We start from the raw sequence: 228984 nt of genomic DNA, 5'->3' as shown, positions 1-228984 counted from the left end.
ATCGACGTGCTCTACCGCAACTCGACGCAGACCTATTTGCGCGGCGTGACACTGGGCCTGCGCCAGGGCCCGATCAACTTCTACGACGGCCAGGGCTTTGTCGTGAAGAAGGACCTTGGCGTAAAGGACATCAAGGACCTCAAGGGCGCCACGGTCTGCGTCGCGCAGGGTACCACGCACGAGGTTACGCTCGGCGATTACGGCCGCGCCAACGGCATCGACTGGAAGCCGCTGGTGTTCGACCGCGTCGACACCATGTACCAGACCTTCTTCGGCGGCCGCTGCGATGCCATGACCCAGGATGCGTCCGCGCTTGCCGGCGCGGTGACGACCGCAGCGCCCAACCCGGCCGACTACGTCGTGCTGCCGCAGACCATCAGCAAGGAGCCGCTCGGGCCCTTCACCCGCAACGGTGACGAGGTCTGGAGCGACATCATCACCTGGCTGCATTACGGGCTGATCGAGGCCGAAGAGCTCGGCGTCACCCAGGCCAATGTCGATGAGATGGCGAAATCGCAGACGCCGGCGATCCAGCGGCTGCTGGGGGCCTCCGGCGATCTCGGCTCGCGGCTCGGGCTCGACAACAAATGGCTGGTCACGGCGATCAAGGCCACCGGCAATTACGGCGAGATCTATGAGCGCAATGTCGGCAAGGCGAGCCCGCTCAAGCTCGATCGCGGCCTCAACGGCCTCTGGAGCAAGGGCGGCCTGATGTACGCCGTGCCGTTCAAGTAAGGAATTCTCTCTCTCCCCCGTTTAGGGGGAGAGGGAGAAGAGAAATCCCATGCGCATCGCCCTGATCCACGCCCTGAAGCATTCCATTGCCCCGATCGAGGCGGCATTCGCGACAGCGTGGCCCGAGGCGCGACTGATGAACCTGCTCGACGACAGCCTGTCTGCGGATCTCGCGCGCGACGGCCAGCTCACCGACGCCATGACCGAGCGTTTCCTCGCGCTCGGCGACTACGCGGGGGCAACGGGGGCAAACGCGATCCTCTTCACCTGTTCGGCCTTCGGCCCCTGTATCGAGGCGGTGGCGCGCGCCCATGCGCCGATGCCAGTGCTGAAGCCGAACGAAGCGATGATCGAGCGCGCGGTGACGATGGGCAAGCGGATCGGCCTGCTCTCGACCTTCCCGCCGACGCTGGTCTCGATGCCGCCGGAATTCCCCGCTTCGGTCCAGATCGTGCCGAAACTCGCCGAGGGCGCACTGGCGGCGCTCGATCGGGGCGACCGCACCACGCACGATCGGCTGATCGTGGAAGCTTCGCGCGACTTACGCGATTGCGACGTCATTGCGCTCGCGCAGTTCAGCATCGCGGCGACGGCGCCTCTGGTGGCGGAGGCCACCGGCCGCCCGGTCGTGACGACACCGGACAGCGCGATCGAGAAGCTGATGAGGCTGCTGAAAGCCAGCGCTTAGGCGCCCGCCTTCGTCCGGCGCCGTGCATTCTTGATTGCCAGTGCGAGCGCGGCCTTGGTTTCGCTCACAAAATCCTCGACCAACTCCTCGCGCGTCGCATGCGCGGGTTCGCCGGTGAACAGGCCCTGCTCGGCCAGCATCACCACGCCATGCACCGCCGCCCAGATCTTCAGCGCTTGCCGTTCGCGCAAATAACCGACCGCCGGCGATTCCAGGGCTTCGATCACGAGCCCAAGCGTCTCGCGCGTCGCCTCGTGCAGCTCGCTGCCCTTGGCCGCGCATGAGACGGTGCGCGAAGCGAACATCAGGCGGTAGATGCCGTTGCGGCGCAGGCCGAAATCGAGCGTCGCCTGCGCCAGCCTCGACAATTTCGATTGCCTGGACGGCTTTGCCATCGCCTCGCGCAGGATCGCGCTGAGCTGCCGGAACGCCTCCGCCGTCACTGCCGCCAGCAGCGCCTCGCGGTCGGCGAAGTGCCGATAGGGCGCCGGCTGCGAGACGCCGAGTTGCTTTGCCAGCGCCTTGATGCTGATCGCCTCGGCGCCGCCCTGCTCTGCCTCGCGCAACGCGGCCTTGATCAGGGCGTCACGGAGATCGCCATGGTGGTAGGTATTCTCGGGCTTGCGAGCGAGTTGTGAACGCATGTTACGGCAAAGCCTATAAGTTTGCGCTTGACAGGGGAAGCTCGCCGCGAATGTAATAGCATATAACTTAGACCGAGCGGCAAATGCCGCCGATAAAATTGACATGAGGAACGCGGGCCGCCTTTCGCGCGCACGCAAGCGACCAGGGAAGCCGCAATGGCAGAGCGACTGAAGGTTCACGTCGATCCCGACAAATGCCAGGGCCACGCGCGCTGCAAGGCGCTGGCGCCGGAGCTGTTCGAGCTCGACGAATACGGCAACGCGCATGAAGCCGGCGATGGAACTGTCCCGCCGGGACTCGAAGACAAGGCGTGGCTTGCCAAATCCAACTGCCCGGAAATCGCAATCGATGTGATCGAGGAGTAGCGCGGGCGTCCTGTGCGCCCGCGCGCGCGATTCCAGCGACCACCAGCCCGAGGATTCCCCCGACATGTCCGACGTCAGCGAGCCCGTCGCCCATCCGCCTGTCACCGACTGGGTCAACGATTTCGACCACACCGATCCGCAATGGACGGACGATCCGTTTCCGATCTGGGATGAGCTGCGCGCCGCAAGCCCGGTCGTGCACACCGAGCGATTCCTCGGCTGCTACATGCCGACGACCTACGAGGCGGTGCGCGAGATCGCCAACGACACCGAGCATTTCTCCTCGCGCCGCATCATCGTCCGCGACGTGCGGCCGGAGATTGCCAGGAACGCGGCCCCGCCGATCACCTCCGATCCTCCCGTGCACAAGCCGGCCAAGCAGTTGCTGCTGCCGCCCTTCACCCCGGACGCGATGAAGAAGCTCGAGCCGCGGGTCCGTGCCATCTGCAACGAGCTGATCGACGGCTTCATCTCCGACGGCAAGGTCGATGCCGCAGCGCACTACAGCAAATACATCCCGGTTCGGGCCATCGCCCATATGCTCGGCATTCCCGAGAGCGACAGCGACCTCTTCGTGAACTGGATCCACATGATCCTGGAGCTCGGCATCAAGGACGAGACCATGCTGCTCCAGGCCGTGCAGGAGATGAGCGCCTATTTCAGGACGCATATCGAGGAGCGCAGATCGAGGCCGACCGACGATCTCATCTCCTATCTGATGAACGCCAAGGACAAGGAAGGTCAGCCGCTGGAAGAGTCCCACGTGCTGGGCTCACTCCGCCTGCTCCTGATCGCCGGCATCGACACCACCTGGAGCGCGATCGGCTCCTCGCTCTGGCATCTCGCCAGAACGCCGGCCGACCGCGAGCGGCTGATCGCCGAGCCTGGTCTGATCCCGATCGCCGTGGAGGAGCTGCTGCGGGCCTATTCGCCGGTGACCATGGCGCGCGAGGTGGTCAAGGAGACCACGATCTCGGGCTGCCCGGTCAAGGCGGGCAACATGGTGCTGCTGTCCTTCCCGGCCGCCAATCGCGATCCAAAAATGTTTCCGGACGCTGACAAAGTCGTGATCGATCGTCGGGAGAACCGCCACGCCGCGTTCGGTCTCGGTATCCATCGCTGCGTCGGTTCCAACCTTGCGCGGATGGAGATGCAGGTTGCGCTGGAGGAATGGCTGAAGCGGATCCCGGATTTTCGCCTCGATCCGGCAGGCACCGTGACCTGGTCGCAGGGCACGGTGAGAGGCCCCCGGCAGTTGCCATTTCTGCTCGGAAAGGCGATGTAGGCCTCTCCAAACAGGGATAGAGAGAGGCCGGACGTGACAGACCAAGTAATCAAACCGGCCTCCGAGCATTTTGACGTCGCCGACGCCGAGCGGCGGATCAAGGCGATCTTCATCGGCTCGATCGGCAATCTCGTCGAATGGTACGATTTCTACGCCTATACGGCGTTCGCGCTCTATTTCGCCCCGGCCTTCTTCCCCGGCAACGACCCGGTCGTGCAGCAATTGAACGTCGCCGTCGTATTCGCGGCGACCTTCCTGATGCGTCCCCTCGGCGGCTGGTTCTTCGGCTACCTTGCCGACCATTTCGGCCGCCGTATCTCGCTGACGCTGTCCGTCGTCTTCATGTGCTTCGGCTCGCTGATCATCGCGGTGACGCCGACCTATGCCACGATCGGGTTCGCCGCGCCGGCGATCCTGGCGCTCGCCCGCGTGATCGAGGGCCTCAGCCTCGGCGGCGAATATGGCGCCAGCGCCACCTATCTCAGCGAGGTCGCCGATCCCAAGCACCGCGGCTTCTATTCCAGCTTCCAATACGTCACCCTGATCGGCGGTCAGCTCACCGCAATCATCGTGCTGCTGCTCCTGCAAAAGGTCTTCCTGACGCCCGACGAGCTGAAGGCCTGGGGCTGGCGCATCCCGTTTGCGATCGGCGCGGCGCTCGCGATTTTTGCCGCGGTGATGCGGCGCAATCTGCACGAGACTGAGGCCTTCGAGGAAGCCAAAAAGGTGGTGAAGCCGACCGGTTCGATCACCAATTTACTGCGCTACCCACGCGAGCTGCTCCTGGTGGTGGGTCTCACCGCCGGCGGTACCGCCGCGTTCTACACCTTCACCACCTACATGCAGACCTTCGTCAAGCTCTCGGTCGGGCTCACCGAAGACCAGACCACCTTCGTGATCTTCGGCACGCTGATCTTCGCGACCATCCTGCAGCCGATCTACGGTGCGATCTCCGACAAGATCGGCCGCAAGCCGCTGCTGATCTTCTTCGGTGTCGCCGGTACGCTGGCGACCGTGCCGCTGCTGATGACACTGAAGGAGACGAAGTCGCCCTTCATGGCCTTCATCCTGATCTGCTGTGCCTGGCTGTTCGTCGCCGGCTACACCTCGATCAACGCCGTGGTGAAGGCCGAGCTGTTCCCGACCAATGTCCGCGCGCTCGGCGTCGGCCTGCCCTATGCGATCACGGTCTCGATTTTCGGCGGCACGGCACCCGCGATCGCGCTCTACTTCAAGAGCATCGGGCACGAGGAATGGTTCTACTTCTACCTCAGCGGCGTCATCTGCCTGTCGCTGATCATCTATTCCACCATGCGCGACACCAAGCACGCCTCCGCAATGCATCGCCACGAGTAAGCTGATGGCCGACGACAACGAGCCGCCCGACAGCAAGCTGACGCGCACCAAGGAGAAATGGGCGCGCGAGGGCCGCTTCCTCACGGGCAAGATCACGCGTCCGGAAGATCAAAGGCTACCGCCGGGCCAGCACCTCACGAAAGACTGGCCGGTGCTCGACCTCGGAGTCGTGCCACCGGTCTCACGTGATCGCTGGCGGCTCGACGTCTACGGCGCGATCGAACATCCCGTGTTCTGGACCTTCGCCGAGTTCACTGCGCAGAAGCAGGTCCAGTTCACCTCCGACATCCACTGCGTGACGACCTGGTCGCGCTACGACAACCTTTGGGAAGGCCTCGCCACGCACGAGCTGCTCGCGGCCTGCCAGCCGCGCGAGGATGCACGCTTCGTCGTCCTGCATTCCTATGACGGCTACACCACCAACCTCGCGCTGGAAGACTTCGCCGCCGAGGACGCCCTGCTCGCCCATAGCTGGTCCGGCCAGCCGCTGACGGAGGAGCACGGCGGCCCGGTGCGGCTGGTCGTGCCGCATCTCTATTTCTGGAAGAGCGCCAAATGGCTCCAGGCGATCGAATTCCAGACCGAGGACGCACCGGGTTTCTGGGAAGTCCGCGGCTATCATAACCGCGGCGATCCCTGGGCCGAGCAGCGCTATTCAGGCGATTAAGTCCAACCAAGAGACGGGGGAAGGCCATGCCGACGGAACGCTTTCAATTCACCGGCGAAGGCGGCCATCAGCTCGCGGCCGCGCTGGAGCTGCCGGACGGCGAGCCCGCGGCTTTCGCGTTGTTCGCACACTGCTTCACCTGCGGCAAGGACACGCTGGCGGCCAAGCGCATCTCGGTCGCGCTCGCCGCCAAGGGCATCGCGGTGCTGCGTTTCGACTTCACCGGGCTCGGCTCCAGCGAGGGTGATTTCGCCAATTCGACGTTCTCCTCGAACGTCGCCGACCTCGTGCGCGCGGCCGATCATCTGCGTTCGACGCGCAAGGCACCCTCGATCCTGATCGGCCATAGCCTCGGCGGCGCTGCGATTCTGGCCGCGGCCAGCAAAGTTCCCGAGGCGAAAGCGGTGGTGACCATTGCAGCGCCATCTGACCCCACCCACGTCACCGGCCTGTTCAGGGAACATGTTGACGCGATCCGCGCACAGGGCGAGGTCGAAGTGTCGCTTGCCGGGCGTCCATTCCGTATCAAGCGCGAATTCCTCGAAGACATCGCCGAGCATGAGCTGATGAAGGACGTCACCGGCCTGCACAAGGCGCTGCTGGTGATGCACTCGCCGCTCGACGATACCGTGGGCATCGACAATGCGACCAAGCTCTTCGTCGCGGCCAAGCATCCCAAGAGCTTCGTCTCGCTCGACCACGCCGACCATCTCCTCACCAGGCCGGCCGACGCGCTCTATGCGGCCGACGTGATCGCGGCTTGGGCAAGCCGGTATATCGACGCCGCAAAGCCTGCCAAAGCGATGGATCTCACGGAGGCGCCGCGCAAGGTCGTGGTTCAGGAGACCCGCAAGAGCAAGTTCAACCAGATCATTTCCATCGGCCCGCATCGCCTCGTGGCGGACGAGCCGGTCGCCGCCGGCGGCGAGGATGCCGGACCTGGACCTTACGATTTCCTGCTCGCAGGCTTAGGTGCCTGCACCTCCATGACCATGCGCCTGTATGCCGACCGTAAATCGCTGCCCCTCGACCGCGTCACGGTCACGCTGAAACATTCCAAGATCTACGCCAGGGATTGTGCGGAATGCGAGACGCGCGAGGGCATGCTCGACCAGATCGAGCGCGACATCGCGATGGACGGTGCGCTCGACGCCGAGCAGCGCAAGAAGCTGATGGAGATCGCCGACAAGTGCCCGGTGCACCGCACTCTGACCTCCGAGATCCGCATCGTGACCAAGGCCATGGACTAACGCGGCGCGCTAGAAGCACGATGCCATCGTCCGCACGGCGGCGCTGATCTCGTTCTCGCGCCATGCTGCAAAGCCGAGCAGCAGGCCGTGATCGCGCGGCCGGCCGAGCGCAAGGCTGGACAAGGCGCGCGTTTCAACCCCCGCTGCGACCAGCCGCTTGACCGCGGCCTGATCAGCGCGACCGCGCTTGAGGCGCGCGACCAGCTGGATGCCGCCCGAGGGCACCTCGGCCGTAAGCACCTCGCCAAGATGGCGCTCCAGTCCCTCGACGAGATGATCGCGGCGCGCGTGATAGAGCCGGCGCATCCGGCGCAGATGCGCGAGAAAATGCCCGTCGGCAATGAACTCGGCCAGCGCTTCCTGGACATGGCTGGCGGCGATCAGCCCGATATGCCGCTGCGCGATCTCCAGGGCGCTGACCAGCGCCGGCGGCACCACGAGATAGCCGAGCCGGATATCCGACGTCATCGCCTTCGAGAACGTGCCGACATAGAACACGCGGCCATGGGTATCGAGCCCCTGCAAGGCCGGCACCGGCCGGCTGTCATAGTGGAATTCGCCGTCGTAATCGTCCTCCACGATCCAGGTCTTGCCGGGCCTGCTCAAGCCAAGAAACTCAGTGCGGCGGGCCAGCGACATCAGCCGCCCGGTCGGATGCTGGTGCGATGGCGTCATGAAGATCAGCGTTGGAGCCGCGACACCAGGCATCCGCTGCATGCCCTGCTCGTCCAGCCTGATGCCGGTCACGCGCGCGCCGGAGGCACGAAAGGCAGCCGCGGCGCCGGGATAGCCGGGATCCTCGACCCAGACCTCGTCACCTTGCGTGATGACGACAGCCGCGATCAAAGTGAGCGCGGCCTGTGCGCTCGGCAGGATCATGATCTGGTCCGCGGTGGCGCGAACGCCTCTGCTGGTCGCCAGATAATGCGCCAGCGCCTCGCGCAAGCGCGGCCGGTTGACGGGGCCGAGATCGCGCCTGGCCGCACGCACGGCGCTGCGGCGCAGACAGCGAGCCCAGACCTCGTTCGGAAACTCCCTGAAATCACCTTGCCCAGGGCGCAACGGTTTTAGCTGCGCCAGATAGGACATCGGCCAGTCCGCCTGCTTGAGCTTCGAGGCCCAGGGAGAGAGGCGCGGCGTGCCCGAGCGGACACCTGATGTCGCGGCGCCAGCTGCTTCGATACGCTCACCGCCGTCGACCGTCACGACCGGGCGCCGCCCGTGCGACGCAGCCAAATACCCTTCGGCGGCAAGCTGCTCGAACGCATAGGTCACGGTGTTGCGCGAGACCCCGAGATCGCTCGCAAGCTGTCGGCTCGACGGCAGCCCGCGGCCCTTGCCGATGCGGCCGCTTCCGATCAGCTCCCTGAGCTGGCTCGTCAGTTGAGCCATCAGCCCTTCCTCACCGGTCCGCTTCAACTCGATCAAGCCGGCGATCATCTCTTCTGAAACTGGCACCTTATTCCTTCTCGATCTGGCACTTTTCCAGGTGCCAGCCCGGATGCTATCCGCGAGGCCAGACTGCTTCAAGGACCTCCGAGATGAACTCCCTGTCACCCCGCGCGGCCGTCGGCCTGTTCCTGATCGTCCTGCTGGCCTGGGGTGTGAACTGGTCGGTGACGAAGCAGCTCGTCCAGTTCCTTTCGCCTCTGTGGACTTCGGCGATCCGCAGCTGGATCGCCCTGGCTGCCTTGTTCGTGATCCTTGGACTGAGCAACAATCTCGTGATCCCGGAGCGGCGCGACATTCCGGTGGTTCTCAGCGTGGCACTTCTGCACATGACGGTGTTCTCGGTCCTGGTTGCGGCCGGTGTGCGCTTTCTGCCCGCGGGCAAGGCCGTCGCGCTCGGCTACACCACGCCGCTCTGGGTCGCGATCGCCGCGCCCCTGATCGGGAAGGACACGCTGACCGCGCCAAAGGTCGCCGGCGCCCTGCTCGGACTGATTGGCCTTGCCGTGATCCTGAACCCGACGTCGATCGACTGGACCAATGGCAACGTCATGCTCGGCGCCGGCATGGTCATCCTGGCCGCGATCTGCTGGGCCGCGAACATCATCTATATTCGCGCGCATCGCTGGCTCGCCTCCCCGCTTCAGCTCCTGATCTGGCAGGTGTTGGTGGCAACGGTGGTGCTGTCGATCACCGCGGCAATCGTGGATGGCATACCGCACGTAAATTGGTCGTGGAGGCTCGTGCTGCTGTTCCTCTATTCCGGCCTGATCGGGACGGCGCTTGCCTATTGGGCGATGTCGATGGTCAACAAGAGCATCTCGGCGCTGACGACGTCGCTCGGCACCACGGCGACGCCACTCGTCGGCATCGCCAGTGCGGCGGTCCTGCTGGGCGAGCCGATCGACTTGAGCCTTGCTGTCGCGGCCGGACTGATCGTCGCCGGCATCGGCCTGGCAACGCTCGGGGATCGCCTGCTGCGCAGTCAGGCCATCGCGAAAGGTTGAACGCGAAGCGCGCCGCGCAGGCCCGCTGTCGTGCCGAGCAGGATGCCGGCGAGCGCAACGAACGAGCCCAGCGCCAGCGTCGACACGCCGGTAAGCCCCTGTCCGATCGAGCAGCCGAACGCCATCACACCGCCGATCCCCATCAGCGCGGCGCCGCCCGCCGAGCGCAGCATATGGCGCGGCGATGAATAGCCTTCGAGCTTGAAGCGGCCAGTAGCGAGTGCCGTCACCAGACTGCCGGCGAAGACGCCGGCAACCGTCGCGACGCCGAAATTGAGCGTCAGGCCGGTCGATAGCATGGCATATTGCAGGGCATCTGCGATCGGCGCGACGAAGGTGAGCGAGGTCACCGGGACGGGATTGAAGTCGTCGGCGCCAAGATAGCCGGTGACGAACCAGCCGCCGGCGACGAGGACGCCGACGATGATTCCTGCCGCGATCTGGCCGGGCGAACGGCGGAATGTCGGTTGGGCGAACGCAAACAGGGTCAACGCGACGACGATCACGGCAGCGGCAATCGCGCGCGAGAGAGCCTCAGAGGGACCGAACGCCGCCAGCAGCGACGGCAGCGAATTCGTGTTGACCGTGGCTTGCGAGGCCTGGACCAGCGCAATGCGCGCCGGTGCAACCAGGCCCTTGAGCGTCATCTGCGCGGCGATGGCGAGCACGATCACCACCACGAAGGAACGGAGATTGCCGCGGCCGAGCAGCACCAGAGCGCGCGAGCCGCAGCCGTTCGACAGCACCATGCCGTAGCCGAACAGCAGGCCACCGAGGAACAGCACCGGCGCCGAGAAGGATTGTTGCAGGTAGATCGACTTGCCGAGATCGACGGCGCCGCTGCCGGCCAGGAGCTGGCTTGCGGCGATCGCGACAGCGATCGCCAGCGCATAGGACCGCACCAGCCGGCCGTCTCCTTCCGCCAGAAGGCCGCGCATGCTGCTCATCAGGCAGAAGCCGCTCAGCAGACCCACGGCGCCGTAGATCAGGCCGATGACGAGGCCGGCGAGGATGACGAGTTGCGTGGATTCCATCGTCACGGCTTCAGGATCACGCGGTCACGCGAGGAGCCAGCGACCGCGACATAGGCTTCCTTGGCGCGCTCCAGCGGATAGACGGCGTTCGCCTTGATCGGAAACGGTTTGAGGTGCCCGCCCGCAAAGCCGGGGCCGAGGTCACGCAGCACCGCACCAGTCGCCGTCGAGGACAAGCCGAGCGTGTCGATTCCGACGTAAGTGTGCTGGCCTCTGTAGAATTCGAGAATGTTGAACTGCACGATGCGGTCGATCGCGGCGATCAGGATCTGGCGGCCGCGCAAGGCGAGCGACTTGTGCGCGGCCTGGAAATAGGGATCGCCGACCGTGTTGAAGACGATGTCGGCGCCCTTCCCGGCGGTCACGTCGCGCACCCGCGTGGCGACATCGGTCGCGGAGGCATCGATCACCTCGATGGACGCGTTGCTATGGCCTTCATAGGTCTCGGCCTTGCGCACCACGCCGATGACGCGCGCGCCCTGCCAGGTCGCGATCTGCACCGCGGCCTGGCCGACCTTGCCATTGACGCCCAACACCAGAACGGTCTCGCCGGCCTTCGGCACGCCGGCGCGGCGAAAGCCCTCCATCGCGGTGACAAAGGGAACGCCGATGCCGGCAGCCTCCTCCCAGGACACCGTCCTGGGTTTCTCCACGACAGCATCGGCCTCGACGACGAGATGGGTTGCGTGGGTGCCGTCGCGGCGGATACCGAGATCGCCGGAGGAACCGAACACCTCGCGGCCGACCGTGCCGGCCGGTCCATCGATCACCACGCCGGCGTAGTCGCGGCCCGGCGTGCGCGGAAACACGGCATAGGGCATCAGCCCGGTCGCGGCCTTGACGTCGGACGGATTGACGGCAGCCGCCTTCACCTCGATCAGGAGATCGTTTGGCCCCCGCGTGATCGTCTGACGCTCGACAACCGGCGCAAGCGCGGCCGCGTTCTCGGCCTTGGCATTGAGGCGCACACAGCGCGCTTGGACGGCTTTGGGATCGGCTGGCGACATGGAAAGACCCGCGATTTCTCGCGGGCCTTGTCGCCCTTACGGGTGGTCAAGTCAATCCTTCGGGCGCTTGTCGTAGAGCCGCCTGGCCTTGCCGAGCGAGCGCTCGAGCGTGGCGGGCGCAACCACCCGCACGTTGGAGCTGATGCCGATCGTGTTCTTGATGTGGGTCGAGATCCGGTCGGCATGGTCGACGAGGCCGCGGCCGTCCCAGCTCTCGGGCCGCGCCTCGGCAATGATGGTCAGTTCGTCCATGCGGCCTTCGCGGGTCAATTCGAGGATGAAGTGGCCGCCGCACCAGTCGGTGGCCAGCAGCACCTCCTCGATCTGGGTCGGGAACAGATTGACGCCGCGCAGGATGATCATGTCGTCCGAGCGGCCCGTTACCTTCTCCATCCGCCGCATGCCCGGCCGCGCCGTGCCCGGCAACAGCCGCGTCAGGTCGCGGGTGCGATAGCGGATCACCGGAAAACCTTCCTTGGTGAGCGAGGTGAACACCAGCTCGCCCTTCTCGCCATCTGGCAGCACCGCGCCCGTCTCGGGGTCGATCACTTCGGGATAGAAATGGTCCTCCCAGATGTGCAGGCCGTCCTTGGTCTCGATGCATTCCTGCGCGACGCCGGGACCGATCACCTCGGAGAGGCCATAGATGTCGGTCGCATCCATGTCGAAGGCGTCCTCGATCTCGCCGCGCATCGCATTGGTCCAGGGCTCGGCGCCGAAGATGCCGACCTTGAGCGAACACTGGCGTGGATCCAGCTTCTGGCGCTTGAACTCGTCGAAAATCGCCAGCATGTAGCTCGGCGTCACCGTGATGATGTCGGGGCGGAAATCGTTGATGAGCTGCACCTGCCGCTCGGTCATGCCGCCGGAGATCGGCACTACCGTGCAGCCGAGCTTTTCGGCACCGTAGTGCACGCCAAGCCCGCCGGTGAAGAGGCCGTATCCGTAGGCGTTGTGGATGATCATGCCGGTGCGGCCGCCGGCAGCGCGGATCGAACGCGCCATGACTTCCGACCAAGTGTCGATATCGCGCTGGGTGTAGCCCACGACGATCGGCTTACCTGTCGTGCCGGAGGAGGCATGCACGCGCACCAGCTTTTCGCGCGGCACAGCGAACATGTTGAAAGGATAATTGTCGCGCAAATCCGTTTTCACCGTGAACGGAAACTTCGCGAGATCGGAGAGCTCGCGAAAGTCGGACGGATGCACGCCGGCCTTGTCGAAGGCCTTGCGATAATGCGCGACGTTGTCGTAGGCGTGCTTCAGCGACCAGCCCAGCCGCTGCTTCTGCAGCGCCATGATCTCGTCACGTGAGGCGCGCTCATACGCATCCATTTCGGCGCGATAGGTGGTGCCACCTTCCTTGAGCCTGGTCAGAGCCATCCTCGTTTCCCCACATTGGTCTGTTCTTTTCTTTATTGGTCGTGTGCCGGCAGCCACGTGCCGGGAATGACGCGCGAATGCCCGCGGAATTCTGCAATAACGGTGTCGCCGGCGGTGACGCGCACATCGTAGATGCCGGAGCGGCCGCTGCGGGTGACCTCTCTTGCCTTCGCGACGAGACGATCGCCGAGCCTGCCGGGCGTGATGAAGGTGATCTGGCCCTGTGCCGCGACCACGCGCTCATTGTGCGAGTTGCATGCAAACGCAAAGGCGGAATCTGCGAGCGTGAAGATGAAGCCGCCATGGGCGATGCGCTGGCCATTGACCATGTCCGGCCGCACCGCCATGGCCAGCGTCGCGAAGCCCGGGCCGATTTCGACGATCTCCATGCCGAGACCTTTGGAGGCATCGTCCTCCGCCCACATCGCATCGGCGCAGGCGCGGGCAATATCCTCAGGCGACAGGGCGGCTTTGACGTTCACGCGCTTCTCCCGGTCAATTTCCTGCACATGATGTTCTGCTGGTTGGTTCGAGCTGTCAAATAATGCGACGCATTTGCATCGTGGGGCACTGATACGGCCGATCAGACATGGTCATAGTCGACCACGACCCGCTCCGACGACGGCTTCGCCTGGCAGGTCAGGACGAAGCCGGCCTTCAGCTCCCACGGCTCCAGCGAATAGTTGATGTCCATCGGCGCCTCGCCCTCGACCAGCTTGGCGCGGCAAGTGGAGCACATGCCGCCCTTGCAGGCGAAGGGCAGATCGACGCCGGCGCGCAGCGCGGCATCGAGGATCGCTTCGTCCTCGGCGACCGGCACGTCGCGGCGCTTGCCGTCGATGATCAGCGACGCGATCGCCTTCGGTGGCGCGTCGGGTGCAACAGCCTTCTTCGGCCGCGGCTTGCCGCCGAATTCCGAGACGAAGCGCTCGACGTGGATGCGCTCCTCGGCGATACCGAGATCGCGGCAGGTCGCCTCGATGTCCTCGCTCATGCCAGACGGACCGCAGATGAAGACGTGATCGACGCTTCCCGCCGGCACCAGCGAGCGCAGCAGCACCCTCACCTTGTCGCCGTCGAGCCGGCCATGCAGGATCGGGATGTCCTGCTCCTCGCCGGAGATGACGTGGAAGATCGAGAGGCGGTCGATGAAGCGATCCTTGAGCTCCTCGAGCGCCTCGAGGAACATGATGTTGTCGGTCGAGCGATTGCCGTAGAACAAGAAGAAGCGGCTATCCGGTTCGCGGGCGAGCACGCCCTTCACGATCGACAGGATCGGCGTGATGCCGGAGCCGGCGGCAAAGCCGACATGGATCCGCCCCGTATCGGCCGGCGCGACAGCGCCGAAGCGGCCCGTCGGCGTCATCACGTCGAGTTCGTCGCCGCATTTGAGTTCATCGGCGGCCCAGCTCGAAAACGCACCACCATCGACCTTCTTCACCGCGATGCGGATCTCGCCGTCGTCGGGGCCGGAGCAGATGGAGTAGGAGCGGCGCACCTCTTCACCGTCCAGCATCGTGCGGAGCGTCAGGTACTGCCCGGGCGTGAAAGCGTAATCGCTGGCGAGTTCGCTGGGGATGGCGAAGGTCACCGAAATGGCGTCCGAGGCCTCGCGGCGGAGATCGTTGACGGCCAGGCGATGGAAGCGCGGTGCGGCTGCTGACATGATCAATGACACTTGAAGTAATCGAAGGGTTCGCGGCAGGCCTTGCAGCGCCAGAGCGCCTTGCAGGAGGTCGAGCCGAATTCGGACAACAGCTCGGTCTTGTCAGAACCGCATTGCGGACACGCGACAGACTGCTCGCCGAACAGCGCGCGGCGCGAGTTCGAAGCCTGTGGCGGCGCGATGCCGTAGGCGCGCAGCTTCCGCCGCCCCTCCTCGCTCATCCAGTCGGTGGTCCAGGCCGGCGACAACACCGTGCGGACCTTCGGACGATGGAAGCCGGCGCGCTCCAGCGCGACCTCGATTTCGAGCGCGATCATGTTCATGGCCGGGCAGCCCGAATAGGTCGGGGTGATCGCGACCTCGACATGGTCGCCGTCGAGAACGACGTCGCGCAGTACGCCGAGATCGGCGATCGTCAGCACCGGGATTTCCGGGTCGACCACGCTCGCCGCAGCATCCCAGGCGCGCTGACGTAGATCGGCACCGCTCTCTAGCACCGTCACCATGTCTGCCCCGGGAAGGTACGCTGCATCGATTGCAGCTCCGACAGGAGATGGCCGAGGTGCTCGCTGTGCCGGCCCGCGCGGCCGCCCTGCTGCATCCAGTCGTTCTGCGGCAGCTCGAGCGTAGCCTCGCTGACGACATCGGAAAGCATCTTCAGCCAACGACCGCGCAAGATACCGGGATCGATGGCGACACCCGCATGGATCAGGGCGCGCTCGCCGTCGTCGACGGCAAACATCTCACCGGTGAAGGCCCAGAGATGATCAATCGCGGCTTGCGCTCGTCGATGGCTCTCGTCCGTGCCGTCGCCGAGCCGGATGATCCATTCCGAGGCGTGACGTAAATGGTAGGCGCTCTCCTTCTCGGACTTGGCGGCAATGGCGGCGAGCGTCGTGTCGCGCGAGGTCATCATCGCGCGCCAGTAGAGGTCGGCGAAGGCGGAATAGAAGAACTGCCGCACCAGTGTCTGGGCAAAGTCGCCGTTGGGCTGCTCGACCAGCAGCAGGTTGCGGTACTGCCTGACGTCACGCAGGTATGCGAGCTTGTCCTCGTCATTGTCCTTGCCTTCGACCTTGGCGGCATAGGTGTAGAGCTCGCGCGCCTGGCCGATGAGGTCGAGCGCGATGTTGGAGAGCGCCATGTCCTCTTCCAGCATCGGCGCATGCCCGCACCATTCCGACAGCCGGTGACCGAGGATCAGCGCATCGTCGGCGCGGCGCAGGGCGTAGAGCACCAGCGGTGTTTCGGAGACCTGGGTGTTGGCGACGGACATTACATGTGCCCCACTTCTTCGGGGACCTCATAGAACGTCGGGTGCCGGTAGATCTTTGACTCCGCCGGCTCGAACATCATGCCCTTCTCGGCCGGATCGCTCGCGGTGATCGCGGTGGACGGCACGACCCAGATCGACAGGCCCTCGCCGCGGCGGGTGTAGATGTCGCGGGCGGCCTGGAGGGCCATGGTGGCATCGTTGGCATGCAGCGATCCCACATGCTTGTGCGCGAGCCCGTTGCGGCTGCGGATGAAGACTTCCCACAGCGGCGTGTTCGGCGTGGCCATCGTGATCTCCTTACTCGGCTGCTTGCGCGGTCTGGCGACGCGCGCGCTTCGCGGCATAGGCGGCGGCGGCTTCGCGCACCCAGGCCCCCTCCTCGTGCGCCTTGCGGCGCGCCGCCATGCGATCCCGATTGCAGGGGCCGTTGCCGGCAAGAACCTGCTTGAATTCGGTCCAGTCGATCTCGCTGTAGCGCCAGTGCCCCTCGGCATCCTGCGTCATGCCGGGATCGGGAATGGTGAGGCCGAGATATTGCGCCTGCGGCACGGTGGCATCGACGAATTTCTGGCGCAGCTCGTCATTGGAGAAGCGCTTGATCTTCCACTTCGTCGAGGTGTCGCTGTGCTGGCTCGTGGCATCGGGCGGACCGAACATCATCAGCACCGGCCACCACCAACGGTTCAGCGCATCCTGCGCCATCGCCTTCTGCTCGTCCGAGCCGCGGCACAGCGTCAGCATGATCTCGTAGCCCTGGCGCTGGTGGAACGATTCCTCCTTGCAGACGCGGATCATCGCGCGCGCATAGGGACCGTAGGAGCAGCGGCACAGCGGGATCTGGTTCATGATCGCGGCGCCGTCCACCAACCAGCCGATGGTGCCGATGTCGGCCCAGGTCAGCGTCGGATAGTTGAAGATGGACGAGTACTTGGCCTTGCCGGCGAGCATGGCATCGACCAGCTCCTCGCGCGAGGCGCCAAGCGTTTCTGCGGCGGCATAGAGATAGAGCCCGTGGCCACACTCGTCCTGCACCTTGGCGAGCAGCGCGGCCTTGCGGCGCAAGGTCGGCGCACGCGTGATCCAGTTGCCTTCGGGCAGCATGCCGACGATTTCGGAATGGGCGTGCTGGGAGATCTGGCGGGTGAGCGTCTTGCGATAGGCCGCCGGCATCCAGTCGTTCGGCTCGATGCGTTCCTCCGCATCGATGCGGGCCTGGAACTGCGCAGCCCTGCCTGCGTCCTCAAGACCGCGATCGTCGGTCTCGGCCGTGTTCAGCGCCTGGGTGTACATGCGCATCCTCCCGTTTTATTGGGAGATAATATATAACAGAAATTACGTCATGCAAGATATTTCTGTAACATAAAGATCAGGCGCCGAACCTTCGTTCCAGGAGTTTTCGCGCCGCCGGCAATGGCCCTTTTTCATTGGTTCCATGGCCATCAAGCCATTGTTCGGACGGAGCAAGCAGCGCGCGATAGATCTCGCCGCAGAGTTCGCGGGCGGCCCTGCCCGGCCAATCCGCAGGCAGCAGGCTCTCGGGCAGCAGCGGATCGCGCAGCACGACGCGGCGATAGTGGTGGATCAGCAGGATCCGCGCGGTGAAGGCGTCGGCGTCGGAGAGAGTCGTTCCGCGGCCGATCGCGGCGCGCAGCGGCTCGAACGTCTTCATGAATTTCAGATAGGCATCCGCGGTGCGATCGAGCGGCCAGCTCGCGCTGAGCAGCCGGCGCCCGCTGTCGTCCTCCGCGGAGACCTCGAGACGGATAGCGCCCGCAGCCTCGTCCGGCACCGGCACGCCCGACGGCGCAACCCACACGCCGGGCAGCGGACTGCCGAAGCCGGCATTGCGCAGCGCCTCGCGCGAGGCGTCGCGGTCCTCGCCATTGATCAGCAGCAGCTCGAAACACCCGGTCCAGTCCGACGGCGGCGGATCGTAGATGTGGCGCGTCGCGGCCTCGAAGGTCTGGTGACCCTTGTCGGCGAGACGATAGAAACTGTTGCGGCCGACCTTTTCACGCGTCAGCCAGCCGTCAGCCGCCAGGCGCGACATCGCGGTGCGCACCACACCGCTGTCGATGTCCAGGCGTTCGAAGAACTCCAGCAGCGTGCCGAGCCACACCGAGCCCCCGCGCGGCACGATGGCGTCGCCGAACACGGTGATGACGATGGAGCCGGTGCGCGACGGTTCGCGCTTGAGCTGATCGATGATGCGGGAGAGCGGATGCGCCATGTGCGAGGCATAGCGCGTTTGGTGCAGGCGCGACAATGGACGGGAGCGACGCTGTTACTCTCCCTCTCCCCGTTCTTACGGGGCCGCGACGACCTTCGTTCGCGCTGAGAGGGTTGGGGTGAGGGGCTGCCTCAGCAATAAAGGTAACAGACGGACTCGCGGATAGCCCCCTCACCCGCCACGCTTCGCGTGTCGGCCTCTCCCCGCACGCGGGGAGAGGCAAAGAAGCTACCTATGCGGATCGGGATACGCCAGGCTGCGCCAGCCGCTGCGGTCGAAGGGCTTCCACTGGCCTTCCTTCTGCGCAAGCCGGTCGGCGACAGCGTAAACCGCAGCCGGGTGATGCCCCATGCCGCAATGGCTGCTCTCGATCTCGATGCTCTCGGTCTGCGCGCCGGACTTCTCCATGCAGCCCTGCCAGGCGCAGACGCCGTCGGTGCGGCTGAAGATGGCGGTGGTCGGCACCGGCGGCGGAACGGCGAGTTCGCCGCCGAAGCGCGGATCGACCTGATCGGCCTTCTGCCCGCTCGCCCATTCATAGACACGCCAGGCATTGGTGGAATGCGGATCGCCGGCAAAGGGGCTGCCGAGGGTGATCACCTGACGCACGCGCTCGGGCATCATCTTGGCGAGCTGGCGCGCATAGAGGCCGCCGAGGCTCCAGCCGACTAGGCTGATCTTGCGGCCATGCGTGTCGCTGAGCTCCTGGACCAGGTCGACCATCGCATGCTGCACGCCCGGACGCAGGCCATAGTTGCGGCCCTGGCGCCAGCCACTCACCGCGTAGCCCTTGCCTGACAGAAAGGTGCGTAGCGCGCGCGTGGACGCGTCGGAGGCCACAAGGCCCGGCAGCACCAGCACCGGATGCCCATCGCCGCGCGGCGCGAGGCTCAGCAGTGGCAGCGCGCCGAGGAATGCGCCGAACTCGTGGATCGCGCGCCCTTCCAGAAACATCAGGGTACGGGACGGCGGACGCAGCGTCTGGGCAGTAGCGGTCATCAATGTTTCCCTTGGGACGGCGCCGGCCGCGATGCCGGCAAATGGGCATGAATTCCAATACGCCGGCTTCTTGAACGTTCCGCAGCGCAACATGAATCAGCTAGGCGGCCGGTGCCCGACATTCAAGCGGGAGAGACGCGGGGCCACAATAGGCCCGCGCGTTAATGCTAACGTCAGTGACGCAAAAGTCACAGCAATCGAAGCAGGAATTCTACGGAGTAGAGCGCAAGTCCGGCCAGCCCGCCGATCAGCGAGCCGTTGAAGCGGATGTATTGCAGGTCACGGCCGATGTTGATTTCGATCAGCGAAATCAGCTGCGCCATATCCCAGGCCTTGACCTGGTCGGAGATGAAGGTGGAGACGCCGCTCTTCTGGTCGGCGACGAAGCTGCGCAGCACCGTCACCAGACCCTTGTTGATCTCGCCGCGCAGTTCGGCATCGCCGGCGAGCGCCTCGCCCGCGGCGACGAACATGCCGACGAGATGATGCTGAAGCACCTGTGTCTCGCCGGAGGCGCTGCGCTCGATGAAGGAGCGCGTGTTGGCCCAGACGGTGCGGGCGAGATCTGCAAGCTCGGGCCGCGCCAGCAGATCGCGTTTCAGGCCGTCGATGCGATCGATGTAGGCCTGGTCGGTGCCGAGCCGGTCGACGAAGGTCAGCACCATGCGATCGAACTCGCCGCGGAACGGATGCTTGGGATCGCTGCGCACCTCGTTGAAGAAGGCCGTGGCCGACGCCACGATCTTGTTCACCAGAAACTTGTCGGCGCGGTAGAGCCTGAGCAGGGTCGGCAACTCCGCGCGCACCTTCTCGCGGATCATCGCCATCGTCTCTTTCTGGTTCAGCGTGTCATGCATCACGCGCAGGAGATCGTCGAACAGGATCTGGTGCCGCCCTTCCGCAACGAAGCCGCGCAGCGTGCCGGCGGCGAGCGGCGCGAGGTCGATCGCCTGGAGCTGCGAGGACATGCGGCGGATGATGAAGGTCATCAGGCCGGAGGTCTCGGTCGCGGAGAAGGCCTCCGGCAACAAACGCAGCGCGAAGCGCGCGAGATCCTCGCTGCGCTTGCGATCGCGCAGCCAGTCGGCAACGAAGGAGCCGAAATCGATCTCGTTCAGCTTGGCCTCGACGGGTCCGGCCTCGAGAAAATGCACCTGGATGAACTCGCCGAGCTTGTCGGCGATGCGGGCCTGGTTGCTCTGGATGATCGCGGTATGCGGGATCGGCAGGCCGAGCGGCCGCTTGAACAGCGCGACCACGGCATACCAGTCAGCGAGGCCGCCGATGGTCGCGGCTTCTGCGAAGGCCGCGATGAAGCCGAACACAGGATGCACGGGCAAAAGCCATTTCGCGACGACGAACAAGGCCAGCATCGAGGCCAGCACCAGCGTCGCCAATGCTTTCACGCGGCGCAACTCGGCCGCCCGCTCGGCGTCACCGGGAGTGTCGAAGGAGAAGGTGGCGGGAGAAGTCATGATTCACCGAGCTTACGTCATTCCGGGACGATCCGCAGGACCGGACCCGGAATGACGACCGACGATGACGGCGGCGCAAAAAACAAGGCCCGCCGAAGCGGGCCTCAAAATTCAGTTTATCAACGCGACGCGCAATCAGGCGGTCTTGTTGTAGACCTTGGCAAAGTTGTCCTGAGCGGACTTCGCACCATTGGCGGCGAGCTTGCCGAGATAGTCGGTGGTCGCCTTGGCGCGCGAGACGAACGCTTCGCCGCGGGAGCGGAGCAGGCTCGACTGGATCTCGACGGCTTCGCTGAACGACTTGGCGGACGCGAGCTTGTCGATGCCCGAGAAGAACGCTTCAGCGTCCTCGTAGATCGCCTGCTGGATGTTGCGGCTGATCTTGCCGGCCTCGGTGACGGACTCGGTCACCGCGTTCTCGACGGCGGCGGTCACGCGCTCGGAGCCAGCGAACACCTCGGCAGCACGGTCCTTGGCGGTGTTGGCGGTCTTCTTGACGAATTCGCGGGCGGCCTCGGGAACTTCCAGGTTCTGGATGTTCTTGAAAGCGTCCTTGAAGCCCTCGAAAGCGGTGTTGGTTTCAGTGGTCATGGGGTTCTCTCCATCCTCAATGGTCTGAGCTATGGGCTCACCCCGTCCGCATTGGCCCGGGGCACGGCCTATATGGCATAGTTAATTGTGCGATGCAACATTCATATTGCGCTGCAGTATCACGAAATCGTGAACAGCCTTAACAGGAGGCAATATGATGCCTCCCTCACCAATCCCGGCGAAGGCGTGCCTGATCGCGGTCTTTAGAGCTGGACGGCACCTGGCAGCCCATAGGCCTCCATCTGGGCCTGGACCTGCGCGATGTTGTGGCCGAGCACGACAATGTCGTGGGTCTTGCCATCGACGTCGCGGACGTGGTCGCGCAGCAGCGCCTCGGCCTTGAAGCCAAGGCTTTCGAACACCGCGATCGCCGCCTGCTGGTCGACCGTCATCTGGACCGAGAGCTTTTCCAGGCCGGCGCCGAGCGCGAGCGCAAAGGTCTCCTGCGACAGCGCCCGCCCCACCCCCTTCCCGCGCACGTCGAGCGAGACCACCATGCGAATCTCGCCGACATGGGGCGACCAGGAATGCGGATCGCGCACCAGCGTGCCGCAGCCGACGACCTTGCCGTCCTTCACGGCGAGCAGGCTCGTGATCGCACCGCGCTCGATCTCCTTGACCCAGGCCGAGAGCACTTTTGGCTCGCTGATGTTGCGGGGCAGGAAGAGCAGATCGTGCGTCGGCAGGCCCTTGCCAAAGGCGAGCACCGCGGCTTCGTCCGCAGGCGACATCAAGCGGATCTCGATCTCGCCGGCGTCGGTCTTGACCTGACGCGGATAGGAACGCTGCTCACTCATGTCGATCTCTTCCCCAGCCAGGAGTCCAGTTTCGGCCACAGCCGTTTCACCGCGTTGGCGCCGGCGACCAGCGAGACGTGCCCGCCCTTCAGCATCACCTCTTCCTTGTCCGCCGATCCAATCTTCGCGATCAAATGTTTTGCGGCATCATAGGGCACGATGTGGTCGTGCTCGGCGACCGCATGCAGGATCGGCACCTTGATATCCTCGAGCTTCGCCGCACGGCCACCGACCGACATGGTGTCGTTGAACAGCTTGTTGTCCCACATCAGGTCCTTGGTGATGGTGCGGAAATACTCGCCCGCCAGCGGCAGCGTATCGGTCGCCCAGCGATCGAACATCCGGTAGGACTTGACGAACTCGTCGTTCCAGATGTTTTCCCAGAGCTGGATCTGGCTCACCGTGCGCGAGGCCGGGCGCAGCATCTCGAACGAGGACAGGATCATCTCCGGCGGCACGTTGCCGATGCTGTCGACAAGGCGATCGACGTCGAAATAGCGGCGGTCGGAGAAATTGGAGAACAGCTTCATCTCGCGGAAGTCGATCGGCGTAGTGAAGCAGATCAAGTTCTTCATTGGCCCGTCCTTGTGGATCGAGCCGTAGAGCAGCGACAGCACGCCACCGAAGCAGTAGCCGATGACGGAGACGTCCTGCTCGCCGGAATCCTGCTGCACGCGGCGGACGCAATCCGGGATAAAGTCGAGGACGTAGTCCTCCATGCGCAGGCTCTTCTCTTCCGGACGCGGCGCGCTCCAGTCGAGCATGTAGACGTCGTAGCCGCGCCTCAGGAGGAACTCGATGAAGCTCTGGCCGGGCACGAGGTCGAGGATGTAGCCTCGATTGGTGGTCGCCATCACGATCAGCACCGGCACCCGGTAGATCTCGTCCGACATCGGCCGATAGTGGTAGAGGCTCATCGTGCCGCGTGAATGCAGCACGTCTTTCGGCGTCGAGCCTAGCGTCGGGCCGGAGGTCGAGAAATATTCGACGCCCTTGATGCTGCGCTGGATTGCGCGCTGCACCTCGGACTGGATGCGCTCCGGGATGGAGGCGAAATCAAGTCCCGTCGGCGCGTTCATTTGGGCTCTCCGCCTTCGGAGGGCGGGCGTTTCGTCCGCGGCGGCCGCGGCGCACCGTCGAAGCCTTGCGACAGTCCGGAACCTGCCGCCATCTGGCTCAGCATCGACTTCATCTCGCCGATCTGGACCTCGATCGACTGCAGCCGTTCCGCAAGACCCGTGACCTGCTCCCGGCTCGGCAGATTCATGCTGACAAGGTATTTCTCCATGAGCTCGCCGAGCTGCTTCTGAGCACCTGCAGCAACGCCGCCGGCCCGATTCATCGCTTGCGAGAACTCAGGCGACGACATGGCTTGATTGGCGAAAGAGTTGAACCCCTTCTCCATCTCGCCAACCATCTTCTGCCACACGGCAACGGGGTCGTTGGTCTTGTCGGCCATCGGCGTCCTCCTGAAATCGAGAGCTGCGATGCCCTTCTTTTTTCGCCATACCACACCGTTGCGCGGTGCCGGTCAACCGGCAAGCAGCGGGTGCGCTGATGCGCGCGCCGCTTCTTTGCGGCGGGAAACCGTGCGATACAGCATCATCAGCAGGAGGGACCGCGCCCGTGAACGCCCATCAGCCGCCCCAGACCGTCCGCGCCAACGGCATCGACATTTGCTACGAGATTTTTGGCAACGACAACGCCGAGCCGCTGCTGCTGATCATGGGGCTCGGGGCGCAGATGATCCATTGGGACGATGCGTTCTGCGAGCAGCTCGCCGTGCACGGCTTTCGCGTGATCCGCTTCGACAACCGCGACATCGGCAAGTCGAGCCATCTCGCGGGCGGCAAGCGGCTGACGCCGCTCGAGCTGTTGAAGCTCCGCTTCCTCAGGATTCCCGTAGCCGCAACCTACAAGCTGATCGACATGGCCAGGGACACCGTGGGCCTGATGGACGCGCTCGGCATCAAGTCGGCGCATCTGGTCGGCGCCTCCATGGGCGGTATGATCGCGCAGGAGGTGACGCTGTCGTTTCCCGAGCGCGTTCGCTCGCTGACCTCGATCATGTCGACGACGGGCAATCCGCGCGTGCCGCCGCCGACACGCGAGGCCGCCGCCATGCTGATGGCGCCGCCGCCGCGCAGCAAGGAGGAGTTCGTCGTCCGCTACGGCCAGACCTGGAAGGTGTTGCGCGCCGGGGCCTTTCCGGAAGAGGAAGCACTCGACCCTGATCGTGCCGAGCGCGTGTTCGCGCGCGGGCTCAATCCGGCCGGTGTCGGCCGGCAGCTCCGCGCCGTGCTTGCCTCGGGCAGCCGCAAGGAGCGGCTGCATGCCATGAAGACGCCGACGCTGGTGATCCACGGCACGGTTGATCCCCTGGTCCATCCCGAAGGTGGCAAGGACACGGCAGCATCAATTCCAGGCGCGAAGCTGTTGATGGTCGAAGGCATGGGCCACGCGCTGCCGATGCGTTTCTGGCCCAAGATTATCGGCGCCATCGACAAGCACGCGCATGGAGCGGCAGCACAGGCGGCGTAGACCCGACGCGAGCAGTCTCCTCACGGTAACCATGTGAGCTGCCGGTTACTCTCTTAACGCACGCCGGCACGGAAGCTATACAGGCCTCCCTCAGTCGCAAGAGAAAGAGGCTGCGGCCTCTCGGAGTTCACATGCATCCCATCGTCCGGCCGGTCGCAATGATTGCGGCCTCCATTCTCATGCTGTTCCTCGGCAACGGCGCCGCAAGCGCGGCCAGCGCGCAAGAAGAAGCCAACCGTACCGCCGTGCTTGCCTTCTACGAGAAGGGCCTCAATCAGAAGGACGCCGATGCGGCCATCGCCTATATGGGCAACCGCTATGTGCAGCACAATCCAAATGCAGCCGATGGTCCGGACGGCTTTCGGAAGTTCATCGGCTTCCTTCGTGAAAAGTTTCCGAACTCGCACAGCGAGATCAAACGCTCCTTCGCCGACGGCGACTATGTCATTCTCCACGTGCACGCGGTTCGCGAGCCCGGCACAAGGGGCAACGCGATCGTCGACATCTTCAAGCTGGAGAGCGGCAAGATCGTCGAGCACTGGGACGTCGTACAGCCGATCCCCGAAAATCCCGCGAACAACAACACGATGTTCTAGCTCGTAGGGTGGGCAAAGGCGCGCCCTTCGCGGGCCGTGCCCACCAACCATCGACACCTCTAACTAGACTGGTGGGCACGCTTCCGCCTACGCTCTTCGAGCTACGGCGGACAAGTCGCTTTGCCCACCTTACGATTCTGACATTGTGGATGCGCAGGCCGGATCAAGCGCAGCGCAAAAGAACCGCCTAGCTCTTCCGCGCGATCCAGATCACATGACGCGCGCCGCCGCCTCTGCCGGTTGCGCGGACACTGACTTCATTCACGTCGAAGCTGGCGCTCCTAAGGCGCCTGGTGAATGCCGGGTTGGGCCCCGACGACCAGACGGCGAGCACGCCGCCCGGCCGCAGCGCCGTCTTGGCCGCCTTCAACCCGCCCGCGTTGTAGAGCGCATCATTGCCCTTCCGGGTCAGCCCCTCCGGCCCGTTGTCGACGTCGAGGAGGATGGCATCGAAGGCCGATCGCTGCGCGCGGATGATTTCTCCAACGTCGGTCTCCCGGATCTTGACACGGGGATCGTCGAGGCTGTCGCCAAAAACCTCCGCCATCGGACCTCGCGCCCAGGCAACCACCGCCGGCACGAGCTCGGACACCACGATCTTCGCCTTAGCTCCAAGCACGGCCAGCGCCGCACGCAGCGTAAAGCCCATGCCGAGGCCGCCGATCAGGACGACGGGCTTTCCGACCGTCTCGATCTGCTTCGCCGCCAGCGTCGCAAGTGCGGCCTCGGAGCCCGACAGGCGATTGTTCATCAGCTCGTTGGTGCCGAGCTTGATGGAGAACTCCTTGCCCCGCCGCATCAGACGGAGCTCTTCGTCGGAGCCGGGGACTTTGGCGGTGTCGGTCTTTTCCCAGGGAATCATGGGAGAGCTTTAGCACGATTTGCTTCGTAGCCCGGCCTAACCGCCCGCCCAGACGTCGAGCACATAGCGATTCGTCGCGCCCATCTCCTCGATCCAGCGCGCGGCCGTGGCGGCATCGCTACCGCTCTTCTCGCGACGGATCGCAACGAGCGCTGCCTTCACGTCGGGCTCCATTTTGCCGCCGTCGCCGCAGACGTAGATGATGGCGCCCTGCTCGATCAGCGGCCAGACCTTGTCCTTCTGCGCCGCGAGCACATGCTGCACATAGGTCTTCGGTCCGGCCGCGCGCGAGAACGCGGTGAAGAGCTCGGTGACGCCGCTTGCCGCCAGCGCCTTCAGCTCGTCGGCGTAGAGAAAATCCTGATCGGGGTGGCGGCAGCCGAAGAACAGCATGGCCGGGCCAAGCGAAGCGCCTTTCGCCTTGCGCGCGGCGCGCTCCTGGAGGAAGCCGCGGAACGGCGCCAGTCCCGTGCCCGGGCCGATCATGATGATCGGCACGGATGAATCGTCCGGGAGCCGGAAGCCGGCCTTGGTCTCGCGCACCGTCGCGTAGATCCCATCGCTCGCGCGCCGGTTGGCGAGATAGTTCGAGCAGATGCCTTTGTAGACGCCGCGCCCGGAAGCGGCCGGCCCCTCGACGACGCCGACCGTGATACTGCACCGCGCCGGATCGACCGAAGGCGAGGAAGAGATCGAGTAATAGCGCGGCGCCAACAGCGAGAGCATTTCCAGATAGACGTGGAACGGCAATTCGCAGGCCGGATATTCGAGCAGTAGATCGTACACCGATTTGCGCCTCGCCAGAATCTCGGTGCGATAGCGCTCGGCCGGCTCGGCCTCCTCGCCGACGAAGGTCAGCAGCTTCGGCTTGGTGACTGGACAGCGCGTGTGCTCGGCCATGATCTGGATCTGCTTTCGCGTCGCCACCTGCTGCAGCTCGACGAACTCGCTGAGCAGGCGGCCGACCGACACGGCCTCGCCGACCGGCAATTGGGCACGGCGGCCTTCGGCCACCTGAAGCCTGATCTGGTCGGCCGGCAGGAAGCCGAAGCGGCGGGCGACCGAATCCACCAGCGTCGGATCGTTGCGCGGAACGACGCTCAGATGATCGCCGACGCGGTAGGTGATGTTGGACGGCAGCTGCACCTCGATATGGCGCGTCGAGCGCTCCGACGGATTGGACCCGCTCTTGTTCTGAAGCTCGTCATTGACCAGCACCTTCATCGCCACCGCGCCGCCCTGGGCCACGATGGTGTTGACGGCAGTCACCGCGACAGGCTCGATCGCGTAGAGCGGATCGTCCTCCGCGGTGCGGGTGAAGTTCCAGTCGATGCCGAACTCCTTGGTCGCGACCTGGGCAGCTGCCGGGAACCATTTCTGGAACTGGCCGTCGAGATCGCTGCGCGCATCGCCTTCGCCGCGCGGATAGACCGCGCGCGCGCCATGCCCCGACAATTGCTCGTCGATGAAGCGCGGCACCGATTGATAGGTCGCGGCCCAGTCGCTGTTGCCGCAGCCGAACACGGCGTAGCGCACATTGGCAAAGGCATCCTTGGGCAGGTCGCTGCCGAGCCATTTGACGAATTGCGTCGCATTGTCCGGCGGCGCTCCGTTATAGGAGGCGCAGATGATCAGCACGCCGCCCTCCTGCGGCAGCTTGCCGACGTATTCGTCGAGCGCCCCGAGATGCACGGCAAAGCCGTTGATCTCGGCGAGGTCGGCCATGCGTGTCGCGAGTTCTTCGGCGGTGCCGAGATTGGAGCCGTACAGCACCAACATCGGCGTGTTGTGGCCGGGCCGCGCCGTCGGCTTACGCGGTGCTCGCGGCGCCGAGGACACAGCCGCGACAGGCCCGCCATAGGCACCGCGCTCGCGATCGGCGCGCGGACGAACCTTGATCTTGAAGCCCTCCGGCTTCATCGTCAGGGTTTCCTTCAGGTGCATCTGATAGCGCTGGTGGTCGATCAGCTTGAAACGCTGGAGGATCATGCCGAGCGCGAGCGCCGCCTCGTGCATGGCAAAGCCGCGGCCGATGCAGGCGCGCTGACCGTTGCCGAACGGCTTCCAGGCATTGATCGGCCGCTTGGCCTCCGCCTCGCGACTGAAATTTTCGGGATCGAAGGCATCGGGATTCGGCCCCCAGACGGAGGGATCGCGATGCAGCGCCGTCACCAGAATGGTGATGAACGTGCCCTTCCTGAGCTTGTACTTGCCGCCGCCGATGGTTTCGTCCGCGAGCGGTGAGATGCCGTAGGCCGGCGCCGGCGGCCACAGCCGCAGCGCCTCTTTCAGGATCTGCGTGATGTAGGTGAGCTGCGTCACCTGCTGATAGGTCGGCTTCGCGTTGACATCTGGACCGAAGACGCGATCGACCTCGTCATAGGCCTTCTTGAGGATGTCGGGATGCTTCAAGAGCGCATAGAGCGTGTAGGACAACAGGCCGCTTGTCGTCTCGTGGCCGGCGATCAAAAACGTGTTGATCTGGTAGCGGATGTTGACGTCGTCGAGCTGCTCGCCGGTCGAGCGGTCGACGCCGGTCATCATCGCCGCGAGCATGTCCTTCTTGTCGTCAATCCCCTCCGCGCTCTTGCGGCGCTCCGCGATGATCTCGTCGACCATCTTGTTCATGAAGGCGACGTCTTCAGCGAGGGTCTTGCGCCGCTTCTGCATCCAGATCTGCTCGAACGGCAGACCCCGCGTCATCATAATGGTTTCGAGCGAGCGCACCAGCGACTCGACGAAGGGATGGTAGTCGCGCCGGTAGAACGAATTGAATCGGTACTCGAAGCCGCACAGGCCGATCGTGTCCAGCGTCAGGGCGGTCATGTCGTGGACGACGTCGATCTCGTCGTCGGCGTTGAGCCGCTCCCATTTTTGGACGAGCTGCTCGGCGATGTCGACCATGCTCGGGTGGTAGGACTGCATCGCTCGGTTGCCGAACGGCTGGAGCAGGATGTTGTGCGCCTTGCTCCAGTTCGGCTCCCTGGTGTCGGCGGTGAACAGGCCGTCGCCGCCGACCGCACGCACGCGCCGCAGCGCGCCGCGCACCGTCTTGTCGAAGCGCTTCTCGTCGGACAGCTCGTCGACGAGATCGTGGCCGGAGACGACGACGATCGGCGAGCCCATCATGTCGAGCCAGAAGATCGGGCCGAGCTCCTTGGCGAGCCGCATCAGGTGCTGCACCGGAGCCGCCGAGTCCAGCGACAGCATATTGCCGACCACCGGCTTGGTCGGCGGCTGCGGGATCGGGTCCAGACGGTTCTTGGATGACATTGACGTGCGCTTCCCCCTGATCGCGTCATTCCGGGGCGATGCGCAGCATCGAACCCGGAATCTCGAGATTCCGGGTTCGCCCTTCGGGCGCCCCGGAATGACGTTCCATTTACACTGACGACGGCATCGTCACCCAAACCGCCTTCTACGCCATTCGATCAGCTTGGCGCTGACCTCGTCCGGCTTCTCCTGCTGCGTCCAATGGCCGCTGTCGCGGACCAGATATTTTTCGAGATCGGGAATCAGCTTGTCCATGCCATCGGCGGAAGACGGCGGCAGCACCGCGTCGTTCTCGGCCATGATCATCAGCGACGGCACGCGTACCGTATGATCGAGTCCTTCGGAGCGTATCCAGTTGCGCGACATGTTGCGGTACCAGTTGATGCCGCCGGTGAAGCCGGTCCTGGTGAAATTGTCGACAAACACCTTCTTCTCTTCCGGCGACAGGATCGGCGTACGCGGATCGTGCTTGGCGTCATAGGCCGCAATCATCTGCGGAAACGCCAGATTGACCCGCGGCGAAGCGCCCACGCCGGCAATCACTTCCTCCGCCGGCGCATCGGGCGGGCGCGGCGCCGGCTTGCGCATGAATGCATCGAAGGTTTGCTCGACGCGGCTGCCGAAAATCCTGTCGGCTTCACGCGACGGGTCCTGGAACTGCACGATGTACATCTTGTCGCCAAACCGCGCGCGCAGGAGTTCGATCGGATCGGCCCAGGCCCGGTTGGTATGGGGGGTATTGATGCCGACCACGCCGGCGACGCGGCCGATATGCCGCAGCGGCATCTGCCAGACGATGAAGCCGCCCCAGTCGTGGCCGACGAAGATCGCCTTGTCGATCCCGAGATGATCGAGCAGACCGACGAGGTCGCCGGTCAGGTGCTCGATATCGTAGTCCTCGACCGGCTCGGGCCGGTCGGTCGCGCCATAACCGCGCTGGTCCGGCGCGATCACCCGGATTCCGGCCTCGCTCAGCGCCTTGATCTGATGGCGCCAGGAAAAGGCGAGCTCCGGCCAGCCATGGCACAGCACCATCGGCGGGGTGTCGGAGACCGGACCCGCCTCGTAATAACCCATGCGGATTCCGTTCGTCTGCACGAACTTGAGCGGCGGCATTTCGATCATCGGGACATTCCTACTCAGCAGCGCCCTTGATGTCGGCCGCTGGCGGCGCATAGGCCGCCTCCAGCGCAGCAAACTCCTCGGGCAGCATGTCACACATCACCTGCACATGCGGAATGATGTTGGCACCGACAATGAAACCGAAATCGAGCTGGTCGCGATAGCTTTGCACCGTGATGTTGAGCGCCTGCCCGTGCGTCGAGATCGACACCGGGAAGATGTGCAGCAGCTCCGCGCCGGCGGCGTAGAGCGTCTGCCGCGGCCCGGGCACGTTGGACACCGTGATGTTGGCGGCCGGCGGCAGCACGTCCGACAGGTTCGAGCGGCTGTAGAGCAAGGCCAGGATCTGCACCATGATCGGCGCGCCCAGCATCGAGATGTTGGACACTTGCGGCATCAGGGCGCGCAGCGGATGCGACATCTCCTTGGACTTGGTCGATTGCGCGATGATCGCCTCCAGTCGGGCCTTGGGATCGTCGATGTCGGTCGCGATCGCGCAGATCATGCCGAACACCTGGTTGTTGGCCTCGGTGTTGCCTTCCTCGCGCAGCGAGATCGGCACGGCGGCGGTCAAGGATTTCGCCGGCAGCGTGCCATATTGCTGGAGATAGCGGCGGACCACGCCGGAGGCGAGCGCCAGCACGACGTCGTTGAGCTTGCCGCCGGCCTGCTTGGCCAGCGCCTTCGCCCGCGACAGCGGGATCGACACGCCGGCGAAGCTGCGCTCCGAGGAGATGGTCTTGTTGAGCATGGTCGGCGGCGACACCATGCTGGCGAGGCTCTCGCGCGACTTCGGATCGGCGACCTTGCCGAGCACGTCGGACACGCTCTTGAGCACGGTCGGGATGTTGCCGGCGAAGCGCACCGCGCTCTCGATCTGGTACATCGCGTTGTCGAACAGGATCGAGCCGATGTCGCTCTTGCCGGTGCGGGGCAGCTGCAGGTTCTTCGCAGCGGCCGAAGCATCGAGCGGCTGGCTGAAAAGCTGCTGATAGGAATCGAGCAGGTTGGCGGCGATGTCACGCGGCTCCTGCCCCGGCTTGGCTCCCGCCGCCGGCGGATCGACCTTCCGCGGGATCGGCGAGATGTCGTAGATCATGTTGGTCAGCGCCGCGCCGGCACCGCCGTCGATGGCGGCATGGTGCATCTTGGAATAGAGCCCGACCTCGTTGTCCTTCATGCCCTCGAACACGTAGAATTCCCAGAGCGGGCGGGCGCGGTTCAAGAGCTTGGCGTGCATCCAGCCGACGATGCGTTCCAGCGTGGCGCGGTCGCGCGGCTGCGGCAGGCTGGCGCGGAAGATGTGACGGTCAATGTCGAACTGATCGTCCTCGACCCAGGAGGGATGGTCGATGTCGAGCGGCGCCTTCTCCAGCCGCGCCTTCAGGATCGGCGCGATGTGCAGGCGCGAGACGATCATCGCCTTGAAGTCTTCGAAGAAGTCGCCCTTGTAATCGTCGGGCAGGCGAAAGATCGCCATGCTGCCGACATGCATCGGCATTTCCGGCGTTTCCAGATAGAGAAACGACGCATCCAGCGACGACAGCTTCTTACCGTCAGCCATGGTTCCCTCCCGCAAGATTTGACGGGCGCCTTGGACGGCGCTTCTCGTCAGGCCGATATTGCCCGCTCCGGCGGGGCATATGCAATGGCAAACGGCCCTGCCCGGTCAAATGGCCAGAACTCCCCCTCCGGTTGCGCCAGCCGGTCCGCCACGGCCCACAGCGCGGCGGGGTTAACGCCGAGCCCGATATGGCTCGCCAGGTGCACCTCGATGTTCTCGGCATGGTCCGAGGGGCGCAACAGACAGGTCCGCCAGTTCACGACGCCATCGGCGCGGGAATAGATCGACGTCGCCGGCACCGGCAGATCGCCGGCGATCGCCTCGCGCAGTTCGGCAAAATCCTCGACCCGCTCGCCGGACAGCGCCTCATAGAGCCGCGTGGCGTTGGTCGCCCGCACGTCGTTGGCAAAAGGACTGCCGAGCGTAATGACGTAACGGACCATGTCGGGCGCCTGGAGCGCGAGATCGCGGGCATAGACGCCGCCGAGGCTCCATCCGACCAGGCTGACCTTGCGCCCCCTCGCGGCGTGGATCTCGGCGAGACGGGTGCGCAAGGCCTCCCGCATCCGCCCCAGCCCGCCGAGATTGCGGCCCATCCGCCAGGCATGTGCCTCATAGCCGAGCTCGCTCAGATAGCGCCGCATCGGCGCCATCGAAAGATCGCTGGCGAGAAAGCCCGGCAGCGTCAGCACCGGATGGCCGTCGCCCCTGGGCGCGCGCATCAGCAACGGCGACAACAGCAGGCTGGCGTTCAACTCGAACAGGCCGCGGGCTTCGGCGAGCAGCAAACCAAGGCCCGGCGGACGAAGCCGGTCAGACGCTTGCGGCCCGTCCCGCCCGGCCGACATTATTTCTTCTTATCGCTGCTGCGCGTTCCGCCGAGGCCGGCCATGGTGACGAACATGTCCTGAAACCGCTCGGCAAGCTTCGGATCGAAAGTGAACCAGCTCTGGATCAGCGATTCTGGCGAGACCTTGTCGATATTGCTCAGGACCTGCTGCTGCAGCTTGTCCATGACGGCAATCTGCATCGGCGAGACGTCCGGCAATCCGAAGAACTGACGGGCCTCGAGGGGGGTGCAGTCGATTTCGATGTTAACTTTCATGTCCCCTCCGGATGAGATTCGAGCACTCTGTTGGAGTATCGCCGCGACACGGTGTGCAACGCAAGCGACCTCGGACGCGCCGCGGGGCGCCGGCTCCCGCAATCGGCGGGTATGGTCAATCAAATTGCTCGGCCGCGACCGCAGCTCGGACGGCTGAGACGCCAACGGCCGACAGGGCCAATTTCCCTTTACCCCGGGACTTCACAGGTCGAAAGTCGAATGTCGTTCGCGCGCCAGCCTCCCCTAGATTGCCGGTCAGCATTGCTGCACAGCGGTGCAACTTGGCGCGTTCCTTGCTGGAATGGCGCTTGCACGGGTCGTGAACTCTGGGCAACATGGATCGATCAGCCCCGCCGAACAATCAAAAATCACGGCGCGGCAGAGTGGAGAGGGTCAAGAATGTCAGTCGGACGAACTCTGTTTGCGGCGACGCTCGCCGGTACGCTTGCGTTGGCGGTCTCGCCGGCGTCGAGCCAGACGCTACGTTATGCCAACCAGGGTGACCTGAAGTCGCTCGATCCCTATACGCTCAACGAGAGCACCACCCACGCTCATCTCGGTCACGTCTATCAAGGCCTCACCGCGCGCGACAAGGACCTCAAGATCATTCCGGCGCTGGCGGAAAGCTGGGAAACTCCGGAGCCGACCCGCTGGCGCTTCCATCTGCGCAAGGGCGTGAAGTTCCACAACGGCGACCCGTTCACCGCCGACGACGTGGTGTTCTCGGCCGATCGCGTGCGCAAGAAGGGGTCCAACATGCAGACCCGCCTTGCGCCCGACGTCAAGGTGGTCAAGGTCGACGACTACACCGTCGATTTCGTCCTGCCCTCGCCCAACCCCATCCTGCATAACGCGTGGGATGTCTGGTACATCATGGACAAGAAATGGGCCGAGGAGAACAACGTCGTCGACCCGACGCCGGTGGCAGCGACCACGCCGAGCTACGCCTCGCTCCACGAGAACGGCACCGGCCCCTTCATCATCGAGAGCCATCAGCCCGGCGTGAAGACGGTGTTCAAGGCCAATCCCAATTACTGGGGCAAGGTCGAAGGCAATTTGAAGGAGATCATCTTCACCCCGATCTCCTCCGACGCCACCCGCGTCGCCGCCCTGCTCTCGGGCGAAGTCGACGTCATCGAGCCGGTGCCGATCCAGGACATCTCCCGCGTCGATTCCAGCCCGAATGCCCAGGTGCTGAAGGGGCCGGAGCTGCGCACCATCTTCATCGGCTTCGACCAGATGCGCGATGAGCTGCTCTACTCCAACATCAAGGGCAAGAACCCGTTCAAGGACATCAAGGTCCGCGAGGCGTTCTACAAGGCGATCGACATCGAGCTGATCAAGACGCGCGTGATGCGCGGGCTGGCGACGCCGTCGGCGCTGATGATCGCGCCGGAGCTGTTCATACTGTCCAAGGAATTCACGCGGCCGAAATTCGATCCCGACGGCGCCAAGAAGCTCCTGACCGAGGCCGGCTATCCCGACGGCTTCGAGGTCACCATGGACTGCCCGAACGATCGTTATGTCAACGACGCCGCGATCTGCCAGGCCGTGGTCGGCATGCTTGCCCGCATCGGCGTCAAGATCAATCTGCTGGCGCAGCCGAAGGCACAGTACTTCGCCAAGGTGCTGAAGCAAGGCGGCTACCAGACCTCGTTCTACATGCTGGGCTGGACGCCGAGCACGATGGATTCTCACAACGTGCTCTTTGACATCATGGGCTGCCGCGACGATGCGAAATCCTCACGGGGCGAGGCCAATCTCGGCGGCTACTGCAACAAGGAGTTCGACGCCATCACCGACAAGGTGCTGGTCGAAACCGACACCGCCAAGCGCAACCAGCTGATCAAGCAGGCCTACGAAATCGGCAACAAGGACTGGTCCTACATCCCGCTGCACCAGCAGGCGCTGGCCTGGGGCGTATCGAAGAAGGTCAACCTGCCGCAGCGCGCCGACAATCTGGTCATGTTCCATTGGGCGACCAAGAAGGAATAGCGTCAGTTGAACACGAGGTCCCGGGAGCGTCAGGCTTCCGGGACCTTTCCTTTTCCGGCCGACAAAGTCGTCGGCTGTAAGCGCACCCAAGGACAGTGGAAGAAATGCTCGCTTTCACTCTACGCCGCGCCGTTCAGGCTATCGGCGTCATGTTTGCCGTCGGCATCATCGCGTTCTCGATGTTCCGATTCGCCGGCGATCCCGTCAACCAGATCGTCTCGATCGACACGTCGGCGGCCGAACGCGAAGCCGTGCGCAAGTCGCTCGGCCTCGATGATCCCGTGCCGGTGCAGTTCGTGCGCTATTTCGGCGATGCCGCGCAGTTCAAGTTCGGCGTGTCCTACCAGTTCCGCCAGCCGGTCTCGGCGCTATTGATGGAGCGCATGCCCGCGACGCTGGAACTTGCGATCTGCGCGACCGTGTTCGCAATGGTGTTCGGGATCCTGATGGGAGTCTATTCGGCGCTCAAGCGCGACACCGCGCTCGCCAAATTATTCCAGGCGGTCTCATTGATCGGCATCTCGCTGCCGACGTTCCTGATCGGCATCCTCCTGATCTATCTGTTCGCGGTGACGCTGGGCTGGCTGCCCTCGTTCGGCCGCGGCGAGGTGGTCAAGCTCGGCTGGTGGACGACGGGCCTGCTCACGCTGTCGGGCCTGAAGGCGCTGATCATGCCCTCGATCACGCTCGGCCTATTCCAGATGACCCTGATCATGCGGCTGGTGCGGGCGGAGATGCTGGAAGTGCTGCGAACCGACTATATCCGCTTCGCCCGCGCCCGGGGGCTCACCACCCGTGCCATCCATTTCGGACACGCGCTGAAGAACACGCTCATTCCCGTGATCACGGTAGCCGGGCTCCAGTTTGGCTCGGTTATTGCATTTTCGATCATCACCGAAACCGTGTTCCAGTGGCCGGGCATGGGACTTCTGTTCGTTCAGGCCGTGCAAAACGTCGATATCCCGATTATGGCCGCCTACCTGCTGATGGTCTCGCTGATTTTCGTCGCCATCAATCTGGTGGTCGATATCCTCTACACCGTGGTCGATCCGCGCCTGCGCTCGACCGTCGGCCGCGCGACATAGGGCAATCTGCATGTCAGACGCAGTCGTCTCCAATTCCGACAAGCAGAGCACGCAGCCGACCCACGCTGCCCGCGGCTGGCTCAGCCGCGCGCTCGATAGCGACGTCTTCTATTCCTTCCGCCGCTCCAAGCTCACCATGGTTGCGGCCGCCATCACGGTCTTGTTCTTCCTGCTCGCGATCTTTGCCTCCTGGCTTGCGGTCCAGAACCCGTTCGATCCGGCGCAACTTCAGCTGATGAACTCGCGGATCTCACCGCTGTGGACCGCCGACGGCCAGAGCCCGTTCCTGCTCGGCACCGACGAGCAGGGTCGCGACGTGTTCTCCGCCATCCTCTACGGCATGCGTATCTCGCTCGCCGTCGGCGTGGCCGGCGTGATCTTCGCCGGTGCGCTCGGCATCGCGCTCGGCCTGATGGCCGGCTATTTCGGCGGCGCGGTCGACGGCGTGATCATGCGGATCGCCGACGTCCAGCTCACCTTCCCCGCCATCCTGATCGCGCTGCTGGTCAATGGCATCGCGAAATCGATCCTCGGCAACCGGCTGGATGCCACCAGCATGCTGGTGGTGCTGGTGATCTCGATCGGTCTGAGTTTCTGGGTCGGGTATGCCCGGACCGTGCGCGGTTCCGTGATGGTCGAGAAGAACAAGGACTACGTGGCCGCCGCGCAGCTGATCGGCCTGCCCGCGCCCGTGATCATGCTGCGGCATGTGCTGCCGAACACGATGGGCCCGATCCTGGTCATCGCCACCATCAACCTCGCGCTCGCCATCATCACCGAGGCGACGCTGTCCTTCCTCGGCGTCGGCCTGCCCGACACCATGCCCTCGCTCGGCACGCTGATCCGCATCGGCAACAACTATCTGTTCGCGGGCGAATGGTGGATCGTCGCCTTCCCCGGGCTCGCGCTCGCCGCACTGATCCTCTCCATCAACCTGCTCGGCGATTGGCTGCGCGACGCGCTCAACCCGAAACTTCGATGAGTGTGCGTCGCCCATGACCGAACCTGTTCTCTCCGTGCGCAATCTCCAGGTGGAGTTCGCCTCCCGCCGCGGCACGCTGCGCGCCATCGACGACGTCTCCTTCGACATCGCCAAGGGCGAGGTGCTGGGGGTGGTCGGTGAATCCGGCGCCGGAAAATCCGTCACCGGCCTCGCGGTAATCGGCCTGATCGATCCTCCCGGCCGCATCGCCGGCGGCGAGATTCATCTCGCCGGCCTGCGCATCGACAATCTGCCGCCGGAAGAGATGCGCCGCATCCGCGGCAAACGCATCGGCATGATCTTCCAGGATCCCCTCACCTCGCTCAATCCGCTGTACCGGGTCGGCGACCAGATCGTGGAAACCATCCGGACCCACCTCAATCTGTCCGAACAGGCGGCCCGCCGCCGCGCCATCGACCTGCTCGCCGAAGTCGGCATCCCCGCGCCGGAAAAGCGCATCGACGGCTATCCGCACGAGTTCTCCGGCGGCATGCGCCAGCGCGTCGTGATTGCGCTCGCGATCTGCGCCGAGCCTGAGCTGATCATCGCGGACGAGCCGACCACAGCGCTCGACGTCTCCGTCCAGGCGCAGATCATCTCCCTGATCAAGCGGCTCGGGCGCGACCACGGCACCGCGGTGATGCTGGTGACCCACGACATGGGCGTGATCGCGGAGACCTCGGACCGCGTCGCGGTGATGTACGCCGGCCGCGTCGCCGAGATCGGTCCAGTGCAGGACGTCGTGAGGAACCCGCTGCATCCTTACGCAAAAGGATTGATGGGCGCGATCCCGACGCTCGCGGGCGAGGACAAGCGCCTGGTGCAGATCCCCGGCTCCATGCCGCGCCTGTCGGCGATTCCGCGCGGATGCTCGTTCAATCCGCGCTGCGCGTTCGCATTCGACCGCTGTCGTGTCGATCGGCCCGAGCCACTGCCGCAAGGCGCCCAATCGGTCGCCTGCCATCTCTATGACAATGTGCCGGCGGAGAGCGCGGCATGAGCGCCCCTTTCGTCCAGGCCACAAATCTGCGCCGCGTCTTCGATGTCTCGAAGCCCTGGCTCAACCGCGTGCTGGAAGGCGGGCATCTCGAATATCTCAAGGCTGTCGATAACGTCACCTTCGACATCAGGAAGGGCGAGACCTTTGCGCTGGTCGGCGAGTCCGGCTCCGGCAAGACCACGGTGGCGCGGATGGTGGTCGGCCTGTTGCCGCCGAGCTCGGGCGACGTCCAGATCGACGGCGTCTCGATGGGGGATCCGCGGCAGGCGCCGGCGCGGCGAAAGCTGCGCCGCCGCATCCAGATGATCTTCCAGGATCCCTATGCGAGCCTGAATCCGCGCTTCCGGGTCGATGCCATCATCTCCGAGCCGATCCGCGCCTTCGACCTGATCCAGGGCGAGCGCGACATCCAGGCGCGCGTCGGCGAGCTGCTCAGCCTCGTCGGCCTGCATCCCGACGACCGGCTGAAGTTTCCGCACGAGTTCTCCGGCGGCCAGCGCCAGCGTATCGCGATCGCGCGGGCGCTCGCGTCCGATGCCGAGTTCATCGTCTGCGACGAGCCGACCTCGGCGCTCGACGTCTCGGTGCAGGCGCAGATCCTGAACCTGATGCGCGACCTCCAGGACAAGTTCGGCCTGACCTACATGTTCATCAGCCACAACCTCGCCGTGGTCCGTCACATGGCGAGCCGCGTCGGCGTGATGTATCTCGGCCGCATCGTCGAGATCGCGGAAGGCCGCGAGCTGTTTGCCCGGCCGCGCATGCCCTACACCAAGATGCTGCTGGGCGCCGTGCCCGATCTTGCCATGAGCGGCCGCCAGCGCATTCCGGTCAAGGGCGAGATTCCGAACCCGATCAATCCGCCGCCCGGCTGCGCCTTCAATCCGCGCTGTCCGCTGGCGTTCGATCTCTGCCGCAAGGAAGCCCCGGAACTGATCGGCGGCGTCGCCTGCCATGCGGTTAACACCGCGCCGGTCCCGGCGTGACGCGCGCGTGCCATGCGGCCTGCGCATTGGCGGCACGGCATCGCCTGTGATCAATTGCGCGCGCCACAACTAAGGTAACGAAATCCCATGGCCAGCAACGTCAATCCGGATCCCTTCACGACGCGCCCCGAGATCGAGGGCACGTTCGGGGTCGTCGCCACCACGCACTGGATCGCGACCGCCGTCGGCATGGCCATTCTGGAAAAGGGCGGCAACGCCTTCGATGCCGGCGTCGCCACCGCTTTCACGCTCCAGGTGGTCGAGCCGCATCTGAACGGCCCCGGCGGCGACGTGCCTGTTATCGTGCACGACGTGAAGCGCGGCCGCACCGAGGTGATCTGTGGCCAGGGCCCGGCGCCGGCGCGCGCCACCATCGCGCATTACAGGAGCGAAGGCCTCGACATGGTGCCGGGCACCGGCCTGCTCGCCGCCTGCGTGCCCGGGACCTTCGAATCCTGGATGATGCTCTTGCGAGACTACGGCACCATGCGCGTACGCGACGTGCTGGAGCCCGCGATCTCCTACGCGCGCGACGGCTATCCGCTGGTCGAGCGCGCCTGCGCCACGATCCAGACCGTCGAGCAGCTATTCCGCAAGCACTGGCCGACCTCGGCCGCGGTGTATCTTCCCAATGGCGAGGTGCCGAAACCCGGCACGCTCTTCACCAACAAGACGCTGGCCGCGACCTACGCCCGCATTCTCAGCGAGGCCGAGAGCGGCGACGGTGGCCGCGACGCCGAGATCGAGCGTGCGCGAAGGGCCTGGTCGCACGGCTTCGTCGCGGAAGCCATCGACAAATTCTGCCGCACGCAAGAGGTGATGGACGTCAGCGGTTCGCCGCATCGCGGCGTTCTCTCGGCCGACGACATGGCGCGCTGGCAGCCGACCATCGAGGCGCCGCTTACCTACGACTATGGCCGCTACACTGTCTGCAAGGCCGGCGTCTGGAGCCAGGGCCCGGTCACGCTGCAACAGCTCGCACTGCTCAAGGGCTTTGCGCTCGACGGACTCGACCCGACCGGGCCGGAATTCATCCATCTCCAGATCGAATGCGCCAAGCTCGCCTTCGCCGACCGCGAAAAGTTCTACGGCGATCCGAAGTTCAGCGAGATCCCGATCGCGACGCTGCTGTCGGATGCCTATAACGACGAACGCCGCAAGCTCGTCACCGACAAGGCCTCGCTCGACTTCCGCCCCGGCTCGGTCGAGGGCTTTGGCGGTGTCGTCAAGCTGCGGCGCGCCGAAGGCCAGCGCGAAGCGGTCGGCGCGCTCGGCGCCGGCGAGCCGACGGTCGGACGCTTCGGCGAGGTACGCGGCGACACCGTGCATTTCGACATCATCGACAAGGCCGGCAATATGGTCTCCTCGACGCCATCGGGCGGCTGGCTGCAATCTTCGCCGATCATTCCGGAGCTCGGCTTCTGCCTCGGCAGCCGCGCGCAGATGTTCTGGCTGGAGGAAGACCATCCCGCCGCGCTTGCGCCGGGCAAGCGGCCGCGCACCACGCTGTCGCCGACCATGGCGCTGCGCGACGGCGAGCCGTATCTCGCCTGGGGCTCGCCGGGCGGCGACCAGCAGGACCAATGGATCACGCAATTCTTCCTGCGCCACGTCCATTGCAATCTCAACCTTCAGGAATCGATCGACGCACCGGCCTGGCATTCCGAGCATTTCCCGATCTCGTTCTGGCCGCGCACCGCGCGCCCCGGCGTGCTCGTGGTCGAGAACCGCGTACCGAAGGCAGCGATCGAGAATCTGCGCGAGCGCGGACATATCGTCGAGATCGGGCCCGACTGGTCGGAAGGCCGCCTCACTGCGGCCTCGCGCGTCGGGGTGCGCCGCCGCGCCGCCGCCAATCCGCGCGGCATGCAAGGCTACGCAGCAGGACGCTGATGGACAGAATATGACCTGGTCGATCATCGCACGCGATCCTGCCACCGGCCAGTTCGGCATCGCGGTTGCGACCCGCTTCTTCGCCGTCGGCGCGCGCGTGCCCTATATCGCCGCCGGCCTCGGCGCGATCGCAACCCAGGCCTTCGTGAATCCCTATTACGGCATCGACGGCGTCAAGCTCTTGCGCGAAGGCCTGAACGCGCATGACGTACTCGCCAGCCTGCTCGCGACCGACGACGGGCGCGAAAGCCGCCAGATCCACATCATGGACGCGAGCGGCGAGATTGCTGCGCACACCGGGCGCGACTGCGTCGACTGGTGCGGCCACATCGCGGGCAGCGGCTTCTCCATCGCCGGCAACATGCTCGCGGGTGCCGACGTGCTCGACGAGACCGCCAAGACCTACATCGCCAATGACAGCCTGCCCTTCCCGCGCCGCCTGCTCGCGGCGATGCGCGCGGGCGAAGCCGCCGGCGGCGACAAACGCGGCAAGCAGTCTGCTGCGCTCCTGATCCACGGCTAGGAGGAATGGCCGGCGCTGGACATTCGCGCCGACGACCATTCCGATCCGCTCGGCGAGCTCGAGCGGCTCGAACGGGTCAGCCACGAGCTCTGGGTGCATTTCCGCAACTCCATGCCGACGCGGCAGAACCCGGCCGGCAACACCGATCGCAGCGTCATCGACGCGAGCATCGCCGCGGCCCGTGCAAGACAATCATGAGCACAAGCCCTCTCATCGAGATCAAGGATCTGCGCATCCGCTTCCACGGCGACGATGGCCGCGTCACCCATGCGGTGGACAGTGTAGATCTCAGCGTCGCCAATGGCGCGACGCTCGGCCTCGTCGGCGAATCCGGCTGCGGCAAGAGCGTGACGTCGCTCGCGATCATGGGATTGCTGCCGAAGCAAAGCACGGAGATATCGGGCGCGATCCGCTTCGACGGCTTCGATTTGCTGAAGACCCCGGACCAGACCTTGCGCGACCTCCGCGGCAACCGGCTCGCGATGATCTTCCAGGAGCCGATGACCTCGCTCAACCCGAGCTTCACCATCGGCGACCAGATCATCGAGACCATCCTGCGCCATCGCGGCGGCTCGCGGCGCAGCGCTCGGGAGCGCGCGATCGAGCTGTTGCGCCGCGTCCACATCCCCTCGCCCGAACGGCGCGTCGACGAATATCCGCACAAGCTTTCCGGCGGCATGCGCCAGCGCGTGATGATCGCGATGGCCCTGGCCTGCGACCCCCGCCTCCTGATCGCGGACGAGCCGACCACCGCGCTCGACGTCACCCTGCAGGCGCAGATACTTGAACTGATGCGCGAGTTGAAGGCGGCGAGCGGTGCGGCGATCATCCTGATCACGCACGACCTCGGCGTGGTCGCCGAGGTCTGCGACGAGGTCGCGGTGATGTATGCCGGCGAGATCGTCGAGCGCGCGCCGGTGGATGAATTGTTCGCCGCCCCGCAGCATCCCTACACCGTCGGCCTGCTCGGCTCGATCCCGCGGCTCGACCACCGTGCCGAGCAGCTCGCGACGATCGAAGGCATGGTCCCGAACATGGCGCAACCGCCCGCCGGATGCCGCTTCGCCGCACGGTGCCCCTTCGTTCTCGACGCCTGCACCAGGGCGCCGCCGCCGCTCGTGGAAATCGGCCCGGGTCACCTCTCGCGCTGCATCCGCGCGCCGCTCGAACTTCTGGTGTCGTGATGGCGCTCCTCGAGGTCGAAGGTCTGGTCAAGCATTTCGTCGCCGAGCGCTCGCTGTTCGGCCGGGCGCTCGCGCATGTCAAGGCGGTCGATGGCGTCAGCTTCTCGCTCGAGGCCGGCAAGACGCTGGCCCTGGTCGGCGAATCCGGTTGCGGCAAATCCACCGTCAGCCGTCTGGTGCTGCGGCTGATCGAGCCGGATGCGGGCACGATCCGTTTCGGTGGCCGCGACCTGCTCTCGCTCGACGCCGGAGCGCTCCGCGCGTTCCGCCGCGAAGCGCAGATCATCTTCCAGGATCCCTACGCCTCGCTCAATCCGCGCATGACGGTCGGCCAGATCCTGACCGAGCCGCTGGCGCTGCACGATCTCGTCCCACCCGCACGGCGACGCGAACGGGTCGCGGAAATCCTGCGGCTGGTCGGGCTGGAGCCGCGGCTCGAGCGACGCTATCCGCACGAATTCTCCGGCGGCCAGCGCCAGCGCATCGCCATTGCCCGTGCGCTCGCGGTCGAACCAAAATTGATCATCTGCGACGAGCCGGTCTCAGCGCTCGACGTCTCGATCCGCTCGCAGATCCTCAACCTCCTGCGCGAGCTCCAGGACCGGCTCGGCCTTGCCTACATTTTCGTCTCGCATGACCTCGCCGTGGTCAAGCACATCGCCGACCACGTCGCGGTGATGAATCTCGGCCAGATCGTCGAGACCGCGGAGGCGGATGCGCTGTTTGCCGCGCCCCGGCACCCCTATAGTCGCGCGCTGCTGTCCGCGATTCCCGTGCCTAAACCGCGGGCAAAGAGCAGCCGGATTGTGCTCCAGGGGGAGATCCCCAGCGCGCTGAATCCGCCGCCGGGATGCCGCTTCCACACCCGCTGTCCCTATGTCGTGGACCGCTGCCGCAGCGAAATGCCTCAGCTTGTCTCGGATGGCATCGGACATGCAACAGCTTGCCACCGAACGTCGGAACTGCCGTCCTCCGCGGCCATCGTCCCCATGGATGGCGGCTTCTCGCCGGTTCTTGAAAAATTGGTTGCCGCCTTCAGCGGCGGTCCGGAAGCAGCACGCGGCGGCGGGGTTAGTTCATTGGGGACGGACCCCGCATAGCCGTGAAACAGAGGTCGAGAGCGATGAGCTTTATGCGTTTGACAATCCTGGCGTCGGCCTTGCTGACGTCGCTCGTGGGCACGGCCCAGGCTCAGACCACGCTTCGCATCGGGATCGCTGAAGACCCTGATATCCTCGATCCCAGCATCGGCCGCACCTATGTCGGCCGCATCGTCTTCTCCGCGTTCTGCGACAAGCTGTTCGACATCGACGAGAAGCTCAACATCGTGCCGCAGCTCGCGCTGTCTCACGAGACGTCGGCCGACGGCAGGGAGATGACGATCAAGCTCCGGCCAGGCGTCAAATTCCACGATGGCGAGCCGCTGGACGCCGAAGCGGCAAAATTCTCGATCGAACGTCACATGACGCTGCCGGCCTCGTTCCGGAAGTCCGAGCTCGCCAGCGTCGACCATGTCGAGGTCGTCGATCCCCTGACCATCAAGCTGGTGCTCAAGACGCCGTACTCGCCCCTGATCGCCCAGCTCACCGACCGCTCCGGCATGATGGTCTCGCCCAAGGCGGCGAAGGAGGCCGGTGACAAGTTCGGCCTGCATCCGGTCTGCGCAGGTCCCTACAAGTTCGTCGAGCGCGTGCAGCAGGATCGCATGGTGTTCGAGAAGTTCGCCGACTACTGGAACAAGGACAACATCCATATCGATCGCGTCGTATTCCTGCCGATCGTCGATGCCACAGTGCGCCTTGCCAACCTCAAGTCCGGCGGGCTCGATCTGATCGAGCGCGTGCTCGCCACCGACATCAAGGACGTCCGCGCCGATCCCAAGCTGGTGCTGTCGACGGCTCCCGAGCTCGGCTATCAGGGCCTGACCATCAACATCGGAAACGACAAGACCAAGGGGCCACTCAGCCAATCGGCGAAGGTGCGCCAGGCACTCAGCCTGTCGATCGATCGCGAGGCCATCAACCAGGTCGTATTCAACGGCGAGTTCACGCCGGGCAATCAATGGGTCAGCCCGACGCATCCATACTATCAGAAGGCTTTCCCCATTCCGGGTCGCGACATCGCCAAGGCCAAGGCGCTGTTGAAGGAAGCCGGTGTCAGCCTGCCCGTCACCGTCGACTACATGGTACCAAAGGGCACCGAGTACGAGGCCGTCGCCCAGGTCGTGCAGTCCATGGCCGCCGAGGCAGGCTTCGACATCAAGGTCCGCGTCGTCGAATTCGCGACCACTTTCAAGCAGGCGCAGGCCGGCGAGTTCCAGGTGTTCCAGATCAACTGGAGCGGACGCATCGACCCGGACGGCAATTCCTACATCTTCATGCGCAGCAAGGCGCCGCAGAACGACGGCGTGTACTCGAACCCCGAGGCCGACAAGCTGATGGAAGAGGGACGGGCCACATCGAATGTCGAGGAGCGCAAGGCGATCTACGCCAAGCTGACCAAGATCCTGCTCGACGACCTGCCGATCATCTACATCTATCACCGTACTCTCCTGATCGCGCATACGAAGAAGCTCGAGGGCTACCGGCAGATGCCCGATGGCCTCGTGCGCGTGGTCGGGTTGAAGTTCAAGTGATCGCGGCATTAACCGGGAAACGCGTGGGGCCATGCTGAACTTCCTCGCCCACCGCATCGCGCAGATCGTGCCGACACTGTTCTTCGTGTCGGTGCTGATCTTTTCGCTTCAACAATTGCTGCCCGGCGATCCGGCGCTGGTGATGGCCGGCGAGGAACGCGATCCCGCCGCGATCGAGCAGATCCGGCAGCAGTACAAGCTCGATCAGCCGATCCCCGTGCAATATGCCTACTGGCTCAAGGGAGTCCTCACCGGCAATTTCGGCGAGTCCTTGCGCAACAAGATGCCGGTGCGCGAGCTGATCGCGCAGAAGCTGCCGGTGACGCTCCAGCTCGGCTCGATGGCGATCCTGATCGCGTTCTTGATCGGCATTCCCGCCGGCATCATCTCCGCAGTGAAGAAGGGCACGGCCTGGGACTATGGCGCGAATTTGTTTGCGCTGTGGGGCATCTCGACGCCGAATTTCTGGCTCGGGATCCTGCTGATCTTCCTGTTCTCGATCAAGCTCGGCTGGCTGCCGGCCTCGGGCTACGTGCCGCTGACCGAGGACTGGCGCGCGAGCCTAGCCGCCACCATCATGCCCGCCTTCGTGCTCGGCAACGCGATTTCCGCGATCCTGATGCGGCACACCCGCAGTGCCATGCTCCAGGTGCTGGAAAGCGACTATGTCCGCACGGCGCGTGCGAAGGGATTGTCGGAGCGCTCCGTCATCCTCAAGCATGCGATGCGCAATGCGCTGACGCCGATCATCACGCTCGGCGCGCTCGAGCTCGGCACACTGTTGTCGGGTGCCGTGCTGACGGAGCAGATCTTCTCCATTCCCGGCTTCGGCAAGCTGATCGTGGACGCCGTCTTCAACCGCGACTACGCGGTCGTGCAGGGCGTCGTGCTGGTGACGGCCACGGTCTACATCACCCTCAACCTCGTTGCCGACGTCGCCTATATTCTCGTCAATCCGCGGCTGCGGGGCTAGCGCCATGACCGATGCCGCATTGCCCGCCGCCCCCTCCGCCGCGCACGCGTCCGAACTAGACAGCCCGGCGCGCCGCGCACGGCGGCGGTTGTTCAAGCGCAAGGCCGCCGTATTCGGACTCGTCGTGATCACGGCGTTCATCCTGCTTGCGGCGCTTGCTCCTCTCATCGTCCCCTACGATCCCATCGCGACGAGCTGGAGCCTGGTACGCAAGCCGCCGACCGCGGCGCACTGGTTCGGCACCGACGAGCTCGGCCGCGACATCCTCAGCCGCGTCGTCTACGGCGCGCGCGCCTCCCTGCTCGCGGGCCTGATCTCGGTCGCGATCGCGCTCGGCGTCGGCGTGCCGCTCGGCCTGCTTGCCGGCTATCGCGGCGGATTTGTCGATGCGCTGATCAGCCGGATCACGGACGCGATGCTGGCCTGCCCGTTCCTGATCCTGGCGATCGCGCTGGCCGCGTTTCTCGGTCCGAGCCTCGGCAATGCGATGATCGCCATCGGCATCTCGGCGACCCCGATCTTCATCCGCCTGACCCGCGGCCAGGTGCTGAGCGTCAAGGCCGAGGATTATGTCGAGGCCGCGCGCGCCCTCGGCAACCCCGGCTGGCGGATCGCGTTCTCGCACATCCTGCCCAACATCCTGCCGGCGCTGCTGGTGCAGGCGACGCTGTCGATCGCCGCCGCCATCATCGCCGAGGCGGCGCTCTCGTTCCTTGGCCTTGGTCAGCAGCCGCCGGCACCGTCCTGGGGCAGCATGCTCAATGCGGCGCAGCGCTTCCTGACCCAGGCGCCTTGGATGGCGATCTGGCCGGGGCTTGCGATCTTCCTCGTGGTGCTGTCGCTGAACCTGCTCGGCGACGGCCTGCGCGACGCGCTCGATCCAAGGCAGCGATAAAGCTAGCTCAAGGCCCGCCCTCCACCTCTCCCCGACGGGGAGAGGTAAAGATCAACCGCCAGCGCTAGATCACTGCCTCGCGCATCACGCGGCGGCAATCCATCTCGTATTCGAGATCGACCACCGGCGGGCGGGCATAATGCCAGGTCAGGCCGGAGCGCAGCGCGCCACGGCGGACCAGCTCGTCGACCAGCGCGTGGTGGAAGTCATGCACGGAATAGGCCTGCACGCCGGTGGTGTCCTTCCAGCCGAAGCCGAAGGCCGCCATCCGGTTTTCCATCTGCGAGGTGGTGGTGAACCGTACCTTCTCGCGCAGCCCCTCCGGGCTGAGGTCGCGGTAGCGCACCGTGCGCTCGACGTAGCTTCCGCTGCCCTCGCGTGCTTCGGCACCGCCGGCGATCACGAAGCTCGGCGCCTTCGACCGCGTCGGGCGCGTGAAGGAGAACGCGTAAAACGATGGCTCGGTCGGCGGATCGATCTCGGGACAGACATTGCTGCGCGCCACCGGATTTGTGGTGCCGTCGAAGATGCCCCATTCGGATAGCGTCTTCACATAGTGCAGGTTGAACGCACGAAAGCCCTCCTCGCTGAAGGCGGCCGGTGAGCGCAACTCGCAGGCGCAGAACGCCGTCAGCGGACGTCCGGCTTCCTGGATGAATTTCGCCGCGAGCGCAAAGCCCTCGGCAAGCGGCACCAGGCGATCGAGCCGGACGCGCTCGATCTCATAGCCGTCATCCGCGGCCGCGCCGGCCGAATACTGGAACACGGATGGAATGAAACGATAATTGCCCGCAGAGAACTCACGCGTCATGACGAACTCCTATTCCAGTTGCATGCGAATGCCCTTGGCGCCGTTGAGCAGGCGCCTCAGGTGAAAACCGGCCAGCGCATCGTCGGCGTGCATCCCGACCAGCGCGGCAAAAGCCGGCATGGCGGCTGCGTCGCCGGCCTCCATCTTGGCGAAGGCTTCGGAGTACCGCGTTGTCGCCGCCGACTCGAATTTCGCCGTTGCCAGCGGTTCGAACGCACGCAGGGGTTCGCTGCGTCCGCGCAGCATCAGGTCACCGACGGGACGGCCATGGAAATTTGCGGCCCCCTCGGCGATGCTGGCACTGACGCAGATGCGTGTTCCCAGATGCTTGTTCGCAGCCTCCAGACGCGCCGCGATATTGATGGAGTCGCCATAGGCGGTGTAGTCGAAGAAACGATTGCCGCCGAAATTGCCGACCAGCGCCGGGCCCGCATGGGCGCCGATGCGGGTCGCCCCGAAATTGACGCCTCTCGCCTTCCAGCGCGCGGAGAAATCCTCCGCCCAGGCATCGAGATCATGCGCACAGGCGACCGCGCGCGTCGCATAGTCCAGCTGGTCGCCAGGCGCGTTGAACAGCACCTGAATCGCATCGCCGATGATTTTGGCGACCGTCCCCTCATGCGCGAAGACGATCTCGGTCATGCCGCCGACATACTCGTTGAGGAGCTCGCCGAGCGTCTGCGGGGCCGCGCTCTCGACCAGCGACGTGAAGCCGGTGATGTCGGTGAAGAGGGTGGCGACATCGCGCCACTGCACCTCCATGCTGCCTTCGACATCCGCTGCCAGGCGCCTTGCGATCTCCGGCGAGAAGAAGCGCGACAGTGAGGCATGGGCGCGCTCGGCTTCCATCTGGCGCCGCCGCACCTCGCGCAGCATCTCCACGTGACCGATGGTCTTCTGGATCGTGGCCTCCAGATCGGCGAAGTCGATCGGCTTGGTCAGGAAGTCGAACGCGCCGCGGTTCATGGCGATGCGGATGTTGCTCATGTCGCCATAGGCGGAGACGATGATGGTCGACTTCTTGTCCTCGGCCTCCTGGAGCTTCGCCAGCAGCGACAGCCCGTCCATCCGCGGCATGTTGATATCGGAGACCACCATGTCGACATGCGGATTCTGCTCAAGTGCCTGCAGCGCCTCGAGGCCGTCGCGGGCGAACATGAGGGTGAGCAGCCCATCGCGAATCTGCCTGCGAAACTTTTGCAGGATCAGCGCCTCGAGATCCGGCTCGTCGTCGACGAAGAGGATGGTGGCAGTCATGCGGCTTGCTCGAGCCTCGTGTCGATCTCCTGGCGCAGCAGCGCAAAGTCGATCGGCTTGGTCAGGAGCGCGTGGGCGCCTCGCTCGATCGCCTTTCTGCGCGTCTCGGCGTCGCCATAGGCGGTGATCATGATGACGGGAACGTGCGGATAGTCGGCGCGCACCTTCGGCAGCATGTCGAGCCCGCTCATGCCGGGCATGTTGACGTCCGACAGAATCAGGATCAGCGAAGGATCGCGAACTTCGGCGGCACGCCTCAGCGCATCGGCCGCAGAGGGAGCAAATTCCATCTGGAAGCGGCCGGCGCGCAGGTCGCGCCGGAAGTGCTGCCTGAACAGCGGCTCGACGTCGGGCTCGTCATCGACGACCAGGATATAAACGTTCAAGTCTTGCCTCCGGCGGTGTCGCCTGCTGCCATCGTTCGCGGCAGCGTGATGATGAATTCGGTGAATATACCGGGCTCGGTCTTCACGTCGATCGTGCCGCCGTGCTGCTTCACGACGATGTCATGGCTCATGGACAGGCCGAGCCCGGTGCCCTCACCGGCCGGCTTGGTCGTGAAGAACGGATTGAACAATTTTTCCTTCACCTCGGGCGGAATCCCGGTGCCGTTGTCACGGATCCGGATCTCGACCGTGTCGCCGAGGCTCCTGGTTGCGGCGCTCAGGATCGGCTCAAAACTGTCCGCCGCGCTCGCCTTGCGCTTGGCCGCGGCATAGAAACCGTTCGAGATCAGGTTGAGGAAGACGCGCGTGATCTCCTGCGGATAGATGTCGACCAGGCCGGCGGCGGGATCAAACGCGCGCTGGAGCGTGACGTTGAAGGCGGGCCTTTCGGCGCGCGCGCCGTGATAGGCCAGATTGAGGCTCTCCTCCACGACCGCATTGATATCGACGGGGCGATGTTCGCCGGAACCCTGGCGCGAGTGCACCAGCATGTTCCTGACGATGGAATCGGCGCGCTTGCCGTGCTGCACCACCTTCTCGAGATTGCCCCTGAGCATGGCGGTCAGCTCGTCAACTTCCGCCTTGGTCTTGCCGTCGAGCTTTGCTGTTTCGAGCACCTCGTTAAGCTCGTCGATCAACTCCGTCGAAACCGACGAGAAATTGTTGACGAAATTGAGCGGGTTCTTGATCTCGTGGGCAATGCCGGCGGTGAGCTGGCCGAGGGAGGCAAGCTTCTCGGTCTGGATCAGCCGGTCCTGCGCGGCGCGCAGATCATCGAGCGATCGCGACAGCTCTCTGGTGCGTTCCTGGACCTCCTCGAACAATCGGACATTCTCGATCGCGATGAGGGCCTGATCTGCAAATGTGGTGGCGAGTTCGATTTGCTTGTCGCTAAACGGCCGCACCATATGCCGCGTCAAGACAAACACGCCGATTGGCGTCCCCTCTCGAAGCAGAGGCACACCGAGCATCGTACGCACGTTTGAACGCCTTCGAGCGGACGAAGGCGCATATTCGGGGTCGGCCTGCACATCCGGGACATGAACCGTTTTGGCGTCGAGCAGCGTACGCCCGACCACACTTCCCCGCTCGGGTACGGAAGCGAATGTCCGAAGCTTGTTTTCCTGCTCCGCGTCAAGCCCGCAGCTTGCCGCCAAATAGAAGACGCCGTCGCTAGGCCGAAAGATCGTGCCTTCGTCCGCGTCACACAAGCGCGCCGCCGAGCCGACAAGGGTGTTCAACACGGTTTGCAGGTCGAACGCCGAACGGCTGATGACTTTCAGCACATCGGCGGTCGCCGTCTGTTGCTGCAGCGACTCGCTCAATTCCGCGGTCCGCTGCTCGACCTTGTTTTCAAGGTCGGCATAGGATTCCTGCAAGCGCGCGCCCATCTCGTTGAACTGGTCGGCGAGCCCTTCGAGTTCGTCGCCGGTCCGGATCGCGATGCGCTGGGAGAAGTCGCCACCCCCGATCCGCTCGGCGCCGCTGCGCAGCGCCTGGATCGGTCCCACCATGCGGCGCGCGAGGAATATCCCCGCAAGCACCGCGAAGATCGACGCCGCGAGCAGCACGATCGCAAGCCGCTGCAACGAGGCATAGAGCGCGGCATAGGCCTCCTCGACCGGCAGCTCCACGAACATGGTCCAGTGCAGCGGCTCGATCGGGGCCGATGCGGTCAGCACCTTCCGCCCCTGGATGTTGCGCGCTTCAGGAAGCGGATCGGACATGGTGCCGCCTCCGGATTGCGCGGCGCGCACCTGCGCGAGCCCGGACATGTCGGTGTTGCGCAGGACCAGGCTGATATCGGGATGCGCGATCAGGCGCCCCTCCGGCCCGACCACGTAGGCGTTCCCGTGCTCGCCGACCTTGATCTGGGAGACGACGTCCCAGATCAGCTTCAGATTGACCTCGGCGATGCTGACGCCGGCTTCCTTGCGCGCGCCGGCCAGCGCCAGCGTCATGTAGGGCTCGGAGTCCCTGCGGAAATAGACCGGCCCGTAATAGACCTTGTGCGCGACCGCCTCGGTGAACTTTGGATCCCCCGACAGGTCGATCCCACTGTCGATCGCGTCCATCGCCAACCGCGAGACCCGCAACCGCTCCTTGCCGCTCGAATCCACCTGGGCGAGCTCGGTGATCCCTGGCACCTGACGCAGCAGCCGCAGCGCGTCGAACCGGCGCTGCTCGATCGAGCCCGCCGACCACGGCAGCTGCGTGGTCCAGCCGAGCTGGCTCTCGATCTCCTTGACGAACTGGCCGATCTTGGCGGCCGCCGCCTCGGCCTGCTCATGCTGGACCCGGATCAGCGAGGCCTTGTGCTCACGATAATAGAAGAAGACTTCGAACAGCCCGTTGGCGAGCAGCGCAACGGCGACGACGGCCACGAACAGCGCGACGTATTTGGTGAACAGCCGGGTCCTGATCCCCCGCCCCACCGCCTCGCCGGCCACGGCCCCATCCGGGGCCGCGCTCGGCAACGTCCTGGCTTGCGGGGCGTCGGGATGCAGGGAGAGGCTCATCTGGCGGAATCTAGCAAGAAGACGAGACGTTGTCTCTCGCGAGCGCGGCAAAGGGCCCGCCCGACGGCCGCGGTGGCCGCCGCATCAGCGTCGCCGGGCACAACAAAAAAGGGCGGCAGCGGATTGGCCGCTGCCGCCCTTTGCTTCGTTGCTTCCGGCCTCAGGTCGGCCGCAGCGCCTTGGCACCGAGGTCGAGCTCGTTGACCTGCTTGTTCCGCTCGGAATCGGCCGCCGCGCGATGGTCGGTCGCCAGCACCACGTAGACGGCGGGCAACACGAACAGCGTGAACAGCGTGCCGATCGACATGCCGGCAACGACGACCAGACCGATCGAGAAGCGGCTGGCGGCGCCCGCGCCGGTCGCGGTCAGGAGCGGGATCAGGCCCGTCACCATCGCGGCCGTGGTCATCAGGATCGGCCGCAGGCGGATGCGGGCCGACATCTCGATGGCAGAGCGGCGATCGAGCCGCTCGTTGACCTGGAGCTCGTTGGCGAACTCCACCATCAGGATGCCGTGCTTGGTGATCAGGCCGACCAGGGTGAGCAGACCGACCTGGGTGTAGATGTTCATGGTCGCCATGCCGAAGAACAGCGGGATCAACGCGCCGACGATCGCCATCGGCACCGAGATCATGATCACCAGCGGGTCACGCAAGCTCTCGAACTGGGCCGCCAGCACCAGGAAGATGATGATCAGCGCGAAGCCGAAGGTGATCGCGAGCTGGTTGCCTTCCTGCACATACTGCCTGGAGTCCGCGAGATAGTCGTGGCTGAAACCCTGGGGCAGCTTCTTGGCCTCGCCTTCGAGGAAGTCGACCGCAGCACCAACAGTCACGCCAGGCATCGGCACGGCCGAGAACGTCGCCGAATTGAGCTGGTTGTAGTGGGTCAGCGAGTTCGGGTCGGTCTTGGTCCTGATCGAGACCACGGTCGACAGCGGAAGCTGCTGGCCGGTATTGGTCGTCACATAGTAGCCGCCGAGCGATTCCGGCGACAGCCGATTGCCCCGGGGCACCTGCGGAATCACCTGGTAGGAGCGCCCCTCGAGATTGAAGCGGTTGACGTAATTGCCGCCAAGCAGCACCGCGAGCGTACTGCCGAGGTTCTGCATGTTGATGCCAAGGTCCTGGGCCTTGGTACGGTCGATCGTGACCTGCACGTTCGGCTGGTTATAGGCGAGGTCGCTGTCGGAGACGATGAACATGCCGCTCTTGCGCGCGGCGTCCTTCAGCTTCTCCATCTGCTCATAGACCGTCTGGAATCCGGCGGTGGAGTTGATCACCATCTGCACCGGCAGGCCGCCGGGTCCGCCGGGCAGCGGCGGCAGGTTGAAGGCGAAAGCCTGCACGCCCTCGATCTTGGAGAGCTCGGCCTGCACCAAGGACTTCAACTGGATCGACGAACGCTTGCGCTCCTCCCACGGCTTCAGCAGCATGCCGGCGATGCCGCCCTGCGGACCGTTGATGCCGTTCAGCACGAAGCGCAGATCGGTCTCCGGGAACTTCTGGAATTTCTCGTCGAGCTTTTCGCCGTAGAAATCGACATAGTCGATATTGGCGTATTTCGGCGCCTTGGTCACCGCGAACACGATGCCCTGGTCTTCCTCCGGTGCCAGTTCCTTCGACGTGTGCATGTAGAGGAAGCCGACCAGCCCGAGGATCGTCACCGCGAACAGGCCGGTGATGGCCTTGTAGTCGAGCGAGCGATCGAGCCTGCGGCCATACCAGCGCGTCAGGGCGCCGAACACCTTGTTGACGGCCTTGGCGAAGCGGCCCTCTTCGGTGTTCTTGAGCAACACCGAGCACATCATCGGCGACAGCGTCAGCGCGATCACGCCTGACACGATCACCGAGCCTGCGAGCGTGAAGGCGAATTCGCGGAACAGCGAACCGGTGAGACCGCCGAGGAAGCCGATCGGCGCGTACACGGCCGCGAGCGTGATCGTCATCGAGACAACGGGACCGACGATTTCACGCGCGCCTTGCAGCGATGCCTGGACCGGCGTCTTCCCTTCCTCCAGATGGCGATGGATGTTCTCCACCACCACGATGGCGTCGTCGACCACGAGGCCGATCGCAAGCACCATCGCGAGCAGCGTCAAGAGGTTGAAGCTGAAGCCGAAAGCCAGCATCAGCGTGCAGACGCCGATCATCGACAGCGGAATGGTGACGACGGGAATGATGACCGAGCGGAGCGAGGCCAGGAACAGGAAGATCACCACGATCACGATGATCACGGCTTCGCCCAGCGTCTTCTCCACCTCGTCGATCGAGGACTGGATGAACTTGGTCGAGTCGTAGGCGACCTTCATCTTCATCGACGGTGGCAGATTGCGTTCCAGTTCGGGGAACAGCGCGCGCACGCCCTTGACCAGCGTCAGCGGATTGCCTTGCGGCGTCGCCTGCACACCGATGAAGATCGCATGCTCGCCGTTGAAGGCGACGCTCGCGTCCGTGCTCTGGGCTGCAAGCTCGACGGTGGCGATGTCCTCCATCCGCACGAAGCCGCCGTCCTTGGCCTTGACGATCATCTTCCTGAACTGATTGACGTCGGTCAGGCCGGTGTTCGTGGAAATGTTCGAGACGATCAGATAGCCCTTGGTCTGACCCGCCGCGGACTGGAAGTTGTTGGCGGCGATCGCGGCGGCAACATCCGCGGGCGACACGTTGCGGCCGGCCATCTTCACGGGATCGAGCCACAGCCGCATCGCAAAGGTCTGGCCGCCGAGAATGTCGGCCGAGGCCACGCCGTCGACGGTCGACAACACCGGCTGCACCACGCGCGTCAGATAGTCGGAGATCGCCGAGCCCGACAGCTCCTCGGAGGAGAAGCCGAGATACATCACGGCCGTGGTCTGGCCCGTGGTCTTGGTGACGATCGGGTCGTTCGACTCCTTCGGGATCAGGTATTTGACAGAGTTCGTCTTGGCCAGCACCTCGGTGAGCGCCTGGTTCGGATCGAAGTTCAGCTTGATGTAGACCTGGATCGTCGAGGTGCCGAGCACGGAGGACGAGGTGATGTAGTCAACGCCTTCGGCCGAGGCGACCGCCTGCTCGATCGGCGTGGTGATGAAGCCCTGGATCAGGTCCGCGGACGCGCCGGGATAGACGGTCGTGATGTTGATGACCGTGTTCGACAGCTTCGGATATTGCCGGATCGGCAGCACCATCGCCGCGCGCAGGCCGATCAGCAGGATCAGCAGACTGACGACGACCGACAGAACCGGACGCTTGATGAAAATATCGGTAAAGGCCATCGCGGCGATCTCGATTTCTTTTTCTTTAGAAAAGTGATCCGGCCGAGCCGGATCACTTAAGGGTGGCAAGGGGTCAGTAGCGCGGCGGCTGCGCCGGGATCTGCGGGGCCGGATCGGTCGAAATCGACACCGGCGCGCCCGATTGCAGCTTGAGCTGGCCAACGGCGACGACCTTGTCGCCCGGCTTCACACCCTTGATGATTTCGACGCGGCCTTCGACCCGGCTACCGGTCTGCACGAAAGTGCGCACCGCGGAGAGGCTGGTCTTGCCATCCTCTTCCTTCTTCTCGGTGATCACGAACACCGAGTCGCCGTACAGCGTGTAATCGACCGCCGTTTCCGGCACGGTGATCACCGCCGGCTTGTCCGGCAGCACCACCGTGGTGGTCACGAACATGCCGGGCTTCAGGATCTTGTCCGGATTGGCGACGGTCGCCTGCACGCGGATGTTGCGGGTGTCGGTCGCGATCTGCGGCTCGATCGTGGTGATCTTGGCGTCGAAGGTGCGGCCCGGATAGGCGTCAACCTTCAGCCGGACCGGCTGGCCGACCTTGAGGTTGCCCGAGTCCTTTTCCGTCACCGTGAAGTTGGCCCACAGCTCCGACAGATCGGTCAGCGACACGATCGCCGTGCCGGCCGTCAGATACTGGCCGACCTCGACCTTGCGCATGCCGAGATCGCCCGAGAATGGCGCGCGCACCAGCTTCTGCGAGATCAATGCCTCGGTCTTGGCGATGCCGGCCATCGCCTGGTCGTAGGCGGCCTGCGCGGTATCGACGGTCGCCTGCGGGCCGAACTGGCGCGAGGCGAGCTGCTTGGCACGATCGAGCGAGAGCTGCGCGACGGTCGCCTGCGCCTTGTAGTTGGCGAGGTCGCCCTGATCAGGCGCGTCGAACAGCTGCACCAGCGGCATGCCGGCTTCGACATGCGAACCCGGCTCGAACTTGATCTCGGTGACGCGGCCGTTGACGTCGGCGCTGACGTCGACCTGATGCACGGCGGCAAGCCCGCCGACCGCAGTCAGCAGGTTAGGCACCACCTCGGACTTCGCCTCGGCCGCACTGACCATGGTCGGCGGCGGCTTGTTGTTGGCGAAGAACTGCTTGATCATCTGGCCGCGGAAGTAATTGAACCAGACGAGGCCGCCAACGAGCGCGCCGAGCAGCGTGCCGATAATGACGAACCAGAGCACCGGCCGGACCGGACGCTTGGGAGCCTTGTCGATCGGTTCGCCCGAAATCTTGTGTTCGGTTACGATGTTCATGTCATGCGCTTTCTGCAATCGCCGTCTTGCCCGCATCCGCGGCCTGATCGCGGCCCAAATGCGAAGCAATTGCGGCGTCGTTAAGTCCGATACCTCTCAGGAGAAACTCACAGAGCTGGCGCTCCAGATCGTTCGCCTTGCCGTAAGCGAGACAGGGCGTGGCCGGCAGCCTGGTCAGTGCCGCCGTCATCAACGAATGATGCGCGAACCAGAACAGGTTGAGCGGATCGCCAGTGCAGGGCCGCGCGTCCCCGGCGGCAACCGCACGCTCGAGCGAGGCGACGAAGACCGCCCCGATCAGCTTCTCGATCTTGGCATATAGCAAACGCGCGAATTCGCCATCATCCAAATGACTCGTGGCCATCAGTCGCAGGCGCTGGGCCTCTTCCAGGTCCGGACCATCGGCGATGCGGAGGAAGTGCTGGACCATGCCGCGGATCAGCTCGACCATGGTGGCGGTGGATGGCTCCCGCTCCAGAAGATCCGTCAGCGCGGGATCGGCTTCGCATTCATCGCTGAGGATTTCAGCGTAGAGCGCCGCCTTGGAGGGGAAATGCTTGAACAGCAGGGCTTCGGAAATGGCAGCGGCGGCCGCCACGCTCTTGGTCGTGGTGCCGGTATAGCCGTGTCGGGCAAAGCAGCGCTTTGCGGCGCCGAGGATCAATTGACGCCTCAGGTCGCTCGTCATTCGCAGTGAGCTCATAGGATAGTGAGTAAGCACTCACCCACGCAAAAGTCAAGCATTATGCTGCATCGCAACCTTGAAGCGTTGTAATTTCAGTGGAAATTGCCCCGCCTGCACGGCGCACGTGCAGACGAGGTTCGCCGCGGGGAATGGACCTAGATCGGCTGGAAGCCGAGATCGCCGCGGATCCGGTTGACGATGTAGGTCCCGTCCCGGCTCGGCAAGATCCGCTCAAGGCTGGCGCTGTCGATCTTCACATTGGCAAATCGCGGGCCCGCCGAGACGTCGTGGACGGCTTTGGCAAAGGCCTCGACCTCGGCCATGGTCGAGATCGCGCGCGCGTCCCCGATGCCGCAGGCCCGGGCGACGCCGACGAGGTCGGCGGCCGCCGAGGTGTGGCTGGTCTGGCCGCCGGTCTCGCCATAAGCCTCGTTGTCGAGCACGACGATCGAGAGGTTGGACGGCTTCTGGAGCCCGATGGTGGCAAGGCTGCCCATGCCCATCAGCATCTCGCCGTCGCCGGTGATGACCAGCACCGGCAGTTTTGGCTGCGCCAAAGCCAGCCCAAGCCCGATCATCGCGGCGCCGCCCATGCCGCCCCAGAGATAGAAGTTGCGGGCGTGGTCGCCGGCCGCGCAGATGTCGTTGGTGGAGGCCCCGAGGCCGCCGATCGCAACCACGTCCTTGCGGTCCGCAAGCAGCGTCGAGACCACCTGGCGGCGGTCGAGGAGATTGGCCTTGCTCATTTGGTGAAGACCTTGGCGCCGATCAGGCGCTGCGACAACAGGACGGCGGTGGGCGTGAGCGCGTTATAGGCCTGCGCTGCGGCTGCCTCCATCACCGCCGGCACCTCGGCCGCACTGGAGGCGCGCAGCACCTTGACGCCGGAGAGCTCGAACACGCCCTGCGTGGTCGATCCCATCGGCACCTGCCACGGATTGAACTCGCCCCACTCGCCACGCATGGTCACCAGCGTGAGGAACGGAAAGCGCAGGATCGGGATCAGCGACAGCATGTTGATGCAATTGCCGACCCCGCTCGACTGCATCAGCAGGACGCCGCGCTGGCCGCCCGTCCAGGCGCCCGCGAGAAGCGCCACGCCCTCCTCCTCCGTCGTCAAGGGAATGCCGCGCATCGTGGAGGACCCCAGCACGCGCTGGATCAGCTTCGAATGGCCGGCATCGGGCACGTAAGGCACCTGCCGGACGTCGAAGCGTTGCAAGGTCGCGAAAATATCGTCCGGCCATGAAGGAGCCGTGTCGGCAGCATCCGTGCGTGCGTGCATTTTCCTGTCCGGTCGGCTAGCAAGGTGCGAAGACTGTAGACGCATGCTCGCGTCGACCAGAACAACAAAAACGGCATATCGGCCCTAACCGGCGAGTATAACGGGATGAACGCAGATGCGAAGGAGCTGGCGGCAAGCTTCGACCTCGAGAAGCTGACGCCGGAGTTCTACGACAACCCCTACCCGACCTATCGTGCACTGCGGGAGAACGAGCCGGTCAAGCGCCTGCCGAACGGCACCGTGTTCCTGACCCGCTATGACGACCTCGTCACCACCTACAAGAACACCAAGTCGTTCAGCTCCGACAAGAAGCGCGAGTTCGCGCCGAAATACGGCAACACCCCGCTCTACGAGCACCACACCACGAGCCTGGTCTTCAACGATCCGCCGGCACACACCCGCGTACGCCGCGTGATCATGGGGGCACTGTCGCCGCGGGCGATTGCAGGGATGGAGGCCGATCTCATCAAGCTGGTCGACAGCCTGCTCGACGCCATCGCGGCCAAAGGAAGCTGCGAGCTGATCGAGGACTTCGCCGCCTCGATCCCGATCGAGGTGATCGGCAATCTGCTCGACGTTCCACATGACGAGCGCGCGCCGCTGCGCGACTGGTCGCTGGCGATCCTCGGTGCCCTCGAACCCGTGGTGTCGCCTGAAGCGGCCGCGCGCGGCAACAAGGCGGTGCGGGACTTTCTCGCCTATCTCGAAACGCTGGTCGCGCGCCGGCGCGGCAAGCCCGGCAATCCCGAACGCGACGTGCTGACGCGCCTGATCCAGGGAGAAGGTAACGGCGGGGAGAACGGCGAGCGGCTGACCGAGAAGGAGCTGCTGCATAATTGCATCTTCCTGCTCAATGCCGGGCACGAGACCACCACCAACCTGATCGGCAACGGCCTCGTCGCGCTCGACCGTCATCCCGATCAGAAGCAGCGGCTGATCGACAACCCCGACATGATCAAGACGGCGGTGGAGGAGATGCTGCGCTACGAGAGCTCCAACCAGCTCGGCAACCGCATGACCACGGAGCGGGTCGAGCTCGGCGGCGTCATGCTCGATGCCGGCACGTCGGTGACGCTGTGCATCGGGGCGGCCAACCGCGACCCCGCGCAGTTTCCCGACCCTGAAAGCTTCGACATCGCGCGGACGCCGAACCGGCACCTCGCCTTCGCCACCGGCGCGCATCAATGCGCCGGCATGGCGCTGGCGCGGCTCGAAGGCGCCATCGCGATCTCGCGCTTCCTGGCGCGCTTCCCGAACTACGCCGTGAACGGCCGGCCGGTGCGCGGCGGACGGGTGCGGTTCCGCGGCTTTTTGAGCGTGCCCTGCGCGATCGGCTGAGGCCTCGAAACAAAAATGTTGAAAACAACCCCATGCACAGTAGCGGAGGCTAACGGAAGATTGCCTCGGTGGATCCGCATAACCATTTGACAAAGGGAGGCAAACCAGCGGCTTCGCGCATCGCGCCGGGCTCGGACCGATTTGAGCGCGGTGCAGTCGGTTGACGCCGGCACGCAGCAATGGAGTGACGAAAGATGAGCTCGTCCGTCATTGATTACCTCGCAACGGAAACGCGCCTTGGCGCCCATAATTACGAACCGATCGGGGTCGTCCTGTCGCGCGGCGAAGGTGTCTGGGTCTGGGATACCGACGGCAACCGCTATCTCGATTGCCTCTCGGCCTATTCCGCGGTCAGCCAGGGCCACTGCCACCCCAAGATCCTGGCGGCGATGGTGGAACAGGCACACAGGCTGACGCTGACCTCGCGCGCCTTCCACAACGACCAGCTCGCCCCGTTCTACGAGGAGATCGCTGCGCTGACCGGCTCGCACAAGGTGCTGCCGATGAACAGCGGCGCCGAGGCGGTCGAAAGCGCGATCAAGTCGGTGCGCAAATGGGGCTACGAGGTGAAAGGTGTGCCGGACGACCAGGCCGAGATCATCGTCTGCGCCGACAATTTCCACGGACGCACGCTGGGCATCGTCGGCTTCTCAACGGACCCTGAGACCCGCGGACACTTTGGACCGTTCGCGCCGGGCTTCAGGATCATCCCGTTCGGCGACGCCGCGGCACTCGAACAAGCGATCACGCCCAACACGGTCGCCTTTCTGGTCGAGCCGATCCAGGGCGAAGCCGGTGTCATCATTCCACCGGCGGGCTATTTCACCAAGGTGCGGGAGCTCTGCACGGCCAATAACGTCATGCTGGTGCTCGACGAGATCCAGACCGGGCTCGGCCGCACCGGCAAGCTGCTCGCCGAACAGCACGAGGGAATCGAGGCGGACGTGACCCTGCTCGGCAAGGCCTTGTCCGGCGGCTTCTATCCCGTGTCGGCCGTGCTCTCGAACAACGAAGTGCTCGGGACATTGCGACCCGGGCAGCACGGCTCAACCTTCGGCGGCAACCCGCTGGCCTGCGCGGTGGCGCGCGCGGCAATGCGCGTGCTGGTCGAGGAAGGCATGATCGAGAACGCCGCCAGGCAGGGCGCGCGCCTTCTGGAAGGCTTGAAGGACATCCGCGCCAACACGGTCCGCGAGGTACGCGGGCGCGGCCTGATGCTGGCGGTCGAGCTGCATCCCGAGGCCGGCCGCGCGCGCCGCTACTGCGAGGCGCTCCAGGGCAAGGGCATCCTCGCCAAGGACACCCACGGGCACACGATCCGCATCGCCCCGCCGCTGGTGATCACCAGCGACGAGGTCGACTGGGCGCTGGAGCAGTTCGCCACGACGCTGACGCAGGATTTCTCCTGAAGCTGCCTGCGTCGGAAGATCGCATTGCCGGCTGCCACGTTCGGAATGATCGAGACCGCATTGCGCACCACCTCATGTCACGGGCTGCGGCTCCGGGAATTTCCATTTTCCGTTCAGGATGTCGGGTCTCGGGCGATAGAAGCGCACCATATAGTTCCAGCCCGGCATAGTCGGTAGGCAATTGGGAATTTTCCAGTCGCAGCCACCGACCCGCGATCGGAGTCGGGAAGCGTGGAGGCCAATACCAGCAGCGCGTCCTTTACCTTCTTGTGGCTGACCGGATCCCAGTCGGGAATATCGAACTTGCCCGAACTCCTCTGGCTGACCGCTACGGCATCCTGCAGAGCGTGCGCCTGCTCGATATCCTTCGGGTCCGATGGATCGACCAGCGTGCGCAACGCGAGCATCAGATAGCGCGTTCCGATCTGCTCTTTCGAGAACGTATGGCTTCCGCCGTAGTAGACGGCGGGGGTGTATTGATCTTCGTCGATCACAATCATTGACATGAAACGTTTGCCGGATTCGGGCAGCGCTACCGTTACCGGCCCGGCGTCGAGATCGAATACCGCCGCCGAATACAGGGTGTCGCGGTTGGCGCGAATGACGATCTAGTTGTCGACCGGCTCGATCTCGCGGCGGTGGAAGAATTTTCCCGGCGCACCTGCCAGCTTGACGATGCTGGCGAAATACGCGTCGCTTTCGGCGCGTGTGAAATTGTTGGCGGTGACGGGATTGAGGGGTCCTTGCGGCTGCGCTTGTGCGAACGGACTGGTCGCTGCCAACACCAGGCCGGCCAAGATAAGCGAGCAAAGATGGTTCATGGGCCTCCTCCTCACTGCGCGGATACTTTTTCGAGATCCGGCAGCTTCCACGTCTTGTCGAACAGCGGCTTGGTCGGCCCATACAGGCGGAACATCAGTTCAAATTCGCCGTCAGGTCTCGTCGGAACCCAGTTCGTTTCCTTTCCGGCCAGCGCTTTGGGGCCGAAGTAGAGATCGACTGTGCCATCGGGATTCTTCGCCAATTCCGCGCTCTGTGACGCAGCGCTCGCTCGCGGCATGCCGCGGATGAGAGCGTGAGTTGCGCGGTCGTATGCCGTCACTGACCAATATTGTTTGACCGGCGCATCCGCCGGCACAGTGAGCCTATAGGTGTTGGCGCCGCTGAGGTTCTTCCCGTCCTTGTCCTTGATCGCCATCAGGTAGAACTGGGCCGTACCCAGACGTTTGATGCCGATGAAGCCAAGAGTATAGGTGAGGCCTCTCGCATCGATGGCGTAGGCCTCTCGACTGGCGTAGCGCGTCGATTGGCCCTGGACTGCCTCCGCCTGCGCCGGCACACGCCAGTACGTGCCTTCAAAATAGGGCGGGAAGACCGTGTCGTACCGCAATTCGAGCAAGGCCTTCGCCTCGCGGGCGGCGGCGTTGAGGATTTCCTGCATCTTGGCATCGGGATTGAAGGGCTTGCCCTTCTCGATGCCGATCGACCGCAGTTGATTGATCATCGCCCTGTCCCGTTCCTGCCATGGCTCGCTCTGCACGATGCGGTCGAGCGACTGAAAGAAGCGCAGGTCGAAGGGAATGGTCGAGTCGAACAGAATTCCCATAACGTCGGTGAAGGTGGTTGGCGGCGGATTGGCGGCGTGCGCGAGCGGATAGATTTTGAGCTGCTTGGCATAGGCGACCGATTTGGCGAAATCAGCCTCGGTGCGCCCCGGCAAATTGGAGCGGAACAGCGCGAAGCCTCCATACGTCTGCGACGGCAAGACGAAGTACCCGACCGGCGGATTGCTGTTGTAGTCCGGCGGCAGGATCAGGTATTTGCCGCCCTTGCCCTGGTCGGCTCCTTCGGGCCCTGCATCTTCCAGCGCGGCCTGCCAGATATCGTCAATATTGGCAGCGAGCGAGCCGCCGTCGGCGGGCGGCACCTCGATCACAATGGGGCCTGCGTCTTTGGTGTTGAAAAATGTCATCAAGTAGATCGTGTCCGGATTCGGCGTCAGCGTCTGGTTCTTCCAGTCGGAGGGCCGCGACCAGTAGATGAATTGATTGACCCTGCCTTCGGTCTTGTTGAGCATTGCCTGCAGCATCAGGTCGTAGTTGACCGCCGGCATGCCCCAGATGATCGCCTCCACCGCGCGGCGGTGTATCAGGCGATTGTTGAGATCGTCGGCGGAGAGATTCTGCGCCGGTGCGGATGTCATCGCGTAAAGGCAGGCAAGGGCTGCAAGAGCTGTTCTCTTCACGGTTACCTCCGGCACATTCACCTACGGGGTTGGAAGCACCAGCCGGCATCGCTACCGGCGCTGGTGCCCGTGTGGTCACTGCGCTGTTGCCGCAAGGCTCCGCTGCATCTTCTCCACGATCTGATCGATGCTGAAGCTCGACGGTCGCTGGCTCGGCGGATACTCTTTGAACGTCGCGAGGAATTGGCCCACGACGGCTGGCGCCGCGATGAACACACCTGCTCCGTCCGTCATGAGCCAGTCGTAGTATGTGTTTGAGGTGATGTCCGCGCGCTCGTAAGGGTCCGACCGCAGATTGAAGATTTTCGGGACGCGCAGCTTGGTGAACGGCTCAGCCCAGATTCGCAGCGTGCCCGTCGCCCGCTGTTCCTCGAAGACGACCTTCCAGTTTTCGTAGCGCAAAGCCACGACATCGCCGTCGTCGTCGAAGTAGAGGAACTCCTTGCGATTGCCGCGCTCCTGCTGGCCGGTGAGATAGGGAAGCTGGTTGTAACCGTCGAGATGAACCTTGAAGGTCTTGGCTCCGGCCTGATGGCCCACCAACAGCTTTTCCTTAATGTCAGGATCTCCGGCCACCGCCATCAGGGTTGGCAGCCAGTCTAGCGCGCTCATCGTCTCGTTGGAGATGGAGCCGGGTTGAATCCGCCCCGGCCAGCGGATCATGCATGGCACGCGGAATGCACCCTCCCAATTGGTGTTCTTTTCGCTCCGGAACGGTGTCGTGCCGGCATCCGGCCATGAATTCTGATGCGGGCCGTTGTCCGTGGTGTAGAGCACGATGGTGTCGTTGCCGATGCCGAGATCGTCCAGTGCCTTGAGGATCGTACCCACCGTCGCGTCGTGCTCGATCATGCCGTCTGCGTATTCGGTTCTTGACGTCAGTCCCGGTTGGTCACGATGGGAGTCCCGGACATGGGTGCGGAAGTGCATGCGGGTGGAGTTGAACCAGCAGAAGAACGGCGTGTTCGCCCGCGCCTGACGTTGGATGAAATCAACGGCGGCAGCAGAAGTTTCGTCGTCGATCGTCTCCATACGCTTCCTGGTGAGCGCGCCAGTGTCCTCGATCGTCTGCCTGCCGACCCGACCCCAGCGCGGATGTTCGGTGGGATCGTCGCGATCCGACGCCTTGCAGCGCAACACGCCGCGCGGGCCGATCGACTGACGAACAGCGGGGTCGCGCGGATAAAACCGGTTCTCCGGGTCCTCCTCGGCGTTGAGGTGGTAAAGATTGCCGAGGAACTCGTCGAAGCCGTGCACGGTCGGCAGGTATTCGTTGCGGTCGCCGAGATGGTTCTTGCCGAACTGGCCGGTGGCATAGCCGAGCGGCTTGAGCAGTTCGGCGAGCGTTGCGTCTCTCGCCTGCAGGCCCACGGTCGCACCCGGAATGCCTACCTTCGAAAGACCGGTGCGCAGCGTGCATTGACCGGTGATGAACGACGACCGTCCCGCCGTGCAGCTCTGCTCGGCATAATAATCGGTGAACATCATGCCCTCGCGGGCGATACGATCGATGTTCGGCGTCTTGTAGCCCATCAGGCCGAATGAATAGGCGCTGATGTTGGTCTGGCCGATATCGTCACCGAAGATGACGAGGATGTTGGGCCTGCGGCCGGAGGGTGCCGGCGCCGCCTTCTGGGCCTGCGCGAGCGCGCCGGAGGTCAGCGTCGCTGCTGCTACCAGCGTTGATGTGCCCAGAAGGATATTCCGGCGATTGATGGATCTATCGCCAGCTCTATCGGACTGCAGTTCGACTCGATCTTCGTCCGCTTCTCTACCACTCATTCGACTCTCCATTCTCGGCGAGACAGTTGAAGTCATGACGAACTGGCGTCTCTCCTCACGCAGCGAAATCCGAGATGGCTTGTCGAGGTGTCGACCGCCTCGGCATGACGCGCGGCGGGACGATAGCGGCGGCAATAGTTCGGCGCGCACAGATGCGAGCCACCCTTGATCACCTTGCGCGGGATTCGAATGTTCGGCTGATGCGGGTCGTAGCTGTCTTCTTTGCGCCCGCCGCGCGGATTTTCGGGAATACAGCATACCTTCGGTGCATCGGCTTCATGCTTCGGCGCATACCAGTCCGCCGTCCACTCCCACACATTGCCGATCATGTCGTGAATGCCATAGCCGTTCGGCGGGAATGCCGTCACCGGCGACGTGCGCTCGTATCCATCTTGATTGAAATTCTGCCGCGGGAATTCGCCCTGCCAGGTGTTGGCCATATGCGCGCCACCGGGCGTGAACTCATCGCCCCAGGCGAACTCGGCGCCGTCGAGCCCGCCGCGCGCGGCGAATTCCCACTCGGCTTCGGTCGGCAAGTCCTTGCCCGCCCATTTGGCATAAGCGAGCGCGTCCGAATACGAGACGTGCACGACAGGGTGATTATCGTGCACGTTGATATTGCTCTTCGGCCCATAGGGATGGCGCCAGTCGGCGCCTGGCTCCAGTCACGCAAATTCGCGACGCTCGGCGGCGGCGCGAACACCAGCGAGCCGGCGTAGAGCATGTGCGGCAACGCGCCGGGATAATCCTTCGGGTCGGGCGGAATCTCGGCGTAGGTCTTGTGACCGGTCGCCTTGACGAACGCCTTGAATTGCCGGTTCGTCACCGGCGTGCGATCGATCCAGAAGCTGTCCACCGTCACCCGATGGACCGGCGCTTCCTCGGGATAGTGGTCGTTGGAGCCCATGCGAAACGTGCCGCCGGGAATCCGGACCATGCCGGCCGTCCGGCCATCCTCCGGTGGCCGATCGTTCCGCTCATCGGTCAGCGGCAACGTCATGAACGTTACTCCAGAAGTGCGCGCTGACGGCAGACGTCCCAGAATCCCCGCGTAGCAACCTCTTGGTGCGATCTGAACGATCCGCCTCGGCACCGGAGCATCAACTCCAGATTGACCTTCAGTATAAGCGGCTTCTGGATTGGCGCTGAGAATTCAAAGGTCAGAAGCGTTGCCGTACCAAAACAGCGGATGCTTTGGCCAAATGCGTGATAACGGGAATTGGAACTACGCGATCGAGCAAAGTTGCGCGCGAGTGTGATGGGTTTGTCACGCGACTGGAAAAACTGGAGTGGTCGCCCGCAAAGTCCGGGAATGGTCTGGCGCGGTACTCAAGGAGCACCATAATCGTTCGCATTCCTTGTCGGTCTGATGAGTTGTCCGCGTTCGCCGGACCTGGAGGGACCATGAGACCTAGTCGCCATAGTCACCGACTCCTTACGGCTGTGGTTCTCATTGTCTGCATCTCTGCAAGTTCAACAGACCATGCGAAAGCCGACGCCGGCGGCGTCGGCTTCTGGTTGCCGGGCAGCATGGGCAGTCTTTCCGCCGTGCCGGGGCAAGCCGGCTGGAGTTTCACCACCGTCTATCTCCACCTCGAGGCGAATGCCGGCGGCGGCAAGGAGCTGCAGAACAATGCAGCCATCGTCAGCGGGCTGCATGCGCGCGCCGACGCGGTCGGCTTCCTGCCGGCCTATACCTTTGAGACGCCGGTGCTGGGTGGCCAGTTGACGGTCGGCGCTGCCGGCGTCCCCGGCAATGTCGGCGTCAACATTGGCGCGACGCTGACCGGGCCGCGGGGCAACCAGATTTCGGGCAACGCGCACGACGAGCGCACGACCTTTGCCGACGTGTACTACCTCACCACCCTGAAATGGAACCAGGGCGTCAACAATTTCATGTGGTACGTGCTCGGCAACATCCCGAGCGGTACCTATGACACCACGCGCCTGGCAAATCTGAGCACCGGCTACACCGCCGTGGATAGCGGCGTGGGTTATACCTACCTCAACCCTCAAACCGGGCACGAACTCTCGGCGGTTGCCGGCTTCACCTACAGCGGCATGAACGACGCCCTGCAATATCGCAACGGTATCGACTTCCATTTCGACTGGGCGGCGTCGCATTTTGTCAGCAAAAGCGTGCATGTCGGCATCGCCGGTTATGTCTACCAGCAGGTCACCGGCGACAGCGGCGCCGGCGCAAAGCTCGGCGATTTCAAGGGTCACTCGGTCGGCATCGGCCCGCAGATCGGCATCTTCTTTCCAGCGTTCGAGGGATACACGGGCTATCTGAACATCCGCGGCTATTGGGACGTCGCCACCGAGAACCGGCCGACGACCCAATTCGCGATGGTCACGCTGAGTTTTGCGCCCTCAGCGCCAGAGAAACCAGCGACGCCGCGCGGACCGAGGCATTTGAAGTAGCTCTGGGCGCTGGAGCAGTTCGCCACGACCCTGGCGCAGGATTTCTCCTGAGGCTGCCTGCGTCGGAAGATCGCAATGCCGGCCGCGGCCAACAACGAGCCATTACGCCACCTGTGCGCTGAAAGTTGTGGGCGATTGCCAGGGCGCGTCCTCAGAAATCAAGCTTGATTGGTGCAGGCTTGCCCAATGTCCGTTGTACCCTGGTAGCGATCAAATTCCGCACCGCGGCCAGACGACGCGATGGGCCACTTCCGGTCTCATGCATCGCAGCAAATTGCGCCTCGTTGCGCAGCCAGGCAGCGACGGCGGCACGGTGAGGCCGTTGGCGGTTTTAAGACTGATGATCACCTCAGCGTTCGCGGCTTGCTGCTGTTTGATGATGGGACACCCGCTTGCCGTTCCTTCGCTTCGTAGTATTCAGCTGAAAACTTAATTGACCATCGCGCGAAGAACGAACGCAATTCCTGAGTGGGCTTTTCGACGCCGAAATGTTCGGCGACATGCGCCTCGCGCAGCCTCCTCACCGCCGATGTGAGGCCGGCGGTGCGCTCGAGCCTCTCAACCGCCGCGATTCCGGCGATCTCTGCCTGCCGATAGCGAAAGCCGACCTTTCTGATCACATACACGCACTTGATGGTTTCGTAGCCCTTGAATACGAGTTGAACGAATGGATGTTTTTTGGCCTGCGGCCAGGCTGCCGGGTAGACCGGTAGCACCAAAAGCTTGCTCTTAGCTATGACGGTTGCGAGCGGATGCAAAAGCTGCATCCAAGCTGGCCAGGAGGTGACCTTGGCAAACAATACCGCGTGCATCGCCGTTGCAGCCCCGAAAGAGATCGGCAGCCAAAGTACCGCGCACAGGATCACGAGCAATGCGGTGTTCGGCGTGAGATGCCGGCATTCTCTGAACACCCATGCCATGCCGCCTTCAAACGCATCATGTACAGCTTGTTCGAACGCCCGATAGCTAATCTTCCGCCGGAACCACAACCAGTTCCGGCGAATCGATCTACTCCACTGTCGACGTTTCGCCTCGGATAGGGGAAGGAAGCGCAACGCGCCGTTTATGACGGTAACGATGACATCGCCAAGAACCTTGGCCGCGAAGAGCGGAAGCCAGACAATCTGCATTGCTAAAGGGAAGGCGTAGTCGAGCATCCGCATCAAGATCGAAAGAACGAAACGCAGGATCTTGTTTGTGGCGAGCGTGATAACAACAAGTGGGATGATAACCACATCGTCGGGGGCACCGCGGAAGCGGCTTTCCTCGGTCCATGCCGGGTGACGACCATCGGTCACGGTGCAACGTCCGGGCTGAAAAACCGGGGATCATGCCGGCTCAAATTAGCATATTGCAAGCTCAAGGGGGGGCCTTGAGTAGTCAGAGGGCGTTGCTTTAAGGTTAGATGAGTTGCGGACTGCATGTCCGCCCGGTCTTCGCTTTTTGCTCACCCGTGGCGGCGATGGCTAACCATGACGATTCGTAAGAAAATCTTTCTGCTTGCAGGCATTCTGCTGGCAATTTTCGGCGCAGTCGTCGGCGTTCTCGGCTTCGCGCAAAAGCTCGACAGCGATCAGCTCGGGAACATCACCGAATATGAGCTGCCGTTATCGCGCATGGTTTCTGAATTCGATGTCCTTACCGATAGATACGAGCTCGAAGTCTTGCGTGTCCTGATATCCGATCGAGCCGATGCTGGAACGGAGCGGACGGCGATGGCCGCCGCAGTGCGGGCAACGGCCGACGAGCTGCGCGATACCGTCAAGACAGGTGAAGCCTTGCTCCACAAAGCAACCGGCGACCCCGGCTACGACACTGAGGATCGCGTCGACCTGGCTCGCATGGCCGGCGTCCTCAAGTACATGGGCCGTAGTCTGGAAGACTTCCTCGCCGTGGGGGACGCCACGCTTGCGGCTATCTCGGAGGGACGTCGCGACGAGGCCCGGACCATTTCGCGCGGCTTTGCCAAATTCGCCCTGGCGTTCGGCCCCGATCTCTCGCAGATTCGACGTGAGCTTGCCGATCTGACCGACCGGTCGACCCGCAGGGTTCTCGCGAGGCAGCGGTTGAACACCTATTTGAGCCTTGCCCTTTTCGTTGCGGCATGCGGCATCGGTCTGGGCGTTAGCGCCATCGGATCGACACGCGTGGTCTCCGGTCTGCGTCAGCTTGTCGCAACCACGAAGGCGCTTGAACTGGGCACGAACGCCGAGCCGGTTTTGATAGCCACCCGCGACGAGGTCGGCGAGCTGGCACTCTCGTTCAACCGGATGGTCGACGAGTTGCGCGCGCGAGACCGCGTCAAGGACACCTTCGGAAAATTCGTCGATCCCAGGCTCGTCAGCCGGCTGATCGCCAGTGGCGCGGATCAGGCCGAACGGCGCAGCCTCACCATCTTCTTTTCCGACATCAAGCAGTTTACGGGCATCAGCGAGCAGCTAACCGCCAGCGCCGTCGTTCACCTCTTGAACAACTATTTCGGCGCGGTGGCCAATGTCATTCACGGCCATCGTGGGATCATCGACAAATACATCGGGGACGCCGTCATGGCGTTCTGGGTGCCGCCGTTTTCAAACGGAGACGAACATGCAAGCGATGCTTGCCGAGCGGCGCTGGAGCAGCAGGACGCGATTGCCGCTCTGCGAGAGCAAGTACCGGAGATCACTGGAATGCGGCGCAACGCACCGGAGCTGGTGATCCGGATGGGTATTGCCACCGGCGAAGCCGTGATTGGCACCATTGGCTCGGATTCCGCTCGTTCTTACACCGTTATCGGCGACAGCGTAAACCTTGCCTCGCGCCTCGAGGGCATGAACAAGATCTACGGAACCCTCATCATCATCAGCGAGGAGACTTTCCGGCTCGCACAAGGCGCGATTGAAGCGCGCGAAATCGACACCATCACGGTCGCCGGAAAAACCGAGCCGGTGCGAATTTATGAGTTGATGGGTCGCGCCGGCGAGCTCGAATCCACGCGGGACGAATTGCGGGTGTTGTTCGCGCAAGGACTTGCCGCATATCGCAGCCGGAACTGGTCTGCTGCGCAGACGGCGTTCGAAAGCTGCCTGTGCAAGATCCCCGACGACGGTCCGACGCGCGTCTTTCTGGAACGAATCGCGCATTTGGGTCACGCGCCTCCGGCCGCGGACTGGGACGGTGTCTGGCGTCACGTTGAGAAATAAGTGAGCGGACCGTAACCAGCCATTTGTCCGCTCCGAGTCCTTCCCTGACGAGTCCGGGATCTGCTCAAAAATCTGGCGCGCGGGCCGGTCACTTCGCATCGTCGGCGGCTAAGCGCAGGCCCGTCAAGTAGAACTCTCGATGCTCAGGATTGCGCCAATGCGTGGCGCGCGGCACGACTGGATGGGTGCGACGCACTTCCTGATGCGAAGACGGCACAAGGTTGCGACCGAGATGGCGCTCAATGTGCTCGCCTACAATATGAAACGCGTAATAGCGATCTTGGGTTGCCGAACGCTGCTGGAAGCGATGCAGGCGTAGGGGAGTTTGTATCGGAGCCAACTCTAGCCGCGAAACCGATCCCGGGCCCCTCGACCTGCCAGTCGACAAAAGGGTTATCACACAGCCTGGGCCAGAAGCGGTCATCAGCTGGCAGACAAGCGCCTGCCTGCCTCCATGCTGGCCCACTCAGAACGAGAGCTAGTCGTCCGTTAAGAAGCCGGATTGATCGAGGCTGGCCGGGCGAGCGTGCGCCATAGCTGGGCCAGGAACAGGCACAAGAGATATCTCAGCCAGGCGAGGATGCGGCGGAAGTTGTGTCCGACGGCTGAGAGGACGACGTTGGCGGCATCGCCGGCGCGGCCTTTGAGGTAGCAGCGCCCGAGGTGGCCTTCCGCCTTCAGGTGTCCGATGATGGGCTCGATGGCGGAGCGGCGGCGCAGCTCGCGCTTGATGACACCGAAAACGCCGCGCTTCTGGCCGGAGATGAAGACGCGACGGGGATTTTGTGCGTCGTGGCCGCGGTATCCCTTGTCGACATAGGCCCGCTCGATCGGACAGCCGGTGAGTGTCTCGGTGCGGTCAATGACGTCCCGCAAGGTGTGACCGTCGTAGGGGTTGTCGGGCAGTGCGCTGGCGTGCAGCACGAACAGGCCACCGGGAGCCCGGCGGTTGTTGGTGACGATGGAGGCCTTCACGCCGAACTCGTAAGGCGCGCTGGCCTTGCCCTTGCCGATGCACTCCACTTCCGGGGCATGGAAGGAATAGAGCTTCCAGCCGCGCTGGCGCTGCTGCTGCGAGCGGATCTGCGTGGCCCGGCCGAGCGGGAGGGCGAACGCCTGCTCCAGTGCTGGCTGGCCTTCGATCTTGCGGCGGATGTCGCGGATGATCCGGCCCAGCCGGCTACGCAGGATACGCAACTGCCGCTGATGCCGCCTGAACTGTTTGGCATGGGCGTAGCGGCCGGCCATCATCGCGGCGGCCTTGGCGATGCGAGCATAGGATTGCCGCAGCCTGACGCCGTGCCTGATCGCCAGGCGGTTGAGCCCCTTGATGGCCGCATGCAGCAGCTTGGCATCGGTCGGAAAGGTGATGGCCTTCGGCTGCACCGTGGTGTCGACCGTAACCCGCTTGAGGTCCTGGCTGCGTAATGCACCGGCCTCGTGCGCTACCCGCAAGCTCTCGGCCAGCAGCAACTCCAGCTTGTCGCCAAGCCGCTTGCGCCAATGGCTCAGGTCCGAGCGCTCGTGCGGGAACGTGTGCTGAAAGAACTCTTCCCCGGTGAAGAACTGGAAGTATGGGTCATGGACCCAGCGCTCGCACACCTCCTCATCGGACAGCCCGTAAATGTGCTTGAGCAACAGCAGACCGATCATGAAGCGCGTCTCGATCCCGGGCCTGCCGTTCTCGCTGTAGAGCGGCGCGATCTCGCCGTCGATCCAGTCCCAATCGACCTTGCCGGCGAGCAGAACCAGCTCGTGCTTCATATTGATGATCTGGTCGAGCCGAGCCCGGAACAGATCGTTCGATCCCGTCGTCTTGTGCTTCTTCGGCCGCATCGTTCCCTCCGATGCAGACAAGGAATCATGCTTCCCGCTTCGAGGGAATCCACGAAAACCAAATCGCAAGGTTCTGACGCCCAAAGCATCAAAACCTTGCAATCTGGAAATGCCCCTTAGCCCAAATCGAGATTCCCGATCAGTGGCTTAGTCCTTCTTCACGGACGACGAGCTACTCTCCGGCATGAAACAGGCGGCCCGTTGGGGCCGCCTGATCAGAGCGGATGACCTATTGGCAGAGATGCCGGAGACCGTCAGCACCCTTGAAATAGGTGCCGGGCTTGCAGACGATGCCGTTGCGGGCAGCATACGTATTCCAGTTGCCGTGCCAGCCCATCTCGCCGGACATGGCGTAGGAATTGCCCCAGCTGCCGACGGTAGCGGCCGCCGCCGCCGGCTGGCGATACGCCGAGCGCCGAGTTGATTGCCGATGGACGCCGGTGGGGGTACCCCCAGTTCCAAGACCCGTGCAACTCGCGAATTCAGCTTGGCATTCGTCAGGATTGGAAAGGGCCGCCTGCGCCAGTGCAGCAGAGCTGGACAGGGCGGATGCCGCAATCACGACTGCGGCAAGAACTTTTAGATTCATCATGGCTTGCTCCTTGCAGTTGGACCGTGACGCAAGATGCCACGTCTGGCAGTCGCCTATCGACGCTTGCGAGCCTGACTGTGCCACTTCGGCGGAAATTGCACCGCCAGGACTGGGACGGCTTTGGGTCAATCGCGTCACTTTGACCGCGCGCCGCTCACTTCCGATCTTCCCCGACTGGCGGACTTCTGCGGGAGACATCGAAAACCACGCTGGATGCTGCCTATTGGGCAGAATGCCGCAAACGCTGTTTGATCTAGATCAAGGGTCAAGAGCGCTTTTGGGGGTGCTAGCTCGCTGCAAGGCGATAGTCGAAAAAGCTGGGCTTCACCCTCAGGTTCTCGGGTCTTCCACTTTTTGATGATGGGTCTGCGCGTGGTTACATTGACGCGCTGGGCGAGGTGGCAAACGCCCGAAACGTTGGCTTCGGGTCCAGAACCGGACTCGTGCAGCGCAGCAAGTAGTGACGCATGGTCCTAAGGCAAAACTCGGCATGATCCCGGCAACCGGATGAACGGGTGCGTGGAACCTATCGGAGCGACGGACGTTTTTGTCCGCGAATGAGCAGCGCCGTGCCCGGCGCAGCCGGAGGCGCTGAGCTGCGCTGATCGGAGAAACGCTCATGAGACTCACTCTTTCAGTCATCAAAGCTGACGTTGGCTCCGTTGGCGGGCATACGAAACCGTCTTCACGCATGATGGCGACTGTCGAGGGCGAGGTTGCCAAGGCGATCTGCAATGGTCTGCTGATCGACGGTTTCATCTGCCACACCGGCGACGACATTGCGATCATCATGACGCACACACGGGGCGAAGGAAGCCCCGAGGTCCATCAACTCGCCTGGAAGACGTTCCTCGCGGCCACCTCGGTCGCGAAAACCTCCGGGCTCTATGGCGCTGGCCAGGATCTTCTCGCCGACGCGCCTTCCGGGAACATTCGCGGCGCCGGCCCAGGCGTCGCCGAGCTCAGCTTCGACCACAGCCTCTCCGGCGCGCGACCCGCGGAGTCCTTCATGGTGTTCGCGGCCGACAAATGCGGCCCCGGCGCTTACAACCTGCCGCTCTATCTCGCCTTTGCCGACCCCATGTACTGCGCGGGGCTGATGCTGCCTCCGATGATCAAGGGATTCCGTTTCCATGTCATCGACATGGACAACACAGCCGGCGACAGCCTCCTCGAGCTCGACGCACCCGACGACAGCTACCACATTGCCGCCCTGCTTCGCGACAACGAGCGCTTCGGCATCGATCGCATCATTTCTCGAACCCATGGCGAGGTCGTCGTGGCCGTTTCGGCACAGCGCCTCCACGCGATCGCAGGCAAGTACACCGGCAAGGATGATCCAGTCGCGATCGTCAGGAACCAGGGGATTTTCCCAGCCCCGGAGGAAATAATCTCGCCGTTCGCCAAAGCGCACTTCGTGGGCGGCGATGCACGCGGCTCGCATGTGATGCCGCTCATGCCGGTGCCACTCAACACGCCGGTTACCGGCATGTACTGCCTGCCGATCGTTTCTTGCGTCGGCTTTTCGATCGACAGGGAAGGCCGCTTTGCCGAGTCCTACACCGATTTCTTCGACAACCCGGCATGGGATGAGGTCCGCCGGCGTGCCCAGCGCAAGGCCATCGAGATGCGCAGCCAAGGCTGGTCCGGCGCCGCCATGCTACCCTATTCCGAACTGGAATATGGCGGCTTCCGCGACACCGTGTCCGGACTGCTGAAGCGCTTTCGACTGCGCGACGACCGCAAGCCGGAAGCGGCCGAGTAGCGGCCGCCTCCAATCACAAGCTGGAGCGACGTTCACCGTTCAATCGACAGATGCAGGCGCTATGACGACATGCCGATCCGGGAGGTGGATATGGCAAGAAAACGCATCGGCATTCTCACGGGCGGTGGCGACGTCGCCGGCCTCAATGCAGTCATCAAGAGCGTGACTTATCGCGGCAGTGAGGACGACATCGAGGTTGTCGGTCTGCGCCGTGGTTGGGAGGCCCTCACGCACCTGAACCTCGACGACCCAAACAGCAGGTCCCACTACGTCATCCCGCTGAACCGTGAAAACACGCGAACCATCGACCGGCGCGGCGGCACCGTGCTGCACTCGAGCCGCGTCAATCCCTCCAAAATACAAAAGCTGCCCGGTCATCTCGTCGGCAATGAGGTTCCGGTCTCGCTGAGCACCAACGGCGGCATCGCGACAAAGACATGGGACCTCACCAGCCGGGTGCTCGCTAACCTTTCGGGACTTGGCATCGAACACCTGATCGCCATCGGTGGCGACGACACGCTCAGTTATGCGGCCAAGCTCAACGAACTCGGCGTCAAGATCATCGCCATCCCGAAGACGATGGATAATGACGTCCGCAACACCGAGTACTGCATCGGCTTCTCGACCGCGATCACCCGCGCCAGCGATGCCATCCAGCGGCAGCGCACCACCGTCGGCTCGCATGAGCGAATTGGCATTTTCCGCGTCTTTGGCCGCGATGCCGGATTTACGGCACTCTACACCGCGTATGCGACCTCGATACGATGCCTCATACCGGAGCATAAGGTCGACCTCGACAAGCTGATCCAGTTGCTCATCGAGGACAAGCGCGCCAATCCAAGCAACTACGCGCTGATCGTGCTCAGCGAGGGAGCTCAGTGGGAAGGCTACAAGCTGCGGGAATACGGCGAGCCTGACGCCTACGGTCACCGCAAGAAGGCCAACGTGGCGGAATCGCTTGCCGACGAGATCAAGCAGCGCACCGGCGAGGAGACGATCACCTCCGATCTCACCTACGATCTGCGATCGGGCGATCCGGACTTCATCGACAAGCTTGTGGCCCTGACTTTCGGTAACATGGCCTACGATGCCATGCTGGAAAGCAAGACCGGCCTCATGTCGGCGCTGGTCGAGGGCCGCTACGACCTCGTGCCCATCCCTGACGCCAAGCTCGGTCCGCGCAAATTGGACGTTGCGAGCAGCTACAACACGGAGCGCTACCGCCCCATCTACGCCAACAAGCAGGGGCTGCCGATCTTTCTCAACCGCGCGTCTTAGCGTGCCGGAAGCTGCCTGCGTCGGAAGATCGCAATGCCGGCCGCGGCCGACAACGAACGATTCCGCTACCCGTGCGTTGAAAGTCGTGGGCGATTACGAGCTGGGAGCGACGATCATGCGTCCGCGTGGCGTTTGCCTGAGGGCCTTTCTGGTTGGTGTCTCGGTGCTGGCGACGAGCGTCGGCGCGTCCGCCCAGGGACTCGGCCAGGGACACGGAAGAGGTGGACCACCGGGTCCGGCCGCAGCGCCGGCGGCCCGGCCGGCACCACCACCTGCCATGGCACGTCCGGCGGCGCCCCCAGCCATGGCGCGTCCCGCCGCGCCGGCATTCCATCCCCCAGCCATGCCGCAGCGCCCGGCCATGGCGCCACATCCCGCGCCGCACATCGCCTCACCACCGCCGCGCCCGACGCCCCACTTCGCTGCACCGCCGCAGCGGGTCGCCCCGCACGTGGCAGCGCCGCGGCCTGAATTCCATCGCGCGCCGGCAGCGCCGCAACGTCCGGCCATGGCACCGCGGCCGACGCCGCATATTGCCGCCCCGTCCGGCCCAGGCGCAGCGCCGGCCGTGAGCGAGCGGCTGTCGCGACGGGAGCAGATCGACCAGCGCGCGCAACAGCATCAGCAACAGATCCAGCAGCGCCAGCAGATGGTGCAGCAGCGGCAGCGCGAGGTGCTGTCGCGCCAGACCGCCGAGCGCCAGACCCGCATCGATCGCCTGCAGCAGCGCGTGCAGCAATTGCAGTCGCAAAAGCCGGAGGGCGCGCGGGCGCAACGCGAGCAGCAACGGATGCTCCAGACGCAGAACCGCCTGCTGCAGCGCGAGCAGCGCACGCAGCAGACGGATCTGGCGCGCCAGCAGCGGCTGGGACTGCAGGCTCCCACTGCAGCCGCTACGGCAACCGCAGCGGCGGCCGCCGCGCGAGCCGCCGAGCGCGGGCGGTTTGCCGAGCGCTTCCGCGAGCAGGCCTCTGCGCAAACCCAGGCGGCCCTCGTCGCCCGCCAGAGCGGCTGGGCGCCCCGGCAGGCCTGGCGACACCGCCATCCCGCGGTGTTCGTGGCGTGGCTTGGGCCCGTGTTCTGGCCTTACGCCTATTCCGACATTTTTGACTACACGTTCTGGTCCTATGCCTACGAGCCGGGCTATTGGGCGTACGCCTATGACGACTTCGTCGACACCGTGTTCTGGGGTGGTGACAGCCCCTACGCCGCCTATGCCAGCATCAACCCGTACGACTATCCGCAAGCCGGCGGCTCCCGCGCGCGCCAGCGCGCCAGCGTGAGCCCGCAAACGCTGCAGCAATTGTGCGGCACACCGGACAAGGGCGTCACCGCCTGGCCGCTTGCCGATATCGCGCGGGCGGTGCGGCCGACGCCGGAGCAACGCGCGCTGCTCGACCAATTGAAGACCGCGGCTGCCAACGCTGCCGGTGTGTTCAAGGACTCCTGCGCGGACACTTACGCACTAACTCCGCCCGGCCGCTTGCGCGCAATGATGAACCGCGTCAGCGCGACGCTGGAAGCGGTCAAGATCGTGCGCCCGGCACTGGAGAATTTCTACAACTCGCTCAGTGACGAGCAGCAGGCCCGCTTCAACGCGCTCGGCCCCAATGTCGGCGACCGCTCGCCGCCGCAGCAGCAAGCCAGTGGAGAGGGATGCGGCGATCCGAAGTCCGGCCTGACCCAGTTGCCGATCCAGAGGATCGAGGCTGTGCTCCACCCCGCGGGCAAGCAGAAGGAGGCGCTCGACCGCCTCAGCGAGGCCACGGCGAAAGGCGTTGAGGGCCTGCAGGCGGCCTGCCCGAACGATGTGCCGCTGACGCCGGTCGGACGGCTGGAGGCGATGCAGCGCCGGCTCGAGGCCATGCTGACGGCCGCCAAGCTGGTCGAACCTGCCCTCGACGAGTTCTACGCCACGCTGAGCAGCGAGCAGAAGGCGCGCTTCAACACGCTGCAACAGGTCGCAGGCCCGTGAGGGCGACGTCGCGGGAGCTACACGTCCGGTGCCGCACGATGCAGGTGCGCACCGTTACTGATTGCGCGCTTTGCAAAAAGCATATTCGCATTAGGGCCGGAATCGGGGGTCAATCGGCGTGTGTATTCAAGCCCGGCATGCCACTTCCTAACGTTTGGCTTGGTCCTCCCAGTCCTCCCACTCTACACCATTGATTTCCAGGTAACTGGAAACGGCTGCGCCAATGGTTGGGAAGAAATATTGCTCGCCAAGCTGCGAGAACAGTCCAAATCTCTTCAGCTTGTCCTTGACTGGATCTTTCAGCTCGGCAAAGCAGAACTCGATACCCTGCGCGTGCAACGCCTCGTCCAATTCGGCGATTGTATCGCCGGCGGAGACGTCCACGCTGGTGACAGGCTCCGCCGCAACGACCAGCCAGCGTACGGGCGTCGGCGATTTCGCCACGGCGTCCAGTACGCGCTCTTTGAAGAATTCGGCGTTGGCGAAGAACAGCGGCGCATCCCACCGAAACAGGACCAGCCCGGGGATTTGGCGTGCATCCGGATATCTTGTGATGTCGTGATAGCCTTTGACGCCATGGGCGCGACCCAACACGGCGGAGTGTGGGCGCCAACCGTCCCACAGGAACTCGGCGATGGCGATTGCTATTGCCAGACCAATTCCTGGGATCACTCCGAGCACCGCCACGCCGACAAAGCAGACCATCGATAGCCAAAACTCCCACTGCTGAATCCGATAGATTCGCTTGAGGTCGGTGACCTCAAACAAGCCGATCGCAGCGGCGATTACGACGGCCGCCAATGCAGCGGTGGGCAAATGCTGAAGGAGGTTTGGCGCCACCAGCAGAAGGATGGCGATGGCAAGCGCGCCGACGACTGAGGTTAGCTGGGTACGGGCGCCGGCGGCCTCTGCAACGGGCGTGCGCGAAGCGCTGCTGCTGATCGGGAAGCCCTGAAAAAAGCCGGTTGCCAGATTGGCCGCGCCAAGCCCCACCATCTCCTGGTTGGGATCGACATGGGTGCCCAATCGTGCGGCATAGGCGCGCGAAAGCACGCTGGTGTCAGCGAATGATACCAGCGCGATTGCGCAGCCGCCGATCAGTACCGGCACGATATCGCCGTAGGTGATCCAGGGGATCGCGAAACCCGGCAGGCCCTGCGGAAGAGGACCCAAAACCGCCACGCCGTAACGGGTCCCAAGATCAAGCACGCCGACGATAGCGGTCGCCCCGACTACCGCAATCAGAATGCCTGGCAGCCGCTTGCTGTTCCGGAGCAGCAGGATGACCGTCAGCGTGCCGAGCCCGATCCCGAATGCGACCCAGTTTGTCTTGCCTTCAAGGATTGCATCGGCGATCGCCCATAGGCTTCGTAAAGGTCCTTCGCTCTCGATCGAGAAGCCGAAGAGCTTTGGCAGTTGGCTGATCAAAACGGTCAATGCAATTCCGTTCATATAGCCGTATCGTATCGGCTTGGAGAGCAGCTCGGTGACAAAACCCAAGCGCGCGATGCCGGCCAGAATGCATACCGTCCCCGAAACGATCGCCATCATCGCAGCGAGCGTCGCGGCGCGAAGAGGATCGCCGCCAGACAGTGGGACGACAACGCCGAGGATGACGGCTGCCAGCGCCGAGTCAGGTCCCAGCACGAGGATGCGGCTGGGGCCGAACAACGCGTAGACCAACAGCGGCACGATCGTTGCGTACAGACCGGCGATGCCAGGCAAGCCCGATGCTGTCGCGTAGGCAATTCCAACCGGGACCAGCATCGTCGCCAGGACGAGTCCGGCGAAGATATCGCGCGGAAGCCACGCCGCCTCATATCGGCGGAGGGTTTCGATTGCCGGCAGCCAATCGATCCAATGCTTCATTGGGGGTCACTTCCAGATCCGGCCAGGCTCGTTGGCAACGCACACATTGGCCGCGATTGGCCCAGCTGGAAGCCAGTCTAGGCTGTTGCGTCTCTCGGCAAGTGGAAAAATGTCACATCCCCGCTCATTCGCTCCAATGTTGCCAGCGGCATGTCCGTTTTGGGGGCATTCGCGACCGGGTCGATCCAGCGGCAAGTCCGACCAATGTCCGTTCTGCCGCTGAAAGCGGAAGTCAATTCAGAGGGGCCATGCTGAGGGCCGTAAAGTGGTCGAGCCCACCCTGGCGAGTTCTATGCCACGCTGAGCAGCGAGCAGAAGGCGCACTTCAACACGCTGCAACAGGTCGAAGGCCCATGAGGGCGGCGTCGTATTCTCTCGCTGCAATCGCGCAGCGGCCGAACGACGTGGGGTAACGTAATCACCCAGCTTCGACGCTCGACGAGAACACGCGAGTCCGGGCCGCGGCTCCCTGTGAGACACGCGGTGGCACGGGATGCAGCCGACAGCCGCGTTCCGACCTCACGCGGCGGGAATCGTCTTCTGCCCAGCCTCGTCCGTTCTTGTGATCGCTTGAGACCGCTCCATCTCGTCCGAGCCAGCGGCGTTGCATTGCTGGAAGTAGGAAGACAACTCGAGATCGGCCAGGTGATCCCAGTATTCTGCTTCTGCGAGCAGCTTCCATTTGTTCATGCTGTTGTATGCGGCCTGTTGACGGCACAGCGAACCCATCGCACGCAAGCGTTGCACCTTCTCCACTGCGAACCTCCTTCGCGCGCTTGTTTGTTTACAGGCGCATTTGTGTTGTCACAGCTTTGCAGATTGAATTGACGAGTGATAGTCCGGTGTTTGACGGTCAATCGATGACAGCGCAATCGTCTGACTTTTCGCGAAGTAGTCGAGCCGAACGACGCGGACATTGGCGGCAGCAAGAGGCGCTGGGCAGAATGGCAGCGCGTCCGGCGGCCCCCCAGAGGCCTAAGTCGCCGGTGCATTCCATTTCAGGACTGAAATCTTAATTGTGAGCGGCCTTCCCTGGATGATGGTTAACTTGCAATTAGACCGGGCCGGACAAAGTTTGATCCCGAAACTATTTTGGCCCGGCACATTGGACTGCAAGACCGCCTTCCGGCGGTCTTTCCTTTCGCCGCAATGAAACGGGTCTCAGGCGGGACCACGCCGGCTCGGCAAAGGTCGCCAGTCTTGCACGACGATCACAACAATGGCCCCGACGGATGACACGTCGGGGCCATTCAAGATCATCAGGCGTGGGTACATCCGCCGAGCCTGCTGATCGTTGATGCCACCGATTACCACATCCGATCTGGCACATACTGTGGCGAGGCTGCGGCATCGGGGTGATGACATTCTGCCTGAAAGCTGATGGCTGTCCACCTCATCATTGGTGGTACTCCCAGCTCGCTGACCAACACGAGCTGCAGCTCGATCTCCGCTGCCGTCGCGGCACGCACCTTCCGCTCCGTTATCGCTACCCTGGTGCGCTCAAGCCCCTCCGCAAGAAGTGCACCCACGCTGACCCATATTGAGTTCGTCATCCCGCGTCATCGTCGCTGAACCTTTGCGGGATTTCCGGGACCAAACTCTATAGGCTGCAAGAACGACGGCTTTTCTGCTGTGAACCGGCCCGACCATTGTGAAGTGACAGTTTGATTTTTTGGCGCTGCATTAGCGCAAGAGAGGTCCGTTATGGACCGAACAGCTGGCAAGAACGTCAGTTGCCGTGCCATACAGTGTCATTCGCCAGGATGGCGCCGCTGCGGCATTCTCATTGTTGCGATGCTCTGTACCGCATGCACTCTCCTGTTTGCGAGCGAAGCCAGAGCTCAATGCACGGCGCGAGATGTCCTGCAGAACCAACTAAGGCTCAAGAAAGCTCCGTCAGCTGACAGGCCGCAAATCCCGATTAAATCCGCCGTCGATGTTCCCGTGTGGAAGACGATCACAATCGGGACGTTTGCAAATTTCTTTGCCCTCAGTAACGCAATGGATGCGGTAGGTTGCGGCATCGGAAACTCGGCCGGCGAAATTCTCGCACGACCGACCTTTACCCTTCGCGACACGAAAACAAGCGTAAAGCTTTTTGCGGTCTCGGCAGCCGAACTCGGCTTTAAGACCGATACCGCGTCGCTGGCGGACATTTATGCGCGCGCCAAGCAGCTGGGTTTCGGACTCGCGGCCGCAGAAGTCGGGCCACAGCTGAGGCTGCAATATTTTGACCAGCCGATCGGCGAATTTCTCATCATCGGAATGGAGCCGATCAGGACGTGGAAGGGCGCCCCCGTCATCTTGAATGTAGCCAATGGCGGAGCGGGACTCATTCTCATCGGCCAGGATGGCAGCGCCGACGCACAGATCTCCGTGGTATCCCGCTTTGTATTTGTGCGGACCAATGAAGGCGCACCTCCCGAGGAGCAGGAGGCCGTAGCACTAGTCGGCCGCTGAATTTCCTGGTGTGCGCAGCGGCCTCGGCTTGCGGGCACAAAGCTCAGGGGAGTGTCTGCCATGACACAAGCGTCGATCAAAGTCGGCATGATCGCGGAGGAGACCGGAGCACTTTCGTTCATGGGCCGCGCAAACGCCAACGTGGCAAGGATGGTGGTTGACGAGATCAACGCCAATGGCGGCCTGCTGGGGCGGAAGATCGAACTCTACCTCGAGGACGGTGCAACGACCGACGCGGTCGCGGAGGCCAAGGCGGCCAAGCTTGTGTTGCAGGACAAGGTGGATGTGATCTTCGGCGGCATCTACAGCTCCACGCGGCAGGCCATCAAGGGCCCCGCCGTCGTGAAGGGCAGGACGCTCTACATCTACCCCGAGCAATACGAAGGGCAGGAATGCGACCCGCTGATCTTCTGCACCGGCCCGGTGCCGGCGCAGCAGCTCGACCCGCTCATTCCCTGGCTGATGCGCAAGACCGGTGCCAGGACATTCTACCTGCCGTCCGCAGACTACATCTGGCCGCACGTGATGAACGAGAGGGTCCGCCGGCTCGTCACCGCCAATGGCGGCAGCATCGTCGGCGAGGCCGTTTCGAGATCGTCGAGAGCCTGGGGCCTATCGCGCCGGACGAGGCGATGGTGCCGTCCGTCGCGGAGTTCGGCCGGAGACCAATAGCGTAGTCAGCCCATCAGGCAGGGAGCGTGAGATGAGTGTCCCGTCTCCAGTCAACGAGAGTCTCCTGAGCCAGCGTCTCGCCGCGCTCGGAGCGGCAAGAAGCTGGGCACCGAATGTTCTGCCGGAGCTCGAGCACTTCATCCGGACCGCCGACGACTATGATCTTCTTCGCGTCAACCCCATCCAATACGGCGGCGCCGTCCGCATGTCCGAGGCCGACGCGATCGAGCTGTTCGTGCACGCTGCCAAGGTGGGCCTGTTCGATATGGACTGGCTGCTGATCTGCGCCTATTGCCCGCAGGTCGCCGGCAGCTTCCGCGAGCTCGACCAGGTCCATCCACGCTTTCAGTGCGCGTTCTGCAACGCGATCAACGATGTGGCGCTGGACGACTATATTCAGGTCGCATTTACGGTCTCGAGCGGCGTCCGCGACATCATATTCCGCCATCCCGAAAGGCTGTCTGTCGAGGATTTTTACCTGCGCTACAACTTTTCCAAAGGCTTCATCGCTCCGCACGGAATGACGCATCAGCAGCTCGTTGCTGCGCTCTCACGGGGATTCGCCGATATCGAGGCGCATGAGCACCGCAGCTTCGACTTCGAGGTCACGGCTGGCCGCTTCGAGGTGCTGGATTTGAGCCACAAACTCCTTCTGGTCTTCTTCGCGGACGGGGAGCCGGCAGAACCGCAAGAGACGCTGGTCCAGCTCGAGTCGGGTCGCTTTCTGCTGCCGGACCGGCCGACGGCACCGAAAGACATGGTCCTCGGCGACGGACGCTTTTCGTTCCGGCAGACGGCCGACCTCCGCCCGGGTAAGCACACCATCCGGATCGAGAACTGCACCGACGATCGCGGTCGCTTCTGGTTCGTCCAGTATCCCCCAGGTTTCGCGCCCCATCTGGTCGAGTATGAACCGTTTCTTTCCGGCAAGCGGCTGCTGCTCACCCCGAGCTTCCGCGAACTCTACAAGGCGCAGCTGGTGGATGAGGGCGAGAGCCTCAATATCTCGGACATGACTTACCTGTTCACCGATCTGAAGCAGTCGACTCCGCTGTACGAAAGCGTCGGTGACGTGAACGCGTATTTTCTGGTTCGCCAACACTTCGAGATCTTGAACAGGATCATCCGGGAACGATCCGGCACCATTATCAAGACGATCGGCGACGCAGTCATGGCCGGGTTCGAGCGTCCGCAGGATGCCGTTTGCGCCGCCATCGAGATGATCGAAGAGCTGTCGCGATTCAACCAAACCGCTTCGCGGCCGCTGGGCCTCAAGGTCGGTGTCCACAGGGGGCGGGCGATTGCGGTGAATCTCAACGACCGGATCGACTATTTCGGACAGGACGTGAATATCGCCGCACGCGTGCAAGGTCTCGCCGATGTCAACGAAGTCTGCATCAGCGCAACGGTGATGGAGTCACCGGGCGTCGCTGACATCGTCAAATCACGCTCGGTGTCGTGCAACTACGAGAACCTGAAGGGGGTCGGTCAAAAGATGGAAGTCCATCGCATGACAATCCCGCCGACGCAGACTTGAACGACCGCAATCCTGCCGCGAGCAGCGGGCCGAAGGCCCGCTTCAACGGCCCGCATGCCCCGTAAGGGCAGCGCTCGTGAGGCCTACACCACCGTCCTGTGCCGCGCGATGCAGGTGCGCAGCACCTCGTCCATCGGCTTGGCCCACCAGTCGTTGGAGAAGATCTCGATCTCGGAATAGCCGGCAAAACCCTGCGCCTCGACCGCTTTGCGCACCGATTTGATGTCGATGACGCCGTCGCCCATCATGCCGCGGTCGTTGAGGATGTCCCTGGTCGGCACCAGCCAGTCACACACATGGAAGGCAAGCAGGCGATCCCTGCCCGCGCGCGCGATCTGGCTCATCAGCTCCGGGTCCCACCAGATGTGATAGACATCAAGTGCGACGCCGAGCATGCCGGTGCGGCCGGGGTCGAGCCGGTCGCAGATATCGAGCGCCTGTTTTGTGGTGTTCACGCAGGCGCGGTCGGCGGCGTAGGCGGGGTGCAGCGGCTCGATGGCCAGCGGCAGCCTTGCCTGCCTGGCATAGTCGAGCATGTCGGCAAGCGCCTCCTCGACCTGCCCGCGCGCACCCGCGATGTCCTTCGACGGCTCGCTCCCCGGCCGCGAATATTGCGGCAGGCCGCCGACGACGAGAACGACGCACGGCGCTCCCAGCGCCTTGGCCTCGTCGACGCAGCGGCGGTTGTCGTCGCGCACTTCGCCCCGGCGCGAGGCATCGGAGGTGAACATGCCGCCACGGCAATAGCCTGACAGCTCGAGGCCGGCATCGCGCACCGCGCGCGCGGCACGGTCGAGACCGACGGATGCGACCTGGTCGCGCCAGGGGTCGATGGCGCGGATGCCGTGCTTCGCACAGGCATCGATGATCGCGACGAGGTCACCCTGCTTGCGGACCGTCGCCGTATTCAGCGACAGCCAGCGGTGGTCGGACGAGAAATCGCGCATCAGGATTCGATCCCGTGCGAGGCCAGCACCGTCGTCATCCGCCGCGTCGCCAGCTCAGGATTGGCGAGCAGGCCGGCCTGATCGGCCAGCCGGAACAGCTCGGCCAGATGCAGCATCGAACGCGCGCTCTCCTGCCCGCCCACCATGGTGAAATGATCCTGATGGCCGTTCAGATACGCCATGAACACCACGCCGGTCTTGTAGAAGCGCGTCGGCGCCTTGAAGATGTGGCGCGACAGCGGCACGGTCGGTCCCAGCACGTCGTGGAAGCCGGCCTCGTCACCGGCAGCCAGCCGCGACAGCGCGTAGGACGCCGCTGGTGCGATCGCATCGAAGATGCCGAGCAGCGCGTGCGAAAAACCTTGGCTATCGCCGGCGATCAGCTCCGCGTAGTTGAAGTCGTCGCCGGTGTACATCTTGATGCGCTTGTCGAGGCGACGACGCATGTCGATCTCGCGCTGCTTGTCGAGCAGCGAGACCTTGACGCCGTCGACCTTGGCGGCGTTGGCGTTGATGATAGCCACCGCAATGTCCATCGCCTTGTCCAGATCCTTGGTACCCCAATATCCCGTCAGCGCCGGATCGAACATGTCGCCGAGCCAGTGGATGATCACGGGCTCGCGGACCTGCGACAGCACGCGGTCATAGACCTTCGCATAATCGTCGGCATTGCGGCCGAGCTTTGCCAGCGCGCGCGACGCCATCAGGATGATGCGGCCGCCGACCTTCTCGACCGCCGAGATCTGCTCCTCATAGGCCCGGATCACATCGTCGATGGTCCGGGCATCCTCCACCGCGAGATGGTCCGTGCCTGCGCCGGAGAACACCAGCGCGTTGCGACGCTTGGCGGCGGCGACCGAGCGCGTGATCAGCTCCAGCGAGGTCGGCCAGTCCAGCCCCATGCCGCGCTGCGCGGTGTCCATGGCTTCGGCGACGCCGAGACCGAGGTCCCAGACATGCTCGCGGAAGGCGATGGTCTTGTCCCAGTCAACGGACACCGAGAGCCAGGGATCGTTGTCGGCGAAGGGATCGGCGACCGTGTGCACGGCGGAGAACGCGATGCGGTTCAGCGGGCCTTCGAGCCTCGCCGGGAACGTTCGCGAGGCCGCGAGCCGGTAGGTCTCGATTGAACGATCGGCTTTCGGCAGCTTGAGCGACAAGGACGACATTGAAGGAGCAGGCTTGGGCAGGACGGGCTTGTTCATGCTTCCCTCCTCAGGCCTTGATCGGGGCGACGTCGATCCAGCGCCGCTCCTTCCAGCTCTTCAGCGCGCATTCGGCGAGCTGCACGCCCTTGGCGCCTTCGAGCAGGGTGAACTTGTAAGGCGCGTCCTCGTAGACGTGACGGATGAACATCTCCCACTGTTCCTTGAAACCGTTGTCGTAGGAGACGTTTTCCGGCAGCTTCTGCCAGTCGCCGTAGAAATCATGCAGCCGCTTTTCGTCCGGATTCCACACCGGCCTCGGGGTAGCCTGCCGCGCCTGGATCATGCAGTCGGTGAGCCCCGCGACCGCCGAGCCGTGCGTGCCGTCGACCTGGAAGGTGACGAGGTCGTCGCGATAGACGCGCGTCACCCAGGACATGTTGACATGGGCGATGACGCCGCCCTCGAGCTGGAAGGTCGCGTAGGCGGAATCGTCCGCGGTCGCCTTGTACTTCTTGCCCTGCTCGTCAAAACGCTCGGGGATGTCGGTGTTGCCGATGCAGACCACGCTCTGGACGTTGCCAAAGAGGTTGTCGAGCACGTAGCGCCAGTGGCAGACCATGTCGAGGATGATGCCGCCGCCGTCCTCGTCGCGGTAGTTCCAGGACGGCCGCTGCGCCTCCTGCCAGCCGCCCTCGAACACCCAATAGCCGAACTCGCCGCGCACCGAGAGGATGCGGCCGAAGAAGCCGGAGTCGCGCAGGAAGGCGATCTTCTTCAGGCCGGGCAGGAACAGCTTGTCCTGCACGGTGCCGTGCTTGACGCCCTTGGAATTGGCGAGCTTGACGACCTCGAGGGCCTCCTCGAAGTTGGTCGCGATCGGCTTCTCGCAATAGACGTGCTTGCCGGCATTGATGGCCTGGGTCAGCAGGCCCGGCCGCGCCTGCGTGGTCGCGGCGTCGAAGAACATGGTGTCGTTCTTGTCGGCGAGCGCCGCATCGAGGTCGGTGGTCCAGCGCGCGATGTTGAAGCGCTTTGCAAGCGCCTCGACCTTCTCGGCGCTGCGGCCGACCAGGATCGGATCGGGCATGATGCGGTCGCCGTTCTTCAAGCGGACGCCGCCCTGGTCGCGGATCGCGACGATCGAGCGGATCAGATGCTGGTTGAGCCCCATGCGGCCGGTGACGCCGTTCATGATGAGGCCGAGGCGTTGGGTGGTCATGCCAATTGCTCCTGAAGTGATGTTGGCTGTTCGAGCGGGCGGAGCGCGGACCAGTCCGGATGGACCGACGTCGCAAAGCCCGCCGCATGAAGCGATCCCGTCAGGAGATCGCCGTCGTGAATGGAGAGACGGATGCCCTGCCCGGCATCGGCGTAGAGATCGGGATGTGCAGCCGCGAAGGCCGCAGCTTCAGCGGCCGGCGTCTCACCGAAGCCGTCGACGTAGTGGTGGCCGTTGCGTTCGGCGTGGGTGACGCCGAGGAAGGCGCCGAGCGCAAGGTCCTGCTGCACGGCAAGGCCGGCCTGGCAAGTGAGGTCCTCGCCGGTGACGAAGAACTTTTCGCCGCCCCCGCTCCATTTTGCCGCGCGCGTGGCGTTGACGATGGACTTGTAGAGCCCCTTGCAGGATTTCGAGGAGATGCCGTGATAGCCGAGAGCCCGAGCGGCAGGGAAGGCATCGTAGGAATCGTCGGCCTCATCGATGATGAAGCCGCGCGCGGCGAGCGAGCCGAGCGGGGACTGCCGCGTGATATCACGCGGCATCGGCTGTTCGACATAGAGCAACCGAGAGGCGATCGGCCGCAACGCGGAATCATGATCGAGCCGATCCATCAGCGCCTGCAACGCCGCGAGATCTGCGTATTGCTCGTTCGCATCGAGCGTCACCTTGTAGCTGCGCTCAAGTGTATCGAGCTCCTTGCCGATCCGCGCCAATCGCGCTGCATCGGCTGCGGGATCGCCCGACAGCTTCAGCTTGAAGTAACTCGCGCCGGCGTTCTCATGAGCGTCGGCGACGCCGCCCTTGCCCTCCACGGTATCGTCGAGGCCGACGGTATGTCTGATAGCAACGCGCGGCAACGGCTTCCGACTGGACAGAAACGCCGCGATCTCCGCGTCCTTCAGGTCGGGCGATAGTCGCGCATCGATGCCGGCAACGTTGCCGGCCATTCCGTCGAAAAAGCCGGTCTCAACGCCGCGCAGCAGCGCATCGAGGATCGCCTTGTCGATCTCCGCCGGGCCATAAGCCGCCGCAAGCGCCGGAATGTTCTTCTTCGCGCAGGTCGCGATCTGGGCACCAATGCACGCGGCATGGAGATCGAACGCGGTCAGGAACCCGGTCCGCGCCAGATAAAGCCCGCGCGCAATTTCCAGGGATCGTCGCAGACCGTCGACCGTCTGCGCCGGAGAAAACTCCGGCCGCTTGTCGAACCATTTCGGCACCAGCAGCTCGGCGCTGGCGCCGACGGCGCTTCCCCTGCCCTCGACCTCGATCTCGACCCGCACGAACAGCTGCGTCGTCGCGTTGATGGTGATGGCGCCAAAGCGGAACGGCCGCGCGAACTGCACGGGACGTTCGAAGAAGGTGATATCTCGAAGCTTCAGGCGCGGCGCCATGGCTTTAATCCAATGCCCCTTGCGAGAAGAAATGCTTGCGGATGCGCTGCACCAGTTCGGTGAAGACCGGGTCGGCCATCACGTCGAGCGAGCGCGGGCGCGGCAACGGCACGTCGTAGATCGCGGCGACCGCACCGGGCCGCTCGGTCATGACCAGCACGCGGTCGGCGAGGAACACGGCCTCGGGAATCGAATGCGTGATCAGCAGCACCGTCTTCCTGGTCTCGCGCTGGATCCGCATCAGCTCGACATTCATGCGCTCGCGCGTCAGCGCATCGAGCGCGCCAAACGGCTCGTCCATCAGCATGATCTTGGGATCGTGCACCAGCGCGCGGCAGATCGAGGCCCGTTGCTGCATGCCGCCGGAGAGTTGCCAAGGCAGCTTCTTCTCGAAACCTTCGAGCCCGACCAGCTTCAACAGCGCCTTGGCGCGTTCGAGATATTTTTGCCGCGGCAACCGTTTCATGTCGATCGGCAGCATCACGTTGGACAGGATGTTGCGCCACGGCAAGAGCAGCGCGTTCTGGAACACGATGCCGACATTGCCGTGCGGCTTCGTCACCTTCTCGCCCTCGACCAGGATTTCGCCGGCCGACGGCGGCAACAGTCCCGAGATCAGCTTGAGCAGCGTGGACTTGCCGCAGCCGCTTGGGCCGACCACGACGAAGAACTCGCCCTCGTTGATGTGGAAATCGAGCGGCCGCAGCGACGGCACGTCGCCGTCGCGCGTCCGGTAGGTCTTCGACACGCCTGATAGCTTGATGCCCGATGCCTCGCCGGCGGCCCGGTCGCTCACCAGTCTCAGATGCGCGGCCGGCTGCACGGTGTCATTCGGTCTTGTTGCTGGGTTCATCTAACCAGGTCCACTCGACGATATGCCCGTCATTCCGGGGCGCCCAAAGGGCGAACCCGGAATCTCGAGATTCCGGGTCTGGTCCTTCGGACCATCCCGGAATGACGGTGTGTGTCGCTCACGAGCCGCTCTTCGGCAGATAGTCGTTGGTGTAGAAGGCCTTCGGGTTGTCCTTGGCCTTGGCGTCGAGCCCGCCATATTCGACCAGCAGGTTGACGGTCTCGGTCATGTTCTGGTCGGTGACCTGGAACGGCCGCTTGCTCTTGGTCTCCGCGGTCCGGTAGAGCGGAATGGTCAGCTCAAAACCCTGCGTCAGCGTGTCGATCTTGCCGCCCTTCGGGTTGGCATCGAGGATCGACTGCGCCGCGGCCTTCGGCTCCTTCTCGGCGGCCTCGACCGCCTTGGTCGTCGCCGACATGAAGCGGCGGACGAGATCGGCGTTGGCCTTCACATAATCGGAGTTGGCGATGATGCCTGACGAAACCATGTTGATGCCGTAGTCGGCGAACTTGATCGGATAGACGTCCTTGCCGGTCGCGTCCTTGATCTTCATCGACTGGTCCATGACGTAGCCGAGCAGCAGATCGGCCTGGCCGTTGATGACTGCGTTGAGCTTGGTCTGACCGTCGCCCGCAACCGTCTGGAAGTCGCTCTCCTTCAGGCCGGTCTTCTTCAGGAACAGCGGCCAGATCTGGGTCATGGAGTCGGCCGGCGTGATCGCCACCGTCTTGCCCTTGATGTCCTCGGGCTTCCTGATGTTCTTGTCGACGAAGCCCATGGCGGACATCGGTGAGGTCTGGAGCAGGACGCCGGTCGCGACCACGGGCGCGCCCTTGATGGCGGCGCGCATCATGGTGGGCACGTCGACATAGCCGAAATCGGCGGTCTTGGCGGCGACGGCCTGCGTGGTCGCAGCCGAGCCGCGGCCTTCCTGGATCTCGAGATCGATGCCCTCGGCTGCATAAATGCCCTTGGCCTTGCCGTAATAGAACGGCGCGTGCTCGCCATAGACGTACCAGTTCAGCATCAGCACGACCTTGTCGGCCGCCTGCGCCGGCATCGCCGCGAACGCCATCAGCGCCACCGATGCAGCCCCAATCCACCGCTTCATCGTCACTCTCCCTTGTCGTTATGTTTCGGCCGTTGGTGGCCGTTGCTTAAGTTAAGAGGCGAAAATCACGTCCTCGCGCTGGCTGACATGCCAGGGAATGACCAGCTTCTCGATCCGGTCCACGATCCAGAACAGCACGACTCCGAGCAGCGCGAGGATCACCAGCGCTGCGAACATCGTCGGCAGGTCGAACGTGCCGATCGAGCGCTGCATGACGTAGCCGATGCCGGAATTGGAGCCGACGAACTCGCCGACGACGGCGCCGACCACGGCGAGCGTCACCGAGACCTTGAGGCCTGAGAAGATCGCCGGCAGCGCATGCGGCAGGTTCACCGCGCGGAACACCTGGAAGCGGCTGCCCTGCATCGCGCGGGCGAGATCGACCATGTCAGGATCGACCGATTTGAAGCCCTGCACGGCGGAGACCACCACCGGGAAGAAGCCGAGGAGAAACGCGGAGATGACCTTGGGAATGATGCCGAAGCCGAACCAGACCACGAACAGCGGCGCGATCGCGATCTTCGGCACGGACTGCGAGAACACCAGCAGCGGATAGACGTAGCTCTCCACCGTCTTCGAGCCCGCGATCAGCATGGCGACGGGAATTCCGAACAGCGCCGACAGCAGGAAGCCGCAGACCGTCGCATAGGTGGTCGGCCAGGACTGGCGCAGCAGTTCCGGCCATTCGGTGCGCAGCACCGCGATGACATCGCCCGGCGACGGGATCTGGTAGGCGGGGATCCTGAACAGCCGGATCGCCAGATCCCAGGCGATCACGATGAAGACCAGGAACAAAAACGGCCGAACCCAGGCCGCATTCAGCATCTTGGACACCGCACTCTGCGGCTTCAATTCAGCCACGTCTCACTCCCGGCATTCTTCTTCGTTCTCGTTCGCACTTGGGAGAAATTAACTCGTTGGATAAATACTGTCCAGACCTTTCCCTGTGACGTTTTGCGCGGGGGTTCCCGGCAAGTTTGACAGCGTTTGGGATTGAAGGTCGCGCCAAATCCCCGATGTCGTCCTGGCGGAAGCCAGGACCCATTACCCCAGGGAGAAGTTTGGCGAAGACTGGTCGTTCGGGATTAGCGCCGCATACAATCGATAGATCACGCGGCATGGGTCCTGGCTTTCGCCAGGACGACGATGGGGAAAGAGTTTGCCTTAAACCGTCTGCACCACCGCGGCACGCTTCTTCGGCGCCTTGACGATCTCCAGCAACTCCGTGGACCGCCCCGTCAGCGCGGCCAGCACGAGGCCGGCCATGTGCGCGAGGCGCTCATCCTTGGCGTCCTTGGCCAGCAGATCGCGGCCGAAGATCACGCTTAGCGTCGCCGAGTTCGAGAGATAGAAGAAGCTGAGGGCCGCGATCGAGATGTAGAGCTGCACCGGATCGACCGCGACCTGGAAGTCGCCGCTCTCGACGCCGCGCCGCACCACGGTGCCGATCATCTCGACGAAGGGCGAGTGCATCGACTTGACCTTGGTCGAGCGCTTCAGGTGCTTGGCGCGTGCGAGGTTCTCGGTCTGGAGCAGCGAGAGGAACTCGGGGTTGCGCAGGAAATAGCCCCAGGTGAACTCGATCAGGCGGCGGATGGCCTCGGGCGGATCGAGATGTTCGAGATCGAGCCCGCGCTCCTCGCTGCGGATCTTGTCATAGGCGCCTTCGAGCACCGCGAGATAGAGCTCGTCCTTGTTGCCGACGTGATAGTACAGCATGCGCTTGTTGGCGCCGGCCTTGGCCGCGATGCGGTCGACGCGCGCCCCGGCAAGCCCATGGGCGGAAAACTCCTGCTTGGCGGCCTCGAGAATGCGCAGCCGCATCCCCTCGGGATCGCGCTGCCATTTCAGAGTTCTCTTTGCCTTTGCCAAACCGGGTGCTCGCTGGGGGCTCTCAAAGTACGCGTGTAACACGCGGGCGGGCGTTTGAGAATGTTTCGTCATTCCGGGGCGCGCCCGCTTGGGCGCGAGCCCGGAATCCATCGTGCAGCAGGGTCAATGGATGAATGGATTCCGGGCTCGTCGCTGCGCGACGCCCCGGAATGACACCCTCAATCCGCCGGCTTCGGCGAGCGCTCCAGGAGCACCGTCTGGATGCCGCAGGTGCCGTTCCTCACCGTCATGATCCGCGTGCCCGGCTTGCGGCCGTTGCGGACCTCAGTAACGTCGAGGCCGCTCGCGATCAGGCGGGCGCGCGTGGCGTCGATGTCGGCGACCCGCCAGCTCAGGCCCCAGAGACGGTCATGCGCGAGGTCACCGCCCGCCACAGGACGGCGCACCACCTCGACGATGAGGTCGCCGCAACGGAAGAACATCAGCTGGCCCCAATCCTGGTGCGAACGGTCGAGCGCGAGATCAAGCCCGAGCCGCGCGCCATAGAGCGCGGCGGCGCGCTCGGAATCCTCGGTGGTGATCACGACGTGGTCGAGCGCGTCGATCGGCGCGATGTCGGTCGCGACCGATCTGGGGCGCTCCTCGGCAAGCTCGAGGAAGAACATCCGCACGCCGCGCGTGAGTTCGGTGGCGGCGCGCGTGCGTTTCCAATGCAGGACGGCATCGGATTCAGAATCGCTGCTTTCGACCTCGGCAACCGGATCCGGCTTCAGGGCCACCCGCTCCAGCCGCCGGTGCATCCTGCTCATGTCTGCGACACGAAAGCACAGGCTGGCAAGCACGCCCTCTTGGTCGTCGAGCAGCGCGCGCATCCGGTCGGCGGTCACGCTGAAACCGCTCGGCGCCATCAATTCGATCGTCATGTTCTCGAGAGTGAACAGCACCCGGTCGGCCCCCTCACCCGAGTTCTGCCAGGCCGGCGCGCGGCCGAGCAGCGTCTGATAGGCCGCCTTGGCTGCACCGATATCCCTGACCAAAGCGACGACGTGATCGAGGCCGGTGATCATGTTCCCTCCCTCCCGACGGGGCCGGAACCGAACCTCCTGCGGGCGTCGGCTCTGCCCGGGCAACGCTGGCCCTGCCACGGTCGTATTCCGGCCCCATACCGACCTCAAGCGCCTATCGCCATGACTCTGCAAATATTTTGGCTCTGCGAATATTTTTGGCTCCCGCCGAAGCGGTGCTAAGGTAAGCAGCCGGCCGGGACCACCCAGCGCATCACGGACAACCAATGCAGGCTCTTTTTATCGGACAGACCTATATCGACGTCGTCTTCCTCACGGACCACATGCCGACCGGCGACGAGAAGCACGTGGCCTCGGATTACGCAGTCTCCTTCGGCGGCAACGCGGTCACGGCGGCGTTCTGCTGCGCCAAGCTCGGCATCGTGCCTGACCTGATCGCGACTGCCGCCAATGACTGGCTGGGGCGCATGTTCCAGGACATGTGCGCGAAATACGCGATCTCGCTGCATGCGCGAAAGGTGAACCAGTCCTCGCTGTCCTTCATCATGCCCAAGGACGGCAAGCGCGCAATCGTCCGCTGCCGCGACGATTCCCACATCCATCCCTTCCCGATCCTCAATCTCGGCAATTGCCGCGCGCTGCATGTCGACGGCCATCAGCCGGACGCCGCGATCCACTACGCTAAGGTCTGCCGCGAGGCCGGCATCCTGACCTCGCTCGACGGCGGCGGCCTGCGCACCAACACGCACGAGCTCCTGGAATTCATCGACGTCGCCATCGTCGCCGAGCGCCTGTGCGAGCAGATGGACCTGACGCCGGAGAAGATGCTCGATTACCTGAAGAGCCGCGGCTGCAAGATCGGCGGCGTCACCATGGGTGAGAAGGGTCTGCTCTGGTACAACGAGACAGGCGCGGTCGAGATCATGCCGGCGATGCCGATCCCGCGTGAGCGCGTGATCGACACCAACGGCGCCGGTGATGTCTTCCACGGCGCCTATGTCTATTCCTACCTCGCCCATCCCGGCAAAAGCTGGCGCGAGCATTTCGACTTCGCCCGCGCCGCCTCCACCTTCAAGATCCAGCGCCTCGGCAACGAGGCCGGCTTGCCGACCCTTGTCGACATCGCCAAGGTCAGGCACGAGTTCGAGGTCAAGGCCTAGTCTTCGCAGAGGTTCAAATGGGGCGCGTCTACGTCGCCGGCAGCATCAACATGGATGTGGTGGCGACGGCCGACCGCCATCCAAAAGTCGGCGAGACCGTCGCCGGCAAGCAGGTGCTGTATTTCCCCGGCGGCAAGGGCGCCAACCAGGCCGTCGCGGCCTCGCGGCTCGGCGCCCGGACCACGCTGATCGGCCGCCTGGGCAAGGATTCATTCGGCGCCGAGCTGAGGGCGTTCCTCGGCGGTCAGGGCATCGATCTCGGCTACGTTCAGGAGACGGCGGAGGCGCACACCGGCACCGCCATCATCACGGTTGCGGCGGCCGACAACACCATCGTGGTCATTCCCGGCAGCAATGCGCTGGTCGGCGCCGACGACGTCAGTGTCGTCCCGCTCGTCAAAGGCGATGTCGCCATCAGCCAGTTCGAGATTCCGCTCCCCACGATTGCCGCCTTCTTCCGGCGGGCGCGGGCGGCGGAGGCCACCACGCTGCTGAACCCGGCGCCGGCACAAAAATTTGGCCGCGAGCTGCTTGAGCTGGTCGACATCCTCGTGCTGAACGAGACCGAGCTCGGCTTCCTCGCCGGCACCGAGCTGTCCGACAACGACGAGGCCGCGCGGATCATCCAGGTCGCGCGGCAGCTTCAGGCGCGCGAGGACCAGACCATCTGCGTCACGCTCGGCAAGCGCGGCGTGCTCGCCCTCGCCGGCGACCAGGAGTTTGCGGTGCCCGGCCGCGTGGTGAAGGCGGTCGACACCACCGGCGCCGGCGATTGCTTCGTCGGCGCGCTCGCGGCGCAACTCGCCGACGAAGTCCCCCTGCGCACGGCGCTCGCCTTCGCCAACGCCGCCGCCTCGATCAGCGTGCAGCGCATGGGCGCGGGGCCGTCGATGCCGACGGCCGCGGAAGTGGCGGCGGCTCTGTAGAGCGTGGCGCTTCCTCCGCCTCTCCCCGCCTGCGGGGAGAGGGAGTAGAGTTCACGCCAGCGCGCTCTTCAGGTCAAAGCTCTCGTCCGCGGCCTGCTCCGGCGTGATCGAGCGGTCCATGCCCTGCAATCTGCGGCCGAACATGTGATCGCCGGCGCGGTTGATGGACTCGATGCCGACCAACTTGTCGCCCCTGTAGCAGAACGCCGAAAACGCCTTTTTGGCGGGATCGCCGCGCAGAACGACGCGATCGTAGCCGGTGGTGAGGCCCGCGATCTGGAGCTTGTCGTCACCCTGGTCGCTCCAGAACCAGGGATGGCTGTCGTAAGGCTTGCGGTCGCCGGTCAGCCGGGCCGCGAGGCAGCGGGCGTGATCGGTGGCGTTCTGCACCGATTCCAGCCGCAGCGAGCCGCCGAAGCGCGGGCTTGCGAACAGCGCGCAGTCGCCGATCGCCGAGATGTTGGGATCGGCCGTCGAGAGATATTCGTCGACGATGATGCCGGCAGCAACCGGCAGCCCCGCCTCGGCCGCGAGCTCGATGTTCGGCAGCACGCCGACGCCGACCACGACGAGGTCGGCGGGCAGATGCCTTCCGTCGCTCAAGGAGACGCCGGTGACCTTGCCGTCCTCGGCCTCGATACTGGTTGCCTGCACACCGAGATGAATGCGGATGCCGGCCTCACGATGCCGCGCCTGAAAATACTCCGAGACCTCCGGGGTCACCGCGCGCGCCATCACGCGCGGGGCGAGCTCGAGCACGTCGACCTCCAGCCCCTTGATCCGGGCCGTCGCTGCGAATTCGAGGCCGATGAAGCCGGCGCCGATCACCACCACCCGCGTCCTCGACGGCATGATCTTTCGCAGCGCCTCGCTGTCGTCGAGGATGCGCAGATATTTCACGTCGGGCAGATTGGCATTGGGCAGATCGAGCAGCCGGTTGCGCGCACCCGTCGCCAGCACGAGGTGGCCGTAATCAAGCATCTTGCCCGATGCGAGATGCAGCTTGCGCCCGGCGCGGTCGATCGAGACCGCGCGGCCCGCGATCAGCTCGATCTTCTGATCCGCATAGAATTTCTCCGGCCGGAACATCAGGCTCTCCGGCCCGGCCGAACCCTTGATGTACGCCTTGGACAGAGGCGGCCGCTGATAGGGCAGATGCGCCTCGTCGTTGATCAGGCAGACGCGATCGGAAAAACCCGCCTGCCGCAGGGATGCCGCGACCTGGTAGCCGCCATGGCCGGCACCGACAATGATCACCGGACCGCCAGTCATTGGAACAGCCCACTTCCGGAGACACGAGCGTGACCCATGTCGTCTCCTCTCATGCTGATATTGGCTTGGCTAGCCTAGGAGGAGCCGGCGCTCGTGTCCGTCCCTCAACGAAGGCGGCCCCATTTGAGCCTATCGTTCCGCCTTGCGCAAGAGCGGCGCGCGGGGATTGTCTCCCCTCGCCTTCTGCGATTTAGTTGCACGAACGACCTCATGCCGGGGATTTCCAAGATGCCAGCTCCCATCTCCCAACCCGACGATCCCGCCTTGCTGCGGATCGACGGCCCGATCGCGACCATCACGCTCAACCGCCCCGCCGCGTTCAACTCGATCAACCTTGCCATTGCGCAAAAGCTCGAGCAGCTCGCCTCCTATATCGAGGGCGACGACGCCATCCGGGTTCTGGTGATCGAGGGCGAAGGCCGCGCCTTCTCGGCCGGCGGCGATCTGCAGACGATTGGAGCTGCGGCCGAAGCGGGCACGGTGACGCCTGTCGTCGGCGAGCTGCTCAAGCACTATCACGCCTTCATCGAGACGATCCGGCGCATGCCGAAGCTGTCGCTGTCCAGCGTCCACGGCTCGGCCGCCGGCGCCGGCATGGGCCTCGCCTTCGTCACCGATCTCTGCATCGCCGCGGAGGACGCCAAATTCACGCCGGCCTATGCCAAGATCGGGGTGTCGCCGGACGGCGGCTCTACAGTGGGCATCGTCGGCACGGTCGGCTCCCGCCGCGCGCTCCAGATCTTCCTGTCGGAGGACAATTTTACCGCGCAGCAGGCCCATGAATGGGGCCTGGTCGCGAAGATCGTTCCCGCGACCGAGCTGAAGGCGGCGACGCGGCAGCTCGCCGAGCGTCTGGCGCAGAACCCGCCTGCCGCGATCGCCGGCACCAAGTCGCTGGTCTACCAGGCGGCCACCACGCCAGTGAAACAGCAGCTCGACGCCGAGGAGCACAAGATCATCATGGCGATGAACACGGAGGAGTTTCGGCTCGCCGTGAAGAAATTCACGAGCAAGGGCAAGTAGCGCTACTGCGGACAGATATAGCCCGTCCCCGCCGGCGACTTGAAGCAGCCGACCGACTCCGGCAGCACGTGGCGCGGCAGCCACAGCACGACGCTCGGGAAATAGATCGCGAACGCGATCGTCGCCAGGAATACCACATAGATCGGCAATGCGGCGCGCAGGGCCTTGGCAAAGCTGATGCCGACGAATTTCGACGCCATCAGTAGCACCAAACCATAAGGCGGCGTGATCAGGCCGAAGGCGAGCGTGGCGATCAGCACCACCCCCATATGCACGGCATTGATGTCGCCCGCCTCGGTCAGCGTGTTGACCAGCGGCATGAAGATGATGATGGTCGGCACCGGCTCGATGAAGTCGCCGACCACGGTGAACAGCAGCACCATCAGCAGCATGATCAGGTGCGGATCGTGACCCGCGATCGAGGTGATCAATTCGGCGATGTAACTGGCGCCGCGCAAGTAAGCGAGCATCCAGCCGAAGGCGTTGGCGGCGCCGATGGTGATCAGCGGCAGCGAGAAGATCAGCCCGGCGAGGCAGAAATCATAGGGGATCTTCCTGAAGTGGCCGCGGTTGAGCGCGGGGATGACCACGAGGACGATCCAGGCCACCGCGACGACGCCGGCTTCGGTGGGCGTGAACCAGCCCGTCAAGATGCCCCCTAGCAGGATCACCGGGATCATCAGCGGCAGGGCCGCATCGCCGGCCGCGAACACCACCTGCCGCAGCGGCGCGCGCGGCTTGCGCAGGCCGGAGGGGCCGAAGAAGTAGCAGTAGATCATCAGGCCGATGCCGATCATCAGGCCCGGCACCACGCCAGCCATGAACAGGCCGGCGATCGAGACGTTGCCGACCGCGCCATAGACCACCGCCGTGATACTCGGCGGCACCAGCGCGGCGATCGTCGAGGCGGATGCGATGATCGCGGCGATGAAAGCGGGCTCATAACCCTCGCGCTTCATCGGGCCGCCCAGCGCGCGGCTCATCACCGCAACGTCGGCGGTGGTCGAGCCCGACATCTCCGAGAAGAACATGCTGAAGACGACGACCACCTGGGACAGCCCGCCCCTGATGTGCCCGACCAACGACACCGACAGGTTGGCGATCCGCACGACCACATTGGCCGAGCTCATGAGCTCGCCGACCAGCAGGAAGAACGGGATCGCCAGCAGCGCCTCGGAATCGACGCCGTCGAAGATCTTCTGGATGATGGCGGCGAGCGAGACGTCGGACAGGATCGCGCCGATGAAGACGCCGGCCATCAGCGAGAACGGCACGGGCACGCCGAGATAACCGAAGGACAGGAAGCAGATCGACATCAACGCCAGGACGACAGGTGCGCTCATGGCTGCGCCCTCATCTGCGCCTCTGTAAGGCCGGGCGCGGCATCCTCGCCCGGCGGCTCGGGATGGTCAAAGCCGTTGCGCAGGCCGTTGACGAGCTGCTCGATGGTGAACAGGCCGATCAGCACGCCCGAGAGCGGGATGATCGCGTAGAGCGAAGCGATCGGCGTGCCCGACGGCAGGCGAAAACTGCCGAAGCCGCGGAGATAGTTCTGGTAGCCGTACCAGATCAGGCAGAAGGCGACGCCGAGCACGACCAGGCGGATGATGACTTCGACGATCAGCCGTGGCGTTCCATGCATCGCCTCGGATATGGCAGTGAGATAGAGGTGATCGTTGCGCCGCGTCGCGGCCGCCGTGCCGACGAAGATCGCGTAGATGAACAGAGTCGAGGTGACTTCCTGAAGCCACAGCCAGGGATGGCCGATGGTGCGGGTGACGATGTCGGCGGTCACCGACAGCGAGAAGCCGAAGCAGAGCACGCCGCACAGGATCATCAGCGCAAGCTCGAGCCAGTCGAGCCCGCGCCATTTCAGGTGGCGTTGGCGCTGAACGAGCAGTTTGTCGGCGATGGCCATTTACGTCCCCGTCGTCCCGGGCCTAGTGCAGAATGCTTCAGTTGAATCGGCGACTGCTGGTTGGGTGAACCTCTCCCGCCTGCGGGAGAGGTCGGCGCGGAGCGCCGGGCGAGGGCTGCCTCCTCATTGGGAGTCTCTCCGCGGAGACACCCTCTCCCCTACCCTCTCCCGCGAGCGGGAGAAGGAGCGCACCGTCTTCCGGCATCACGTTAGTTAACCGACCGGATCAAATTCTTGATCTTCTCGGCATGCGGGCCGAGCTCCTTGGCGAGCTTGTCGAGATAGGGATCGGCGATTGCCGTAAAACTCTTCTTGTCGACATTGTCGACGATCTTGACGCCCATCTTCTTCAGCTTGTCGGCCGCCGTGCGCTCGAGATCGAACGCCTTCTGCGGCTCCTTGGTGCTGATCTCGTTGGCCGCCGCCTGCACCCACCCCTTCTGCTCCGCCGACAGACTCTGCCAGAGCTTGTCGGAGATGAACACCAGCGCGTTGTTGGCTTCGTGCTCGGTGATGTTGAGGACCGGCGCGACCTCGTAGTGCTTGTTGACGAGGTAGACGTTGATGCTGTTCTCGGCGACGTCGACCACGCCGGTTTGCAAGCTCGTGTAGACGCTGCCGAACGGCATGTGCACGGTCTGGGCGCCATAGGCCGGGAACATCAGGTCTTCGGTCGCGGTCGCCTGGACGCGGACCTTCAGGCCCTTGACGTCGCCGACATTGTGGATTTCCCGCCTGCTGTACATATGGCGCACGCCCTGCGAGCCGGTCGCGATCACGTGCAGGCCCTGCGTGGTCTCGTCGATCATGGTCTTGAGCGCTTCGAACACGCGGGGATCGGCCAGGCCCTTGACGACGTGGTTCTCGTCGCGGAACAGGAAGTGCAGCGACATCACGCCGGCCTGCGGCGAGATCGTCGCGGTGTTGGCCGAGGAGATGATGGCGAACTCGACGTCGCCGGCTTTGACGAGCTGGAGCACCTGCGGCTCCTGCCCGAGCTGCGCGCCGGGATACTGGTCGATGATCATGGTGCCCTTGCTCAATTCCTTGAGCTTGTCGGCAAAGAGGTCGCCCGCGATCGAATAGCCGGTGTTGCGCGGCTGGTCGTAGGCGAAGCGATAATGCTTCACCTCCTGCGCCCCGGCCGCCGTGACGAACAGCATGGCGGACAGAACCGCCAACCCACGCATGGATCGTGCAATCATCGTTTCCCCCTGTTTTATCGCCCGCCGCTTCAGCGGTCTGGGCGTTCGTTCGGGTGGTTGGTCACCCCTTCTCGGTCTGCTTCCCAGTCCTCTGCATGAAATCGAAGTCGCAGCCCTCGTCGGCCTGCATGATGGTCTCGTTGAACAGCCAGGCGTAGCCGCGCCGCGCCTCCTCGGGCGCCGCCGCCGGCTTCAAGGCGGCGCGCCGGCGCTCCATCTCGGCGGCGTCGACCAGCAGCTCGATGCTGCGCCTGGCAACATCGAGCCGGATCATGTCGCCGTTCTTCACCAGCGCCAGCGGCCCGCCGACGGCGGACTCGGGCGTGATGTGCAGCACGATGGTGCCGAACGCCGTGCCGCTCATCCGCGCGTCGGAAATGCGCACCATGTCCTTGGTGCCGCCGCGCGCGAGCTTCTTCGGGATCGGCAGATAGCCCGCCTCCGGCATGCCTGGCGCACCCTTCGGGCCGGCATTGCGCAGCACCAGCACGTCGTCGGCAGTCACGTCGAGATCGGGATCGTCGACCCGCAAGGTCATTTCCTCGACGGATTCGAACACCACCGCGCGCCCCGTGTGCTGCAAAAGCTTGGGGCTCGCAGCCGATTGCTTGATCACGGCACCGCGCGGGGCGAGATTGCCGTGCAGGACGGCAAGGCCGCCTTCCTTCTTGATCGGATTATTGCGCGGACGGATCGCGTCCTGGCCGGGCACGTCTTCCGCATTCGCCGCGATATCACCCAGCGTCTGGCCGGTGATGGTCTTCGCATCGAGATCGACGAGATCGCCGAGCTGCGCCAGCAGCTTCGGCACGCCGCCGGCGTGATGAAAATGCTCCATGTAGTGCTCGCCCGACGGCTTGAGATCGACCAGCACCGGCACCTCGCGGCCGATCCGGTCGAACACTTCGAGATCGAGCCGGTGCGGCGAGCGATGCGCCATCGCCGTCAGATGGATCAGGCCGTTGGTCGAGCCGCCGATCGCCTGGAGCACGACCTGCGCGTTCTTGAAGGATGCCGGCGTCAAGAGCTCGCTCGGCTTCGGGCCCTTGGTCTTGGCCATCTCGGCCGCAACCCTGCCGCTCGCCTCAGCGAGGCGGAAGCGTTCGGCATGCGGCGCGGGGATCGTCGCGCTCATCGGCAGCGACAGGCCCATCGCTTCGATCATGCAGGCCATGGTCGAGGCCGTGCCCATCACCATGCAGGTGCCGACCGACGGCGCGAGGCGGCCGTTGACCGCCTCTATCTCGGCATCGTCCATTTCACCGGCGCGATATTTGCCCCAGAGACGGCGGCAATCGGTGCAGGCACCGAGCACCTCGCCCTTGTGGTGGCCGACCACCATCGGCCCCACCGGGATGACAACGGTCGGCAGATCGGCGCTGATCGCGGCCATGACTTGGGCAGGCAGCGTCTTGTCGCAGCCGCCGATCACGATCACCGAATCCATCGGCTGTGCCCGGATCATCTCCTCGGTATCCATCGCCATCAAATTGCGCAGATACATCGAGGTCGGATGCGCAAAGCTCTCGGCGATCGAGATGGTCGGGAACACGAACGGCATCGCGCCCGACAGCATCACGCCGCGCTTGGCGGCCTCGATGATCTGGGGGACGTTGCCGTGGCAGGGATTGTAGTCGCTGTAGGTGTTGGTGATGCCGACGATCGGGCGCTCCAGCGCGTCGTCGGAATAGCCCATGGCCTTGATGAACGCCTTGCGCAGGAACAGCGAGAAGCCGGCATCGCCATAGCTCGTCAGACCCTTGCGCAAGCCACTCGTCATCATGCCACTCCATTCACCTTGCCATTGTCGTACAGGCTACCCCCTGATTGTCAATAACGCCGGCGCCTATGGTGGCAATTTCCGGCTCCCGGCACCGCCTGCGACACAAATTATTGACAATCCTCCCCTTCCCTGCTCCACAGGACGGACCGGCCCGGTGCTGAAGGCTGAGAGGATGTCCGACATTCACACCGCAGACGCCATGACGGTCCGGCGCGACGATCCGGACGACGTGGTCGCGCGGCTGGAGGAGGACATCATCTTCGGCCGCCTTGCGCCCGGCGCGCGCCTGACCGAGGACGCGCTGATGTCGGCTTACGGCACCTCGCGCCACTTCGTGCGTCAGGCGCTGGTGGATGCCGAGCGGCGCGGCATCGTCCGCCGCGAGAAGAATGTCGGCGCCACCGTGCGGTTCTATTCGGCAGAAGAGGTTCGGCAGATCTATGAGGTCCGGGAGATGCTGACCCGGCAGGCCGCGCTGATGATCCCCCTGCCCGCGCCGCAAGGCCTGATCGACGAATTGACCACGCTGCAACGGCAATATTGCGCCAAGGCCGACGTGCAGGACCTGCGCGGCATCCATGAAGCCAACGACGCCTTCCACCTCGCGCTGTTCTCCGCCTGCGGCAATCCCTATCTGGTGCGCTCGCTCCAGGACTACATGAACCTGACGCTGCCGATGCGCGCCAAGAACCTCGCCGACCGCGACGGGCTCGCGCAATCGCGGCGCCAGCACGAGCTGATGATCGAGCTCTTGAAGGGCCGCGACAGCTGGGCATTGGCGCAGCTCTGCGTCGATCACATGCAGTTCAGCAAGTCGGATTATCTGGCGCGGATTTCTGGCGAAACCGAGCGCTAGCGCGTGCGCCTGTCGGCCCGCCGGCGCAGCAACAGCCGATGCGGAGAAGGATGAACCACTCGCCGGGGCAATGGAACCCGGCGGAACTCATCCAACCAGTTGATAATCTTCTGGTAGAAGCTGCTCAATCGCTCAACCAATTAACGGGTTGTTAGAGGACTCTATCCCAAATGGTTTCTGGAACAAATAACAACCACGCCGGGTTCCATTGCCCGGAGCAATCGCATGAATGTACCTGGTCTCCTGATCGCAACGGCCTTTGGCGCAGCATTTTTTGCCGGGGAGTATGTGTGGTACTACCAACCCGCTTTCATCAACCCGGACGTCTTGATCAGCACGTTCTCCTCGGAACATATGAAAGCGCGCGCAGCAGTCCGAAAAGCGCTGATCGATCCGGACTCGGCCAAATTCAGCGCATTGCGTTCAATTGACGCCGGCGCGGCGAGGTATGTTTGCGGCGGTGTCGAGGCAAGGGACAAGTCCGGCCAGTCCATCGGAACCGCTTTCGTCTATACCGTGGCCATTGATTTTGCCCGCATCGATGACGACGGACGGATCACGCATCAGCATTCGGGATACCGACCTTGCCCCACCGAAGAGGACAAGGTCGTGCAGCAGCGGCCGGCTCTGTCACCCGGCGTGTCGTCGGTCGTCAGAACCGTTCAGAAAGTCGCCCCCGACGTGCACATGTCGGTTGCACCCGGCCTGACGACGCCTGCACCGTCGGCGGGCGGATCGTCATCTGGCGGCACAATGGAGCAGCAGGTCCGCGAGCTGGCCGCCCGGACCGTTCCGCCTGATGCTGCAAATGGACAGCCACCAAGCCCGACCGCGAACCGTGGGGTTGCCAAGGAGAGTGAGTGGCAAGCCGATCGACCTCCGGCCGCGTGGCCCACATTTCCTCCGGATCACGCATTGGCGAGATCAACCCGGAAACGAACCCCGTCCGAAGCACTGGCCCTGGCGAAAGACGTCGAGGACCGCTGGAAGCAGGCGGAGTCGTCGGCCGACATTTCGATGCGCCCATCACCGGAGGACATCAACGAGGCATGCCGCGCGCTGCTCTCGATCGATTCAAGACACGCCGAATATCCAAAAGCGTGGGCAGCTTTCGCGCGGTTGCAAAAGATAAGCCGCGACATCGCCAGCGGCTGATTTCGGTGACGCGCTTCGCTCGTCGCCGGGCGCGCAATGACCATTCAGTACCGTCTCAACAGGCCGCGCGCCACGCTGGTCTCGCCATGACCGGCGCAGGCCCGTTTCGGATTCCTGATCAAGTCCGTCCGGACCCGCCTGAATGTCCTTCCGGCGGACTCGGCCACCTCTGGGCGGAATTTTCCGGGATCGTAGCTCTCGCCGTCATGGGCCTTGATGGCCGCAGCATAGGCGTCGATCATCGCCATCGCGGCATCAGGGCTGCCGAGAAGTCGGGCGCCGAGTTGAACGCTGCCGGCACCATCGACCTCATAGCCGGTGCATCGCTGCTCCAGCACCGCGGATGCGGTGACGAGCTGGTCGAGGAACGTTGCTTCGGCCTCGCTGAGCGTCGCGGCCTGCGCCGGCCCTGACACGATTAGTGCGAGCAACGCGACGGCTGGCAGTTTGATTTTCATGCTCGGCCGATCATGTGGATCGATCAGGCGCGCCCCTGACGACTCATGAAAAGGCCGTACAGAAACAGGAGGATGATGGCACCGACCACGCTTCCGATGAAGCCGGCGCCCTCCCCGAACCGGTACCATCCCACGGCCTGGCCGAGCCAGGTCGCAACGAACGCGCCGACAATTCCCAGGACCGTGGTCAAAATGAACCCTCTGGGCTCGGACTTATCGCCGGGCATGATGAACTTCGCGACCAGTCCGACGAGAAATCCGATGATGATCGTCCAAAGGATGCTCATGTCCATCGCTCCATTCGGTCAATTCGAGACATCAAACGTCTGAAGGAATGCGTGATCGCTTGATGGGCCAGACGACGCCGGGAACGACGTTGATCTAGATCAATGGGCCAAAGCAGCCGAGCGGAAAGCTGCAGGCTGCTCTTCCTGGTGAGACGGCGCTCAACGAGCTCCGCAACGCGAAGCGGGATGATGCATGGCGATCATCGGCGAGATCACGCACACGACGACCTATCGCTATGCAAAGCCGGTGACGTTCGGCACGCACCGGGCCATGTTCCTGCCGCGGCGCGGCGCCTCCACCCGGCTGCTTCGCTGGTCCGCGTCGACCAGTCTGCCATCAAAGGTGCATTGGATCACCGACGCCCGCTCGAATGCCGTCACCGTGATGGACTTCAGCGAGCCCGGCAGCGAGCTGACCTTCACCTTCAAGGTTCGCGGCATCTATTTCGGCGTCAAGGGGCTGGAGACGTTTCCGCTGGAGCCGCGGGCCGAGGAAGTCCCCGTGCAGTACACGCCGGATGAGTGGACCGATCTTGCAGGATACCTGCGTCCGCATGCCGACGATCCAGACGGCAGCCATGCGGCGTGGACCAAGAGCTTCGTTGCCGGCGATCAGGACCGGACCGCCGACGTGCTGCGCCGGATGCTGGGCCTGTTTCGCAGCGAGTTCAGCTATCGCGGAAGAGATGCGGAAGGCACCCAGTCCCCCGGCGAGACGCTGCGTACGAAATCCGGGACCTGCCGGGACTTCGCCTGGCTCATGATCGAGACGTTGCGCCGCCTCGGCTTTGCCGCGCGCTTCGTCAGCGGCTATCTCTATGACGCCGCGCTCGACGGCGGCGCCGTGGGGATGACCGGCTCCGGCGCCACCCATGCATGGGTGCAGGTATTCCTGCCCGGCGCCGGCTGGCTCGATTACGATCCAACGAACAGCCTGAGCGCCGGCTTCGACCTCATCCCGGTGGCCATAGCGCGGCATCCGGGGCAGGCCGTGCCGCTGGCCGGCTCGTGGTTCGGCGATTCCGGCGACTACCTCGGCATGTCGATCAATGTCGCCGTTCGCAAGCTCAGCGAGATGCTCGATCCTTCGGAGGGATAGGGCCACAGGCGCGGCGGTCAAACGTCCCGAGGCCGGGCGAGGGCCGGATGATGTCAGTGAGAGAAGACGCGCGTGCCTGACGTCCATGCCCGTTGGTTTCCGACCGGACTGGCCCCGATTTCCCAGCCCGCGCCACCCCACAGGGCGTCAACCACGCCAAGATCGCCCGCGCCGTCACGGACAAAGAAGAGGTTGGGAGCGGAGCTGGTCTGCAGCGCCCCGCTTTCGCCGTTGGCCTGCAGCCTCAAGAGACACCAGATGTCGGCAAGTTTGCTCTCGGCGCGAGCGCCCAGCTCGCCGAGGATCTGCCCGGAATTCGAGGGATTGTTCAAAACATGCGTCTGCAGAGACGTATCGTCCGCGGCTTCGACCTTGACGGCGAACCGGCGCGCAAAGGTCGCGCCGAGCCACGAAATCTTGACAGGCGCGGTCGGCGTGATGTCCTCCTTGAAATGCTCGCTCGCAACGAAGGATTCCGCGTGGGGAATGGCGGCCGTTGACGGGGGATCGAGAGGTTCGCCGGGCTTGCGCTTGAGCGAACATTCGATCCTGGCGCGGGGAACAAGCGACGCGGAGCTGCCGCCAGATTTGTTCTCGTCGGCATGCGCGCTGAAACTGGATGCCGCCAGAACAATAACAAGACATAGGTTGGGCGCTAAGCGGCGCATTGTTTGGCGTCCTTGAATTGCCGATTCAAGAACAAGGTAAACTGTGAATTGCTTCTGTAAATCGAAGATCAGGTTTCTGGTTAAGCTTAAAGCAAGGAACTCATTTGAAGAGAAATGCAAGATATCTGGAACCACGCGCCTGCCTGGCAGCAGCGTGCGACGCACCCGGACGCCTCAAGATCGTATCAGACGCTCGGCGCCCTTGCGATTCACACGCAAGGTGGAAAGCGCGAATTTCAGCGCGCGGTCCCATGAAGCTCTTGATCAGCGAGCCGCTCTACTTGCCCGCCAAGCGCGCGATCGTCTGACCGGCCGGAGGAACCCGCAAGTCCGGTCCGGACACTGGCTGCGGCGTGATCCGGCAGCATCTTGCCTGCGCGCGGAGCGGATCGCTCCACATCCAGCGCACGCGCCAGGCCGGATTGTAGGCGTAGGCCGGGATGCGCCAGAACCAGATGGTTTCGTAGACACTGTCCCCGAATCGATCCACATCCGGACGTGGCGTTGGCCAGGATGCTGCCGCGACGAGAACGACAGTCAACACCGCGGCCCCTGACAGAACCATCTTGCGCATCTTGCTTCCACAATCGCTAGAATGAAAAGGGCGGTCACTTCCGCGCAACGCAATGCATAGAAGAAACGTTGACGTGTTCCGACAATAGAACGCCTATTTCCAAAAACGGAAATCCGGAACTCTACGGTGTGCACACAGACGTTAGTCGCAAGGAGCCGTTCGGATATCTGCCGCCATCACGATCGTATGCGCGTCAACTCGGGATGGGGCCCCTCCACCAGTCTGGCCCGCCCCACCGGGAATCCCAACGCTCACCGCACGAGTGAATTTCTCCCGGCTCCGCAAGCGGGGCCGGGAGAGCGCACCTGCATTCCTCCAGGCAACGACGCTAGCGCTTGGTCCAGTCGATGATGCGGCTCGCATCGCCGTCGAACTCGTTGCTGCAGAATGCGCCGCCCTGGTAGTGGTCGCCGACCGGATCCGGCTTCAGCTTGGCCTGCTCGGCCATCGCGTGCTCGCGGAAATCCTCGGCGCGTCCCGTGGGGCGATAGCCGAATTCGTAGGCGCGGTGGTTGTCCCACCAGGCGCGCTCGTTGAGGGAGGCGCCGTAGAAGACCTCGAAATGGATGTCGGGATGCTCGAGCCCGATGCGGCAGAGCTGCACGAGGTCGTCGGGCTTCAGCCAGATCGAGAGCCGGCGCTGGTCGAGCGGCATGTCGCCGAAATTGCCGACGCGCAGGCACGTCACCTTCAGGCCGTGCTTGTCGGCGTAGAGCGCACCGACGGCCTCGCCGAACACCTTGCTGACGCCGTAACGGCCATCGGGGCGCGGGGTGACATCGGTCCCGATCTTGTGGTGGCGGGGATAGAAGCCGACGGCGTGGTTGGACGAGGCGAACACCACGCGCTTGACGCCCTTGCGGTACGCCGCCTCGAACAGATTGTAGCCGCCGATGATGTTGGCCTGGAGGATGTCGTTCCAGGGGCCCTCGACCGAATAGCCGCCGAAATGGATGATGCCGTCGACGCCCTCGCAGATCGCCTCGCACTGCGCGAGATCGGCGAGATCCGCCGCCTTGAATTTTTCGTTCGCGCCGAGATCGGCGGGCGGCTTGATGTCGGAGAGCAGGAGATCCGGATAGATCGGCGGCAGCAGCTTTCGCAGGCTCGTGCCGATTCCGCCCGAAGCTCCCGTCATCAAAATACGCGGCATGTCTTCCCTCGCCTGTGGTGACCGATTTGCGGCCGTAGATAACTGATGCTAGCAGACTTGGACAGAGGGAACGCAACAACGAGACCTGCACATGAACGATGCATCGTCCCACACTCAAGGCTGGCGGCCGGCGACCTATTACCCCGATCCGGCGATAAAGGCACTCGATCCCCGTTTCGAAAAATACTGGCTGAAACTGTCGGCGGTGGAACGGCTGACGACCGGCCTGCGCTGGGCCGAGGGTCCGGTGTGGTTCGGCGACGGCCGCTATCTCCTGTGCAGCGACATCCCGAACCAGCGCATCATCAAATGGGAGGAGGAGACCGGCGCCGTCTCGGTGTTCCGCAAGCCCTCCAATTTCGCCAACGGCAACACGCGCGACCGCCAGGGCCGGCTCGTCACCTGCGAGCATGGCGGGCGACGCGTGACCCGCACCGAGTATGACGGCAGCATCACGGTGCTGATGGATTCCTTCGGCGGCAAGCGGCTGAACTCGCCGAACGACGTCGTGGTGAAATCCGACGGCTCCGTCTGGTTCACCGATCCGACCTTCGGCCTGCTCGGCAATTACGAAGGCTACAAGGCCGAGCCCGAGATCGAGCCGAACGTCTACCGGCTCGATCCCGCAACCGGCCAGGCGACCATCGTCGCCGAGGGCGTGCTCGGGCCGAACGGGCTGTGCTTCTCGCCGGACGAGAAGATTCTGTATGTCGTGGAATCGCGCGGCGTGCCGAACCGCAAGATCCTCGCCTATGACGTCTCAGCCGACGGCACCACGATCTCCAACAAGCGCGTGCACATCGACGCAGGTCCCGGCACGCCTGATGGCATGCGCTGCGACATCGACGGCAATCTCTGGTGCGGCTGGGGCATGGGCGATCCCGAGCTCGACGGCGTCGTGGTGTTCGCGCCCGACGGCGTCATGATCGGCCGCATCGCCCTGCCCGAACGCTGCGCCAATCTCTGCTTCGGCGGCGTCAAGCGCAACCGCCTGTTCATGGCGGCGAGCCAGTCGATCTACGCGCTGTATGTGAACACGCAAGGCGCGCTGGGGGGATAGGCGCAGCTCTCTCCTCCGTCATTCCGGGGCGCGCCGTCTTCGGCGCGAGCTATGATGCGCAATTGCGCATCTGAGAATCCATCGTGCGGCAGCGTCCGAGGCAAAATGGATTCCGGGCTCGTCGCTTCGCGACGCCCCGGAATGACGGGAGAGAGACCAAACGAAAAACGCCGGAGCGGTTTCCCGCTCCGGCGTCATGTTGGTTCAGGCGCTAAGCCTTACGCCGCGTTGAAGCCGGCGACGGCCTTCACCTCGAGGAAGTCCTCGAGGCCGTACTTACCCCACTCGCGGCCGTTGCCGGACTGCTTGTAGCCGCCGAACGGTGCGGTGCGGTCGTTGGGCACGCCCTGGAGGTTGACGTTGCCGGCGCGGATCTGGCGGGCGACACGCTTGGCGCTCTCGACCGTGTCGGCCGAGACATAGCCGGCGAGGCCGTAGGGCGTGTCGTTGGCGATCTGCACGGCGTCGGCTTCGTTCTTGGCGCCGATGATGGTCAGCACCGGTCCGAAGATCTCTTCGCGGGCGATCGTCATGTCGGGAGTGACGTCGGCGAAGATGGTCGGACGGACGTAGAAGCCCTTGTTGACGCCTTCGGGCAGGCCCGGGCCGCCGGCGACGAGCGTTGCGCCCTCGTCGATGCCCTTCTTGATCAGGCCCTGGATCTTGTCCCACTGGCCGCGGTTGACCACGGGGCCGATGGTGGTGCCTTCGGCGCGCGGATCGCCCGCCTTGGTCTTGTCGGCGACGGCCTTCGCGATCGCGGCGACTTCCTTCATCTTCGACAGCGGCACGATCATGCGCGAGGGCGCGTTGCAGGACTGGCCGGAGTTGTTGAACATGTGCATCACGCCGCCGGTCACCGCCTTCGTGAGGTCGGCGCCTTCGAGGATGACGTTCGGCGACTTGCCACCGAGCTCCTGGCTGACGCGCTTCACGGTCGGCGCGGCGCGCTTGGCCACGTCGATGCCGGCGCGGGTCGAGCCGGTGAACGAGATCATGTCGATATCGGGATGCTCGCTCATGGCGGCGCCGACCTCGGGGCCGAGGCCGTTGACGAGGTTGAACACGCCCTTCGGCACGCCGGCTTCATGGAGGATTTCCGCGAAGATCAGCGCCGAGGTCGGCGTAAACTCCGACGGCTTCAGGATCATGGTGCAGCCGGCGGCGAGTGCGGGCGCGACCTTGCAGGCGATCTGGTTGAGCGGCCAGTTCCAGGGCGTGATCATGCCGACCACGCCGATCGGCTCGCGCAGCACCATGGCGGTGCCGACCGGCTCCTCGAAATGATAGTTCTTGAGCACGTCGAGCGTGGTCATGAGATGGCCGAGGCCGGCGCCGGCCTGCAGCTTCTCCGCCATCGGCAGCGGTGCGCCCATCTCGTCGGAGACGGCAGCGCCGATCTCCTTGAGGCGGCCCTTGTAGATCTCGATGATTTTCGTGAGCAGCGCGACGCGCTCCTCGCGGCTGGTCTGGGAGAACGTTGCAAAGGCGCGCTTGGCGGCGGCAACGGCCTTGTCGACATCGGCCTTGGAGCCGAGCGCAACCTCGTACATCGCCTCTTCCGTCGCCGGATTGACCACGGCGGTGGACTTCTTGACGGCGGGATCGACCCAGGCGCCGTCGATGTAGAATTGCATGCGATTGACCATCGTTAACCTCTTCTTGGGGGCATGGTGGGGGCGTTTCGGCAGGCATCCTTGCACGAAAGCGCCGGCAATTGAACCCGCCATATGCGGGGCCAGCGTTGCGGCGGACGGAGGATATATGAGCCGATGGCGGGAACGAGGCAAGGCTCCCTCAGGCGTCATTCCGGGACGCGCCACTTGGCGCGGGCCCGGAATCCATGACCACGATCGGGAGTATGGATTCCGGGCTCGACGCTACGCGTCGCCCCGGAATGACAGGGCAGTTACCTCAACTACACCGCCATCTTCCGATGCAGCACCGGCGCGCCGGTGGTGAGGCTTTCGGCCGCATCGATGATGGCGTTGGCATCGATGCCGTAGTGGCGGTAGAGGTCGGCGATGCTGCCGGTCTGGCCGAACTGCTCGACGCCGAGCGCCTCGACGCGGTGGCCGCGGACGCTGCCGAGCCAGCCGAGCGCGGACGGGTGGCCGTCGATCACGGTCACGATGCCGCAGTCGCGCGGCAGCGGCGCCAGCAGCTTCTCGATGTGGCTGAGGTGCTGCACGCCGCGCCTGTCACGCCGCAATTTCCGTGCTGCGGTCCACCCCGCATGCAGGCGGTCGGCCGATGTGATCGCGAGCAGCCCGATGTCACGCCGGCTCTCGCCGATGAAGCCGGTCGCCTCGATCGCTTCGGGCGCCATCGCGCCGGTATAGGCGATCACGAGCTCGGCATTGGGGCCCGGCTTACGCAGCCAATAGGCGCCGTCGGTGATGCCCTGCTGAAGCTCCGGCGTCATGATCCGCTGCGCCTGCTCGATGCTGCGCGTCGAGAGCCGCAGATAGACGGAACCGCCCTCGCCCGGATCGCGCTGCATGTGATTGAAGCCCCAGCCCATGATCACGGCGAGCTCGTCGACGAAGGCTGGCTCGAACGAGGCGAGGCCATCCTGCGCCATGCCGATCAGCGGCGTCGCGATCGACTGATGCGCGCCGCCCTCGCGCGCAAGCGTGATCCCTGACGGCGTCGCCGCCACCATGAAGCGCGCATCCTGGTAGCAGGCATAGTTCAGCGCATCGAGGCCGCGCTCGATGAAGGGATCGTAGAGCGTGCCGACCGGCAAGAGCCGCGCGCCGTTGATCTGGTGCGACAGGCCGAGCGCCGAGAGCATGATGAAGAGGTTCATCTCGGCGATGCCGAGCTCGAGATGCTGGCCCTTTGGCGAGGCGTCCCAGTTGTAGGTGGACGGAATTTTCTCGCTGCGGAATAAGTCCGCCTTCTCGGCGTTTGCGAACAGGCCGCGCCGGTTCACCCACGGGCCGAGATTGGTCGAAACGGTCACGTCGGGCGAGGTCGTGACGATGCGCCTGGCGAGCTCGCTGTCGCCGCGCGCGATCTCGTTCAGCACGAGGCCAAAGCCCTGCTGGGTGGACATCTGCGGCGCCGGCTTGAAGGCGAGTTGCGCGGGCACCTCGACCACCGGCGCGGTCAGGCGGCGGCCGTCCTGGTTGAACGGCACGCGCGCAAGGAAGGCATCGAGCTCGGCGGGAGCCAGCGCGAGGCCCTCGTACTTGTCCCACTCGTAGCCGGGGCGGATGTTCTGGCTCTCGCGATATTTCTCCATCTGCGCGACCGTCATCAGGCCGGCGTGGTTGTCCTTGTGGCCCTGGAACGGCAGGCCCACGCCCTTGATGGTGTAGGCAATGAAGCAGACCGGACGGTCGTGGTCGATGGACTCGAACGCTTCCAGCATGCTCGCCATGTCGTGGCCGCCGAGGTTCGACATCAGCGCCAGCAGCTCCTCATCGCTGCGCTTGTCGATCAGTTTGGTGATCGGCCCCTGGTCGCCGATCTCGTCGTGCAGATGCTTGCGGAAGGCCGCGCCGCCCTGGAAGCACAGCGCCGCATAAAGCGCGTTCGGGCAATTGTCGATCCACCTCTTCAGCGCCTCGCCGCCGGGCTCGGCGAAGGCCTCGCGCATCAGGCGGCCGTATTTCACGATGACCACGTCCCAGCCGAAATTGCGGAACATGGTCTCGAACTTTTCCCAGAGCCCTTCGCGCACGACGGCGTCGAGCGACTGGCGGTTATAGTCGACCACCCACCAGGTGTTGCGCAGGCCGTGCTTCCAACCCTCAGCGAGCGCCTCGAAAATATTGCCCTCGTCCATCTCGGCATCGCCGACCAGCGCGATCATCCGCCCTTCGCGGCGGTCCTTCATCCAGCCATGCGCCTTGACGTAGTCCTGCACCAGCGAGGCGAACAGCGTCTGCGCGACGCCGAGGCCGACCGAACCGGTCGAGAAGTCGACGTCGTCGACGTCCTTGGTGCGCGAGGGATAGGACTGCGCACCCTTGAAGCCGCGAAAATTCTCCAGCTTCTCGCGGCTCTGCCGGCCGAACAGATACTGGATGGCGTGGAACACCGGACTCGCATGCGGCTTCACTGCGACGCGGTCCTCAGGGCGCAGCACATGGAAATACAGCGCCGACATGATAGTGGCGAGCGAGGCCGACGAGGCCTGGTGCCCGCCGACCTTCAACCCGTCCGCGTTCGCGCGGATATGGTTGGCGTGGTGGATGGTCCATGACGACAGCCACAGCGCCTTGCGGCTGAGGGCGGTCAGGGTTTCGAGGCGCGCGGAATCGACGGGCATGGCGATGCTCCGGAAAATGACGCCGCGATGATACGCCTGCCGGCCCCGCCAAACTTCTCAATTTTTCGCGCCATACCTGCCGATATTGGGATATTTTACCAATCGAATGCCCCCTGACCCAGGTTTCATCCCAATGCCCGAGCTCGACGCCATCGACCGCAAGATCCTCAGCTACCTCCAGAACGACAGCCGGCTGACCATGCAGGAGCTCGCCGACAAGGTCGGGCTCTCGGTGTCGCCCTGCCATCGCCGTGTCAAGCTCCTGGAGGAGCGCGGCGTCATCTCGCGCTATATCGCGACCGTCGACCAGAAGGCGCTCGGCCTGCATGTCAGCGTCTTCATCTCGATCAAGCTGGCGCGGCAGAAGGAGGAGGACCTCAACCGCTTCGCGCGCGCGATCTCGAAATGGGACGAGGTGCTGGAGTGCTATCTGATGACCGGCAACCGCGACTATCTGTTGCGCGTGGTCGCAGCCGACCTCGCCTCCTACGAAACCTTCCTGAAGACCAAGCTGACCCGGCTCGACGGCATCGCCTCGATCGAGTCGAGCTTTGCGCTCAGTCAGGTGAAATATTCGATCGCGTTGCCGGTCTGATGGCCCCGCCGGGTCATTTCGGAACCGGTGTCACAAGGGCGCAATAAACCCCGCCGATGGTCACGGGCGACAGGCACCCTGCCGAAAGAAGGACCCATGACCGCATCGGACCGCACCCCTGAAATGGCCAAACGCGAGCGCATCATCCGGGAAATGACCGACGATCTCGACGAAGAGCTGGAGATGGAGCTCGATGACAGCAGGCTCGACGAGCTACTGGACGAGACCGGCACGCTCCGCCCGACGGTGGATCGCAGGCTCTATTTCCGTGAGCTGCTGCGGCTGCAGGGCGAGCTGGTCAAGCTCCAGGACTGGGTGCAGAGCGAAAAGAAGAAGGTCGTGGTGCTGTTCGAGGGCCGCGACTCCGCCGGCAAGGGCGGCGTCATCAAGCGCATCACCCAGCGGCTCAATCCCCGCATCTGTCGCGTCGCCGCGCTTCCCGCGCCGAGCGAGCGCGAGCGCTCGCAATGGTATTTCCAGCGCTACGTGGCGCATCTTCCCGCCGGCGGCGAGATGGTGCTGTTCGACCGCAGCTGGTACAACCGCGCTGGCGTCGAGCGCGTGATGGGCTTCTGCTCCGAAGATCAGTACCAGGAGTTCTTCAAGACGGTGCCGGAGTTCGAGCGGATGCTGATCCGCTCCGGCATCATCCTGGTCAAGTACTGGTTCTCGATCACCGACGACGAGCAGCAGTTCCGCTTCAGCATGCGCATCAGGGATCCGCTCAAGCAGTGGAAGCTGAGCCCGATGGACGTCGAGGCGCGCAGCCGCTGGGAGCAGTACACCAAGGCCAAGGAGACGATGCTGGAGCACACCCACCTGCCCGACTCGCCATGGTGGATCGTCGATGCCGTGGACAAGAAGCGCGCCCGGCTCAACTGCATCGCGCATTTGCTCAGCCAGATCCCGTACCAGGAGGTCGCACGCGTGCCGGTGGTGCTGCCGCCGCGCATGCGCAACCCGGACTATCACCGCGGGCCAGTTCCGCCGGAGATGTACGTGCCTGCGAAATACTGAGGGCCGCAGTTTCGTAGGGTGGGCAAAGGCGCGTAGCGCCGTGCCCACCATGTGCCCGCGTTGGCGGTGAGAATGGTGGGCACGCTTCGCTTTGCCCACCCTACGGCACTGCACAGCTACCGCCACGGCTGCACGATGATCTTTGTATGCGCCTCGGGATTGGCGAGGTCGGCGAAGGCTTTTGCGACGCCGTCGAGGCCGACCTCGGCCGTCACCATGGCTGCGGCGTCCACCTGCCCTTCCGCGATCAGGCGCAGCGAGCTTGCGAACTCCTCCGGCGTGTAGCCGAGCACGTACTGGACGTTGAGCTCCTTCATGATGCCGAGCATGGGCTCGTTTCTGTCGCTCTCCATGCAGACGCCGACCACGATGATCCTGGCATCGCGCGGGGCGCCCTCGAACACCTGCTGCAACAGACCGGGCACGCCGACGCATTCGAAGATGATCGCGGGCTTGAGCGCCGGCAGCATCGCCTGGAACGGCGGTCGCGCCGCCTTCTCGGCGTCTGACATCTGCGCGTGCTCGGCCCAGGCCGTGTAGGGCTGCGACACCTTGGGATCGACCACGATGTCGGCGCCGAGCTGAGCTGCGAGCGCACGCCGCGCCGGCGAATAGTCGGCGGCGACGATCGGATGCAGCCCCCTGATCTTCAGCGCGGCAATCACCGCGAGCCCGACCGGTCCGCAGCCGACCACCAGCGGCACCTCGCCGCCGCTGATGTTGGCTTTGGCGACGGCGTGGACGCCGACGGCGAGCGGCTCGGTCAGTGCGGCATGTTCGGGAGCCAGACCGTTGGGCACCTCGAGCAGCAGCGCTTCACTGAGCAGCATCGCTTCCGCATAACCGCCGATATTGTCGTTGGAATAGCCGATGCCCTCGATGCCTTGCGGCGTCACCAGCGCCGGCAGCGAGCAGACATGGGTGCCGGGCTTGAGCTTGCGCGCGGTGCCAGGGCCGTAGTCTACGATCTCGCAGCAGAATTCATGACCAAACACGACGTCGCGGGTAAGGTCCATCGGCTTGCGGCCAACCTTCCGCGCCATCTCCACCATGCGGTGGGCGTGCTGGCGCGCATGCAGGTCGGAGCCACAGATGCCGCAGGCGAGCGTCTTGACCAGCACCTGGCCAGGGGCCCGGCTTCGGCTCGACCATCTGACCAACGACAATCTCACCGTTCCTGAAGATCGCAGCGCGCATCCGGCTCCTCCCGTGTTGTTGGAGGCATTGATAGCACGACGCGCGATGCGCGCACTTGCGTCAGGCGTTCGGCGAACGCTCTTCCAGCACCAGGAGCTGGGCGCGGCGGACGCGCTCGCGATGGGCGATGTAGAGACCGCTGGCGACGATGAAGGCCGCGCCGACGACGGTCCAGACATCAGGCACCTCGCCGAAGATGAAGAAGCCGAGAATGCTGACCCAGAGCAGCTGCGTATAGGAGAACGGCGCGAGCACCGAGGCGTCGCCGTAGCGATAGGCGAGCACGACGATCCACTGGCCCGCGGTGGAGGCGACGCCGATGAAGATGCCGAGCGCGATCGCGGTCCAGGACGGCGTGACCCAGACGAACGGCACCATCGCGGTCAGGATCGCAAGACCGGTCAACGAGGAATAGGCCATGGTGGTGATGACCGCTTCGCGGCCGCTCATCATGCGCGTCAGGATCAGCGTGCCGGCCCAGCAGGCCGCCGAGACCACGGGGAAGAACGCCGCCAGATGAAACGCGCTGGTGCCCGGGCGCAGGATGATGAGCACGCCGATGAGACCGAGCGCGGTCGCAAACCAGCGGCGCATGCCGACCTTCTCGCCGAGGAAGACGATCGAGAGCGCGGTGACGAACAGCGGCGCGACGAAGCCGGTAGCGGAAGCTTCCGCGATCGGCAGGAAGCGCAGGCCGGTGATGAAGAACAGCGAGGAGCCGAGCAGCGCCGCACCGCGCATCACGTGCAGGCCGAGGCGCTGGGTGCGCATCGCGTAGAGCGGCGAAGCCGGCAGCATCACCGGCGTGAACATCAGCGCGAAGGTGAGGAAGCGGATCCAGGTGATCTGGATCGACGGCAGGCTGGTCGAAAGATATTTCGCGGTGATGTCGGAGCACCCGAGAAACACCGTCGACAACAGGATCAGCGCGATGCCCTTGAAGGGATGATCGACGCGCGCAGGTGCGCGGCGGCCGACATGCTTCTTCTCGGGCATGGACACGGAAATACTGTCGAGCCTTGCGGCTGCGGCTGGCGGCGGGGTCACGGCTGGAACTCGGGAAAAATGCGAATCGAGCGCTTGTAAAAAACGACAAATGCGCCGCGTTCACAACTTCCGAAAACAGGATGCCGATATGCGCTGAGGGCTGCGCGCGTCAATACTCCATTAAGAATGCGCGCTTGCTGCACTACAGCATGGGCAGACCTCGCGGCTTCGGACCGCGCGGAAACGCCGCATCCAGTGCCGCAATCTCCTCTTTCGTCAGCACGAGATCGCCGGCAGCGGCATTTTCGCCGGCATGTTCCGCCGACGACGCCTTCGGGATCGCGAACACCGTAATCGCACGGGTGAGGAAGCTCAGCACGACCTGACGCGGTGTCACGCGCCGCGCCTCCGCGATGCGCGCCAGCACGGCGCCGCCCTTGCTGTTGCTTGCCGGAAAATCGTCATGGCCGAACGGCGAATAGGCGACGACCGCGACGCCGTGCCGCTCGCACCACGGAATCACGGCATGCTCGATCGCGCGTTCCTTGAGATGATAGAGCACCTGATTGCAGGCGATGCGGCCCTCGCCCGCCACGTCGAGCATCTCGTCGAGATCGTCGGCATCGAAATTGGAGACGCCCCAGGATTTGATCTTGCCGGCCTTCACAAGTTCCTCGAACGCAGCGACGGTGTCTTCGAGCGGATAGGAGCCGCGCCAATGCAGAAGATAGCAGTCGAGGCGATCGGTCTTGAGCCGCTTTAGCGAACGCTCGCAGGCCGTGATGGTGCCGCGGCGCGAGGCGTTGCTCGGCAGCACTTTGGACACGAGGAACACTTCGTCGCGACGACCCGCGATCGCGTCCGCAATGACCAGCTCGGCATCGCCATACATCTCGGCGGTATCGATATGGGTCATGCCGAGATCGAGCCCGCGCTGAAGCGCCGCGATCGCGCGCTTGCGATCGCCATGATCGAGATACCAGGTGCCCTGCCCGATGACGGAGACGTTGGCACCGGTCTTGCCGAAGGGGTTTGTGTTCATGTGCGGTCCGATCTTCGTCATTCATGTCGTCCTGGCGAAAGCCAGGACCCATTACCACAGGGAGGTGTTGTTGCAGTAGATGGTGGCCACAGCGTGCCTTCGCCACGCTGACCGGGATAATGGGTCCTGGCTTTCGCCAGGACGACGATGGGGAGCTAGTTTGCGCAATGCATCAACATCGTCATTGCGAGCGCAGCGAAGCAATCCAGACTGTCTCCACGGAGAGACGCTGGATTGTTTCGCTGCGCTCGCTATGACGATGGAAAGAGCCGACCGCTAACCCGCCGCACCGGCGATCTTCACCTGCTTCACTGGCGCGACCTCCGTCGTCGCGATCAGGCGCTTCAGCTCGGGGATGCAGGAGCCGCAATTGGTGCCAGCCTTGAGCGTGGCGCCGATCTCGGCCGTCGTGCGCGCGCCGCTCGCGATGGTATCGCAGATGGTACCGCGGCCGACGCCGAAGCAGGCGCAGACGATCGGGCCGGTCGCGGCGGCGCCTTCGCCGGACTTGCCGGACAACAGCATGCGGCGCTGGTCGTCGGTGACCTGATCGGCCACGAACAGGCTCTTCACCACCTCCCAGTCGCCGGCATCATGGGCGGGTCCGACGAACAGGCAGGTCTCGATGCGATCGCCCGCGAACGAGGCCGCACGATAGACGCCGCCGCCGAAATCGCGGTACTCGGCGACATCCTCGCCCGCGAGACCCTCGAGCCAGGCGGGCCAGCGCGACAGGTCGGCATTGTCGGCGAAGAGATAGCCGAAGCCGCCGCTGACCGTGACGCGCGTCCACAACAGATTGGGCGGCAGGTCGAGCTGTTTGCGCGACAGCGCGAAGCCGCGGAAGACGTATTCATAGGGCGCGATCGCGGCCGGCGTCGCCTTCGATTCCGGCTGGCCCGAGAACGGGTCGGTGAAGGACTGCACCAGCGCGCCGACGCGGCCGTGCGAGGCATTCATCGCGCTCCAGTGGATCGGCACGAACAGCGTGCCGCGCTGCGGCCGATCGCTGACGACCACCTTCAGGATGCACTGCCCGTAATCGGTCGTGATGCGGGCGTAGCCGTCATGGGCGATGCCGAATTTGCCGGCGTCGTCGGGATGGACCTCGACGAACGGCTCGGGCAGATGCGCGCCCAGGCGCTGGCTGAGGCCCGTGCGCGTCATGGTGTGCCACTGGTCGCGGATGCGCCCGGTGTTGAGCCGCAAGGGGCGCGACGCGCCGGTCTCGCTACGCAGCGCCGGCACCTCCGGCGCGACGAAACGGCCTTTGCCGTCATTGGTGAAGAAACCACCGCTCGCGAAGAAGCGCTCGCCGGGCGCCCCGCCTTCGCGCACCGGCCACTGCACGGGCTTCAAGGCGTCGAAGGCCTCGTTCGATAGCGAGGTCAACGCGCCGATGTCGAAATCGCGGCTGCCATCGTTCTCGAACGCCGAAAGCGCCGCGTGCTCGCGGAAAATATCGGCGGCGGATTTGTAGTCAAAACTGTCGCCGAAGCCGAGACGTTTGGCGGTCTCGCTGAGAATCCACCAGTCCGGCCGCGCCTCGCCCGGCGCCGGCAGGAACGAGCGCTGGCGCGAGATGCGTCGTTCGGAGTTGGTCACCGTACCCGACTTCTCGCCCCAGGCGAGCGCGGGCAGCAGCACGTGCGGGCCGGCTTCGACCGTGTCGTTGGAGAGCACGTTCTCGGAGACCACGAACAGCTCGAGCTTCTTCAGCGCCTCGCGCACGAAGTCCGCGTCGGGCAGCGACACCGCGGGGTTGGTGCCCATCACCCACAGCGCCTTGACTTCGCCGCGGTTGATCGCCTCGAACAGCTGCACCGCCTTCAGCCCCTCATGGGTAGCGATGCGCGGTGCCTTCCAGAACCGCCTGACACGGTCGATGTCCGGCGGCGTGAAATTCATGTGCGCGGCGAGCTGATTGGCGAGGCCGCCGACCTCGCGGCCGCCCATCGCGTTGGGCTGGCCGGTGAGCGAGAACGGCGAGGCGCCCGGCTTGCCGATGCGGCCCGTGGCGAGATGGCAGTTGAGGATCGCGTTGACCTTGTCGGTGCCCTGCGCCGACTGGTTGACCCCTTGCGAATAGAGCGTGACGACGCGCGGCGTGTCACGGAACATCTTGAAGAAGGTCGCGACGTCCTGCTCGGAGAGGCCTGTGGCCAGCGCGGTCGCAGTGACGCTGCCGGCGATGTTGCGCGCGCGCACCAACGCGTCGTCGAAGCCCGACGTGTTGCTCGCGATGTAGGCCTGGTCCAGCGCGCCGCTGTCGGCGAGATGGACGAACAGGCCCGAGAACAAGGCGGTGTCGGTGCCGGGCTTCAGCCCCAGGAACAGATCGACGTCGCTCGCGGTGTCGGTGCGGCGCGGGTCGATCACGATCATGCGGGCGCCGCGCTCCTGCCTGTTCGTCAGCATGCGCTGGAACAGCACGGGGTGACACCACGCCGCGTTCGAGCCGACGAAGACCAGTAGGTCGGCCTGGTCGAGATCCTCGTAGCAGCCGGGCACGGTGTCGGCGCCGAAGGCGCGGCGATGGCCGGCGACCGAGGACGACATGCAGAGCCGCGAATTGGTGTCGACATTGGCGGTGCCGACAAAGCCCTTCATCAGCTTGTTGGCGACATAGTAATCCTCGGTCAGGAGCTGGCCGGAGAGATAGAACGCGACCGCGTCGGCACCGTCGCGCGCCGCGATGTGCTGCATGCGGTGGGCGACGTGGTCGAGCGCATCGCTCCAGGCAACGCGCTCCAGCACGCCCTTGCAGCGGATCATCGGGTAAAGCAGCCGGCCCTCCAGCCCGACGGTCTCACCGAGCGCCGAGCCCTTGGAGCACAGCCGGCCGAAATTGGCGGGATGATCGGGGTCGCCGGCGATCGCCGCGCCGCCCTTGCCGTCCGGCGTTGCGAGCACGCCGCAGCCGACGCCGCAATAGGGGCAGGTGGTCTTGGTGGTCCGGAGCTTCGGGTCGATCGCCGTCATATCGAGCTGCCTTGTCAAGCCGCCTTGGAAGGACGCGCGAGCGCGCGGCCGAACATCATGTCGGTACGGATCGCCGCCACCTTGTCGCGGTTGCGGATCAGCTCGAGGTACCAGAGCGCATCGACGGTATCGCCGATCAGCACAGCGCCGGTGAGCCGGCCGTCGGCGATGACGAGCTTCTTGTAGGTGCCGCGCCTGCGGTCTGACAGCACGAGGCTCTCGCTGCCCTCCCCGCCCATGAAGTCGCCGGCGGAGAACACGCTGACGCCCGAGACCTTCAGATTGGTCGAGACCACGCTGCCCTGATAGGCGGCGGGCCGGCCGGCGAGATGCCGCGCCAGCACGCGCGCCTGCTCATAGGCCGGCTCGACCAGGCCATAGCAGGTGCCGCGATGCTCGGCGCATTCGCCGAGCGCGAAGATGTCGGGTGACGCCGTCTGCATGACGTCGTTGACCACGATGCCGCGGTTGACCGCGATACCGGCGTCCTTGGCCAGCGCGACATTGGGCCTGATGCCGGCGGCAAAGATCACCGCATCGGCCTCGATGCAGCTGCCGTCAGCGAGTTCGACGGCTTCGACGTGGCCGTCGCCATGGATGCACTTCGTGCTGGCATTGAGCAGGATGCGGATGCCCTTGCGCTCGACCAGCGTCTTGAGCAGATCGGCGGCCGGCCCATCGAGCTGGCGCTCCATCAGCCGGTCCATCAGATGCAGCAGCGTCACCGGGGCGCCGGCCTTGGCAAGTCCATAGGCCGCCTCCAACCCGAGCAGACCGCCGCCGACCACGACGACGCGCTTCTTCGCCGCCGCAAGCGTCAGCAGCAGGTCGACGTCGCGCGTGTCGCGGAACGTGTGCACGCCGGCGAGATCGGCGCCCGGCACGTTGAGCCGCAGCGGCGTCGATCCCGTGGCGAGCACGAGCTTGGAATATTCCATGCTCTCCTCACCCTCGATCTTGAGCTCGCGGCGGCCGGTGTCGATCTCGGTGACGCGGTAGCCGTAGCGCACGGTGACGCCGCGATGGCGCCACCAGTCGGCCGGCCGCAGCTCGATCTCGTGCGAGCCGGTCTCGCCGGCCAGCACGGAGGAGAGCAGCACGCGGTTGTAAGCGAGCCTCGGTTCATCGCCGATAACGGCAACCGCGTAGCGGCCAAGCGAAGTCTTGGCGAGCTCGTCGACCAGACGCGCGGCCGCCATACCGTTACCGACGATGACCAGCGGTTCACTCACAAGGCATCTCCTATTCGGCGGCCTGCGCCTGAGCGCCATAGGCCTCGGAAATCATGTAGCCGGACAGCACCCCGTAGGCGTCGGTCCAGGCCGTGGCGAGTTCGGGCGTCCAGGCCTCGCCGAGACCCTTCTCCAGGGTCCACAGCAAGGTCGCGCCGACCACGGGATAGTGCTCGGCCTTGGCGCCGTAGGCGACGTGGCGCTTGGCGAGCGCCGACGCCGCGGGAAGAATCGAGTCCAGGTTCGACAGGCCGCCGACGACGGCGGCGAGCATGCCCATCAGCTTCTTGCGCTGCTCGGTCATGTCCTCGGGAAACATCGCGCGTACGGACGGCGCCACCTCGAACAGGCGATCGTAGAACAGCACCGCGGCAGTCTCCGAAATCGGCGCGACCTTGGCGAAGCTCTGCTGGACGAGGGTAATCTGTTCGGGCGTCATGATGTTCTCCTGTCTGTTTCGGTCTGCCTTTGTCCGCGTCGTTGCGAACAAGGTTCATGGGTCAAACGTCATCAGAGAGTCTTCTCCCCGCGTACGGGGAGAAGCGAGATTCGTACCAAGTCTCTAAACGCGAGCTTCGGCGAGGCTTGGCGCGCCTTCACGCTGCGGGCTGCGACGCAGGTAGAACCACCAGGTCAGGCCGAGGCAGGAGGCGTAGAAGGCGAGATAGATCGCGAGCGCAAGCTGCGGCCCGCCGGTCATGGCGATCGACTTGCCGAAACCGCTCGGGATCAGATAGCCGCCGACCGCGCCGACCGCGCCGATGAAGCCAACCGCCGCACCGCTCTCGATGCTCGCCGTCTTCAGGGCGGCTGCGCGCGCCGCATCGCCCTTGCCGCGCACCTTGAACAGGTTCTGCTCGCGGAAGATCGAGGGGATCATGCGGTAGGTCGAGCCGTTGCCGATGCCCGTCGTCACGAACAGGATCAGGAACATCGACAGGAAGCCGATGAAATCCTTCTGCCCGACGAAATAGAGCACGCCGACGGTGGCGCCCGCCATCACGATGAAGTTCCAGAAGGTGATGACCGAGCCGCCGATCCTGTCGGCCAGCCAGCCGCCGAACGGGCGCGACAGCGAACCAACGAGAGGCCCGAGGAACGCGATCGCGATCGTCACCGACGGAAACTGCGTCTTGATCAGCAGCGGAAACGCCGCGGAGTAGCCGATGAAGGATCCGAACGTGCCGATATAGAGGTACGCCATGATCCAGGTATGCTTGCGCTTGACCACCGCCAGCTGATTGCTGATCGACGACTTGGCCGTGGTCAGGTTGTTCATGAAGAACACCGCGCCGAACACCGCGATCGCGATCGGCAGCACCCACATCAGGCCGGCGTTCTGAAGGAACACGCCGTCGACGGGGGTTGCCTGGAACAGGTTGATGACGGCGAGCGTCATCAGGATCGGGGTCAGGAGCTGCACGCTGGAGACGCCGATATTACCGCCGGCCGCGTTGAGGCCCAGCGCCCATCCCTTCATCCTGTCCGGGAAGAAGAAGGAGATGTTTGTCATGCTGGAGGCGAAATTGCCGCCGCCGAGACCGGCAGTCGAGGCGATCAGCAGCATCAGCCAGAACGGCGTGTCGGGCTGGCTGACGAACCAGGCGAGCGACAACGTCGGAATGAACAGGATGGCCGCGCTGAAAATGGTCCAGTTGCGACCGCCGAACGTCGTCACCGCGAATGTGTAGGGAAAGCGCATCAAGGCGCCGATCAGGCCCGGCACCGCGACGAGCTGGAACAGCTGGTCGGTGGTGTAATGGAAGCCTGCCTGCGGCAGCTTGGTGGTGACGATGCTCCAGATCAGCCAGACCGAGAAGCCGATATGCTCGGCCACGATCGACCAGATCAGGTTGCGTCGCGCGATAGTCTTGCCAGTCGCATTCCAGAACGCCTCATCCTCGGGGCGCCAGTCTGAAATCCAGGTCGGATTCTTCGTCATTGAGTATCCCTTCTAGGCTCACCGCTGCGTCGTTGCAGGCTCTGCCTCCGGCCACGGAGGCGCGCTCCGAGGCTTCACCCCGGTGGCGAGTTCACGATGCTGATTGATGATGTTGAGGGACGTCGTCGTTGGCGTCGCGCAAACACGTTTCAATTTCCGTGCCAATTGCGCGCGTTCGGGAAATACAGGGAATTCAGTGGCTTGTTCGAATTGCCCGAAATTTTTGCAGGGCTATTTCGCACGCAAATTTTGCGATTCGCTCAATCCCTGTGCGCCGCACAAGGATTGAGCTTGATGTCTCAAAATTAGGCGAGACGCATCGTGCGTTAACGCCGCGTTTACGCGGCCTCGACGAAGCGATGACGCTCATAGAGGAATTCGAGCACGCGCTGCCGGCACTTCAGATAGGTGGTGCTGGTGGCGAGCTCGAGCCGCTTGCGGGGACGCGCCAGCGGCACCTCCAGCACCTCACCGATGCGCGCGCTCGGCCCGTTCGTCATCATCACGATACGGTCGGACAGGAGCACGGCCTCGTCGACGTCGTGGGTGATCATCAGGATGGTGTTGCCGAGCTTCTGGTGCAGCGCCATCACCGAGTCCTGCAGATGCGCGCGGGTGAGCGCGTCGAGCGCGCCGAACGGCTCATCGAGCAGCAGCACTTTCGGTTCCATCGCCAGCGCCCGCGCGATGCCGACGCGCTGCTTCATGCCGCCGGAGATTTCGGAAGGACGCTTGTCCTTGGCGTGCGCCATCTGCACGAGATTGAGATTGTGCATCACCCAGGCGTCGCGTTCGGCCCGCGTCTTGGTCTTGGCGAAGACCTTGTCGACGCCGAGCCTGACGTTCTCGTAGACTGTGAGCCAGGGCAGCAGGCTGTGGTTCTGGAACACCACGGCGCGATCGGGCCCCGGCGAGTTGACCTCGCGGTTCTCGAGCAGCACGCCGCCGGTCGAGGCGTTGGTCAGCCCTGCGATGATGTTGAGCAGGGTCGACTTGCCGCAGCCGGAATGGCCGATGATCGAGACGTATTGCCCTTTCTCGATCGTCAGGCTGATGTCCTTCAGGACCTCCGTGGTGGCGGCGCCGCGGGTAAAAACCTTGTCGATGTGGTCGAGCTTCAGATAGGCGGTCATGTGTCCCTCCCCTCAGTTCGTCGCGGTGCCGCGGGTGACGATCTTGCCGAGGCCGGCGATCAGGCGATCGAGCACGAAGCCGACGATGCCGACATAGATCAGCGCCAGGATGATCTCGCTAATGTGCGAGGAGTTCCAGGCGTCCCAGATGAAGAAGCCGATGCCGACGCCGCCGATCAGCATTTCGGCGGCGACGATGGCGAGCCACGACAGACCGATGCCGATGCGCAGGCCGGTGAAGATGTAGGGTGCGGCCGCCGGGATCATGACCTTGCCGAAGAACTCCAGCGGATTGAGCTGCACGACGGCCGCGACGTTGCGGTAGTCCTGCGGGATGTTGCGGATGCCGACCGCGGTGTTGATGATGATCGGCCAGATCGAGGTGATGAAGATGACGAAGATCGCCGAGGGCTGGCCGTCACGGAACGCCGCGAGCGAGAGCGGCAGCCAGGCGAGCGGCGGGATGGTGCGCAAGACCTGGAACAGCGGATCGAGCCCGCGCATCGCCCAGACCGACTGGCCGACCAGCACGCCGAGCGCGATGCCGGCGATCGCGGAGAGCGAATAGCCGAAGGCGACGCGCTGAAGGCTGGCGGAGAGATGCCAGAACAGACCCTTGTCGATGCCGCCATGGTCGAAGAACGGATCGAGGATCAGCTCCTTGGTGTCCTTGAATACCCGCGACGGCGGCGGCAGTGCCGAGCCGGCGCGGCGGCAGACCAGCTCCCAGACCAGCGTCAGCAGCGCGATCACGACGAGCGGCGGGATGACGCGCACGGCGGTCTCGCGCGCCATGCGCGCGTAGGCCTCGCTCCGCGGCGGCCGCTTCGGCGTCATCGCGACGACGGGCGCGGCGCTTCCCGCGGGTGTCGCGGTCTCAACCTCAATCTTCGTGGCAGGCATGTTCATCGCTATCTCTCTCCGGCTCCGGGACGATGCGGCCGCCTCGCGGCGGCCGCAGGGCTCCATCAGACTTCGACGCGCTTGATCGCGAGCGACTTCAGATAGGCCGCCGGATTCTCGGGATCGAATACCTTGCCGTCGAAGAAGGTCTCCTTGCCGCGCGAGGTGGAGGCCGGGATGTCGGAGCTTGCGACACCAAGCGTCTTGGCCGCGTCCTTCCAGAGGTCCTCGCGGTTGACCTTGGCGATCAGCGCCTTGCTGTCGAAGCCGGCTTCGTATTTGCCCCAGCGGATGTCCTCGGTCATGAACCAGAGATCATGGCTCTGGAACGGATAGGAGGCATGATCGCGCCAGTACTTCATGATGTGCGGCGAGTTCTCGACCACCTTGCCGGCGTTGCCGTAGTCGAACTTGCCCTTGGCGCGATCGGCGATGTCCTCGACCGGGCAGTTGATCCACTGCCGCTTGCCCATGATGGTGGCGAGTTCTTCCTTGTTCTCCATCTTGTCGGCCCATTGCTGGGCTTCCATCACCGCCATCAGGATCGCCTTGGCCGCCTTCGGATTCTTGTCGACCCAGGCCGCGCGCATGCCGAGCGACTTTTCCGGATGCTTGCTCCAGATCTCGCCGGTGTTGACGGCCGTGTAGCCGATGCCCTGGTGGACCAGCTGCCCGGGCCAGGGCTCGCCGACGCAGAAGGCGTCCATGGTGCCGACCTTCATGTTGGCCACCATCTGCGGCGGCGGCACAGTGATAGTCTCGACGTCCTTGTCAGGATCGATCCCGCCGGCGGCGAGCCAATAGCGGACCCAGAGATCGTGCGTGCCGCCGGGGAAGGTCATCGCGACCTTGGCGGACTTGCCTTCGGCCTTCTTCTTCTCGAACGCCGCCTTCAACACCGATGCATCGGCGCCGACCTTGAGGTCGGCATATTCCTTGGCGACGGAGATGCATTGCGCATCGAGATTGAGCCGCGCCAGGATGTACATCGGCGTCGGCTGGTTGTTCTGCGTCACCTTGCCGGCCGAGATCAGATACGGCATCGGGGTGAGGATGTGCGCGCCGTCGATGCCGTTGCCTTCCGAGCCGAGCACGAGGTTGTCGCGCGTGGTGCCCCAGGAGGCCTGCTTCTGCACGTCGACATCGGGCATGCCGTATTTGGCGAACAGGCCCTTGTCCTTGGCGACGAAGAGCGGACCGGCATCGCTCAGCGCGATGAAGCCGAGCTTGGCGCCCTTGACCTCGGGGCCGGCGTCCTGCGCGAACGCACCGGCGGGGAAATTGAGCTTGGCGGCGGCAAGGAGGGCAGCGGTGCTGCCGGTGGCCTTCAACAATTGACGGCGGCTGAGGCCAGTATCCGAAGGCCGGCGAATGCGCTTGGTCATAGGCGGTGTCGTCCTTTTGCGTCGTTGCGAATGATTGCGTCAGTGCGCACGAGCAGCCCGTCCGTCCGTGACGCCAGAAAAAGGCGCATGCGAACGCACGACGGGGAGACCCCCGTTCGGGTGGCGTCAGCAAATCGGATGAGAAGTCTCGCGGGACGGCTTCAATGGCGTCGGCTTGGAACTATTCAAGCTTCATGCCAAGCGCAGCACCTCATAAATATTTGAAAATTCAATACGTTAGATGCACCGCGCCAGTCTGTCGCAGCCTTGCTGCGCACGCGAAATTTGCGGACTGCTCATTTCTTGTGCGCCGCACAAATCTTATGCAGCCGCCTAAGCAAAAGGCCGCAGAGCCGGCAAAAGCCGGGTCTAGGCGCGTATCATCTATTTGAAATCGCCTACCTTTTCTATCGCGCCCAAGCGGCACGCGACTTGCATTTCCATTGACGTCAACGAAGACTGCGGCTTGCCGCATTGTTGCAGCCTCTGGCGGCTGCAAACCGGAAGCTCAACTGCTTCGCGGCCCTTCTCGGCTCAGTCCTCGTGACGCGATTCCCAAGGCTTCCAGACCTCCATAGCCCTCGTGCGCGGCAGAACCGTCCGCACGGCCCAAGATGTTCAGCCGCGCTCTCTTTGGGAGCGTGTCGATCTCACTTACGAAGCAAAAGGAACCATTGATGTCGTATCTCGCGCCTTCGGAATTCGTCACCAAGATGGTGGATGCGGGCGAGTCCAAGATCTTCATGTCCACCCGAGATACCATCATCCGGGCCTATATGGCCGGCGCCATCCTCGCGCTGGCGGCCTGGTTTGCCGTCACCATCAACGTGAACACCGGCCAGCCGCTGGTCGGGGCGCTGCTGTTCCCGGTCGGCTTCGTCATGCTGTACCTGCTCGGCTTCGACCTGCTGACCGGCGTCTTCGTGCTCTCGCCGCTCGCCCTCATCGACAAGCGCCCGGGCGTCACCTTCGGCGGCGTGCTGCGCAACTGGGGCCTCGTCTTCGTCGGCAATTTTGCCGGCGCTTTCACGGTGGCCTTCATGATGGCCTTCGTCACGACCTTCGGCTTCACGCAAGACCCCGACAAGATCGGCACGGCCATCGGCAATATCGGCGAGGGCCGAACGCTCGGCTATGCCGCGCATGGCGCGGCCGGCATGGCGACATTGTTCCTGCGCGGCATGCTCTGCAACTGGATGGTCTCGACCGGCGTCGTCGGCGCCATGATCTCGACCTCGGTCCCCGGCAAGGTCATCGCGATGTGGATGCCGATCCTGGTGTTCTTCTACATGGTGTTCGAGCACTCCGTCGTGAACATGTTCCTGTTCCCGTCGGGCCTGATGCTGCACGCGAAGTTCTCGATCATGGACTATCTGATCTGGAACGAGATCCCGACCGTGCTCGGCAACCTCGTCGGCGGCCTCGCCTTCACCGGCATGACCCTCTACGCCACGCACGTCATGACCCAGCCGAAGCGCCAGGCCGGCAAGACCACGCCGTCCCGCGTCGCGGCCTGATCAAACAACGTCTCGACAGGGGAGCCTCGCCCGAGCAGGGTGAGGCTCCCCTTTGCCGGTGATGACGATGACCCGCGGACTCCTGATTTCGATCGGCCAGCACTCCGACAGGGGTCGCAAGCCCGTCAACCAGGATTTTCACGGCATCCTGATTCCGGAGGAGCCGCTGCTCAGCCTGAAGGGCATCGCGGCGGTTCTCGCCGACGGCATCTCCAGCAGCACGGTGAGCCAGATCGCCAGCGAGTCGGCGGTCAAGAGCTTCCTGATGGACTATTACTGCACGTCGGAATCCTGGACGGTGAAGACCTCCGCCCGCCGCGTGCTGGACGCGACCAATTCCTGGCTGCACGCGCAGACGCGCAAGAGCCAATATGCCTATGACCGCGACAAGGGCTATGTCTGCACCCTCAGCGCCATGGTCATCAAGGCGACCACCGCGCACATCTTCCATGTCGGCGACTGCCGCATCTACCGCGTCGCCGGCAAGGCGCTCGAGCAGCTGACCGACGATCACCGTATCATCGTGTCGTCGGAGCAGACCTATCTCGGCCGCGCGCTCGGCATCAACCCGCAGCTCGAGATCGACTACCAGACGGTCGAGATCGAGGCGGGCGACACCTTCATCCTCGCAACCGACGGCGCCTACGAATTCGTCGACCAGCGTTTCATCACGAGCGCGCTCAGCGAGCATGCAGCCGAGCTCGACGGGGCCGCGAAGGCGATCGTCGACGAAGCGTACCGGCGCGGCAGCGACGACAACATCACCGTCCAGATCCTCCGCGTTGACGCAGTGCCGCAGCGCGACTCGGCCGGCATCTTCAATCAGACCTTCGAACTGCCGCTTCCTGCGCTGCCCGAGCCACGGGCGATGTTCGACGGTTACAGGATCGTCCGGGAGATACACGGCAGCAGCCGCAGTCACATCTACCTTGCCGTCGATGCGGAGACCGAGGAGCCGGTCGCGCTCAAGCTGCCGTCGATCGACCTGCGCGACAATGCGGCCTATCTCAAGCGCTTCCTGATGGAGGAGTGGATCGCACGCCGCATCGACAGTCCGCACGTGCTCAAGCCGCTGTCACAGTCGCGGCGGCGCAGCTACCTCTATGTTGCGACCGAGTTCATCGAGGGGCAGACCCTGAGGCAGTGGATGCTGGACAACCCGCGTCCCGATCTGGAGACGGTCCGAGGGATCGTCGAGCAGATCGCCACGGGGCTTCGCGCCTTCCATCGCATGGAGATGCTGCACCAGGACCTCAGGCCCGACAACGTCCTGATCGACAAGACCGGCACTGCGAAGATCATCGACTTCGGATCGGTCAGGGTCGCGGGCGTCGCCGAGGCGGCGCCGAAATCGGCGGACGAGGAAATTCTCGGCACGGTCCAGTACACGGCCCCGGAATATTTCCTCGGCGAGGGGGGATCGCCGCGGTCCGACATGTTTTCGCTGGCCGCCATTTGCTACCATATGCTCACCGGACATCTCCCCTACGGCGCCCAGCTCGCCAAAATCCGCGGACGATCGGACGCGTGGAAGTTGAGATATCGCCCGGCCATCGATGCCGAGCGCGGCATCCCGGGCTGGATCGACGGCGCGCTCAGGAAGGCGCTGCATCCCGATCCCTACAAGCGCCACGAGGACCTCTCTGAATTCGTCTTCGAACTCAGGAATCCCAACCCGGCCTATCTCGCCACGCGGACCACGCCGCTTCTGGAGCGCAACCCGCTGCTGTTCTGGAAGCTGACCACGGCGATCCTGGCCTGCGCGGTCATCACGCTGCTCGCGGTGCTTCGGCTGCGATAGCCGGACAAGGTCGGTTCAGGCCGGCTCCGCCGCCTTCATCCCCAGCGGCTTCGGCGCCATGCCGCCGCCGGGCTTGAGGTGGAATTCGTAGGTCATCAGATGCCACTGCCCGCTCGCCTTGGTGCCGTCGGGCATCTCGAGGTCGTTGCGCGGCTCGACCTTGGCGACGAGGTCATCCTTGACGCCGAACACCACGTCGGAATCGAGATATTTGTCGCCGTCCATGAAGACATGCGTGATCAGCGGCTCATAGCCCTTCGCGTTGACCAGGAAGTGCACATGCGCCGGGCGCATCGGATGGCGGTTGGTCTGCACGATCATCTCGCCGACGGGGCCATCGGTCGGGATCGGGTAGCTGCACGGCAAAATGGTGCGGAAGAAGAAGCGGCCGTCGCTGTCCGTGATGAAACGCGCCCGCGCCGAGGCGCCGACCTCGTCATAGTTCGGCTTCTGTGAATCGTAGAAGCCGTCGTCGTCGGCATGCCAGACGTCGACGGGAACGCCCGCCAGCGGCTTGCCCTTCAGGTCGGTGACGCGGCTCTGCACGAACATCCGCTCGCCGGTTTGATTGTTCGGCGAGATGTCGGTGCCGTGCGCGGTCACCTTGTGCTCGCCGACATAGAACGGGCCGAGCACCGTGGTCTGGGTGGCGCCCTCGCGATCCCTGTGGTTGACCGCGTCCACCAGCATGGAGACGCCGAGCACGTCGGACAGCAGGATGAATTCCTGGCGGGTGTCGGTGCATTTATGACCGGTGCGGGTCAGGAAATCGATGGCGTATTCCCATTCCTCGAAGGTGAGACCGGTCTTGCTCACGTAATCGTGCAGCGACTTCACCAGTTCCTGGAGCAGGAATTTCGCCCGCGGGTTCGGCGTCTTGTCGAAGCTTTCGACCACGGCTGCGGTGAGTTCGGTCTCGTTGAACTGGGTCATGGTGCGTTGCCTTGCATTTTTCTCGTTGGCCCGGGCGGGCTCCCTGGAAGCGTTCCAGGCCGGACACTACACCACCCGGCCGGCCCGCGTTAAGCGCAACCGGCTTGGAATGGGGCTGCCATTTGGCTATCACCTTGTCGAGAAACTGCCCCGGAGGAACTGATGCTCGCCCCCACCCCCGCCTCGCCCGAATCCGTCGGCATGTCCAAGGCCGCGCTCGACCGCGTCGATGCGCACCTGAAGAACCGGTACATCGATGCCGGCCGCTTCCCGGGCACCCAGCTTCTGGTTTACCGCCGCGGCAAGATCGCGCACAGCTCGGTCCAGGGCCTCGCCGATGTCGAGCGCAAGGTGCCGGTCAAGGACGACACCATCTACCGCATCTATTCCATGACCAAGCCGCTCACCAGCGTCGCTTTCATGATGCTGGTCGAGGAAGGCCTCGTCGCGATCGACGAGCCGGTCGCCAAATACATTCCGGAATGGAAGGATCTCGGCGTGTTCGTCGCCGGCACCGCGCCGGCCTTCCTGACCCGGCCGCCGTCCCGGCCGATGCTGATCGTCGACCTGCTGCGCCACACCTCCGGGCTGACTTACGGCTTCCAGCAGCGCTCCAATGTCGATGCCGCCTATCGCGCCGAGAAGATCGGCGAGGTCGAGAAGTCGGGCACGCTCCAAACCATGATCGAGGCGCTCGCGAAGATCCCGCTGGAGTTTTCGCCGGGCGAGGCCTGGAACTACTCGGTCGCGACCGACGTGCTCGGCTACCTCGTCGGCAAGATTTCCGGCATGCCGTTCGAGCAGTTCCTGAAAACACGCATTCTGGATCCGCTCGGCATGACCGACACCGATTTCCACGTGCCGGCCTCGAAGGCCCATCGCTTCGCTGCCTGCTATTCGGCGGACCCGGGCGGCGGCATGACCTTCCATGCCGGCCAGCGCCGCGAGGGCCTGACGCTCCAGGACGATCCGGCGACGAGCTCGTTCCTGTCCCCGCCCTCCTTCATATCCGGCGGCGGCGGCCTGTGCTCGACGGCCGCGGACTATCTCACCTTCTGCCGCGCGCTGCTCAACGGCGGCGAGCTCGGCGGCGTCAGGCTGATCGGGCCGAAGACGCTGGCACTGATGACGACCAACCACATTCCGGGCGGCCGCTTCCTCCCCGAGGTATCGCGCTCGCTGTTCTCGGAAGCCACCTATAACGGCATCGGCTTCGGCCTCGGCTTTGCCGTGACGATGCGCCCGGCCGAGACGCTGATCGCCGGCAGCCCCGGCGAATACAATTGGGGCGGCGCGGCGACGACCTCATTCTGGATCGACCCGGCCGAGGAATTGATCACCATCTTCATGACGCAGGTGCTGCCGTCGAGCGCCTATCCGCTCCGGCGCGAGCTGCGCAGCATGGTGTATGCCGCGATCACCGAGACCAATCTGTAACCGCTTGAATCGATTCCGCGGCCGTCGGCCGCGGAATCTCAATATCAGACGCTCATTTGAGCATCTCCGGCACGATCAGGCGTGGCAGGAACGGCGACACGCACCGCCGTTTGCCATCCTCCTCAGTTTGACGTGCAGACCTTGACGGTCTTCATGCCGCTCTCGGCTTCGGTGCGCGACTTGTAGATCGTGCCCGACGGACTGACGACGGTCATCGACGTGTCCGTGGGCTTCTTGTCGACAACGGTGCACTTCTTCGTCTTGACGTCCTGGACGACGTAGAACTCGTCGGCCGCGAACGCCGGCAGGGACAATGCAGCAACCATCAATGCTGCAGTTGCGATCTTCAGCTTCATTTTATCCTCCTCCAATCGCCGGACGTTTCCGCCCGGCCGATTCTTGAACGGGAACAAATGGCAATTTGTTCCTAAGCAAGAGGAACGCCGTCCGCAGTGGGATGTTGACGCCGCACTTATTCCAACGAGGAGAACAAGATGAAGAAGCTGTTTCTGCTTTCCGCCGCGGCGGTGATGATCTCGACTGGCGTGTTCGCGCAGTCCACCGTGGTGACGACCACCGGAACCGGGCACGCGGCCGCCGTTCAGATCGAGCCGGAATACCGAACTAGGATCAAATCCTACATCACCGAACATCGCGTTCGCCCCGTGACGACGAAGGAGAAGATCATCGTCGGCGCGACGGTGCCGAGCGATGTCGAGCTCGAGGCGGTTCCTGCCGACTGGGGGCCCGCGCTCACCAAGTACCGCTACGTCTATTCCGGCGAGCGCGTGATGTTGGTGGATCCGGGCTCCCGGACGGTCGTCCAGGAAATCGACTGACAAGACGTGATGGAGGGGGCCGCATCAAGGACGGCCCTCTCCCGGAGTTGACGATGACATCGCATCGAGAGGCCCGGATCGCCGGTGTCAGCCTGGCGGCCATCTGCGCCATCTGCCTGTTGCTGGCCGCAATCGGCATGAGCTGACCGGCAGACACCTGCGACCGCGCTGCAAAGATTCCGTCTGGTCTGCTCGCTGAATGCAAAAATCATGGCGCGGCGCACGTCCTGACCGTATGGTCTGACAAAATCATAATCCGGCGCCGTCGCGCTGGAATCGGGACGCCCGCGTTTGTCCAGGTTCACCCTTCCGGTCCGGCTCGCTCTCCTGGTCACGGGGACGATGTTGCCGCTGATCGTCTTCGCCGTTGGCATTGCCGTCTACAACTACAAGCAGGACCGCAGCGACGCGACGCGCCGCGTGCTGGAGAACGTGCGCAGCATGCGCCTGGTGCTGGATTCCGAGGTGCAGCGGATGACCGGCGGCTTGCAGGTGCTCGCACTGACGAACTCGCTGCGCAACGACGACTTCCCGAACTTTCGCCGCATCGCGCTCGGCTTCCTCGACCAGTATGGCAAGGGCGGCCTGGTGCTGATCTCCGACCGCAAGGGCCGGCTGCTGTTCTCCTCGGCGACGGAGGACACCGCGAGCCTGCCGCCGCGCGGCAATCTGGAGATCGTCGAGAAGGTGTTTGCGACCAGAGCGCCGCAATATTCCGACCTGTTCACCGGCGCGCTCAACGGGCGGCAGGTTCTCACCGTCGAAGTGCCGGTGTTTCGCAACGGCGAGGTGATCTACGACCTCTGCTTCAGCCCGCCGATCAGCATCTTTCAGGATCTGGTGGAGAAGCAGCGCCCGGACCGGCAATGGACGGTAAGCCTGCTCGATGCCAAGGGCACCGTGTTCGCGCGCGCGCCGAACCCCAGCGAGACATTCGGCAAACGCGCGTCGCCGTCGCTCTACGCCGAGATGTTCCGCAGCGACGAGGCGGCGCTTCCGACCGTGTCGCTCGACGGCGTCGCGCTCGCCGCCGCCTACACCCGTTCGGGGCTGACCGGCTGGACCGTGGCTGCCGGCGTCGCCGAGAGTTCACTGATCGCCCCGCTCTGGCGCAACATCGCCGTCACCAGCCTGATCGGCGGCATCCTGCTGCTCACCGGCCTCACCTTTGCGGTCCGCATGGCGACGACGATCGCACGCGGCGAGATGCTGCACGATCTGCTGATCGAGGAGCTCAACCACCGCGTCAAGAACACGCTGGCCCTGATGCAGGCGATCGCGGTGCAGACCTTCCGCAGCGCGAGCCGCGAGGAGCGGGCCAAGTTCGAGGGCCGCCTCGGCGCGCTCGCCGAGGCGCACAATCTGCTCAGCCAGGAGAAATGGGCCGGCTCGGAACTGAAGGAGGTGATCACGCGCGCGCTCCAGCCGTTCCTGCTCAATGCGCCCGAGCGCATCCGGATGGACGGCCCCGCGGTGCCGCTGTCGCCGCGACTTGCCGTGGTGCTGTCGATGATCGTGCACGAGATCGCCACCAACGCCGCGAAATATGGCGCGCTGTCCAATGAGACCGGCCGGGTGACGCTGGACTGGGAAGTCATCGCCGACACACCGAAGCCGCGCCTGCGGCTGATCTGGAGCGAGATCGGCGGACCGCCGGTGACGGCGCCGGTGCGGCGCGGCTTCGGCTCGCGCCTGATCGAGCGCAGCGCCCGCGACCAGCTCGGCGGCGAGGCAACCGTCGATTTCCTGCCGCGCGGCGTCGTCTGCACGGTGACCTGCGCGCTGGACGAGGCGCGGTGAATCAACGGGATGGTCATCCCCAATGCCGGATTTGCGGGTTAGAGCGATAGCCATGTGAAGGCCTCGCACCTTTTGTCATAAAACGTCTTTCACAAAACCTCCGTTCAAGACCCAGGCAACTCAGCGCCGCCCGTCGTGCATTTTCGAAAACGCGCGCCTGCCCGGAGCAGGATCGGACAAAGCATGGCCGCTTCAGGAAAGACGCTGGGAGTTTGCGCCGCCTAGAACGTGCGCCGACCCGTACAAATACGGGCACCTGATCCGAAGCTCGATGCGATCAGGAGGAGCCACGCAATGATCGAGAGCAGCACACTCATGCGCAATCCCTCGCACAACGGCGTGCCGTCCGCACCCGGCGCACAGCCGGACGATGGTTCGACCTCCGAACGGCGGGCCGCCGACGCAGAGATGGCGCGGGTGCTCAGGACCGAACCGGCTCGCATGGCATTGGATTCCTCCGGCGCCGGCATCGCCCACTGGAAACATGATCCATTGCACGACGTCGTCGAGCCCATGAGCCACCATGTGATCATGGCGTACAACGGCATGATGCAGCGCATGGAGCGGCGGTCGGGAAAATCGGTTGCGATCGGCACGTTTCGTCCTGGAGTGGTGATCATCATTCCAGAAGGATCGAGCTCCCGATGGGATATTCCGAAGCCTGTCGATGTGGTCCAGCTCTATCTTCCGAATGCAACACTGAAGCGCGTTGCCGACGAAGCCGGGACCGCAAAACCGGCCGACCTGCTGGAGCGGACGGCGCATCCCGATCCCATCACGTCCAGACTGCTCTTGAGTGCAGCGGATGCGCTGGGGGGCAACGGAGCCCTGGATACGTTGTTCCGTCATCAACTGACGGATCTTCTGGCCACCCGCCTGCTGGTTGCCCACACCGGTTCGCCAACAACGTTTCAACAGACCATGGGCGGGCTGTCGCCGAAGGTCCTGCTCCGTGCGATCGAACGGTTGCGCTCGGACAGCGATGCGGACATCTCGCTCGATGCGCTGGCGTCCGATGCCGGCCTCTCGCGCTTTCACTTCTGCCGTGCCTTCAAGGAGAGCACCGGGCTCTCGCCGCATGCCTGGCTGCGCCAGCACAGGCTCGAGCAGGCCATGAACATGCTGCGGGAGAGCGACGAATCGGTCGTCTCGGTCGCCGCAGCGCTCGGCTATTCCTCGCAGACCGCCTTCGCCGCGGCCTTCAAGAAGCTGACGGGTGAAACGCCGAGCGATTGGCGCAGGCGCATGCGTTAGCAGCAATCTCTCGACAGGGACGGCAATCGCTCTGGGGCAGTCGGATATCTGGTTCGCTAAACATCCTGGCATCGCACGACGCGGACGGAGACCAACGATGGACTGGAAACACCTTGCAATCGCACCGCGACGGAAAGCCATCACGTCGGCGCTGCTGTATGGGCTCTCGCTGACCGTACGCTTCACCCAGCCGACAGCCGAAGAAGCGACCTTACAAGCGACGCAAAGCGCCAATCCCGCAACGTCAATCCTGATCAATCAAGGTTGGCCCAGAAAACCGATGGTGCCGGCAGCTCTGCGCGGCTGGACATCGGGCCCGAGAAGCTGCCCGGCGGCATGTGATGGCCCTGGGCTACTGTCCTCACTGCCGAACTGCGCCGCGCCGTAAGGGTCCGGCGGTCTCCGTTTCACCTCTTCGCATCATCGCCGATCACAACAGGCTCCGCCGACACCAGCGGCAGCGACGATGCGCGCGCGTCCCGAACGAGCCAAACCCAGGAGTCAACCACATGCGACTGCTCATCATTGGCGCCGGCTTCGCCGGCATGTACGCCGCCCTCTCCTCGGCCCGCCTGCGCGACATCCAGGGCGTTTCGCCTGACGATCTGGAAATCGCGCTGATCGCACCGGAGCCTACGCTGGTGGTCCGCCCGCGGCTCTACGAGCCGAAGCCGGAAACCCTGACGGCACCGCTGCTCGATGTCCTCAGGGCGATCGACGTCGACTACATCCAGGGCAGCGCCGAGACGATCGACACCAAGGCGCGGATGGTGCAGATCGCCACTCCCAGGGGCACGCGCACGACACTGTCCTACGACCGCCTCGTGATCGCCACCGGCAGCCGGCTGTTCCGCCCCAACATTCCCGGCCTTGCCGAGCACGGCTTCAGCGTCGACTCGCTCGATGACGCGATCGCACTCGACAGGCATCTGCACGGTCTGGCCGACCGGCCGGCCGTGAACGGACGCGACACGGTCGTCGTTGCCGGCGGCGGCTTCACCGGCATCGAGGCGGCAACCGAGCTGCCCGCGCGCCTGCGCAACATCTTCGGCAAGGACTCCAGGACGCGCGTCATCATCGTCGAGCGCAACGGCGCGATCGCGCCCGACATGGGCGAAAACCCCCGCCCGCTCATCGAGGATGCGTTGCGCAAGCTCGGCGTCGAGATGCGGCTCGGGGCCGGCGTCGTCTCGCTCGACAAATCCGGCGTGACGCTATCGACCGGCGAACATATCGAAACCGAGACGGTGGTCTGGGCGGCCGGCATCCGCGCCGCGCCATTGACCGCGCAGATTCCAGCCGAGCACGACAATTTCGGCCGCCTGCTGGTGGACCGAGATCTGCGCGTGCCTGTCGTCGCCGGCGTCTTCGCCACCGGCGATGCTGCGCGCGCAGCATGCGACGACGAGGGCAATTACGCACTGATGTCGTGCCAGCACGCCACGCGCATGGGAGCCTTTGCCGGCAACAACGCCGCCGCCGAGCTGCTGGGCGTTCCGACCAGGCCGTATCACCAGAAGGCCTACGTCACCTGCCTCGATCTCGGCGAAGCCGGCGCGGTGTTCACGCGCGGCTGGGAACGCAAGGTCGAGCTGGTCGGCGACGTCGCCAAGAAGACCAAGCAGGAGATCAACACCGTCTGGATCTATCCGCCGAAGGCCGAGCGCGCCGCGGCGCTCGCGTCGGCCGATCCGGAGCGCGTGACCAGTCTCTAACCACACGAGGCGATGACGGCCGCGCTCTCCTGGCTACGCGGTCCGCTCAACCAAGACCAGCCAGAACCAGGACCAACCACCTTCCCATGAAACAGGAGACAGACATGAATCTGCACAACACCTCGTACCCCGTGTCATCCGGACCTGAAGAGCTCGTTCCGTCGCGCTACGCGCTGAAGGTCGGCGAGATCGACGTGCTGGTGGTCAGCGACGGCGTGCTGCCGCTGCCAACCACGATGTTGGCGCACAACGCCGCCCCGGCCGAACGTGCGGCCTGGCTGCACGACATGTTCCTGCCGCAGGATGCCTTCGACTGGGCGCTGAATGCGGTCATGGTACGCAGCGGCGGCAAGACCATCCTGATCGACGCTGGACTGGGGTCCGACCCAAACTTGCACCTGCCGCGGGCCGGACAGTTGATCAAGCGACTGGAGGCTGCCGGCATCGATCTGTCGTCCGTGACCGATCTGGTGCTGACCCATCTGCACATGGACCACATCGGCGGGCTGCTCGTCGACGGGGTGAAAAAGCGATTGCGCAAGGACCTGCGGATCCACGTGGCCGCCGCCGAGGTCAAATTCTGGGAGTCGCCCGATTTCTCGCAGACCGCCATGCCGCAGGGATTCCCGGACGCGCTTCGCGCGACCGCCAAGCGGTTCGTGAGCGAGTACGGCAGTCAGTTGCGGCAGTTCGATGAGACCCACGAGATTGCGCCCGGCGTCATCGCCCGTCGCACCGGCGGTCACACCCCCGGACACAGCGTGGTGCGCGTAGCGTCCGGCGGCGATGCGCTGACATTCGCCGGCGACGCCGTGTTTGCGGTCGGGTTCGAACAACCCGACTGGCACAACGGCTTCGAGCACGATCCCGAGGAGGCCGCGCGCGTTCGTGTCCGTCTCTTGCGAGAGCTTGCCGAGACCGGCGAGATGCTGGTGGCCACTCACCTGCCGTTCCCGTCCATCGGCCGGGTGGCGATCGACGGCGACGCCTTCCGTTTTGTGCCGGCCTTCTGGGACTACTGACCGCCTGTTGAGTTAGGCCGAACGGGGCGCGTGCTCATGACGTTCGTGAGTACGCGCCCTGAATTCAATCAGCCCGGTATGGCCCCCGTCCACCGACCCGGATATAGCGAGAAGTACCGATGAACTATGTGCTTGGAGCATCGCAAGGATGACCTGTGCAAGTCCCGAACTCATTATCTTCGATTCGGACGGTGTCCTGGTCGATAGTGAGATCATTGCCCTGACCGTGCTGGTCCGGACAGCATCTGAGGAAGGCGTGGCGATCAGCATGGAAGACGCGATACGTTCGTTCCGAGGGGTGAAGATGACGGACTGCGTGCGCGAAATCGAGCGCCGGTTAGGCCGCAGTGTCCGAGACACTTTCGTCGCCGACGTTCGGCAAGCAACCGCGCTGGCTTTTGATGCCGAACTGAGGCCTGTCGAGGGAATCCATGCAGCGTTGGCCGCAATCACCGCTCCGGTTTGCGTGGCGTCTAACGGACCCATGTCGAAACTCACGCATGCCCTCGGATTGACGAGCTTGCTGGGGCACTTCGAAGGACGCATATTCAGTGCGTACGAGGTTGGTTCGTGGAAGCCGGACCCCGGCCTGTTTCTGCATGCTGCGCAGACGTTGGGCGCTCACCCCTCACGTTGCATCGTTGTTGAGGACTCGTTATCCGGGATTTACGCAGCAAAGGCCGCAGGAATGAGGGTCCTCGGCTTTACCGGAGGTGATCCGGAAATTGAGCAAGAGTTAGCAGCTGTCTGCGACGACCTCTTTCATCGCATGAGCGACCTTCCGGCTTTGCTGAGCATGGAATGATTGCAGCACTCCCATTCGACACGCCCTACCCGAACGTCTGCAACGCCGGAAACGTCTCCAGCAGCCAGATGCTCACATTCGAGACCGCGCCGGTGAGAAAGCCGATGCCGGTGATCACCATCAACACGCCCATGGCGCGCTCGACATTGACGAGATGGCCCTTCATGCGCGCGAACAGCGCGGAGAACTGCTCGATCATCAGCGCGGCGATCAGGAAGGGAATGCCGAGGCCCGCGGAATAGACCGCGAGGAGCCCTGCGCCCTTGGTCACCGTGGCTTCGGCCGCGGCGATCGAGAGGATCGCGGCGAGGATCGGGCCGATGCAGGGCGTCCAGCCGAAGGCGAAGGCGAGGCCCATGATGTAGGCGCCCCACAGGCCGACGGGTTTCGGGATCGGCAGCCGGCCCTCGCGCATCAACAGGCCGATGCGCGTCAGGCCGAGGAAGTGCAGACCCATCACGATGATGACGACGCCGGCGAGGATCGACAGCTCCGCCGACCAGGCCCGGATCAGCCCGCCGACCAGCGAGGCGCTGGCGCCGAGCGCCACGAACACGGTGGAGAAGCCGAGCACGAACAGAAGCGCCGACATCATGATTGCGCGCTTGGAGGCCGATGACGGCTCGTCGCTCTCGACATGCTCGATCGTCGCGCCCGTGAGATAGATCAGGTAGGGCGGGACCAGCGGCAGGACGCATGGGGAGAGGAAGCTGACGAGGCCGGCAATCAGCGCCGCCGGGATCGAAACATTTTGCATGATGCAGTCGGAGCCATCTCAGGCGCCGGCGCGGCGCGCGGGGAATGCGCGCGGCCCGGAGCACCGGCTCTGGTGTAGCCGATGCCGGAAAATGCGCAACAGAGGCGCACAAAACCAGGGCTCCTCCCGATGCCGTCCGCAATCACAGATGCGGCATCGGGACGCGCACAAACCTCGCCAAAAAGCGAGATCCGGCGGCGCGGCTACTTCACCACGCGGAGCAGCGGACGCCGGGGCTGGTCCTGCGTCTGCTTGGAGGGGGGTGGCGGTTCGCTTGCAGCGCTCCGCAGCATTTCGTCGCACAATGCCTTGAGATCGGCACTGTCAATTCCTTTGAGTTTCATCCGCACGTCCAGGATGACAATGGACAGCAGCTCGGCCGACTCACGGCTATTGATCTCGTTGAGAACCCTGCGGCACTCCTCGAGCGTTTCCAGCACCGACTGCAACTGTTCGTCTGAATGCGACACCGGCGTTCTTTCCGTTAATTCGGCCTGCGAGACGTGTTGGTGACGACCCCTCTGGCCCCCATGGAGAGCCAACGATAGCACGAGGCCGCTGCGCCTCTGAACATGATTTCAGTGTGTTTCTGCGTTGAAACTGCGGTTCCGGCGAACATCGCCCCGCTGCTTAATTGGCCATCATCGAAACGTCGAAGGGTAGAACGCACGATGCGCTGTGATCGATCCGTCCTGGAAGGCGGGAACGCCTCTCTCGCAAGCAGATCAATTGCGGACAGCGCCGACAATCCCGCAGCCATTTCACGGCTCGCAACGGAACTCACGCGACACCCCTCATTCGGGCGAAAGCTTGCCCGATTCCCAGCCCTTGGCCGCACTCAGATACCACCTTCGAGGTAGTAAGGATGGCGTTCAAAACTCGCCATTCCCCAACCCGTCGTGGTTGTGGTTTGCGCCAGATTCTGCCAGTTTAACAACCCGAAGGGACTTGTATGCACTCCTTGGCGGAAAGGGGCGTTCCACTAGAGGAACGCCAAAAAGCAAATCTCAGCGGCCTCTCGGATTGGGATGCCGCCCGGATTTTCCTGGAAGTCGTCCGATCCGGAAGTTTCCGCTCGGCGGCCGAACGTCTGTCGCTGTCGATCAACGCCGTCCGCCGACGCATCGACGATTTCGAGCGTCAGACCGGCACTACCCTTTTCACCCGCGACGTGCACGGCACCCACCTGACTGACGAGGGCACGATGGTGGTCTCCGCCGTCGAACGAATGGAGGCGGCTGCATTCGACGTGCTGCGCACCAGCGATTCGACGGCCAATGTCCTGTCCGGCGAGGTCCGCGTCGCGGTGACCGAGGGCCTTGGGACGTTCTGGCTCGCCCCGCGCCTGGTCGAATTCCAGCAGGCCTATCCGAAGATTCTGGTCGACCTGCATTGCGCGATGCGATCCGCAGACGTCTCCCGCCACGAGGCTGACGTCGCCATCCACCTGTCGCGTCCTTCCGCGCTCGACGTCAAGCTGGTGCGGCTCGGCCGCATGCATCTGATGTTCTGGGCCTCCGAGAAATACATCGAGAAACATGGCGCTCCGCGCTCGGCAATGGAATTGATCAAGCACCGCTTGGTGCTGCAATTCGCCGACCAGCTCGCCGCCAAGGAAACTTTCGAGAGCTTCTTCCCGGGCGTTCCTGAACGTGACCTTCTGGTCATGAAGACCAACGTCTCAAGCGCCAACTACTGGGCTGTCGCGAATGGCGCCGGAATCGGCGTATTCCCGAGCTACGCCGTCGCGCTTGGCGGGAAGTTGATTCCACTGGAGGTCGAGCTGAACCGACCGCTGGATATCTGGTTGTCCTACCATCCCGGTAGCGGCCGAATTCCGCGGGTACGGCACATGATTGACTGGCTGATCGAGGCTTTCAATCCGGCTCGCTTCCCGTGGTTTAAGGAAGAGTTCGTGCACCCGCATGAATTCAAGGACTCGTATATGGGCGAACCCCTGACCCAGCTCTTCGGGGGATTTTCAACCGAAGAACGGTGAGAACGAACATGAAAACAGCGGCGAAGAGAATGAAGCAACGCAGTGCCGGCAAGCCCGACATCGAGCTTGGCAAACGGATCCGTCTGCGGCGCGTCGAGATGAAGATCTCGCAGGCCGAGCTCGGCGAGAAGCTCGGCGTCAGCTTCCAGCAGGTTCAGAAATACGAGAAGGGCGTCAATCGCGTCGGCGCGGCTCGGCTTCAGCAGATCGCCACCGCCCTCGACGTACCCGTGACCTTCTTCTACGACGGCGACAACAAGGCGCGCGAAGTCGAGAGCCTGCTGTTCCTCGATTCGGCCTTCAGCCTCCGCCTGCTGCGCGCCTACAGCAAGATCAAGGACCAGACGGTGCAGCGTCAGCTCGTCTCGCTGATGGAATCGATCGCGGCGAACGAAGCCTGATCCATCTCGGCGGTCTGGCCTTCAAGGCCGACGTTCAATCCACCGCGTCGCGGGGCGCGGCCGGATTGAACGAGACCCGCTGGATCAGATTTGGCGTGCGCGCCGTCCGCGCGCGGCATTCGGGGCGGCCTGACCGCCCTTTTTTTTGGACTTTTTCTTGATCTTTTTCTTCATCTTTTCCCTGCCCCCGCCCGCGGTTTTCGCGAACCCATCTCCACCCTGCCGCGACCCAATCGAGAGACTCCGTACTGGACGCGCGGAGTTTTCGACTGCCGTGCTTAATGGGACCTCAATATTGATGCCCTAGCTTCCCGCCGATCTTACCAATCGGCGCCCGCGGCGCGGCGACCGGGAAATTGCCAATGCGAGCGCTCGTCCGGGCCTCGTCCTCAGGGGAAGAACAAGACAGATGTCGAAGCGCCATGCCGTGATGATTGCCATGGGCCTCTTCGCCAGCGCTTCCGCGCTCGCGCAGACCGAGACCACGGGCCAGGCCGGCTCCAGCCCGGCGGCGTCGGGCGGCACCGTGCCGGCCGCCGCCAATCCGGCCCACGCGGCCGCGCCGAAAACCGCCGCGTCGACCTCGGCCTCGACGCCGGAAAGCCGCTCGGCCGCGGCGCTCGCGATGACGCACGAGCCGACCTATGACGAGGGCTCAGCCCAGCGCATCAAGGACGCGGCGCTCAGCTATTCCGATCTCGCGGTGCGCGGCGGCTGGCCGACGATCCCGGCAGACGCCAAATTCGCACTCGGCGTCCAGGGCGCCAATGACGACCTGCTGCGCAAGCGGCTGATCGTCTCCGGCGACCTTTCCGCCGACAAGGCAAGCGGCGCCTTCGACCAGGATCTCGCGGACGCGGTGAAGCGTTTCCAGGCCCGCCACGGGCTGGCGCCGACCGGCATGGTGACGCCGCGCACGCTCGCGGCGATGAACGTTTCCGTGCAGAAGCGCATCCGGCAGCTGGAGGCTTCGCTCCAGCGGCTCGAGAACATGAATTTCGACTTCGGCCAGCGCTCTGTCGTGGTCAACATCCCCGCGGCCTTTGCCGAAGCGGTCGAGAACGACGTCGTGGTGCGGCGCTATCGCGTCATCGTCGGCAAGACCGAAAAGCCCTCGCCGACACTGACGGCCCAGATCACCAGCGTCGTTCTCAATCCGACCTGGACGGTGCCGTCATCGATCGCCAAGACCGAAATCTCCGCGCATATGCGCAAGGACCCGACCTACCTGTCGCGTATGCACATGGAGGTGCTCGACGCCCACGACAATCCGATCGATCCGCATTCGGTCGACTGGTCCGGCACGCATACGCCGAACTTCACCGTGCGCCAGCAGAACGGCACCTTCAACGCGCTCGGCGCGGTGAAGATCGACATGCCGAACGCCTACTCGGTTTACATGCACGACACCAACCAGCGCAATCTGTTCAGCGACGACTACCGTTTCGATTCCCACGGCTGCTCGCGCGTCGACAACGTGCGCGATCTCGCCGCCTGGCTGCTCAAGGACCAGCCGAAGTGGAGCCGCGCCGCGATCGACGCTGAAATCGCGACCGGCCAGCACCTCGACGTCGCCATGGCGAAGAAGGTCCCGGTGGCCTGGATCTATCTCACGGCGTGGATGACCAAGGACCAGACCGTCCAGTTCCGCAACGACGTCTATAACCAGGACGAGCAGTTGCTGGAGGCGACCGCGGAAGAGGCGGCCTTCTTCAGCAATGCCGGCAGCCATCCGCTGACCGCGCACATGACGCGCTAGGATCGGCGCGGTAGCCGCGCCATGCAATCGCGGCACAGGCGGATGCAGAGCCCCTCGCCTCGCCGCGGTTGACCCGGACCTCGGCCCGGCAGCACATTGCGCCCGGCCTACGACAAGCGAGCGCGCGATGCCCGACATTTCCAATGAAACTTCCTACGCCGACGGCAAGATCCTCAAGCACGCCACTGATGGCGTCGGCGTGATCACCTTCAACAATCCCGACAAGCGCAATGCGATGTCGCTGGAGATGTGGGAGGGATTTGGCGAGGCACTGACGGCCTTGCGCGACGACGACGCGGTGCGCGTCGTGATCCTGCGCGGCGCCGGCGGCAAGGCGTTCGTATCCGGCGCCGACATCAGCCAGTTCGAGAAGACGCGCCACAACGCGGCGGCGTCCGAGGAATACGCCAGGCGCAGCGCCGCCCAGCGCGCGCTGCTCGCCGACTATCCCAAGCCGACGATCGCCTGCATCCAGGGCTTTTGTCTCGGCGGCGGCATGCAGGTCGCGATGCTCGTCGACATCCGCATCGCTGCGCATGGCAGCCAGTTCGGCATTCCCGCGGCAAGGCTCGGCATCGCCTATGGCTACGACGGATTGCGGCACCTGGTGTCGCTGGTCGGCCCGTCCTGGGCGCGGCTGCTGATGTACACGGGCATGCGGATCGATTCCGCGGAAGCGCTGCGCATTGGCCTCGTCGAGCGCGTGGTCCCGGACGATCAGCTCTGGGGCGAGACCATGGCGATCGCCGCGACGATCTCGCAGAACGCCCCGCTCGCGATCAAGGCCGCCAAGATCACCATCGCACAGGTGCTGAAGGACGAAAGCGGTCGCGACATGGAGGCGATCAAGGCGATCGGCCATGCCTGCATGGACTCCGCCGATTTTCGCGAGGGCCGGCAGGCCTTCATGGAGAAGCGCAAGCCGCAATTTTCGGGGCGGTGAAGCTGAACCGGCATTCAGGAAGATTAAATTCCTCTGCCTCCTGCACCGCGATAGCAACCAACTGATCCGTCGCAAGTTCTTCCGCCACCAACGAGGGAGATTGCGATGAAACTCAAGTTTGCTGTGCTTGGTCTGGCCGCGCTCGGCAGCGCTGCACTGGCGTCAGGGCAAGCGCTCGCGGCGATGCCGAACGGCATTCCCCAAGCCGATCGCGTCGCAAGCGGTCCGGCCGCTGACGTCGATCAGGTCCGAATGGTCTGTAATCAGTGGGGCCGCTGCTGGTGGCGTCCGAACTATTACGGCGCCTATGGCTATTACGGTGGCCCGCGCAGGCACTATGGCGGCCCGCGCCCATGGGGCTGGGGTCACCGCCACTGGCACCGCTGGTGAACGACGAAGGGGCCGCGAGGCCCCTTTCTCTTGGCATCTGACTACAGCGCCCCCAGCACCGCCTTCGTGATGTCGGCCGTGCCGTTGCTGCCGCCGAACTCCATCGGCTTGATGCCGCCGGCATAGACCTGGTCCACCGCACGTTCGATCGTCTCGCCGGCTTCTGCCGCGCTCTCGACGCCGTGCTTGTCCGCGATCCAGTCCAGCATCATCGCGGCCGACAGGATCATGCCGGTCGGATTGGCCTTGCCCTGCCCCATGATATCGGGCGCGGTGCCGTGGCAAGGCTGGAACACGGCGTATTTGTCGCCGATGTCGGCCGACGGCGCCATGCCGAGACCGCCGATCAGGCTCGCGGTGATGTCGGAGACGATGTCGCCGAACATGTTCTCCATCACCATCACGTCGAAATCCCAGGGACGCTTCACCAGCATCGCCGAGCAGGCATCGACATAGAGCCGGTCGGTCCTCACCTCCGGATGCTTCTTGGCAATCTCGTCGAAGATGCCGCGGAAGAAGGCAAAGGCCTTGAACACGTTCGCCTTGTCGACGCAGGTCAGCATCCCCGGCTTGCCGCGCGCCTTGCGGCGTGCGGCGAGGCGAAACGAGAACTCGAACAGGCGCTCGGAGGTCCGGCGCGTGATCACCATGGTCTCGCGCGCATCCTCATGGGTGACGACGCCCTTGCCCATCGAGGCGAACAGGCCCTCGGTGGATTCGCGGATCACGACGAGGTCGATGCCGCGCGTGTCGGCGCCGACGATCGGGCTCGGCACGCCCGGAATGAGCCGCGCCGGCCGCACGCCGGCATAGAGATCGAAGATGAAGCGCAGCTCGATCTGCGGCGCGATCTCGGTGTTGTCGGGGTAGCGCACCGACGGCAGGCCGCAGGCCCCGAGCAGGATCGCATCCGCCTCCTCGCACAGCTTGATCGTGCTCTCGGGCATCGACTTGCCGGTGGCGAGATAATTGTTGGCACCGGCCGGCGCCTCGGTGAAGCGGAAGCGCAAATCCGATTTCTGTTCGATCTTGCGCAGCACCTCGATCGCCGGAGCCATGACTTCAGGGCCGATGCCGTCACCGGCGAGCACGGCAATGTGGAAGGCGTTGTTTGCGGACATGGGGGTTCCTGCATTTTCGGGCGTCATTCCGGGGCGGTCCGCAGGACCGAACCCGGAATCTCGAGATTCCGGGTTCGATGCTTTGCATCGCCCCGGAATGACGTAAAGAGAAACTACGGCGTCAGCACCGTGCGCCCGACCACGGCGCCCTGCTGCAATTGCACCAGCGCGTCGTTGGCCTTGGCGAGCGGCTGACGCGTCACCGGGATCGGCGGCACGTTCTTCGTTCGCACGAGGTCGAGCAGTTCCTGCGTCTCGCGCAGATTGCCGACATAGCTGCCCTGGATGGTCACCGCCTTGATCGGAATCAGCGGCAGCGCCCAGGTCGCACCGCCGCCGAACAGGCCGACGATGACGAGCTTGCCGCCCTTGGTCAGGCAGTCGAAGCCGAGCTGTGTCGTCGCGGCATTGCCGACGAGGTCGATGACGGCGCGGATCGGCCCGCCCGCTTTCTTGGCAAGCTGCTCCAGCGCGTCCGGCGCCTTGGGATCGACGGTCGCAAGCGCGCCGGCCTTCTCCGCCGCCTCGCGCTTCCTGGCGTCGATGTCGACCATGATCGCGCCCTTGCCGCCCATCGCTTTCAACAGCGACAGCGCCATCAGGCCGAGGCCGCCGGCGCCGAACATCACGATCGGCGTGTCGAAATGCTGCTCGACCTTCTTCAGCGCACTGTAGGTGGTGACGCCCGAGCAGGCATAGGGCGCGGTGGTCGCGGGATCGAGCCCTTTGAGGTTCAGCAGATAGCGCGGATGCGGCACCAGCATGTGATCGGAATAGCCGCCGTCGCAATAGACGCCGAGCGAGCGCGGCGTCAGGCACATGTTCTCGTCGCCGCCAAGGCAGGTCGCGCACTTGCCGCAGCCGATCCAGGGATAGACCAGGCCGACATCGCCGAGCCTGAGATCACCCTGGTCGGTCGGCTTCACGTCAGGACCGAAAGCCACGATTTCACCGACCGTCTCGTGGCCCATGGTCAGCGGCAGATTGATGCCGCGGTCCTTCAGCGACAGCGGCTTGCGGCCATGGCCGAGATCGTAACCGCCTTCCCAGATATGGAGGTCGCTGTGGCAGACGCCGGCGGCCTTCACCTTGATCAGCACCTGCGTGCCCGACGGCTGCGGCGTGGGCTCGTCGAACTCCTGCAGCGGCGCCTTGAAATCGGCGACCTTGAAACTCTTCATAGGCGTCCTCCCGCATGCTTCTTGTTGTCGCGCCACCATGCCACGGCCGGCGAGGCGAGACAAACGCGCACCTGTCTAGTTTACGCCGGCCGACGGTGGCAAGCCGGCCGCGCGCAAGGCCGCATTGCTCGCCGCACCGAGCCTTCCGTCACCCTTGCGCGGCCGTTTTGCCTGACGGAATTGACGCGTCATCGGCGAGGCCAATCTCGTCGCGCAACGCATCCGTGTGCTCGCCGAGCGCGGCCATCACCCTGGCCGGCGTCGTGTCGGCGCCGGACATCCGGAACGGCAGATTGAGAACCTGGAACGATCCGCCGCCATCCTCCACTGACGAGAGCGCCTGCCGGTGCGCGAGCTGCGGATCGGCCAGCGCCTCGGAGACGGTGCGATAGGCCGAGGCCGGCACGCCGGCCGCGCCAAGTGCGACGAGGCATGCCTCGGTCGAGAGCTGCCGCGACCAGGCCTCGACGCCATCCATCAACTCGGCCCAGTTCTCGCGGCGCGCAGCGTAGGCAGAGAAGCGCGGATCGGAGATCCAGTCGGGGCGGCCGATCACGCCCATCAAGCACTGAAACGTCTTTTCGCTCGCGACCGTGATCATGACGTAGCCATTGGCCGTCTCGGTCGGCCCGAACATCGGGCGCGGTGGCGGCTTCACCGCGAACTGCGAGCTCTGCAACTCGATCAGAGTCAGCGTCAGCATCGACTCCAGCATGGAGACGTCGATGTGCTGGCCAAGCCCGGTCACCGTGCGCTGATAGAGCGCCGACGCAATCGCCCCAAAACCGTAGGTGCCGGTGACGACGTCGGCATGGTAGATGCCGCAATAGTCGGGGCGGTTACGGCCGGGCTGGTAGGCGAGATGCGCCATGTCATAGCCGGAGGCCGCGTGGATCACCGGCGCATAGGCCGGCAGCTCGGCCGAGGGGCCGCTCTGGCCGTAGCCCGAGATCGAGCAATAAATCAGCCTGGGATTGACCGGGCGCATTCTGTCGTAGTCGAGCCGCAGCCGGTGCATCACGCCGGGCCGGAAGTTCTCGACCAGGATGTCGGCGGTCGCGGCCAGCCGGAGGATCGCCTCCCTGCCGTCCTCGGACTTGAGGTCGAGCACTACGCTCTTCTTGCCGACATTGAGCTGGCCGAATACGGTGCTGCACCCCTTGCGCAGCGGCGGCCGGGTCCGCATTGTCTCGCCGCCGTCGGTCTCGATCTTGATGACCTCGGCGCCCATATCGGCGAGCATCCGCGTGCAATGGGGACCGGCGATGGTGGTCGAAAAATCCAGCACCCTGAGTCCGGCGAAGGCCTTTGTCGTCGTGCTCTCATGCTTATCTGCTAGCTGCATGCGTGCCGCGTCTCCTGGCGTATCCTAGGAACAATGAATGTTCTCTGTTGTTGGTGCGCCGACCCTAGAGGGCGGCGGCTGAGTAGGAAAGTCTTTACCGAGCGGAGGCGTTTCGCAGGCGTGCTTGGGAATTGCGGGGCAACTGGACCCGTTCTTGCATAGCAGCAAACCGGATCGGCAAGGGGCAACTGTTCTTGAGGGTCTTGTTCGTTACGACAGAAATGGACGACTTCGTCCGCGTCGGCGGACTTGGAGCCGTTTCCGCTGCCCTGCCCAGAGCCCTTCGCCCCTTCGCCGATATCCGGATCATGTTGCCCGGCTATCGCGACATCATCGAGCAACTCACGCATATTCAGATCGTTGGCCGCTGCCCGTCGTTTGCGGATCTGCCGGCCTGCTCGCTCGGCCGGGCCGCGACCAAGGACGGCCTGCCGGTCTATGTGCTGTTATGCTCGCAACTCTACGACCGGCCCGGCAATCCCTATGGCGACGAGTCTGGACGCGACTGGCCGGACAACGACATCCGCTTCGCACGCTTTGCCTCGGCAGCCGCTGAGCTGGCCATGGGCAAGCTGGACAAGAATTGGGCAGCAGACCTGATCCATGCCAACGACTGGCAGGCCTCGCTCGTGCCCGCCTATCTCGCCTGGCGCGGCGCCAAGCTGCCGTCAATCCTGACCATTCACAACCTCGCCTATCAGGGCCTCTTCCCGAAGGACTCGCTGCGGCGGATCGGCGCACCGGAAAGCGCCTTCCACATCGACGGCCTCGAATTCTACGACCAGGTCTCCTTCCTCAAGGCTGGCCTCGTCTACGCCTCGCATCTCACCACCGTCAGCGGCACCTATGCGCGCGAGATCACCACGGCCGAGTTCGGCTGCGGCCTGGAGGGTCTGCTCCGGCTGCGCTCGGACGCCGCCGAGCTCACCGGCATCCTCAACGGCATCGACGAGAGCTGGGACCCGCGCTCCTGCGCCCAGCTCGCCCAGCAATTCGGCGCCGGCGACTGGGTCGGCAAGAAGGCCAATGCGGACTACGTGCGCAAGCAGTTCGGGCTGGCGGTGTCGCGCGGCCCGATGTTCGGCATCGTCGCGCGGCTCGTGCACCAGAAGGGCATCGACCTCGTGCTGTCCGCGGCCGACGAGATCATCGATGCCGGCGGCCAGATCGTGGTCACCGGCTCCGGCGAGCCGGCGCTCGAGCAGGCGCTGATCGACGCGCATCGCCGCCGCCCCGATGCGATCGGCGTTGCGATCGGCTTCAACGACGCCCAGGCGCGGCGCATCTTCGCCGGCAGCGACTTCACCCTGATGCCGTCGCGCTTCGAGCCGTGCGGCCTCAGCCAGATGTACGCCCAGCGCTTCGGCTCGCTGCCGATCGGGCACCAGACCGGCGGCTTGGCCGAGACCATCACCGACGGCGAGACCGGCTTCCTGTTCTCGAGACCCTCGCACGAATCCTTCCTCGGCGGCGTCCGCCGGGCCTTCGAAGCCTTCATGGCGCAGGACCAGCTCGACTCCATGCGCCGCAGCGCCATGGGACGGTCGTTCTCCTGGAGCATCTCGGCCGGCAGCTACAGCGCGCTGTACCGGAAGCTGGCAGCGGTGTGAGGCGCGACGGCGCTTCCACATACTCCGTCATTGCGAGCGCTTATCTCCCCCCGTCCCCCCGCGCAACGGCGGAGCCGTTGTCGCTGGAGGTCCTCGCCTCTTCGGCGCCTCGAAGGGCGACGGCCCGGCTACAGCAGCGGGGCCGTGCATCCTTCGAGGCTCGGTGCGATGCTCTTGCATCGCGCCGGGAGCACCTCAGGATGACAGGGTGAGGACCGAGGCCTTCACCCCTTGCCGCGCACGTCCATCTGCGGCCGTCCGATCCAGGCGCGGTTGAGGCAACGGGTTATCCAGTCCGGCTGCAACTCTCCTCGCAGCCTCGCCTGCGCTTCCTGGTAGGGACCGACATAGCGCAGCCTGTCCGGCAATTTCGGATAGGCGCGCCTGATCCATTTCACCGCATTGTCGGCGGATCTGATATCGCGCTCGTCCAGTTCGAACCCGAAGCCTGCACGCAATCGCTCCGGCAGCAGGCTTGCCGTCAGCGCGCGATACCAGCGCGGTGGCCGCAACCAAGGACGGGCGCCGGTGAAGATTTGTGTCGCGATCTCGCGCGCGGCCGGGCTGACGGTCAATGTCTCCGACTGCACCATCGCCGCGGTGTAGGCGGCAAAGCCGGACCAGTCCGCCGGCAAATCATCCCCGGTCAATCCGAACAAGGCGCCGAACAGCCGGCCCTCGGTCCAGTAGCGCTCGCGCTCCTCCACGGAGAGCTGCGGCAGAACCAGATCATGCGCCATCAGCCCCGTCTCGACCAGCGTCGCATGAACCCAGCGCAATGACGGGATGTCGTTGGCGCAGTAGCGCGAGCCGGCAGCGAAGGGGCCGACCGTCTCGGGCATCTCTCCGACGATCATGCTGTGACGCCGGTACAGTTGCCGCGACGACAGCAAGGCACGATCGAGCGAGCCGAACACCATGGCGAAGACGATGTCGAAGGTGCGGTGAAAGCGGCCGATCGGATCGGTCAACGTCCGGGAATGTTCGGCGATGGCGGCGGCGACCCAGGGGTGAGCCAGTTGCAGCAGCAGCGCGCGGCCGGCGCCGAGAAAGATGACGGCCTCCCGGTCGATCCGCCAGGTGACCGAGGACGGGCCGAACACGCCAGCAACGGGTCCCGCCGCATCGACGCGGACCTGATCGAGCGCCGCCTCCAGATCTTTCTCAACGACCAATTGCGAGCCTCGCGACGAAGACGCCGCGATAATAGCCCAGACAGCGCCCTCGTGATATCGTCACGGCCCAAAACAGATCACGGACAAGGCCCCTACTCCGCCGCAATCGGCATCTCGTCCATATGCTCGTGCAGCACCACGCCGGCGAGCGGGTCGAATTCGCCGATCCACGGCTTTCGTGCGAGCACGGACCTCGTGTGGGCGTAGCCCGCATGCCAGCGCCGCGTAATGCCCGACGGGCTGAAGTCGATGTCCTTGGTGTGGGTCTCGCGGTCGAGCTGCGGCGCCAGCAGCCGCACGACGTGCATGCGGGTCGAACAGCCGTAGCTCATCAGCTCCCTCACCGCGGGATCGCTGCGCTCGTTCTCGGGCAGACGCGCGGCGAGCTGGTTGATGACGTGCCGCAGGCGATGGGCCTGCTGCTGGCGGGCGATCTGGCTCGCGATCCGGCTGGAATACATCACATCCTTGTGCCGGTTCAGCACCTCCGCCATCGTGGTTGGCTCGGCGCCGACCGGATTCCACAGATGCACGGAGAAGATCAGCGAATCCCTGCGCGGATTGTCGTCGAACACCGCTTCCGTCGGCGTGTTCGAGAGGATGCCCCCGTCCCAATAGAGTTCGCCGTCGATGCGCACCGCCGGGAAGGCCGGCGGCAATGCGCCCGAGGCCATGACATGCTTCACCGTCAGCTCGCCGTCGCGGCTGTCGAAATAGCGCATTTCGCTGGTGCCGACATGGGCCGCACCGACCGTCAGGCGCGGCGCGCAGCGATTGGCGAGGTCGAAATCGACCAGCTCGCTCAGCGTCTTCTCCAGCGGCGCGGTCGAATAGAAACCGGCGTGATCGGCACCGAGCGGATAGGACTCCCCGGCATGCGCCAGCGGGTTGGGCTGGAAAAACCCGGGAATGCCCTGGGTCACGGTCGACCAATAGGCGAGCTTCTCGTTGAAGTCGGGAAACGCGGTGCGCCAGTTCCAGACCGGGTTCTGCTCCATCCGCTTCCAGAATTCCTTCAGGCGCGCCAGCCGATGCTCCGGCGCATTGCCCGCGATGAGGCTCGCATTGATGGCGCCGATCGAGGTGCCGATGATCCAGTCCGGCTCGATGCCGGCCTCGTGCAGCGCCTGGTAGACGCCGGCCTGGTAGGAGCCCAGCGCGCCGCCGCCCTGCAGCACGAGGACGACCTGACCCGGCAGGTCCATGCTCTTTCGTTGCCCGTTGTCCCGCATGCCGTTCATGTCTCGCTCCTGTCGGGCCTATGGTTATCATTCGTCAGGCGTAAGGCTATTGTTACGTCTTGCCATTTTTCGCGATTGCCGGGTCTTTTGGAAATGCCGCTTGGCTTCCGAAACCATACGCACGCGCTATGGCGGCCAGGATATCATTCCCTGTCCCGATCGGTTAGATTTCCGGCCGATCCTGCCGGGAGCCGATCCATGGAAATGCACCAGGTCCGCTATTTCCTCGCGGTGGCGCAGCTTTTGAATTTCACGCGCGCCGCCGAGGAGTGCAACGTCACGCAGCCCTCGCTGACGCGCGCGATCAAGCAGCTCGAGGCCGAGCTGGGCGGCGACCTGTTTCGCCGCGAACGGCCGGCGGCGCAACTGACCGAGCTCGGCCAGCGCATGCATCCGCTGCTGAAGCAGTGCTATGACGCCGCCGCCGGTGCGCGCTCGCTCGCCTCCTCGTTCAAAAGTGGTGAGGTCGGCGCGCTCCGCGTTGCGCTGACGCATTCGGTCGACCTGGCGCTGCTCATCCCGCACCTCAACGAGATCAGGCGGCAGTTCAACCGGCTCGAATTCCGCTTCCTGCGCGGGACGAGCCGCGAGGTCGCAGAATTCCTGAAGAAGGGCGAGGCCGAGCTCGGCATCGCCGCCGAGATCGACGAGGCCTGGGAACGGCTCGACGTCTGGCCGCTGTTCACCGAGGCGTTCGATCTCATCGTCAGCAGGGAGCACCGGCTTGCCGAGCACGACACGATCGAGCCGGACGACCTGCGCGCGGAACAATTACTCGGCCGCAGCTATTGCGAGCATTCCAAGCGCATCGCAGCGAGCCTGCGCGAGCACGGCATCGATGTCGATCACGGCCACGAGATTTCGAGCGAACGCGACCTGATCGAGCTGGTGGAGGCCGATATCGGCGTCGCCATGATGCCCCACACCTCGCCCGTGCCGGAGAGCCTGAAACGCGCTGCGGTTGCCGGCCTCGATGCCCGCCGCACCGTCAGCCTCTATGGCGTCGCCGGCCGCCAGCGCACGGCGGTGGCCAACGCCGTGATGCGCATGCTGCGCGGTGCGGACTGGCGGGCGATTGCGGGGTAGCCGCGAGAACGATCGCTGCTCTTCTTCCTTCTCCCCTTGTGGGAGAAGGTGGCGCGAAGCGCCGCATGAGGGGTATGTCTCCTTAAACTCAGCTCAGCGTTGGAGGAGAGAGACCCCTCGCCCGTCTCGCCGCTATGCGGCGAGCCACCCTCTCCCACAAGGGGAGCGGGGAAGAAAACGCGAGCCTCAGTTCTCCCGGCTCGCGCTCTCCAACGCCTCGATCAGATCGTCGATCTCCATGCGCTTGCGGAAATCCGGATCGACGAAGCGCGCTTTGACGATACCGTCGCGGCCGACCACGAACACCGCCGGGATCGGCAGCATCCAGCCGTCATTGCCGTGGAATTTCGCCATATCCTGATAGGACAACAGGCGCTGGATCTCGACGCCGAGCCAGATCGCGAGATTGAGCGACAGCGCGTAACCGTTGTCGAGATCGGTCAGGATCGGAAATGGCGCACTGGAATCGGCCTTGATCTGCCGCGTGTATTCCTGCGTCTCCGGCATGATCGCAACGATCTGCGCGCCCATTGCCTTGATGCGGTCCTGCGCCTGCACCACGGCGCGCACATTGAGCCGGCAATAGGGGCACCAGTGGCCGCGGAAGAACATCACCGCGACGGGGCCTTGCGCCAGCAGCGCGGGCAACGTCACGAGACGCCCCGTCTCGTCCGGCAGCATGAATAGCGGCATCGGATCGCCCGGACGCGGCGCGTTCTCCCCGCCGCCGTTCCCGTTCAATCGCGCCACCAGGCGATCGACCGCCTCGCCATAGGCCGGAAACACCTGGCGGCTTGCGTCGGCATACGCGAGGAGCTGCTCGTTCAGGGTTCCCTCCATCTCGCGGCAGCGCTGGAAGGCAAGCTTGAGCTGCTCGGCGTCAGCTGGTGAGAGAGAGGTCATCTTCCGCTCCGGCGTTCGAAGGGCGAATATTAGGTTCCTGGTTCGGCCGCCCGCAAGGGGCGGCCGTTACGCGAGGGCCGGTTCAGTTCACGTAGAAATTGCCGGTGGGGTCGAGCCGGCCGGACGCGGAGTACAGCGTGCCGTTGTCCATGAAGAAGACGGTGTTGTCGGGCACCTTCTTGGCGTGCTTCATCATCACGTCGTGGTTCTTCTCGGCCGGGGCCATGGCCATCGCCGACATCTTGCCGGGCCCGCCATAGACATAGGCCATGCCCGCCTTCAAATCCCAGGCGGCTTCCGAGAAGGCCGAGGTGGCGATCACCGCGAAGGCGGCGGTAAAAATCAGAGTCTTGGACACTTTCGTCATGAGATGCTCCTCCGGATTGACGTGAACGCCCGCCAATCGGGCGCCCCGCCATCGGACGCCGGATACTCCGGAAGCGGAAATGCCGATGCCCAATCGGTTCGATAGCCGCCGCGCATCAACATAGCGCAGGGCTATCACATCGAAAGCAAGTCGGTATTTCAACATCGACGCGATCTCGACGAAGCTCCTGCCATAGCCGGCGACCAGCGAGGTTGCGGCCAACAGAGGAGAGTTCCCATGTTCAAGCAGCACATGTTGTCGCGCCTGGTCTGGTCGGGCGCAGCCGTTCTCGGTGCACTGACATTTGCGGCGCAGCCGGCGCTCGCGGGCGAATGTCCTGTCGACAAGATCAAGCCGAACGCGCACCAGATGGTCGACTATAAGCCGGTCGGCGTCACCGACGTCACGCTCGGCGCCATCGACCTCGGCAAGCAGCCGGCGCATATCGAGGGCCGCGAGCTGCGCTTCCGCAAGCTCACCATCGAGCCCGGCGGCATCGTGCCCTGGCACAGCCACGACGACCGTCCTGCCCTGATCTTCGTGCAGCAGGGCGAGATCGTCGAGTACGCGTCCAACTGCGTCGATCCGATCGTGCACAAGGCCGGCGACATCCGCCCCGAGGTATCAGGCACCTCGCACTGGTGGAAGAACCTCGGCAAGGAAACCGTCATTCTCTATGTCGGCGACGTCCGCAGGGACCCTAATGACCACCACATGTGACGCGCGCTTGAACAGGCCGCCGTTCCGGGGCGATGCGTAGCATCAAACTACGGTGCGCAATTTGCGCACCTGGGAACCTCGAGATTCCGAGTCTGGTGCAACGAGCCGCACTTTGCGGTCCCGTCCGCACCAGCCCGGAATGACAGATCAACGGAGAGCCGTGCCATGACCGATCTTTCCGCGTCGATCAAACCGGCCGCGATGACGATGAACGCGCATTCCCCGGGCCTTGCGCTTCGTTCGCTCGTCATCGGCCTCACCGCCTTCCTGACCGTCGTCGATCTCTTCGCGACGCAGGCGATCCTGCCCTCGCTGGCGCGCCATTACGGCGTCACGCCGGCGGCGATGGGCTTTGCCGTCAACGCCAGCACCTTCGGCATGGCGATTGCTAGCCTCGTCGTCGGCTTCTTCAGCCCGCATATCAACCGGCGGACCGGCATCCTGCTCAGCCTCACGCTGCTGGCGGTGCCTACGAGCCTGCTGGCGATCGCGCCAAATCTTGGCGTCTTCACCGCCTTGCGGATCGCGCAGGGCCTGTGCATGGCATCTGCCTTCGCGCTCACCCTCGCCTATCTCGGCGAGCAATGCAGCGCGATGGACGCCGGCGGCGCGTTTGCCGCCTACATCACCGGCAATGTCGCCAGCAACCTCGTCGGCCGGCTGATCTCGGCGGCGGTCGCCGACGGCCTCGGTCTCGCCTGGAATTTCTATTTCTTCGCGGCGCTCAACCTCGCCGGCGCGGCGCTGGTCTATTTCACCATCAGGCGCGTGCAGCCGATGCATGCCATGACGCCGGCGGGCCCGCCGCTTGTCGCCATGATCGCGCATTGGCGCAATCCGCGGCTGCGCGCCGCCTACGGCATCGGCTTCTGCATCCTGTTCGCCTTCATCGGCACCTTCACATTCGTCAATTTCGTGCTGGTCCGGCCGCCGCTGTCGCTCGGCATGATGGATCTGGGCCTCGTCTATTTCGTCTTCCTGCCATCGGTCGTCACGACGTTGCTCGCCGGCAGGGTGGCCTCGCGGCTCGGGACGCGGCCGACAATATGGGGCTCGCTCGCCGTCGCCGGACTGGGCCTGCCGCTGATGCTGGCGCCGCATCTGGGCGAAGTGCTCATCGGCATGGTTCTGGTTGGTGTCGGAACATTCTTCGCGCAGGCCGCCGCGACCGGCTTCGTCGGACAGGCCGCCACCGACAACCGCGGCGTCGCCAGCGGAACCTATCTTGCCTGCTACTTCTGCGGCGGGCTGATCGGCACGGCCGTGCTCGGGCGACTGTTCGACAGTTTCGGCTGGCACGCCTGCGTCGCCGGTGTCGGCGTGGCCCTCGCGGCCGCGGCCATGCTCACATTCGCCCTGAAGCGCTAGCGCTTGACCGGCGCTTCCTGCGGCGGCTCGTCGTCGGCGATCGCGCGCCACGCCGCTCCGTCGAGATCGTCGTACTGGCCGCTCCTGAGCGACCAAAGAAACGCGACAAGACCGGCGCCTCCGAGCATCAACGCCAGCGGAACCAGGATGACCAGGATTTCCATCACACGATCTCCCGCGAGTCGCTGCGGGCGCGCAGCGAATTCAGCATGACCAGGATCGACGATCCGCTCATGGCGGCAGCGGCAATCAGGGGCGTCACGACGCCGCTGATCGCAACCGGCACCGCGAGGACGTTATAGCCGATGGCAAGCCAGAGGTTCTGCCGCATCAGGTGCAGCGCCTTGCGCGCGGAATCGATCGCGGCGACGACAGGAGCCAGCGGCCGGCCGAGGAAGACGAGATCGGCGGTGGCCTGGCTGAGATGCGCCGCCGAGATCGGCGACATCGAGACGTGGGCGGCCGCCAGCGAGGGCGCGTCGTTCATGCCGTCGCCGACCATCAGCACTCTTGCACCGCGCCGCTTCAACTCCTCGATCCGCGCGATCTTGTCGGCCGGCGTGACGCCGGCACGCCATTCCGGAATGGCGAGCGCATGGGCCGCGGCCTTCACCGCCGGCTCGCGGTCGCCGGAGAGGATCTCGATGCCGATGTTGCGCGCCTTCAGCGCCGCGATCACGGCCTGAGCGTCCGGACGCAGGCCCTGACGCACCCAAAGGATGAATTTTTCGGCTCCCTTGCTGAAGGCCACGATGGAGGCTTCGGGATCGAGCCTCGTCCCGTCGCCGACCAGCGCCTCGGCGCCGCAGAAGGACGGACGGCCAAGGCGGATCTCGGCGCCGTCGACGTCTGCGCGCACGCCCTGCCCGGCCTCCTCGACCGCGCCGACGATCGGCGACCTGGCGCCGGCGGCCTGCGCCACCGCGGCGGCAACCGGATGATGGCTCGACAGCGCGAGGCGGCCGGCGAGTTCGAAGATATCGGCGGGAATGTCAGCCGCGTTCATCACTTCGAGGTCGGGCAGCGTCAGCGTGCCGGTCTTGTCGAAGATGACGTGGTCGGCTTCCGCCAGCCGCTCGATCGCATCGCCCGAGTTGAGCAGCACGCCGGACTTGAACATCGCGCCCGAGGCCACCGTCTGCACCGTCGGAATCGCGAGCCCAAGCGCACAGGGACAGGTGATGATCAGCACGGCAACGCCGGTCACGATCGCATCATGCCAGGACGCACCCGCGATGACCCAGCCCAAAATGGTGATGAGCGCGGTCGCATGCACCACCGGCGCGTAGAGCCGCGAGGCGCGGTCGGCGAGCCGCATGTAGCGCGAGCGTGCCTGGAGCGCGTTGTCGAGCAGCCGCGTGATCTCGGCGAGCAGCGTCGCTTCGGAGGCCGCCGAAACGCGCACCCGCAGCGTGCCGGAGATGTTCATGGAGCCGGCATAGACCGGCGTGCCCTGCTCGGCCGTGACATAGAGCGTCTCGCCGGTGATCAGGCTCTGGTCGATCTCGGAACGCCCCTCGATCACCGTGCCGTCGACCGCACAGCGCTCGCCGGGCCGCAGCAGCACGATGTCGCCAGGACTGATCGCAGCGACGGGCACCTGTGAAATCTCGTCGGGCCCGACGAACTTGGCCGCCGTCTCCGCCTTCAGCGCGGCGAGATTGCCGGCGACCGCGCGCGTCCGCCGCCGCATGTTCTGGTCAAGGAAGCGGCCGACCAGCAGGAACGTGAGCAGCATGATCGCCGCGTCGAAATAGGCGTGCTCGGCATGGTGGATGGTTTCGACCACGGACATGCCGAGCGCGAGGATCACGCCGATCGAGATCGGGACGTCCATGTTGGTCGTCTTCGCCGACAGCGCGCGCCAGGCGGAGCGGAAGAACGGCTGGCCGGCATAGGCCGCCGCCGGCAGCGCGATCAGCGCCGACAGCCAGTGGAAGAAGTCGCGCTGCTCGGGCAGCATGTCCGAGACGTTGCCCGACCACACCGGGATCGACAGCATCATGACGTTCATGGTGGCGAACGCCGCAACGCCGAGGCAGCGCAGCAGGAAGCGCGATTCGGCGACCTCGGCCACTTCCGCGCTCTCGGTCTCGAACGGATAGGCCTTGTAGCCGAGCTCTTCGAGCCGGTCGATGAAACGGCCCGGGTCGAGCGTGCCCGCTTTCCATTCCAGCGCGACGCGGCGGTCGGTGAGATTCACGCGCGCCAGCGTGACGTCGGGAATGGCGGACAATCCGCGCTCGATCTTGGCCATGCAGCCGGCGCAGTGAACCCCCTCGACCGCGAGATCGATGTGCTTGATACCCTCGCCCGCGGTCCGGACGTAGTGCGAGAAATCCCGCGTGACGTGCATGACGGTCCTCAGTTCAGGATCACGCGGTTGCGCGACAGGAATACGCGCGTCCCCCGCGCCTCGCCCTCGATCACCAGGTCCCACTGGCCCGGCGCGACGGAGGCGGCATTGCCGCGATAGATGCCGATGCCTGCCTCCGAGAGCTCGACCGAAAGATCGGCGCGCTTGTCGGTCGGCCGCTCGAGCCGGCCGCCGAACTTCAATCCGGACACCGGCTGGCCGCTGGCATCGCGTGCCTCGACCTGAAGTATGGCGCCGCCATCGGTCCCGCGCTCGATATGGGCGTTGACCTTCCATTTGCGCGCGGCCTGGTCCTGCGCCGCCGAGATCTCGCGATCATAGGTGAGACCCGCGGCATAGGGGCTGTCGACGTCGGTGCCGGGCAGCGTCGCGATCGCGAGCTTCATCATGGTCACGTTGACACCGATCACGACGCCGAAGAAGGCGACCAACATCAGGAAGACTTTTGTTCCGGTCAGCGGCTTGGAGGCCATGGCTGTCTCCTGATCCTAAGGCGCGACGAAATTGTCGGTGGCGGACGCGACCTCGCCGAGCCCGATATCGGTGACGTGGAAGCGAACCGGGATCGACTTCTCGGGATTGGTCTCCGCCGGCGCCGTGACCAGCAGGCGCAGCTCGCTGGTGGAGTCGCGGGGGATCACGATCATCGGCCGGTCCGGCGTCACCGAATCGACGCCAATGACGTGGACCGTCAAATTGGCCGGACCGTTCGCGTCGATCGCGATGACGCGGTCGTAGCCGCTCTTGTTCAGCAGCCGAACCGTGTAGGCGTTGCGGATCGAGCCGTCGCTGAGCTTGACCGCGACCGGATTGCGGTCGTGCAGCACGTTGACGTCGAGCAGGCTGCGCGTCGCCAGCGTGTAGATCATGAAGCCGCCGATGGCCGCGATGATCGCACTGTAGACCACGGTGCGCGCCCGGACGATCCGGTAGATCGGCGCCTTGCCTTCCTGGCGGCGATGGATGTTGATGTCGTTGTCATAGCCGATCAGCCGCTTCGGCCGGCCGATCTTGGTCATCACGTTGTCGCAGGCGTCGATGCAGAGGCCGCACTGGATGCATTCCATCTGCGGTCCGTTGCGGATGTCGATGCCGGTCGGGCACACCGCGACGCACTGGTAGCAATCGACGCAATCGCCGACCTGCTGGCCGAGCGCGCGCAGCTCGGCCGCCTTCTTCACCGAGGTGCGCTTCTCGCCGCGGTCGTAGCGGTAGGTGACGTTGAGCGCCCATTCGTCGGTGAGCGCTGCCTGGATCCGCGGCCACGGGCACATATAGGTGCAGACCTGCTCGCGCATGTAGCCGGCGAGCAGATAGGTCGTTGCGGTGAGGATGCCGATCCAGATATAGGCGATCATCGGCCCCTGGAAGGTCACGAGCTCCTTCACCAGGGTCGGCGCGTCGTTGAAATAGAGCACCCAGGCGCCGCCGGTCCACCAGGCGATCAGCAGCCAGATCGAATGCTTGAGCACGATCTCGGAGATGCGCTCGAGCTTCATCGGGTCGGACGATTTGTCCTTCTTCATCCGCTCGCGGCGGTCGCCTTCGATCAGGCGTTCGACGGCGTAGAACAGGTCGGTCCAGACGGTCTGCGGACAGAGATAGCCGCACCAGATCCGGCCGCCGATGGAGTTCATCAAAAACAGCGCCACCGCGGCGACGATCAGCAGGCCGGTGAAGTAGTAGACCTCCTGCGGCCACAGCTCGATGAAGAAGAAATAGAAGCGGCTGTTGGGAAGATCGATCAGCACCGCCTGGCTGGGCGCGCCAAGGCCGCGATTCCAGCGCACGAACGGCAGGAAGTAGTAAACGCCGAGGCAGAACGCCATCAGGCCCCATTTGATCCGGCGGAACGTGCCGGAGACGCTCTGGGGATAGACCTTCTTGCGGGCTGCGTAGAGCGGCCCGACGTCATCTTCCGATGTGAGGTCTTTCGGGTTCACGGTCTTGTTCATCGCCTGAAACTTTTCGAGGAGGTGCGATTAAACCTAGACCCGACGTCGCCGCGTCAGTTGATCCAGCTCAAACGGGGGCACTTTTGTTCGCCCCCGTTTGCCGCGGATCTGCTATTTTCCACCGCCCAGCGAGTGGACGTAGACCGCCATCGCCTTGATGGTGGAGGGATCCAGCCGCCCTTCCCAGGCCGGCATGACGCCGGCGCGGCCCTGGCTGATGGTCTCGATCAGGGCAGCCTCGTCCGAGCCATAGAGCCAGATCTTGTCGGTCAGGTTCGGTGCGCCCATTTCCTGGTTGCCCTTGCCGCCGTCGCCGTGGCAGGCGACGCAATTCTCGACGAAGATCTTCTCGCCCTTGGCGGCGTCGTAACCCTTGCGGGTCGGCAGCCCCGACAGCGACCGCACGTAATTGGCGACCGTGACGATCTCGTCACCCTTCAGCACGCCGTCCTTGCCGAAGGCGAGCATCTGGCCCTCGTGCGTCTTGGCATGACCGGAACGCGCGCCGAACTGGATGGTCTGCATGATCTGGTCGAGCGTGCCGCCCCACAGCCAGTCGTCGTCGTTCAGGTTCGGGAAGCCCTTGGCGCCGGCGCCGCCGGAGCCGTGGCACGGCGCGCAATTGTCGCCGAACACGGTCTTGCCCTTGGCGCGCGCAAGCGCCAGCAGGGCCGGGTCCTTCTCGATGTCGGCGAGCGAGGCCGCGCCGAGCGCCGCCATCTTGTCGCCCCTGATCTTCTCGAGATTGGCGAGCTCGACCGCGACGTCGGCGCGCGAGGAGTAGCCGAACAGGCCCGTGGTATTGCTGGAGATCAGCGGCCAGGCCGGATACACGATCCAGTAGCCGATCGCCCAGACGATGGTGAGGTAGAAGCAGATCACCCACCAGCGCGGCAGCGGCGTGTTGAGCTCCTTGATGCCGTCCCACTCATGTCCGGTCGTCGTCTTGCCGGAAACAGAATCGAATTCGCTATGATCGGTCATGGTCTCTCACTCCTCCCGCAACGGCAGGTGTGCTGCTTCGTCGAACGCAGCCTTGTTACGGGGCCAAAATGCGTAGGCGATGATCGCGAGAAAGATCGCGACGAACACCGGCGTCCAGATCGTGGTCACGAGACCGGACGCGAGATTGTCGAGGGTCAGGATGGCTTTCATCGTTGATGCCTTCTCAGCGAAGATTGGCTTTCTCGTTGTAGATCTTGAAGTCGACCAGCGTGCCGAGCATCTGCAGATACGCGATCAGCGCGTCCATCTCGGTCGGCGTGCCGGTCTTGCCGTCGAAGTTGCGCACCACGGCCTTGGCGTAGCGCTTGTTGAAGGCGTCCGCGCCGGCATTGTCCGGATCGGCCTGGGCCTTCAGATCGGCGCTCGCGTTGGCGATCTGGTCGTCCGTGTAGGGCACGCCGACGGTCCTCAGCGTACGCATATGGTCGGCGATGGTGTCCGGATCGACTTCGGTTGCGCTGAGGAACGGATATCCCGGCATCACCGACTGCGGCACGATCGCGCGCGGGTTGGTCAGATGGGTGACGTGCCAGTCGTCGGAGTACTTGGCGCCGACGCGGGCGAGGTCCGGACCGGTGCGCTTGGAGCCCCACTGGAACGGATGGTCGAACATGCTCTCGGCGGCCAGCGAGAAGTGGCCGTAGCGCTCGACCTCGTCGCGCAGCGGCCGGATCATCTGCGAATGGCAGAGATAGCAGCCTTCGCGGACGTAGACGTTGCGGCCGGCGAGCTCCAGCGGCGTATAGGGCCTCACTCCGTCGACCTTCTCGATCGTGCTCTTGAGGTAGAACAACGGAGTGATCTCGACGAGGCCGCCGATCGCGATCACCAAGAGGATGCCGACGATCAGGATGATCGAGTTCTTTTCGAAGACTTGGTGGCGTGTCCAGAACGACATTGCTTTAGCTCCTCATTCCGCCGGCTGAAGAGCGACGGGCATCTGGACTTCCGCCTCGCCGACGCGAACGGTCATCCAGAGATTGTAGGCCATGATCAGCGCGCCGATCAGGAACAGCCCGCCGCCGGCAGCACGGATGATGTAGAAGGGATGCATCGCCTCGACGGTCTCGATGAAGGAATATTCGAGGAAGCCGAGCGAGGTGTAGGCGCGCCACATCAGGCCCTGGAGGATGCCGGACACCCACATCGCCGAGATGTAGAGAACGATGCCGAGGGTCGCGACCCAGAAGTGCCAGTTGACGAGCTTCAGGCTGTAGAGGCCCTTGCGATTCCAGGCCCACGGCACCAGGCAGTACAGCGCGCCGAAGGAGACGAAGCCGACCCAGCCGAGCGCGCCGGAGTGCACGTGGCCGATGGTCCAGTCGGTGTAGTGGCTGAGCGAGTTAACCACCTTGATCGACATCATCGGGCCTTCGAAGGTCGACATGCCGTAGAAGGCGACGGAGACCACGAGCATGCGCAGCACGGGATCGGTCCGCAGCTTGTCCCAGGCGCCCGACAGCGTCATCAGGCCGTTGATCATGCCGCCCCAGGAGGGCATCCACAGCATGATCGAGAAGGTCATGCCGAGCGTCTGCGTCCAGTCGGGCAGCGCCGTGTAGTGCAGATGGTGCGGACCTGCCCAGATGTAGAGGAAGATCAGCGCCCAGAAGTGGATGATCGACAGGCGATAGGAGTAGATCGGCCGCTCGGCGCGCTTGGGGATGAAGTAGTACATGATGGCGAGGAAGCCGGCGGTCAGGAAGAAGCCGACCGCGTTATGGCCGTACCACCACTGGAACATCGCATCCTGGATGCCGCCCCAGGCGACGTAGGACTTCGAGCCGAACGCCGAGACGGGAAGCGCGGGGTTGTTGCCGAGATGCAGCACCGCGATCGTCACGATGAAGGCCAGATAGAACCAGTTCGCGACGAAGATGTGCGGTTCCTTGCGCTTGATGATGGTGGCGAGGAAGACGAGCAGATAGACCACCCAGACGATGGTCAGCCAGAGATCGGCATACCATTCCGGCTCGGCATATTCCTTCGACTGGGTGACGCCGAGCAGATAGCCGGTGCCTGCGACCAGGATGAAGAAGTTGTAGCCGACCACGACGAACCAGGGCGCGAGATCGCCGGCAAGGCGCACGCGGCAGGACTTCTGCACGACGTAGAAGGATGTCGCGATCAGCACGTTGCCGCCGAAGGCGAAGATCACGGCGGAGGTGTGCAGCGGACGCAGGCGGCCGAAACTGATCCAGGGCAGATCGAAGTTCAGCGCGGGCCAGGCCAGCTGCGAGGCGATGATGAGGCCGACGAGGAAGCCGGCAATGCCCCAGAACATCGCCATGAAGGAGGAGAACTTGATCGGCCCCATGTTGTAGTTGGGACGGCCGTTGATCTCCGCCGGCGGCAGCGCCGCCGGGCGCTCGAAGTAGCGGTTGACGATGCAGAACACCGCCGCCACGCTCGCCGCCGCGCTGAGCGCGGCGTGGAAGGCGAAGGGCGCGTCGAGCGCCTTGGCCGCGGCGATCACGCAGAGGAAGGCGGTGGCTGCGAACACGACAGCCAGGCCGCTTTCACCGATGGTCATGGATTTGGAGATGGAGGGCTGGCTCATGCGGATTCTCTCTGAAAGAACACAGCGCCAGAAACCACATTCACCCTCGCGGGGAATTGATTGAAATCAAGATAGGTGGATTTCTGTTAATGTGAGGCTTTCGCGGATCAGAGAGCCATATCAATCGCCTGCGGCCGGCGCCGCGCGCGCGGCGACCGATCGCTTCCGTGAAATCACGGAGTTTGAAATCGCGGGAACTGGAGGCCCCGTCAGTCGCGCGCGGTCGCCTTGAGCGCCGCGATGACGTCCTCGCGGGCGATGATGCCGACGAGCTTCTGCGCGCCGTCGAGCACGATGATGCTCCTGATGCGGTGCTCGACCATGATCTGGAGCACGCGCGTCAGCCGCGTGTCGGGGCTGACATAGATGAACTCCGGCGTCATGACGTCGCCGATCTTGCGGCTCATCAGGTCATGATAGCGCGGCAGCATCTGGCTCGGCGTGAAGGCGAAGCATTTCAGGATGTCGAACTTAGTGACGATGCCGACCACCTGTCCGTCGTCCTCGACCGGATAGGAATTGAAATCGTCGCGCTCGAACATCTCGCTGAGCTCGAGCATGTTGATGTCACGTTGCACCGTCTTGACGTTGCGCGTCATGTAGCCGTCGACGGTCTGCTCAAGAAATCTGTACACGGCGCGTCCTCCTCGAATAGCTTTTGGCCGAACGGCCGTCAGTGCGACAGCAACACGCTACGGGCGGATTGAGTGACCAGATATTGGGTGACGCCTCCCAGGATCAGCTCGCGAAACCGCGAATGTCCATAGGCGCCCGCCACGATCAGGCCGGCTCCGACGTCGCCGGCGACTTGCTCCAGTTGCGCGGCGGCGGGTTCGTCTCCCACAGCCTCCGAGACGCGCGCGGTCGCGGTGACGCCGTGGCGGGCGAGCCAGGCGGCAACGTCGGTGACGCCGGCCAACACGGCCGAGCGGTCGTCGTCGCGCTCCGGAATTGCTGCGATGGTGACGTCCCTCGCCTTGCGCAGCATCGGCAGCGCGTCCGCCACCGCCCGCCGTGCCTCCGGCGTATCCTTCCAGGCCACCAGCACGCTGCGCAGGTCGAGCCAGTTGGCCCCATCGGGGACGACGAGAAGCGGGCGGCCGGCCTGCATCACCAGATCCTTGGGGCTTGCGAGCGCGAAAGCGTCGGAGAAGGCCGGGCTCTGCCCGCCGCTGACGACGATGTCGGCGCAGCGCGCCTGCGCCAGGGCGAATCGCGCCGGAAAATCCATGGCGCTGCGCCACTCGGCATGCCCGCCGCGATTCCTGGTGGCCGCGCGGAATTGCGCCTCCAGAGCCGCCAGCCGTCGCCTGACGGACGCTTCGCCCTCGTCGATCAGTCCCTGGGCGGCGGCGCCGTCGGTGAAATAGAGCGGCGGGGCGAACTGCGCCGCGGCAACCCCGACGATGGCGGCCTCGAATCGCTCGGCGAGCTCGCCCGCGACCTGAAGACGCGCCTCGTTGGACTGGTCGAGCGCCAAGCTGACCATCACGGTCGCGTATGTCATTAGAATTCTCCGGGCAATGAACTGCTATGAAATCTAGCTGTGCCGGCGCGAGGCAGGATGAGATAGATCAAACCGTCGCCCACCCGGGACCACCGGCATTACGCCAATGGAATCAAACATCCGAACTTGCCTCCGGCCCGGGCTTGAGCGAAATTACCGCCGTGGTTGCGGCACCTGGGCCCGTGGCACGAGAATGGGAGTGACACCTTGGCGCCGACCCGCGTAACGCATCCGCCGGATGACGGCCGGGGCGAGCATTTCCGGGTCAGGATCGAGGGATTCGGCGTCGGCACCTGGGATCTCGACCTCAAGACCTGGGCGCTGGACTGGTCGGATACCGCGCGGACCCTGCTCGGAATCGGGCAGGACCAGCCGGCGAGCTACGACCTCTTCCTGTCACGCCTCGAGCCCGACGACCGCGAGCGCGTGGAGAGCGCGATCAAGCGCGTCTCCGAACGCGGTGGCGGCTTCGACGTGTCCTTCAGGGTCGCCGGCACCTCCAACGCAGGACAGTGGATTCGCGCCCGGGCCGGACTCATTCGGGACGAAGCCGGCACCGCCCGCCATCTCAGCGGCATCTTTCTCGATATCGACGAGGAGAAGCAGGTCGAGGGTGCGCTCCGTACCCGCGAGAACCACCTCCGCTCGATCCTCCACACAATTCCCGACGCCATGATCGTCATCGACGGCCACGGCATCATCCAGCTGTTCAGCACCGCCGCCGAGCGCCTGTTCGGCTGGTCCGAGCTCGAGGCGATCGGCCAGAACGTCAACATCCTGATGCCGGAGCCCGACCGCTCCCGGCATGACAGCTACATTTCGCGTTACCGCACCACGAGCGATCCCCACATCATCGGCATCGGGCGCATCGTGACCGGCAAGCGCCGCGACGGCACCACCTTCCCGATGCACCTGTCGATCGGCGAGATGCAGTCCGGCGGCGAGCCCTATTTTACCGGTTTCGTCCGCGATCTCACCGAGCACCAGCAGACCCAGGCGCGTCTCCAGGAACTGCAATCCGAGCTCGTCCACGTCTCCAGGCTGAGCGCCATGGGCGAAATGGCGTCCGCGCTCGCGCACGAGCTCAACCAGCCGCTGGCGGCGATCAGCAACTACATGAAGGGCTCGCGGCGGCTGCTTGCCGGCAGCAGTGATCCGAACACACCGAAGGTCGAAAGCGCCCTGGACCGCGCCGCCGAGCAGGCGCTGCGCGCCGGCCAGATCATCCGGCGCCTGCGCGACTTCGTTGCCCGCGGCGAATCGGAGAAGCGGGTCGAGAGTCTCTCCAAGCTGATCGAGGAGGCCGGCGCGCTCGGGCTTGCCGGCGCGCGCGAGCAGAACGTGCAGCTCCGCTTCAGTCTCGATCCGGGCGCCGATCTCGTTCTCGCCGACCGGGTGCAGATCCAGCAGGTCCTGGTCAACCTGTTCCGCAACGCGCTGGAAGCGATGGCTCAGTCGCAGCGACGCGAGCTCGTCGTCACCAACACCCCCGCCGCCGACGACATGATCGAGGTCGAAGTGTCCGACACCGGCAGCGGTTTCCAGGACGACGTCATTCCGAACCTGTTTCAGACTTTCTTCACCACCAAGGACACCGGCATGGGCGTGGGACTGTCCATCAGCCGCTCGATCATCGAAGCTCACGGCGGGCGCATGTGGGCCGAGAGCAACGCATCGGGCGGGGCGACCTTCCGCTTCACCCTCCCGGCAGCCGACGAGAATTGATGCATGACGACCAAGGGACATATCTACGTCATCGACGACGACGCGGCGATGCGGGATTCGCTGAATTTCCTGCTGGATTCTGCCGGCTTCGGCGTCACGCTGTTTGACGACGCGCAAGCCTTTCTCGACGCCCTGCCGGGTCTCTCCTTCGGCTGCGTCGTCTCCGACGTGCGCATGCCGGGCCTTGACGGCATCGAGCTGTTGAAGCGGATGAAGGCGCAGCAAAGCCCCTTTCCGATCCTCATCATGACCGGTCACGGCGACGTGCCGCTCGCGGTCGAGGCGATGAAGTTAGGGGCGGTCGACTTTCTGGAAAAGCCTTTCGAGGACGACCGCCTCACCGCCATGATCGAATCGGCGATCCGCCAGGCCGAGCCGGCCGCCAAGAGCGAGGCCGTCGCGCAGGATATCGCCGCCCGCGTCGCCTCGTTGAGCCCCAGGGAGCGCCAGGTCATGGAAGGGCTGATCGCCGGCCTTTCCAACAAGCTGATCGCCCGCGAGTACGACATCAGCCCGCGCACCATCGAGGTGTATCGGGCCAACGTCATGACCAAGATGCAGGCCAACAGCCTTTCGGAGCTGGTTCGCCTCGCGATGCGCGCCGGCATGCTCAACGATTGAGCCAAGTCAAGGCCCTTGCCGGATGCTGTGCTAGCCATGCAGCATGATCGAGGTCAGTTCACATCACGAGCGGCTGCCGTCCTCCACAAAACCCACCGTCTTTGTGGTCGATGATGACGCCGCAGTCCTGGGATCCCTGCGGTTCCTGCTGGAAACCGACGGCTTTGCCGTGCGGACCTTCAGGAGCGGCACGGCGCTGCTCAATGCCGGCGGCGCGCCCGGGGCCGACTGCTACGTGATCGACTACAAGATGCCCGACATCAATGGAATCGAGCTCGCCAGCCGCCTGCGTAAATCGGACGGCGAAACGCCCGTGATCCTGATCACCGGCTATCCGGACGAAAACATCTCGACCCGGGCCGCCGCGGCCGGCGTAAAAGACGTGGTTTTGAAGCCGCTTCTCGACGAAAACCTGCTCAAGCGTATCCGCCGCGCCATCCAGGACCGGCCTCGGGCGTGACCTACGGGGTTCTACGTAAGGCACCCCCCTTAAGATATCGCTCGAAATTTTCGAACCTCCCGATACCGCGTACCAATGCGTCATCACAACGGAGATGGCGCAGATGCTGACCCAGACACTCAAGACCCAGGTGATCAACACCCAAATCGGTGGCAAGATTGCCCCGCCCCATCAGGTGTCCGACCAGTTCGGTGCGATCACGGGCCATGTTGGCCTCGTCGCCACCGAATTCTCCTACCGCAAGGACGAGGAGATCTATGGCGAGGACGAGCCGGCCGAATATGTCTACCAGGTCGTCACCGGGGCCGTGCGCAGCTACAAGCTTCTCTCCGACGGCCGCCGCCAGATCGGCGCCTTCCATCTTCCCGGCGACGTGTTCGGCCTCGAATCCGGCCCCAGCCACCGTCTTGCCGCCGAAGCCATCATCGACACCAGCGTGCGCCTCGTGAAACGCTCGAGCCTCGAGAAGGCCGCCGGCATCGACGTGCAGGTTGCCCGCAAGCTCTGGGCGATGACCGCCGGCGAACTTCGCCACGCCGAGGATCACATGCTGCTGCTCGGCCGCAAGACCGCGATGGAGCGCGTCGCGACCTTCCTGCTCGAAATGGACCGCCGTCTCGCCGTTGCCGGCATGATGGCGCTGCCGATGTGCCGCCGCGATATCGGCGACTATCTCGGCCTCACCCTCGAAACCGTGTCGCGCGCGCTGTCGCAGCTTCACACCCAGGGCATTCTCGGCTTCTCCGGCGCCCGCCAGATCGTGCTGCGCAACCGCCAGCGCCTGCACAATCTCGACGCCTGATCGTCTTCCTCCCCACCCACTTGGCCGGCCGAACCCGTTTCGGCCGGCCATTTCTTTTGCGGTTCAGAGCGTGGTGCGCCGGGTCTCCGGCATCACGAGGAGGATCAAAAGGAGCCCTGTCGCGGCAACGCCGGACAGGCCGATGAAGGCGGTGGCGTTGCCGAACTTGTCGCTGACATAACCGCCGAGCGCCGTGCTCAGCGACGCACCGATCCCGGTCGCGGTGCCGACGATGCCCTGCGCCAGATTGAAGTGACCGCTGCCGAAGGCGACGTCGGCGACGATCAGCGGAATCATCACCGCGAACACCGCCGCGGTGATGCCGTCGAACACCTGCACCGCGACCAGCAGATATGGATCGCGCACGGTCGCGAACAGCAGGCCGCGGATCACCAGCGCGCCGAATCCGATCAGCAGCAGCGGCCTGCGGCCCCACGCTTGCGCCTTGCGCCCGACGGTCGGCGACAACAGCGCGACGATCGCCTGCGGGACGACGATGCAAAAGGCGACCAGCACCGTCGCCCACTGGCTCGACCGCGCCGTCACCGCGCTCGCCATCAGCGGCATCATCGCGGCGTTTGCGAGCTGCAACAACAGCACACTGAGCGCGAAGACGATCAGCGGCCGCTGCCGGATCAGATGCCAGACATTGGTGTCGCCGCGATCCTGCGCCTCGCGCGGCATCTCGCCGTGGCAGCGCGCGATGTCGACCTCCTCCTCGCGGATGCGCGACAGCGCGATCAGGGTGGGGATCGCGAGCAGGAACGTGACCAGGAAGACCGAGCGGCTCGACAGCAGATAGCCGGCCGTGCCCATCACGGCGGCGGCAACGCCATTGCCGAGGGAGGCAAACCGCGCGTTGCGGCCGAGCCGCTCGCCGATCGCGAGCGGACCGACGAGGCCGAGGCTGATCGCGGCGATCGCCGGGCCCAGCACGCAGCTCGCCGCCGCATGCAGCGTCGCGGCGGTCACGACCACGGGGAAGATCGGCATGGCGGCATAGGCGAGCGCGCAGCCGCCGATGGTCGCGATGGCAAGGGCGGCGACCAGCCGCTCGGATTTTGCCGCGTCGATGATCGCCCCGCCCGGCATCTGCCCGATCAGGGCGACGATGCCGCCAATCGACAGCACGAGGCCGATCTGGCCCTGCGTCCATTTCTCCGTCGTCAGATAGACCGCGATGAAGGGGCCGAAGCCGGTCTGCACGTCGGCGAGGAAGAAGATGAACCAGTCGAGGCCGCGCAGGCTCCGGCGCGACGGTGCCGGAAGACCTGCGGCCGACGGCGCTGCAACGTTGTCCTGTTCAACGCCGCGAGCGCAATCCTCGGCTGCTTGGTTCGGCTTTCTCGACAACAGCACCGGCGGCCATCCCTCCCCGCGCCTCACTGAATCGCTTGCAGCGGTTGCAGGCTCCCGGATGCGCCGAGCACCACCATCGGCGTGTCTTCCTTGTATTCCGGCGCGGCCGCAACCTGCGCCTTGGTCAATTCCAGCGTGATGCTGTCCTTCTTGTTGGCGATCTTGCCGAACCGCATCGCGTTCCAGTCCACCACGATCTTGCGGCTGCCGACGCCGAGGAAGCCGCCGAAATCGATCACGGCGGCACGCACGTGCCCGCTCCGATCGACGATGACGTCGACGATGCGGCCCATGTCCTCGTTCGCGGCGCTGAGCACGTCGCGGCCGAGCACGCCGTGCGCATCGCTCGCGCCGATGATGGTCACCGACGGCGGCGGCGCGGCATCCTTCGGCGTGACTTGCACCGCCGAGGCCGGCGGCTGGGCCGTCGCCGGCGCGTTCGCTTCGCTTCGCGGTGTACTTGGCGCCACGGGCTGTTCCTCCGCGGCACGCGATACCGCGACCGTCCATCCCGCGACGATCGCGACGCTCAAGGCCAACCATCCGGCGGTACGCATGAACCCTCCTCGCGGCGCGCCGTCAGCGCGCCAGCACGATCGACACCTGGATCTGTCCGCGCGTGCGCAATACCTCCAGCGCCACGTCTTCGCCGTGGCGGCTGACGCGCAGGTCCACGCTGGACTCGCCCAGACGCAGATCGCGCACGATGACCTCGTTCAGAAACGCCGGCAGATGCGGATTGCGCAGGCGGATCTCGCCGCGCGCCACGTCGAACTCGATGCCCAGCGCCGCCTCCAGCAGCGTGAACGGCGTCGCGCTGGCCCAGGCTTGCGGCGCGCAGGCGACCGGATAGAGCGTCGGACCGCGCCGCTTCTCCCGCCGGAAGCCGCAGAACAATTCGGGCAGCCGGCGCAGATCCATGTAGGTCGCGGCGTCGAACAGCCCCTTGAAAACATGCGCCACCGAATGCTTGAGCCCGTAGCGCGCGAGCCCGAGCGCAATCAGCGCGTTGTCGTGCGGCCAGATCGAGCCGTCATGATAGGACATCGGATTGTAGCGCACCTCGCCCTGCGCGACCGTGCGGATGCCCCAGCCCGAGAAGAAATGCGGCTGCATCAGGTCGGCGGCGACGAGACGGGCGCGGTCCTCGCGAATCATGCCGCTGAACAGGATCTGCCCGGCATTCGAGGTCCGCACCTTGCAGGGCCGCTTGTCGCCGTCGAGGGCAAGCGCGTAGGTGCCGAGCTCCTCGCACCAGAACGCCTGCTCGAAGCGCGCGGCCAGCGCCTTGGCCTCGGCCTCGAGCTTGCGCACGCGGTCCGGCTTGCCGAGCCGCAGCGCACAACGCGCGGCAAGCTGCTTGGCCGCATAGACGTAGCCCTGGACTTCGGCGAGGGCGATATTGCCCTCCGCGAGCCGGCCGTCGGCATGGAAGATCGCATCGTAGGAATCCTTCCAGCCCTGGTTGGCCAACCCCTTCTCCGTCGCGCGCTGGTATTCGACGAACCCGTCCTGATCGGGATCGCCGGGACCGTCGATCCACGCCAGCCCGGCCTCGATCGCGGGCCACAGCTCGATCAACGTGGCCTCGTCGCCGGTGCGCTCGAAATAGCTTCCGGCGAGCAGCACGAACAAGGCGGTCGAATCCACGCTGCCGTAATATTGCGAGAACGGCACCTCGCGCAGCGCCGCCATTTCGCCGCCGCGCATCTCGTGCAGGATCTTTCCGGGCGCGGCATCGGCGAGCGGATCGATCGCCTTCGCCTGGAAATGCGCCAGGCGCCGCAGCACGCCCTTGGCGACCCGCGGGTCCACCCAGAGCATCTGGAGCGCCGTGATCAGGCCGTCGCGGCCGAAGGTCGTCGAGTACCAGGGAATGCCGGCATAGGGATAACGGCCCTGCGGCGTCTCCGTCATCAGCATGTTGAGGTCGGCCATGGCCTGGCACAGCACCTCGTTGAAGATGTTGTTGGAGGTCTCGATGCTGGCCGCGCCCATGGTCGAGTGGCGCATCTCGCGGCGGTGGGCCAGCAGACCCCTGAAGAAGCGCGTCGGCTTCTCCGCCACCGGCCGGTTGCAGGACGCAGCCACGAACAGCGATTTCGACTGATGCGGATCGAGCTCGAGCTGCCAAGTGGCGGCGTTGACGGACAGCCGCGTCGGACGCGGGTCGAAATGCAGGCCGGTGGTGCGCTCGGCATCGTCGAGGCCACGATATTCGAACAGGACGTCGGTCGGCCCGAGCAGGCGGCTGGCGCCGGTCCCGCGGCGCGGGCGCCGCTCGCCGCGGACCTCGAACAGATCGGCAAAATCATTGTCGAACAGCAGCGTCAGCTCGAAGCCGGCCGGCCGGTCGCCGTGGTTCTGCACGCCGATGCGCTGATAGGCGGTGCCGCGCCACAGGAAGATCGTGCGCACGATGTGCAGCAGGTCCTTTTGCAGCGCGAGGCTGCCCTGACGGTAGATGTCGGGGTTGGTGAGGTCGACGGTCAGCGCCGAATTGTCGTCGCGCAGGTTGGAGCCGAGCAGCAGGGGCTGGAGATCGTCGAGCACGAGCTCCAGCCGCGCGAGGTAGCGCGTGTCATGGTGAAACAGGCCGTCCGGCCCGCCGGCCGATGCACCGATGTCGCCATGGCTGTCGAGCACGATGAAGGTGTCGTCGTGCTTGAGCGAGCGCCGCGGCCGCGCCGACGGCCCCGTCATCGGGATATAGAACGGCTGCTCCGCGACCTGCTCCACGGTCCGCGCCACAGAGACGAACTTGGTGACGACTTCGGCTGCCATGAGCTGCTCCCCTGCGCCTGTTTGGAAACGCAACCAACGCGAACGCGACTGTCGGGTTTACGCGGCGGCTTGCGCGAGCCGGCTCATTTCCTGCGTCACCAGCTCCCGATAGGGCCCATGGCCCTGCATCAGACGCTCGGGCGAGCCGTCCTCGATGATCTTACCACCCTTCAATACGATCACGCGGTCGAAATTGCGCAGGGTCGCGAGGCGGTGCGCGATCGCGATCACGGTGCGGCCACGCATCAGGCGCGTCAGCGCCTCGCGGATCGCCTCCTCGGATTCGCTGTCGAGCGCCGCGGTGGCCTCATCCAGCAGCAGGATCGGCGCGTCCTTCAGGAAGGCCCGTGCGATCGCGATGCGCTGGCGCTGACCGCCGGACATCTTGACGCCGCGGTCGCCAACCATGGTGTCGAGACCTTCCGGCAGGCTATCGATGAAATCGCAGCGCGCCGCGATCGCCGCGCGCAGCACCTCGTCGTCGGTCGCGTTCGGCCGGCCGTAGCGGATGTTCTCGCGAATGGAGCGGTGGAACAGGGAAATGTCCTGCGGCACGACGGAGATCGCTTCACGCAGGCTGAGCTGGGTCACCATCGCGATGTCCTGGCCGTCGACGGTGACGCTGCCTTCGTCCACGTCGTAGAAGCGCTGCAGCAGCGTGAACAGCGTCGACTTGCCGCCGCCGGACTGGCCGACCAGGCCGACGCGCTGGCCGGGCTGGAGCCGCAGGCTGAACCGCTCGAAAATCTTCTCGCCGCCGGGATAGCCGAAGGTGACGTTGTTGAACGCGATCGCGGCGCCGCTCTTGACCAGCGGCTCGGCCTCGGGGTGATCGCGCAAGTCGTGCGGCACCAGCAGCGTCGCGATCGCCTCGGTCAGGCGCGCGACATGCTGGGTCACGTCGACCAGCGCCACGGCGAGGTCGCGCGTCGCGTTGAGAATGGACAGGCCGAGGGTGCAGACCAGCACGACGTCGCCGGTCGTCGCCTCACCGTCCTGCCAGAGCGTGATCGCCCAGGCCATCAGCGCAATGGTGAGCACGACGGTCACGCCGGCATGCGTGAGCCGCAGCTTCTCCAGATAGCGCAGGCTGCGGCCGCGCGCGGTGAGTTCCCGATTCACGGTCGCATCGAACCGCTCGTGCTCGTGGCTGATGCCGCAGAAGGCCCGGACCAGCGGCATGTTGCTGATGACGTCGATCATCTCGCCGTCGACGACGGCGGCCTTGTCGGCAAAGTCGTCATGCAGCGGCTTGCCGGCCGCGGCCAGATGGAACATCGCAATCACCATGCCCCCCGCGACCACGATCAGGCCGAGCGCCATGTAGGGACTGACGGTTCCAATCAGCATGATTGCCGCAATTGTGGCAATGCACGGCGGCAGCACGTTCCAGACGAACATGTTCTCGACCGTGAACACCGCGTTCGATGTTGCCGTGATACGGCTGGTCAGCATGCCAGGCATACGATCGGAGAAGTAGCTCGGCGCGTGTCCGGTCAGATGGCGAAAGATGTCCCGGCGCAGATCGCCGGTGACGCGAACGAACGTAAAGCTCGCCGTCCAGCTCGCGATCCGCCACAGGAAGTTGTCGGCGGCGATCAGCGACATGAGCAGAATGAATGCCAGCCATACGCTGCCGCCATGCGCGGTTCCCGCCGACAGGCTGTCGACCAGGGATTTGACGCCATACTGCGTGCCTACCGAGCAGGCAACGGCTGCGACAACAGCGGTCAGGATCACCAGGTGCGAGGCAAGCCGTCGCCGAAGATAGCGCAAGACAAAGGCAAATGGCCTGCGCGCGTATCCAGAAAGATGATCCATATGGCTATCGCCCCGTCGTGTTGATTAGAGTTTTTTTGTACCAGCCGACTGAACATCGACCGCTTCGCCCGGGTTCCGGGCCAGGCGATCACGACATGCGGATGCGGACGATCTGCGAAGAGGAGATGGCAGCATCGAGACAGGCGCGCGATGTGTCGAATATGTAACGTTTGTTGAGAGGAACTTCGCAAGTGCGGGAACGTTCCCTTCGCTGGCATGGCCGGTGCCGTACAGGTTGGGGGTTTCCAACGTTCATGATCGCAGAGGAGAAGGCGAGATGCGCATCGCGCAGGTAGCTCCGTTGACGGAGGCTGTTCCACCCAAGCTGTATGGCGGCACCGAGCGGGTGGTGCATTGGTTGACGGAAGAGCTGGTGGCCCTGGGACATGACGTGACGCTGTTCGCCAGCGGCGACTCGCAGACGTCGGCGAAGCTGGACGCCCTCTGGCCGCGGGCGCTTCGCCTCGACGGTTCCGTGCGCGATCCCAACGCGTTGCACATGGTGCTGCTGGAGCGCGTGCGGCAGAAATGTGACGACGAGGAGTTCGACTTCCTCCACTTCCATCTCGATTATTATCCGTGGTCGCTGTTCCACCGGCAGCCCACACCGTTCCTGACCACGCTGCACGGCCGGCTCGACCTGCCGGAGCATCAGCCGGTGTTCAACATCTTCTCCAAGATGCCGGTGATCTCGATCTCGAATGCCCAGCGGCGGCCGGTGCCGCAGGCGAACTGGGTGACGACGATCCATCACGGCCTGCCGGAGAACTTGCTGACGCCGAAGCCGGCCAGGCAGGAATATCTCGCCGTGCTCGGCCGCATCGCGCCGGAGAAGGGCGTCGACCGCGCCATCAAGATCGCGACCCATTGCGGCATCCCGCTGAAGATCGCGGCAAAGGTCGATCGCGCCGACCAGGATTATTACGACGAGCTGATCCGGCCGATGATCGCGAACAATCCGCTGGTGGAGTTCATCGGCGAGATCAGCGATCACGAGAAGTCGGAATTCTTGAGCGGTGCGCTCGGACTTCTGCTGCCGATCGACTGGCCCGAGCCGTTCGGCCTCGTGATGATCGAAGCCATGGCCTGCGGAACGCCGGTCGTCGCCTTCAACCGCGGCTCGGTGCCGGAGATCATCGACGAGGGCCTGACCGGCTTCGTCGTCGAGGACATCATCAGCGCCGCCGGCGTCGTCAAGCGCCTTCCGCAACTGGACCGCGCGGCGATCCGCAAGCAGTTCGAAAAGCGCTTCACGGCGCGGCGAATGGCGCTGGACTATCTCGCGGCCTATCGCAGCCTAACGGAAGCGCAGGCACCGAAGATCAAGCTGGTGAGCAGCGCGGAGTAGCACTTCTACGCCGCTGCCAGTCGAAGTGCCCTCTCCCCTTGTGGGAGAGGGCTGCGACAGCCAAGCCTCAAACTCGTTTGGGTGAGGGGTTGCCTCCACACCCGAAGGCATTCCCGCGGAAAGAGACCCCTCATCCGGCGCTTCGCGCCACCTTCTCCCACAAGGGGAGAAGGGAAGAACGGAATCAACGGCGCACTCGCCTACCCCACCACCGCCCGCTTCGGCTCCACGATCTCGAACATGCGTGGAAACTCGTCCATCAGGCCCATCAGCTCGGCCAGCCGCATCGGGTTGCCGGCGAGCTGGACCTTGCCGGCGGCGACCGCCTCCGGAAAGCTCGTCAGCTTCGCGATCACCTCGTCGAGCGTCGCGCGCGCCAGCGTGAAGCTCGCGTCGGCGTTTTCCGCCTGCACGCCCTCGCTATAGGTGAGCGCGCAGTTTTCCAGGTTGAGCGCGAAGGTCTCGCCGGTGTCGGAGAAGCGCCAGTTCAGCACGATGTGCTTGCCTTCCGCCTTCGGGCCGTTGAGGCGGATACCGAGCACGTCCCAGAGCTGCTCGGTGCGCAGCGCCGCCAGCGTCTCGCGCGGCATCGGCGGGCGCGGTGGGGCCTTCGGCATGCCCTGGCGCAACTCCTGGGCGCCGAACAGATAGGCGTTGCGCCAGGTCGCACTCTCGGCGGCGTAGCCGAGCTGCTCCAGCGTATCAGCCAGCAGGCTGCGTGCCGCCGCGTTGTCAGGCTCGGCGAAGACGAGATGGCCGAGCGCCTGCGCGACGAAGCGGAATTCGCCCTTGTCGAAGTCCGTCCGAGCGCGCGCGAGAATCGCGTCGGCGCCGCCCATGTACTCGACATATTTCTTGCCCGAGGCGACCGGCGGCAGCGGATCGAGATTGACCGGATTGGCGTCGTACCAGCCGAGATATTTCTGGTAGATCGCCTTCACATTGTGGCGGATGTGGCCGTAATAGCCACGGCCGTGCCAGGCGCCCTCCAGGCTCTTCGGCAGCTGGATCGTTTCGGCGATCTCGGCGGCGGTGAGGCCATGGTTCATCAGGCGGATGGTCTGGTCATGCGCGAACTTGTAGAGATCGCGCTGCTGCCGGATCATGGTGCCGATGCGCTCGCGGCCCCACACCGGCCAGTGATGCTGGCCGCACATCGCCTCCGCCTTGCCGTCCCACAGCCGCAGGGCCTCGCCCAGGTATTTCGACCAGGCCAGCGCGTCGCGCACGTCGGCGCCGCGGAACGGCAGCAGGTTGTGGAAATTGTGGGTGCAGTTCTCCGCGAGGTTCAACAGCTTGTAGCGCGGAACGAAGAAGTGCATCTCCGCCGGCGCCTCGCTGTTCGGCGCCATCTGAAACTCGAATTCGACGCCGTCGATCACGCGCCTGTCGCCGGTCGCCATGATCAGATCGGTCGGGCGCAGCAGCGCGACCGAGCCTGCCGCCATCGACTTGCCGAGCCCGCAATCGACCTGCCCGCGCACGCCCTTGGCGAGGAACGGGCCGAACTGATACTGCGCCCGGCGCAGCATTGCCGGTCCCGCGATGATGTTCTCGGAGACGGCGTGCTCCATGAACAGGTTCGGCGCGATGATCGGCACGCGTCCCGTGGCGAGCGCGTCCTCCTCCAGCACGCCGCGCGCGCCGCCCCAATGGTCGGTGTGGGTATGGGTGAAGATGACGGCGGCCACCGGCTTCATGCCGCGATGCCTGAAATAGAGATCGAGCGCGGCGCGCGCGCCTTCGATCGAGGTCAGCGTGTCCACGACGATGACGCCGCTGTCGCCCTCGATCAGCGTCATGTTGGCGATGTCGAGCCCGCGCACCTGGTAGACGCCGGGCACCACCTCGAACAGCCCATGCTGCATGTTGAGGCGCGACTGCCGCCACAGGCTGGGATTGACCGTGGGCGGCGCTTCGTCCGCCGAGAGAAAGCCGTAGGGCTCGAGGCTCCAGACCGTCCGCCCCTGCGGATTGGTGATCGCCGCATTCTCGATCGTGCCGAGAAAGCCGCGCGCGGCATCGTCGAAATCCCGCGTGTCGGAAAACGGCAGCGCATTCAGCATCGCCGTTTGCTGCGCGATGACGGACGGCGTCGCGTCCTTGGGCGAGCGGCTGAGTTCAGTCATTTTGGTTTCCTCCGGCCTGTTGCGCGCATCTAACCGCATCTCGCGGGTGATTGCCATCATTGGCGGAGGCCGCACGGGCTTCGCGAAGACACCCTCTCCCACAGGAGAGGGACCGAATTCGCCGCCCTCGCTAATGCATCCCCAGCACCCGCGGCAGCCACAGCGTCAAATCGGGCCAGTAGGTCACGATGACGAGGAAGCCGAGCATGGTGATCAGCCACGGCAGCACCGCGACCGCGAGCTCGGTTATTCGCATTCGTGCGATCATCGAGGCGACATAGAGGTTGAGGCCGACAGGCGGATGGCAAAGGCCGACCTCCATGTTGACGTCCATCACGATGCCGAAATGCACGAGGTCGATGCCGAGCTTCTTGGCCGCCGGCGCCAGGATTGGCGCCATGATCAGGATGATGGAGTTCGGCTCCATGAAGTTGCCGGCGAGCAGCAGCAGCACGTTGACCACCAGCAGGAAGCCGACCCAGCCGAGGTTCTGCGCGGCGATCCAGTCGGCAAGCGTCGCCGGCAGGTTCTCGTTGGAGAGCACGAAGGAGAACAGCACCGCGTTGGTGACGATGTAGAGCAGCATCGCGCTGGTGTTGGCGGCACGGAGCAGCACCCGCGGCACGTCCTTCAGCCCGATGGCCTTGTACACGAACACCGCGATGACGAAGGAGTAGACCGCAGCCATCGCCGCCGCCTCGGTGGCGGTGAACAGGCCGCTGTAGATGCCGCCGATGATGATGACGACCAGCATCAATCCCCAGATGCTCTCGCGGAAGGTGCGGACGGTCTCGCCCCAGCTCGCCTTCGGCATCCGCGGATAGTCGCGCTTGCGCGCGAGCCACCAGGTGACGATGCAGAGCATCGTCGTCAGCATGATGCCGGGCAAGAGGCCCGCGACGAACAGCGCGCCGATCGAGGTATTGGTGGAGACGGCGTAGACGATCTTCGGGATCGACGGCAGCATCAGGATGCCGAGCGAACCCGCGACCGTGATGATGCCGGCGCCGAAATGCATGGGATAGCCGTGGCGGACCATCTCGGGCAGCACGATCGCGCCGATCGCGGCGACGGTCGCGACGCTCGAGCCGCAGACCAGCGCGAACATCGCGCAGGCGACGATGCCGGCAAGGCCGAGACCGCCGTGCCAGTGGCCGATCAGCGAGGTCGCGAAATTGATCATGCGGCGCGCGACGCCGCCATGGGTGAGGAAATTGCCGGCGAGGATGAAGAACGGGATCGCCATGATCTCGAAGCCCTCGATGCCCGTGAAGAGCTTCATCGAGACCGCCTCGATCGGCACCGTGGTCAGCGTGAACAGGAACGTCATCACGGTGAGGCCGAGCGCGATCGAGACCGGGATGCCGGTCAGCATCAGCGCGATCAGCAGCGCGAAGACGGTCGCGGCCCGCATCCAGTGCGGCAGCAGCACCACGCCGAACTTCTCGGCGAGGCACATGGCGAAGATCAGGATCGGCGCCAGGATCAGGATGACGCCGAGCGGCGACACTTTTCGCGCGGCGGCTTTGGTCTCGGCGCCGGCGGGCTGCGGATGCAGCGCGGGCGAGACGTCGGCCTCCACGCCTTCGACATGAGTCTCGTCGTGGTGCGGCAGCTCGCCGGTCCAGTAGTAGAACCATGAGACCTGGAGGAAGCGGAAGCACATCAGGCCGGAGCCGAGCGGGATCGCCAGATAGACGAACCACATCGGCGCTTCCAGATCGTTGGACTGCTGCCCGGTGTGGAACATCTCCTTCACGAAGGAGGCGCCGAAGGCGGCGATCATGCCGGTGAACAGCGCGCCGCAGAGCAGCGCGAACAGGATCACGTGCTTGCGCGAATGTTCGGGCAGGCGGTTGACGAGCAGGTCGACGCCGACATGGATGCCGGTGCGCACGCCATAGGCCGCGCCGAACTTCGCCATCCAGATGAACATGTAGATGCAGAGTTCCTGCGCCCATGACAGATCGAGCTCGGACAGGAAGGTGAACACCGCCATCGACAGCGTCGCGAGCCAGGTCATCCCGTGCGCGGTCGCCCAGCGCGACAGGACGATCGACTCGCCCGCGCCATAGCGATGCATGACCGCGATGAAGATCAGGCCGGTTGCGGCCGCAATGAGCGTCGCGATCAACCATTCTTCGAGATGATTAAGCGCCTGATTGAGCACGCGAAGCAAATCAAGGTCCCCCTACCGATGCGAAACGGCCGGGAGCGCACACACTCCCGACCGTTTGTATGATTCCTCCGGAAATCGCGTCAGTTCATCTTGACGTCGAGTTCCTTGGCGACGAGATCGAGCACTTCCTGCCCGACCCGCCCCTTGGCCCATTTGTAAGTCGGCTGCATTGCTTCCTGCCACGCCTTGCGATCGGCGTCAGTGAGATAATGCAGCGTGGTCTTGCCCGCCTTCTTGATCTCGGCGAGCGCGTCCTCGTTCTCCTGGCGCGCGATCGAATTGGTGTAGTCGGTCGCCTCGTTCATCGCCTTCTCGAGCTGGGCGCGAATGTCGGGCGGCAGGCCGGACCAGAACTTGGAGTTGACGATGACCGCATATTGCAGATGGGCATGATAGGACACGGTGATGTCCTTCTGCACCTCGTAGAACTTCTGCGTCCAGTAGTTGGACGCGGTATTCTCGCAGCCGTCGACCACGCCGGTCTGCAGCGCCTGGTAGACCTCGGAGAACGCCATGATCTGCGGGATCGAACCCATCAGGCGGAAGTACTGGTCCGCGATCTTCGATCCGGAGATGCGGAATTTCAGGCCCTTGAAATCCTCCGGCTTCATCAGCGACCGATTCGACGACACCATGTGGAAGCCGTTGTCCCAATAGGCGAGGCCGGTGATGCCCTTGGCCTCCAGCTTCTGGAACAGCCACTTGCCGACCGTGCCCTTCATCGCATTGGCATAGGTCTCGTCGTCCTTGAACAGCCAGGGCAGGTCGAGTGCCTCGAATTCCTTGATCCCGAGCGGCGCGAATTTCGCGGTCGAGGGCGCGAGCATCTGCACCGAGCCGAGCTGGAGCGCCTCGATCTCCTCCTTGTCCTTGTAGAGCGAGGAGTTCGGATAGACTTCGATCTTGACCTTGCCGTCGGTGTACTTCTCGGCGAGCTCCTTGAACTTCAGCGCACCCTTGCCCTTCGGGGTGTCGTTGGCGACGACATGGCTGAACTTGATGACAATGGGACTCTGGGCCTGGGCAATCGCCGGAGCCAAAGCAAACGTGGCCGCTGCGACCGCAAGAAGCAGTTTGCGCATGGATGACCTCCCCAATACCCCTAGGAAACCGGGTTCTTTTTGTTTTGCAGGCCAGTAGTGGCAGCAATCCGCCAGCCGAACAACTAGACCTAAGCCCAATTTTCCCGCAGCCAAGCTAGCTTGTCCGCCACTGAACGCGCAACCCGGGGCTGGCCCCTCTCCCGGGCTACCGCATATGAGATCCGAGGCTTACCGAAGGTGCTCGGCCTGCATGGTGCGAGACGCCCGCTTTGGCGGGCTCCTCACCATGAAGGTCTGATGTCACGCCGCAAGACACGATGAACGCTTATGTCGCATTGCGGCAATGCCCTCAGCCCTTGCGCTGGGCGACCATGAACAGACGCCGGAACGGGAACAGCGTCTGCCCCGCCGCATTCTTCGGATACGCCTTCGCAACCCGCATCCCATAGGCCGCCTCAAAGGCAGCCTTCTCGTCGCCCGCGAGCACGTCGAGATAGCGCGTCAGCCAGGTCCCCTTGGTCCATTCCTTCACGGGGTTCTCGCCTTCGAGCACCTGAAGATATTCGGTCTCCCAGATGTCGATATTGACGGACATCGGCGCAAGAAGATCATGATAGAAGGCCGGCCCCTCGACCGGCGGCGGGGTGACGAGATGCTCGACCTTTGAGCGCCACGGTCCGTTCAGCGCGGTCTCGCCGATCAGCACGTGTGAAGGCGCCAGAAAGTTGCGCGGCATCTGCACCGCCAGCATGCCGCCGGGCACGACCTTCTCCATCAGCGAGGGAAACAGTGCCGCATGATTGGGCAGCCAGTGCAGTGCGGCATTGGAATAGATCAGGGCATATGGCTTGGCGGGACGCCATTGGCCGAGGTCTTCATGGGACCATTGCACGTCCGGCGCCGCCTTGCGGCCGGCGGCAACCATCTCCGCCGAGCCCTCGACGCCGGTCACGGTCGCATCCGGCCAGCGCTCCCGGATCAGCTTGGTGACGTTGCCCGCGCCGGCGCCGAGATCGGCGATCTCGCGCGGCGCGAAATCCGGAATCCGCATCAGGAGGTCGACAGCGGGCCGGAGCCGGTGGCCGGAGAACTTCAGATATTGCTGCGGATCCCAGACCATCGTTCGACGCCTTTTGTTTTTCGTGTTTCCTTCAACGTGGCTCTTGGTTACCACTGCTCGTCCCGGTCAGGCAATTCGTCCTGGCAGGGATGGGCAGGAAACGGCAACAAGCAAAAGCAAACGAGAGAGCGTGCGACCATGGACCTCGGGCTCAAATCGAAAACCGCTGTCGTCACCGGCGCGAGCATCGGCATCGGCCGCGCCATCGCCAAGGGCCTGGCGGCCGAAGGCGTGCGCGTCGTCGGCGTGGCGCGGCGGACCGATCTCCTTGCCGAGCTGGTGAGCGAAGTCGGCGGCGGGCTGATCACGCCGCTCGAGCAGGACGTGATGGCCAAGGACGCCGCGGAGAAGATCGCAGCCTTCGCCGTGAGCGAGCTCGGCCATGTCGACATCCTCGTCAACAATGCCGGCGGCAGCCGGCCCCTGCCCGTCGATGCGCCCGACAGCAAATGGGATGAGGCGATCGCGCTGAATTTCACCAGCTACCGCCGCATTGCGCACGCGCTGCTGCCGCAGATGATCGAACGCAAATGGGGCCGCATCGTCAACATCACCGGCAAGTCCGAGCCGGAAGGCCTGAACGCCGCCTTTGCCGCGAAGGCCGCCGTGCACGCCTGGGCCAAGGGCCTGTCGCGCGAGATCGGCGAGCACGGCATCACCATCAACTGCATCCCGCCCGGCCGCATCATGAGCGAGCAGATCCGTCGCAACTATCCGCCGGATTATCGCGAGCGTTTTGCGGAAGAAGAGATCCCGGTCGGCTATTGGGGCGAACCGGAGGATCTCGCGGCACTCGCGGTGTTCCTGGCCTCGCCGGTGGCGCGGTACATCACGGGGACGGTGATCCCGGTGGATGGGGGGCTGCGGCGGTATCAGTTCTAGGATGGGGCTCTGAAACCGATCGGGCACGAGAGCATGACATGTTCGCTGTGCTCTCGGGAGCGACTGGCGTCAGCTTGCCTTGACGAGTTGGCCGCAGGCCAACAGCGGGCACGTTGCGGGCAATGACCACGTTGTCAAACGCGTTCAAAAGGTAAGGAGCATCTCGGCTAGAGATTGCGCATGTGACCGATCAAAGCCGCCAACTCGTTCTGTCGATGCGTGGCCGTTTTGCTGAAGACCGCCTTGATCTGGTTGCGGACCGTTTCGCGGGACAGCGCCAGGTCGTCGGCGATCATTTCCGGCGACCATCCTGCAGCTATCAGTCGCGCCACCTTTGCCTCGGCCGCCGTCAGCGCAAAGATTGCCGAGAGCAATTCAATCTCAGATTTGCGGACGACCTCCATGTCCGTGAGCGTCAGGATGAACCTCGCCCCCAGAAATGGCGATCGAGCCGCCCCCGGTACGGGCAACAGCTTGATGACGATCGGACGCTTGGTCTCTCGCCGCGCGACAATGATGTCGCCAATGCGGCTGCCGGCGCGAAGACGGAGCTCCCGATCGGAGTTAGTCAACCTCGCGTCAAGAGCACGAGTTGCCTTGCCATCTCGCATGTACAATCTGTTGTTATGGACGCGGAAGTCGGCATCGAAGATTTCGGCCGCCGCCGCATTGATCTCCAGCACGCGCCCCATGCCGGTCATTGACAGCGCCGGCTCGTTGATCGAATCGAAAGCGCTCAAAGACCCGAGCAACACCTGCCTTCCCACTGCATGGGAGAGCGTGGCGGCCTCGGTCAGCGCGTCCGAGAGCAGCGCAAACGCCTTCAGGTCGTCATCTTCGAAGGCTCCTTCCCCACGCTTGCGCTGTAGCGCGAGGGCCCACATTGCCGGCCCTGCCCAAAAGGAAATCGCCGACCACCATTGAAATCCAAGCTGTCCGAGATGTCTGTAGAGGGGAGTCTTGAGCATGTCTCGCTCGGAGGAGAAGATATCCTGGTCGCGCAGAACCTTCCTGCCGGAAAGCAGTAGCGGAACTCCCCTGACGGCACGAACGTCCTCCACGTGAAGATTGGCGGCAAAGTAGCCCTGGAAAGCCTCTTTCGTCGAAGGCGTCACCGGGACATCGGAAGTCCGGACATCACTCTGGAGCAGCCCCGCACCGGACGTCGCTGCCGCGGAGCAAATGTCCTCCATGAGCGGTATCCACTGGCCGGGGTCCAGCACCACTTCGCCCAACCGGGCTTTCGACTGCTCCAATCGCTGGAAATCAAAACGCCGCAATCGCATCACCCAGAAAGAAATCGTCCATATTCGGACAATCCTTGGATACTTGCCCGCCGCTGTCAATCGACACCGGCTCTGGATAACGTGCTGCGCGCATTGGGTTCTCGAGCAATTCCGCAGGCATGACCCAACTGGGTCATGCGCGAATGGCCGGCCTTCGCCACTCTCATCCCGATCCTGGAGGTTGGGACGAATGGACGAAACGCACAGCGGGATTGATTTGGACGAGCTTGACCGGGAGGTGGGCGACTTCTGCCGCTTCTTTGAGCTGATGCCGAGGGATCCGGCAGCGGCAATGCACAGGACAGCCTCTCAAATGCACGCTCTTTGCTGCGCCTTGGCCAGGCTTCCGGCTCCGGCATGGAACTCACCGAATATTCAAAGGCTCCTCGCACCCGCCCGTCATCTCCACGCCCGCTCCTCATTTGTCCGCAGACTTCAGGAGTGGCCGCGCGGCTATCCCGGTGATTTCGAAACTGTCGAACTGCTCGCAGCCGGCGCGAGCCTGCCGACCACGGCCGATCCGGGCGACTGGATCGAATGGCACGCACTCAATACCGCCATCGTGCAACAGCATCGAAACAGGATCTGGTGGCAGTACCTCAAGATGTGCGCCACGACGCCGGGGCGCATCCTCTCGATTGGGTGTGGCGGAGGTGCCGACTTCCAGATCGCACCACATCGATTTACGGGATCCACGGTCGTTCTCGTGGATCTCGACAGGCAAGCCCTGGCTCTCGCCGAAGAGCGACTGAGCCGTTATTGCGATGTTCACATCGTGTGCGGCGACGTGAGACGGGCGATCCGACAGGTCCAGGACGAAGGCCCGTTCGATGTCGTCGTCTGCGGCTGCCTGTCCGACTACCTCGACGACCGAACGATCATCTCCATTCTGGGGGAATTGCGCCGCCGCCTTCTGAGGGTCGGTGGCTCGATCGTCTTCACCAATATCGCCGCAGGGAATCCGTTTCGCGTGTGGATGGAGGCCATCGCAGATTGGAAGCTGGTTCATCGCTCCGAGCCGGAACTTCGGAAAATCGCGACGGCGGCCGGTTTCGATCGCCTCGATTTTTCCGTCCGACGGGACCCGACCGGCTTAACTCACCTTGTCGAACTCAGCGTCCCGTAGCGCCGTGGCAGGCGCCAGGATCATGCCGCGCGATGCCGTGTCCCGACCTCTGCTGTCCACGCTCGAGATTAAGGTAACGGCTTCATTGTCCGGCATCAGACAGCTTTTTCATTGCATGCGAGTTGCCGGTCGCGTGATCGGATTCGTGGAAGCATCGATATTTGAAACCATACTGCCGTCAGCTCAGGTAACGCTGTCCTTGGATTATTCATGCGTACGCTGCTCGTCATTTTAGGCATTTGGCTGTTGCTCAACATCCTTTTTGTCGTCGTCGTGATCCCGCCGCGAAAACCGCGGCCGTCCCGCGCCGACGGCGGGTCAGCCGGTCTTTCGCCCGTGCCAGTCCGCCATGATGCCGCTACGCCCGGCGAGGATCCCCCCGTTTCGCTTCGCCATGTGATCATCGCGATTGCGCTCGGCGCCTTCTTTTCGCTGAGCCCGCCCCTTCTCGAAGCGTACGATATGCTCCGCAGCAAGCTGCGGCGCCTGCGGGGGCAGAGCAATGACGAGAGCTCGACTGAGCAGGAGACATTGCAATCCATCCTTGCGAAGCTCAGGGCCGAATACGACGAACGTTCATCGAACGGCCTCTCGGACAAGGATGACGGCGACCGGCGCTAATCGGGAAAACGTCCATCGCTTCGACTCCTCGAAGGCCGCCCGGCGCATCATGAGCGAACAGACGCGCGACAATTTTCCGCCGGACTATTGCGAGCCCCGTCGGCTGCCGGGCGAGCCGGAGTCATGGGACGCAACGCCGGGCCGCGTTCACACAAAGTTGCTGCTGTGATGCGACGACGTGACGATAGACATCGCTCAGCGACGAAAAATGGGCACATTCCAATCCCCAACAATCACCGCCCATGTTGCAGCCGCACCGCGGATTGCAGATGGGCGAAACCTCCTGCCTATGGAAGCACCACAGGCCCCCCGTCCATGCCAATTCGTAACAGGAGACCCGCAACATGCTCATTTGGGATCGGAAATCGGGAGGGCATCAGCGCTGCTCTACCTGTTGCGGCCCGTCCTGGTCGCGGCGCGGCTTTCTCGCGGGAGTGGGTGCGCTCGGCCTTGCCTCGGCCATCCCGGCCGTTGCGGTGCGCGGACAGACCAGGCCGGCGCTGATCGATACCCACCTTCATTTCTATCCGCCCGAATACCAGAAGCTTTGGCTTGGCTACGAGGACGCCCGCAAGCAGCCGCACTTTCCCGGTCAGGTTGCCTGGACCCGCGAGAAGCTCGTCGAGGACATGGACCGCAATGGCATACGCACGGGCATCCTGTCGGTCGCCTCCACGCCAGGGGTGTGGTTCGACCTCGGGCCGGCGGAAGCTGGCCGGCTCGCGCGCACCTGCAACGAGTACGCGGCGGACATGATGCGCGACCATCCGGGCCGTTTCGGCCTGTTCGCAACCTTGTCGATGCTGGATGTCGATGCCACGCTCAAGGAGATCGAATATGCGCTCGACACGCTGAAGGCGGACGGGATCGGGCTGCAAAGCAGCTACGGCGACAAATGGCTCGGCAATGCCGCCTACAGGCCGGTGTTCGAAGAGCTGAACCGTCGCAAGGCGGTCGTTTATGTGCATCCGCTGGTCGCCAGTTGCTGCAGCGCGCTCAGCGTCGGCACGTTTCCCGCGGTGATCGAAGTCCCGCACGACACCACACGTACGGTGACGAGCCTTCTGCTCAGCGGTGCATTTGCCCGCCACCGCGACATCAAATGGCTGTTCTCGCACGCCGGCGGCACGATTCCGATGATGGCCGGGCGCATCAATTCGTTCTATGGGGCGCGGCCCGACCTCAAGGAGTTTGCGCCGGAGGGGATCGAAGGCGAGCTAGCCCGGCTTCACTACGACACCGCGAATGCAACGTTCGCGCCGTCCATGGCCGCGCTGCTCAAGCTCGTACCCGCCTCCCAGATCACCTACGGCACCGACTATCCGTATTTCGGCCTTGGCCAGTTCGCGCAGTTGCAGAAGCTTGGCCTTTCGACTGAGGATCTCGATGCGATTGGCCATGAGAACGCGATTCGTCTCGTTCCGCGGTTGCAGGCCTAGAGCATCGGGCAGCGTCTCCTGACGGCGCGGCGGTGCCGCGACCCCGACGCTTGATCTAGATCAAGCCCGCCACGGCAACGCCACGCCGGAATCAATTGTCGATGGTGGCGCAGAAAGCGCCGCCCGTAGCCAAGGAGATGATCGATCATGACCTCCTCGAAGTCTTTGCGCACCCTCATTCTCGCCGGAGCCGGCGCCCTGCTGCCCGCTATGGGTGTCCAGGCCGGGCCGATCCCGACGCATCTGGCGACGATGAAATCGATGGTCGATCAGAACACCACTGAAGTGCGATGGGTCGGCGGCTGGCGTGGCGGCTATGGCTATCGCGGCGTCGGGTGGGGCTACCGCGGCGGCTGGGGCTATCGCGGCTACGGTTATCGCGGACTCGGCTATGGCGTTGCCGGCGCCGTCGTCGGCGGCGCGATTGCGCGGAGCGCCTATTATGGCAGCTATGGCGGTTATCCCGCCTACGGCTACAGCTACCCGCCCGCGTCCTATTACGGTTATGGCGGCGGCTATGGCTACGGCTATGGCGACGACAATTGCCTGCCCTCCGGCAGCTACTGGGCCTATTAGCGAAAACGCATTCGCCGTTCCGGAGGATGGCTTGCCGCGGGCCGCCATTTCCCGGACGAGCTAGTTCACCCTCGTGCCGACGGGCAACAGCACCTCATCCCTCGCCCGCCGGCGGGACAACATACAGGGTCAGCGCGAACACTGCATAGATGAAGATCATCAGCGCGCCGACGAACCATGCCGAGCGTCCGCTGGCCGTGATGAACGCCGACGTGACCGTGGCGATCATCACCATGGTGACGGCGCCCGGCCAGAACTGCAGGTTCATCGGCGTCGGCCCCACGACGTAGCTGAGCAGCACCAGCGCGGGGGCGACGAACAGCGCGATCTGCGAGGCGCTGCCGAGCGCGATGCTGACGACCATGTCGAGCCGGTCCTTGCGCGCCGCGCCGAACGCCACCGCAAATTCGGCGGCAGCGCCGACCAGCGAAACGATGATGAAGCCGACAAAGGCCGGGCTCATCCCGAAGGTTTCCGCCGCCTTCTGCACCGATTCCACGAAGATTTCGCTGACCAGCGCGACCAGCACCGTGACGACCAGCAGCGTGCCGACGGCGATGCCGATCGGCCAGTGCGCCTCCTTGTCGTCGCCATGATCGGCGCTTGCGAACAATTCCTTGTGCGTCCCGAGCGAGAACAACAGGCCGAGCGCGTAAGCGATGATCAGCAGGACTGAAATGCCGACGCTGAGCTTGTTCAAGATGCCTCCGCCCTGCGGCAGGTGCTCGAGATCGGCGACCGCCGAAGGCGCAAGCAGGGCGACGGTTGCCATCAGCAACAGGCCAGACGAGAGCCGCGCGCCGGCACGGTTGTACTCCTGCACGTGGTAGCGCAGGCCGCCGAGCAGCAGGCAGGCCCCTAACATGAACACCGCGTTGGTCACGATCGCGCCCGCAATCGAGGCCTTTACCAGCATGTACTGGCCTGCACGCAGCGCCGTGATGGCGATGATCAGCTCCGTCAGATTGCCGAGCGTTGCATTGAGCAGTCCGCCCACGGCATCGCCGGTCTTCGCGGCGACCGCTTCGGTGGCGTGGCTGAGCAGCGCCGCCAGCGGCACGATCGCAAGCACCGCCAGCACGAAGAGGAGCGTGTGGGGATGCGGGGCAGCCGCCTCGGCCAGCAGCACGATGGGCACGAAGACCAGCATCCAGAGCAAGGGCGTATTCCGGATTTCCCTGAGCAGGGTTTGCATGTCGGCCGCCCTTTCCATGGATGCGCTGATGGAAGGGTCTGGCGGGCCTGCGAGGCGAGTATTGATCTGCCTCAACGTGCGCCGGAGGAGACGCGCCGCCGTGCGGTCTGAGGCCCACATTGCGCGTGACGAGAACGCGCCATGGCCCAGTCCCCGATCGCCGCCAGCATCGCATCCTGCCAGTGTTTTGCCCGACGGGTCAACGCGATCGCAGCTGCGGATGTCGCCGCGACGCATCGCGAAAATCCCTTATCGATCAAGGGGTGTTCTACTGTGCATGGGGTTGTTTTTCGACTTTTTTTGTTTCGCCCAAAAAAGAGCCGGAAAGCACGCGCCGAAGCACCTCAAGCCCCCTGCAAGATCTCCGCAATCGCCGCCCCCGCCGCGATCGTGCCGAGCCTGCCGCCGACATCGCGCGTTGCCCTGCCCTCGCCGATCGCCTTTGCCACCGCCGTCTCGATCGCACGCGCGGCCTCCTCGTAGCGCACCGCGCCGCTCCTCTCGCCATGCCAGGCCAGCAGCAGCGCGGTCGACAGGATCAGCGAGACCGGATTGGCGACGTCCTGCCCGGCGATGTCAGGCGCCGAGCCGTGTGCCGCCTGCGCCATGGCATAGCGGTCGCCGACATTGAGCGAGCCGCCGAGGCCGAGACTGCCGGACAGCTCGGCCGTGAGATCGGACAGGATGTCGCCGAACATGTTGGTGGCGACGATGACGTCGAAGCGATCGGGGTTGCGCACGACATGCGCCATCATGGCGTCGACCAGGATGTCGTCGACTTCGAGGCCGGCATAGCCCTTCGCCGCCGCGCGACAGATGTCCAGGAACATCCCGTCGCCGATCTTGAGCACATTGGCCTTGTGCACGATCGTGAGGTGCCTGCGCCGCTTCATCGCGAGACGGCAGGCGGCGTGCGCGATGCGCTCGCAGCACGCCCGCGTGATCCGGCGCAGCGAGATCGCGACGTCAGGCGTGACCAGCATCTCGCCATTGCCCTGCTCCATGTTGCGATCGGCGTAGAAGCCTTCGGTGTTCTCGCGCACCACGACGAGGTCGAAATCGCCGAGGCGGCCTGGCCGCCCGGCATAGGTGCGCGCCGGCCTGACATTGGCGTAGAGGTCGAGGTTCTTGCGGAAGTGCCTGGACGGATTGATCTCGCCATGCGCCTCATCCTTGAAGTCGAAGGTCGCGGTCGGCCCCAGGATCAGGCCGTCGGCGCCGCGGACGATGTCGAGCAGCTCGGGCCGCACCGTCGTGCCGAACTGCTTCAGGCTCGCGTGCCCGACCGCGTGCTCCTCCAGCCGCAGATTGAGCTGGAAGCGCTCCGAGGCCGCGCGCAGCACACCCGATGTCGCGGTCGTGATCTCCGGTCCGATGCCGTCACCGGGCAGAACGATGAGTTGCATGACGTTTCCCCAAAATTGCAGCGCCGGCGCGATCATACGCCAGAGCCCGGCGGCATCGCCTCACCTTCGCGCATACACAGCATGCAAGCATATGCCTGTGGAAGCGGCCTTCGGCGTAGTACATGCCAAAAGTCCGCATAGCCACGCCGCCGGAGCAACGCGCTAACGCAATGACGATCACGTTACCTGCCGCCGCGCGCGAGCCCGACCATCCCATCGCCGACGGCTTGCCGGCCGCGCAGCGGCGCTGGGCGATCGCCGCCATCTTCACCGCTCTGGCGATGGCCTCGCTCGACACCGCGATCGCCAACATCGCGCTGCCCGCCATTGCCGCCGACCTGCATGTCAGTCCGGAGCAGTCGGTCTGGGTCGTCAACGTCTACCAGATCGCGCTGGTGGCAACGCTCTTGCCGCTCGGCGCGCTCGGCGAGATCGTCGGGCACCAGCGCATCTATCTCGGTGGCCTGATCCTGTTCACCATCGCCTCGCTGTTCTGCGCGGTCGCGTGGTCGCTGGACAGCCTGCTGGTCGCGCGCACGCTGCAAGGCCTGGGGGCCAGCGGCATCATGAGCGTCAACACGGCACTGGTGCGCTTCGTCTATCCCGGAAGGATGCTGGGCCGCGGCTTCGGCCACAACGCGCTGGTGGTCGCGACCGCCTTCACCTTCGGGCCGTCGATCGCCTCCGCGATCCTCGCGCTCGGCCCCTGGCCGTGGCTGTTTGCCGTCAACATTCCCTTCGGCCTCGTTGCGATTGGCATCGGCTTTGCGATGCTGCCGAAGACGCCGAGGGCCGATCACGGTTTTGATTTTCTCGGCGCGATCCTGGCGTCGGCCTGCCTTGGCCTGTTCATCACGGGCATCGGCAGCGCCGCGCACAATCTGTCGCCGGTTGTCGTGGGCATCGAGCTGGTCACCGCCATCGCCCTCGGCTTCATCCTGATGCGCCGCCACGCCGATCATCCCGCGCCGATGCTGCCGATCGATTTGTTCAGCCGGCCGATGTTCGCGCTGTCGGCGGCAACGGCGGTGTGCTCCTTCGCGGTGCAGGGCCTCGCCTTCGTCTCGCTGCCGTTCTATTTCGAGGACGTGCTGGGACGCTCGCAGGTCGAGACCGGCTTCTTCATGACACCGTGGCCGCTGGTGGTCGGCATCATGGCGCCGATCGCGGGGCGCCTGTCCGACCGGCATGCGGTCGGGCTGCTCGGCGGCATCGGCCTCGTGCTGCTCGGCCTCGGCATGGCGCTGCTCGCCATGCTGCCGGCCAACCCCGCCATCGCCGACATCATCTGGCGGATGGTGATCTGCGGCATGGGGTTCGGCTTCTTCCAGGCGCCGAACATGAAGGCGGTGATGTCGAGCGCGCCGCCGCATCGCAGCGGCAGCGCCTCCGGCATCGTCGCCACCGCGCGCCTGACCGGACAGACGACAGGGGCCGCGCTCGCGGCGCTCTGCTTCGCCATCGCCGGCCACGACGGCGCGACCGTCGCGCTGGCGCTCGGCGCGGGCTTTGCCGCGCTCGGCAGCGTGATGAGCTTCCTGCGGCTGGCGGTAAAGTAAGGCCCTCAGGCCAGGTGCCGCGCCACCGTCACGTCGACCGTTGCCGCCGGGATGACCGTCTCGTCGTCGAGCGCGGCGAGGCGCGTGTCGATGGCGGCGATGACCTTGCGCGAGAACGGCCCGAGATGCGCATAGGCCGCGATCATCTGCACCGCGATCCGCGCCGATGACGTGTCGCGCTTGGCGCAGTTCATGAAGGTCTGCCAGAGCGGCCCGCGCGCTTCGGGGATCGCCGTGACCACGCGGTGCACGGTCTCCATCGCGCCGAGCTTGGCACGGATATCGCCCTCCGCAAGCGCGTGGCGCTGCCGCGAACGGTCGAGCAGCGTCATCAAGCGGTCGATGCGTCCGGCATAGGCAGCCGGGCTGTAGATGCGCTCCAGCACCCGCTTGTAATCCATCAGGATGTCGCGCAGCGGGCGCACCGGATCGAAGTTGATCCCATCCGTGCACTGATCGGCGCCGATGGTCGGCGCCAGATCGTGGCCCGGGTGCAGCCGGCCTTCGCGCTCCAGGCGGCGCGTCAGCTGCGTGTTCGGCAAGGCATAGAGCAGGCCGACCATGCTGACGGGGATCGCCGCCTCCTCGATGAATTCGATCATGGCCTCCGCCATCGAGACCTTCTCATTGTCGAAGCCGACGATGAAGCCCGCGGTGACGAGAATGCCGGCGGCGTAGATCTTGTGGATGCTCTCGGCGATGTTGCGCCGCGTGTTCTGCTTCTTCCGCATCGCGACCAGCGTCGCCGGATCCGGACTTTCGATGCCGACGAAGATGCCGAAGAAATTGGCCGCCCCCATTTGCTCCAGCAGTTCCGGATCGTCGGCGAGGTTGATCGAGGCTTCGGTGGAGAATTCGAACGGATAGCCGTGGGCGCGCTGCCATTCGGCGAGCTGCGGGAGGAACAGCCGCAGCGACTTCTTGTTGCCGATGAAATTGTCGTCGACGAAGTCGAGATGGCCGCGGTAGCCCATCTGGTAGAGCGTCTCGAGCTCGACGAACATCTGCTCGGCCGTCTTGGTTCGCGGCACGCGACCGTAGAGCTCGATGATGTCGCAGAACTCGCAGGTGAACGGGCAGCCGCGCGAATACTGCACACCGATATAGAGATAATCTTCGAATTTGAGCAGGTCGAACCGCGGCACCGGCGTCCTGGTGACATCGGCCTGGAATTTCGGCGCAGTGAAGACGCCGGAGCGCGCACCGCCCTCCCAGGCCGCGATGAATTCGTCGATGACACTCTCGGCCTCGCCGAGCACCCGGAAGTCGGCCCTCTCATAGATGTGGGGGCTCGAGGTCGGATCGGGGCCGCCGACGACCACCGGCTTGCCCGCAGCGCGGCATAGCTCGATCAGGCGCAGCGTGTCGGCCTGCTGCGGCAGCATTCCGCCGGTGAAGACGACGTCGGCCCAGGCGAGATCCTCGTCACCCAGGGGCGACGTGTTGCAGTCGATGAGGCGCACCGTCCAGTCGGCAGGCAGCATCGCGGCAACGGTTATCAGGCCGAGGGGAGCTGCGGGTCGCTTCACGCCCATCAGCTTGCAGGATTCGCCAAAACTCCAGAACGACTCCGCGGTGAACAGCGGGTAGAGCATCAACACGTTGCAGGGGCTCGGCACGTCCATGGAACTCCTCTGGCTTCGACTCAGTGTACCAGAGCGACCTCGTCTTGCATCCCGGCAAAAGGGGACAAACTGTCGCCGCAATGCAGCGGTGATCGGGCCTGGAACCGGCGTTCACGGCCGGGCGTCGCCCCAAGCCGCGGATTGGCGCCTGGAACCCGGCCCGCGGCGAAGCGAGCAATCAGCAGCGTTCGCTCGCAAGCAGCTTCCGCCTGCTCGCCAGGACATCGCTGCACCAGGCGAAGAACGCGCCGAGAAACTCGCGGCCGGGCGCGTCAGTGCGGGCATGCTGCCCAACGTCTCGAAGCCCTTCTCCATCCGCGAGGCATTGCGCGCCAGCAGGGCGCGGATGTCGCTGCGGACCGGACTGGGATAGAGCTCGTCTTTTGCTGATGATCCGGATCGCATTCTCGTTTGCGACACCAAACGCCCTCAGCTTGTGACGGGCCATTTCATGAACGATCGCCTCCGCGGTCGCGAGCGGGCAATTGACTGCAACACCGAACACCCAACAATCTTCCCGGCGCCCCCCGATCTCTTTGACGGCCACCCCGCGGACTGTTGATTTGAACAGTTCCAATTTGCCGGACACATTGCGCCCCTGAGTCCAATCGGTGGATTGGACCAATCAGGGGACTGCGATGGCAAACCTTACAATCAACGGAAAATCCCTCACACTCGACGTCGAGCCGGATACGCCGCTGCTTTGGGCGATCCGCGAGAATGCCGGGCTGACCGGCACCAAATATGGCTGCGGCATTGCACAATGCGGCGCCTGCACGGTTCACATCGACGGCATCGCGACCCGCGCCTGCGGCGTTTCGGTCGCCGAGGCCGAAGGCAAGAAGATCACCACGATCGAGGGGCTGGCGTCCGGCAGCACGCTGCACAAGGTGCAGGAAGCCTGGATCGCCAAGGACGTTCCGCAATGCGGCTATTGCCAGAGTGGCATGATCATGGCGGTGGCAGCGCTGCTGAACGAGAAGCCGAAGCCGACCGACGCCGACATCGATGAGGCCATCACCAATATCTGCCGCTGCGGCACCTTCCAGCAGGTGCGCGAAGCGATCCACACGATCGCCAGCGCGTAAGGAACCGCCCCATGAACAAGCACGTCTCTCCCAAGATGAACCGCCGTGCCTTCGTCATCGGCACCGCCGCGGTCGGCGCAGGCCTCGCAATTGGCCTCGATATCCCCTTCGGCGGTCCCGCCGTGGTGCGCGCAGCCGACGGCTCGCCCGAAATCGGCGCCTGGGTCGTGGTCAGGCCCGACGACACCGTCGTGATCCGCATCGCCCGCTCCGAGATGGGCCAGGGCTCGCTCACCGGCCTCGCCCAACTCGTCGCCGAGGAACTCGAATGCGACTGGTCGAAGGTCTCGACCGAATATCCGACACCCGGCCAGAGCGTCGCCCGCAAGCGCGTCTGGGGCGATTTCTCGACCGGTGGCAGCCGCGGCATCCGCTCTTCGCAGGACTATGTCCGCAAGGGCGGCGCCACCGCGCGCGTGATGCTGATCCAGGCCGCCGCCGATTCGTGGAAAGTGCCGGCGTCGGAATGCACCGCCGCGAAGAGCGTCATCACCCATACGCCGTCGGGCAGGACCACAACCTACGGCAAGGTCGCCGAGGCTGCGGCCAAGCTGACGCCGCCGGCCGACGTCAAGCTGAAGGATCCGAAGGACTGGAAGCTGATCGGCAAGGGCGTGCTGCGCCTCGACACCGCCGACAAGACCACCGGCACGATGGTCTACGGCATCGACGTCAAGCTGCCGGGCATGCTGAACGCCGCGATCAAGGACTGCCCGGTGTTCGGCGGCAAGCTGAAGAGCTATGACGAGGCCAAGATCGCCGGCATGAAAGGCGTCAAGAAGGTCGTCAAGGTCGGCGATACCGCGGTCGCGGTCGTTGCCGACACCTGGTGGCACGCCAAGACCGCGCTGGAAGCGCTGCCGATCGTCTGGGACGAAGGCGACAACGCCAAGGTCTCCAGCGAGTCGATTGCGAAGTGGCTGGCGGAAGGCCTCGACAACGGGCAGCCGGCCTATGTCGGCAACAAGAACGGCGACGCCAAGGCGGCGATTGCCGGCGCCGTCAAGAAGGTCGAGGCCGTCTACAACTACCCTTACCAGAACCACGCCACGATGGAGCCGATGAACGCCACGGCGCTCTACACCGCGGACAAATGCGAGGTCTGGTGCGGCACGCAGAACGGCGAGGCAGCCTTCGCGGCGGTGCTGGAGGCCTCCGGCCTGCCGGCAGAGAAGTGCGACGTGCACAAGGTAATGCCTGGCGGCGGCTTCGGCCGGCGCGGCCAGACCGACTACGTCCGCCAGGCGGTCATGATCGCCAAGCAGATGCCGGGCACGCCGGTCAAGCTGTTGTGGTCGCGCGAAGAGGACATGGCGCACGGCAGGTATCACCCGATCACCCAGTGCAAGATGACCGGCGCGTTCGACGCCGACAACAACCTGGTCGCGCTGCACTACCGCCTGTCGGGACAGTCGATCCTGTTCTCGCTTCGCCCCGAAGCGCTCCAGAACGGAATGGACCCGGCCGCGTTCCAGGGTGTCGCCCAATCCGGCGAGGCCGCATTCGGCTATTCGGTGCCGAACCTGCTGATCGAGCATGCGATGCGCAATCCGCACGTTCCGCCCGGCTTCTGGCGCGGCGTCAACGTCAATCACAACGCGATCTACATGGAATGCTTCATGGACGAGCTGGCCCATGCCGCAGGCCAGGACCCGCTCGAGTTCCGCCGCAAGCTGATGGGCAATCACCCCAAGCATCTGGCGGTGCTCAATGCCGTGGCCGAGAAGATCGGCTGGACCACGCCGGCGCCGCAAGGCGTCTATCGCGGCATCGCGCAGGTGATGGGCTATGGCAGCTACGTCGCCGGCGCCGCCGAGATCTCGGTGACCGACGGCAACAAGATCAAGGTGCACCGCATCGTCGCCTCCACCGACCCCGGCTACGTCGTCAATCCGGCGCAGGTGGAACGGCAGATCGCGGGCTCCTTCGTCTATGGCCTGTCCGCGCTGTTCTACGGCGGCTGCACCGTCAAGGACGGCAAGATCGAGCAAACCAACTTCGACACCTACAACTCGATGCGCATCAACGAGATGCCGAAGGTGGAATCGGTGATGGTGCCGAGCGGCGGATTCTGGGGCGGTGTCGGTGAGCCGACCATCGGTGTTGCCGCACCGGCCGTGCTCAACGCGTACTTCGCCGCGACCGGCAAGCGCATCCGTTCCGTTCCGCTGCGCGACCAGAACATCACTTTCGCCTAGAGCATGATCCGGACCCGAAGGGCCGCGTTAGCGCAAAGAGCGAAGCGGTTTTCCGAGAAGATCACGCTCAAGCAACAACTCGCGGCGGCCACGACGGCCGCCGCGGCATTTTCCGGATGAGACCCATGAATGCGCCGGTGACACGGCGGAATACCGTCCTCGGCATCACCGCCGCGGCCACATCGTACGCAGTACCTTCAATCCTGCGCGCGCAATCGGCGGGCCGCGTCGTCGTGGTCGGCGGCGGCTTTGGCGGCGCGGCCTGTGCCCGCGCGCTCAAACGCGCCGACGCCAAATTGCAGGTGACGCTGATCGAGCCGAACAAGGTCTTCACATCCTGCCCGTTCAGCAACGAGGTGATCGCAGGCCTGCGCGAGATCGAGGCGCAGCAGCTCGGCTATGACAAGCTTGTCGCCGAAGGCATCACCGTCGTTGCCCAGGCGGCAACAACCGTCGATCCCGAAAGGCGCAGCGTCACGACGACCGACGGCGCCACGCTCACTTACGACCGCCTCGTGCTCTCGCCCGGCATCGACTTCCATGTCGAAGCCCTGCCCGGCTACGACGAGGCGGCGTCGGAAAAGATGCCGCACGCCTGGAAGGCCGGCGCACAGACGCTGCTGTTGCGCCGGCAGTTGGAGGCGATGGAAGACGGTGGCACGGTCGCCATCGCAATCCCGGCCAATCCATCGCGCTGTCCGCCGGCGCCTTACGAGCGCGCCAGCCTGATCGGGCATTACCTGAAGACGAAGAAGCCGCGCTCGAAGGTGCTGGTCCTCGATGCCAAGGACAATTTCTCGCAGCAGCGGCTGTTCGAGCGGGCCTGGAAGGAGCTCTATGGCGACATGATCGAACGCATCGCGCTGTCGCAGGGCGGCCGCGTGACCTCCGTTGACGCTTCGACGAAGACCATCATCACCGAGTTCGGCAACTACACCCCCGACGTCGCCAACGTCATCCCGCCGCAACGCGCCGGCCACCTCGCCCAGATTGCGGGCGCAGCGGATGCGACCGGCTGGTGCCCGATCGATCCTGTAACTTTCGAGTCGAAGCTCGTCCCGAACATCCACGTCATCGGCGATGCCTGCCTCGGCGGCGGCATTCCCAAATCGGCGTCGGCCGCAAGCGCGCAAGGCAAGGCCTGCGCCGCCGCGATCGTCAACCTGCTCGCAGGCCGCGCCCCGGAGACGCCGCGGCTCACCGGTGTCTGCTACACCACCGTCGCACCCGGTTACGGCTTTTCGCTCGCCGGCAACTACCAGCCCAGAGGCGATATCTTTGCCGAGGTCGAGGGCGGCGCGACCAGCCCGGTCGATGCCCCGCGCGAGCTGCGCGCCCGCGAGGCTGACGAGGCCGCGCGCTGGTTTCAAACCATCACGGCAGACACCTTTGGCTAGGGCAATGATGGGACGAGCCTGCCGCCACGAGCACGACGCGCTCCCTCCCCCGCGTGCGGGGGAGGGCTGGGGAGAGGGTGTCTCCGCCCGCGAGACCCCCCAAGAGGAAAGAGCCCTCACCCGCCGCTACGCGGCGACCTCTCCCGCAAGCGGGAGAGGTAAGAGGAGTTCGCGGCGGCCTCAGTCATTCAATCCAAGATCTGCGATTGCGGTATTCATCGTAGCGAGCCTTGCCTTGGCCTTGCCCACCCAAGCGGACGAGCTCGCGCCTTACACAATCGTCGGCGACGGCATTCCGGCTTCGCTCACCGCTACGCCCGGCGATGCCGCGCGCGGACGCGCGCTGGTGCTCGCGCGCACGACGACCTGCATCCTCTGCCATTCCGGCCCGTTTCCGGAAACGCGGTTCCAGGGCGACCTCGCGCCGGATCTCTCCGGCGCCGGGAACCGGTGGTCGGTGAGCCAGTTGCGGCTTCGTCTGGTCGATGCGTCGCGCTTCAACGCGGAGACCATCATGCCGTCCTATTATCGCAATGATGGCCTCGTCCGGGTCGGGCGCAATTTCGCCGGCAAACCGATATTGTCGGCCGCGGAGATCGAGGACATCGTCGCCTACCTTGCAACGCTTCGGGACTAGGACTGCTCATGCCAACCACGCGACGACAATTCCTGAGCCTTGCCGGAGGCATCACCGCCGCCGGAACGATCCCGATCGTCACGCTGCGGCCGCTGGAGGCGACGCCCGCGATGCTCAACACGGCGATCCGCAACGTCGTCGGTGAGGCCCCGATTCGCACCGGCAGGGTGAAGCTCGACATTCCGCCGCTGGTCGAGAACGGCAACACCGTGCCGATGACCGTGAGCGTCGCAAGCCCGATGACGCCTGATGACTACGTCAAGAGCATCCACGTCTTCAACGAGAAGAACCCGCAGCCGAACATCGGCAATTTCCATCTCGGCCCGTGGGCCGGCCGAGCCCAGGTTTCGACGCGGATCCGGCTCGCCGACACCCAGAAGGTGGTCGCGATCGCGCGTCTCTCCGATGACAGCTTCTGGCAGGTCGCCGCCGACATCGTCGTGACGCTGGCCGCCTGCACCGAGGAGCTGAACTGATGGCCGCGCTGATCAACGTTCCGGCAAAGGCCAAGCGCGGCGACGTCATCGAAATCCGCACGCTGACCTCGCACATCATGGAAACCGGCTTCCGCCACACCGCGGACGGCAAGCTGGTGCCGCGCGACATCATCACGAGCTTCGCCTGCCGCTACAACGGCACGGAGATCTTTCGCGCCGATCTGTTTCCGGCGATCGCCGCGAACCCCTACCTTTCGTTCTTCACGGTCGCGAAAGAGAGCGGCAAGTTCGAGTTCGAATGGACCGGCGACAACGGCTATTCGTCCACCGCCTCGGCATCGATCACGGTCGAATGAAATTTTGGCGCGCGATAGCGGTGGCGACATTGCTGGCCGCGGCTCCTGCCCTGCTTGCCGGCGAGATTGCGCCCGAGGCGCGCCGCTCCGGCTACGCTTTCATGGGGCCGGACACGCGCGCCATGCAGGATGACGACACCGCCAATCCGGGCATGCTGTTCGTGCTCGATGGCGAGGCGCTCTGGACGAAGAAGACCGGCAGCGCGGAGAAGGCCTGTGCGGATTGCCACGGCGATGCGCGGGGCAGCATGAAGGGCGTCGCGGCGCGCTATCCCGCTTTCGAGAAGGCGGTGGGCCGTCCCATCACACTCGATCAACGCATCAATCTCTGCCGCGCCAATCATCAGCAGGCAACGCCGCTCCCCTACGAGAGCCGCGACCTGCTGGCGCTGTCCGCCTTCGTCGCCCACCAGTCGCGCGGCGTCGCGATCACGGCCGGCGACGACCCGCAACTCAAGCAATTCGTCGAACAGGGCCGCGACCTCTTCATGCAGCGCGAGGGCCAGCTCAACCTCGCCTGCACCAATTGCCACGACGACAACTTTGACAGGCATCTGGCGGGCGCTCCGATCACGCAAGCGCAGCCGACCGGCTATCCGCTGTATCGGCTGGAATGGCAGACGCTGGGGTCGCTGGAGCGGCGTCTGCGCAGCTGCATGTCCGGCGTGCGCGCCCAGGCCTACGACTACGGCGCCCCAGAGCTCGTCGCGCTCGAGCTCTATTTGATGTCGCGGGCGCGCGGCCTGCCGATGGAAACACCGGCCGTGCGGCCCTGATTCCTTCGAATTAGGACTAGGCAGGCGTGGCACGGTCGCTAGTATCCCTCCCAAAGACGATGAGTCACAGGGAGGACTTTGAAGTGGTCGACTACAGAATCTCGCGCCGTACGCTCTTGACCGGCACGGCAGCGGCTGGCGCGCTCAGCCTGACCGGATTGCCGGCGCGCGCCGAGGTCAACTGGAAGAAATATGCCGGGACCAAGCTGGAGGTGATCCTCGCCAAGGGTCCGCGCGGCGACAACCTGCAAAAGAACATCAAGGAGTTCACCGAACTCACCGGCATCCAGGTCGAAGCCGAGCAGATCCCCGAGCAGCAGCAGCGCCAGAAGGTCGTGATCGAGTTCACCTCGGGCCGGCCCAGCTTCGACGTCGTCCATCTCAGCTATCACGTGCAGAAGCGGCAGTTCGAGAAGGCCGGCTGGCTCGCCGACATGACGCCTTTCATGAAGGACCCGTCACTGACCGCGCCCGATCTCGTCGAGAGCGATTTTTCCGCCGCGGGCCTGCAATATGCCAAGAACGACAAGGGGCAGATGCTGTCGCTGCCGTGGTCGGTGGACTATTTCATCCTCTACTACAACAAGGAGCTATTCCAGAAGAAGGGCGTGGCCGTCCCGAAGACCCTCGACGAGATGGTCGCTGCCGCCGAGAAGCTCACCGATCCCAAGGAAGGCACCTACGGCTTCGTCGGGCGGGGCTTGCGCAACGCCAACATGGCATTGTGGACCAACTTCTTCCTCAACTATGGCGGCGAATTCCTCGACGACAAGCGCAACATCCTGACCGACGGTCCGGAGGCGATCGCGGCAACGAAGCTCTACCAGACGCTGCTGACGAAGTCCGCCCCGCCCGGCGTCGCCGGCTTCAACTGGATGGAGTCGATGGCCTCGTTCACGCAAGGACGCTCGGCGATGTGGATCGACGGCGTCGGCTGGGCGCCGCCGCTGGAGGATCCGGCCGCCTCGCGCGTCGTCGGCAAGGTTGGCTACACTGTCGTGCCCGCCGGACCCAAGGGGCATTATTCGTCCACTTACGGCGACGGCATCGGCATTGCGGCGGCGAGCAAGAACAAGGAAGCCGCCTACCTGCTCTGCCAGTGGGTGGTCTCGAAGCAGCAGGGCGCGCGCCTGCTCCAGGCCGGCGGCGGCGTCCCGTTCCGCAGCTCGATCCTGAACGATCCCGAGATCCAGAAGGGCGTGAAGATGCCGCCGGAGTGGCTGCAATCGGTGATCGAGTCCGGCAAGATCAGCAAGCTCGGCCTGCCCGTGGTCGTCCCCGTCGCCGAATTCCGCGATATCGTCGGCGCGGCGCTCACCGCGACGCTGTCCGGGGCAGATCCCGCCGCCGAGCTGAAGAAGGCCAACGACCAGTTTCGGCCGATCCTGGAGCGTAGCGAAAAGGCGTGAGTGCGTTGACACAAGCTGATCCGGCCGCGGCACGGTCCGATGCCGCGCCGGAGAAAGAGTTGCGCCCGCCGTCCTACTGGCCGTTCGTGGTGCCGGCGCTGGTCGTCGTGCTCGCCATCATCATCTTCCCGTGGGTCTTCACCATCTGGATGAGCCTGAACGAGTGGAAGGTCGGCTCGCCGACCACCTTCGTCGGGCTCTCCAACTATCTGCGGCTGACCAGCGATCCGCGCTTCATCGAGGCGGTGGGCCACACCATGGTCTACACCGCGCTGTCGGTGCTGCTGCCGCTGGTGCTCGGCACCTTCGCAGCCGTGGTGTTCCACCAGAAATTCGCCGGCCGCGGCTTCCTGCGCGGCGTCTTCATCATGCCGATGATGGCGACGCCCGTCGCGATCGCGCTGGTCTGGACCATGATGTTCCACCCGCAGCTCGGCGTGCTGAACTACCTCTTGTCGCTGGTCGGGATACCGGCGCAGCTCTGGGTGTTTCATCCCGCGACCGTCATTCCCTCGCTGGTGCTGGTCGAGACCTGGCAATGGACGCCGCTCGTGATGCTGATCGTGCTCGGCGGCCTCGCCGCAATCCCGACCGAGCCATATGAGAGCGCGCAGATCGACGGCGCCAATCTCTGGCAGGTATTCCGCTTCATCACGCTGCCGCTGATCATGCCGTTTCTGTTCATCGCCGGCATGATCCGCATGATCGACGCGGTGAAGAGCTTCGACATCATCTTCGCGATCACGCAAGGCGGACCCGGCTCGGCGTCGGAGACGATCAACATCTACCTCTACAGCGTCGCCTTCACCTACTACGACCTCGGCTACGGCTCGGCGATCGCGGTGGTGTTCTTCCTGTTGATCGTCCTGCTTGCCGCGGTGATGCTGTATGCCCGCCAGCGCATGGTGTGGACCGAAATCGCGAGCGACGCATGACACCTCGTCAGATCATCGGCAAGATCGGCCTGTGGCTTTCGGTGTTCGTCATCGTGTCGCCGGCAATCCTGTTCTTCCTGTGGATGCTGTCGCTGTCGCTCAAATTCGAGATCGACAACGCCGCCTACCCGCCGGTGTTCTTCCCCGAGCATATCGCCTGGAAGAACTATGCCGACGTGCTGGCCTCCAACCGCTTCCTGACCTATTTCATCAACAGCCTGGTCGTCACCGGCAGTGCGACCGCGCTGGCGCTGATCGTCGGCGTCCCCGCCGGCTACGGCATCGCGCGCATGGCCGCGCACAAATCCGCGATCGTGATCCTGATCGCGCGCATCACGCCCGGCCTGTCCTACCTGATTCCGCTGTTCCTGCTATTCCAGTGGCTGGGATTGCTCGGCACGCTGGTGCCGCAGATCATCATCCACCTCGTCGTGACGGTGCCGATCGTGATCTGGATCATGATCGGCTATTTCGAGACCACGCCGCTCGAGCTGGAGGAAGCCGCCCTGATCGACGGCGCCACGCGCTGGCAGGTCTTTCGCCACGTCGCCCTGCCGATCGCCAAGCCGGGGATCGCGGTCGCCTTCATCCTCGCCGTCATCTTCTCCTGGAACAACTTCGTCTTCGGCATCGTGCTGGCCGGACGCGAGACACGCACCCTGCCCGTCGCAGTCTACAACATGATCTCGTTCGACCAGTTGAGCTGGGGGCCGCTCGCCGCCGCCGCGCTGATCGTCACCCTCCCGGTACTGCTGCTGACGGTGTTTGCGCAGCGGCAGATCGTGGCCGGGCTCACCGCGGGTGCAGTCAAGGGCGGGTGATCACCCGACGCCGCCCATCGTAAGACAACGATCGCGGTGGGCTCACCAGCCCACGCGCAGGCCCACGCGTCCGCCGGCGACCTTCTCGTCCGGCCCGTAGCCGATGCCGCCGTTGAACTGCATGTTCCGATTGAGGCGCAGCGCCGCATTGAACGCGAGACCGTTGGCCCGCTCGAAGGTCCCGTAGTTCATCGTCATGGCAAAGGTCTCGTCCGGCAGCAGCGTCGGCACACCGGCCATGGCAAAAGCCATGGCGACGCCGCTGGTCGCCTTGCTGGTCCGCGTGCTGAGGTCGTCGAGGCGGCCGTTGATACTGGCGAGCTGGGCATTGATGGCGCTGAGATCGCTCGTCGAGGCGATTCCGAGTGCACCGAGGCTGGTGGTCGCGAGATTGCCGGCGCCGTCGGACGTGACAAGCTGCGTCGCGCCGCTTTGCGCGGACTTGCTGGCCGACGAGGTGATGCCGGCCATGGTGTAGGTGTTGCCTGCCGTGCCGAACGCCTGCTGATTGGCGCGCGTCGCTGCGGCGCCGTTGCCGATCGCGGCGGAGTTGGCGAAGCCGGCGCTGGTGTTGTTGCCGACGGCGACGGCGTTGGCGCCTGCGACCGATACGGTGTTGCCGATCGCGATGCCGCCTGACCCGGCCACGGTCGCCGTGTTCGCCATCACCAGCGCATTGGGTGCGTTGACGGCGTTGCCGGTGCCGAACACCGAGGAGCCGGCCGCGCTCGCGGTGCCGGCCACGGTGTTATTGGAGCCGACCACGTTGACGACGTTGCCCCAGCCGGCCTGGCTGGCGCCGTTGATCGTGTTGTTGCCGCCCAGTGTGAAGCTGCGGTCGCCTCGGACGATCTGCACGGTGCCGAACGCACCGCTGTTGTCGCCGGAGATCGCGTTGCTCGCGCCGACCGCGGTGCTATTGGCGCCGTTCACGCCGATATTGTAACCGACGGCCGTGCCGTTGGTGCCGGCAGCATAGACGTTCGCGTTTGTACCCACTGCAAGCGCATTTTCGGCGTCCGCGCGACTGGAATTGCCCGCGGCCGTGCTGGCGTTGCCGCCTGCGACTGTCGCGTAGCCAAGAGCCGTGCTGCCGTCGCCACCCGCGCCTGCCCGATAGCCCACGGCCGTGGCGGTGTACCCGCTCGCGGAGCTTTGGTAGCCAAATGCCGAGCTCAGGGCGCCGGTGGCCGCGCTGGCGCTGCCAGCCGCTGTGCTAAAGAAGCCGCTTGCGATGCTTCGATAACCCAGCGCTGTGCTGAGGCCACCAGAGGCCAGACTGCCGGCGCCAAAGGCCGCGGCCTCGGGACCGGCAGAGCTCGATTCGCCGAATGCGGAGCCACCCGTGGTCGCGGATGAATTGGTGCCGCAAGCCACGCTTTCTATCGAGCTCGCGCTCGCACCGGCCGCACTGTTGCTGGCATTGACGCAAACGAACTGCGCCTGCGCCGACGACGCATCCAGCAGGACAGCCAAGGGGGCAAGCACCGCGGCGGTGCAAATTCCGAGCAAGGACTGCCTGCAGGCACGCCGCGGCGTCCCCCTCGCGACAACCCGATCCTCGTCCGGCCCCACCGCAACCGTCATCCCCCGCATGTCCATCACCTTACCTTCACGTCATTGCAAATTGTCCGGGCCGCGAAGCACGCACGTCTGGCCCGCGCGCAATAATATGAATATTCATGTCCGGAGACTGCGGTTCGACGGTGCGGAAACTTGCCTGATCGTCCCAATTTGCAGACCAACTGCCGAGGGAGCGGCCTGGCATGACGAAAATTCCGTATCTGCGCTTCGACACCGCGGAGCTGCCTGTCGCCGAGCGGCTCGACCGCTACCGCGCGATTCTCACGCACTACGACGTGTCGGTCCCCGCGGGCACGGACCGGGACGACTTCGAGGTCCTGGCCGAGGCCTGGCTGCTCGGTGGCCTGGTCGCCGCGTCCACCCGGATGGCGCCGGTGCGCTTCACCCGTTCCGCCGCACTGGCCAAGGCCGATGGCCGCAATTCATTCGCGCTGCTGCTGCTCAGGCGCGGCGCCTGGAGCGGCGAAGTCGACGGCGAACCGATCTCGGCCGGTCCCGGCCAGGTGCTGGTGCTCGATCTGACCCGGCCCTTCGACGGCATCGCCACCGCGACCGACACCATCAGCCTCGACGTCGAGCGCGATCCGATCGTCAGTGCCGCGCCCGATGGCCTCGACCTACATGGCCTCGTCCTTGACGGCGCCGCCGCCCGCGTTCTCGCCGATCATATGGCGCTGTTGCGGCGCAGGCTTCCGGCGATGGAGGAGAACGATGCGCTCGATGCGGTCCGGACGACGCTCGATCTGCTGCGCGGATGCTTCGGCGTGGCCGCCCGGCCGCGCGAGCAGGGGCTTGCCCGGCGTGACATCGCCATCCTTCACCGCGCCAGCCGCTTCATCGACCAGAATCTGGGCCGCAACGACCTGTCGGTGGCAACCATCTGCCGCGAGATCGGCGTGTCGCGCTCGGTGCTCTATCGCGTCTTCGCGCCGCTCGCGGGCGTCGCCGACTACATTCGCGGGCGGCGGCTCGAAGCGATCCATGTGCTGCTTGATGACGCCGATGAAGATCGCTGGAATGCCGAGATCGCCGCCGCGTTCGGCTTCGTGAGCCAGGCTCATTTCAGCCGCAGCTTCCGGCAGCACTTCGGCTACTCGCCGCGCATAGCGCGCGACACCCGCCTGCAGGACCTTGCAGCGGCGGTGGAAGCCGGCCCGGAGCTATTCCGCGAATGGATTGGCCGGCTCGGCTGAGTCGGCCCGGCGTAGAGGGCCAGAAAGAAAGCGGCCGGGCGACTCATCGTCGTCCGGCCGCGAGATAGCTTCGCTTCCCTACTCCGCCGGCGCGGCGTGCATCTCCGGATGCGCGGCATAGTGCTCGGTGGTGCCCAGCTTGCTTGCCGCGAACAGGCCGGCCGCCATCACCGCATAGGCGAACGCAACGGCGGGCGTGACGCCGAAGCCGCCGCCGATGCCGACGGCTTCGCCGTGCATGAAGCCGAAATAGGTGAGCACCGCGCCGACCAGCGCAAAGGCCGAGGCCTTCTCGAAGTCGCGCTCGATGATGAAGACACCGATCGCGCCCAGGATGAGGCCGCCGAGGATGGAGCCGCCGCCCATCACCTCCAGCCCGTGATAGAACACGCCCTGCTGCGGTAGCGCGGCGATCGCCGCGGCCTTGACCGCATCGGCCTTGTCGGCGGCGAGCCCGCCGACCGAGGTCGCCGCCATCATGGTCGAGCCCAGCATGGTGTCGATCTGGAGCTTGGCCCAGGCGGCGAGATGCGGCGTCAGTGCCAGCACGATCGCGGGCGCATGCTTGACCGGCGTGGTCTGGAACGCCTGCGCACCGATGAGCATGCCGATGTAAAGCAGGATCGGCGAGATCGCGACGACAGGCACGAGCGCCAGCAGCACCGAGATGATGCCGAACCAGGCCAGCACGACCACCATGATGCCGGTCGCAGCCGAGTAGCCGATGCGGCCGCCCATCGCCTTCCAGCCGGGATGACCGATATAGACGGCGTTGATGAAGGGATTGCCCATCAGGCAGCCGATCAGGCTGACGACGCCGTCGGCAGTGAGCACGCGCGTGGTCGGATATTCGTCGCCGGCGGCTTCCGCGCTCTCGACATTGTCCATGGCCTCGACGAGGTCATAGATACCGAACGGAATGGCGGTGACGAGGATGATGCCGAGGAATTCGAAGCCGGAGAAGACGTAGACCACCGCCGGGATCGGCACCGAGAAGCCGAAATTGGCGAACGCGGCGCCGACGCCCGCGATGCTCAATCCGCCGAGGCCAAGACCGAAGAGGTTCGAGCCCCAGGCGATGATCATGCCGGCCGCGATGGCGACGAGACCCGCCGGGATGCCGCGCCAGTATTTCACCCCGCCGAACCAGCTCACCAGAATGATGGCGAAGCAGACGAGACCGATCTGCGGCGTCATGTACATCTCGAGCGCCGGGCGCATCGAGATGAAGGTGACGGAGACGCCGGCGAGCGTGCCGAGCAGCGCCGCGCGCGGCGTGATTCTTCGAATGAACGGCGCGATGAAGCCGCCGATCATGAGAATAAAACTCTGGAAGAACACCCAGACGAGGCCGGCCGACCAGCCCTTGAGCGGATCGCCGGTCTTGATCGTGATCGGCAGCATGATCACGAAGGTGACGATGAACATGTGCGGCACGCTGACGCCCGAGGGCAGCGCGCAGACATCGGTGCGGCCGGTCCTCTGCGCGAGGCGGTAGGCGAGGTAGGCGTAATAGAATGTCGACAGGCACATCATCAGCCCGAGTGCGGGCAGGATGCGGCCGAACACGAGGCTATCGGGCATCTTCAGCACGAAGCGCAAGAGGCCCGTGAGAACCAGCATGTTGACGAGGATGTTGGTGCCGAAGCCGAAAAACGCGTTCCAGTCGCCCGATGTCCATAGCGCCGGCTTGAACCCGGACGTGTTCAGATCAGATTTGCCGGCCGTCCCCGTCATTGTGCTCATGGTGATGCCCCTAAGCTGATGTGGAAATCTTCATCGCCTCCAGTACTGCGGCTGAGTCCGCGACCCAGCCGAAGATGCCGCCCTGGGCCTTGATCATCTTCAGGCCCATCTCGTGAAACTCGGGAAAGTAGGATGCGCAGCCGTCCGAGATCACGACGCAGCGATAGCCGCGGTCATTGGCCTCGCGCACCGTGGTGTTGACGCACACTTCGGTGGTGACGCCGCACACCAGCAGATTTTCGATGCCGTATTTCTCCAGCACGTCGGTGAGCTCGGTGGCGTAGAACGCGCCCTTGCCCGGCTTGTCGATCACGACTTCGCTGTCGAGCGGATAGAGCTCGGGGATGATGTCATGGCCGGCCTCGCCGCGAATGAGAATGCGCCCCATCGGGCCGGGATCACCGATGCGAAGGCTCGGCGCGCCGCGCTCGATTTTCGCCGGCGGCGCGTCGGAGAGATCGGGCAGATGGCCCTCGCGCGTGTGGATCACCAGCATGCCGGTGTCGCGCGCCGCCTTCAGCATCGCGCCGATCGGCTTCACCGCACGCGCAAGCTGGCTGACGTCATTGCCGAGCGTCTCGCCGAAGCCGCCCGGCTCCATGAAATCGCGCTGCATGTCGATGATGAGAAGCGCGGTGGCGGGCCAGTCGAGCCTGATCGGCTCGGGCTCGGCGCTGATGACGCCCAGTGTCGGCTTGGTCGAGCTCAACATGAGTCAAGGCCCCCGCGAGAACTCTCTTTGCCAGCAGTTCTGCAAACGCCGTGCCATTGTGTACAATTGCGGTGGGACACAGGCCGCGAGAGAATTTGCTGCGCACTCAGAAGGTTACGTCAGCAGCTGACGGCTGCTTATTCCCTGTGCGACGGCTTTGCGACGTGCATTTGCTTAAAGGATGGGCGGGGAAGCGGCGTCATTCCGGGGCGCGACGAAGTCGCGAGCCCGGAATCCATCGGGCCGCAATACCCGAGGCGAAATGGATTCCGGGCTCGACGCTCCGCGTCGCCCCGGAATGACAAGGAGCGTGTGTGGTGACGCCCTGCCTCTACCGCCCCGCCCCATACAGTCGCCGATACTCTTCCTCATACGGCCCATACGAGTCCTTCAGCGTCGCCATGTTGAGCAGCATGGTGGCCACCATCGTGCCCGTCTTGTCGAACACGCGCGTCCTAGCCCAGGCGCTTTCGGTGCGGCGGCTGCCGGACAGCGCGACCACCTCGCGCTCGACTTCGTACTTTTCGTCGACGAAGAGCGGGCCCTTCACCAGCCTGATCTCCTGGTCGGCGAACAGACCGACCGCCGGGCCCTTGGCCGGCAACGGATCGTCCTTGGAGCGGTACTGGAACAGCACGCTCAGCATCTCCATCGGGATGATCGCCCTGCCCCACGGATTGTCTGAGCCCGAATAGTAAGGAGAGTTCTCGGTGATGACGGCGAGCTTCTGCCTGAGAGAGAACGGATAGAGGTCGCCCATGGTCTGGTCGAACGCCATCCGCACCGCTTGGCGCTTGCTGGTCTGCGCGACCGTCACTTCGCGCAGGATCACGGAATCGGCGAGCGGCTTGAGCTCGGTGAGGCGGGTCTCCAGCGCGGTCGCCGCGTGCGGTTCGCCGACCGAGGCCGTGCCGCGCAGCACTTCGGTGCCGTCGCGCTTGACCATCTGGATCTGGCACTGGCTCGCGCCCGGCAATGGCTTCGACAGAATCGCCTGTACCTCCTCGCCCTCGTAGCAGACGCTGCGGTAATGCGCGGAAAGACAACCACTCTCGAACCACGCCTGTCCCCACAACCGCGCGCCAAGCGGGGCGAACTGGCTGAAATGCGTCGGTCCTTCGATGGTGCCGCCCTTGAAGCCGAGCTTCTGCGCGGTGGCATCGTCATGGATCGAGGCGTGCGCATCGTAGACCTGCGCGTGAAGCATCTGGCGCGGCTGGCGCTACGGCCCGATCAAGGCCTCGGCCGTCTCGGTGATCTCGGTGTCGAATGCGTCTGCGGTCATGATGTTCTCCACAACAAGCCATGACTAGCAGGAGCGCCACGGATGCGGCCAGCGATATTGACTTCGCCGGCCCATGCTCTTGACTGCGATCTCCCGCTTCGCTTAGCCGCAAGCCTCCCGCGGCGCAAAATCCCCCGCCCGACCAGGATAACAAGGACTTCCGAAATGACGCTGATGCAGGTCGAGCTGGACGACAAATACCGGCTCGAATCGAAGCGGATCTTCCTGTCCGGCACGCAGGCCCTGGTTCGATTGCCCATGCTGCAGCGCGAACGCGACCGGCTTCAGGGCCTCAACACCGGCGGCTTCATCTCCGGCTACCGCGGTTCCCCGCTCGGCATGTACGACCACGCGCTGTGGCGGGCGAAGTCTTTCCTCCAGCAGCACGACATCGCCTTCGTGCCCGGCCTGAACGAGGACCTGGCTGCGACCGCGGTCTGGGGCAGCCAGCAGGTCGGGCTGTTTCCCGGCGCCAAGGTCGATGGCGTGTTCGGCATCTGGTACGGCAAGGGCCCCGGCGTCGACCGCTCGGTTGACGCGCTCAAGCACGCCAATGCGGCCGGCACCTCGCTCAATGGCGGCGTGCTGGCGCTGGCCGGCGACGACCATGGCTGCCAGTCCTCGACGCTCGCGCATCAGAGCGAGCAGGTGTTCGCGGCGGCGCTGATCCCCGTGATCAATCCGGCGACGCTGCAGGACTATCTCGATCTCGGTCTCTACGGTTTTGCGCTGTCGCGTTTCTCCGGCTGCTGGGTCGGCTTCAAGGCGATCAGCGAGACCGTCGAAAGCTCGGCGTCGATTGACAGCGACCCTGAACGTATCCAGATCAAGCTGCCCGATGATTTCGAGATGCCGCCCGGCGGCCTCAACATCCGCTGGCCCGATCCGCCGCTGGACGCCGAGAGGCGCCTGTTCGGCCCGAAGATGGCCGCCGTGCAGGCTTTTGCCCGCGCCAACCAGCTCGACCGCATCGTGCTCGATTCAAAGCCGGCCCGGCTCGGCATTGTCGCAACCGGCAAGGCCTATCTCGATCTGCGCCAAGCGCTCGCCGACTTAGGGATTACCGACAAGGACGCGCAGGATCTCGGCCTTCGCATCTACAAGGTCGCGCTGACCTGGCCGCTCGAGGAGAGCGGCGCCAGGCGTTTCGCCGAAGGACTTCAGGACGTACTCGTGGTCGAGGAGAAGCGTGGCTTCATCGAAGACCAGCTGATGCGCATCCTCTACAACATCGACGCGTCGAGGCGCCCGACCGTCACGGGCAAGCGCGACGAGCGCGGCGCGCCGCTGCTGCCGAGCGAGGGCGAGCTGACGCCGACCATCGTGGCTGGCGCGCTGGTGGCGCGGCTGCGCAAGCTCGGCCATCACAGCCCGGTGCTCGAGCAGCGCCTAGCGCGGCTCGAGGCCTTCGACAATCCCGTCACCACCAGCGCGCCGATCAAGCTCGCGCGCACGCCGTTCTTCTGCTCGGGCTGCCCGCACAATTCCTCGACGCGCGTACCGGAGGGCAGCCGCGCCATGGCCGGCATCGGCTGCCACGGCATGGCCCTGAGCATGCCGACCCGCCGCACCGATTTGATCTCGCACATGGGCGCCGAGGGCGTGAACTGGATCGGCCAGTCGCCCTTCACCACCGAGCAGCACATCTTCCAGAACCTCGGCGACGGCACCTACACCCATTCCGGGCTTCTCGCCCTTCGCGCCGCCTCCGCCGCCGGCATCAACATCACCTACAAGATCCTCTACAACGACGCCGTCGCGATGACCGGCGGTCAGCCCGCCGAGGGCGCCTTCAACGTCGCGCAGATCGCGCATCAGGTCTGGGCCGAAGGCGTCAAGCGGCTGGCGATCGTCTCGGATGATCCGGGCAAATACCCCGAAGGCAACTACTTCCCGCAAGGCGCGACCATCCATCACCGCCGCGAGCTTGATGCCGTGCAGCGCGAATTGCGCGACATCAAGGGCCTCACGGTCGTCATCTACGACCAGACCTGCGCGGCCGAAAAGCGCCGCCGCCGCAAGCGCGGGCTCTATCCCGATCCCGCCAAGCGCGCCTTCATCAACGAGCTCGTCTGCGAAGGCTGCGGCGACTGCTCGCAGGCCTCCAACTGCGTCTCGGTGCAGCCGCTGGAGACCGAGTTCGGCCGCAAGCGCCAGATCGACCAGTCGAACTGCAACAAGGACTTTTCCTGCGTCGAAGGTTTCTGCCCGAGCTTTGTCACCGTGCATGGCGGCACGCTCAAGCGCATCAAGACGTCGTCGGTGGACTCCGGCCAGCTGTTCGCCGATCTGCCGCTGCCGCCGGCGCGTGAGCTGGACGGCCCCTACAACATCCTCGTCACCGGCATCGGCGGCACCGGCGTCATCACCATCGGCGCGCTGCTCGGCATGGCCGCCCATGTCGACGGCCGCGGCTGCTCGGCGCTGGACTTCACCGGCCTGTCGCAGAAGAACGGCGCGGTGATGAGCCATGTCCGCATCGCGCCGAAGCCTGAGGATATCTCCGCCGTCCGCATCACCACCGGCGGCGCCGACGTCATCCTCGGCTGCGACATGATCGTCTCGGCAGGTCCCTCCGCGCTCAGCCGCGCCGAACGCGGGGTGACGAAGGCCTATATCAATGCCGATCTGCAGCCGACCGCGAGCTTCGTGCAAAACCCCGATCTCGATTTCGAGATGGGCACGATGCAGACCGTGTTGCGCGACGCCGTCGGCGACAAGAATCTCGACATCATCGACGCGACAGGCATTGCCGCAGCCTTGATGGGCGATTCCATCGCGACCAATCCCTTCATGCTCGGCTTCGCCTTCCAGAAGGGCGCGATTCCGCTGTCGCTGGAGGCCCTGCTCCGCGCCATCGAGATCAACGGCGCCGCAATCGAGATGAACAAGCTCGCCTTCACCTGGGGGCGCCTGGCCGCCCACGACATGTCGCGGGTGCGCAGCGTGCTCCAGTTCAAGAGCCGGGCGTCCGCGCCGACCAAATCGCTCGACGACATCATCGCAACGCGCGCGGAATTTTTGACCGGCTATCAGGACAAGGCGTATGCCGACCGCTACCTCGCAGCCGTCGCCAAGGTGCGCAAGGCGGAGAGCGCGGCCTCGCCCGCGTCCACGGAGCTGACCGAGGCCGTGGCCAAGAATCTGTTCAAGCTGATGTCCTACAAGGACGAGTACGAGGTCGCGCGGCTCTACACCGACGGCAGCTTTGCCAGGAAGGTCTCGGAGAAGTTCGACGGCGACTTTTCGCTGAAGTTCTACCTCGCCCCGCCGATCTTCGCGCAGCGCGACAAGACGACCGGGCATCTCCGGAAGAAGGAGTTCGGCGGCTGGATGATCCACACCTTCCGCGTGCTGGCCAAGCTGAAATTCCTGCGCGGTGGCGCGTTCGATCCGTTCGGCCGCACTGAGGAGCGCCGGACCGAGCGGAAGCTGATCGAGAATTATCTGACGATGATCGATCAGCGGATCGTTGGGCTGAAAGCGGCGCAGATCCCGCTGCTGGCAAGGCTTGCTCGCGTGCCCGAGACGATCCGCGGCTTCGGCCACGTCAAGGAAGGCAATATCAAGCAGGCGATGGCCGAGACGGCGCGGCTGGAAGCAGAGCTCGAGAACAGCCGGTTTGCAGCGGCGGCGGAGTAATGTTTCTCTCCCTCTCCCCGCAAGCGGGGAGAGGCGAAGAGGCCGCCGCCCAGATCACATCTGCTCTTTTGCCAACTCGCGCGTCACACCACCCTCCGCCAGATGCCGTCCCGCGATATACCCGAACGTCAGCGCCGGCCCGAGTGTGATCCCCGGGCCAGGGCAGTTGCCGTTCATGATCGAGCCCATGTCATTGCCGCAGGCGTAAAGGCCCGCAATCGGCGTGCCGTCGCCCCGCAGCACACGGGCCTGCGCATCGACCTTCATGCCGATCGCCGTGCCGAGATCGGCCGGATAGATCCGCAGCGCGAAGTACGGCGCGCGGAGGATCGGCGCGACGCAAGGGTTCGGCTTGTGGCTGATATCGCCGAGATGGCGCTGGTAAATCGTGCTGCCGCGGCCGAATTCGGGATCGCGTCCCTCCTTCGCGTCAATATTGTAGGCCGCGATCGTCGCTGTGAGCACAGACGGCTTGATGCCGATCTTCGCAGCGAGCTGCGTGATGTCGGGAGCTTCGACCAACTCGCCGCTCGCGACATAGCGCCGAAAGTTACGCGTGAACGGCTTGATGCGGCCGAGGCCATAGCTCCACAAAAACTGACGATCGCAGATCAGGTAGAACGGCCGATCGGGCTCGCCATGGCCGTCGCGCAGCATGGCGAGCACGAACTCGTGGTAGGACAGCGCCTCGTTGACGAAGCGCCGGCCCGCAGCGTTGACGGCGATCACGCCGGGCTTGGCGCGATCGGTCACCGTGTGCGGAAAGACGCCACGGCTGCCGTCGGCTCGACGAAACAGCGAGGCCGGCACCCAATAGGCCGGGCTCGTCGCCTCGGTATTGAGCGCAGCACCGGCCGTCGCCGCGAGCCGAAGCCCGTCGCCTGTGCCTGATGGACTGGTCGCCGAGACAAATCCTGCCGCAGGCGGGAAGAACCGCTTACGCAAAGCGGCATCGTGCGAAAAGCCGCCGGTCGCAAGCACCACGCCGCGGCGCGCCGCGATCGCGCGGTCGCGGGAGCCGTGACGGATCACCACCCCGCTGACGCGATCGCCCTGCATCGACAAATCCTCGACATCCGCGCTGAAGAGGATCTCGCCCTGCCGCGCCAGCAGCGAGGCGTAGAGCCGCGCGGCGAGCGCGTTGCCGAGATGCAGCGTGGTGCCGCGCGGGCTGCGCAGCCGCTGCATCATGTATTCCGAGACCAGCCGCGCCGCGCGCAGGGTCGAACGCAGCGATTTTCCGATCCGGCGCAGGTGCGGAATGTCGAGCCGATTGACCATCATTCCGCCAAACAGCGTGAACTCCGGCAGCGGCGGCCGCAATCGCGCGAAAGCCCGGCCCAGCCGCGTGCCGTCGAAAGCCACGGGCTCGAGCGCGCGCCCGCCTGATGTCGCGCCCAGCCGTTCGGGATAATAGTCCGGACAGGTCTTCACCGGCTGGAGCCGCACTTCCGTCTTGGCTTCGAGATAGGTGACGGCCTCAGGCCCGCGCGCGAGGAAGGCCGCGCGCAGGCCGGCATTGGCGGGCTCGGGGACCGTGCTCGACAGATACTGCACGGCATCGGCGACGCTGTCGGAAAGCCCCGCCGCCTTCATCTTGGGATTGGCTGGAATCCAGACCATGCCATCGGACCACGCGGTGGTGCCGCCGACGAACGCGGTCTTCTCGATCACCAGCACACTCAGGCCTTCGGCGGCGGCGACCGCCGCCACCGTCATGCCGCCGGCACCGGCGCCGACGACGATGACGTCGTAAGTCTCATGCGCCGGCATCATGCGGCAATTTTCCGGAGGCGAGGCATGACATCGTCATACCTCGCCCGCGGGCTCGCAGCTAGCGGGCGGGCTTGCGCTCGATCGGATCGATGTCGATCGCCCGCAGGCGGCCGAGCCGCAGCACGTCCATGGCGAGCCGCCGGCCGATCCGGTCGCGGTCGAGCACGCGGATCAGGTCGTCGACGCCGTTGATCTCGACGCCGTCGAGCCTGATCACGACATCGCCGGGCAACAGGCCCGCCTTCGCGGCCGGCCCGTCCGGCTCGATCTGCATCAGAAGCGCGCCCATCTTATTCTCGACGCCGGCCAGCACGGCGTGCCGCCGCGGAACCGGCGCGGTCTGCCCGGCGACGCCGATATAGGCGCGGCGGACATAGCCGTGGCGGATGATCTCCGCCAGCACGAATTGGGCGGTGTTGCTGGCGACCGCAAAGCAGATGCCTTGCGCGCCATTGATGATAGCGGTGTTGATGCCGATCACCTCGGCATTCGACGACACCAGCGGCCCGCCGGAATTGCCGGGATTGAGCGCGGCATCGGTCTGGATGACGTCCTCGATGGTGCGGCCGCTGACCGAACGGATCGAGCGTCCCAGCGCCGAGACCACGCCCGCGGTCACGGTCGATTCGAATCCGAGCGGATTGCCGATTGCGATCACGAGCTGGCCGCGCCGCAGGGTCTTGGAGTTGCCGAGCGCGGCATAGGGCAAGTGGCGCACGCCGTTGGCGCGCAGCAGCGCAAGATCGGTGTCGGGATCGGCGCCGAGCACCTGGGCGTCGCCGACATGGCCTTCCACATCCCGCAGCCGGATCTCCTTGGAGGCGCCGACCACATGGCTGTTGGTGAGCACGAGCCCATCCGGCGAGATCACGATGCCCGAGCCGAGCCCGCCGCGCTCGCGGCCGTTCGGCACCTTGGGCCCGGTCTCGACGCGCACGACGGCAGGGCCGACGCGGTCGGTGACGTCGATCACGGCATTGGAATAGGCATCCAGCAGCGCCCGGTCATCGACCGGCGCAGCCGCTGTCGTTCGCGATGACGAGGCGTCATCGGCGATGTCTGAGGTAAAATCCAGCATGGCAAGAGTCCTTGAGGCTCACACAGATGGTGGCCTGTTCCTGCCGGCGCAAGGGATCCGCCTGGAGCGCAAGGCTGGACTGCCCAGGCGGCTAGGGCGCCCGCCGCAGCGCGCCCCCTTTTGCCTTGACCGGGTCGAGCAGCGACCAGTCGCCATCCGGGAGCACATAGCCCTTCGGGAACGGCGCGCGCAGCTCCAGCCCGAGCGAGCGCAGCACGCGGTCGTCGCGGTAGTAGCACTGGAGAACCACGCGAACGAGGGTTGCGGCAGCCGCGCCGCCGGAGCTGCGGAACTGCTGCGCGACGCCATCGCGCGCGGCGGGTTCGAGGTCCGCCAGCAGCATGCCGGCGAGCCGCGCCAGATGATCGAGCGCAGCCGCGACCGGCCTCGTGTCGCGGCCGAGGGTCGCAAGAATGTCGGCCTGGATGATCTCGTCATCGGCACCGGGAACCCGGTATTCCTCGCTCGGTGGAATGATCATCGCGGCGATGGCGCGCAAATCCTGGCGCTGCCGCGGCGTGAGGGTGATCTGTTCGGTCATGAAAATCCTCAATCGAACAAATTGGCGAGACGCTGCTTCATCTGGTCGGCGATGTAGAGCGCGAGGGCCTGGATGGTCGAGGTCGGGTTGACCCCGCCCGAGGTGACGAAGATGCTGCCGTCGACGATGAAGAGGTTCTTCACGTCGTGCGAGCGGCCCCACTCGTTGACGACGGAGCGTTCGGGATCGGTGCCCATCCGCGCCGTGCCGAGCAGATGCCAGCCGCCCCAGGGGATCGGCGAGTTGACGCAGATGTCGGTCGCACCGGCGGTCTCGAGCACCTCGCGGCCGCGCGCCAGCGCGTGCTCCATCATCTTCCGGCTGTTCTCGCTGATCGTATAGTCGATCTTCGGCGCGGGAATGCCGTGGCTGTCCTTCAGGACAGGATCGAGCGTGACGCAATTGTGCTCTTCCGGCAGGTCCTCGCAGATCGCGGAGAAACCCAGCCGATGGCCGTTGAGCTTGCGGAACACACGGTGATGATCGGCGCCCCAGGGCAGGATGCCCTTCTGCTCGCTGACGACGGCCTCGAACACCGGCCCTGCCCCGCGCACGAACTGGACGCCGTAGCCGCGCACGAAGCCGCGCGACAGATCGGTGTCATACCACTCCTTGCTCCACAGGCAGGTCGGGGGCGCGCGGTTGCTATCGGTCGGCTCCTTCACATAGCCGTAGATCTGCGCATAGGGATGGAACATCAGGTTCTTGCCGACGAGGCCCGACGAATTGGCAAGCCCATTCGGAAAGCGCCCCGACGCGGAGTTCAAGAGCAGCCGCGGCGTGCCGACGCCGTTGCAGGCGATGATGACGACATGCGCCGGCTGGAACTGCTCGACGCCGTCCTTGTCGTAATAGACCACGCCCGAGGCCATGCCGTTCTCGTCGGTGGTGATCTCGCGCACCCGGCAATGGGTGCGCAGCTCGACGCCGGCGCGGACCGCATGCGGCCAATAGGTGATGTCGGTCGAGGATTTGGCGCCTTGCGCGCAGGCCGGCGTGCAATGGCCGAGATTGATGCAGCGAGCCCGGCCCTCATAATCCATGGTCGCGACCGTGGTGTCCGACGGCCACCAGTGCCAACCGAGCTTGTTCATGGCCTTGCCGATGATCGCACCGGACAATCCCATCGGCTGCTGCGGCATCGGCGGATGCGTCAGCGGCGAGAGCGGATCGCCCGACAGGCCGGATGTGCCCATCATCCGGTCGTTCTCCTCGAAGAACGGGGTCAGCGCGTCGTAGTCGATCGGCCAGTCGTCGGCGACGCCGTCGAGCGTTTTCACCTTGAAATCGGAAGGATGCAGCCGCGGCCAGTGCGCGGTGTACATCACCGTCGAGCCGCCGACCGCATTGTAGTTGACGACCTTGATCGGCGAATTGTCGTCGTTGATCGGATAGTCCTCGGGCCGGCCGCGGACGTTCGGGCTCGACGACCACTCGCCGTAGAACTTGGCTTCCCAGTCCCGGCCCGTGCTGGGATATTCCGCCGGGTTCATCCAGCCGCCCTGCTCCAGGCAGAGAATGTGCATCTTGGTCTCGGCCAGCGACCACGCCACCGCCGCGCCTGAAGCGCCGGCGCCGATGATCAGGACGTCCACGGGGTCTTTCATCGCGATCTTTTTCCTCCCCCTCGCCGCTTCCCGGGCGATTCGGCCTCCGCAGTCCGCGAGGCCGGCACGAACGATAGGGTCAGAGCGAGGACTGAGTAAAGCCGCGGGGCCGGAATGTCGCACTTCGCAGGGCGCAGACCATTGGTATCGCCACATCCGGATGCTAGGAACGAGGCGAGCAATCGATAGCGAGACCGTATGTCCTTTGAGAATTCATTTGCCGCCGCCCGCGCTTTCGCGCTTGTTTTGTTACTTGCTCTGCCCGGATTTCTGGCCTCCTCAGCGCCCGGGTTCGCACTGACCGCGACGGCGACCGTCCGGGACGCCAATTCCATCCAGCTTGGCGACGTCACCTACCGGCTCGACGGCGTCGACGCGCCCGAGCTCGACCAGGTCTGCATCGACGATCACGCCGATCCCTGGACCTGTGGCATCGAGGCCCGCGACCAGCTGGGCAAGCTGATCGGCAAACGGGCGGTGCGCTGTGACGATGTCGGGCCGGAAAAGAGCTTTGGCAAACGCCACCGCGCCATCTGTACGGCCGAGGGCGACAAGGCCAGCCTGAACGAGCAACTGGTCAAGCTCGGCTTCGCCATCGCGCGCGAGCCGATCAAGGCCAACGTCAAGCCGGCGGCAGCGGAAGCCAAGACGGCCTCGTCCGGAATCTGGAAGGGCTGCTTTGTTGCACCGCAAGAATTCCGGACCGGCAAGAAGGACGGCGCGCTCCTGGGCGCCGCCTGCCGGCCCGACCGCGACAAGGAAATCCGCGCCGTGCTGTTTCCGGACGAGCTGACGATGCCGCCGAGTTGCAGCATCAAGGGCAAGCTCGCGGTGCGCGCCCGCGTCACCGGCAATATCGGCATCTATCATCTGCGGGGCTGCCCGAGCTATCCGGCAACCACCAAGCCGGACCGCTGGTTCTGCTCGGAGGACGACGCCCAGGCCGCCGGCTTCCGCAGGGCCTATAATTGCCGCCGGCCAAAGTGAACAAGCCGTTCACGCCGCCGTGAGCGGTAGCCGGAGACAGTATTGATCCGGAATTGAACTCCGTCGGGAGTTGCTTAGCTTATAAGCCTACGCAAGCGCTTGCGCGTGCGTTTCCTTGGCAGCAATCCGGTTCGGATTGCTTTGCTCGGGCGTTTCCTCCCTAGACTTGGGCCGCTTGTCACAAACAAGCGGCTCTTCTTTTTTGTGCCCCCTAGTTCCGCATCCGCATGATCTGGTCCATCGGCGGCATGTTCCCGTTGAGGTGCGACATGATCCAGACCGTGCCGCCCACGACCAGGAAGACGACGAGCAGTCCGAAGGCCAGCGCCAGCACGTTGTTGGTGTTGTCAGGGCCCGTGGTGATGTGCAGGAAGAACACCAGGTGCACGCCCATCTGCGCGATCGCCAGCACGATCAGCGCGACCGGGATCGAAGGCTGCCAGACCAGATCGGTGCCGGCGATGAAGAACGACGTCGCCGTGAGCAACAACGCCAGCACAAGACCGACGACGTAACCCAGGATCCGCTCACCGACACTATGCTGCTCTTCCTCGCCCGGCGCGAGATCGTGCCCGGTCGGAATATGGGTCTGATCGCTCATGCGGCCCCCCCAAGCAGGTAGACGACGGAGAACACCCCGACCCAGATGATATCGAGCGCGTGCCAGAACAGCGCAAAGCACATCATCCGCCGCAACACGTCGGCGCGAAAGCCTTTTGCAAAGACCTGGGCCATCATGGTGAGGAGCCAGAGCACGCCGGCGGAGACGTGCAGGCCATGGCAGCCGACCAGCGAGAAGAACGAGGTCAGGAAGGCGCTGCGCGAGGGGCCGTAGCCGCGCGCGACGAGATCGGCAAACTCGCGGAACTCGATGGTCAGGAAGATCAGGCCAAGCACGCAGGTCACGGCCATGCCGAGATAGAACCAGAACCGGTTGCGCACGTCGGCGGCGATGCTGGCCATGCCGCAGGTGAAGCTCGACAGCAGCAGGCAGACCGTCTCGATCGCGACGTTCCGCTGCTCGAAGATTTCCGAGCCCTTGGGGCCGTCTGCGGTCTGGCCAGACAACACCGCATAGGCCGCAAAGAAGCAGGAGAACATCACGATGTCGGAGAGCAGGAATACCCAGAAGCCGTAGGCGGTCACGATCCGCTTCGACGCCGGCCCGGGATGCTCGACCACGAGCCCGATATGATGGGGATCGGCATGCGCACGGCCGACGGTCGCGGTCATCGACATCAGACCACCCCCGCCATGCTGACGAGGCTGCGACGTTCCTCGAGATTGATGCGATCGATGCGGGCGACCTCGTCGGCCGGAATGACGTATTCGTCATGGTCGCGCCAGGCGAACACGACGAAGGTCGCGAACGCGCCGATGCCGCCCAGGATCACCATCCACCAGATGTGCCAGATCAGCGCAAAGCCCATGATGGTGGCGAAGAACGCGCAGATGAAGCCGGTCGGGGAATTCCGCGGCATTTCGATGTCGTGATATTCGGGCGCATCGTGCTCGAACGATTGCTGCCGGGCATGGGTCTTCATGTCCCAATAGGCATCCTCGCCGCGCACATCGGGACTGAAAGCGAAGTTGAAGACCGGCGGCGGCGAGGAGGTCGCCCATTCCAGCGAACGCCCGTCCCAGGGATCGCCGGTGCGGTCGCGCAGGGCCTCGCGATTCCTGATGCTGACGACGAGCTGCATGATCTGGCAGATCACACCGATCGTCAGCACGGCCATGCCGGCCGCCGCAACCAGCATCCAGGGCCGCCACGCCGCGACGTCGTAATGCTGCAACCGCCTGGTCATGCCGAGCATGCCGGCGATATAGAGCGGCATGAAGGTGACATAGAAACCGAGGAAGGTGAACCAGAACGCGAGCTTGCCCCAGCGCTCGTCGAGGCGGAAGCCGAACGCCTTCGGAAACCAGTATTCGAAGCCGGCGAACGCGCCGAACAGCACGCCTCCGATGATGACGTTGTGGAAGTGCGCCACCAGGAACATGCTGTTGTGGAGCATGAAGTCGGCCGGCGGCACCGCGACCAGCACGCCGGTCAGGCCGCCGATGATGAAGGTGACCATGAAGCCGACTGCCCACAGCATCGGGGTCGCGAAGCGAATACGGCCGCCATACATCGTGAACAGCCAGTTGTAGATCTTCACCCCCGTCGGCACCGCGATGATCATGCTGGCGATGCCGAAGATGGCGTTGACGTCGGGTCCCGCCCCCATCGTGAAGAAGTGGTGCAGCCAGACCATGAAGGAGATCACGCAGATCGCCATAGTGGCGAGCACCATCGAGCGATAGCCGAACAGCGCCTTGCCGGAGAAGGTCGACACCACCTCGGAGAAGATACCGAAGGCCGGCAGCACCAGGATGTAGACCTCCGGATGCCCCCAGGCCCAGATCAAATTCATGAACATCATGACATTGCCGCCGGCTTCGTTGGTGAAGAAGTGGAAGCCCAGGTAACGGTCGAGCAGCAGCATCGCGAGCGTGGCGGTGAGAATCGGAAACGCCGCGACGATCAGGAGATTGGAGGCCAGCGTGGTCCAGCAGAACATCGGCATGCGCAGATAGTTCATGCCCTTGGTACGCAGCTTCAGCACGGTGGTGACGAGATTGATGCCGGCGACCAGCGTGCCGACGCCGGAGATCTGGAGCGACCAGGCGTAGTAATCCACGCCGACGCCCGGCGAATAGGACAGCCCCGACAGCGGCGGGAAGGCGAGCCAGCCGGTACGGGCGAACTCGCCGATCACGAGCGAGAGATTGACCAGCAGCGCGCCGGTCGCGGTCAGCCAGAACCCGACCGAATTGAGCGTCGGAAATGCGACGTCGCGGACGCCGAGTTGGAGCGGCACGACGAGGTTCATCAGCCCGATCACGAACGGCATCGCCACGAAGAAGATCATGATGGTGCCGTGCGCCGAGAAGATCTGGTTGTAAT

Annotated in this window: 200 protein-coding genes and 5 pseudogenes (2 of these 205 only partly in view); 86 read left to right on the top strand and 119 right to left on the bottom strand. The window is 64.6% G+C overall.

What is annotated here, in order from left to right:
* Together AAFG50_RS13365 and AAFG50_RS13360 are read left to right on the top strand one after the other, a co-directional pair.
* On the top strand, nt 1-735 hold the 3' portion of the coding sequence (locus AAFG50_RS13365; RefSeq protein WP_011085693.1) for an amino acid ABC transporter substrate-binding protein. The gene continues 279 nt to the left of window position 1, outside the view; only the last 735 of its 1014 coding nucleotides appear in the window; its start codon lies beyond the left edge, outside the window; it ends in the stop codon at nt 733-735.
* A 49-nt stretch (nt 736-784) separates the two neighbouring features.
* Nucleotides 785-1423: an aspartate/glutamate racemase family protein gene (locus tag AAFG50_RS13360; RefSeq protein WP_028172405.1), complete on the top strand. Its 639-nt coding sequence runs from the start codon at nt 785-787 to the stop codon at nt 1421-1423.
* Here AAFG50_RS13360 and AAFG50_RS13355 read toward each other — a convergent pair.
* Entirely contained in the window at nt 1420-2067 is a 648-nt protein-coding gene (locus AAFG50_RS13355; RefSeq protein WP_028172406.1) for a TetR/AcrR family transcriptional regulator, read from the bottom strand. The two genes, AAFG50_RS13360 and AAFG50_RS13355, sit on opposite strands and share 4 nt — an antisense overlap.
* Nucleotides 2068-2223: 156 nt before the next feature.
* On the opposite strand from AAFG50_RS13355, the gene AAFG50_RS13350 reads away from it, so the two are divergent.
* The 5 genes from AAFG50_RS13350 to AAFG50_RS13330 all read left to right on the top strand — a co-directional run bounded on the left by AAFG50_RS13350 (nt 2224) and on the right by AAFG50_RS13330 (nt 6991).
* Complete coding sequence (locus tag AAFG50_RS13350; RefSeq protein ID WP_018648108.1) at nt 2224-2433, top strand: ferredoxin; 210 nt, start codon at nt 2224-2226, stop codon at nt 2431-2433.
* A gap of 64 nt (nt 2434-2497) precedes the next feature.
* The gene (locus tag AAFG50_RS13345; protein WP_028172407.1) at nt 2498-3718 is read left to right on the top strand and encodes a cytochrome P450; all 1221 of its coding nucleotides are present in this window, start codon (nt 2498-2500) and stop codon (nt 3716-3718) included.
* A gap of 33 nt (nt 3719-3751) precedes the next feature.
* Entirely contained in the window at nt 3752-5074 is a 1323-nt protein-coding gene (locus tag AAFG50_RS13340; protein WP_011085688.1) for an MFS transporter, read from the top strand.
* A gap of 4 nt (nt 5075-5078) precedes the next feature.
* Nucleotides 5079-5741: a sulfite oxidase-like oxidoreductase gene (locus AAFG50_RS13335; RefSeq protein ID WP_011085687.1), complete on the top strand. Its 663-nt coding sequence runs from the start codon at nt 5079-5081 to the stop codon at nt 5739-5741.
* A 26-nt stretch (nt 5742-5767) separates the two neighbouring features.
* A complete protein-coding gene (locus AAFG50_RS13330; protein ID WP_028172408.1) occupies nt 5768-6991 on the top strand; it encodes a bifunctional alpha/beta hydrolase/OsmC family protein in 1224 nt (407 codons plus the stop codon).
* A gap of 9 nt (nt 6992-7000) precedes the next feature.
* Here AAFG50_RS13330 and AAFG50_RS13325 read toward each other — a convergent pair whose 3' ends face one another.
* On the bottom strand, nt 7001-8431 hold the full coding sequence (locus AAFG50_RS13325) for a PLP-dependent aminotransferase family protein (protein WP_028172409.1): 1431 nt from the start codon (nt 8429-8431) through the stop codon (nt 7001-7003).
* A 101-nt stretch (nt 8432-8532) separates the two neighbouring features.
* On the opposite strand from AAFG50_RS13325, the gene AAFG50_RS13320 reads away from it, so the two are divergent.
* Nucleotides 8533-9447, top strand: coding sequence for a DMT family transporter (locus tag AAFG50_RS13320; RefSeq protein ID WP_028172410.1), 915 nt, complete (start codon nt 8533-8535; stop codon nt 9445-9447).
* Here the strand turns inward: AAFG50_RS13320 and AAFG50_RS13315 are convergent.
* From AAFG50_RS13315 to AAFG50_RS13240, 16 genes are all read right to left on the bottom strand, one after another.
* A complete protein-coding gene (locus tag AAFG50_RS13315) occupies nt 9426-10481 on the bottom strand; it encodes a YeeE/YedE family protein (protein ID WP_028172411.1) in 1056 nt (351 codons plus the stop codon). The two genes, AAFG50_RS13320 and AAFG50_RS13315, sit on opposite strands and share 22 nt — an antisense overlap.
* A 2-nt stretch (nt 10482-10483) precedes the next feature.
* Nucleotides 10484-11488 carry a zinc-binding alcohol dehydrogenase family protein gene (locus tag AAFG50_RS13310; protein WP_028172412.1) on the bottom strand — a complete coding sequence of 335 codons (1005 nt, stop codon included), beginning with the start codon at nt 11486-11488 and terminating at the stop codon, nt 10484-10486.
* 51 nt (nt 11489-11539) lie between these two features.
* Complete coding sequence (gene paaK / locus AAFG50_RS13305) at nt 11540-12871, bottom strand: phenylacetate--CoA ligase PaaK (RefSeq protein ID WP_028172413.1); 1332 nt, start codon at nt 12869-12871, stop codon at nt 11540-11542.
* 32 nt (nt 12872-12903) lie between these two features.
* Entirely contained in the window at nt 12904-13353 is a 450-nt protein-coding gene (gene paaI / locus AAFG50_RS13300) for a hydroxyphenylacetyl-CoA thioesterase PaaI (protein WP_028172414.1), read from the bottom strand.
* A gap of 101 nt (nt 13354-13454) precedes the next feature.
* Nucleotides 13455-14537: a 1,2-phenylacetyl-CoA epoxidase subunit PaaE gene (paaE, locus tag AAFG50_RS13295; protein WP_028172415.1), complete on the bottom strand. Its 1083-nt coding sequence runs from the start codon at nt 14535-14537 to the stop codon at nt 13455-13457.
* 2 nt (nt 14538-14539) lie between these two features.
* Nucleotides 14540-15043: a 1,2-phenylacetyl-CoA epoxidase subunit PaaD gene (gene paaD / locus AAFG50_RS13290; protein WP_028172416.1), complete on the bottom strand. Its 504-nt coding sequence runs from the start codon at nt 15041-15043 to the stop codon at nt 14540-14542.
* Nucleotides 15037-15813 carry a 1,2-phenylacetyl-CoA epoxidase subunit PaaC gene (gene paaC, locus AAFG50_RS13285; protein WP_028172417.1) on the bottom strand — a complete coding sequence of 259 codons (777 nt, stop codon included), beginning with the start codon at nt 15811-15813 and terminating at the stop codon, nt 15037-15039. The genes paaD and paaC overlap by 7 nt, the downstream gene beginning before the upstream one ends.
* Nucleotides 15813-16100: a 1,2-phenylacetyl-CoA epoxidase subunit PaaB gene (gene paaB, locus AAFG50_RS13280; RefSeq protein ID WP_014496929.1), complete on the bottom strand. Its 288-nt coding sequence runs from the start codon at nt 16098-16100 to the stop codon at nt 15813-15815. Before paaB ends, paaC begins: the two co-directional genes overlap by 1 nt.
* Nucleotides 16101-16110: 10 nt before the next feature.
* Nucleotides 16111-17103, bottom strand: coding sequence for a 1,2-phenylacetyl-CoA epoxidase subunit PaaA (paaA, locus tag AAFG50_RS13275; RefSeq protein WP_028172418.1), 993 nt, complete (start codon nt 17101-17103; stop codon nt 16111-16113).
* A gap of 76 nt (nt 17104-17179) precedes the next feature.
* Entirely contained in the window at nt 17180-18043 is an 864-nt protein-coding gene (paaX, locus tag AAFG50_RS13270) for a phenylacetic acid degradation operon negative regulatory protein PaaX (protein WP_028172419.1), read from the bottom strand.
* Between the two features lie 228 nt (nt 18044-18271).
* Nucleotides 18272-19042: an alpha/beta fold hydrolase gene (locus AAFG50_RS13265; protein WP_028172420.1), complete on the bottom strand. Its 771-nt coding sequence runs from the start codon at nt 19040-19042 to the stop codon at nt 18272-18274.
* A gap of 188 nt (nt 19043-19230) precedes the next feature.
* A complete protein-coding gene (locus AAFG50_RS13260; RefSeq protein ID WP_011085672.1) occupies nt 19231-20517 on the bottom strand; it encodes a DUF445 domain-containing protein in 1287 nt (428 codons plus the stop codon).
* A gap of 135 nt (nt 20518-20652) precedes the next feature.
* Nucleotides 20653-21108, bottom strand: coding sequence for a phasin (locus AAFG50_RS13255; RefSeq protein WP_011085671.1), 456 nt, complete (start codon nt 21106-21108; stop codon nt 20653-20655).
* A 203-nt stretch (nt 21109-21311) separates the two neighbouring features.
* The gene (locus AAFG50_RS13250; protein WP_028172421.1) at nt 21312-21905 is read right to left on the bottom strand and encodes a GNAT family N-acetyltransferase; all 594 of its coding nucleotides are present in this window, start codon (nt 21903-21905) and stop codon (nt 21312-21314) included.
* Complete coding sequence (locus tag AAFG50_RS13245; protein WP_011085669.1) at nt 21902-22984, bottom strand: alpha/beta fold hydrolase; 1083 nt, start codon at nt 22982-22984, stop codon at nt 21902-21904. Before AAFG50_RS13245 ends, AAFG50_RS13250 begins: the two co-directional genes overlap by 4 nt.
* The gene (locus tag AAFG50_RS13240) at nt 22981-23364 is read right to left on the bottom strand and encodes a hypothetical protein (protein WP_028172422.1); all 384 of its coding nucleotides are present in this window, start codon (nt 23362-23364) and stop codon (nt 22981-22983) included. The genes AAFG50_RS13245 and AAFG50_RS13240 overlap by 4 nt, the downstream gene beginning before the upstream one ends.
* A gap of 167 nt (nt 23365-23531) precedes the next feature.
* On the opposite strand from AAFG50_RS13240, the gene AAFG50_RS13235 reads away from it, so the two are divergent.
* Nucleotides 23532-24446 carry an alpha/beta hydrolase gene (locus tag AAFG50_RS13235; RefSeq protein WP_028172423.1) on the top strand — a complete coding sequence of 305 codons (915 nt, stop codon included), beginning with the start codon at nt 23532-23534 and terminating at the stop codon, nt 24444-24446.
* A 131-nt stretch (nt 24447-24577) separates the two neighbouring features.
* The gene (locus AAFG50_RS13230; protein WP_028172424.1) at nt 24578-25042 is read left to right on the top strand and encodes a nuclear transport factor 2 family protein; all 465 of its coding nucleotides are present in this window, start codon (nt 24578-24580) and stop codon (nt 25040-25042) included.
* Between the two features lie 187 nt (nt 25043-25229).
* Here AAFG50_RS13230 and AAFG50_RS13225 read toward each other — a convergent pair whose 3' ends face one another.
* The 6 genes from AAFG50_RS13225 to AAFG50_RS13200 form a co-directional block, all read right to left on the bottom strand.
* Nucleotides 25230-25904 (bottom strand): spermidine synthase, encoded by a 675-nt coding sequence (locus AAFG50_RS13225; protein ID WP_028172425.1) that lies wholly within the window; start codon nt 25902-25904, stop codon nt 25230-25232.
* 36 nt (nt 25905-25940) lie between these two features.
* The gene (locus AAFG50_RS13220; protein WP_028172426.1) at nt 25941-29177 is read right to left on the bottom strand and encodes a cytochrome P450; all 3237 of its coding nucleotides are present in this window, start codon (nt 29175-29177) and stop codon (nt 25941-25943) included.
* A gap of 129 nt (nt 29178-29306) precedes the next feature.
* Nucleotides 29307-30302, bottom strand: a complete 996-nt coding sequence (locus AAFG50_RS13215) for an alpha/beta hydrolase (RefSeq protein ID WP_028172427.1) — start codon at nt 30300-30302, stop codon at nt 29307-29309.
* A gap of 10 nt (nt 30303-30312) precedes the next feature.
* Entirely contained in the window at nt 30313-31863 is a 1551-nt protein-coding gene (locus AAFG50_RS13210) for a wax ester/triacylglycerol synthase family O-acyltransferase (protein ID WP_028172428.1), read from the bottom strand.
* 47 nt (nt 31864-31910) lie between these two features.
* Entirely contained in the window at nt 31911-32711 is an 801-nt protein-coding gene (locus AAFG50_RS13205) for an alpha/beta hydrolase (RefSeq protein WP_011085663.1), read from the bottom strand.
* Nucleotides 32711-32968 (bottom strand): DUF6489 family protein, encoded by a 258-nt coding sequence (locus AAFG50_RS13200; protein WP_011085662.1) that lies wholly within the window; start codon nt 32966-32968, stop codon nt 32711-32713. Before AAFG50_RS13200 ends, AAFG50_RS13205 begins: the two co-directional genes overlap by 1 nt.
* A 399-nt stretch (nt 32969-33367) precedes the next feature.
* Here AAFG50_RS13200 and AAFG50_RS13195 point away from each other — a divergent pair, with 399 nt between their 5' ends.
* From AAFG50_RS13195 to AAFG50_RS13140, 12 genes and pseudogenes are all read left to right on the top strand, one after another.
* Nucleotides 33368-34963, top strand: a complete 1596-nt coding sequence (locus AAFG50_RS13195; RefSeq protein ID WP_011085661.1) for an ABC transporter substrate-binding protein — start codon at nt 33368-33370, stop codon at nt 34961-34963.
* Nucleotides 34964-35067: 104 nt separating this feature from the next.
* Nucleotides 35068-36048, top strand: coding sequence for an ABC transporter permease (locus tag AAFG50_RS13190; RefSeq protein WP_028172429.1), 981 nt, complete (start codon nt 35068-35070; stop codon nt 36046-36048).
* Between the two features lie 10 nt (nt 36049-36058).
* Nucleotides 36059-37030 carry an ABC transporter permease gene (locus AAFG50_RS13185; RefSeq protein WP_028172430.1) on the top strand — a complete coding sequence of 324 codons (972 nt, stop codon included), beginning with the start codon at nt 36059-36061 and terminating at the stop codon, nt 37028-37030.
* 13 nt (nt 37031-37043) lie between these two features.
* The gene (locus AAFG50_RS13180; RefSeq protein ID WP_011085658.1) at nt 37044-38030 is read left to right on the top strand and encodes an ABC transporter ATP-binding protein; all 987 of its coding nucleotides are present in this window, start codon (nt 37044-37046) and stop codon (nt 38028-38030) included.
* Nucleotides 38027-39016: an oligopeptide/dipeptide ABC transporter ATP-binding protein gene (locus tag AAFG50_RS13175; protein WP_028172431.1), complete on the top strand. Its 990-nt coding sequence runs from the start codon at nt 38027-38029 to the stop codon at nt 39014-39016. Before AAFG50_RS13180 ends, AAFG50_RS13175 begins: the two co-directional genes overlap by 4 nt.
* Before the next feature lie 87 nt (nt 39017-39103).
* Nucleotides 39104-40909: a gamma-glutamyltransferase family protein gene (locus tag AAFG50_RS13170; RefSeq protein ID WP_011085656.1), complete on the top strand. Its 1806-nt coding sequence runs from the start codon at nt 39104-39106 to the stop codon at nt 40907-40909.
* 10 nt (nt 40910-40919) lie between these two features.
* A pseudogene (locus tag AAFG50_RS13165) lies at nt 40920-41630 on the top strand (DUF1028 domain-containing protein).
* Nucleotides 41627-42616, top strand: a complete 990-nt coding sequence (locus AAFG50_RS13160) for an ABC transporter ATP-binding protein (protein WP_011085654.1) — start codon at nt 41627-41629, stop codon at nt 42614-42616. The pseudogene AAFG50_RS13165 and the gene AAFG50_RS13160 overlap by 4 nt, the downstream one beginning before the upstream one ends.
* Complete coding sequence (locus AAFG50_RS13155) at nt 42616-43716, top strand: dipeptide ABC transporter ATP-binding protein (RefSeq protein WP_039184056.1); 1101 nt, start codon at nt 42616-42618, stop codon at nt 43714-43716. The genes AAFG50_RS13160 and AAFG50_RS13155 overlap by 1 nt, the downstream gene beginning before the upstream one ends.
* A gap of 23 nt (nt 43717-43739) precedes the next feature.
* The gene (locus AAFG50_RS13150) at nt 43740-45251 is read left to right on the top strand and encodes an ABC transporter substrate-binding protein (RefSeq protein ID WP_028172432.1); all 1512 of its coding nucleotides are present in this window, start codon (nt 43740-43742) and stop codon (nt 45249-45251) included.
* Between the two features lie 31 nt (nt 45252-45282).
* The gene (locus tag AAFG50_RS13145) at nt 45283-46224 is read left to right on the top strand and encodes an ABC transporter permease (protein WP_028172433.1); all 942 of its coding nucleotides are present in this window, start codon (nt 45283-45285) and stop codon (nt 46222-46224) included.
* Nucleotides 46225-46228: 4 nt separating this feature from the next.
* Complete coding sequence (locus tag AAFG50_RS13140) at nt 46229-47119, top strand: ABC transporter permease (protein WP_028172434.1); 891 nt, start codon at nt 46229-46231, stop codon at nt 47117-47119.
* A 64-nt stretch (nt 47120-47183) separates the two neighbouring features.
* Here AAFG50_RS13140 and AAFG50_RS13135 read toward each other — a convergent pair whose 3' ends face one another.
* The 9 genes from AAFG50_RS13135 to AAFG50_RS13095 all read right to left on the bottom strand — a co-directional run bounded on the left by AAFG50_RS13135 (nt 47184) and on the right by AAFG50_RS13095 (nt 58642).
* Nucleotides 47184-47930 (bottom strand): hypothetical protein, encoded by a 747-nt coding sequence (locus AAFG50_RS13135; protein WP_028172435.1) that lies wholly within the window; start codon nt 47928-47930, stop codon nt 47184-47186.
* A gap of 9 nt (nt 47931-47939) precedes the next feature.
* Nucleotides 47940-49187 (bottom strand): adenylate/guanylate cyclase domain-containing protein, encoded by a 1248-nt coding sequence (locus tag AAFG50_RS13130; RefSeq protein ID WP_011085648.1) that lies wholly within the window; start codon nt 49185-49187, stop codon nt 47940-47942.
* The gene (locus tag AAFG50_RS13125; RefSeq protein ID WP_011085647.1) at nt 49184-49573 is read right to left on the bottom strand and encodes a response regulator; all 390 of its coding nucleotides are present in this window, start codon (nt 49571-49573) and stop codon (nt 49184-49186) included. The genes AAFG50_RS13130 and AAFG50_RS13125 overlap by 4 nt, the downstream gene beginning before the upstream one ends.
* Nucleotides 49570-52152: an ATP-binding protein gene (locus AAFG50_RS13120; protein ID WP_028172436.1), complete on the bottom strand. Its 2583-nt coding sequence runs from the start codon at nt 52150-52152 to the stop codon at nt 49570-49572. The genes AAFG50_RS13125 and AAFG50_RS13120 overlap by 4 nt, the downstream gene beginning before the upstream one ends.
* 160 nt (nt 52153-52312) lie before the next feature.
* Nucleotides 52313-55408: a MexW/MexI family multidrug efflux RND transporter permease subunit gene (locus AAFG50_RS13115; protein ID WP_011085645.1), complete on the bottom strand. Its 3096-nt coding sequence runs from the start codon at nt 55406-55408 to the stop codon at nt 52313-52315.
* A gap of 73 nt (nt 55409-55481) precedes the next feature.
* The gene (locus tag AAFG50_RS13110) at nt 55482-56672 is read right to left on the bottom strand and encodes an efflux RND transporter periplasmic adaptor subunit (protein WP_028172437.1); all 1191 of its coding nucleotides are present in this window, start codon (nt 56670-56672) and stop codon (nt 55482-55484) included.
* Nucleotide 56673: 1 nt separating this feature from the next.
* Nucleotides 56674-57375 (bottom strand): TetR/AcrR family transcriptional regulator, encoded by a 702-nt coding sequence (locus AAFG50_RS13105; RefSeq protein WP_162185826.1) that lies wholly within the window; start codon nt 57373-57375, stop codon nt 56674-56676.
* 137 nt (nt 57376-57512) lie between these two features.
* Nucleotides 57513-58103 carry a thiamine pyrophosphate-dependent enzyme gene (locus AAFG50_RS13100; RefSeq protein ID WP_011085642.1) on the bottom strand — a complete coding sequence of 197 codons (591 nt, stop codon included), beginning with the start codon at nt 58101-58103 and terminating at the stop codon, nt 57513-57515.
* Nucleotides 58100-58642 carry a phosphonopyruvate decarboxylase gene (locus AAFG50_RS13095; RefSeq protein ID WP_028172439.1) on the bottom strand — a complete coding sequence of 181 codons (543 nt, stop codon included), beginning with the start codon at nt 58640-58642 and terminating at the stop codon, nt 58100-58102. Before AAFG50_RS13095 ends, AAFG50_RS13100 begins: the two co-directional genes overlap by 4 nt.
* 105 nt (nt 58643-58747) lie before the next feature.
* Here AAFG50_RS13095 and AAFG50_RS13090 point away from each other — a divergent pair, with 105 nt between their 5' ends.
* Nucleotides 58748-59980 carry a cytochrome P450 gene (locus AAFG50_RS13090; RefSeq protein WP_028172440.1) on the top strand — a complete coding sequence of 411 codons (1233 nt, stop codon included), beginning with the start codon at nt 58748-58750 and terminating at the stop codon, nt 59978-59980.
* 194 nt (nt 59981-60174) lie between these two features.
* Entirely contained in the window at nt 60175-61389 is a 1215-nt protein-coding gene (gene rocD / locus AAFG50_RS13085) for an ornithine--oxo-acid transaminase (RefSeq protein WP_028172441.1), read from the top strand.
* 72 nt (nt 61390-61461) lie between these two features.
* On the opposite strand, the pseudogene AAFG50_RS13080 reads toward rocD, so the two are convergent.
* The 4 genes and pseudogenes from AAFG50_RS13080 to AAFG50_RS13065 all read right to left on the bottom strand — a co-directional run bounded on the left by AAFG50_RS13080 (nt 61462) and on the right by AAFG50_RS13065 (nt 66416).
* Nucleotides 61462-62210, bottom strand: a pseudogene (locus tag AAFG50_RS13080) (DUF1254 domain-containing protein).
* Nucleotides 62211-62221: 11 nt separating this feature from the next.
* Entirely contained in the window at nt 62222-63655 is a 1434-nt protein-coding gene (locus AAFG50_RS13075; RefSeq protein ID WP_311995529.1) for a DUF1254 domain-containing protein, read from the bottom strand.
* A 54-nt stretch (nt 63656-63709) separates the two neighbouring features.
* A complete protein-coding gene (locus tag AAFG50_RS13070; protein ID WP_080668070.1) occupies nt 63710-65416 on the bottom strand; it encodes an arylsulfatase in 1707 nt (568 codons plus the stop codon).
* Between the two features lie 32 nt (nt 65417-65448).
* Nucleotides 65449-66416 (bottom strand): annotated as a pseudogene (locus AAFG50_RS13065) (formylglycine-generating enzyme family protein).
* A gap of 374 nt (nt 66417-66790) precedes the next feature.
* Here AAFG50_RS13065 and AAFG50_RS13060 point away from each other — a divergent pair.
* Entirely contained in the window at nt 66791-67840 is a 1050-nt protein-coding gene (locus AAFG50_RS13060; RefSeq protein ID WP_231166668.1) for a transporter, read from the top strand.
* Nucleotides 67841-68184: 344 nt separating this feature from the next.
* On the opposite strand, the gene AAFG50_RS13055 is transcribed toward AAFG50_RS13060, so the two are convergent.
* Complete coding sequence (locus AAFG50_RS13055) at nt 68185-69138, bottom strand: hypothetical protein (protein WP_028172446.1); 954 nt, start codon at nt 69136-69138, stop codon at nt 68185-68187.
* A 174-nt stretch (nt 69139-69312) separates the two neighbouring features.
* On the opposite strand from AAFG50_RS13055, the gene AAFG50_RS13050 reads away from it, so the two are divergent.
* Both AAFG50_RS13050 and AAFG50_RS13045 read left to right on the top strand, forming a co-directional pair.
* Nucleotides 69313-71022, top strand: a complete 1710-nt coding sequence (locus AAFG50_RS13050; protein WP_049832429.1) for an adenylate/guanylate cyclase domain-containing protein — start codon at nt 69313-69315, stop codon at nt 71020-71022.
* Nucleotides 71023-71161: 139 nt separating this feature from the next.
* Entirely contained in the window at nt 71162-71341 is a 180-nt protein-coding gene (locus tag AAFG50_RS13045; RefSeq protein ID WP_131234183.1) for a hypothetical protein, read from the top strand.
* A 170-nt stretch (nt 71342-71511) separates the two neighbouring features.
* Here AAFG50_RS13045 and AAFG50_RS13040 read toward each other — a convergent pair whose 3' ends face one another.
* Together AAFG50_RS13040 and AAFG50_RS13035 are read right to left on the bottom strand one after the other, a co-directional pair.
* Nucleotides 71512-72858, bottom strand: a complete 1347-nt coding sequence (locus AAFG50_RS13040; RefSeq protein ID WP_011084757.1) for an IS5-like element ISBj5_B family transposase — start codon at nt 72856-72858, stop codon at nt 71512-71514.
* Nucleotides 72859-73087: 229 nt separating this feature from the next.
* A complete protein-coding gene (locus AAFG50_RS13035) occupies nt 73088-73450 on the bottom strand; it encodes a hypothetical protein (protein WP_038965801.1) in 363 nt (120 codons plus the stop codon).
* 619 nt (nt 73451-74069) lie between these two features.
* Here AAFG50_RS13035 and AAFG50_RS13030 point away from each other — a divergent pair.
* The 3 genes from AAFG50_RS13030 (at nt 74070) to AAFG50_RS13020 (ending at nt 78468) form a co-directional block, all read left to right on the top strand.
* Nucleotides 74070-75215 (top strand): fructose-1,6-bisphosphatase, encoded by a 1146-nt coding sequence (locus AAFG50_RS13030; RefSeq protein ID WP_028174827.1) that lies wholly within the window; start codon nt 74070-74072, stop codon nt 75213-75215.
* Nucleotides 75216-75305: 90 nt separating this feature from the next.
* Nucleotides 75306-76493 carry a 6-phosphofructokinase gene (locus AAFG50_RS13025; protein ID WP_028174826.1) on the top strand — a complete coding sequence of 396 codons (1188 nt, stop codon included), beginning with the start codon at nt 75306-75308 and terminating at the stop codon, nt 76491-76493.
* A 508-nt stretch (nt 76494-77001) separates the two neighbouring features.
* Nucleotides 77002-78468 carry a Spy/CpxP family protein refolding chaperone gene (locus AAFG50_RS13020; RefSeq protein ID WP_261340768.1) on the top strand — a complete coding sequence of 489 codons (1467 nt, stop codon included), beginning with the start codon at nt 77002-77004 and terminating at the stop codon, nt 78466-78468.
* A 147-nt stretch (nt 78469-78615) separates the two neighbouring features.
* Here the strand turns inward: AAFG50_RS13020 and sulP are convergent, their stop codons facing one another.
* Nucleotides 78616-80337, bottom strand: a complete 1722-nt coding sequence (gene sulP, locus AAFG50_RS13015; protein ID WP_028174824.1) for a sulfate permease — start codon at nt 80335-80337, stop codon at nt 78616-78618.
* A gap of 519 nt (nt 80338-80856) precedes the next feature.
* A complete protein-coding gene (locus tag AAFG50_RS13010; RefSeq protein WP_028174823.1) occupies nt 80857-81093 on the bottom strand; it encodes a hypothetical protein in 237 nt (78 codons plus the stop codon).
* Between the two features lie 948 nt (nt 81094-82041).
* On the opposite strand from AAFG50_RS13010, the gene AAFG50_RS13005 reads away from it, so the two are divergent.
* Genes AAFG50_RS13005 through AAFG50_RS12995 form a run of 3 tightly spaced genes read left to right on the top strand, consistent with a single transcriptional unit; the run spans nt 82042 to nt 85006 of the window.
* Nucleotides 82042-82797 carry a hypothetical protein gene (locus AAFG50_RS13005; protein ID WP_028174821.1) on the top strand — a complete coding sequence of 252 codons (756 nt, stop codon included), beginning with the start codon at nt 82042-82044 and terminating at the stop codon, nt 82795-82797.
* Between the two features lie 60 nt (nt 82798-82857).
* A complete protein-coding gene (locus AAFG50_RS13000; RefSeq protein ID WP_231166667.1) occupies nt 82858-83469 on the top strand; it encodes an ABC transporter substrate-binding protein in 612 nt (203 codons plus the stop codon).
* Nucleotides 83470-83500: 31 nt separating this feature from the next.
* Complete coding sequence (locus AAFG50_RS12995; RefSeq protein WP_028174820.1) at nt 83501-85006, top strand: adenylate/guanylate cyclase domain-containing protein; 1506 nt, start codon at nt 83501-83503, stop codon at nt 85004-85006.
* Nucleotides 85007-85089: 83 nt separating this feature from the next.
* Here the strand turns inward: AAFG50_RS12995 and AAFG50_RS12990 are convergent, their stop codons facing one another.
* The 9 genes from AAFG50_RS12990 to AAFG50_RS12950 form a co-directional block, all read right to left on the bottom strand.
* Nucleotides 85090-85953 (bottom strand): sugar phosphate isomerase/epimerase family protein, encoded by an 864-nt coding sequence (locus AAFG50_RS12990; protein WP_028174819.1) that lies wholly within the window; start codon nt 85951-85953, stop codon nt 85090-85092.
* On the bottom strand, nt 85953-87158 hold the full coding sequence (locus AAFG50_RS12985) for a dihydrodipicolinate synthase family protein (protein WP_028174818.1): 1206 nt from the start codon (nt 87156-87158) through the stop codon (nt 85953-85955). Before AAFG50_RS12985 ends, AAFG50_RS12990 begins: the two co-directional genes overlap by 1 nt.
* 10 nt (nt 87159-87168) lie before the next feature.
* Nucleotides 87169-88320 carry a Gfo/Idh/MocA family oxidoreductase gene (locus AAFG50_RS12980; RefSeq protein WP_028174817.1) on the bottom strand — a complete coding sequence of 384 codons (1152 nt, stop codon included), beginning with the start codon at nt 88318-88320 and terminating at the stop codon, nt 87169-87171.
* On the bottom strand, nt 88317-89714 hold the full coding sequence (locus AAFG50_RS12975) for a hypothetical protein (RefSeq protein ID WP_028174816.1): 1398 nt from the start codon (nt 89712-89714) through the stop codon (nt 88317-88319). The genes AAFG50_RS12980 and AAFG50_RS12975 overlap by 4 nt, the downstream gene beginning before the upstream one ends.
* A 4-nt stretch (nt 89715-89718) precedes the next feature.
* Nucleotides 89719-90567 (bottom strand): ABC transporter ATP-binding protein, encoded by an 849-nt coding sequence (locus tag AAFG50_RS12970; RefSeq protein ID WP_028174815.1) that lies wholly within the window; start codon nt 90565-90567, stop codon nt 89719-89721.
* A 118-nt stretch (nt 90568-90685) separates the two neighbouring features.
* A complete protein-coding gene (locus tag AAFG50_RS12965; RefSeq protein WP_028174814.1) occupies nt 90686-91678 on the bottom strand; it encodes an ABC transporter substrate-binding protein in 993 nt (330 codons plus the stop codon).
* Between the two features lie 51 nt (nt 91679-91729).
* Nucleotides 91730-92539, bottom strand: coding sequence for an ABC transporter permease (locus AAFG50_RS12960; RefSeq protein WP_011085620.1), 810 nt, complete (start codon nt 92537-92539; stop codon nt 91730-91732).
* 303 nt (nt 92540-92842) lie between these two features.
* Complete coding sequence (locus AAFG50_RS12955; protein WP_171463747.1) at nt 92843-93550, bottom strand: TetR/AcrR family transcriptional regulator; 708 nt, start codon at nt 93548-93550, stop codon at nt 92843-92845.
* A gap of 179 nt (nt 93551-93729) precedes the next feature.
* Nucleotides 93730-94578 (bottom strand): VOC family protein, encoded by an 849-nt coding sequence (locus AAFG50_RS12950; protein WP_028174812.1) that lies wholly within the window; start codon nt 94576-94578, stop codon nt 93730-93732.
* Between the two features lie 224 nt (nt 94579-94802).
* Between AAFG50_RS12950 and AAFG50_RS12945 the strand changes: the two genes are divergently transcribed.
* Together AAFG50_RS12945 and AAFG50_RS12940 are read left to right on the top strand one after the other, a co-directional pair.
* A complete protein-coding gene (locus AAFG50_RS12945) occupies nt 94803-95696 on the top strand; it encodes a sugar kinase (RefSeq protein WP_028174811.1) in 894 nt (297 codons plus the stop codon).
* A gap of 17 nt (nt 95697-95713) precedes the next feature.
* The gene (locus tag AAFG50_RS12940; protein WP_028174810.1) at nt 95714-96622 is read left to right on the top strand and encodes a ribokinase; all 909 of its coding nucleotides are present in this window, start codon (nt 95714-95716) and stop codon (nt 96620-96622) included.
* 51 nt (nt 96623-96673) lie between these two features.
* Here the strand turns inward: AAFG50_RS12940 and AAFG50_RS12935 are convergent, their stop codons facing one another.
* Entirely contained in the window at nt 96674-97894 is a 1221-nt protein-coding gene (locus tag AAFG50_RS12935; RefSeq protein ID WP_028174809.1) for an FAD-dependent oxidoreductase, read from the bottom strand.
* Between the two features lie 228 nt (nt 97895-98122).
* On the opposite strand from AAFG50_RS12935, the gene AAFG50_RS12930 reads away from it, so the two are divergent.
* The gene (locus AAFG50_RS12930; protein ID WP_028174808.1) at nt 98123-98917 is read left to right on the top strand and encodes an enoyl-CoA hydratase/isomerase family protein; all 795 of its coding nucleotides are present in this window, start codon (nt 98123-98125) and stop codon (nt 98915-98917) included.
* A 2-nt stretch (nt 98918-98919) separates the two neighbouring features.
* Here the strand turns inward: AAFG50_RS12930 and AAFG50_RS12925 are convergent, their stop codons facing one another.
* The 4 genes from AAFG50_RS12925 to AAFG50_RS12910 form a co-directional block, all read right to left on the bottom strand.
* On the bottom strand, nt 98920-100260 hold the full coding sequence (locus AAFG50_RS12925) for a TRAP transporter large permease (protein WP_028174807.1): 1341 nt from the start codon (nt 100258-100260) through the stop codon (nt 98920-98922).
* Entirely contained in the window at nt 100257-100835 is a 579-nt protein-coding gene (locus AAFG50_RS12920) for a TRAP transporter small permease (RefSeq protein ID WP_028174806.1), read from the bottom strand. Before AAFG50_RS12920 ends, AAFG50_RS12925 begins: the two co-directional genes overlap by 4 nt.
* Before the next feature lie 209 nt (nt 100836-101044).
* On the bottom strand, nt 101045-102040 hold the full coding sequence (locus tag AAFG50_RS12915; RefSeq protein WP_011085611.1) for a TRAP transporter substrate-binding protein: 996 nt from the start codon (nt 102038-102040) through the stop codon (nt 101045-101047).
* A 61-nt stretch (nt 102041-102101) separates the two neighbouring features.
* Complete coding sequence (locus AAFG50_RS12910) at nt 102102-103820, bottom strand: IlvD/Edd family dehydratase (RefSeq protein ID WP_039185017.1); 1719 nt, start codon at nt 103818-103820, stop codon at nt 102102-102104.
* Nucleotides 103821-103995: 175 nt separating this feature from the next.
* Here AAFG50_RS12910 and AAFG50_RS12905 point away from each other — a divergent pair, with 175 nt between their 5' ends.
* On the top strand, nt 103996-104679 hold the full coding sequence (locus AAFG50_RS12905; protein WP_028174804.1) for a GntR family transcriptional regulator: 684 nt from the start codon (nt 103996-103998) through the stop codon (nt 104677-104679).
* A gap of 225 nt (nt 104680-104904) precedes the next feature.
* The gene (locus tag AAFG50_RS12900) at nt 104905-105834 is read left to right on the top strand and encodes a hypothetical protein (protein ID WP_028174803.1); all 930 of its coding nucleotides are present in this window, start codon (nt 104905-104907) and stop codon (nt 105832-105834) included.
* 44 nt (nt 105835-105878) lie between these two features.
* Here the strand turns inward: AAFG50_RS12900 and AAFG50_RS12895 are convergent, their stop codons facing one another.
* Both AAFG50_RS12895 and AAFG50_RS12890 read right to left on the bottom strand, forming a co-directional pair.
* Nucleotides 105879-106292 (bottom strand): hypothetical protein, encoded by a 414-nt coding sequence (locus AAFG50_RS12895; protein WP_028174802.1) that lies wholly within the window; start codon nt 106290-106292, stop codon nt 105879-105881.
* 23 nt (nt 106293-106315) lie between these two features.
* Nucleotides 106316-106579 (bottom strand): GlsB/YeaQ/YmgE family stress response membrane protein, encoded by a 264-nt coding sequence (locus AAFG50_RS12890; RefSeq protein WP_028174801.1) that lies wholly within the window; start codon nt 106577-106579, stop codon nt 106316-106318.
* A gap of 193 nt (nt 106580-106772) precedes the next feature.
* On the opposite strand from AAFG50_RS12890, the gene AAFG50_RS12885 reads away from it, so the two are divergent.
* Nucleotides 106773-107678 (top strand): transglutaminase family protein, encoded by a 906-nt coding sequence (locus AAFG50_RS12885; RefSeq protein WP_011085605.1) that lies wholly within the window; start codon nt 106773-106775, stop codon nt 107676-107678.
* A gap of 53 nt (nt 107679-107731) precedes the next feature.
* Here the strand turns inward: AAFG50_RS12885 and AAFG50_RS12880 are convergent, their stop codons facing one another.
* From AAFG50_RS12880 to AAFG50_RS12870, 3 genes are all read right to left on the bottom strand, one after another.
* Nucleotides 107732-108511 (bottom strand): hypothetical protein, encoded by a 780-nt coding sequence (locus AAFG50_RS12880; RefSeq protein ID WP_028174800.1) that lies wholly within the window; start codon nt 108509-108511, stop codon nt 107732-107734.
* A gap of 112 nt (nt 108512-108623) precedes the next feature.
* Entirely contained in the window at nt 108624-108920 is a 297-nt protein-coding gene (locus tag AAFG50_RS12875) for a hypothetical protein (RefSeq protein ID WP_028174799.1), read from the bottom strand.
* A gap of 328 nt (nt 108921-109248) precedes the next feature.
* On the bottom strand, nt 109249-110073 hold the full coding sequence (locus AAFG50_RS12870) for an NAD(P)-dependent oxidoreductase (RefSeq protein WP_028174798.1): 825 nt from the start codon (nt 110071-110073) through the stop codon (nt 109249-109251).
* A gap of 91 nt (nt 110074-110164) precedes the next feature.
* Here AAFG50_RS12870 and AAFG50_RS12865 point away from each other — a divergent pair, with 91 nt between their 5' ends.
* On the top strand, nt 110165-111133 hold the full coding sequence (locus AAFG50_RS12865; RefSeq protein ID WP_028174797.1) for an SMP-30/gluconolactonase/LRE family protein: 969 nt from the start codon (nt 110165-110167) through the stop codon (nt 111131-111133).
* 218 nt (nt 111134-111351) lie between these two features.
* Here the strand turns inward: AAFG50_RS12865 and AAFG50_RS12860 are convergent, their stop codons facing one another.
* Entirely contained in the window at nt 111352-112782 is a 1431-nt protein-coding gene (locus AAFG50_RS12860; protein ID WP_028174796.1) for an aldehyde dehydrogenase family protein, read from the bottom strand.
* A gap of 269 nt (nt 112783-113051) precedes the next feature.
* A complete protein-coding gene (locus AAFG50_RS12855) occupies nt 113052-115415 on the bottom strand; it encodes a transketolase (RefSeq protein ID WP_342714178.1) in 2364 nt (787 codons plus the stop codon).
* A 133-nt stretch (nt 115416-115548) separates the two neighbouring features.
* Here AAFG50_RS12855 and AAFG50_RS12850 point away from each other — a divergent pair, with 133 nt between their 5' ends.
* Nucleotides 115549-116010 (top strand): Lrp/AsnC family transcriptional regulator, encoded by a 462-nt coding sequence (locus AAFG50_RS12850; RefSeq protein ID WP_027546512.1) that lies wholly within the window; start codon nt 115549-115551, stop codon nt 116008-116010.
* Between the two features lie 96 nt (nt 116011-116106).
* Entirely contained in the window at nt 116107-117027 is a 921-nt protein-coding gene (ppk2, locus tag AAFG50_RS12845) for a polyphosphate kinase 2 (RefSeq protein ID WP_028174795.1), read from the top strand.
* Between the two features lie 116 nt (nt 117028-117143).
* Here ppk2 and AAFG50_RS12840 read toward each other — a convergent pair whose 3' ends face one another.
* From AAFG50_RS12840 to AAFG50_RS12795, 10 genes are all read right to left on the bottom strand, one after another.
* Nucleotides 117144-118193, bottom strand: a complete 1050-nt coding sequence (locus AAFG50_RS12840; RefSeq protein ID WP_231166666.1) for a zinc-binding dehydrogenase — start codon at nt 118191-118193, stop codon at nt 117144-117146.
* Nucleotides 118194-118284: 91 nt separating this feature from the next.
* Nucleotides 118285-119226 (bottom strand): DMT family transporter, encoded by a 942-nt coding sequence (locus AAFG50_RS12835; protein WP_028174794.1) that lies wholly within the window; start codon nt 119224-119226, stop codon nt 118285-118287.
* A gap of 187 nt (nt 119227-119413) precedes the next feature.
* Entirely contained in the window at nt 119414-120253 is an 840-nt protein-coding gene (locus AAFG50_RS12830) for an aldo/keto reductase (protein WP_028174793.1), read from the bottom strand.
* Between the two features lie 276 nt (nt 120254-120529).
* Nucleotides 120530-123235, bottom strand: coding sequence for a nitrate reductase (locus AAFG50_RS12825; protein WP_271558328.1), 2706 nt, complete (start codon nt 123233-123235; stop codon nt 120530-120532).
* A gap of 14 nt (nt 123236-123249) precedes the next feature.
* Entirely contained in the window at nt 123250-124467 is a 1218-nt protein-coding gene (locus tag AAFG50_RS12820; RefSeq protein WP_166466018.1) for an FAD-dependent oxidoreductase, read from the bottom strand.
* A gap of 10 nt (nt 124468-124477) precedes the next feature.
* Entirely contained in the window at nt 124478-124906 is a 429-nt protein-coding gene (locus tag AAFG50_RS12815; RefSeq protein WP_028174791.1) for a globin family protein, read from the bottom strand.
* A 123-nt stretch (nt 124907-125029) separates the two neighbouring features.
* The gene (locus AAFG50_RS12810; protein WP_011085590.1) at nt 125030-126409 is read right to left on the bottom strand and encodes an MFS transporter; all 1380 of its coding nucleotides are present in this window, start codon (nt 126407-126409) and stop codon (nt 125030-125032) included.
* A gap of 338 nt (nt 126410-126747) precedes the next feature.
* Complete coding sequence (locus tag AAFG50_RS12805; RefSeq protein ID WP_028174790.1) at nt 126748-127542, bottom strand: ABC transporter ATP-binding protein; 795 nt, start codon at nt 127540-127542, stop codon at nt 126748-126750.
* A gap of 12 nt (nt 127543-127554) precedes the next feature.
* Nucleotides 127555-128451 (bottom strand): nitrate ABC transporter permease, encoded by an 897-nt coding sequence (gene ntrB / locus AAFG50_RS12800; protein WP_028174789.1) that lies wholly within the window; start codon nt 128449-128451, stop codon nt 127555-127557.
* A gap of 59 nt (nt 128452-128510) precedes the next feature.
* On the bottom strand, nt 128511-129830 hold the full coding sequence (locus AAFG50_RS12795; protein WP_028174788.1) for a CmpA/NrtA family ABC transporter substrate-binding protein: 1320 nt from the start codon (nt 129828-129830) through the stop codon (nt 128511-128513).
* A 677-nt stretch (nt 129831-130507) separates the two neighbouring features.
* Between AAFG50_RS12795 and AAFG50_RS12790 the strand changes: the two genes are divergently transcribed.
* Nucleotides 130508-131347, top strand: a complete 840-nt coding sequence (locus tag AAFG50_RS12790; protein ID WP_028174787.1) for a formate/nitrite transporter family protein — start codon at nt 130508-130510, stop codon at nt 131345-131347.
* Nucleotides 131348-131408: 61 nt separating this feature from the next.
* The gene (locus AAFG50_RS12785) at nt 131409-133148 is read left to right on the top strand and encodes a bifunctional protein-serine/threonine kinase/phosphatase (RefSeq protein ID WP_039184038.1); all 1740 of its coding nucleotides are present in this window, start codon (nt 131409-131411) and stop codon (nt 133146-133148) included.
* Between the two features lie 15 nt (nt 133149-133163).
* Here AAFG50_RS12785 and AAFG50_RS12780 read toward each other — a convergent pair whose 3' ends face one another.
* On the bottom strand, nt 133164-134081 hold the full coding sequence (locus AAFG50_RS12780; protein ID WP_028174785.1) for an intradiol ring-cleavage dioxygenase: 918 nt from the start codon (nt 134079-134081) through the stop codon (nt 133164-133166).
* A gap of 162 nt (nt 134082-134243) precedes the next feature.
* On the opposite strand from AAFG50_RS12780, the gene AAFG50_RS12775 reads away from it, so the two are divergent.
* Complete coding sequence (locus AAFG50_RS12775; RefSeq protein ID WP_028174784.1) at nt 134244-135518, top strand: serine hydrolase domain-containing protein; 1275 nt, start codon at nt 134244-134246, stop codon at nt 135516-135518.
* Between the two features lie 122 nt (nt 135519-135640).
* Here AAFG50_RS12775 and AAFG50_RS12770 read toward each other — a convergent pair whose 3' ends face one another.
* Nucleotides 135641-135874: a hypothetical protein gene (locus tag AAFG50_RS12770; RefSeq protein ID WP_011085581.1), complete on the bottom strand. Its 234-nt coding sequence runs from the start codon at nt 135872-135874 to the stop codon at nt 135641-135643.
* Nucleotides 135875-136012: 138 nt separating this feature from the next.
* Between AAFG50_RS12770 and AAFG50_RS12765 the strand changes: the two genes are divergently transcribed.
* The 7 genes from AAFG50_RS12765 (at nt 136013) to AAFG50_RS12735 (ending at nt 142953) form a co-directional block, all read left to right on the top strand.
* Nucleotides 136013-136357 carry a DUF1236 domain-containing protein gene (locus tag AAFG50_RS12765; protein ID WP_028174783.1) on the top strand — a complete coding sequence of 115 codons (345 nt, stop codon included), beginning with the start codon at nt 136013-136015 and terminating at the stop codon, nt 136355-136357.
* A gap of 342 nt (nt 136358-136699) precedes the next feature.
* Nucleotides 136700-138157, top strand: coding sequence for a sensor histidine kinase (locus AAFG50_RS12760; protein ID WP_049832541.1), 1458 nt, complete (start codon nt 136700-136702; stop codon nt 138155-138157).
* A 315-nt stretch (nt 138158-138472) separates the two neighbouring features.
* The gene (locus AAFG50_RS12755) at nt 138473-139411 is read left to right on the top strand and encodes an AraC family transcriptional regulator (protein WP_028174781.1); all 939 of its coding nucleotides are present in this window, start codon (nt 138473-138475) and stop codon (nt 139409-139411) included.
* Nucleotides 139412-139508: 97 nt separating this feature from the next.
* On the top strand, nt 139509-139799 hold the full coding sequence (locus AAFG50_RS12750; protein ID WP_074077158.1) for a hypothetical protein: 291 nt from the start codon (nt 139509-139511) through the stop codon (nt 139797-139799).
* A gap of 121 nt (nt 139800-139920) precedes the next feature.
* Complete coding sequence (locus tag AAFG50_RS12745; RefSeq protein WP_028174780.1) at nt 139921-141126, top strand: NAD(P)/FAD-dependent oxidoreductase; 1206 nt, start codon at nt 139921-139923, stop codon at nt 141124-141126.
* Nucleotides 141127-141230: 104 nt separating this feature from the next.
* Nucleotides 141231-142148: an MBL fold metallo-hydrolase gene (locus AAFG50_RS12740; protein ID WP_028174779.1), complete on the top strand. Its 918-nt coding sequence runs from the start codon at nt 141231-141233 to the stop codon at nt 142146-142148.
* Nucleotides 142149-142296: 148 nt separating this feature from the next.
* Nucleotides 142297-142953 (top strand): HAD family hydrolase, encoded by a 657-nt coding sequence (locus tag AAFG50_RS12735; protein ID WP_028174778.1) that lies wholly within the window; start codon nt 142297-142299, stop codon nt 142951-142953.
* A gap of 25 nt (nt 142954-142978) precedes the next feature.
* Here the strand turns inward: AAFG50_RS12735 and AAFG50_RS12730 are convergent, their stop codons facing one another.
* A complete protein-coding gene (locus AAFG50_RS12730; protein ID WP_011085573.1) occupies nt 142979-143710 on the bottom strand; it encodes a cytochrome c biogenesis protein CcdA in 732 nt (243 codons plus the stop codon).
* Nucleotides 143711-143913: 203 nt separating this feature from the next.
* Nucleotides 143914-144180: a hypothetical protein gene (locus AAFG50_RS12725; protein WP_011085572.1), complete on the bottom strand. Its 267-nt coding sequence runs from the start codon at nt 144178-144180 to the stop codon at nt 143914-143916.
* A gap of 482 nt (nt 144181-144662) precedes the next feature.
* Here AAFG50_RS12725 and AAFG50_RS12720 point away from each other — a divergent pair, with 482 nt between their 5' ends.
* The 5 genes from AAFG50_RS12720 to AAFG50_RS12700 all read left to right on the top strand — a co-directional run bounded on the left by AAFG50_RS12720 (nt 144663) and on the right by AAFG50_RS12700 (nt 149202).
* Nucleotides 144663-145709, top strand: a complete 1047-nt coding sequence (locus AAFG50_RS12720; protein WP_011085570.1) for a LysR family transcriptional regulator — start codon at nt 144663-144665, stop codon at nt 145707-145709.
* A gap of 29 nt (nt 145710-145738) precedes the next feature.
* On the top strand, nt 145739-146110 hold the full coding sequence (locus AAFG50_RS12715) for a helix-turn-helix transcriptional regulator (protein WP_014497036.1): 372 nt from the start codon (nt 145739-145741) through the stop codon (nt 146108-146110).
* Between the two features lie 409 nt (nt 146111-146519).
* On the top strand, nt 146520-147869 hold the full coding sequence (locus tag AAFG50_RS12710) for a L,D-transpeptidase family protein (RefSeq protein WP_028174776.1): 1350 nt from the start codon (nt 146520-146522) through the stop codon (nt 147867-147869).
* 127 nt (nt 147870-147996) lie between these two features.
* Entirely contained in the window at nt 147997-148812 is an 816-nt protein-coding gene (locus AAFG50_RS12705) for an enoyl-CoA hydratase (RefSeq protein WP_028174775.1), read from the top strand.
* Nucleotides 148813-148917: 105 nt separating this feature from the next.
* Entirely contained in the window at nt 148918-149202 is a 285-nt protein-coding gene (locus AAFG50_RS12700) for a hypothetical protein (protein ID WP_028174774.1), read from the top strand.
* A 41-nt stretch (nt 149203-149243) separates the two neighbouring features.
* Here the strand turns inward: AAFG50_RS12700 and AAFG50_RS12695 are convergent, their stop codons facing one another.
* The 3 genes from AAFG50_RS12695 to AAFG50_RS12685 form a co-directional block, all read right to left on the bottom strand.
* Nucleotides 149244-150323: an isocitrate/isopropylmalate dehydrogenase family protein gene (locus AAFG50_RS12695; RefSeq protein ID WP_028174773.1), complete on the bottom strand. Its 1080-nt coding sequence runs from the start codon at nt 150321-150323 to the stop codon at nt 149244-149246.
* A 113-nt stretch (nt 150324-150436) separates the two neighbouring features.
* On the bottom strand, nt 150437-151504 hold the full coding sequence (locus tag AAFG50_RS12690) for an alcohol dehydrogenase (protein ID WP_011085564.1): 1068 nt from the start codon (nt 151502-151504) through the stop codon (nt 150437-150439).
* Nucleotides 151505-151652: 148 nt separating this feature from the next.
* Entirely contained in the window at nt 151653-152849 is a 1197-nt protein-coding gene (locus AAFG50_RS12685; protein WP_028174772.1) for a CoA transferase, read from the bottom strand.
* 221 nt (nt 152850-153070) lie between these two features.
* Between AAFG50_RS12685 and glgA the strand changes: the two genes are divergently transcribed.
* A complete protein-coding gene (gene glgA / locus AAFG50_RS12680) occupies nt 153071-154459 on the top strand; it encodes a glycogen synthase GlgA (protein WP_028174771.1) in 1389 nt (462 codons plus the stop codon).
* Nucleotides 154460-154683: 224 nt separating this feature from the next.
* On the opposite strand, the gene AAFG50_RS12675 is transcribed toward glgA, so the two are convergent.
* Nucleotides 154684-155634, bottom strand: a complete 951-nt coding sequence (locus tag AAFG50_RS12675; RefSeq protein WP_028174770.1) for an oxygenase MpaB family protein — start codon at nt 155632-155634, stop codon at nt 154684-154686.
* A 92-nt stretch (nt 155635-155726) separates the two neighbouring features.
* Entirely contained in the window at nt 155727-156875 is a 1149-nt protein-coding gene (locus tag AAFG50_RS12670) for a patatin-like phospholipase family protein (protein WP_028174769.1), read from the bottom strand.
* Between the two features lie 198 nt (nt 156876-157073).
* On the opposite strand from AAFG50_RS12670, the gene AAFG50_RS12665 reads away from it, so the two are divergent.
* Nucleotides 157074-157961 carry a LysR family transcriptional regulator gene (locus tag AAFG50_RS12665; RefSeq protein ID WP_028174768.1) on the top strand — a complete coding sequence of 296 codons (888 nt, stop codon included), beginning with the start codon at nt 157074-157076 and terminating at the stop codon, nt 157959-157961.
* A 186-nt stretch (nt 157962-158147) separates the two neighbouring features.
* Here AAFG50_RS12665 and AAFG50_RS12660 read toward each other — a convergent pair whose 3' ends face one another.
* The gene (locus tag AAFG50_RS12660; RefSeq protein ID WP_011085558.1) at nt 158148-158864 is read right to left on the bottom strand and encodes a peroxiredoxin-like family protein; all 717 of its coding nucleotides are present in this window, start codon (nt 158862-158864) and stop codon (nt 158148-158150) included.
* 82 nt (nt 158865-158946) lie between these two features.
* Complete coding sequence (locus AAFG50_RS12655) at nt 158947-159231, bottom strand: hypothetical protein (protein WP_028174767.1); 285 nt, start codon at nt 159229-159231, stop codon at nt 158947-158949.
* A 237-nt stretch (nt 159232-159468) separates the two neighbouring features.
* On the opposite strand from AAFG50_RS12655, the gene AAFG50_RS12650 reads away from it, so the two are divergent.
* Nucleotides 159469-159951: a cupin domain-containing protein gene (locus AAFG50_RS12650; RefSeq protein ID WP_028174766.1), complete on the top strand. Its 483-nt coding sequence runs from the start codon at nt 159469-159471 to the stop codon at nt 159949-159951.
* A 165-nt stretch (nt 159952-160116) separates the two neighbouring features.
* Nucleotides 160117-161319, top strand: coding sequence for an MFS transporter (locus tag AAFG50_RS12645; RefSeq protein ID WP_028174765.1), 1203 nt, complete (start codon nt 160117-160119; stop codon nt 161317-161319).
* On the opposite strand, the gene ccoS is transcribed toward AAFG50_RS12645, so the two are convergent.
* The 10 genes from ccoS to AAFG50_RS12595 all read right to left on the bottom strand — a co-directional run bounded on the left by ccoS (nt 161316) and on the right by AAFG50_RS12595 (nt 170723).
* Entirely contained in the window at nt 161316-161483 is a 168-nt protein-coding gene (gene ccoS, locus AAFG50_RS12640; RefSeq protein ID WP_008138466.1) for a cbb3-type cytochrome oxidase assembly protein CcoS, read from the bottom strand. The two genes, AAFG50_RS12645 and ccoS, sit on opposite strands and share 4 nt — an antisense overlap.
* Entirely contained in the window at nt 161483-163675 is a 2193-nt protein-coding gene (locus AAFG50_RS12635; RefSeq protein WP_028174764.1) for a cation-translocating P-type ATPase, read from the bottom strand. The genes ccoS and AAFG50_RS12635 overlap by 1 nt, the downstream gene beginning before the upstream one ends.
* Before the next feature lie 8 nt (nt 163676-163683).
* Complete coding sequence (locus tag AAFG50_RS12630) at nt 163684-164169, bottom strand: FixH family protein (protein ID WP_028174763.1); 486 nt, start codon at nt 164167-164169, stop codon at nt 163684-163686.
* 15 nt (nt 164170-164184) lie between these two features.
* Nucleotides 164185-165651, bottom strand: a complete 1467-nt coding sequence (ccoG, locus tag AAFG50_RS12625) for a cytochrome c oxidase accessory protein CcoG (protein WP_011085552.1) — start codon at nt 165649-165651, stop codon at nt 164185-164187.
* 111 nt (nt 165652-165762) lie between these two features.
* Complete coding sequence (gene ccoP, locus AAFG50_RS12620; protein ID WP_028174762.1) at nt 165763-166635, bottom strand: cytochrome-c oxidase, cbb3-type subunit III; 873 nt, start codon at nt 166633-166635, stop codon at nt 165763-165765.
* Between the two features lie 6 nt (nt 166636-166641).
* Nucleotides 166642-166806 (bottom strand): CcoQ/FixQ family Cbb3-type cytochrome c oxidase assembly chaperone, encoded by a 165-nt coding sequence (locus tag AAFG50_RS12615; RefSeq protein WP_015687703.1) that lies wholly within the window; start codon nt 166804-166806, stop codon nt 166642-166644.
* A gap of 13 nt (nt 166807-166819) precedes the next feature.
* Nucleotides 166820-167554 carry a cytochrome-c oxidase, cbb3-type subunit II gene (gene ccoO / locus AAFG50_RS12610; protein WP_011085549.1) on the bottom strand — a complete coding sequence of 245 codons (735 nt, stop codon included), beginning with the start codon at nt 167552-167554 and terminating at the stop codon, nt 166820-166822.
* 12 nt (nt 167555-167566) lie between these two features.
* Nucleotides 167567-169216 (bottom strand): cytochrome-c oxidase, cbb3-type subunit I, encoded by a 1650-nt coding sequence (gene ccoN, locus AAFG50_RS12605; RefSeq protein ID WP_011085548.1) that lies wholly within the window; start codon nt 169214-169216, stop codon nt 167567-167569.
* Nucleotides 169217-169425: 209 nt separating this feature from the next.
* Nucleotides 169426-169851, bottom strand: coding sequence for a CBS domain-containing protein (locus AAFG50_RS12600; RefSeq protein ID WP_028174761.1), 426 nt, complete (start codon nt 169849-169851; stop codon nt 169426-169428).
* 38 nt (nt 169852-169889) lie between these two features.
* Nucleotides 169890-170723 (bottom strand): universal stress protein, encoded by an 834-nt coding sequence (locus tag AAFG50_RS12595; protein ID WP_028174760.1) that lies wholly within the window; start codon nt 170721-170723, stop codon nt 169890-169892.
* A 207-nt stretch (nt 170724-170930) separates the two neighbouring features.
* On the opposite strand from AAFG50_RS12595, the gene fixL reads away from it, so the two are divergent.
* The 4 genes from fixL to AAFG50_RS12575 all read left to right on the top strand — a co-directional run bounded on the left by fixL (nt 170931) and on the right by AAFG50_RS12575 (nt 174331).
* On the top strand, nt 170931-172448 hold the full coding sequence (fixL, locus tag AAFG50_RS12590; RefSeq protein WP_028174759.1) for a sensor protein FixL: 1518 nt from the start codon (nt 170931-170933) through the stop codon (nt 172446-172448).
* A gap of 3 nt (nt 172449-172451) precedes the next feature.
* Entirely contained in the window at nt 172452-173069 is a 618-nt protein-coding gene (fixJ, locus tag AAFG50_RS12585) for a response regulator FixJ (RefSeq protein ID WP_011085544.1), read from the top strand.
* Nucleotides 173070-173112: 43 nt separating this feature from the next.
* The gene (locus AAFG50_RS12580; RefSeq protein ID WP_011085543.1) at nt 173113-173529 is read left to right on the top strand and encodes a response regulator; all 417 of its coding nucleotides are present in this window, start codon (nt 173113-173115) and stop codon (nt 173527-173529) included.
* A gap of 103 nt (nt 173530-173632) precedes the next feature.
* Nucleotides 173633-174331: a helix-turn-helix domain-containing protein gene (locus tag AAFG50_RS12575; RefSeq protein ID WP_028174758.1), complete on the top strand. Its 699-nt coding sequence runs from the start codon at nt 173633-173635 to the stop codon at nt 174329-174331.
* Between the two features lie 63 nt (nt 174332-174394).
* On the opposite strand, the gene AAFG50_RS12570 is transcribed toward AAFG50_RS12575, so the two are convergent.
* From AAFG50_RS12570 to AAFG50_RS12555, 4 genes are read right to left on the bottom strand one after another with little or no spacing between them, the layout of a single operon-like run.
* The gene (locus AAFG50_RS12570; RefSeq protein ID WP_028174757.1) at nt 174395-175690 is read right to left on the bottom strand and encodes an MFS transporter; all 1296 of its coding nucleotides are present in this window, start codon (nt 175688-175690) and stop codon (nt 174395-174397) included.
* Between the two features lie 23 nt (nt 175691-175713).
* Nucleotides 175714-176247 carry a PRC-barrel domain-containing protein gene (locus tag AAFG50_RS12565; RefSeq protein ID WP_028174756.1) on the bottom strand — a complete coding sequence of 178 codons (534 nt, stop codon included), beginning with the start codon at nt 176245-176247 and terminating at the stop codon, nt 175714-175716.
* A 22-nt stretch (nt 176248-176269) separates the two neighbouring features.
* Complete coding sequence (locus AAFG50_RS12560) at nt 176270-178474, bottom strand: amylo-alpha-1,6-glucosidase (RefSeq protein WP_028174755.1); 2205 nt, start codon at nt 178472-178474, stop codon at nt 176270-176272.
* 57 nt (nt 178475-178531) lie between these two features.
* The gene (locus tag AAFG50_RS12555) at nt 178532-180295 is read right to left on the bottom strand and encodes an ABC transporter ATP-binding protein (RefSeq protein ID WP_011085538.1); all 1764 of its coding nucleotides are present in this window, start codon (nt 180293-180295) and stop codon (nt 178532-178534) included.
* Nucleotides 180296-180572: 277 nt separating this feature from the next.
* Between AAFG50_RS12555 and AAFG50_RS12550 the strand changes: the two genes are divergently transcribed.
* Nucleotides 180573-181643 (top strand): glycosyltransferase family 4 protein, encoded by a 1071-nt coding sequence (locus AAFG50_RS12550; protein WP_028174754.1) that lies wholly within the window; start codon nt 180573-180575, stop codon nt 181641-181643.
* Between the two features lie 200 nt (nt 181644-181843).
* Here the strand turns inward: AAFG50_RS12550 and AAFG50_RS12545 are convergent, their stop codons facing one another.
* The 5 genes and pseudogenes from AAFG50_RS12545 to AAFG50_RS12525 all read right to left on the bottom strand — a co-directional run bounded on the left by AAFG50_RS12545 (nt 181844) and on the right by AAFG50_RS12525 (nt 188114).
* Nucleotides 181844-183772, bottom strand: a complete 1929-nt coding sequence (locus AAFG50_RS12545) for an alkyl sulfatase dimerization domain-containing protein (protein ID WP_028174753.1) — start codon at nt 183770-183772, stop codon at nt 181844-181846.
* A gap of 130 nt (nt 183773-183902) precedes the next feature.
* The gene (locus AAFG50_RS12540; RefSeq protein WP_028174752.1) at nt 183903-185186 is read right to left on the bottom strand and encodes a TRAP transporter large permease subunit; all 1284 of its coding nucleotides are present in this window, start codon (nt 185184-185186) and stop codon (nt 183903-183905) included.
* 291 nt (nt 185187-185477) lie between these two features.
* Nucleotides 185478-185696, bottom strand: a pseudogene (locus tag AAFG50_RS12535) (TRAP transporter small permease); the annotation flags it as partial.
* Between the two features lie 335 nt (nt 185697-186031).
* Nucleotides 186032-187033 (bottom strand): DctP family TRAP transporter solute-binding subunit, encoded by a 1002-nt coding sequence (locus AAFG50_RS12530; RefSeq protein WP_028174751.1) that lies wholly within the window; start codon nt 187031-187033, stop codon nt 186032-186034.
* 310 nt (nt 187034-187343) lie between these two features.
* Complete coding sequence (locus AAFG50_RS12525) at nt 187344-188114, bottom strand: methyltransferase domain-containing protein (RefSeq protein ID WP_028174750.1); 771 nt, start codon at nt 188112-188114, stop codon at nt 187344-187346.
* A gap of 138 nt (nt 188115-188252) precedes the next feature.
* Here AAFG50_RS12525 and AAFG50_RS12520 point away from each other — a divergent pair, with 138 nt between their 5' ends.
* Entirely contained in the window at nt 188253-188996 is a 744-nt protein-coding gene (locus AAFG50_RS12520) for an SDR family oxidoreductase (RefSeq protein ID WP_271558270.1), read from the top strand.
* Nucleotides 188997-189163: 167 nt separating this feature from the next.
* Here AAFG50_RS12520 and AAFG50_RS12515 read toward each other — a convergent pair whose 3' ends face one another.
* Complete coding sequence (locus tag AAFG50_RS12515) at nt 189164-190276, bottom strand: helix-turn-helix transcriptional regulator (protein WP_162185824.1); 1113 nt, start codon at nt 190274-190276, stop codon at nt 189164-189166.
* Between the two features lie 196 nt (nt 190277-190472).
* Here AAFG50_RS12515 and AAFG50_RS12510 point away from each other — a divergent pair, with 196 nt between their 5' ends.
* The 5 genes from AAFG50_RS12510 (at nt 190473) to AAFG50_RS12490 (ending at nt 194044) form a co-directional block, all read left to right on the top strand.
* Nucleotides 190473-191408: a class I SAM-dependent methyltransferase gene (locus tag AAFG50_RS12510; protein WP_049832540.1), complete on the top strand. Its 936-nt coding sequence runs from the start codon at nt 190473-190475 to the stop codon at nt 191406-191408.
* Between the two features lie 210 nt (nt 191409-191618).
* Nucleotides 191619-192029: a hypothetical protein gene (locus AAFG50_RS12505; protein WP_028174748.1), complete on the top strand. Its 411-nt coding sequence runs from the start codon at nt 191619-191621 to the stop codon at nt 192027-192029.
* The gene (locus tag AAFG50_RS12500; protein ID WP_028174747.1) at nt 192010-192198 is read left to right on the top strand and encodes a hypothetical protein; all 189 of its coding nucleotides are present in this window, start codon (nt 192010-192012) and stop codon (nt 192196-192198) included. The genes AAFG50_RS12505 and AAFG50_RS12500 overlap by 20 nt, the downstream gene beginning before the upstream one ends.
* Nucleotides 192199-192373: 175 nt before the next feature.
* The gene (locus AAFG50_RS12495; protein WP_028174746.1) at nt 192374-193468 is read left to right on the top strand and encodes an amidohydrolase family protein; all 1095 of its coding nucleotides are present in this window, start codon (nt 192374-192376) and stop codon (nt 193466-193468) included.
* Nucleotides 193469-193615: 147 nt separating this feature from the next.
* A complete protein-coding gene (locus AAFG50_RS12490; RefSeq protein ID WP_028174745.1) occupies nt 193616-194044 on the top strand; it encodes a hypothetical protein in 429 nt (142 codons plus the stop codon).
* Nucleotides 194045-194138: 94 nt separating this feature from the next.
* Here AAFG50_RS12490 and cax read toward each other — a convergent pair whose 3' ends face one another.
* Nucleotides 194139-195239 carry a calcium/proton exchanger gene (gene cax / locus AAFG50_RS12485; RefSeq protein WP_028174744.1) on the bottom strand — a complete coding sequence of 367 codons (1101 nt, stop codon included), beginning with the start codon at nt 195237-195239 and terminating at the stop codon, nt 194139-194141.
* Between the two features lie 344 nt (nt 195240-195583).
* Entirely contained in the window at nt 195584-196645 is a 1062-nt protein-coding gene (locus AAFG50_RS12480) for an isocitrate/isopropylmalate family dehydrogenase (protein ID WP_028174743.1), read from the bottom strand.
* Nucleotides 196646-196815: 170 nt separating this feature from the next.
* On the opposite strand from AAFG50_RS12480, the gene AAFG50_RS12475 reads away from it, so the two are divergent.
* Complete coding sequence (locus tag AAFG50_RS12475) at nt 196816-198204, top strand: MFS transporter (protein WP_028174742.1); 1389 nt, start codon at nt 196816-196818, stop codon at nt 198202-198204.
* Between the two features lie 5 nt (nt 198205-198209).
* Here AAFG50_RS12475 and AAFG50_RS12470 read toward each other — a convergent pair whose 3' ends face one another.
* Nucleotides 198210-199829, bottom strand: coding sequence for a B12-binding domain-containing radical SAM protein (locus AAFG50_RS12470; RefSeq protein WP_028174741.1), 1620 nt, complete (start codon nt 199827-199829; stop codon nt 198210-198212).
* Between the two features lie 178 nt (nt 199830-200007).
* Nucleotides 200008-200418 (bottom strand): hypothetical protein, encoded by a 411-nt coding sequence (locus AAFG50_RS12465; RefSeq protein ID WP_231166665.1) that lies wholly within the window; start codon nt 200416-200418, stop codon nt 200008-200010.
* Nucleotides 200419-200467: 49 nt separating this feature from the next.
* Between AAFG50_RS12465 and AAFG50_RS12460 the strand changes: the two genes are divergently transcribed.
* The 10 genes from AAFG50_RS12460 (at nt 200468) to AAFG50_RS12415 (ending at nt 209883) form a co-directional block, all read left to right on the top strand.
* The gene (locus AAFG50_RS12460; protein WP_028174739.1) at nt 200468-200917 is read left to right on the top strand and encodes a (2Fe-2S)-binding protein; all 450 of its coding nucleotides are present in this window, start codon (nt 200468-200470) and stop codon (nt 200915-200917) included.
* A gap of 11 nt (nt 200918-200928) precedes the next feature.
* On the top strand, nt 200929-203115 hold the full coding sequence (locus AAFG50_RS12455; protein WP_028174738.1) for a molybdopterin cofactor-binding domain-containing protein: 2187 nt from the start codon (nt 200929-200931) through the stop codon (nt 203113-203115).
* Nucleotides 203116-203240: 125 nt separating this feature from the next.
* Nucleotides 203241-204512 (top strand): NAD(P)/FAD-dependent oxidoreductase, encoded by a 1272-nt coding sequence (locus AAFG50_RS12450; RefSeq protein ID WP_028174737.1) that lies wholly within the window; start codon nt 203241-203243, stop codon nt 204510-204512.
* A gap of 235 nt (nt 204513-204747) precedes the next feature.
* Entirely contained in the window at nt 204748-205149 is a 402-nt protein-coding gene (soxX, locus tag AAFG50_RS12445; protein ID WP_231166664.1) for a sulfur oxidation c-type cytochrome SoxX, read from the top strand.
* A gap of 8 nt (nt 205150-205157) precedes the next feature.
* The gene (locus AAFG50_RS12440) at nt 205158-205625 is read left to right on the top strand and encodes a SoxY-related AACIE arm protein (protein ID WP_028174735.1); all 468 of its coding nucleotides are present in this window, start codon (nt 205158-205160) and stop codon (nt 205623-205625) included.
* Nucleotides 205625-205942, top strand: coding sequence for a thiosulfate oxidation carrier complex protein SoxZ (soxZ, locus tag AAFG50_RS12435; protein WP_028174734.1), 318 nt, complete (start codon nt 205625-205627; stop codon nt 205940-205942). Before AAFG50_RS12440 ends, soxZ begins: the two co-directional genes overlap by 1 nt.
* Nucleotides 205939-206718 (top strand): sulfur oxidation c-type cytochrome SoxA, encoded by a 780-nt coding sequence (soxA, locus tag AAFG50_RS12430; protein ID WP_028174733.1) that lies wholly within the window; start codon nt 205939-205941, stop codon nt 206716-206718. Before soxZ ends, soxA begins: the two co-directional genes overlap by 4 nt.
* An 83-nt stretch (nt 206719-206801) precedes the next feature.
* Nucleotides 206802-208127 (top strand): sugar ABC transporter substrate-binding protein, encoded by a 1326-nt coding sequence (locus tag AAFG50_RS12425; protein ID WP_028174732.1) that lies wholly within the window; start codon nt 206802-206804, stop codon nt 208125-208127.
* Nucleotides 208124-209062, top strand: coding sequence for a sugar ABC transporter permease (locus AAFG50_RS12420; RefSeq protein ID WP_028174731.1), 939 nt, complete (start codon nt 208124-208126; stop codon nt 209060-209062). Before AAFG50_RS12425 ends, AAFG50_RS12420 begins: the two co-directional genes overlap by 4 nt.
* Nucleotides 209059-209883 carry a carbohydrate ABC transporter permease gene (locus AAFG50_RS12415; protein WP_028174730.1) on the top strand — a complete coding sequence of 275 codons (825 nt, stop codon included), beginning with the start codon at nt 209059-209061 and terminating at the stop codon, nt 209881-209883. The genes AAFG50_RS12420 and AAFG50_RS12415 overlap by 4 nt, the downstream gene beginning before the upstream one ends.
* A gap of 42 nt (nt 209884-209925) precedes the next feature.
* On the opposite strand, the gene AAFG50_RS12410 is transcribed toward AAFG50_RS12415, so the two are convergent.
* Nucleotides 209926-211359, bottom strand: coding sequence for a hypothetical protein (locus tag AAFG50_RS12410; protein ID WP_231166663.1), 1434 nt, complete (start codon nt 211357-211359; stop codon nt 209926-209928).
* A gap of 290 nt (nt 211360-211649) precedes the next feature.
* Here AAFG50_RS12410 and AAFG50_RS12405 point away from each other — a divergent pair, with 290 nt between their 5' ends.
* Complete coding sequence (locus AAFG50_RS12405) at nt 211650-212660, top strand: helix-turn-helix domain-containing protein (protein ID WP_028174728.1); 1011 nt, start codon at nt 211650-211652, stop codon at nt 212658-212660.
* Between the two features lie 78 nt (nt 212661-212738).
* Here the strand turns inward: AAFG50_RS12405 and AAFG50_RS12400 are convergent, their stop codons facing one another.
* The 3 genes and pseudogenes from AAFG50_RS12400 to AAFG50_RS12390 all read right to left on the bottom strand — a co-directional run bounded on the left by AAFG50_RS12400 (nt 212739) and on the right by AAFG50_RS12390 (nt 216403).
* The gene (locus tag AAFG50_RS12400; protein WP_028174727.1) at nt 212739-214406 is read right to left on the bottom strand and encodes a hypothetical protein; all 1668 of its coding nucleotides are present in this window, start codon (nt 214404-214406) and stop codon (nt 212739-212741) included.
* 10 nt (nt 214407-214416) lie between these two features.
* Nucleotides 214417-215118: an isochorismatase family cysteine hydrolase gene (locus AAFG50_RS12395; protein WP_028174726.1), complete on the bottom strand. Its 702-nt coding sequence runs from the start codon at nt 215116-215118 to the stop codon at nt 214417-214419.
* A gap of 331 nt (nt 215119-215449) precedes the next feature.
* A pseudogene (locus tag AAFG50_RS12390) lies at nt 215450-216403 on the bottom strand (hypothetical protein).
* A 165-nt stretch (nt 216404-216568) separates the two neighbouring features.
* Here AAFG50_RS12390 and AAFG50_RS12385 point away from each other — a divergent pair.
* Entirely contained in the window at nt 216569-220045 is a 3477-nt protein-coding gene (locus AAFG50_RS12385) for an indolepyruvate ferredoxin oxidoreductase family protein (RefSeq protein WP_028174725.1), read from the top strand.
* Between the two features lie 54 nt (nt 220046-220099).
* Here the strand turns inward: AAFG50_RS12385 and AAFG50_RS12380 are convergent, their stop codons facing one another.
* The 4 genes from AAFG50_RS12380 to AAFG50_RS12365 all read right to left on the bottom strand — a co-directional run bounded on the left by AAFG50_RS12380 (nt 220100) and on the right by AAFG50_RS12365 (nt 225047).
* Nucleotides 220100-221821, bottom strand: a complete 1722-nt coding sequence (locus tag AAFG50_RS12380) for an FAD-dependent oxidoreductase (protein WP_028174724.1) — start codon at nt 221819-221821, stop codon at nt 220100-220102.
* 58 nt (nt 221822-221879) lie between these two features.
* Nucleotides 221880-222899 (bottom strand): trypsin-like peptidase domain-containing protein, encoded by a 1020-nt coding sequence (locus AAFG50_RS12375; RefSeq protein ID WP_028174723.1) that lies wholly within the window; start codon nt 222897-222899, stop codon nt 221880-221882.
* 91 nt (nt 222900-222990) lie between these two features.
* Nucleotides 222991-223440, bottom strand: a complete 450-nt coding sequence (locus AAFG50_RS12370; protein ID WP_028174722.1) for a hypothetical protein — start codon at nt 223438-223440, stop codon at nt 222991-222993.
* 8 nt (nt 223441-223448) lie between these two features.
* Complete coding sequence (locus AAFG50_RS12365; RefSeq protein WP_028174721.1) at nt 223449-225047, bottom strand: GMC family oxidoreductase; 1599 nt, start codon at nt 225045-225047, stop codon at nt 223449-223451.
* A 198-nt stretch (nt 225048-225245) separates the two neighbouring features.
* Between AAFG50_RS12365 and AAFG50_RS12360 the strand changes: the two genes are divergently transcribed.
* On the top strand, nt 225246-226034 hold the full coding sequence (locus AAFG50_RS12360; protein WP_028174720.1) for a thermonuclease family protein: 789 nt from the start codon (nt 225246-225248) through the stop codon (nt 226032-226034).
* Between the two features lie 211 nt (nt 226035-226245).
* Here AAFG50_RS12360 and cyoD read toward each other — a convergent pair whose 3' ends face one another.
* The 3 genes in view from cyoD to cyoB are tightly spaced (each overlapping or abutting the next) and all read right to left on the bottom strand, a layout consistent with a single transcriptional unit that may run on beyond the window.
* Nucleotides 226246-226635 carry a cytochrome o ubiquinol oxidase subunit IV gene (cyoD, locus tag AAFG50_RS12355; RefSeq protein ID WP_011085502.1) on the bottom strand — a complete coding sequence of 130 codons (390 nt, stop codon included), beginning with the start codon at nt 226633-226635 and terminating at the stop codon, nt 226246-226248.
* Nucleotides 226632-227273 (bottom strand): cytochrome (ubi)quinol oxidase subunit III, encoded by a 642-nt coding sequence (locus AAFG50_RS12350; protein WP_011085501.1) that lies wholly within the window; start codon nt 227271-227273, stop codon nt 226632-226634. The genes cyoD and AAFG50_RS12350 overlap by 4 nt, the downstream gene beginning before the upstream one ends.
* Nucleotides 227273-228984: the 3' portion of a cytochrome o ubiquinol oxidase subunit I gene (cyoB, locus tag AAFG50_RS12345; protein ID WP_011085500.1), read on the bottom strand. Its footprint extends 289 nt past the window's final position; the window shows 1712 of its 2001 coding nt (coding positions 290-2001); its start codon lies beyond the right edge, outside the window; it ends in the stop codon at nt 227273-227275. The genes AAFG50_RS12350 and cyoB overlap by 1 nt, the downstream gene beginning before the upstream one ends.

The organism is Bradyrhizobium sp. B039, assembly GCF_038965675.1.
In the GTDB taxonomy this organism is placed as follows: Bacteria; Pseudomonadota; Alphaproteobacteria; order Rhizobiales; family Xanthobacteraceae; genus Bradyrhizobium; species Bradyrhizobium diazoefficiens.
Note: the sequence above shows the minus strand (reverse complement) of the source record. Positions and strands in the feature narration are given on the sequence as shown.

What these genes read in the sequence shown, in the direction of transcription:
- AAFG50_RS13325 (WP_028172409.1), bottom strand. Translation starts at nt 8,431, where the DNA reads ATGATCGCCGGCTTGATCGAGTTGAAGCGGACCGGTGAGGAAGGGCTG.
- AAFG50_RS12525 (WP_028174750.1), bottom strand. Translation starts at nt 188,114, where the DNA reads ATGGTCTGGGATCCGCAGCAATATCTGAAGTTCTCCGGCCACCGGCTC.
- AAFG50_RS13005 (WP_028174821.1), top strand. Translation starts at nt 82,042, where the DNA reads ATGGACCGAACAGCTGGCAAGAACGTCAGTTGCCGTGCCATACAGTGT.
- AAFG50_RS12890 (WP_028174801.1), bottom strand. Translation starts at nt 106,579, where the DNA reads ATGAGCATCCTTTGGACGATCATCATCGGATTTCTCGTCGGACTGGTC.
- AAFG50_RS12765 (WP_028174783.1), top strand. Translation starts at nt 136,013, where the DNA reads ATGAAGAAGCTGTTTCTGCTTTCCGCCGCGGCGGTGATGATCTCGACT.
- AAFG50_RS12395 (WP_028174726.1), bottom strand. Translation starts at nt 215,118, where the DNA reads ATGTTGAGCTCGACCAAGCCGACACTGGGCGTCATCAGCGCCGAGCCC.
- AAFG50_RS13360 (WP_028172405.1), top strand. Translation starts at nt 785, where the DNA reads ATGCGCATCGCCCTGATCCACGCCCTGAAGCATTCCATTGCCCCGATC.
- paaE (WP_028172415.1), bottom strand. Translation starts at nt 14,537, where the DNA reads ATGTCAGCAGCCGCACCGCGCTTCCATCGCCTGGCCGTCAACGATCTC.
- fixJ (WP_011085544.1), top strand. Translation starts at nt 172,452, where the DNA reads ATGACGACCAAGGGACATATCTACGTCATCGACGACGACGCGGCGATG.
- glgA (WP_028174771.1), top strand. Translation starts at nt 153,071, where the DNA reads ATGGACGACTTCGTCCGCGTCGGCGGACTTGGAGCCGTTTCCGCTGCC.
- AAFG50_RS13225 (WP_028172425.1), bottom strand. Translation starts at nt 25,904, where the DNA reads ATGATTCCCTGGGAAAAGACCGACACCGCCAAAGTCCCCGGCTCCGAC.
- AAFG50_RS12565 (WP_028174756.1), bottom strand. Translation starts at nt 176,247, where the DNA reads ATGCGTACCGCCGGATGGTTGGCCTTGAGCGTCGCGATCGTCGCGGGA.
- AAFG50_RS12615 (WP_015687703.1), bottom strand. Translation starts at nt 166,806, where the DNA reads ATGAAAGCCATCCTGACCCTCGACAATCTCGCGTCCGGTCTCGTGACC.
- AAFG50_RS12965 (WP_028174814.1), bottom strand. Translation starts at nt 91,678, where the DNA reads ATGAAGCGGTGGATTGGGGCTGCATCGGTGGCGCTGATGGCGTTCGCG.
- AAFG50_RS12650 (WP_028174766.1), top strand. Translation starts at nt 159,469, where the DNA reads ATGTTCAAGCAGCACATGTTGTCGCGCCTGGTCTGGTCGGGCGCAGCC.
- paaK (WP_028172413.1), bottom strand. Translation starts at nt 12,871, where the DNA reads ATGGCTCTGACCAGGCTCAAGGAAGGTGGCACCACCTATCGCGCCGAA.
- ccoP (WP_028174762.1), bottom strand. Translation starts at nt 166,635, where the DNA reads ATGACCGATCATAGCGAATTCGATTCTGTTTCCGGCAAGACGACGACC.
- AAFG50_RS13095 (WP_028172439.1), bottom strand. Translation starts at nt 58,642, where the DNA reads ATGCACGCACGCACGGATGCTGCCGACACGGCTCCTTCATGGCCGGAC.
- AAFG50_RS13210 (WP_028172428.1), bottom strand. Translation starts at nt 31,863, where the DNA reads ATGGCTGACGGTAAGAAGCTGTCGTCGCTGGATGCGTCGTTTCTCTAT.
- AAFG50_RS12500 (WP_028174747.1), top strand. Translation starts at nt 192,010, where the DNA reads ATGACGGCGACCGGCGCTAATCGGGAAAACGTCCATCGCTTCGACTCC.
- AAFG50_RS13040 (WP_011084757.1), bottom strand. Translation starts at nt 72,858, where the DNA reads ATGCGGCCGAAGAAGCACAAGACGACGGGATCGAACGATCTGTTCCGG.
- ntrB (WP_028174789.1), bottom strand. Translation starts at nt 128,451, where the DNA reads ATGAACATGCCTGCCACGAAGATTGAGGTTGAGACCGCGACACCCGCG.
- AAFG50_RS12875 (WP_028174799.1), bottom strand. Translation starts at nt 108,920, where the DNA reads ATGCGCAAGATGGTTCTGTCAGGGGCCGCGGTGTTGACTGTCGTTCTC.
- AAFG50_RS13035 (WP_038965801.1), bottom strand. Translation starts at nt 73,450, where the DNA reads ATGATGAATCTAAAAGTTCTTGCCGCAGTCGTGATTGCGGCATCCGCC.
- AAFG50_RS13160 (WP_011085654.1), top strand. Translation starts at nt 41,627, where the DNA reads ATGAGCACAAGCCCTCTCATCGAGATCAAGGATCTGCGCATCCGCTTC.
- AAFG50_RS13265 (WP_028172420.1), bottom strand. Translation starts at nt 19,042, where the DNA reads ATGACCGCTACTGCCCAGACGCTGCGTCCGCCGTCCCGTACCCTGATG.
- AAFG50_RS12740 (WP_028174779.1), top strand. Translation starts at nt 141,231, where the DNA reads ATGAATCTGCACAACACCTCGTACCCCGTGTCATCCGGACCTGAAGAG.
- AAFG50_RS12885 (WP_011085605.1), top strand. Translation starts at nt 106,773, where the DNA reads ATGGCGATCATCGGCGAGATCACGCACACGACGACCTATCGCTATGCA.
- AAFG50_RS12655 (WP_028174767.1), bottom strand. Translation starts at nt 159,231, where the DNA reads ATGACGAAAGTGTCCAAGACTCTGATTTTTACCGCCGCCTTCGCGGTG.
- AAFG50_RS13200 (WP_011085662.1), bottom strand. Translation starts at nt 32,968, where the DNA reads ATGAAAGTTAACATCGAAATCGACTGCACCCCCCTCGAGGCCCGTCAG.
- AAFG50_RS12400 (WP_028174727.1), bottom strand. Translation starts at nt 214,406, where the DNA reads ATGAGCACAATGACGGGGACGGCCGGCAAATCTGATCTGAACACGTCC.
- AAFG50_RS12975 (WP_028174816.1), bottom strand. Translation starts at nt 89,714, where the DNA reads ATGGCGCCGCGCCTGAAGCTTCGAGATATCACCTTCTTCGAACGTCCC.
- AAFG50_RS12705 (WP_028174775.1), top strand. Translation starts at nt 147,997, where the DNA reads ATGCCCGACATTTCCAATGAAACTTCCTACGCCGACGGCAAGATCCTC.
- AAFG50_RS13110 (WP_028172437.1), bottom strand. Translation starts at nt 56,672, where the DNA reads ATGAACATCGTAACCGAACACAAGATTTCGGGCGAACCGATCGACAAG.
- AAFG50_RS12510 (WP_049832540.1), top strand. Translation starts at nt 190,473, where the DNA reads ATGGACGAAACGCACAGCGGGATTGATTTGGACGAGCTTGACCGGGAG.
- AAFG50_RS12900 (WP_028174803.1), top strand. Translation starts at nt 104,905, where the DNA reads ATGAATGTACCTGGTCTCCTGATCGCAACGGCCTTTGGCGCAGCATTT.
- AAFG50_RS12545 (WP_028174753.1), bottom strand. Translation starts at nt 183,772, where the DNA reads ATGACTGAACTCAGCCGCTCGCCCAAGGACGCGACGCCGTCCGTCATC.
- AAFG50_RS12995 (WP_028174820.1), top strand. Translation starts at nt 83,501, where the DNA reads ATGAGTGTCCCGTCTCCAGTCAACGAGAGTCTCCTGAGCCAGCGTCTC.
- AAFG50_RS12450 (WP_028174737.1), top strand. Translation starts at nt 203,241, where the DNA reads ATGAATGCGCCGGTGACACGGCGGAATACCGTCCTCGGCATCACCGCC.
- AAFG50_RS13090 (WP_028172440.1), top strand. Translation starts at nt 58,748, where the DNA reads ATGAACGCAGATGCGAAGGAGCTGGCGGCAAGCTTCGACCTCGAGAAG.
- AAFG50_RS12825 (WP_271558328.1), bottom strand. Translation starts at nt 123,235, where the DNA reads ATGACGGCGATCGACCCGAAGCTCCGGACCACCAAGACCACCTGCCCC.
- AAFG50_RS13250 (WP_028172421.1), bottom strand. Translation starts at nt 21,905, where the DNA reads ATGAGTGAGCAGCGTTCCTATCCGCGTCAGGTCAAGACCGACGCCGGC.
- AAFG50_RS13190 (WP_028172429.1), top strand. Translation starts at nt 35,068, where the DNA reads ATGCTCGCTTTCACTCTACGCCGCGCCGTTCAGGCTATCGGCGTCATG.
- AAFG50_RS13140 (WP_028172434.1), top strand. Translation starts at nt 46,229, where the DNA reads ATGACCGATGCCGCATTGCCCGCCGCCCCCTCCGCCGCGCACGCGTCC.
- AAFG50_RS12980 (WP_028174817.1), bottom strand. Translation starts at nt 88,320, where the DNA reads ATGACCACCCAACGCCTCGGCCTCATCATGAACGGCGTCACCGGCCGC.
- AAFG50_RS13205 (WP_011085663.1), bottom strand. Translation starts at nt 32,711, where the DNA reads ATGTCGGCCGGGCGGGACGGGCCGCAAGCGTCTGACCGGCTTCGTCCG.
- AAFG50_RS13255 (WP_011085671.1), bottom strand. Translation starts at nt 21,108, where the DNA reads ATGACCACTGAAACCAACACCGCTTTCGAGGGCTTCAAGGACGCTTTC.
- AAFG50_RS12755 (WP_028174781.1), top strand. Translation starts at nt 138,473, where the DNA reads ATGCGCAATCCCTCGCACAACGGCGTGCCGTCCGCACCCGGCGCACAG.
- AAFG50_RS13155 (WP_039184056.1), top strand. Translation starts at nt 42,616, where the DNA reads ATGGCGCTCCTCGAGGTCGAAGGTCTGGTCAAGCATTTCGTCGCCGAG.
- ccoG (WP_011085552.1), bottom strand. Translation starts at nt 165,651, where the DNA reads ATGAACAAGACCGTGAACCCGAAAGACCTCACATCGGAAGATGACGTC.
- AAFG50_RS12350 (WP_011085501.1), bottom strand. Translation starts at nt 227,273, where the DNA reads ATGTCGATGACCGCGACCGTCGGCCGTGCGCATGCCGATCCCCATCAT.
- sulP (WP_028174824.1), bottom strand. Translation starts at nt 80,337, where the DNA reads ATGAAGCATTGGATCGATTGGCTGCCGGCAATCGAAACCCTCCGCCGA.
- AAFG50_RS12670 (WP_028174769.1), bottom strand. Translation starts at nt 156,875, where the DNA reads ATGAACGGCATGCGGGACAACGGGCAACGAAAGAGCATGGACCTGCCG.
- AAFG50_RS12385 (WP_028174725.1), top strand. Translation starts at nt 216,569, where the DNA reads ATGACGCTGATGCAGGTCGAGCTGGACGACAAATACCGGCTCGAATCG.
- AAFG50_RS13120 (WP_028172436.1), bottom strand. Translation starts at nt 52,152, where the DNA reads ATGAGCCTCTCCCTGCATCCCGACGCCCCGCAAGCCAGGACGTTGCCG.
- AAFG50_RS13240 (WP_028172422.1), bottom strand. Translation starts at nt 23,364, where the DNA reads ATGGCCGACAAGACCAACGACCCCGTTGCCGTGTGGCAGAAGATGGTT.
- AAFG50_RS12855 (WP_342714178.1), bottom strand. Translation starts at nt 115,415, where the DNA reads ATGCCCGTCGATTCCGCGCGCCTCGAAACCCTGACCGCCCTCAGCCGC.
- AAFG50_RS13020 (WP_261340768.1), top strand. Translation starts at nt 77,002, where the DNA reads ATGGCACCGCGGCCGACGCCGCATATTGCCGCCCCGTCCGGCCCAGGC.
- AAFG50_RS12550 (WP_028174754.1), top strand. Translation starts at nt 180,573, where the DNA reads ATGCGCATCGCGCAGGTAGCTCCGTTGACGGAGGCTGTTCCACCCAAG.
- rocD (WP_028172441.1), top strand. Translation starts at nt 60,175, where the DNA reads ATGAGCTCGTCCGTCATTGATTACCTCGCAACGGAAACGCGCCTTGGC.
- soxA (WP_028174733.1), top strand. Translation starts at nt 205,939, where the DNA reads ATGAAATTTTGGCGCGCGATAGCGGTGGCGACATTGCTGGCCGCGGCT.
- ccoS (WP_008138466.1), bottom strand. Translation starts at nt 161,483, where the DNA reads ATGGAAATCCTGGTCATCCTGGTTCCGCTGGCGTTGATGCTCGGAGGC.
- AAFG50_RS12685 (WP_028174772.1), bottom strand. Translation starts at nt 152,849, where the DNA reads ATGCAGCTAGCAGATAAGCATGAGAGCACGACGACAAAGGCCTTCGCC.
- AAFG50_RS13315 (WP_028172411.1), bottom strand. Translation starts at nt 10,481, where the DNA reads ATGGAATCCACGCAACTCGTCATCCTCGCCGGCCTCGTCATCGGCCTG.
- AAFG50_RS13245 (WP_011085669.1), bottom strand. Translation starts at nt 22,984, where the DNA reads ATGAACGCGCCGACGGGACTTGATTTCGCCTCCATCCCGGAGCGCATC.
- AAFG50_RS12905 (WP_028174804.1), top strand. Translation starts at nt 103,996, where the DNA reads ATGTCCGACATTCACACCGCAGACGCCATGACGGTCCGGCGCGACGAT.
- AAFG50_RS12700 (WP_028174774.1), top strand. Translation starts at nt 148,918, where the DNA reads ATGAAACTCAAGTTTGCTGTGCTTGGTCTGGCCGCGCTCGGCAGCGCT.
- AAFG50_RS12440 (WP_028174735.1), top strand. Translation starts at nt 205,158, where the DNA reads ATGCCAACCACGCGACGACAATTCCTGAGCCTTGCCGGAGGCATCACC.
- paaB (WP_014496929.1), bottom strand. Translation starts at nt 16,100, where the DNA reads ATGGCCACGCCGAACACGCCGCTGTGGGAAGTCTTCATCCGCAGCCGC.
- AAFG50_RS13215 (WP_028172427.1), bottom strand. Translation starts at nt 30,302, where the DNA reads ATGATCGAAATGCCGCCGCTCAAGTTCGTGCAGACGAACGGAATCCGC.
- AAFG50_RS13045 (WP_131234183.1), top strand. Translation starts at nt 71,162, where the DNA reads ATGCTCAGGATTGCGCCAATGCGTGGCGCGCGGCACGACTGGATGGGT.
- AAFG50_RS12415 (WP_028174730.1), top strand. Translation starts at nt 209,059, where the DNA reads ATGACACCTCGTCAGATCATCGGCAAGATCGGCCTGTGGCTTTCGGTG.
- AAFG50_RS13350 (WP_018648108.1), top strand. Translation starts at nt 2,224, where the DNA reads ATGGCAGAGCGACTGAAGGTTCACGTCGATCCCGACAAATGCCAGGGC.
- ccoN (WP_011085548.1), bottom strand. Translation starts at nt 169,216, where the DNA reads ATGAGCCAGCCCTCCATCTCCAAATCCATGACCATCGGTGAAAGCGGC.
- AAFG50_RS12555 (WP_011085538.1), bottom strand. Translation starts at nt 180,295, where the DNA reads ATGGATCATCTTTCTGGATACGCGCGCAGGCCATTTGCCTTTGTCTTG.
- AAFG50_RS12490 (WP_028174745.1), top strand. Translation starts at nt 193,616, where the DNA reads ATGACCTCCTCGAAGTCTTTGCGCACCCTCATTCTCGCCGGAGCCGGC.
- AAFG50_RS12690 (WP_011085564.1), bottom strand. Translation starts at nt 151,504, where the DNA reads ATGAAGAGTTTCAAGGTCGCCGATTTCAAGGCGCCGCTGCAGGAGTTC.
- AAFG50_RS12635 (WP_028174764.1), bottom strand. Translation starts at nt 163,675, where the DNA reads ATGCACGTCACGCGGGATTTCTCGCACTACGTCCGGACCGCGGGCGAG.
- AAFG50_RS12795 (WP_028174788.1), bottom strand. Translation starts at nt 129,830, where the DNA reads ATGACCAAGCGCATTCGCCGGCCTTCGGATACTGGCCTCAGCCGCCGT.
- AAFG50_RS13050 (WP_049832429.1), top strand. Translation starts at nt 69,313, where the DNA reads ATGACGATTCGTAAGAAAATCTTTCTGCTTGCAGGCATTCTGCTGGCA.
- AAFG50_RS12925 (WP_028174807.1), bottom strand. Translation starts at nt 100,260, where the DNA reads ATGAGCGCACCTGTCGTCCTGGCGTTGATGTCGATCTGCTTCCTGTCC.
- AAFG50_RS12815 (WP_028174791.1), bottom strand. Translation starts at nt 124,906, where the DNA reads ATGACGCCCGAACAGATTACCCTCGTCCAGCAGAGCTTCGCCAAGGTC.
- AAFG50_RS12455 (WP_028174738.1), top strand. Translation starts at nt 200,929, where the DNA reads ATGAACAAGCACGTCTCTCCCAAGATGAACCGCCGTGCCTTCGTCATC.
- paaD (WP_028172416.1), bottom strand. Translation starts at nt 15,043, where the DNA reads ATGGTGACGGTGCTAGAGAGCGGTGCCGATCTACGTCAGCGCGCCTGG.
- AAFG50_RS12360 (WP_028174720.1), top strand. Translation starts at nt 225,246, where the DNA reads ATGTCCTTTGAGAATTCATTTGCCGCCGCCCGCGCTTTCGCGCTTGTT.
- AAFG50_RS12970 (WP_028174815.1), bottom strand. Translation starts at nt 90,567, where the DNA reads ATGAACCCAGCAACAAGACCGAATGACACCGTGCAGCCGGCCGCGCAT.
- AAFG50_RS12940 (WP_028174810.1), top strand. Translation starts at nt 95,714, where the DNA reads ATGGGGCGCGTCTACGTCGCCGGCAGCATCAACATGGATGTGGTGGCG.
- AAFG50_RS12745 (WP_028174780.1), top strand. Translation starts at nt 139,921, where the DNA reads ATGCGACTGCTCATCATTGGCGCCGGCTTCGCCGGCATGTACGCCGCC.
- AAFG50_RS12830 (WP_028174793.1), bottom strand. Translation starts at nt 120,253, where the DNA reads ATGAACACAAACCCCTTCGGCAAGACCGGTGCCAACGTCTCCGTCATC.
- AAFG50_RS13150 (WP_028172432.1), top strand. Translation starts at nt 43,740, where the DNA reads ATGAGCTTTATGCGTTTGACAATCCTGGCGTCGGCCTTGCTGACGTCG.
- AAFG50_RS13175 (WP_028172431.1), top strand. Translation starts at nt 38,027, where the DNA reads ATGAGCGCCCCTTTCGTCCAGGCCACAAATCTGCGCCGCGTCTTCGAT.
- AAFG50_RS12865 (WP_028174797.1), top strand. Translation starts at nt 110,165, where the DNA reads ATGAACGATGCATCGTCCCACACTCAAGGCTGGCGGCCGGCGACCTAT.
- paaC (WP_028172417.1), bottom strand. Translation starts at nt 15,813, where the DNA reads ATGTCCGTCGCCAACACCCAGGTCTCCGAAACACCGCTGGTGCTCTAC.
- AAFG50_RS13100 (WP_011085642.1), bottom strand. Translation starts at nt 58,103, where the DNA reads ATGAGCAAGGCCAATCTCCTCGACCGCCGCCAGGTGGTCTCGACGCTG.
- AAFG50_RS13230 (WP_028172424.1), top strand. Translation starts at nt 24,578, where the DNA reads ATGCATCCCATCGTCCGGCCGGTCGCAATGATTGCGGCCTCCATTCTC.
- paaA (WP_028172418.1), bottom strand. Translation starts at nt 17,103, where the DNA reads ATGTACACCCAGGCGCTGAACACGGCCGAGACCGACGATCGCGGTCTT.
- cax (WP_028174744.1), bottom strand. Translation starts at nt 195,239, where the DNA reads ATGCAAACCCTGCTCAGGGAAATCCGGAATACGCCCTTGCTCTGGATG.
- AAFG50_RS12990 (WP_028174819.1), bottom strand. Translation starts at nt 85,953, where the DNA reads ATGCGCGATTTCTCGTCCGACCACCGCTGGCTGTCGCTGAATACGGCG.
- AAFG50_RS13320 (WP_028172410.1), top strand. Translation starts at nt 8,533, where the DNA reads ATGAACTCCCTGTCACCCCGCGCGGCCGTCGGCCTGTTCCTGATCGTC.
- AAFG50_RS13025 (WP_028174826.1), top strand. Translation starts at nt 75,306, where the DNA reads ATGGCAAGAAAACGCATCGGCATTCTCACGGGCGGTGGCGACGTCGCC.
- AAFG50_RS12860 (WP_028174796.1), bottom strand. Translation starts at nt 112,782, where the DNA reads ATGGTCAATCGCATGCAATTCTACATCGACGGCGCCTGGGTCGATCCC.
- AAFG50_RS12775 (WP_028174784.1), top strand. Translation starts at nt 134,244, where the DNA reads ATGCTCGCCCCCACCCCCGCCTCGCCCGAATCCGTCGGCATGTCCAAG.
- AAFG50_RS12850 (WP_027546512.1), top strand. Translation starts at nt 115,549, where the DNA reads ATGCCCGAGCTCGACGCCATCGACCGCAAGATCCTCAGCTACCTCCAG.
- AAFG50_RS13115 (WP_011085645.1), bottom strand. Translation starts at nt 55,408, where the DNA reads ATGGCCTTTACCGATATTTTCATCAAGCGTCCGGTTCTGTCGGTCGTC.
- AAFG50_RS12750 (WP_074077158.1), top strand. Translation starts at nt 139,509, where the DNA reads ATGGACTGGAAACACCTTGCAATCGCACCGCGACGGAAAGCCATCACG.
- soxZ (WP_028174734.1), top strand. Translation starts at nt 205,625, where the DNA reads ATGGCCGCGCTGATCAACGTTCCGGCAAAGGCCAAGCGCGGCGACGTC.
- AAFG50_RS12695 (WP_028174773.1), bottom strand. Translation starts at nt 150,323, where the DNA reads ATGTCCGCAAACAACGCCTTCCACATTGCCGTGCTCGCCGGTGACGGC.
- AAFG50_RS13195 (WP_011085661.1), top strand. Translation starts at nt 33,368, where the DNA reads ATGTCAGTCGGACGAACTCTGTTTGCGGCGACGCTCGCCGGTACGCTT.
- AAFG50_RS12760 (WP_049832541.1), top strand. Translation starts at nt 136,700, where the DNA reads ATGTTGCCGCTGATCGTCTTCGCCGTTGGCATTGCCGTCTACAACTAC.
- AAFG50_RS12870 (WP_028174798.1), bottom strand. Translation starts at nt 110,073, where the DNA reads ATGCCGCGTATTTTGATGACGGGAGCTTCGGGCGGAATCGGCACGAGC.
- AAFG50_RS13185 (WP_028172430.1), top strand. Translation starts at nt 36,059, where the DNA reads ATGTCAGACGCAGTCGTCTCCAATTCCGACAAGCAGAGCACGCAGCCG.
- AAFG50_RS13180 (WP_011085658.1), top strand. Translation starts at nt 37,044, where the DNA reads ATGACCGAACCTGTTCTCTCCGTGCGCAATCTCCAGGTGGAGTTCGCC.
- AAFG50_RS13030 (WP_028174827.1), top strand. Translation starts at nt 74,070, where the DNA reads ATGAGACTCACTCTTTCAGTCATCAAAGCTGACGTTGGCTCCGTTGGC.
- AAFG50_RS13070 (WP_080668070.1), bottom strand. Translation starts at nt 65,416, where the DNA reads ATGAGTGGTAGAGAAGCGGACGAAGATCGAGTCGAACTGCAGTCCGAT.
- AAFG50_RS12530 (WP_028174751.1), bottom strand. Translation starts at nt 187,033, where the DNA reads ATGCGCAAACTGCTTCTTGCGGTCGCAGCGGCCACGTTTGCTTTGGCT.
- AAFG50_RS12805 (WP_028174790.1), bottom strand. Translation starts at nt 127,542, where the DNA reads ATGACCGCCTATCTGAAGCTCGACCACATCGACAAGGTTTTTACCCGC.
- AAFG50_RS13105 (WP_162185826.1), bottom strand. Translation starts at nt 57,375, where the DNA reads ATGAGCTCACTGCGAATGACGAGCGACCTGAGGCGTCAATTGATCCTC.
- AAFG50_RS12580 (WP_011085543.1), top strand. Translation starts at nt 173,113, where the DNA reads ATGATCGAGGTCAGTTCACATCACGAGCGGCTGCCGTCCTCCACAAAA.
- AAFG50_RS12935 (WP_028174809.1), bottom strand. Translation starts at nt 97,894, where the DNA reads ATGACTGGCGGTCCGGTGATCATTGTCGGTGCCGGCCATGGCGGCTAC.
- AAFG50_RS13260 (WP_011085672.1), bottom strand. Translation starts at nt 20,517, where the DNA reads ATGACTTCTCCCGCCACCTTCTCCTTCGACACTCCCGGTGACGCCGAG.
- AAFG50_RS12915 (WP_011085611.1), bottom strand. Translation starts at nt 102,040, where the DNA reads ATGATTGCACGATCCATGCGTGGGTTGGCGGTTCTGTCCGCCATGCTG.
- AAFG50_RS12950 (WP_028174812.1), bottom strand. Translation starts at nt 94,578, where the DNA reads ATGATCACCGGCCTCGATCACGTCGTCGCTTTGGTCAGGGATATCGGT.
- AAFG50_RS13345 (WP_028172407.1), top strand. Translation starts at nt 2,498, where the DNA reads ATGTCCGACGTCAGCGAGCCCGTCGCCCATCCGCCTGTCACCGACTGG.
- AAFG50_RS12920 (WP_028174806.1), bottom strand. Translation starts at nt 100,835, where the DNA reads ATGGCCATCGCCGACAAACTGCTCGTTCAGCGCCAACGCCACCTGAAA.
- AAFG50_RS12375 (WP_028174723.1), bottom strand. Translation starts at nt 222,899, where the DNA reads ATGCTGGATTTTACCTCAGACATCGCCGATGACGCCTCGTCATCGCGA.
- AAFG50_RS12495 (WP_028174746.1), top strand. Translation starts at nt 192,374, where the DNA reads ATGCTCATTTGGGATCGGAAATCGGGAGGGCATCAGCGCTGCTCTACC.
- AAFG50_RS12370 (WP_028174722.1), bottom strand. Translation starts at nt 223,440, where the DNA reads ATGACCGAACAGATCACCCTCACGCCGCGGCAGCGCCAGGATTTGCGC.
- AAFG50_RS12480 (WP_028174743.1), bottom strand. Translation starts at nt 196,645, where the DNA reads ATGCAACTCATCGTTCTGCCCGGTGACGGCATCGGACCGGAGATCACG.
- AAFG50_RS12780 (WP_028174785.1), bottom strand. Translation starts at nt 134,081, where the DNA reads ATGACCCAGTTCAACGAGACCGAACTCACCGCAGCCGTGGTCGAAAGC.
- AAFG50_RS13135 (WP_028172435.1), bottom strand. Translation starts at nt 47,930, where the DNA reads ATGACGCGTGAGTTCTCTGCGGGCAATTATCGTTTCATTCCATCCGTG.
- AAFG50_RS12560 (WP_028174755.1), bottom strand. Translation starts at nt 178,474, where the DNA reads ATGGCAGCCGAAGTCGTCACCAAGTTCGTCTCTGTGGCGCGGACCGTG.
- paaX (WP_028172419.1), bottom strand. Translation starts at nt 18,043, where the DNA reads ATGGCGCATCCGCTCTCCCGCATCATCGATCAGCTCAAGCGCGAACCG.
- AAFG50_RS12665 (WP_028174768.1), top strand. Translation starts at nt 157,074, where the DNA reads ATGGAAATGCACCAGGTCCGCTATTTCCTCGCGGTGGCGCAGCTTTTG.
- AAFG50_RS12930 (WP_028174808.1), top strand. Translation starts at nt 98,123, where the DNA reads ATGCCAGCTCCCATCTCCCAACCCGACGATCCCGCCTTGCTGCGGATC.
- AAFG50_RS12770 (WP_011085581.1), bottom strand. Translation starts at nt 135,874, where the DNA reads ATGAAGCTGAAGATCGCAACTGCAGCATTGATGGTTGCTGCATTGTCC.
- AAFG50_RS12405 (WP_028174728.1), top strand. Translation starts at nt 211,650, where the DNA reads ATGACGAAAATTCCGTATCTGCGCTTCGACACCGCGGAGCTGCCTGTC.
- AAFG50_RS12785 (WP_039184038.1), top strand. Translation starts at nt 131,409, where the DNA reads ATGACGATGACCCGCGGACTCCTGATTTCGATCGGCCAGCACTCCGAC.
- AAFG50_RS12945 (WP_028174811.1), top strand. Translation starts at nt 94,803, where the DNA reads ATGCAGGCTCTTTTTATCGGACAGACCTATATCGACGTCGTCTTCCTC.
- AAFG50_RS12985 (WP_028174818.1), bottom strand. Translation starts at nt 87,158, where the DNA reads ATGAACAAGCCCGTCCTGCCCAAGCCTGCTCCTTCAATGTCGTCCTTG.
- AAFG50_RS13310 (WP_028172412.1), bottom strand. Translation starts at nt 11,488, where the DNA reads ATGTCGCCAGCCGATCCCAAAGCCGTCCAAGCGCGCTGTGTGCGCCTC.
- AAFG50_RS12540 (WP_028174752.1), bottom strand. Translation starts at nt 185,186, where the DNA reads ATGCGGGCCGCGACCGTCTTCGCGCTGCTGATCGCGCTGATGCTGACC.
- AAFG50_RS12475 (WP_028174742.1), top strand. Translation starts at nt 196,816, where the DNA reads ATGACGATCACGTTACCTGCCGCCGCGCGCGAGCCCGACCATCCCATC.
- AAFG50_RS12910 (WP_039185017.1), bottom strand. Translation starts at nt 103,820, where the DNA reads ATGACGAGTGGCTTGCGCAAGGGTCTGACGAGCTATGGCGATGCCGGC.
- AAFG50_RS12730 (WP_011085573.1), bottom strand. Translation starts at nt 143,710, where the DNA reads ATGCAAAATGTTTCGATCCCGGCGGCGCTGATTGCCGGCCTCGTCAGC.
- cyoD (WP_011085502.1), bottom strand. Translation starts at nt 226,635, where the DNA reads ATGAGCGATCAGACCCATATTCCGACCGGGCACGATCTCGCGCCGGGC.
- AAFG50_RS13170 (WP_011085656.1), top strand. Translation starts at nt 39,104, where the DNA reads ATGGCCAGCAACGTCAATCCGGATCCCTTCACGACGCGCCCCGAGATC.
- AAFG50_RS12380 (WP_028174724.1), bottom strand. Translation starts at nt 221,821, where the DNA reads ATGATGCCGGCGCATGAGACTTACGACGTCATCGTCGTCGGCGCCGGT.
- AAFG50_RS12470 (WP_028174741.1), bottom strand. Translation starts at nt 199,829, where the DNA reads ATGGACGTGCCGAGCCCCTGCAACGTGTTGATGCTCTACCCGCTGTTC.
- AAFG50_RS12575 (WP_028174758.1), top strand. Translation starts at nt 173,633, where the DNA reads ATGCTGACCCAGACACTCAAGACCCAGGTGATCAACACCCAAATCGGT.
- ccoO (WP_011085549.1), bottom strand. Translation starts at nt 167,554, where the DNA reads ATGTCGTTCTGGACACGCCACCAAGTCTTCGAAAAGAACTCGATCATC.
- AAFG50_RS13145 (WP_028172433.1), top strand. Translation starts at nt 45,283, where the DNA reads ATGCTGAACTTCCTCGCCCACCGCATCGCGCAGATCGTGCCGACACTG.
- AAFG50_RS12520 (WP_271558270.1), top strand. Translation starts at nt 188,253, where the DNA reads ATGGACCTCGGGCTCAAATCGAAAACCGCTGTCGTCACCGGCGCGAGC.
- ppk2 (WP_028174795.1), top strand. Translation starts at nt 116,107, where the DNA reads ATGACCGCATCGGACCGCACCCCTGAAATGGCCAAACGCGAGCGCATC.
- AAFG50_RS13330 (WP_028172408.1), top strand. Translation starts at nt 5,768, where the DNA reads ATGCCGACGGAACGCTTTCAATTCACCGGCGAAGGCGGCCATCAGCTC.
- AAFG50_RS12505 (WP_028174748.1), top strand. Translation starts at nt 191,619, where the DNA reads ATGCGTACGCTGCTCGTCATTTTAGGCATTTGGCTGTTGCTCAACATC.
- AAFG50_RS13130 (WP_011085648.1), bottom strand. Translation starts at nt 49,187, where the DNA reads ATGACTGCCACCATCCTCTTCGTCGACGACGAGCCGGATCTCGAGGCG.
- AAFG50_RS12735 (WP_028174778.1), top strand. Translation starts at nt 142,297, where the DNA reads ATGACCTGTGCAAGTCCCGAACTCATTATCTTCGATTCGGACGGTGTC.
- AAFG50_RS12895 (WP_028174802.1), bottom strand. Translation starts at nt 106,292, where the DNA reads ATGAAAATCAAACTGCCAGCCGTCGCGTTGCTCGCACTAATCGTGTCA.
- AAFG50_RS13220 (WP_028172426.1), bottom strand. Translation starts at nt 29,177, where the DNA reads ATGTCATCCAAGAACCGTCTGGACCCGATCCCGCAGCCGCCGACCAAG.
- AAFG50_RS12595 (WP_028174760.1), bottom strand. Translation starts at nt 170,723, where the DNA reads ATGACATACGCGACCGTGATGGTCAGCTTGGCGCTCGACCAGTCCAAC.
- AAFG50_RS12720 (WP_011085570.1), top strand. Translation starts at nt 144,663, where the DNA reads ATGCACTCCTTGGCGGAAAGGGGCGTTCCACTAGAGGAACGCCAAAAA.
- AAFG50_RS12810 (WP_011085590.1), bottom strand. Translation starts at nt 126,409, where the DNA reads ATGACGAAGAATCCGACCTGGATTTCAGACTGGCGCCCCGAGGATGAG.
- AAFG50_RS12790 (WP_028174787.1), top strand. Translation starts at nt 130,508, where the DNA reads ATGTCGTATCTCGCGCCTTCGGAATTCGTCACCAAGATGGTGGATGCG.
- AAFG50_RS12460 (WP_028174739.1), top strand. Translation starts at nt 200,468, where the DNA reads ATGGCAAACCTTACAATCAACGGAAAATCCCTCACACTCGACGTCGAG.
- AAFG50_RS12715 (WP_014497036.1), top strand. Translation starts at nt 145,739, where the DNA reads ATGAAGCAACGCAGTGCCGGCAAGCCCGACATCGAGCTTGGCAAACGG.
- AAFG50_RS13355 (WP_028172406.1), bottom strand. Translation starts at nt 2,067, where the DNA reads ATGCGTTCACAACTCGCTCGCAAGCCCGAGAATACCTACCACCATGGC.
- AAFG50_RS12710 (WP_028174776.1), top strand. Translation starts at nt 146,520, where the DNA reads ATGTCGAAGCGCCATGCCGTGATGATTGCCATGGGCCTCTTCGCCAGC.
- AAFG50_RS12630 (WP_028174763.1), bottom strand. Translation starts at nt 164,169, where the DNA reads ATGGCCTCCAAGCCGCTGACCGGAACAAAAGTCTTCCTGATGTTGGTC.
- AAFG50_RS12660 (WP_011085558.1), bottom strand. Translation starts at nt 158,864, where the DNA reads ATGACCTCTCTCTCACCAGCTGACGCCGAGCAGCTCAAGCTTGCCTTC.
- AAFG50_RS12365 (WP_028174721.1), bottom strand. Translation starts at nt 225,047, where the DNA reads ATGAAAGACCCCGTGGACGTCCTGATCATCGGCGCCGGCGCTTCAGGC.
- AAFG50_RS12645 (WP_028174765.1), top strand. Translation starts at nt 160,117, where the DNA reads ATGACCGATCTTTCCGCGTCGATCAAACCGGCCGCGATGACGATGAAC.
- AAFG50_RS13000 (WP_231166667.1), top strand. Translation starts at nt 82,858, where the DNA reads ATGACACAAGCGTCGATCAAAGTCGGCATGATCGCGGAGGAGACCGGA.
- AAFG50_RS13335 (WP_011085687.1), top strand. Translation starts at nt 5,079, where the DNA reads ATGGCCGACGACAACGAGCCGCCCGACAGCAAGCTGACGCGCACCAAG.